At 70.3% G+C, this 226747-nt stretch carries 197 protein-coding genes, 2 tRNA genes and 1 pseudogene (1 of these 200 cut by a window edge); 110 read left to right on the plus strand and 90 right to left on the minus strand.

Annotated elements, in window-relative coordinates:
• On the plus strand, positions 1 to 845 hold an 845-nt coding region (locus ACWD3H_RS08665), incomplete at its 5' end, for a dolichyl-phosphate-mannose--protein mannosyltransferase (protein ID WP_451954540.1).
• On the opposite strand, the gene ACWD3H_RS08670 is transcribed toward ACWD3H_RS08665, so the two are convergent.
• Positions 793 to 2358, minus strand: coding sequence for a hypothetical protein (locus tag ACWD3H_RS08670; protein ID WP_355563861.1), 1566 nt, complete (start codon positions 2356 to 2358; stop codon positions 793 to 795). The genes ACWD3H_RS08665 and ACWD3H_RS08670 overlap by 53 nt on opposite strands.
• A gap of 101 nt (positions 2359 to 2459) precedes the next feature.
• On the opposite strand from ACWD3H_RS08670, the gene ACWD3H_RS08675 reads away from it, so the two are divergent.
• The 3 genes from ACWD3H_RS08675 to ACWD3H_RS08685 all read left to right on the plus strand — a co-directional run bounded on the left by ACWD3H_RS08675 (position 2460) and on the right by ACWD3H_RS08685 (position 6598).
• Positions 2460 to 3716, plus strand: a complete 1257-nt coding sequence (locus ACWD3H_RS08675) for a glycosyltransferase (protein WP_355563858.1) — start codon at positions 2460 to 2462, stop codon at positions 3714 to 3716.
• A gap of 25 nt (positions 3717 to 3741) precedes the next feature.
• A complete protein-coding gene (gene metG / locus ACWD3H_RS08680) occupies positions 3742 to 5523 on the plus strand; it encodes a methionine--tRNA ligase (RefSeq protein WP_451954541.1) in 1782 nt (593 codons plus the stop codon).
• Between the two features lie 214 nt (positions 5524 to 5737).
• Complete coding sequence (locus tag ACWD3H_RS08685) at positions 5738 to 6598, plus strand: TatD family hydrolase (protein WP_451954542.1); 861 nt, start codon at positions 5738 to 5740, stop codon at positions 6596 to 6598.
• Positions 6599 to 6675: 77 nt separating this feature from the next.
• Here ACWD3H_RS08685 and ACWD3H_RS08690 read toward each other — a convergent pair whose 3' ends face one another.
• Both ACWD3H_RS08690 and ACWD3H_RS08695 read right to left on the minus strand, forming a co-directional pair.
• The gene (locus ACWD3H_RS08690; protein WP_451954543.1) at positions 6676 to 8061 is read right to left on the minus strand and encodes an FG-GAP-like repeat-containing protein; all 1386 of its coding nucleotides are present in this window, start codon (positions 8059 to 8061) and stop codon (positions 6676 to 6678) included.
• Positions 8058 to 9791, minus strand: coding sequence for a protein kinase domain-containing protein (locus ACWD3H_RS08695; RefSeq protein ID WP_451954544.1), 1734 nt, complete (start codon positions 9789 to 9791; stop codon positions 8058 to 8060). The genes ACWD3H_RS08690 and ACWD3H_RS08695 overlap by 4 nt, the downstream gene beginning before the upstream one ends.
• Positions 9792 to 10015: 224 nt before the next feature.
• On the opposite strand from ACWD3H_RS08695, the gene rsmA reads away from it, so the two are divergent.
• From rsmA to ACWD3H_RS08710, 3 genes are all read left to right on the plus strand, one after another.
• On the plus strand, positions 10016 to 10876 hold the full coding sequence (rsmA, locus tag ACWD3H_RS08700) for a 16S rRNA (adenine(1518)-N(6)/adenine(1519)-N(6))-dimethyltransferase RsmA (protein ID WP_355563843.1): 861 nt from the start codon (positions 10016 to 10018) through the stop codon (positions 10874 to 10876).
• A gap of 90 nt (positions 10877 to 10966) precedes the next feature.
• Entirely contained in the window at positions 10967 to 11869 is a 903-nt protein-coding gene (locus ACWD3H_RS08705) for a 4-(cytidine 5'-diphospho)-2-C-methyl-D-erythritol kinase (protein WP_350926848.1), read from the plus strand.
• A 137-nt stretch (positions 11870 to 12006) separates the two neighbouring features.
• A complete protein-coding gene (locus tag ACWD3H_RS08710; RefSeq protein ID WP_451954545.1) occupies positions 12007 to 13818 on the plus strand; it encodes an ABC-F family ATP-binding cassette domain-containing protein in 1812 nt (603 codons plus the stop codon).
• A gap of 94 nt (positions 13819 to 13912) precedes the next feature.
• On the opposite strand, the gene ACWD3H_RS08715 is transcribed toward ACWD3H_RS08710, so the two are convergent.
• Positions 13913 to 14464 carry a MarR family winged helix-turn-helix transcriptional regulator gene (locus tag ACWD3H_RS08715; protein ID WP_355563837.1) on the minus strand — a complete coding sequence of 184 codons (552 nt, stop codon included), beginning with the start codon at positions 14462 to 14464 and terminating at the stop codon, positions 13913 to 13915.
• A gap of 56 nt (positions 14465 to 14520) precedes the next feature.
• Here ACWD3H_RS08715 and ACWD3H_RS08720 point away from each other — a divergent pair, with 56 nt between their 5' ends.
• Both ACWD3H_RS08720 and ACWD3H_RS08725 read left to right on the plus strand, forming a co-directional pair.
• Positions 14521 to 15285 (plus strand): trans-aconitate 2-methyltransferase, encoded by a 765-nt coding sequence (locus ACWD3H_RS08720; protein WP_355563834.1) that lies wholly within the window; start codon positions 14521 to 14523, stop codon positions 15283 to 15285.
• Between the two features lie 117 nt (positions 15286 to 15402).
• A complete protein-coding gene (locus tag ACWD3H_RS08725; RefSeq protein WP_451954546.1) occupies positions 15403 to 16881 on the plus strand; it encodes a CYTH and CHAD domain-containing protein in 1479 nt (492 codons plus the stop codon).
• Between the two features lie 52 nt (positions 16882 to 16933).
• Here ACWD3H_RS08725 and ACWD3H_RS08730 read toward each other — a convergent pair whose 3' ends face one another.
• The 4 genes from ACWD3H_RS08730 to ACWD3H_RS08745 all read right to left on the minus strand — a co-directional run bounded on the left by ACWD3H_RS08730 (position 16934) and on the right by ACWD3H_RS08745 (position 22323).
• Positions 16934 to 17812, minus strand: coding sequence for an NUDIX hydrolase (locus ACWD3H_RS08730; RefSeq protein ID WP_451954547.1), 879 nt, complete (start codon positions 17810 to 17812; stop codon positions 16934 to 16936).
• The gene (locus tag ACWD3H_RS08735) at positions 17805 to 19868 is read right to left on the minus strand and encodes an RNA degradosome polyphosphate kinase (RefSeq protein ID WP_451954548.1); all 2064 of its coding nucleotides are present in this window, start codon (positions 19866 to 19868) and stop codon (positions 17805 to 17807) included. Before ACWD3H_RS08735 ends, ACWD3H_RS08730 begins: the two co-directional genes overlap by 8 nt.
• Positions 19869 to 19930: 62 nt before the next feature.
• Positions 19931 to 20998: a TetR family transcriptional regulator gene (locus ACWD3H_RS08740; RefSeq protein WP_451954549.1), complete on the minus strand. Its 1068-nt coding sequence runs from the start codon at positions 20996 to 20998 to the stop codon at positions 19931 to 19933.
• 383 nt (positions 20999 to 21381) lie between these two features.
• Positions 21382 to 22323 carry an acyl-CoA desaturase gene (locus tag ACWD3H_RS08745; protein ID WP_350926832.1) on the minus strand — a complete coding sequence of 314 codons (942 nt, stop codon included), beginning with the start codon at positions 22321 to 22323 and terminating at the stop codon, positions 21382 to 21384.
• A gap of 312 nt (positions 22324 to 22635) precedes the next feature.
• Here ACWD3H_RS08745 and ACWD3H_RS08750 point away from each other — a divergent pair.
• The 5 genes from ACWD3H_RS08750 to pth all read left to right on the plus strand — a co-directional run bounded on the left by ACWD3H_RS08750 (position 22636) and on the right by pth (position 27289).
• A tRNA-Gln gene (locus tag ACWD3H_RS08750) sits at positions 22636 to 22707 on the plus strand.
• Positions 22708 to 22873: 166 nt separating this feature from the next.
• On the plus strand, positions 22874 to 24325 hold the full coding sequence (gene glmU, locus ACWD3H_RS08755) for a bifunctional UDP-N-acetylglucosamine diphosphorylase/glucosamine-1-phosphate N-acetyltransferase GlmU (RefSeq protein ID WP_355563818.1): 1452 nt from the start codon (positions 22874 to 22876) through the stop codon (positions 24323 to 24325).
• Positions 24326 to 24398: 73 nt separating this feature from the next.
• Positions 24399 to 25376 (plus strand): ribose-phosphate diphosphokinase, encoded by a 978-nt coding sequence (locus tag ACWD3H_RS08760; RefSeq protein WP_355563815.1) that lies wholly within the window; start codon positions 24399 to 24401, stop codon positions 25374 to 25376.
• A gap of 628 nt (positions 25377 to 26004) precedes the next feature.
• The gene (locus tag ACWD3H_RS08765; protein WP_355567563.1) at positions 26005 to 26619 is read left to right on the plus strand and encodes a 50S ribosomal protein L25/general stress protein Ctc; all 615 of its coding nucleotides are present in this window, start codon (positions 26005 to 26007) and stop codon (positions 26617 to 26619) included.
• Between the two features lie 64 nt (positions 26620 to 26683).
• Positions 26684 to 27289 carry an aminoacyl-tRNA hydrolase gene (gene pth, locus ACWD3H_RS08770; protein ID WP_350926825.1) on the plus strand — a complete coding sequence of 202 codons (606 nt, stop codon included), beginning with the start codon at positions 26684 to 26686 and terminating at the stop codon, positions 27287 to 27289.
• A gap of 301 nt (positions 27290 to 27590) precedes the next feature.
• Here pth and ACWD3H_RS08775 read toward each other — a convergent pair whose 3' ends face one another.
• Positions 27591 to 28124 (minus strand): 3'-5' exoribonuclease domain-containing protein, encoded by a 534-nt coding sequence (locus tag ACWD3H_RS08775; RefSeq protein WP_355567566.1) that lies wholly within the window; start codon positions 28122 to 28124, stop codon positions 27591 to 27593.
• Between the two features lie 216 nt (positions 28125 to 28340).
• Between ACWD3H_RS08775 and ACWD3H_RS08780 the strand changes: the two genes are divergently transcribed.
• The 8 genes from ACWD3H_RS08780 to ACWD3H_RS08815 all read left to right on the plus strand — a co-directional run bounded on the left by ACWD3H_RS08780 (position 28341) and on the right by ACWD3H_RS08815 (position 37983).
• Positions 28341 to 29726, plus strand: a complete 1386-nt coding sequence (locus tag ACWD3H_RS08780; RefSeq protein WP_451935529.1) for a sugar transferase — start codon at positions 28341 to 28343, stop codon at positions 29724 to 29726.
• Positions 29726 to 30493, plus strand: a complete 768-nt coding sequence (locus ACWD3H_RS08785) for a 3'(2'),5'-bisphosphate nucleotidase CysQ (protein ID WP_355567569.1) — start codon at positions 29726 to 29728, stop codon at positions 30491 to 30493. The genes ACWD3H_RS08780 and ACWD3H_RS08785 overlap by 1 nt, the downstream gene beginning before the upstream one ends.
• Positions 30494 to 30512: 19 nt before the next feature.
• Positions 30513 to 31427: a sulfate adenylyltransferase subunit CysD gene (gene cysD, locus ACWD3H_RS08790; protein WP_355567572.1), complete on the plus strand. Its 915-nt coding sequence runs from the start codon at positions 30513 to 30515 to the stop codon at positions 31425 to 31427.
• A gap of 79 nt (positions 31428 to 31506) precedes the next feature.
• On the plus strand, positions 31507 to 32769 hold the full coding sequence (gene cysN, locus ACWD3H_RS08795) for a sulfate adenylyltransferase subunit CysN (RefSeq protein WP_355567575.1): 1263 nt from the start codon (positions 31507 to 31509) through the stop codon (positions 32767 to 32769).
• Positions 32770 to 33152: 383 nt separating this feature from the next.
• A complete protein-coding gene (locus ACWD3H_RS08800) occupies positions 33153 to 34541 on the plus strand; it encodes a hypothetical protein (RefSeq protein ID WP_451954550.1) in 1389 nt (462 codons plus the stop codon).
• A gap of 288 nt (positions 34542 to 34829) precedes the next feature.
• On the plus strand, positions 34830 to 35762 hold the full coding sequence (locus tag ACWD3H_RS08805; RefSeq protein ID WP_355567581.1) for a sulfotransferase: 933 nt from the start codon (positions 34830 to 34832) through the stop codon (positions 35760 to 35762).
• Positions 35759 to 36700 carry a glycosyltransferase family 2 protein gene (locus ACWD3H_RS08810; protein ID WP_343962563.1) on the plus strand — a complete coding sequence of 314 codons (942 nt, stop codon included), beginning with the start codon at positions 35759 to 35761 and terminating at the stop codon, positions 36698 to 36700. Before ACWD3H_RS08805 ends, ACWD3H_RS08810 begins: the two co-directional genes overlap by 4 nt.
• Positions 36700 to 37983, plus strand: a complete 1284-nt coding sequence (locus ACWD3H_RS08815) for a WecB/TagA/CpsF family glycosyltransferase (RefSeq protein ID WP_451954551.1) — start codon at positions 36700 to 36702, stop codon at positions 37981 to 37983. The genes ACWD3H_RS08810 and ACWD3H_RS08815 overlap by 1 nt, the downstream gene beginning before the upstream one ends.
• Positions 37984 to 37997: 14 nt before the next feature.
• Here ACWD3H_RS08815 and ACWD3H_RS08820 read toward each other — a convergent pair whose 3' ends face one another.
• The 7 genes from ACWD3H_RS08820 to ACWD3H_RS08850 form a co-directional block, all read right to left on the minus strand.
• Positions 37998 to 38909, minus strand: a complete 912-nt coding sequence (locus ACWD3H_RS08820) for a sulfotransferase (protein ID WP_451954552.1) — start codon at positions 38907 to 38909, stop codon at positions 37998 to 38000.
• Positions 38909 to 40207: a lipopolysaccharide biosynthesis protein gene (locus tag ACWD3H_RS08825; protein ID WP_451954553.1), complete on the minus strand. Its 1299-nt coding sequence runs from the start codon at positions 40205 to 40207 to the stop codon at positions 38909 to 38911. Before ACWD3H_RS08825 ends, ACWD3H_RS08820 begins: the two co-directional genes overlap by 1 nt.
• A complete protein-coding gene (locus tag ACWD3H_RS08830) occupies positions 40195 to 41052 on the minus strand; it encodes a sulfotransferase family protein (protein WP_451954554.1) in 858 nt (285 codons plus the stop codon). Before ACWD3H_RS08830 ends, ACWD3H_RS08825 begins: the two co-directional genes overlap by 13 nt.
• Before the next feature lie 87 nt (positions 41053 to 41139).
• Entirely contained in the window at positions 41140 to 42447 is a 1308-nt protein-coding gene (iscB, locus tag ACWD3H_RS08835) for an RNA-guided endonuclease IscB (RefSeq protein WP_451954555.1), read from the minus strand.
• A 427-nt stretch (positions 42448 to 42874) separates the two neighbouring features.
• Positions 42875 to 43888 carry a hypothetical protein gene (locus ACWD3H_RS08840; RefSeq protein ID WP_451954556.1) on the minus strand — a complete coding sequence of 338 codons (1014 nt, stop codon included), beginning with the start codon at positions 43886 to 43888 and terminating at the stop codon, positions 42875 to 42877.
• Entirely contained in the window at positions 43885 to 45177 is a 1293-nt protein-coding gene (locus ACWD3H_RS08845) for a hypothetical protein (protein WP_451954557.1), read from the minus strand. Before ACWD3H_RS08845 ends, ACWD3H_RS08840 begins: the two co-directional genes overlap by 4 nt.
• On the minus strand, positions 45174 to 46394 hold the full coding sequence (locus ACWD3H_RS08850; protein ID WP_451954558.1) for a YveK family protein: 1221 nt from the start codon (positions 46392 to 46394) through the stop codon (positions 45174 to 45176). Before ACWD3H_RS08850 ends, ACWD3H_RS08845 begins: the two co-directional genes overlap by 4 nt.
• A 311-nt stretch (positions 46395 to 46705) precedes the next feature.
• Here ACWD3H_RS08850 and ACWD3H_RS08855 point away from each other — a divergent pair, with 311 nt between their 5' ends.
• Positions 46706 to 47878 (plus strand): glycoside hydrolase family 26 protein, encoded by a 1173-nt coding sequence (locus ACWD3H_RS08855; RefSeq protein ID WP_355565915.1) that lies wholly within the window; start codon positions 46706 to 46708, stop codon positions 47876 to 47878.
• Positions 47879 to 47914: 36 nt separating this feature from the next.
• Here ACWD3H_RS08855 and cysC read toward each other — a convergent pair whose 3' ends face one another.
• Positions 47915 to 49144, minus strand: coding sequence for an adenylyl-sulfate kinase (gene cysC / locus ACWD3H_RS08860; protein WP_350926795.1), 1230 nt, complete (start codon positions 49142 to 49144; stop codon positions 47915 to 47917).
• Positions 49145 to 49244: 100 nt separating this feature from the next.
• Positions 49245 to 49973, minus strand: a complete 729-nt coding sequence (locus tag ACWD3H_RS08865; RefSeq protein ID WP_355565912.1) for a class I SAM-dependent methyltransferase — start codon at positions 49971 to 49973, stop codon at positions 49245 to 49247.
• 538 nt (positions 49974 to 50511) lie between these two features.
• Between ACWD3H_RS08865 and mfd the strand changes: the two genes are divergently transcribed.
• From mfd to ACWD3H_RS08940, 15 genes are all read left to right on the plus strand, one after another.
• Positions 50512 to 54069 (plus strand): transcription-repair coupling factor, encoded by a 3558-nt coding sequence (mfd, locus tag ACWD3H_RS08870; RefSeq protein WP_451954559.1) that lies wholly within the window; start codon positions 50512 to 50514, stop codon positions 54067 to 54069.
• Positions 54070 to 54095: 26 nt separating this feature from the next.
• On the plus strand, positions 54096 to 54743 hold the full coding sequence (locus ACWD3H_RS08875; RefSeq protein WP_451954560.1) for a SurA N-terminal domain-containing protein: 648 nt from the start codon (positions 54096 to 54098) through the stop codon (positions 54741 to 54743).
• Positions 54744 to 54752: 9 nt separating this feature from the next.
• Complete coding sequence (locus ACWD3H_RS08880; protein ID WP_451954561.1) at positions 54753 to 55712, plus strand: MazG family protein; 960 nt, start codon at positions 54753 to 54755, stop codon at positions 55710 to 55712.
• A gap of 319 nt (positions 55713 to 56031) precedes the next feature.
• Positions 56032 to 57309, plus strand: a complete 1278-nt coding sequence (gene eno / locus ACWD3H_RS08885; protein WP_350960656.1) for a phosphopyruvate hydratase — start codon at positions 56032 to 56034, stop codon at positions 57307 to 57309.
• A 179-nt stretch (positions 57310 to 57488) separates the two neighbouring features.
• The gene (locus ACWD3H_RS08890) at positions 57489 to 57899 is read left to right on the plus strand and encodes an FtsB family cell division protein (protein ID WP_350926780.1); all 411 of its coding nucleotides are present in this window, start codon (positions 57489 to 57491) and stop codon (positions 57897 to 57899) included.
• Positions 57900 to 57939: 40 nt separating this feature from the next.
• Positions 57940 to 58458 carry a DUF501 domain-containing protein gene (locus ACWD3H_RS08895; RefSeq protein WP_451954562.1) on the plus strand — a complete coding sequence of 173 codons (519 nt, stop codon included), beginning with the start codon at positions 57940 to 57942 and terminating at the stop codon, positions 58456 to 58458.
• On the plus strand, positions 58455 to 59414 hold the full coding sequence (locus ACWD3H_RS08900; protein ID WP_451954563.1) for a Ppx/GppA phosphatase family protein: 960 nt from the start codon (positions 58455 to 58457) through the stop codon (positions 59412 to 59414). Before ACWD3H_RS08895 ends, ACWD3H_RS08900 begins: the two co-directional genes overlap by 4 nt.
• 232 nt (positions 59415 to 59646) lie before the next feature.
• Positions 59647 to 60717, plus strand: a complete 1071-nt coding sequence (locus ACWD3H_RS08905) for a hypothetical protein (RefSeq protein ID WP_451954564.1) — start codon at positions 59647 to 59649, stop codon at positions 60715 to 60717.
• A 193-nt stretch (positions 60718 to 60910) separates the two neighbouring features.
• On the plus strand, positions 60911 to 61711 hold the full coding sequence (locus ACWD3H_RS08910) for a uracil-DNA glycosylase (protein ID WP_451954565.1): 801 nt from the start codon (positions 60911 to 60913) through the stop codon (positions 61709 to 61711).
• 171 nt (positions 61712 to 61882) lie between these two features.
• On the plus strand, positions 61883 to 63199 hold the full coding sequence (locus tag ACWD3H_RS08915; RefSeq protein ID WP_350926770.1) for an NAD(P)/FAD-dependent oxidoreductase: 1317 nt from the start codon (positions 61883 to 61885) through the stop codon (positions 63197 to 63199).
• Between the two features lie 173 nt (positions 63200 to 63372).
• Positions 63373 to 63445: transfer RNA gene (locus ACWD3H_RS08920), tRNA-Leu, on the plus strand.
• A 107-nt stretch (positions 63446 to 63552) separates the two neighbouring features.
• Positions 63553 to 63936 carry a winged helix-turn-helix transcriptional regulator gene (locus ACWD3H_RS08925; RefSeq protein ID WP_350926768.1) on the plus strand — a complete coding sequence of 128 codons (384 nt, stop codon included), beginning with the start codon at positions 63553 to 63555 and terminating at the stop codon, positions 63934 to 63936.
• A 147-nt stretch (positions 63937 to 64083) separates the two neighbouring features.
• Positions 64084 to 64869: a Bax inhibitor-1/YccA family protein gene (locus tag ACWD3H_RS08930; protein ID WP_355559990.1), complete on the plus strand. Its 786-nt coding sequence runs from the start codon at positions 64084 to 64086 to the stop codon at positions 64867 to 64869.
• A 185-nt stretch (positions 64870 to 65054) separates the two neighbouring features.
• Positions 65055 to 65282 (plus strand): DUF4287 domain-containing protein, encoded by a 228-nt coding sequence (locus tag ACWD3H_RS08935; RefSeq protein ID WP_350926868.1) that lies wholly within the window; start codon positions 65055 to 65057, stop codon positions 65280 to 65282.
• 70 nt (positions 65283 to 65352) lie between these two features.
• Positions 65353 to 65763, plus strand: a complete 411-nt coding sequence (locus ACWD3H_RS08940) for a PPOX class F420-dependent oxidoreductase (protein ID WP_350926764.1) — start codon at positions 65353 to 65355, stop codon at positions 65761 to 65763.
• 33 nt (positions 65764 to 65796) lie between these two features.
• On the opposite strand, the gene ACWD3H_RS08945 is transcribed toward ACWD3H_RS08940, so the two are convergent.
• The 3 genes from ACWD3H_RS08945 to ACWD3H_RS08955 all read right to left on the minus strand — a co-directional run bounded on the left by ACWD3H_RS08945 (position 65797) and on the right by ACWD3H_RS08955 (position 69599).
• On the minus strand, positions 65797 to 67017 hold the full coding sequence (locus ACWD3H_RS08945) for an acetyl-CoA C-acetyltransferase (RefSeq protein ID WP_355559986.1): 1221 nt from the start codon (positions 67015 to 67017) through the stop codon (positions 65797 to 65799).
• Between the two features lie 204 nt (positions 67018 to 67221).
• Positions 67222 to 68565, minus strand: a complete 1344-nt coding sequence (locus tag ACWD3H_RS08950) for an outer membrane protein assembly factor BamB family protein (protein WP_451954566.1) — start codon at positions 68563 to 68565, stop codon at positions 67222 to 67224.
• Between the two features lie 59 nt (positions 68566 to 68624).
• Positions 68625 to 69599, minus strand: a complete 975-nt coding sequence (locus tag ACWD3H_RS08955) for an SGNH/GDSL hydrolase family protein (protein WP_355559980.1) — start codon at positions 69597 to 69599, stop codon at positions 68625 to 68627.
• Positions 69600 to 69730: 131 nt separating this feature from the next.
• Between ACWD3H_RS08955 and ACWD3H_RS08960 the strand changes: the two genes are divergently transcribed.
• Positions 69731 to 71101, plus strand: coding sequence for a cystathionine beta-synthase (locus ACWD3H_RS08960; RefSeq protein WP_355559978.1), 1371 nt, complete (start codon positions 69731 to 69733; stop codon positions 71099 to 71101).
• Between the two features lie 72 nt (positions 71102 to 71173).
• On the opposite strand, the gene ACWD3H_RS08965 is transcribed toward ACWD3H_RS08960, so the two are convergent.
• Positions 71174 to 72397, minus strand: coding sequence for a sensor histidine kinase (locus ACWD3H_RS08965; RefSeq protein WP_451954567.1), 1224 nt, complete (start codon positions 72395 to 72397; stop codon positions 71174 to 71176).
• 139 nt (positions 72398 to 72536) lie between these two features.
• Between ACWD3H_RS08965 and ACWD3H_RS08970 the strand changes: the two genes are divergently transcribed.
• Both ACWD3H_RS08970 and ACWD3H_RS08975 read left to right on the plus strand, forming a co-directional pair.
• Complete coding sequence (locus tag ACWD3H_RS08970) at positions 72537 to 72668, plus strand: hypothetical protein (protein WP_355613781.1); 132 nt, start codon at positions 72537 to 72539, stop codon at positions 72666 to 72668.
• A gap of 170 nt (positions 72669 to 72838) precedes the next feature.
• Entirely contained in the window at positions 72839 to 73978 is a 1140-nt protein-coding gene (locus ACWD3H_RS08975; RefSeq protein WP_355613779.1) for a cystathionine gamma-synthase, read from the plus strand.
• A 14-nt stretch (positions 73979 to 73992) separates the two neighbouring features.
• Here ACWD3H_RS08975 and ACWD3H_RS08980 read toward each other — a convergent pair whose 3' ends face one another.
• Positions 73993 to 74418, minus strand: coding sequence for a hypothetical protein (locus tag ACWD3H_RS08980; RefSeq protein ID WP_355559966.1), 426 nt, complete (start codon positions 74416 to 74418; stop codon positions 73993 to 73995).
• Positions 74419 to 74948: 530 nt separating this feature from the next.
• Here ACWD3H_RS08980 and ACWD3H_RS08985 point away from each other — a divergent pair.
• Positions 74949 to 75422 (plus strand): DUF6292 family protein, encoded by a 474-nt coding sequence (locus ACWD3H_RS08985; RefSeq protein ID WP_451954568.1) that lies wholly within the window; start codon positions 74949 to 74951, stop codon positions 75420 to 75422.
• On the opposite strand, the gene ACWD3H_RS08990 is transcribed toward ACWD3H_RS08985, so the two are convergent.
• Positions 75388 to 77334: a vWA domain-containing protein gene (locus ACWD3H_RS08990; RefSeq protein WP_451954569.1), complete on the minus strand. Its 1947-nt coding sequence runs from the start codon at positions 77332 to 77334 to the stop codon at positions 75388 to 75390. The two genes, ACWD3H_RS08985 and ACWD3H_RS08990, sit on opposite strands and share 35 nt — an antisense overlap.
• A 10-nt stretch (positions 77335 to 77344) precedes the next feature.
• Complete coding sequence (locus ACWD3H_RS08995) at positions 77345 to 78742, minus strand: sigma 54-interacting transcriptional regulator (RefSeq protein WP_451954570.1); 1398 nt, start codon at positions 78740 to 78742, stop codon at positions 77345 to 77347.
• 281 nt (positions 78743 to 79023) lie between these two features.
• Here ACWD3H_RS08995 and ACWD3H_RS09000 point away from each other — a divergent pair, with 281 nt between their 5' ends.
• Positions 79024 to 80205: an FIST signal transduction protein gene (locus ACWD3H_RS09000; RefSeq protein WP_355559956.1), complete on the plus strand. Its 1182-nt coding sequence runs from the start codon at positions 79024 to 79026 to the stop codon at positions 80203 to 80205.
• Between the two features lie 79 nt (positions 80206 to 80284).
• On the opposite strand, the gene ACWD3H_RS09005 is transcribed toward ACWD3H_RS09000, so the two are convergent.
• A complete protein-coding gene (locus ACWD3H_RS09005) occupies positions 80285 to 80899 on the minus strand; it encodes a hypothetical protein (RefSeq protein ID WP_451954571.1) in 615 nt (204 codons plus the stop codon).
• 224 nt (positions 80900 to 81123) lie between these two features.
• Between ACWD3H_RS09005 and ilvA the strand changes: the two genes are divergently transcribed.
• Positions 81124 to 82332 carry a threonine ammonia-lyase gene (gene ilvA, locus ACWD3H_RS09010; RefSeq protein WP_451954572.1) on the plus strand — a complete coding sequence of 403 codons (1209 nt, stop codon included), beginning with the start codon at positions 81124 to 81126 and terminating at the stop codon, positions 82330 to 82332.
• A gap of 122 nt (positions 82333 to 82454) precedes the next feature.
• Here the strand turns inward: ilvA and ACWD3H_RS09015 are convergent, their stop codons facing one another.
• The 3 genes from ACWD3H_RS09015 to hppD all read right to left on the minus strand — a co-directional run bounded on the left by ACWD3H_RS09015 (position 82455) and on the right by hppD (position 85848).
• The gene (locus tag ACWD3H_RS09015; protein WP_451954573.1) at positions 82455 to 83957 is read right to left on the minus strand and encodes a M1 family metallopeptidase; all 1503 of its coding nucleotides are present in this window, start codon (positions 83955 to 83957) and stop codon (positions 82455 to 82457) included.
• A gap of 73 nt (positions 83958 to 84030) precedes the next feature.
• A complete protein-coding gene (locus tag ACWD3H_RS09020) occupies positions 84031 to 84453 on the minus strand; it encodes an RDD family protein (RefSeq protein WP_350926732.1) in 423 nt (140 codons plus the stop codon).
• 285 nt (positions 84454 to 84738) lie between these two features.
• A complete protein-coding gene (hppD, locus tag ACWD3H_RS09025; RefSeq protein WP_355559941.1) occupies positions 84739 to 85848 on the minus strand; it encodes a 4-hydroxyphenylpyruvate dioxygenase in 1110 nt (369 codons plus the stop codon).
• Positions 85849 to 85950: 102 nt separating this feature from the next.
• Here hppD and ACWD3H_RS09030 point away from each other — a divergent pair, with 102 nt between their 5' ends.
• Positions 85951 to 86430, plus strand: coding sequence for an Lrp/AsnC family transcriptional regulator (locus ACWD3H_RS09030; protein WP_030910940.1), 480 nt, complete (start codon positions 85951 to 85953; stop codon positions 86428 to 86430).
• A gap of 103 nt (positions 86431 to 86533) precedes the next feature.
• The gene (locus ACWD3H_RS09035; RefSeq protein ID WP_355559938.1) at positions 86534 to 88672 is read left to right on the plus strand and encodes a transglycosylase domain-containing protein; all 2139 of its coding nucleotides are present in this window, start codon (positions 86534 to 86536) and stop codon (positions 88670 to 88672) included.
• Between the two features lie 2 nt (positions 88673 to 88674).
• Here ACWD3H_RS09035 and ACWD3H_RS09040 read toward each other — a convergent pair whose 3' ends face one another.
• Positions 88675 to 90675 carry a thioredoxin domain-containing protein gene (locus ACWD3H_RS09040; protein ID WP_451954574.1) on the minus strand — a complete coding sequence of 667 codons (2001 nt, stop codon included), beginning with the start codon at positions 90673 to 90675 and terminating at the stop codon, positions 88675 to 88677.
• 391 nt (positions 90676 to 91066) lie between these two features.
• Here ACWD3H_RS09040 and ACWD3H_RS09045 point away from each other — a divergent pair, with 391 nt between their 5' ends.
• A complete protein-coding gene (locus tag ACWD3H_RS09045; RefSeq protein WP_350926724.1) occupies positions 91067 to 92227 on the plus strand; it encodes a hypothetical protein in 1161 nt (386 codons plus the stop codon).
• A gap of 98 nt (positions 92228 to 92325) precedes the next feature.
• On the opposite strand, the pseudogene ACWD3H_RS09050 reads toward ACWD3H_RS09045, so the two are convergent.
• The 3 genes and pseudogenes from ACWD3H_RS09050 to mca form a co-directional block, all read right to left on the minus strand.
• Positions 92326 to 92649 (minus strand): annotated as a pseudogene (locus tag ACWD3H_RS09050) (GNAT family N-acetyltransferase); the annotation flags it as partial.
• Between the two features lie 136 nt (positions 92650 to 92785).
• Positions 92786 to 92986, minus strand: coding sequence for a hypothetical protein (locus tag ACWD3H_RS09055; RefSeq protein WP_350926720.1), 201 nt, complete (start codon positions 92984 to 92986; stop codon positions 92786 to 92788).
• 34 nt (positions 92987 to 93020) lie between these two features.
• Positions 93021 to 93905, minus strand: a complete 885-nt coding sequence (gene mca / locus ACWD3H_RS09060) for a mycothiol conjugate amidase Mca (protein ID WP_350926718.1) — start codon at positions 93903 to 93905, stop codon at positions 93021 to 93023.
• Between the two features lie 228 nt (positions 93906 to 94133).
• Between mca and ACWD3H_RS09065 the strand changes: the two genes are divergently transcribed.
• The 3 genes from ACWD3H_RS09065 to ACWD3H_RS09075 all read left to right on the plus strand — a co-directional run bounded on the left by ACWD3H_RS09065 (position 94134) and on the right by ACWD3H_RS09075 (position 96612).
• Positions 94134 to 94562 (plus strand): DUF4307 domain-containing protein, encoded by a 429-nt coding sequence (locus ACWD3H_RS09065; RefSeq protein ID WP_355562580.1) that lies wholly within the window; start codon positions 94134 to 94136, stop codon positions 94560 to 94562.
• A 106-nt stretch (positions 94563 to 94668) separates the two neighbouring features.
• The gene (greA, locus tag ACWD3H_RS09070; protein WP_350950305.1) at positions 94669 to 95169 is read left to right on the plus strand and encodes a transcription elongation factor GreA; all 501 of its coding nucleotides are present in this window, start codon (positions 94669 to 94671) and stop codon (positions 95167 to 95169) included.
• 198 nt (positions 95170 to 95367) lie between these two features.
• Entirely contained in the window at positions 95368 to 96612 is a 1245-nt protein-coding gene (locus tag ACWD3H_RS09075; RefSeq protein WP_451954575.1) for a C40 family peptidase, read from the plus strand.
• Positions 96613 to 96635: 23 nt separating this feature from the next.
• Here the strand turns inward: ACWD3H_RS09075 and ACWD3H_RS09080 are convergent, their stop codons facing one another.
• Positions 96636 to 97244, minus strand: a complete 609-nt coding sequence (locus ACWD3H_RS09080; protein ID WP_451954576.1) for an acyl-CoA-like ligand-binding transcription factor — start codon at positions 97242 to 97244, stop codon at positions 96636 to 96638.
• A gap of 84 nt (positions 97245 to 97328) precedes the next feature.
• Here ACWD3H_RS09080 and ACWD3H_RS09085 point away from each other — a divergent pair, with 84 nt between their 5' ends.
• From ACWD3H_RS09085 to ACWD3H_RS09130, 10 genes are all read left to right on the plus strand, one after another.
• On the plus strand, positions 97329 to 97838 hold the full coding sequence (locus ACWD3H_RS09085) for a hypothetical protein (RefSeq protein WP_451954577.1): 510 nt from the start codon (positions 97329 to 97331) through the stop codon (positions 97836 to 97838).
• Between the two features lie 291 nt (positions 97839 to 98129).
• Positions 98130 to 99929 (plus strand): phosphoenolpyruvate carboxykinase (GTP), encoded by a 1800-nt coding sequence (locus tag ACWD3H_RS09090; protein ID WP_451954578.1) that lies wholly within the window; start codon positions 98130 to 98132, stop codon positions 99927 to 99929.
• Positions 99930 to 100036: 107 nt separating this feature from the next.
• Positions 100037 to 100984, plus strand: coding sequence for a TIGR04222 domain-containing membrane protein (locus ACWD3H_RS09095; protein ID WP_451954579.1), 948 nt, complete (start codon positions 100037 to 100039; stop codon positions 100982 to 100984).
• The gene (locus ACWD3H_RS09100) at positions 100977 to 101840 is read left to right on the plus strand and encodes a DUF692 domain-containing protein (protein ID WP_451954580.1); all 864 of its coding nucleotides are present in this window, start codon (positions 100977 to 100979) and stop codon (positions 101838 to 101840) included. The genes ACWD3H_RS09095 and ACWD3H_RS09100 overlap by 8 nt, the downstream gene beginning before the upstream one ends.
• On the plus strand, positions 101833 to 102207 hold the full coding sequence (locus tag ACWD3H_RS09105; protein WP_355562560.1) for a hypothetical protein: 375 nt from the start codon (positions 101833 to 101835) through the stop codon (positions 102205 to 102207). The genes ACWD3H_RS09100 and ACWD3H_RS09105 overlap by 8 nt, the downstream gene beginning before the upstream one ends.
• A gap of 81 nt (positions 102208 to 102288) precedes the next feature.
• Complete coding sequence (locus ACWD3H_RS09110; protein ID WP_355562557.1) at positions 102289 to 102489, plus strand: hypothetical protein; 201 nt, start codon at positions 102289 to 102291, stop codon at positions 102487 to 102489.
• Between the two features lie 37 nt (positions 102490 to 102526).
• On the plus strand, positions 102527 to 103483 hold the full coding sequence (locus ACWD3H_RS09115; RefSeq protein ID WP_451954581.1) for a DUF7064 domain-containing protein: 957 nt from the start codon (positions 102527 to 102529) through the stop codon (positions 103481 to 103483).
• A gap of 112 nt (positions 103484 to 103595) precedes the next feature.
• On the plus strand, positions 103596 to 104048 hold the full coding sequence (locus ACWD3H_RS09120; protein ID WP_355562552.1) for a hypothetical protein: 453 nt from the start codon (positions 103596 to 103598) through the stop codon (positions 104046 to 104048).
• A 79-nt stretch (positions 104049 to 104127) separates the two neighbouring features.
• The gene (locus tag ACWD3H_RS09125; RefSeq protein ID WP_343977706.1) at positions 104128 to 104895 is read left to right on the plus strand and encodes an isoprenyl transferase; all 768 of its coding nucleotides are present in this window, start codon (positions 104128 to 104130) and stop codon (positions 104893 to 104895) included.
• 242 nt (positions 104896 to 105137) lie between these two features.
• Complete coding sequence (locus tag ACWD3H_RS09130; protein ID WP_343977703.1) at positions 105138 to 106460, plus strand: PhoH family protein; 1323 nt, start codon at positions 105138 to 105140, stop codon at positions 106458 to 106460.
• 139 nt (positions 106461 to 106599) lie between these two features.
• Here the strand turns inward: ACWD3H_RS09130 and ACWD3H_RS09135 are convergent, their stop codons facing one another.
• Genes ACWD3H_RS09135 through ACWD3H_RS09145 form a run of 3 tightly spaced genes read right to left on the minus strand, consistent with a single transcriptional unit; the run spans position 106600 to position 109222 of the window.
• On the minus strand, positions 106600 to 107148 hold the full coding sequence (locus tag ACWD3H_RS09135; RefSeq protein ID WP_350926692.1) for a hypothetical protein: 549 nt from the start codon (positions 107146 to 107148) through the stop codon (positions 106600 to 106602).
• Positions 107145 to 108551 carry a sensor histidine kinase gene (locus ACWD3H_RS09140; protein WP_355562544.1) on the minus strand — a complete coding sequence of 469 codons (1407 nt, stop codon included), beginning with the start codon at positions 108549 to 108551 and terminating at the stop codon, positions 107145 to 107147. Before ACWD3H_RS09140 ends, ACWD3H_RS09135 begins: the two co-directional genes overlap by 4 nt.
• The gene (locus ACWD3H_RS09145) at positions 108548 to 109222 is read right to left on the minus strand and encodes a response regulator transcription factor (RefSeq protein WP_030910870.1); all 675 of its coding nucleotides are present in this window, start codon (positions 109220 to 109222) and stop codon (positions 108548 to 108550) included. Before ACWD3H_RS09145 ends, ACWD3H_RS09140 begins: the two co-directional genes overlap by 4 nt.
• A gap of 301 nt (positions 109223 to 109523) precedes the next feature.
• Here ACWD3H_RS09145 and ACWD3H_RS09150 point away from each other — a divergent pair, with 301 nt between their 5' ends.
• Positions 109524 to 110252, plus strand: a complete 729-nt coding sequence (locus ACWD3H_RS09150) for an aggregation-promoting factor C-terminal-like domain-containing protein (RefSeq protein WP_355562540.1) — start codon at positions 109524 to 109526, stop codon at positions 110250 to 110252.
• 60 nt (positions 110253 to 110312) lie between these two features.
• Positions 110313 to 112289 (plus strand): glycosyltransferase family 2 protein, encoded by a 1977-nt coding sequence (locus ACWD3H_RS09155; RefSeq protein ID WP_355562537.1) that lies wholly within the window; start codon positions 110313 to 110315, stop codon positions 112287 to 112289.
• Between the two features lie 42 nt (positions 112290 to 112331).
• Here ACWD3H_RS09155 and ACWD3H_RS09160 read toward each other — a convergent pair whose 3' ends face one another.
• From ACWD3H_RS09160 to ACWD3H_RS09205, 10 genes are all read right to left on the minus strand, one after another.
• On the minus strand, positions 112332 to 113657 hold the full coding sequence (locus tag ACWD3H_RS09160; protein WP_355562534.1) for a tannase/feruloyl esterase family alpha/beta hydrolase: 1326 nt from the start codon (positions 113655 to 113657) through the stop codon (positions 112332 to 112334).
• A gap of 468 nt (positions 113658 to 114125) precedes the next feature.
• Positions 114126 to 115145, minus strand: a complete 1020-nt coding sequence (locus ACWD3H_RS09165) for an alpha/beta fold hydrolase (protein ID WP_451954582.1) — start codon at positions 115143 to 115145, stop codon at positions 114126 to 114128.
• Between the two features lie 20 nt (positions 115146 to 115165).
• A complete protein-coding gene (locus tag ACWD3H_RS09170; RefSeq protein ID WP_355562528.1) occupies positions 115166 to 116485 on the minus strand; it encodes an MFS transporter in 1320 nt (439 codons plus the stop codon).
• Positions 116486 to 116692: 207 nt separating this feature from the next.
• Positions 116693 to 118762 carry a helix-turn-helix domain-containing protein gene (locus ACWD3H_RS09175; RefSeq protein ID WP_451954583.1) on the minus strand — a complete coding sequence of 690 codons (2070 nt, stop codon included), beginning with the start codon at positions 118760 to 118762 and terminating at the stop codon, positions 116693 to 116695.
• Between the two features lie 337 nt (positions 118763 to 119099).
• Positions 119100 to 119843, minus strand: coding sequence for a 3-hydroxybutyrate dehydrogenase (locus tag ACWD3H_RS09180; protein WP_451954680.1), 744 nt, complete (start codon positions 119841 to 119843; stop codon positions 119100 to 119102).
• A gap of 173 nt (positions 119844 to 120016) precedes the next feature.
• Entirely contained in the window at positions 120017 to 120403 is a 387-nt protein-coding gene (locus ACWD3H_RS09185) for a tautomerase family protein (protein ID WP_355562522.1), read from the minus strand.
• Between the two features lie 188 nt (positions 120404 to 120591).
• Positions 120592 to 121983 (minus strand): class II fumarate hydratase, encoded by a 1392-nt coding sequence (locus tag ACWD3H_RS09190; RefSeq protein WP_355562519.1) that lies wholly within the window; start codon positions 121981 to 121983, stop codon positions 120592 to 120594.
• Between the two features lie 65 nt (positions 121984 to 122048).
• Positions 122049 to 123668 carry a protein kinase domain-containing protein gene (locus ACWD3H_RS09195; protein ID WP_451954584.1) on the minus strand — a complete coding sequence of 540 codons (1620 nt, stop codon included), beginning with the start codon at positions 123666 to 123668 and terminating at the stop codon, positions 122049 to 122051.
• 35 nt (positions 123669 to 123703) lie between these two features.
• Positions 123704 to 124882: a serine/threonine-protein kinase gene (locus ACWD3H_RS09200; protein WP_451954585.1), complete on the minus strand. Its 1179-nt coding sequence runs from the start codon at positions 124880 to 124882 to the stop codon at positions 123704 to 123706.
• A 351-nt stretch (positions 124883 to 125233) separates the two neighbouring features.
• Complete coding sequence (locus ACWD3H_RS09205) at positions 125234 to 126886, minus strand: fumarate hydratase (RefSeq protein WP_451954586.1); 1653 nt, start codon at positions 126884 to 126886, stop codon at positions 125234 to 125236.
• Between the two features lie 251 nt (positions 126887 to 127137).
• Between ACWD3H_RS09205 and ACWD3H_RS09210 the strand changes: the two genes are divergently transcribed.
• On the plus strand, positions 127138 to 127485 hold the full coding sequence (locus tag ACWD3H_RS09210) for a hypothetical protein (protein ID WP_355550688.1): 348 nt from the start codon (positions 127138 to 127140) through the stop codon (positions 127483 to 127485).
• Here the strand turns inward: ACWD3H_RS09210 and ACWD3H_RS09215 are convergent.
• Entirely contained in the window at positions 127412 to 128341 is a 930-nt protein-coding gene (locus ACWD3H_RS09215; protein ID WP_451954587.1) for a DMT family transporter, read from the minus strand. The genes ACWD3H_RS09210 and ACWD3H_RS09215 overlap by 74 nt on opposite strands.
• Before the next feature lie 67 nt (positions 128342 to 128408).
• Between ACWD3H_RS09215 and pdxR (ACWD3H_RS09220) the strand changes: the two genes are divergently transcribed.
• Complete coding sequence (gene pdxR / locus ACWD3H_RS09220; protein WP_451954588.1) at positions 128409 to 129950, plus strand: MocR-like pyridoxine biosynthesis transcription factor PdxR; 1542 nt, start codon at positions 128409 to 128411, stop codon at positions 129948 to 129950.
• Here the strand turns inward: pdxR (ACWD3H_RS09220) and ACWD3H_RS09225 are convergent.
• The 4 genes from ACWD3H_RS09225 to ACWD3H_RS09240 all read right to left on the minus strand — a co-directional run bounded on the left by ACWD3H_RS09225 (position 129903) and on the right by ACWD3H_RS09240 (position 132983).
• Complete coding sequence (locus ACWD3H_RS09225) at positions 129903 to 131069, minus strand: MFS transporter (protein WP_451954589.1); 1167 nt, start codon at positions 131067 to 131069, stop codon at positions 129903 to 129905. The genes pdxR (ACWD3H_RS09220) and ACWD3H_RS09225 overlap by 48 nt on opposite strands.
• Positions 131070 to 131218: 149 nt before the next feature.
• On the minus strand, positions 131219 to 131653 hold the full coding sequence (locus ACWD3H_RS09230) for a WXG100 family type VII secretion target (protein ID WP_355550696.1): 435 nt from the start codon (positions 131651 to 131653) through the stop codon (positions 131219 to 131221).
• 21 nt (positions 131654 to 131674) lie between these two features.
• A complete protein-coding gene (locus ACWD3H_RS09235) occupies positions 131675 to 132580 on the minus strand; it encodes a WXG100-like domain-containing protein (RefSeq protein ID WP_451954590.1) in 906 nt (301 codons plus the stop codon).
• A 55-nt stretch (positions 132581 to 132635) separates the two neighbouring features.
• Positions 132636 to 132983, minus strand: coding sequence for a YbaB/EbfC family nucleoid-associated protein (locus ACWD3H_RS09240; RefSeq protein WP_451954591.1), 348 nt, complete (start codon positions 132981 to 132983; stop codon positions 132636 to 132638).
• 260 nt (positions 132984 to 133243) lie between these two features.
• Between ACWD3H_RS09240 and ACWD3H_RS09245 the strand changes: the two genes are divergently transcribed.
• On the plus strand, positions 133244 to 133849 hold the full coding sequence (locus ACWD3H_RS09245; RefSeq protein WP_355550701.1) for a DUF1707 SHOCT-like domain-containing protein: 606 nt from the start codon (positions 133244 to 133246) through the stop codon (positions 133847 to 133849).
• 9 nt (positions 133850 to 133858) lie between these two features.
• Here ACWD3H_RS09245 and glpX read toward each other — a convergent pair whose 3' ends face one another.
• Entirely contained in the window at positions 133859 to 134893 is a 1035-nt protein-coding gene (gene glpX, locus ACWD3H_RS09250) for a class II fructose-bisphosphatase (protein ID WP_355550703.1), read from the minus strand.
• Between the two features lie 82 nt (positions 134894 to 134975).
• On the opposite strand from glpX, the gene ACWD3H_RS09255 reads away from it, so the two are divergent.
• Together ACWD3H_RS09255 and ACWD3H_RS09260 are read left to right on the plus strand one after the other, a co-directional pair.
• On the plus strand, positions 134976 to 135581 hold the full coding sequence (locus ACWD3H_RS09255) for a TetR/AcrR family transcriptional regulator (RefSeq protein WP_399529880.1): 606 nt from the start codon (positions 134976 to 134978) through the stop codon (positions 135579 to 135581).
• Between the two features lie 38 nt (positions 135582 to 135619).
• A complete protein-coding gene (locus tag ACWD3H_RS09260) occupies positions 135620 to 136153 on the plus strand; it encodes a DUF4245 domain-containing protein (RefSeq protein ID WP_355550707.1) in 534 nt (177 codons plus the stop codon).
• A gap of 78 nt (positions 136154 to 136231) precedes the next feature.
• On the opposite strand, the gene ACWD3H_RS09265 is transcribed toward ACWD3H_RS09260, so the two are convergent.
• The 3 genes from ACWD3H_RS09265 to ACWD3H_RS09275 form a co-directional block, all read right to left on the minus strand.
• Positions 136232 to 136561: a hypothetical protein gene (locus ACWD3H_RS09265; RefSeq protein ID WP_451954592.1), complete on the minus strand. Its 330-nt coding sequence runs from the start codon at positions 136559 to 136561 to the stop codon at positions 136232 to 136234.
• Positions 136562 to 137007: 446 nt separating this feature from the next.
• Positions 137008 to 137853, minus strand: a complete 846-nt coding sequence (locus ACWD3H_RS09270) for an SGNH/GDSL hydrolase family protein (RefSeq protein ID WP_451954593.1) — start codon at positions 137851 to 137853, stop codon at positions 137008 to 137010.
• A complete protein-coding gene (locus ACWD3H_RS09275; protein WP_355550713.1) occupies positions 137850 to 138422 on the minus strand; it encodes a TIGR03086 family metal-binding protein in 573 nt (190 codons plus the stop codon). The genes ACWD3H_RS09270 and ACWD3H_RS09275 overlap by 4 nt, the downstream gene beginning before the upstream one ends.
• 82 nt (positions 138423 to 138504) lie before the next feature.
• On the opposite strand from ACWD3H_RS09275, the gene pdxR (ACWD3H_RS09280) reads away from it, so the two are divergent.
• On the plus strand, positions 138505 to 139923 hold the full coding sequence (gene pdxR, locus ACWD3H_RS09280) for a MocR-like pyridoxine biosynthesis transcription factor PdxR (protein WP_451954594.1): 1419 nt from the start codon (positions 138505 to 138507) through the stop codon (positions 139921 to 139923).
• A 127-nt stretch (positions 139924 to 140050) separates the two neighbouring features.
• On the opposite strand, the gene ACWD3H_RS09285 is transcribed toward pdxR (ACWD3H_RS09280), so the two are convergent.
• On the minus strand, positions 140051 to 140281 hold the full coding sequence (locus ACWD3H_RS09285; RefSeq protein ID WP_355550717.1) for an exodeoxyribonuclease VII small subunit: 231 nt from the start codon (positions 140279 to 140281) through the stop codon (positions 140051 to 140053).
• A 138-nt stretch (positions 140282 to 140419) separates the two neighbouring features.
• Here ACWD3H_RS09285 and ACWD3H_RS09290 point away from each other — a divergent pair, with 138 nt between their 5' ends.
• The gene (locus ACWD3H_RS09290; protein WP_451954595.1) at positions 140420 to 140890 is read left to right on the plus strand and encodes a GNAT family N-acetyltransferase; all 471 of its coding nucleotides are present in this window, start codon (positions 140420 to 140422) and stop codon (positions 140888 to 140890) included.
• Here ACWD3H_RS09290 and xseA read toward each other — a convergent pair.
• Together xseA and ACWD3H_RS09300 are read right to left on the minus strand one after the other, a co-directional pair.
• Positions 140868 to 142076, minus strand: coding sequence for an exodeoxyribonuclease VII large subunit (xseA, locus tag ACWD3H_RS09295; protein ID WP_355550721.1), 1209 nt, complete (start codon positions 142074 to 142076; stop codon positions 140868 to 140870). The two genes, ACWD3H_RS09290 and xseA, sit on opposite strands and share 23 nt — an antisense overlap.
• A gap of 27 nt (positions 142077 to 142103) precedes the next feature.
• The gene (locus ACWD3H_RS09300; protein WP_451954596.1) at positions 142104 to 143315 is read right to left on the minus strand and encodes a hypothetical protein; all 1212 of its coding nucleotides are present in this window, start codon (positions 143313 to 143315) and stop codon (positions 142104 to 142106) included.
• A gap of 112 nt (positions 143316 to 143427) precedes the next feature.
• On the opposite strand from ACWD3H_RS09300, the gene ACWD3H_RS09305 reads away from it, so the two are divergent.
• Positions 143428 to 144396, plus strand: a complete 969-nt coding sequence (locus tag ACWD3H_RS09305; RefSeq protein ID WP_355550725.1) for a 4-hydroxy-3-methylbut-2-enyl diphosphate reductase — start codon at positions 143428 to 143430, stop codon at positions 144394 to 144396.
• Between the two features lie 102 nt (positions 144397 to 144498).
• Here the strand turns inward: ACWD3H_RS09305 and ACWD3H_RS09310 are convergent, their stop codons facing one another.
• Together ACWD3H_RS09310 and ACWD3H_RS09315 are read right to left on the minus strand one after the other, a co-directional pair.
• Positions 144499 to 145023 (minus strand): DUF6542 domain-containing protein, encoded by a 525-nt coding sequence (locus tag ACWD3H_RS09310; RefSeq protein ID WP_355550727.1) that lies wholly within the window; start codon positions 145021 to 145023, stop codon positions 144499 to 144501.
• Between the two features lie 128 nt (positions 145024 to 145151).
• Positions 145152 to 146456 carry a DNA recombination protein RmuC gene (locus ACWD3H_RS09315; protein ID WP_451954681.1) on the minus strand — a complete coding sequence of 435 codons (1305 nt, stop codon included), beginning with the start codon at positions 146454 to 146456 and terminating at the stop codon, positions 145152 to 145154.
• Positions 146457 to 146702: 246 nt separating this feature from the next.
• Between ACWD3H_RS09315 and ychF the strand changes: the two genes are divergently transcribed.
• The 12 genes from ychF to ACWD3H_RS09375 all read left to right on the plus strand — a co-directional run bounded on the left by ychF (position 146703) and on the right by ACWD3H_RS09375 (position 164411).
• Positions 146703 to 147791, plus strand: coding sequence for a redox-regulated ATPase YchF (gene ychF / locus ACWD3H_RS09320; RefSeq protein WP_355550729.1), 1089 nt, complete (start codon positions 146703 to 146705; stop codon positions 147789 to 147791).
• 480 nt (positions 147792 to 148271) lie between these two features.
• The gene (locus ACWD3H_RS09325) at positions 148272 to 148961 is read left to right on the plus strand and encodes a hypothetical protein (protein ID WP_355550731.1); all 690 of its coding nucleotides are present in this window, start codon (positions 148272 to 148274) and stop codon (positions 148959 to 148961) included.
• 451 nt (positions 148962 to 149412) lie between these two features.
• Complete coding sequence (locus ACWD3H_RS09330; RefSeq protein WP_355550733.1) at positions 149413 to 150444, plus strand: conjugal transfer protein; 1032 nt, start codon at positions 149413 to 149415, stop codon at positions 150442 to 150444.
• Positions 150445 to 150595: 151 nt separating this feature from the next.
• Positions 150596 to 150871 carry a hypothetical protein gene (locus tag ACWD3H_RS09335; RefSeq protein ID WP_037970213.1) on the plus strand — a complete coding sequence of 92 codons (276 nt, stop codon included), beginning with the start codon at positions 150596 to 150598 and terminating at the stop codon, positions 150869 to 150871.
• A 47-nt stretch (positions 150872 to 150918) separates the two neighbouring features.
• Positions 150919 to 153318: a TcpE family conjugal transfer membrane protein gene (locus ACWD3H_RS09340; RefSeq protein WP_451954597.1), complete on the plus strand. Its 2400-nt coding sequence runs from the start codon at positions 150919 to 150921 to the stop codon at positions 153316 to 153318.
• A gap of 106 nt (positions 153319 to 153424) precedes the next feature.
• Positions 153425 to 155917, plus strand: a complete 2493-nt coding sequence (locus tag ACWD3H_RS09345) for an ATP-binding protein (RefSeq protein WP_355550738.1) — start codon at positions 153425 to 153427, stop codon at positions 155915 to 155917.
• Positions 155914 to 158241: a type IV secretion system protein gene (locus ACWD3H_RS09350; RefSeq protein WP_451954598.1), complete on the plus strand. Its 2328-nt coding sequence runs from the start codon at positions 155914 to 155916 to the stop codon at positions 158239 to 158241. The genes ACWD3H_RS09345 and ACWD3H_RS09350 overlap by 4 nt, the downstream gene beginning before the upstream one ends.
• 2 nt (positions 158242 to 158243) lie before the next feature.
• Positions 158244 to 158912, plus strand: coding sequence for a hypothetical protein (locus tag ACWD3H_RS09355; protein WP_451954599.1), 669 nt, complete (start codon positions 158244 to 158246; stop codon positions 158910 to 158912).
• A 13-nt stretch (positions 158913 to 158925) separates the two neighbouring features.
• Complete coding sequence (locus tag ACWD3H_RS09360; protein ID WP_355550744.1) at positions 158926 to 160023, plus strand: C40 family peptidase; 1098 nt, start codon at positions 158926 to 158928, stop codon at positions 160021 to 160023.
• Between the two features lie 177 nt (positions 160024 to 160200).
• Positions 160201 to 160599: a (deoxy)nucleoside triphosphate pyrophosphohydrolase gene (locus ACWD3H_RS09365; protein WP_350921668.1), complete on the plus strand. Its 399-nt coding sequence runs from the start codon at positions 160201 to 160203 to the stop codon at positions 160597 to 160599.
• 107 nt (positions 160600 to 160706) lie between these two features.
• Positions 160707 to 162794 carry a hypothetical protein gene (locus ACWD3H_RS09370; RefSeq protein WP_451954600.1) on the plus strand — a complete coding sequence of 696 codons (2088 nt, stop codon included), beginning with the start codon at positions 160707 to 160709 and terminating at the stop codon, positions 162792 to 162794.
• Between the two features lie 117 nt (positions 162795 to 162911).
• Positions 162912 to 164411: a hypothetical protein gene (locus tag ACWD3H_RS09375; protein WP_451954601.1), complete on the plus strand. Its 1500-nt coding sequence runs from the start codon at positions 162912 to 162914 to the stop codon at positions 164409 to 164411.
• Positions 164412 to 164960: 549 nt separating this feature from the next.
• Here the strand turns inward: ACWD3H_RS09375 and ACWD3H_RS09380 are convergent.
• The 7 genes from ACWD3H_RS09380 to ACWD3H_RS09410 form a co-directional block, all read right to left on the minus strand.
• Positions 164961 to 165722 carry a succinate dehydrogenase/fumarate reductase iron-sulfur subunit gene (locus tag ACWD3H_RS09380; RefSeq protein WP_350921675.1) on the minus strand — a complete coding sequence of 254 codons (762 nt, stop codon included), beginning with the start codon at positions 165720 to 165722 and terminating at the stop codon, positions 164961 to 164963.
• A 2-nt stretch (positions 165723 to 165724) separates the two neighbouring features.
• A complete protein-coding gene (locus ACWD3H_RS09385; RefSeq protein WP_451954602.1) occupies positions 165725 to 167617 on the minus strand; it encodes a fumarate reductase/succinate dehydrogenase flavoprotein subunit in 1893 nt (630 codons plus the stop codon).
• A gap of 9 nt (positions 167618 to 167626) precedes the next feature.
• Positions 167627 to 168412 (minus strand): hypothetical protein, encoded by a 786-nt coding sequence (locus ACWD3H_RS09390; RefSeq protein ID WP_355550756.1) that lies wholly within the window; start codon positions 168410 to 168412, stop codon positions 167627 to 167629.
• A 360-nt stretch (positions 168413 to 168772) separates the two neighbouring features.
• Positions 168773 to 169222 carry a response regulator gene (locus ACWD3H_RS09395; RefSeq protein ID WP_350921681.1) on the minus strand — a complete coding sequence of 150 codons (450 nt, stop codon included), beginning with the start codon at positions 169220 to 169222 and terminating at the stop codon, positions 168773 to 168775.
• Positions 169222 to 170826, minus strand: coding sequence for a sensor histidine kinase (locus ACWD3H_RS09400; RefSeq protein ID WP_451954603.1), 1605 nt, complete (start codon positions 170824 to 170826; stop codon positions 169222 to 169224). The genes ACWD3H_RS09395 and ACWD3H_RS09400 overlap by 1 nt, the downstream gene beginning before the upstream one ends.
• Positions 170823 to 171977: a PP2C family protein-serine/threonine phosphatase gene (locus ACWD3H_RS09405; protein WP_355550760.1), complete on the minus strand. Its 1155-nt coding sequence runs from the start codon at positions 171975 to 171977 to the stop codon at positions 170823 to 170825. The genes ACWD3H_RS09400 and ACWD3H_RS09405 overlap by 4 nt, the downstream gene beginning before the upstream one ends.
• A gap of 148 nt (positions 171978 to 172125) precedes the next feature.
• Entirely contained in the window at positions 172126 to 173058 is a 933-nt protein-coding gene (locus tag ACWD3H_RS09410; RefSeq protein WP_451954604.1) for a LysR family transcriptional regulator, read from the minus strand.
• Between the two features lie 198 nt (positions 173059 to 173256).
• On the opposite strand from ACWD3H_RS09410, the gene ACWD3H_RS09415 reads away from it, so the two are divergent.
• The 3 genes from ACWD3H_RS09415 to ACWD3H_RS09425 all read left to right on the plus strand — a co-directional run bounded on the left by ACWD3H_RS09415 (position 173257) and on the right by ACWD3H_RS09425 (position 176825).
• Positions 173257 to 174018, plus strand: a complete 762-nt coding sequence (locus ACWD3H_RS09415) for a succinate dehydrogenase cytochrome b subunit (protein WP_355550764.1) — start codon at positions 173257 to 173259, stop codon at positions 174016 to 174018.
• Positions 174019 to 174074: 56 nt separating this feature from the next.
• A complete protein-coding gene (locus ACWD3H_RS09420; RefSeq protein ID WP_451954605.1) occupies positions 174075 to 176003 on the plus strand; it encodes a fumarate reductase/succinate dehydrogenase flavoprotein subunit in 1929 nt (642 codons plus the stop codon).
• 84 nt (positions 176004 to 176087) lie between these two features.
• Entirely contained in the window at positions 176088 to 176825 is a 738-nt protein-coding gene (locus ACWD3H_RS09425; RefSeq protein ID WP_355550835.1) for a succinate dehydrogenase/fumarate reductase iron-sulfur subunit, read from the plus strand.
• A 252-nt stretch (positions 176826 to 177077) separates the two neighbouring features.
• Here the strand turns inward: ACWD3H_RS09425 and ACWD3H_RS09430 are convergent, their stop codons facing one another.
• The gene (locus ACWD3H_RS09430) at positions 177078 to 177629 is read right to left on the minus strand and encodes a Clp protease N-terminal domain-containing protein (RefSeq protein ID WP_355550769.1); all 552 of its coding nucleotides are present in this window, start codon (positions 177627 to 177629) and stop codon (positions 177078 to 177080) included.
• Positions 177630 to 177631: 2 nt separating this feature from the next.
• Positions 177632 to 177865, minus strand: coding sequence for an RNA polymerase subunit sigma-70 (locus ACWD3H_RS09435; RefSeq protein ID WP_350921694.1), 234 nt, complete (start codon positions 177863 to 177865; stop codon positions 177632 to 177634).
• 115 nt (positions 177866 to 177980) lie between these two features.
• On the opposite strand from ACWD3H_RS09435, the gene ACWD3H_RS09440 reads away from it, so the two are divergent.
• Positions 177981 to 179672 carry an ABC transporter ATP-binding protein gene (locus tag ACWD3H_RS09440; protein ID WP_451954606.1) on the plus strand — a complete coding sequence of 564 codons (1692 nt, stop codon included), beginning with the start codon at positions 177981 to 177983 and terminating at the stop codon, positions 179670 to 179672.
• Positions 179669 to 181414: an ABC transporter ATP-binding protein gene (locus tag ACWD3H_RS09445; RefSeq protein ID WP_451954607.1), complete on the plus strand. Its 1746-nt coding sequence runs from the start codon at positions 179669 to 179671 to the stop codon at positions 181412 to 181414. Before ACWD3H_RS09440 ends, ACWD3H_RS09445 begins: the two co-directional genes overlap by 4 nt.
• A 36-nt stretch (positions 181415 to 181450) precedes the next feature.
• Here ACWD3H_RS09445 and ACWD3H_RS09450 read toward each other — a convergent pair whose 3' ends face one another.
• From ACWD3H_RS09450 to ACWD3H_RS09460, 3 genes are all read right to left on the minus strand, one after another.
• On the minus strand, positions 181451 to 182272 hold the full coding sequence (locus tag ACWD3H_RS09450) for a L,D-transpeptidase family protein (RefSeq protein WP_451954608.1): 822 nt from the start codon (positions 182270 to 182272) through the stop codon (positions 181451 to 181453).
• A gap of 122 nt (positions 182273 to 182394) precedes the next feature.
• Positions 182395 to 183498 (minus strand): FAD-dependent oxidoreductase, encoded by a 1104-nt coding sequence (locus tag ACWD3H_RS09455; protein ID WP_451954609.1) that lies wholly within the window; start codon positions 183496 to 183498, stop codon positions 182395 to 182397.
• 536 nt (positions 183499 to 184034) lie between these two features.
• Positions 184035 to 186095, minus strand: coding sequence for a prolyl oligopeptidase family serine peptidase (locus ACWD3H_RS09460; RefSeq protein WP_451954610.1), 2061 nt, complete (start codon positions 186093 to 186095; stop codon positions 184035 to 184037).
• A 98-nt stretch (positions 186096 to 186193) separates the two neighbouring features.
• On the opposite strand from ACWD3H_RS09460, the gene mshB reads away from it, so the two are divergent.
• The 4 genes from mshB to ACWD3H_RS09480 all read left to right on the plus strand — a co-directional run bounded on the left by mshB (position 186194) and on the right by ACWD3H_RS09480 (position 189378).
• Positions 186194 to 187099 carry an N-acetyl-1-D-myo-inositol-2-amino-2-deoxy-alpha-D-glucopyranoside deacetylase gene (gene mshB, locus ACWD3H_RS09465; protein ID WP_451954611.1) on the plus strand — a complete coding sequence of 302 codons (906 nt, stop codon included), beginning with the start codon at positions 186194 to 186196 and terminating at the stop codon, positions 187097 to 187099.
• Between the two features lie 14 nt (positions 187100 to 187113).
• The gene (locus tag ACWD3H_RS09470; RefSeq protein WP_451954612.1) at positions 187114 to 187605 is read left to right on the plus strand and encodes a DUF6113 family protein; all 492 of its coding nucleotides are present in this window, start codon (positions 187114 to 187116) and stop codon (positions 187603 to 187605) included.
• An 82-nt stretch (positions 187606 to 187687) separates the two neighbouring features.
• Positions 187688 to 188113, plus strand: a complete 426-nt coding sequence (locus ACWD3H_RS09475; protein ID WP_451954613.1) for a hypothetical protein — start codon at positions 187688 to 187690, stop codon at positions 188111 to 188113.
• A gap of 68 nt (positions 188114 to 188181) precedes the next feature.
• Entirely contained in the window at positions 188182 to 189378 is a 1197-nt protein-coding gene (locus ACWD3H_RS09480) for an MBL fold metallo-hydrolase (RefSeq protein ID WP_355550788.1), read from the plus strand.
• A gap of 57 nt (positions 189379 to 189435) precedes the next feature.
• Here the strand turns inward: ACWD3H_RS09480 and ACWD3H_RS09485 are convergent, their stop codons facing one another.
• Positions 189436 to 191970 (minus strand): penicillin acylase family protein, encoded by a 2535-nt coding sequence (locus ACWD3H_RS09485; protein WP_451954682.1) that lies wholly within the window; start codon positions 191968 to 191970, stop codon positions 189436 to 189438.
• A gap of 108 nt (positions 191971 to 192078) precedes the next feature.
• Between ACWD3H_RS09485 and rraA the strand changes: the two genes are divergently transcribed.
• Positions 192079 to 192558, plus strand: coding sequence for a ribonuclease E activity regulator RraA (rraA, locus tag ACWD3H_RS09490; protein ID WP_451954614.1), 480 nt, complete (start codon positions 192079 to 192081; stop codon positions 192556 to 192558).
• Between the two features lie 102 nt (positions 192559 to 192660).
• Here rraA and ACWD3H_RS09495 read toward each other — a convergent pair whose 3' ends face one another.
• The 8 genes from ACWD3H_RS09495 to ACWD3H_RS09530 form a co-directional block, all read right to left on the minus strand.
• Entirely contained in the window at positions 192661 to 193572 is a 912-nt protein-coding gene (locus ACWD3H_RS09495; RefSeq protein WP_451954615.1) for an aldose 1-epimerase family protein, read from the minus strand.
• Between the two features lie 134 nt (positions 193573 to 193706).
• Complete coding sequence (gene cysS, locus ACWD3H_RS09500) at positions 193707 to 195086, minus strand: cysteine--tRNA ligase (protein WP_451954616.1); 1380 nt, start codon at positions 195084 to 195086, stop codon at positions 193707 to 193709.
• A gap of 103 nt (positions 195087 to 195189) precedes the next feature.
• The gene (locus tag ACWD3H_RS09505; RefSeq protein ID WP_451954617.1) at positions 195190 to 197037 is read right to left on the minus strand and encodes a sigma factor-like helix-turn-helix DNA-binding protein; all 1848 of its coding nucleotides are present in this window, start codon (positions 197035 to 197037) and stop codon (positions 195190 to 195192) included.
• Positions 197038 to 197086: 49 nt separating this feature from the next.
• On the minus strand, positions 197087 to 199144 hold the full coding sequence (locus ACWD3H_RS09510) for a UvrD-helicase domain-containing protein (protein WP_451954618.1): 2058 nt from the start codon (positions 199142 to 199144) through the stop codon (positions 197087 to 197089).
• 3 nt (positions 199145 to 199147) lie between these two features.
• Positions 199148 to 201442 carry a hypothetical protein gene (locus ACWD3H_RS09515; RefSeq protein WP_451954619.1) on the minus strand — a complete coding sequence of 765 codons (2295 nt, stop codon included), beginning with the start codon at positions 201440 to 201442 and terminating at the stop codon, positions 199148 to 199150.
• 111 nt (positions 201443 to 201553) lie between these two features.
• Entirely contained in the window at positions 201554 to 202309 is a 756-nt protein-coding gene (locus ACWD3H_RS09520) for a class I SAM-dependent methyltransferase (protein ID WP_350921759.1), read from the minus strand.
• Between the two features lie 126 nt (positions 202310 to 202435).
• Complete coding sequence (locus tag ACWD3H_RS09525) at positions 202436 to 203497, minus strand: ABC transporter substrate-binding protein (protein WP_451954620.1); 1062 nt, start codon at positions 203495 to 203497, stop codon at positions 202436 to 202438.
• Positions 203498 to 203609: 112 nt separating this feature from the next.
• Positions 203610 to 203795, minus strand: a complete 186-nt coding sequence (locus tag ACWD3H_RS09530) for a putative acetyltransferase (protein WP_451954621.1) — start codon at positions 203793 to 203795, stop codon at positions 203610 to 203612.
• Positions 203796 to 203955: 160 nt separating this feature from the next.
• On the opposite strand from ACWD3H_RS09530, the gene fdxA reads away from it, so the two are divergent.
• From fdxA to ACWD3H_RS09545, 3 genes are all read left to right on the plus strand, one after another.
• A complete protein-coding gene (gene fdxA / locus ACWD3H_RS09535; protein WP_030910647.1) occupies positions 203956 to 204282 on the plus strand; it encodes a ferredoxin in 327 nt (108 codons plus the stop codon).
• A 296-nt stretch (positions 204283 to 204578) separates the two neighbouring features.
• Entirely contained in the window at positions 204579 to 205658 is a 1080-nt protein-coding gene (dapC, locus tag ACWD3H_RS09540; RefSeq protein ID WP_355550806.1) for a succinyldiaminopimelate transaminase, read from the plus strand.
• A gap of 11 nt (positions 205659 to 205669) precedes the next feature.
• Complete coding sequence (locus ACWD3H_RS09545) at positions 205670 to 206338, plus strand: DUF4178 domain-containing protein (RefSeq protein WP_451954622.1); 669 nt, start codon at positions 205670 to 205672, stop codon at positions 206336 to 206338.
• Between the two features lie 45 nt (positions 206339 to 206383).
• Here ACWD3H_RS09545 and ACWD3H_RS09550 read toward each other — a convergent pair whose 3' ends face one another.
• Positions 206384 to 207205: a hypothetical protein gene (locus ACWD3H_RS09550; protein ID WP_355550810.1), complete on the minus strand. Its 822-nt coding sequence runs from the start codon at positions 207203 to 207205 to the stop codon at positions 206384 to 206386.
• A gap of 69 nt (positions 207206 to 207274) precedes the next feature.
• Here ACWD3H_RS09550 and ACWD3H_RS09555 point away from each other — a divergent pair, with 69 nt between their 5' ends.
• From ACWD3H_RS09555 to ACWD3H_RS09570, 4 genes are all read left to right on the plus strand, one after another.
• Positions 207275 to 208135, plus strand: coding sequence for a 2,3,4,5-tetrahydropyridine-2,6-dicarboxylate N-succinyltransferase (locus ACWD3H_RS09555; RefSeq protein WP_355550812.1), 861 nt, complete (start codon positions 207275 to 207277; stop codon positions 208133 to 208135).
• Between the two features lie 123 nt (positions 208136 to 208258).
• Positions 208259 to 209320, plus strand: coding sequence for a succinyl-diaminopimelate desuccinylase (dapE, locus tag ACWD3H_RS09560; protein ID WP_451954623.1), 1062 nt, complete (start codon positions 208259 to 208261; stop codon positions 209318 to 209320).
• 259 nt (positions 209321 to 209579) lie between these two features.
• The gene (locus tag ACWD3H_RS09565) at positions 209580 to 210350 is read left to right on the plus strand and encodes an LOG family protein (protein WP_355550816.1); all 771 of its coding nucleotides are present in this window, start codon (positions 209580 to 209582) and stop codon (positions 210348 to 210350) included.
• A 32-nt stretch (positions 210351 to 210382) separates the two neighbouring features.
• Positions 210383 to 210970, plus strand: a complete 588-nt coding sequence (locus tag ACWD3H_RS09570; protein WP_350955916.1) for an LOG family protein — start codon at positions 210383 to 210385, stop codon at positions 210968 to 210970.
• Here ACWD3H_RS09570 and ACWD3H_RS09575 read toward each other — a convergent pair.
• The gene (locus ACWD3H_RS09575; protein ID WP_451954624.1) at positions 210947 to 211378 is read right to left on the minus strand and encodes a hypothetical protein; all 432 of its coding nucleotides are present in this window, start codon (positions 211376 to 211378) and stop codon (positions 210947 to 210949) included. The two genes, ACWD3H_RS09570 and ACWD3H_RS09575, sit on opposite strands and share 24 nt — an antisense overlap.
• 41 nt (positions 211379 to 211419) lie before the next feature.
• On the opposite strand from ACWD3H_RS09575, the gene ACWD3H_RS09580 reads away from it, so the two are divergent.
• Both ACWD3H_RS09580 and ACWD3H_RS09585 read left to right on the plus strand, forming a co-directional pair.
• Complete coding sequence (locus ACWD3H_RS09580; RefSeq protein WP_355550822.1) at positions 211420 to 212175, plus strand: hypothetical protein; 756 nt, start codon at positions 211420 to 211422, stop codon at positions 212173 to 212175.
• Positions 212172 to 212750, plus strand: a complete 579-nt coding sequence (locus ACWD3H_RS09585; protein WP_451954625.1) for a DNA-3-methyladenine glycosylase I — start codon at positions 212172 to 212174, stop codon at positions 212748 to 212750. Before ACWD3H_RS09580 ends, ACWD3H_RS09585 begins: the two co-directional genes overlap by 4 nt.
• Before the next feature lie 115 nt (positions 212751 to 212865).
• Here ACWD3H_RS09585 and ACWD3H_RS09590 read toward each other — a convergent pair whose 3' ends face one another.
• Both ACWD3H_RS09590 and ACWD3H_RS09595 read right to left on the minus strand, forming a co-directional pair.
• Positions 212866 to 213648, minus strand: a complete 783-nt coding sequence (locus ACWD3H_RS09590) for an enoyl-CoA hydratase-related protein (RefSeq protein WP_355550826.1) — start codon at positions 213646 to 213648, stop codon at positions 212866 to 212868.
• Positions 213649 to 213681: 33 nt separating this feature from the next.
• The gene (locus ACWD3H_RS09595; protein WP_451954626.1) at positions 213682 to 214464 is read right to left on the minus strand and encodes a PaaX family transcriptional regulator; all 783 of its coding nucleotides are present in this window, start codon (positions 214462 to 214464) and stop codon (positions 213682 to 213684) included.
• 189 nt (positions 214465 to 214653) lie between these two features.
• On the opposite strand from ACWD3H_RS09595, the gene ACWD3H_RS09600 reads away from it, so the two are divergent.
• Both ACWD3H_RS09600 and ACWD3H_RS09605 read left to right on the plus strand, forming a co-directional pair.
• Positions 214654 to 214821 (plus strand): DUF3117 domain-containing protein, encoded by a 168-nt coding sequence (locus ACWD3H_RS09600; protein ID WP_084195322.1) that lies wholly within the window; start codon positions 214654 to 214656, stop codon positions 214819 to 214821.
• 193 nt (positions 214822 to 215014) lie between these two features.
• On the plus strand, positions 215015 to 216469 hold the full coding sequence (locus tag ACWD3H_RS09605; protein WP_451954627.1) for a leucyl aminopeptidase family protein: 1455 nt from the start codon (positions 215015 to 215017) through the stop codon (positions 216467 to 216469).
• Positions 216470 to 216535: 66 nt separating this feature from the next.
• Here ACWD3H_RS09605 and ACWD3H_RS09610 read toward each other — a convergent pair whose 3' ends face one another.
• Positions 216536 to 217186: an O-methyltransferase gene (locus ACWD3H_RS09610; protein WP_350921793.1), complete on the minus strand. Its 651-nt coding sequence runs from the start codon at positions 217184 to 217186 to the stop codon at positions 216536 to 216538.
• 171 nt (positions 217187 to 217357) lie between these two features.
• Between ACWD3H_RS09610 and sigE the strand changes: the two genes are divergently transcribed.
• From sigE to ACWD3H_RS09635, 5 genes are all read left to right on the plus strand, one after another.
• The gene (gene sigE, locus ACWD3H_RS09615; RefSeq protein WP_350921795.1) at positions 217358 to 217990 is read left to right on the plus strand and encodes an RNA polymerase sigma factor SigE; all 633 of its coding nucleotides are present in this window, start codon (positions 217358 to 217360) and stop codon (positions 217988 to 217990) included.
• A gap of 52 nt (positions 217991 to 218042) precedes the next feature.
• Positions 218043 to 218573, plus strand: coding sequence for an anti-sigma factor family protein (locus tag ACWD3H_RS09620; RefSeq protein ID WP_355624599.1), 531 nt, complete (start codon positions 218043 to 218045; stop codon positions 218571 to 218573).
• A gap of 35 nt (positions 218574 to 218608) precedes the next feature.
• Positions 218609 to 219610, plus strand: coding sequence for a sigma-E factor regulatory protein RseB domain-containing protein (locus ACWD3H_RS09625; RefSeq protein ID WP_451954683.1), 1002 nt, complete (start codon positions 218609 to 218611; stop codon positions 219608 to 219610).
• 95 nt (positions 219611 to 219705) lie between these two features.
• Positions 219706 to 221328 carry a S1C family serine protease gene (locus ACWD3H_RS09630; protein WP_451954628.1) on the plus strand — a complete coding sequence of 541 codons (1623 nt, stop codon included), beginning with the start codon at positions 219706 to 219708 and terminating at the stop codon, positions 221326 to 221328.
• Between the two features lie 105 nt (positions 221329 to 221433).
• Positions 221434 to 221790 (plus strand): sec-independent translocase, encoded by a 357-nt coding sequence (locus ACWD3H_RS09635; RefSeq protein ID WP_355624596.1) that lies wholly within the window; start codon positions 221434 to 221436, stop codon positions 221788 to 221790.
• A 72-nt stretch (positions 221791 to 221862) separates the two neighbouring features.
• Here ACWD3H_RS09635 and ACWD3H_RS09640 read toward each other — a convergent pair whose 3' ends face one another.
• Positions 221863 to 223005 (minus strand): Mrp/NBP35 family ATP-binding protein, encoded by a 1143-nt coding sequence (locus ACWD3H_RS09640; RefSeq protein ID WP_355624594.1) that lies wholly within the window; start codon positions 223003 to 223005, stop codon positions 221863 to 221865.
• Between the two features lie 270 nt (positions 223006 to 223275).
• On the opposite strand from ACWD3H_RS09640, the gene ACWD3H_RS09645 reads away from it, so the two are divergent.
• Positions 223276 to 223755, plus strand: a complete 480-nt coding sequence (locus ACWD3H_RS09645; RefSeq protein ID WP_350921807.1) for a MarR family winged helix-turn-helix transcriptional regulator — start codon at positions 223276 to 223278, stop codon at positions 223753 to 223755.
• A 211-nt stretch (positions 223756 to 223966) separates the two neighbouring features.
• Positions 223967 to 225886: a Xaa-Pro dipeptidyl-peptidase gene (locus ACWD3H_RS09650; RefSeq protein ID WP_451954629.1), complete on the plus strand. Its 1920-nt coding sequence runs from the start codon at positions 223967 to 223969 to the stop codon at positions 225884 to 225886.
• Positions 225887 to 225941: 55 nt separating this feature from the next.
• Here ACWD3H_RS09650 and ACWD3H_RS09655 read toward each other — a convergent pair whose 3' ends face one another.
• The gene (locus ACWD3H_RS09655; RefSeq protein WP_350921812.1) at positions 225942 to 226421 is read right to left on the minus strand and encodes a DUF1003 domain-containing protein; all 480 of its coding nucleotides are present in this window, start codon (positions 226419 to 226421) and stop codon (positions 225942 to 225944) included.
• On the minus strand, positions 226414 to 226747 hold the final stretch of the coding sequence (locus tag ACWD3H_RS09660) for a magnesium transporter MgtE N-terminal domain-containing protein (RefSeq protein ID WP_355565689.1). 896 nt of this gene lie beyond the right edge of the window; only the last 334 of its 1230 coding nucleotides appear in the window; its start codon lies beyond the right edge, outside the window; its stop codon occupies positions 226414 to 226416. Before ACWD3H_RS09660 ends, ACWD3H_RS09655 begins: the two co-directional genes overlap by 8 nt.

The raw sequence follows: 226747 nt of genomic DNA on the forward strand, positions 1-226747 counted from the left end.
AGTGGTCGGGGATCTTCTTCCTCGTCGCCTTCGCGATCATGTCCCTGGTCTGGGACGCCGGCGCCCGCAGGGCCATCGGCCTGCGCAGACCGTACCTGGGAGTGGTCAACCGGGACCTGACCGGCGTCCTGCTGGCGATGGGCCTGCTGCCCGCCCTCACCTACATCGCCTCCTGGGCCGGCTGGTTCGCCTCGTCGCTCGGCTGGGGCCGCAACTGGGCGCAGGCGACCTCGCAGGGCCCCGGGTTCTTCGTCTTCGACTCCCTCCGCTCCTGGCTGAGCTACCACTTCCAGGTGCTGAGCTTTCACACCGGGCTGAGCGAGGGGCACACCTACCAGTCCACACCCTGGACCTGGCCCATCCTCTCGCGCCCGGTGGCGTTCCACTACGAGACCCCCGGCACCGGGTGCGGCGCCGACAACTGCGCCGAGGCGGTGCTCGGCGTCGGCACCTCGGTCATCTGGTACGGCGGCCTGGCCGCCCTCATCGCCATGATCGCCTGGTACGTCGCCACCCGCGACTGGCGCGCCGGGGCCCTGCTCCTCGGCTACGCCGCGGGCTGGCTCCCCTGGTTCTACTACGCCCTCGCCGACAACCGGACCATGTACCTGTTCTACGCGATCACCATGGTCCCCTTCATGATCCTCGCGCTGACCATGGTCGCCGGGCTGATCATCGGGCGGGCCGACGCCGCGCCCAACCGCAGGGCGCTCGGGGCCGCGGTCGTGGGGGCCTTCACCCTGCTCGCGCTGGTCAACTTCTGGTGGCTCTACCCGGTGCTGGCCGCCGAGGTCATCCCGCACTCCCAGTGGTGGTCGCGGATGCTGTTCCGGAGCTGGGCGTGACGGGCGCGGCAGGTGTGCCGGACGCGGCGGGCCGGGAGAACCCGTGGCGCAGCGAGATCGCGGCCGCCAGGCAGGCCAGCGGCACCGCGGGCAGCAGGTAGCGGTAGTCGAACTCGGCGGTCGCGGCCGGGGCCAGGATGAGACCGAAGGCGGCCAGCCACGGCAGCAGCACGGGGCCGCCCAGCCTGCGCCAGCGCACCGCCACCCCGGCCAGGCCGATCAGCAGCAGCACGCCGATCACGAGGCCGGGCAGCCGGACGATCCGCTGGTAGCCCTGCATGAAGCCCGCCCACGGGTCGTGGACGTCGGTACCGATCACGCGCAGCTTGCCCTGGATCTGCGCGGTCCGCAGGCCCGGATCGTACTTCTGCGCGTCGGTGTCGGTGCTTCCCCGATAGGAGCTCCAGGCTGGGAGGATCTTGTTCTCCGGCAGGAACTCGTACTGCCGGTAGGTGTTGAAATCCGGGAAGCGCGGCCGGTCCCAGTGGAAGGCGCGGAAGAAGTCGCCGGCCACCAGGCTCAGATAGTCGAGCGGCTGGGACAGGATGGCCCGCTGGGCGAACGCGCCCGCCGTCTTGTTGGTCTCCGGGGTGAACGTGCTGCCCACCCCGAAGGCGTGGAAGCGCTGGCCGTTCTGTGCCCACCAGAGGTACTTCTGCCCGGAGAAGCCGCGCTGGCCCGGCGGCGCGCTGATGCACAGCAGCGCCAGCTCCAGCTCCTCGCGGGGGTCGATCCGCATCTTCTTGCAGTCGGCGAAGAGCGCCGTCCGCATGTAGAGGATCGCGCCGTCACTGTTGGTCATCGCGAAGTTGCCGTACGCGGAGGCGAACCAGGCCATGTAGCCGACCACGGGGAGCGCGCACGCGGTGATCATCGCCGCGATCGTCTTCCAGGCCGTGCGCTTGACCAGCAGGTAGACCACGACCAGCGCGAGGATCGGCAGGCCGATCGACCGGGTGAGCGCGGTGAGGGCCAGCAGCAGCCCGATCGCCGCGCCGACCCGCCAGGACATCCGCCGGTGCCAGAGCACCAGCGTGATCACGGCCACGACCAGCAGCATGAACATCGCGTCGGACATGACCAGGTGTTCGAGCTGGATCTGGTACGCGTCGAACAGCACCGGCACCGCGGCCAGCGTCGCCCCCCAGCCGGGCAGGCCGAACCTGCCGCGCAGCAGGGTGTAGATCAGCACCGCGATGCCCAGGCCCATCAGGTGCTGCACGAAGACCACCAGGCCGAAGCTGTGCAGCGGCCGCAGCGCCAGGAGCAGGAAGGAGTAGCCGTTCGGGCGCAGCGCACTGGGCCGGTCGGGGTTCACCGCCCCGGAGACGTACTCGTAGGAGTCGTTGAACCACAGGGCCGGGCCATAGCCGAGCATGGTGACCACACGCAGCAGGAACGCCAGCACGAGGGCGGCCACGAAGAGGCGATGCCGGTACAGGAAGGCTCGCAGGCGAGGGATCCGATCAGGCAAAGGCACGTCCAGGCGAGGGCGGTCGGCGACGGTCACCATGCCTTACAGGATGCCAGCCGTTTCAGGGAGTTGACCCGGGCGAGGGGCTTCAGAGGGCATCATGGTGAGATTGGCCTGTGCCGTAAGTGAAGGGTTGAGACGTGGAACTGACCGTGGTCATGCCTTGTTTGAACGAGGCGGAGACCGTGGAGACCTGCGTACGCAAGGCACTCGCCTGCATGCGGGAACACGGGATCGACGGGGAAGTGCTGATCGCCGACAACGGCAGCACCGACGGCTCACAGCAGCTCGCGCGCGAGGCCGGGGCCCGGGTCGTGCACGTTGACGCCAAGGGGTACGGCAACGCCCTGATGGGTGGCATCCGCGCCGCGCGCGGCCGCTACGTCATCATGGGCGACGCGGACGACTCCTACGACTTCACGGCGCTGCTGCCGTTCGTCGAGCAGCTCCGTGACGGCGCCGACCTGGTGATGGGCAACCGGTTCAAGGGCGGCATCGCGCCGGGCGCCATGCCCCCGCTCCACCGCTACCTGGGCAACCCGGTGCTCTCCTTCATCGGGCGCCTCTTCTTCCCCAGCGCGATCGGCGACTTCCACTGCGGCCTGCGCGGTTTCCGGCGCGAGTCCATCCTCAGGCTCGGCCTGCAGACCGGTGGCATGGAGTTCGCCAGCGAGATGGTGGTCCGCTCGACCCTGTCGGGCCTGGACGTACGCGAGGTGCCCACCACGCTCTCGCCCGACGGCCGCTCCCGCCCGCCGCACCTGCGCTCCTGGCGCGACGGCTGGCGCCACCTGCGCTTCCTGATGCTCTACAGCCCGCGCTGGCTGTTCTTCATCCCCGGCCTGGTGCTGATGACCCTCGGCCTGGTCGCGGGCGCCGCCCTGACCTTCGGCCCGGTCTACATCGGAAAGCTCGCGTTCGACGTCGACACCCTGGTCGGCGCCTCCGCCATGGTGGTGATCGGCTTCCAGGCGGTGCTGTTCGCGCTGTTCACCAAGGTGTACGCGGCCGAGGAGGGCTTCCTGCCGGAAGATCGGCGAGTGCGCAAGCTCATCGACATCGTCTCCCTGGAGAAGGGGCTGATCGTCGGCGGGCTGCTGGCCCTGGGCGGTCTGGGCGGCCTGGTCGCCTCCCTGGTCCACTGGCAGACCCGCAGCTTCGGCCCGCTGATCCCCTCGGAGTCGCTGCGCCTCGTCGTGCCCTCGGCCACCGCGCTGATCGTGAGCTTCCAGACGATTTTCGCCGCGCTGTTCATCAGCATCCTCGGCATCCGCCGTACCAAGGAGACGCCCATCGACGTGGCCGCCTCCGCGGCGGAGGAGGCCGCCGAGGCCGTCAAGCGCGCCGCCGAGGCGGCAGAGGCTTCCACTACCGGCAGGGAGAGCACCAAGGCCTGAGCCCGCGTCCCTTAGGCTGGGCACCATGTCCCAGCACATCCTGACCGCGGTCGCCTGGCCCTACGCCAACGGCCCCCGCCACATCGGGCACGTCTCCGGATTCGGCGTGCCATCCGACGTCTTCAGCCGCTATCAGCGGATGGCGGGCAACATGGTGCTCATGGTGAGCGGGACCGACGAGCACGGCACCCCGATCCAGGTGCAGGCCGACAAGGAGGGCCTGAGCGCCCGCGAGCTCGCCGACCGCTACAACAGGGTGATCGTCGAGGATCTCCAGGCGCTCGGCCTGTCCTACGACCTGTTCACCCGGACCACGACCGTGAACCACTACGCGGTGGCGCAGGAGATCTTCAAGGGACTCCACGCCAACGGCTACATTTTCCCGCAGACCACGATGGGCGCCATCTCGCCCTCCACCGGGCGCACCCTGCCCGACCGCTACATCGAGGGCACCTGCCCCATCTGCGGTTACGAAGGCGCCCGTGGCGACCAGTGCGACAACTGCGGCAACCAGCTCGACCCGGTCCAGCTGATCAACCCGGTGAGCAAGGTCAACGGCGAGACGCCGGTCTTCGTGGAGACCGAGCACTTCATGCTCGACCTGCCCGCGTTCGCCGAGGTTCTGGCGTCGTGGCTGCGCTCCAAGGAGGGCGACTGGCGGCCCAACGTGCTGAAGTTCGCCCTGAACATGCTCGGCGACATGCACCCCCGCGCGATCAGCCGCGACCTCGACTGGGGGGTGCCGATCCCGCTGGAGGGCTGGAGCGACCAGGCCAACAAGCGGCTCTACGTCTGGTTCGACGCGGTCGTGGGCTACCTCAGCGCCTCCATCGAGTGGGCGCGCCGCTCCGGCGACCCGGAGGCCTGGCGCCGCTGGTGGCAGGACCCTGAGGCCCTCGGCTACTACTTCATGGGCAAGGACAACATCGTCTTCCACGCGGAGATCTGGCCGGCGATGCTGCTCGGCTACAACGGTCAGGGGGCCCGCGACGGCAAGCCGGGCTCGCTCGGCGCGCTGAACCTGCCCGCCGAGGTCGTCTCCAGCGAGTTCCTGACCATGGAGGGACGCAAGTTCTCCTCCTCCCGCCAGGTCGTCATCTACGTGCGTGACTTCCTGGAGCGCTACGACGCCGACGCGCTGCGCTACTACATCGCGGTGGCGGGCCCGGAGAACCAGGACACCGACTTCACCTGGTCGGAGTTCCTCAACCGCAACAACGGCGAGCTGGTGGCGGCCTGGGGCAACCTGGTGAACCGCTCGATCTCGATGGCCGCCAAGAACTTCGGAATCATCCCCGAGGCGGCCGACCTCACCGAGGTCGACCGCGCCATGCTGGAGCGGAGCCGCTCGGCCTTCCCGAAGGTCGCGGCCGAGTTCGAGCAGTGCCGGTTCAAGAACGCGACGAACGAGGCGTTCGAGGTCATCCGCGAGGCCAACAGGTACCTGGCCGAGCAGGAGCCCTGGAAGATCAAGGACAACCCCGAGCGGGTGAAGACCATCCTGCACGTCGCCCTGCAGGTGGTGGACGACGCCAAGACCCTGCTGACCCCGGTGCTGCCCAACTCCTCCAACAAGATCTACGCGATGCTCGGCGGCACCGGTGTCTGGGCGGGCATGCCGGAGATCCAGGAGGTCACCGACGAGGACGGCCGGAGCTACCCGATCATCACCGGCTCCTACGACGGCGCCGCGCGCTGGGAGTCCGTCCCGATCCGGGTGGGCACCCCGCTCTCCCCGCCGACCCCGCTCTTCGTCAAGCTCGACCCGAAGATCGTCGCCGAGGAACTGGCCCGGCTGGGCGAGTAGCGGCGAAGGCCCCCGGGCCTGGGAGCGGGCCGGTCTCACCCGGCCGGCGCCTGCCCGGCGGGTGTTCGGAGCCGCGGGCCGGCCCCTGCCCGGTACCGCCGGTGGGCGGGCCGGTGCGCCCGGGGCCACGGCCCGGCCCCGGGCCTGGGAGTGAGCCGGTCCACGCGGGGGCGCCGGGCGCGGGCCGGGTCGGCTCCTCGGTAGGTTGGACGGCGTGAGCACGCAGAAGCTTCCCGCCGCCCCCGAGCCCCTGCCGGCAGAGGTGTTCGACAGCCACTGTCACCTGGACATCATGGTGGGCAACCGCCAGGCGTCCTCGGGAGATCCGGTCGCGCAGGCCGCGCAGGCGGCCCAGGCGAGCGTCGAGGGCATCCTCGACGAGGCCCGCGCCGTCGGCGTGACGCGGCTCGTCACGATCGGCTACGACCTGCCGTCCTCGCGCTGGAACGCCGAGACGGCCGCGCTCCATCCCGACGTCTACGCCGGGGTGGCCATCCATCCCAACGAGGCGCACGCCGCGACGCCGGAGACCCTCGCCGAGATCGAGCGGCTGGCCCGCCTGCCGCATGTCAGGGCGGTGGGGGAGACCGGGCTCGACTACTACCGCGACTGGGCGTCGAAGGACGACCAGCACGCCGGTTTCCGGGCGCACATCGAGATCGCCAAGCGGACCGGCAAGGCCCTGGTGATCCATGACCGCGAGGCCCACGACGACGTGCTGCGCGTGCTGGCCGAGCAGGGCGCCCCGGAGGTGGTGGTCTTCCACAGCTTCTCCGGTGACGCCGAGATGGCGAAGCAGTGCGTCGATGCCGGATATTTCATGTCATTTTCTGGGCCGGTCACCTACAAGAACGCCGGATACCTCCGCGAGGCCGCGAGGGTCGCGCCGAGGGAGCTGATCCTCGTCGAGACCGACGCGCCCTACCTCCCGCCCACGCCGCACCGGGGCAAGCCCAACGCGCCCTACCTCATCCCGCTCACGCTGCGCTGCCTCGCGGAGGTCAAGGAGATCGACCTCACCGACCTCGCCGCCGCCGTCAGCGCCAACGGAGAGACCGTCTTCGGCTCCTGGTGACGGCTGGGACGGCCGCCCCAGCCAGATCCACGACCGCGGGCGCGGGTCACGTACCGACGAGCTTCGCGTGACGTCGCTCAGCCCACCGCGGCGCCGAAGTCGGCGGAGGCGCCGCCGTCCAGGGCGGGGATCTTTCCGGTGCCCGGCGAGAGCGGGACGCCCTGGGCGTCGTTGCGGCCCAGCAGGATGACCGTTCCCACGCCCGCCTGGTCGGGGGCGCCGACGACCAGCCGGTTACCGCTGAACCCAACGGACCAGCCGAAGTGGTCGCCGGCCTGACTCTGGGTGATCAGCCAGCTCCCCGCCGGGTCGCTCACCGGCACCAGTCGCACGCCACCGCGCCGGTCGGGGCCGTCGAAGGGCACGCCCACGGCGAGCCTGATCCCTCCGGAGGCGGTGAACGCCAGCGAGAACCCGTATCCCTCGCCCGCCGCTCCCTCGGAGCCCTGGTCGAAGGTGGCGGCAGGGGCGATCTCCAGGGTGCTTGAGGCCTGGAACAACTGGACGAGGCCGGAGTCCTGCACGCCCCCGCCGTCACCGAGCGGGGCGCTCACCGCGAGATAGCCGACGTCGCCCTCCTCGGTGTAGGCCATCGCGTAACCGAACAGGTCGCCCGCGCCGGCGTCGACGATCTCGCGGAGGTCCCACTTCTTGCTCCGGTACTCGCTCCGGGACCCGCGTACGTCGAAGATCACTGTGAGCGCCCCCGCGTCCAGCTTGCCCCCGCCGGCCTGGGGCCCCGTTCCGTCGTCGTTCTCGTACGGCGATCCGACCGCGAGATCCGGCTCGCCGGGGATGCCGCCCAGTTTGCCGATCGCCAGCGACCAGCCGAACATGTCGCCGACCTCGCCGTTGCCCGTGACGCCCTTGGACTCCTGGGAGATCCGCCGGCCCTCGCCGGACGTCTCGGTGTCGAACAGGTAGACCGCACCGGAGTCGGCGACACCGTCGGCGTTCTCGTGCGGGGCGCCGACCGCCACCAGCGTCCCGCCGGAGGCCAGGGACCAGCCGAAGTGAGCGTCGGCCTCGGGGGAGGGAGAGACCAGGCGGATCGTCCTGGGGTCGGGGCCGCCGTGCACCACGTAGACCGCGCCCGCGTCCCGGTAGCCCGCCACGTCCGCGTACGGGGCGCCGATGAGCAGGTCGGCGCAGCCGTCGCCGTCGATCCTGGCCAGCCGCACCGACCAGCCGAAGCCGTCACCCGCCTCGGTCTCGGCGACGGTCACGGCCTTCCCACCCTCCCCCCGGCCGAACAGCACGTGCACGGCACCCGCGCCGGCCAGCCCGCCGGGGTCGGCGAACGGGTCGCCGACCGCGATGTCGTCCACCCCGTCGCCGTCGAAGTCGCTCGCGCCCGTTCCGGTGCAGTCGGCGGCCGGGGTGGAAGCGGCATCGGACCAGGCGGACCCGGTGGACGACCACGCGATCGCGGCCGCGGCCACGAGAGAGAGCAGCAGCCTCATGACACCCTCACCTCTATCTCCCCGCCGCCCTCGATCACCGTTCCGGTCAGCTTCGCGGGTTTGCGGGACGGGGGCAGGTCGTAGACCAGGACGCCGTCCACCTTCGCCCCGGGGGGCAGGGTGGCCGGCGGTTCCGTCGAGGAGCTCTCGGCGGTGTGCGCCGTGCCGACGTCGTCGAGCAGGGTGAGCGGGGTGCGGCTGAGCCGGGCCGCCTCCCCGCCGGTGTTGACCAGCGTCCACGGGATCGTGCAGAGCATGCCGCGTACCGGGGTGGCGCCCTCGTAGACGGTGAGTCCGCACGTCGGGGTGCGCGGGATGATCAGCTGCGGGTCCTTGAGGAAGGAGCCTGTCGTGACCCTGCGGCCCACGTCGGTGGCGCGGGTGGCGCCGGTGCCGCCGGTGCCGCCGGTACTGCCCGCCCGCGTCTCCCCCCGGTCACCCAGGTCCGGGCCGCGCAGGTTCAGCAGCACGACGACCGTGACGGCCAGTGCCGCGAGCACGGCCAGCCCGGCGAACAGCCAGCGCCGCCGGGGTGCCGTCCTCCCGGCGCCAGGCGTGTCCGGTTCGGCGGAAAGCCGGAAGCCGGGTGCCGTCCGGGCCGGGACGGGGCCGGTGAACGGTTGTGACGGCGATGTCGTGGGCTCGGGCCGCGAGGGCGAGAGGGAGTCCGCAGGTGCCGGTGCCGTGGAAGGGCCGGGCGGTGCGGGCGTGGCGGGTGCGGTGGCCGGGTCTGCGGGCTCCTGGATCGGCGGGGCGGGAGACCGCGTCCCCAGGTTCAGCGCGCTGAGCGTCTGGGTGGAGTCGGGCTCCACGTTGGCGGGTGGCTGCCAGGACTCGTGGAGCAGGTCACCGGCTATCAACGTGGGCGGGTCGGCCCGGGTGGGAGCCGGTGAGGACGGAGCGGCGATCCCGCCGCCGACCAGGGCGATCAGCAGGTCCTGGGCGGTGGGCCGCTGGTGGGGGTCCATCGCGGTCGCGCGGCGGGCCAGGTCGTTCAGCGGGGCAGGGAGCGCGCCCAGGTCGGGCGGGCTGTTGAGCAGCCGGGTGGCCATCGTTATCAGGTCGCCCCGCCCGTAGGGGTGGCGGCCGTTGCCCGCGTACGCGACCAGGCAGCCCCAGGTGAAGATGTCCGCGGCCGGCGTGATGGCCAGGCCACGGACCTGCTCAGGGGCCCACCAGCCGGGGCTGCCGAGTACCTCGCCCGAGCGGGTGAAGCTGTGCGTGGAGTCAAGGGCCCTGGCGATGCCGAAGTCGATCACCCGGGGCCCGGACATGGACAGGATCACGTTGGCGGGTTTGAGGTCGCGGTGCACCAGGCCGGCGACATGGATCGCGGCCAGCGCCGCCGCCACCCCCAGGGCCACGCCGTGCAGCGTTCCGGGCTCCAGCGCGCCGTGCTCGGAGATCTGGCGGGACAGCGGCGTGCCCGCGATGTACTCGGTGACCATGTACGGCCGGTTGTCGTCGCCGGTGCCGTTGTCCAGCACCTGCGCCGTGCAGAACGAGGCCACCCGCCGGGCGTTCTCGACCTCCGCGTGGAATCTCGCGGCGAAGCCGTCCTCGACCGCGACCTCCGCCTTCACCACCTTGAGCGCGACCGGTCGTCCCGCCGGCGCCAGTGCCAGGTAGACGGTCCCCATCCCGCCCTCGCCAAGGCGTCCGAGCAGGCGGTAGGCCCCGATGCGCTCGGGGTCGGTGGATCGCAGTCCTTCGACACCGAGCTGGTTCACGTCCTCTTCACCGGGAAGGTCCCTTCCTCGCAGTCGGTCCCCCGTATGGCAACGTTATCCACAACGGAACCTCTCGTGCTCCATCACGCGTCCTCGCATGGGCTTCGGTGCGGGAAACTTGTCGGATGACATGGGAGAGCGGCCTTGGGTGATCGAGGCAGACAAATCGGAGACCACAACGGTCCGGCGGGCGTGGAGTCCGGGCCACTGCGTGAGGGACCAGCATGAGCCTTCTTGGTCCAGCGGAAATACGTATTTTGGCGAACAAGCTCAATATTCGTCCTACGAAGAAGCTCGGCCAGAACTTCGTGATCGACGCGGGCACGGTCCGCAAGATCGTGAGGGTGGCCGAGCTTGAGCCCGACGACGTGGTCATCGAGGTGGGTCCAGGGCTGGGGTCGCTCACGCTCGCGCTGCTTCCCGAGGTCCGCGGCGTGATCGCGGTGGAGATCGATCCCGTTCTCGCCGCCCAGCTGCCGCTGACGGTCGACCGGCACGCCCCGGAGCTCGCCGACCGGCTCACCGTGGTGCTCGCCGACGCCATGCGTGTCCTGCCCGAGGATCTGCCCGCGGAGCGGCCGAGCGCGCTGGTCGCCAACCTTCCCTACAACGTGTCGGTCCCGGTGCTGCTCCACCTGCTGGAGACGCAGCCGTCGCTGCGCAAGGTCCTGATCATGGTCCAGGCCGAGGTCGCCGACCGGCTGGCCGCCGCCCCCGGTTCCAAGGTCTACGGCATCCCCTCGGTCAAGGCCGCCTGGTACGCCGACGTCCGCCGGGCCGGTCCCGTCGGCCGCACCGTCTTCTGGCCGGTTCCCAACGTCGACTCCGGCCTGGTCGCGATGGTCAGGCGGGAGCCGCCCACGACGGTGGCCACCCGCGAGGAGGTCTTCGCGGTGGTGGACGCCGCCTTCGCCCAGCGTCGCAAGACCCTGCGTGCCGCCCTCGCCTCCTGGGCCGGTACGGCCCCCGCCGCGGAGCGGGCGCTGCGGGCAGCCGGGATCGACCCCGCCACCCGCGGCGAGCAGCTCAGGGTCGAGGATTTCGCGAGGATCGCGGAGAACCGTACGCCTAAAAGCGGTACATAGTGTGATTTGCCGGTTCGTTTGCGTGCGGGGGGGAGGGATCCCGTTACGATCTGACGTCGTGACCAGTGAGCGAGCCCCCATGGGGGACGCATGAACTCCGTGACCGTCCGCGTACCAGCGAAGGTCAACCTGCAACTTGCCGTCGGCCCGCTACGGGATGACGGCTATCACGACCTCGTCAACGTCTTCCACGCCGTCTCGATCTTCGATGAGGTCACGGCCACCGCGGAGACCGGGATGAGCGTCCGAGTGGAGGGCGAGTCCGCGGACCAGGTGCCCGAGGACGGCGACAACCTCGCGATCCGGGCGGCCCTCGCGCTGGCCGGGCACGCGGGCCGCCCGTACGGGGTGAACCTGCTCATCCGCAAGTCGATCCCGGTGGCGGGCGGCATGGCGGGCGGCAGCGCCGACGCCGCCGCGGCCCTGGTCGCCTGCAACGAGCTCTGGGGTCTCGGCCTGCCGCGTGAGGACCTGATGGAGATCGCAGCCGACCTCGGCAGCGACGTCCCCTTCGCCCTGCTCGGCGGTACTGCGGTCGGCACCGGCAGGGGAGAGCGGCTGACCTCGCTGGACGTCGCGGGCACCTTCCACTGGGTGTTCGCGCTGGCCGACGGCGGCCTGTCCACGGCCGCGGTCTACGCCGAGTGCGACCGCCTCCGCCAGGCGAGCGGCGAGCTGGTGGCCTGGCCCCAGGCCGCCGAGGCGCTGCTGGCCGCGCTCCGCGAGGGTGACGCGGAGGCCCTTGGTGTCCAGCTCGGCAACGACCTGCAGCCCGCCGCCGTGGCGCTGCGCGGCTCGCTGGCCCGCACCCTGGACGCGGGGCGGGAGCAGGGCGCCCTCGGCTCGCTGGTCTCCGGTTCCGGGCCCACCTGCGCCTTCCTCGCCCGGTCGGCGGCCCACGCGGGCGAGCTGGCAGCCTGCCTGAAGGACGCCGGCGTGGCGCGCGACGTCATCACCGCCCACGGCCCCGTGCCCGGCCCGGTCGTCGTCTAGGCTCCCTGCGGGCACGACCGGCCGGTCTCGCCGGTCGAGGCGGCCATCCGATGGAGGCGCCCGCAGGCGCCGTCAGGGACGGGACGGTTCTCGCGGCGGGGGCCGCGTGGGCCGGGAGCGGATACGCTTGTCTGGCGATGAATCTGGTCAATCTTGAGTCGGTCTCCCACTCCTACGGTCCCAAGCCCCTGCTCAACGACGTCTCACTCGGCATCGAGGCGGGCGACCGCATCGGCGTGGTCGGCCGCAACGGCGGTGGCAAGACCACCCTCATCTCGGTGATAGCCGGTGACCTCAAACCCAATGCCGGGCGGGTCACCCATAACCGGGGGCTCCAGGTAGGGGTGCTGTCGCAGGGCGACGACCTCGACCCGGCGCGGCCGGTGCGCGACATCGTCCTCGGTGACAGGTCCGAGCACGAGTGGGCGGGTGACGCGGGCATCCGTGAGATCCTCGCCAACCTGCTCGGCGACATCGACCTGACCGCGCTCGCCGGGAGCCTGTCGGGAGGTGAACGGCGCCGTACCGCCCTCGCCAAGCTGCTCATCGACGAGCACGACCTGATCATCCTGGACGAGCCCACCAACCACCTCGACATCGAGGCCATCGACTGGCTCGCCAGGCACCTGGCCGGCCGCAGGACGGCACTGCTGGTCGTCACCCACGACCGGTGGTTCCTCGACGCGGTCTCCACCAGGACGTGGGAGGTCACAGACGGCTCGGTCGAGCGCTACGAGGGCGGGTACGCCGCGTACGTGCTGGCCAAGGCCGAGCGCGCCCGGGTGGCCGCCGCCTCCGAGGCCCGCCGCCAGAACCTGATGCGCAAGGAGATCGCCTGGCTCCGCCGGGGTCCGCCCGCCCGCACCTCCAAGCCCAAGTTCCGCATCGACGCAGCCCAGGCGTTGATCGCCGACGAGCCTCCGGCCAGGGAGAGCGTCGAACTGGTCAAGTTCGCCGCGGCCCGGCTGGGACGCACGGTCTACGACCTTGAGGACGTCACGCTGCACGCCGGGGGACCCGGCCAGGGACCGCTGGTCCTCGACCACTCGACCTGGCAGTTCGGTCCCGGCGACCGGATCGGCCTGATCGGAGTGAACGGCTCCGGCAAGTCCTCGCTGCTCCGCCTGCTCGCCGGTACCGTGCACCCCGACTCGGGCAGGCTGGTACGCGGCAAGACGGTCCGTCTGGCGCACCTGTCGCAGGAGCTGGGCGAGCTCGACCCTGAGCGCCGGGTGCTGGAGACCGTCGAGGAGGTCCGCAAGTTCGTGCAGGTCGGCAAGAAGGAGTGGACCGCCTCCCAGCTGCTGGAGCGCCTCGGTTTCAAGGGGGACGCGCAGTGGAAGGTCGTCGGTGACCTGTCCGGTGGCGAGCGGCGCCGCCTGCAGCTGCTCCGCCTCCTGATGGACGACCCCAACGTGCTGCTGCTCGACGAGCCGACCAACGACCTCGACATCGAGACGCTCAACGAGCTGGAGGACCTGCTCGACGGCTGGCCGGGCACGCTGATCCTGGTCAGTCACGACCGTTACTTCCTGGAGCGGGTCACCGACAGGACCGTCGCCCTGCTCGGTGATCACAGGCTGTCGATGCTCCCCGGCGGAGTGGACGAGTACCTGTCCCGGCGGGCCTCAGGCGCGGCCCTGTCCGCGCGCGCGGCGTCCGGCGCGGTCTCCGGTGCGGCCTCCGCCACCTCGGCCGCGGTCGCGAAGGAGACGGCGCCCGGTCTGTCGGCGCGTGAGGAGCGCGATCTCCGCAAGGAGCTCTCCCGGCTGGAACGCCAGCTCGACAAGCTGAGCGGCCGCGAGGCGAAACTGCACGAGTCCATGGCCAACGCCGCCGCCGACTACGAGCGGCTGGCCTCGCTCGACGCGCAGCTGAAGGAGATCCTCGCGGAGAAGGACTCGATCGAGGGTGAGTGGCTGGAGCTGGCCGACCGCCTGGGCGAGTGAGCCTCTCGGGGCCGTGCGTTGAGGCCCGAGAGGGTGGCTGGGAACACCCTTCGGGGCGCGCCGGGTTTATCCCGCCGCCCTCGGGCATGGGAGGTCAGTGCGCTCCGGTGTCGGTTGCGTCAAAAGGGACGAGTAGCGTGCGCAGCAGGTCCGAAAGGGCCTGCTGTTCGCGTTCCTGCAGGCTCGCGAGGAGCTCGCGCTCGCGGCGCAGCAGGTCGGCGAAGGCGTTGTCCACCCGGGTTCGCCCGGCGTCGGTCAGGGAGACCAGGACGCCGCGCCGGTCCTCGGGGTCGGGGCGCCGCCTGACCAGCCCGGCCGCGGCCAGCCGGTCGATCCGGTTGGTCATCGTCCCCGATGTCACCAGCGTCGCGCGGAGCAGGGCTCCCGGGCTCATCTGGTACGGCTCCCCGGCCCGGCGCAGGGCGGTGAGCACGTCGAACTCCCAGGTCTCCAGGTCGTGCTCGGCGAAGGCGGCCCGGCGGGCGCGGTCGAGATGGCGGGCCAGCCGGGAGACCCGGCTGAGCACCTGTAGCGGCTCCACGTCGAGGTCCGGGCGTTCCTGATTCCAGGCGGCGACCAGCAGGTCGACCTCGTCCTTCGCTCCGGCCGAACGGCTGGAGTCGTGGTCCGCGTGGTGCAGGGTCATGCCGGGAGTCTATCTGTCTTGACATCGAGATATCTCGCCGGATATCAATTGTCTTGATGTCGAGATATACCTGGGACCCCGTGATCTACGGTCGCTACGCCGACGAGCGCGCGCGCCCCTTCTTCGACCTGGTTTCCAGGATAGCCGTAGAGAACCCCGGCTACGTGGTCGACGCGGGCTGCGGCACCGGCGAGCTCACCGCCGAGCTCGCCAGGCGCTGGCCGGACGCCCGGGTCCACGGCTTCGACTCCTCACCCGCCATGATCGAGAAGGCGCCGGCGGGCGGTTCGCTCTCCTTCTCCGTCGACGACGTCACGCGCTGGCGCCCTGAGCGGCCGGTCGACGTGATCGTGTCCAATGCCGTCCTGCAGTGGGTGCCCGACCACCGCGAGCTGCTGCCGCGCTGGGTGGAGGCCCTCGCCCCCGGCGGCCGGCTCGCCTTCCAGGTTCCCGGCAACTTCGACGCTCCCAGCCACGCCCTGGTCCGCGAGCTCTGCCGGACGAGGTGGCGCGACCGGCTGGGCGACCTGGCCCGCCCCTCCCCGGTCGACGACCCGGCCGGCTATCACGACCTGCTCGCTCGACTGGGCTGCCGGGTGGACGCGTGGGAGACCACCTACCTGCACGTGCTCCCCGGCGACGACGCCGTGCTCTCCTGGATCACCGGCACCGCCCTGCGCCCCATGCTCGACCGCCTGGACCCCGCCGAGGCCGCCGGCTTCCTCGCCGACTGCGCCGCCCTGCTCCGCGAGGCCTACCCCCGCGGGCCGTACGGTACGGTCTTCCCCTTCCGCAGGATCTTCGTGGTCGCCGGGAAGTGACCGGGTGGCGCGCCGCCGCCCGCCCGGCGGGTGCCGGTGGGCCGGCGATCTCAGGAGCGGGTTTCTGGCCCGACAACCGGGCATGAATGGATATATGGGCAAATTAGGGGATGACCTGTGGCAATAGAGATCGAGGATAAGTTCGACGTGCCGGAGGATTACCAGCTGCCGGACCTCACCGGACTTCCGGGCGTCGGGGAGGTCGTGGGCCCGAAGACCCATCGGCTGGTCGCCCTCTACTTCGACACGCCCGATCTGAGGCTCGCCGCGCGGGGGATCACCCTGAGAAGACGCAGGGGCGGCACCGATCCCGGCTGGCACCTCAAGCTGCCCAAGGCCAAGGGCGTACGGCAGGAGATCACCCACCCGCTGACCCGGAGCGTCAAGATCGTTCCTGCCGAGCTGGCGGATCTGGTGCTCGCCTACACCCGGGGTGCCCCGCTGGCGCCCGTCGCCGAGTTGGACACCCGCCGTGCCGTCACCACGCTGGTCAACGGCGCCGGGGTGAGGCTGGTCGAGATCGCCGACGACCGGGTCAAGGGCACCGTGCTCGGCGACGAGCCCCACGTCGAACGCTGGCACGAGGTCGAGGCGGAGATCCTCCATGGTGACGAGAGGCTGCTGAAGAAGGTCGGAAAGCGGCTGCGCAAGGCCGGCGCCAGTCCCGCCGAATCGGCGAGCAAGCTCGCGCGCCTGCTCGGTGGCGCCGGAGCGGCCCACGAGCAGCCGCGTGCCAGGACGGCCCCGGGTTCCGCGGGTGAGGTCGCCGTCGGTTATCTCACCGCTCAGGTCGGCGCGTTGCTCACGCAGGACCCCCGGGTCCGCAGGGCCGAGGAGGACGCCGTGCACCAGATGCGCGTCGCCGCCCGGCGGCTCCGCAGCGCGATGAAGTCGTTCAGGACGGTCGTGGGGGGCACCGGGAGCGTCCAGGACGAGCTCAAGTGGCTCGGCGCGGTCCTCGGCGAGGCACGCGACCTGGAGGTCATCCGCGAGCGGTTCGCGAGCAGGCTCGACAGCCTGGACAGCGTGCTGATCGTGGGTCCGGTCAGGGTCCGCCTCAGCTCCGACCTGCTGGACGACGAGCACGAGGCCCTCGACCGGATCAGGGACGCTCTCGGCTCCGAGCGCTACTTCGCCCTGCTCGACGCCCTCGACGACCTGATCGCCACCCCCGTGCTCACCAAGGCCGCCGGCAGACCCGCGGAGACCCTGAAGACCGTCGCGGCCAAGAGCTGGCACCGGGTCGCCAGGGCCTACGACACCGCGCTGTCCATCGAGAACCCCGCCGAGCGCGAGCTCGCCATGCACGAAGTGCGCAAGGCGGCCAAGCGGGCCCGTTACACCGCGGAGGTGCCCGGTATGAAGAAGCTGGCCAAGCGGGCGGAGACGGTACAGGAGGCGCTGGGCACCCACATGGACGGCGTCGTCGCGCAGGAACGGCTGGCAGCCGAGGCCGCGAACGCCCGTCTGGCGGGGGAGGACACCTACACCTACGGCGTGCTGACCGGCGTGGAGTGGGCCGGCGCCGAGCGCGCCGGCGAGGAGTTCCCCCGGATCTGGGCCGACACCGCGGCCGCCGTCGCGAAGCTTCTCTGAGGTCCTCCCGGCCTCTCGGCCGCCACGCGCCCGGGGCCGGCTGGAGATCGCGTCAGACGGTGTAGCGGTCCACGGCCACGACACGGCCGCCGTTGTGGTGCAGCACCGTGAACGCGCCCTTGGCCAGCCGCGCGTCGCCGGACCGGCCGCCGACTTCGGAGATCAGCTCGGGCAGGGTCTTGCCGTGGCCGCAGAGCGCCGTGGGCCGGTTCGAGGCCAGTGCCTTCTCGGCCAGGAGCAGGGAGGCCTGGAAGTCGTAGTGGGTCTCCGACAGGACGGGTTCGAGCCGGACCGGCAGGCCGGCCCGTCCGGCGTACGGTTCCAGGGTCTGCACGCACCGCCTGCTGGGGGAGCTGACCAGTTCCGCGGGGCGGAAGGCGCCCAGCACGCTCGCGAGCACCTCGGCCTGCCTCAGGCCGTTCTCGTCGAGCGGCCGGTCGTCGTCGTCGCCCTTCCAGTCCTGCCGGCTCCCCGCCAGGGCGTGCCGTACCAGCACGAGCGGGGTGGTCGTCGGCGATGCCGCGCCGAGCGCGCGGAGCAGCCCGGCATCCCAGTCGTAGGTCAGGCGCCGTGCGGCCTCCCGCACAGGCAGCCAGACCACATCGTCGACCTCGCGCCTGTCGGTACGGCTCTCCTCGGAGACCATCCTGGCCAGCCAGTAGTCGACGCGCTTGGGCAGCCCGCCCTTCGTGTAGTGGCTCGGCGGCAGCGACCGGCCGAGCTCCACGGTGATCCCCGTCTCCTCGGCCACCTCGCGCAGCGCGCCGGCGATGGCGTGCTCGCCGTTCTTCAGCTTCCCCTTGGGGAACGACCAGTCGTCGTACCTGGGCCGATGGACGAGGGCGACCTCCGGCGCGTCCGGTGAACCGCGCCAGACGACCGCCCCGGCCGCGCGGATCATGCCGTCCGGGTGGACGGCGTGCTCAGTCATCGATGGCCCTCCACCTACGGGTGCCGATCAGATAGGTCTGCAGGTCATTGCCGGGATGCCGGACCCAGGTCCCGTCCGGGTTGAGCCACCAGGTCGCGGTGTCGTCGGACATGGCCCGGTCCAGCAGGCCGCTGAGGTAGTTCCGCTGCTGCTGGCTGGCGACCTTGACCAGCACCTCCACCCGGCGCTCGATGTTGCGGCGCATCATGTCACCGCTGCCGATCCAGACCTCCGGACGCCGGCCGTGGCCGAACTCGTAGATCCGCGAGTGTTCGAGGAAACGGCCCAGCACGCTCCTGACCCGGATGTTCTCCGACAGCCCCGGTATGCCGGGGCGGAGCGTGCAGACCCCTCGCACCCACAGATCCACCGGTACGCCGGCCCGCGACGCCCGGTAGAGGGCGTCGATGATGGGCTCGTCGACCAGGGAGTTCGTCTTCATCCTGATGCCGGCGGGGCGGCCCGCCTCCTGATGGGAGATCTCCCGCTCGATCCTGGCCAGCAGGCCGCCGCGCAGGGAGTGCGGGGCGACCAGCAGCCGCCGGTAGGCCGAGTGGTTGGAGTAGCCGGTCAGGTGGATGAACAGGTCCGTGACATCCTCGCCGACCAGCCGGTCGGCGGTGAGCAGGCCCAGATCCTCGTACAGCCTGGCGGTCTTGGGGTTGTAGTTGCCCGTGCCGATGTGGCAGTAGCTGCGCAGCTCGCCCGAGACCTCCTGCCGCACCACCAGGGCGAGCTTGCAGTGGGTCTTCAGCCCCACGACGCCGTAGACCACGTGGCATCCGGCGCGCTCCAGCTTGCGCGCCCAGGTGATGTTGGCGTGCTCGTCGAACCTGGCCTTGATCTCCACGACCACGACCACCTGCTTGCCCGCCTCGGCGGCGTCGATCAGCGCGTCCACGATCGGTGAGTCGCCGCTGGTGCGGTAGAGGGTCTGCTTGATGGCCAGCACGTTCGGGTCGGCGGCGGCCTGCTCGATGAACCGTTGCACGCTCGTGGAGAACGAGTCGTACGGGTGGTGCAGCAGCACGTCCCGCTCGCGCAGCACCGCGAAGATGTCGTCCTCGACGTGCACCACCTCGGCGGGCACGAACGGGCGGAAGGTCAGCTCGCCCCGGTCGAGGTCGGCGATCGCGTGCAGCCCGGTCAGGTCCAGCGGCCCCGGCAGCCGGCAGATCTCGTGCTCGGCCACTCCCAGCTCGTCCACCAGCAGGTCCAGCACCTCGGGGGTGATGGTGTCCTCGACCTCCAGCCGGACCGGAGGGCCGAAGCGGCGCTTGAGAAGCTCGCGTTCCAAGGCCTGCATGAGGTTCTCGGTGACGTCCTCGTCGACGTCCAGGTCCTCGTTACGGGTCACCCGGAAGGCATGGTGTTCGACGATCTCCATACCTTTGAAAAGCTGCCCCAGGTGAGCGGCGATGACATCTTCCAGCGGGACGAAACGGTTCATGGACGCCGTGACGAAGCGGGGAAGCCGGCTGGGCACCTTGACCCGGGCGAAGACCGTGTTGCCGGTCGAGGGGTTGCGGACGGTGACGGCCAGGTTCAGCGAGAGTCCCGAGATGTACGGAAAGGGGTGGGCGGGGTCGACGGCCAGCGGCGTCAGCACCGGCCTGATCCGCTCCCTGAAGAGCTTGCGCATCTCGGTGCGCTCGTCGCGGCCGAGGTCGTCCCAGCGCACGATCTCGATGCCCTCGGCGCTCAGTTGCGGGCGGATCCGCTCGTAGAAGCAGGCCGACTGCCGCAGCGCTAGGTCGTTGGCGATCGCCGCGATCCTGGGCAGTTCCTCGCGGGGTTTCAAACCGCTCTTCGTGCGGAGCAGGAGGCCGGTGGCCATCCGCCGTTTCAGCCCGGCCACCCGTACCCGGAAGAACTCGTCCAGGTTGCTGGCGAAGATGGCAAGGAACCGCACTCTCTCCAGCAGCGGCAGGGACGGATCCTCCGCCATCTCCAGAACCCGTTGGTTGAACTGGAGCCAGCTCTCCTCCCGGTTGAGGAAGCGCTCCTGCGGGAGAGGAAGTCCGTCGGGGGTGGAACGGGCGAGTTCAGCGGACATATGACCAGAATGCCCGCTTTTGTTGAACAGAACGTTAATTTCGTCTCAACGGGCGCCGTTGTTTACTCACTTGGCTCAAGCTTTCCCGTCTCTTCACCAACGAGTTTCGCTCGCTTGACGGCCTCGCGTTCGGCGGCCCTGGCCTCGCGGAGCATCGCCTTCTCCAGTTCCTTCATCTCCCGCTCGCGGGCCCGCTCCTGCTCCCTCAGCAGTCGCTGCTGCTCCTTCTGCTCCCGCTCGCGCGCCTTCTCCAGCTCCCGCTGCTCGCGGAGCCGGGCCTTCTCCTGCTCCCTGGCCAGCTTCTCGGCCTCGCGCTGTTCGCGCTCGCGCAGCCTCTCCTGTTCCTTCTGCGCCCGCTCCCGGGCCTTCTCCTGCTCCCGGAGCTCCTTTTCGGTCGGGGGCGAGGGCGGCTGAGGCACGGGCGGCCGTGATCCCGCCGAGCGCGATCCCGGTGGATGGGGGCCGGCGTCGGCCGGGCGTTGCGGCGCCTGGGCCGGCCGCTGCCCCAGGCCGCGAGAGGAGGCGGTGAGCCGAGGGCTCGGGTCCAGCCCGGTCAGGCCGTTCCAGGCCAGGTTGACCAGGTGCGCGGCGACCTCCTCGCGCGACGGCCTGCGCACGTCCAGCCACCACTGGCCGGTCAGCGCGACCATGCCGACCAGCATCTGGGCGTACATGGGGGCCAGCTTGGGGTCATAGCCCCGTTCGACGAACTCGTCGACCATGACGTCCTCGACCTGGCTGGCGATGTCGTTGATCAGGCTGGCGAACGTGCCGGTCCCCGAGGCGGCGTGCGAGTCGCGAACGAGGATGCGGAAACCCTCGCTGTTCTCCTCCACGTAGGCCAGCAGGGCCAGGGCCGCCCGCTCCAGCTTGATCAGCGAGTGCGAGGCGGACAGGGCCTCGGTCACCATGATCAACAGCTTCTGCATCTCCCGGTCGATGACGACCGCGTACACGCCCTCCTTACCGCCGAAGTGCTCGTAGACCACCGGCTTGGAGACGTTGGCGGTCGCCGCGATCTCCTCGACCGATGTGCCGTCGAACCCTTTCTCCGCGAACAGGGTCCTGCTGATCTGGATCAGCTGTTCCCGGCGTTCCTTACCTGACATCCGCCGTCGGGGTTCGCTCACGGTTCTAATAATGCTGCTCCGGGGTGTTGAATGCGACGTGCTATTGGCGACGCTGACGCGTCGCGGTTCGGCCGCTCTTACCCGGCTCCTTCCCTCGTCGACCGGGGCCGCTCGTTCCTCACGACCCCGCTCTCCTCAGTCCAGTCCCCGGCGCGGCCTCACGGGAGCCCGTAGGTAAACGACCTCACGAGGCCCGTAGGTGAGCGGCCTCACGGCCCCGCTCTCCTCAGTCCAGTCGCCGGCGCGGCCTCACGGGTGGTCCCTCAAGGAAGACGTCTCAGGCACGTCCTCAGGGGAGTCCCTTGGGCTGTGGCCGGGCGCGGCCTCATGGGGAGTGTTCCCGGGGGAGAGAACATCTCCCCGTAGCAGGAGAGGTGGGGGTGTCAGGCGGCGATGCGTTTGGCGGCTAGGCGTTCGGGGGTGGGCCAGCGGACGTCGTAGGCCCAGCCGGCCTTCTCGAACCAGCGGATGACGCCGGCGCTGAGGTCGATCTGCCCCTTCAGCACGCCGTGCCGGGCGCAGGTGGGGTCGGAGTGGTGCAGGTTGTGCCAGGACTCGCCGAAGGAGGGGATGGCCAGCCACCACACGTTGCGGGACTTGTCGCGTGATTCGAAGACCTCCTCGCCGAAGACGTGGCAGATGGAGTTGATCGACCAGGTCACATGGTGCAGCAGGCCGACCCTGACCAGGGTGCCCCAGAAGAAACCGGTGGCCATGCCCCACCACGACCAGGTCAGCAGGCCGCCCAGCAGGGCGGGCATGACTATCGTGGTGATCGCCAGGACCGGGAAGAACTTGTGCAGCTTGATGATGTCCGGGTCCTTGACCAGGTCGGGGGCGTACTTCTCGCGGTTGGCCCGATCGGCCTCGAACAGCCAGCCCATGTGCGCCCAGAGCAGGCCCTTGGACACGGCCACGAAGCCGGTGCCGAAGCGCCACGGCGAGTGCGGGTCGCCCTCCTTGTCGGAGAACTTGTGGTGCTTGCGATGGGTGGCCACCCAGTCGAGCACCGACATCTCCATCGAGAGGCTGCCCGCGATGCCCAGCGCGATCTTCAGTGGGCGCTTGGCCTTGAACGAGCCGTGCGTGAAGTGGCGATGCAGGCCGACGGTGACACCCAGTCCGGTGACCACGTAGAAGACCGCCGCGATCACGATGTCGGACCAGCCGAGTCCCCAGCCCCAGGCGAACGGGATGGCCGCGGCCAGGGCGATCAGCGGGGCGCCGACGACCACCCCGAAGGTGATGATCTCGGGCAGTGTTTTCGGCTCTGGGTCTACGTCGGGTTTGGGGCCCGGAGCTGGGCGTTCTTCGATGACGGTCATGCGCTACCTCGCGGTGGTTCGGAAAAGGCAAGGATTCACGTGCGGCTACGCCACCGTAACCTACGCCATCGTAAGTTAGGAATCCCTAAGCACCAAGTGTGTGGAAGCTGACCCTCTGGGGCTGGCGCCGTAGCGGCTTCGTAATCTGTTCTACCCGTGTCTGACCTGCCAAACGACGGGTTCTCCAGGCTCATTGCCGGGGCCGCTCGACTTCGTGAGCACGACGGCTTCCAAACGGCGCGCGTTCGGCACCGCGGGCTCTGTATCGTAGGGGGGCCAGGCATACGGGGGTCGTCCCTGCTGTCTGGCCGATCCGGCATTGGGTAATTGGCAGCCCGCAAGGTTTTGGTCCTTGTTGTCCAGGTTCGAGTCCTGGTGCCGGAGCCGTCTCTTATGTCTGCTTTATTGGCTCGGCTAGTCGGCTGGGTGGGTTCCCGAACGGGAAGGTATCCTCACGTTGTCGAGCAGGTGACGGTGCCATGCCCTGGGGGTGGATGTCCGTCATCGTGCTCCGTCATGTCTCAGCCGCGACGCCGAGGGAGCCTCGTCCGTGAGTGTGCCGCGCCCGGCCGCCGTGATTGTCCTTGCCGCAGGCGAGGGCACCCGGATGAAGTCGAGAACGCCAAAGATCCTTCATGAACTGTGCGGCCGTACCCTGGTCGACCATATGCTCGCCGCCGCAAGAGGGCTCGAACCCGAGCGGCTCATCGTTGTCATCGGCCACGAACGGGAGCGGGTCCAGGCGCATCTGGCCGGCACCGGCCCCGACGCGCAGGTCGTCGTCCAGACCGAGCAGAAGGGCACCGGTCACGCCGTCCGTACCGTCCTGGAGACGGTGGGCACCATCGGCGGCACCGTCCTGGTGACCTATGGCGACACGCCGCTGCTGCGCTCCGAGACCCTCGCGGCCCTGCTCGAACGGCACGGCGAGGACGGCAACGCCGTCACCGTGCTGACGGCCGAGGTTCCCGACCCGTACGGCTACGGCCGGATCATCCGCGACGCCTCGGGGGCGGTCCTGGAGATCGTCGAGGAGAAGGACGCCGACCCCGCGCAGCGGGCGATCAAAGAGATGAACTCCGGCGTCTACGCCTTCGACGGGTCCCTGCTGGCCGACGCGGTCAAGCGAGTGTCCGCCTCCAACGCCCAGGGCGAGGAGTACCTCACGGACGTCCTCGCGATCCTGCGCCAGGACGGCCACCGGGTCGGCGCCCACGTCGCGGCCGACTACGTGGAGGTGGAGGGCGTCAACGACCGCGTACAGCTCGCCTTCGCCCGCCGGGTTCTCAACGCGCGCCTGCTGGAGACGCACATGCGGGCCGGGGTGACCGTGGTCGACCCGGCCAGCACCTGGATCGATGTGGACGTCACCCTCGAACAGGACGTGGTGATCCACCCCGGTACCCAGCTGCACGGCCGTACGGCGGTCGCCGAGGGCGCCGAGGTCGGTCCCGCCAGCACGCTGACCGACACCGTCGTCGGCGAGGGGGCGCTGGTGCGCAACGCCGTCTGCACCGAGGCCGTGATCGGCCCCGAGGCCCTGGTCGGGCCGTACGCCTATTTGCGCCCAGGCACCGTGCTGGCGCGCAAGGCCAAGGCCGGAACGTACGTCGAGATGAAGAACGCCCAGGTCGGGGAGGGTGCGAAGGTTCCGCACCTGAGCTATGTGGGTGACGCGACGATCGGCGCCGGCGCCAACATCGGCGCCTCGGCGATCTTCGTCAACTATGACGGGGTCAACAAGCATCACACGACGGTGGGCGAGCACGCCTTCGTCGGATGCGACACCATGCTCGTCGCGCCGGTCAACATCGGCGACGGCGCATATACGGCCGCGGGTTCGGTCATCGACGGAGATGTCCCGGCAGGGAGCATCGGGGTGGCCCGCGGACGGCAACGCAATATCGAAGGGTGGGTCGTGCGCAGGCGCGCGGGCACCAGATCGGCTCAGGCGGCGCTGAAGGCCGCCGAGCCGGAGAAACAGCAGGGGAGCCAGACGTGAGTGAGCGGAGCGAGCGGCCCGGTGGGCGCGGCGTCGCACGGACATCGATGTGCTCTCCGGCGAGGGGGACGGCATGAGCGGCATCAAGAAGACCGGCGAGAAGAACCTGATGTTCTTCTCCGGGCGGGCGCATCCGGAGTTGGCGGACGAGGTGGCGAGTCACCTCGGAGTCGACGCGGCACCGACCACGCTGCGCGACTTCGCCAACGGGGAGATCTACGCCCGCTACCAGGAGTCGGTCCGTGGCTGTGACGCGTTCGTCATGCAGAGCCACACCGGGCCGATCAACCAGTGGATCATGGAGCAGTTGATCATGGTGGACGCGCTCAAGCGTGCCTCCGCCAAGCGGATCACCGTGATCATGCCGTTCTACGGCTACGCCCGCCAGGACAAGAAGGGCCGGGGCCGCGAGCCCATCACCGCCCGCCTGATGGCCGACATGTTCAAGACGGCCGGCGCCGACCGGCTGATGTCGATCGACTTGCACACCTCCCAGATCCAGGGCTTCTTCGACGGCCCGGTGGACCACCTGTTCGCCATGCCCGTCCTGGTCAACTACCTCAAGGACAAGCTCGACCTGGACACGACCACGATCGTCTCACCCGACACCGGGCGGGTGCGGCTCTCGGAGCGCTGGGCCGACACGCTGGGCACCCCGCTGGCCTTCATCCACAAGCGCCGCGACCTCGACGTGGCCAACCAGGTGAAGGTGAGCGAGGTCGTCGGCCGGGTGAAGGGCCGGACCTGTGTGCTGATCGACGACATGATCGACACCGCGGGCACGATCTGCAAGGCGGCCGACGCCCTCTACGAGCAGGGCGCCACCAACGTGGTCGTGGCGGCCACCCACGCGGTCTTCTCCGACCCCGCGGTCGACCGGCTGAAGAACTCCAGGGTCTCCGAGGTCATCGTCACCAACACGTTGCCGCTCCCCGAGGACAAGAGGTTCGACAAGCTCACGGTCCTGTCGATCGCCCCGCTGATCGCCCGGGCCATCACCGAGGTCTTCAGCGACGGCTCGGTGACCAGCCTCTTCGAAGGCGACAGCTAAAGCTCAACCCCCTCCCCGCTGAACACCCCCACCTCTTTCCCTTCTTCTTCCCCCCGGGCTCACATTTCTCGGGGGGAGGGGCTTCCACGCGCCCCGCTCTTGCCCCGCCCTCAAGAAGGGCAATGGGACGTGCCCCTCACCCCCTTTGAGGGACTACCCGTGAGGCCGCGCCGGGGACTGGACTGAGGAGAGCGGGGTTGTGAGGCCGCGCCGGCGACTGGACCGAGGAGAGCGGGGTTGTGAGGCCGCGCCGGGGACTGGACCGAGGAGAGCGGGGTCGTGAGGGACGAGCGGCCCCGGTCGACGAGGGAAGGAGCCGGGTTTGAGCGGCCGAACCGCGACGCGCCGGCGTCGCCGGCAACTCGTGAGGGACGAGCGGCCCCGGTCGACGAGGGAAGGAGCCGGGTTTGAGCGGCCGAACCGCGACGCGCCGGCGTCGCCGGCAACTCGTGAGGAACGAGCGACCCCGGTCGACGAGGGAAGGAGCCGGGTCCCAGCGGCCGAACCGCGACGCGTTAGCGTCGCAATAAGCACGGTAGGCTTGTCAGGTTGCGTTCGTAACGCCTTCCGCTAGGGCGGGTGAGGGGGAACGCATCTTCCGATTCTCGAGATCCCTAGGAGATCAGTCATGTCCGAAGTGGTAATCACCACCGAGCTCCGCGACAAGTTCGGCAAGGGCGCCGCCCGCAAGATCCGTCGCGAGGACAAGGTGCCCGTCGTCCTCTACGGACACGGCTCCGAGCCGAGGCACCTGTCCCTGCCGGGTCACGAGCTGCTGCTCGCCCTGCGTACGCCGAACGTGCTGATCCGCCTTGAGGGTGCGGTCGACGAGCTCGCGCTGCCCAAGGGCGTCCAGCGCGACCCGATCAAGGGCTTCCTTGAGCACGTCGACCTCCTTCTCGTCAGGCGCGGCGAGAAGGTCACCGTCGACATTCCCGTCATCGTGACCGGTGAGGTCGCCGACGGCATCCTCGACCAGCAGCTCGTCTCCGTCTCGGTCGAGACCGAGGCCACCCACATCCCCGAGGGTGTCGAGGTCGACGTCGAGGGCCTGGAGGTCGGCACCCAGATCACCACCGCCGACCTGAAGCTGCCCAAGGGCACGACCCTCGCCGCCGACCCCGAGGCGCTGGTCCTGATCATCTCCGCGGCCCCGACCGCCGAGCCGGCGGCCGAGGGCGAGGCCGCCGAGGCCGCTCCGGCCGAGGGCGCGGCCGCCGAGGGTGCCGAGAGCGCCGAGTAGTTTTCTCTGCTAGATCTGTCAGGGCGGCCCGGTTCCGGGCCGCCCTGACGCGCGTATGAAGGGGATGCCGATCGTGGACCGCTGGTTGGTCGTGGGCCTGGGAAACCCCGGGCCGGAGTACGTAGGAAACCGGCACAACGCGGGGTTCATGGTCCTGGACGAGTTGGCCGCGCGCGCCGGTGGGCGGTTCAAGGCGCACAGGTCGCGCTCGGAGGTGCTGGAGGGCCGCCTGGCGGGTGTCCCCGCGGTGCTGGCCAAGCCGCTGTCCTTCATGAACCTGTCCGGCGGACCGGTCAAGGCCCTGGCCGACTTCTACAAGGTCGATCCGGCCCGGGTGATCGTGGTCCACGACGAGCTGGACATCCCGTACGGCGCGCTGAGGGCCAAGCTGGGCGGCGGCGACAACGGTCACAACGGGCTGAAGTCGATCACCAAGTCGCTGGCGACCAAGGACTACCTGCGGGTGCGGTTCGGCATCGGCCGCCCGCCGGGCCGGATGGACGCCGCGAGCTATGTCCTGCGTGACTTCGCCACCGCCGAGCGCAAGGATCTCGGGTTCCTGGTCGACCGTGCGGCCGACGTGGTGGAGTCGCTGATCAGGGTCGGCCTGGAGCCGACCCAGAACGCCTTCCACGCGGGCGACCTGAACATCTCGGGACCTCCGCGTTAATTGCGACGCTAACGCGTCGCGGTTCGGCCGCTCTTACCCGGCTCCTTCCCTCGTCGACCGGGGCCGCTCGTTCCTCGCGACCCCGCTCTCCTCAGTCCAGTCGCCGGCGCGGCCTCACGGGGAGTCTCTCGGGGACGGAGCACGGGCTCGTCCTCATGATGCTTCCTGGGGCGACTGGCCGGCGCGGCCTCACGGGGAGTCCCTCAGGGATGGAGCACGGGCGCGTCCTCACGGGCGCGTTCTTGCGGGGAGTCCCTCAGGGAAGGCTTCTTGGAGGCGTCTTCGGGGCGTGGCCGCGGTTTCACGGGGCTTCTCGGTCCGGCGACGGGTGTGGGTTCAGGGCCATCAGGTTCTGGAGGAGTTCGGCCTGCTCGATGGCGTCGTCCAGGGCGTTGTGCGTGTGCGGTCGCTGGGAGAGCAGGTGCCTGGGCATCTGCCGCTTGGTCGCCCAGCCGATCGGCACTCCCGCCTTGGCCGCGTACAGCGTCTTCATGTCGATGCAGCGCGAGTGCCCGAACGGTGAGGCGCCGGCGAATCGCATGAAGTACCAATAAATCCACATCCAGTCGTAGGAGAGTGGGTAGGCCGCCAGTACCGGTGCGCTGTTCCCGCACGCGTCGCGGATCCACGCGGTGGCCTCCCGCATCGCCTCGGCCGGGTCGCGGCCCTCGCGGATCAGCGTCTCCCGGTCAAGCCCGCTCACGGCGAGCGCCTCGGGCACATGGTCGTCGCTGATCGGCCGCAGCTCCGCGTAGAACGTACGGGTCTGTGGATCGACCGGTTCAAAGACCTTTCCGGTCATCCGCCCGGCCACCGCCATACCTAGGCTGACCATCGAATACGGTCCCGGAATGGGGCCATCGGCCTCGACATCCACAGATATGTACGTTTCGGTCTTCAACCTTCGGGCCTCTCTTGTCGCCGCTACCATTACGTAACTGTCTGTCCGTGAACGGTTACGCAGGGGGAGCGCGTGCGCGACGTGACCGCAGTCCAGGCCGTATCCGGAGCCGGGTCCGGAGCCGGAGTCGTGCCGGCCTCGCGCCGTCACATGCCGGACTGGGTGCGGGGGCACCGCGCGATGGCCCTCGCCGCCGACACCATCTGCGCCGCCCTGGCCGGAGCCCTCGCGCTGCTCGTTCGATTCGGCGAGGTTACCGCCTACGTTTTCCCGTACGTCATGCTGAGCGCCGCGCTGCCCGCCGTCTGGGTCTGCGTGATCGCGCTGAACCGCGCCTACGAGCCTCGGCTCATCGGCCTGGGCTCGGAGGAGTTCCAGCGGATCCTCCAGTGCGGCTTCATGCTCACCGCCGCCCTCGCCGTCGGTGCCTACCTCACCAAGACCGATGTGGCCCGCGGCTACGTGGTGCTGGCGCTCCCGCTGACGACACTGCTCACCCTGCTGGCGCGGTACGGGCTGCGCCGCTCCCTGCACCGCAGGCGGGCCCGGGGCAGGTGCATGCGGCGGGTGGTGGCGGTGGGTCACCGGGTGGCGATCACCGAGTTGGTCCGCAGGTTCCGCCGGGAGCGCTACCACGGCATGGAGGTCGTCGGGGCCTGCGCCCCGCGCGACGGGATGGGCGACGTGGAGGGCGTGCCGCTTCTCGGCGATTTCTCCGACGTCGCGCTCGCGGTCGGGCAGGTCCACGCCGACACCGTGGCCGTGCTCGCCTGCCCGGAGATGGACGGGGTGGCGCTGCGGCGACTGGCCTGGCGGCTGGAGAAGACCGACACGGACCTGGTCGTGGCCCCCGCGCTGATGGAGGTGGCCGGGCCGCGGATCACCATCCGTCCGGCGGCGGGGCTGCCACTGCTGCACGTGGATCACCCCGAGATCTCCGGCCTGCGCCAGGTGGTCAAGAACCTGTTCGACCGCATCGGCGCCGGGGTGCTGCTGGCGGTGCTGCTCCCGCTGCTGGTGGGAGTGGCGGCGGCCGTGCGGGCCTCCGGGCCCGGGCCGGCGTTCTTCCGGCAGACGAGGGTGGGCCGCGACGGCGCCGAGTTCACGATCTACAAGTTCCGGACGATGCGCGCCGACGCCGAGCGCCGGAAGATCACCCTGTCCAGTGACGGACAGGGCCCGCTCTTCAAGATCAAGAACGATCCGAGGGTGACCCCGCTGGGTGCCTGGCTGCGCCGCCATTCGCTGGACGAGTTGCCCCAGCTGATCAACGTGCTGCTGGGACACATGTCCCTGGTGGGCCCCCGGCCGCCACTACCGGAGGAGGTGGCCGGGTACGGTGACGATGTCCGCCGCCGGTTGCTGGTCAAGCCGGGCATGACCGGTCTGTGGCAGGTGAGCGGTCGCTCTGACCTGTCCTGGGAGGAATCGGTACGGTTGGACCTGCGTTACGTGGAGAGCTGGTCCCTCATGTTGGACCTGCAGATCCTGTGGAAGACCTGGTCGGCTGTCGCGCGAGGAGCTGGAGCATACTGATGACCGTTCGCGACGATCACACACTCGCCGCGGAGTTGGCGACGACGGCCGGCGAGAAGCTGGCGGCCCTGCGCGCGGAGCGGGGTTTCGACAACCCCTCCGAGCTGCGCAAGGAGGGTGACATCGCCTCCCACCTGTTCCTGATGGAGGCCCTGGCACGGCTGCGCCCGGACGACAGCGTGCTGTCCGAGGAGGCGACCAGCGAGGAGCGCCTCGACCCGCGCAGGCTCCGTGCCGAGCGGGTCTGGATCGTCGACCCGCTGGACGGCACCCGAGAGTTCGCCGAGGAGGGCCGCGAGGACTGGGCGGTCCACGTGGCACTCTGGGAGCGTGGCACGCTGACGGCCGGAGCCGTCGCGCTACCGGCCCAGGGCCGTACGCTCTCCACCGTCGAACCTCCGGTGCGGCCCGCCCCCGAGGCGGACGCCAGGCCGCGGATCGCGGTCAGCAGGACCCGCCCGCCGGAGTTCGTCCAGAAACTGGCCGCTCTCGTCGGCGCGGACCTGGTACCGATCGGGTCGGCGGGCGCCAAGATCTCCGCGGTGCTCACCGGAGCGGTCGAGGCCTACGTGCACGCCGGGGGCCAGTACGAGTGGGACTCCGCCGCGCCCGTCGCGGTGGCCCTCGCCGCGGGGGCCCACGCCAGCCGCATCGACGGCTCGCAGCTGGCCTACAACCAGCCTGACCCCTCACTGCCGGATATCCTTGTATCCCTACCGGGACTGGCGCCGACGTTGCTCGCTGGAATCCGGGATCTGCACCGCTAATCCCCGCTAGGAGAGTTTGATGCTTCAGCGCGACTACACCACGTCGCAGCTCGACGTCCTCGAGGCAGAGGCCATCCACATCATGCGTGAGGTCGCGGCCGAGTTCGAGCGTCCCTGTCTGCTCTTCTCCGGTGGTAAGGACTCCATCGTCATGCTCCGCATCGCGGAGAAGGCGTTCTGGCCCGCGCCGATTCCCTTCCCACTGATGCACGTCGACACCGGCCACAACTTCACGGAGGTCATCGAGTTCCGTGACCGCCGCGCCGCACAGCTGGGCGCGCGCCTGGTCGTCGCCAGCGTCCAGGACTCCATCGACGCCGGGCGCGTCGTCGAGGAGACCGGCCGCAGGGCCTCGCGCAACCGGCTGCAGACCACGACGCTGCTGGACGCGATCGAGGAGAACGAGTACGACGCCGTGTTCGGCGGCGCCCGCCGTGACGAGGAGAAGGCCCGCGCCAAGGAGCGGGTGTTCTCCTTCCGTGACGACTTCGGCCAGTGGGACCCCAAGAACCAGCGTCCCGAGCTGTGGAACCTCTACAACGCCAGGATCCGCAAGGGCGAGCACATCCGGGTGTTCCCGCTGTCCAACTGGACCGAGCTCGACATCTGGGACTACATCCGGCGCGAGGGCATCGAGATTCCCTCGATCTACTACGCGCACACCCGCAAGGTGTTCGAGCGCGACGGCATGCTGCTGGCCGACAGCGAGTTCATCACCCGCGACGAGGACGAGCCGCTCCAGGAGATGACGGTCCGCTACCGCACGGTCGGCGACGTGACCTGCACCGGCGCGGTCCAGTCGGGTGCCGCGACGGTCGAGGCGATCATCGAGGAGATCGCGGTGAGCCGGATCACCGAGCGCGGCGCCACCCGCGCCGACGACCGCGCCTCCGAGGCGTCCATGGAGGATCGCAAGCGGGAGGGCTACTTCTAGTGCTCACCCACCCTCCCGTCTCCCTTCTTCCCGCGCGGTCCCGCGCCGCACGCCGTACGACCTCTGGAGAGCACCTCTGATGGACATCCTTCGCTTTGCCACGGCGGGAAGCGTCGACGACGGAAAGTCGACGCTCATCGGGCGGCTGCTCTTCGACTCCAAGGCGATCTTCGAGGACCAGCTGGAGGCCGTCGAGCGCACCTCCCGGGACCGCGGCACCGAGTACACCGACCTGTCGCTCCTCACCGACGGCCTGCGGGCCGAGCGGGAGCAGGGCATCACCATCGACGTGGCGTACCGCTACTTCGCCACTCCCAAGCGCAAGTTCATCATCGCCGACACCCCCGGGCACATCCAGTACACCCGCAACATGGTCACCGGTGCCTCCACCGCCGACCTGGCGATCGTCCTGATCGACGCGCGTAAGGGCGTGCTGGAGCAGTCGCGGCGGCACGCCTTCCTCACCACGCTGCTGCGGGTGCCGCACCTGGTCCTGGCCGTCAACAAGATGGACCTGGTCGACTACTCGCAGGAGCGGTTCGAGGAGATCCGCGAGGAGTTCACCGCCTTCGCCTCCAAGCTGAACGCGCCGGACCTGACGTTCATCCCGATCTCCGCGCTGCACGGTGACAATGTGGTGTCACGCTCGGAGAACACTCCCTGGTACAACGGGTCCTCGCTCCTGCACCATCTGGAGCACGTGCACATCGCCTCCGACCGCAACCTGGTCGACGTGCGCTTCCCCGTGCAGTACGTCATCCGCCCGCAGCGGGCCACCGACCCGGCCTTCCACGACTACCGGGGCTACGCCGGCCAGATCGCCGGAGGCGTGCTGAAGCCGGGGGACGAGGTCATGCACCTGCCCTCGGGTCTGGCCACGCGCATCTCGTCGATCGACACCTTCGACGGGCCGGTCGACGAGGCGTTCGCGCCGATGTCGGTGACCCTCCGGCTGGAGGACGACATCGACATCTCGCGCGGCGACATGATCTGCCGCCCGAACAACCAGCCGCACGTCTCCCAGGAACTGGAGGCGATGATCTGCTGGATGGCGGATTCCAGCAAGCTGGCCCCGCGCGCCAAGCTGACCATCAAGCACACCACCCGTACAGCCCGTGCCCTGGTCAAGGACCTGCACTATCGGCTGGACGTCAACACCCTGCACCGGGACGAGGCCGCCTCCTCGCTCGGCCTCAACGAGATCGGACGCGTCTCGCTCCGCGTCACCCAGCCCCTGTTCGTGGACGACTACGCCCGCAACCGGCTCACCGGTGGCTTCATCCTCGTGGACGAGGCCACCAACAACACGGTCGGCGCCGGAATGATCGTCGACGCCAGATAGGCCCTTTCCGGCACCCGCCGCCCGCGCCCGTCACCGAGGCTTTCCTTCCCCGTACGTGGGGGGAGAGAGACCCGGTACGGGCCGTGGGTGGTTCGGCACTTTCGGGCCGTCCTCTTCCCAGTCAGTTGCAAGCCGTTTCCCATTGCCGTCCAGCACGGTGATGTGGGCGTGCGACGGCGGGGTGCCGCTGCCCTGGGAAGGGCAGCGATGGCGGCGAGCGGAGCGAGCACTGCGAAGTCTCTGTCACGCGCGCCGGAGCCGATGGCACGCGTCCGGGAGACACCGGGCGCGGCGTCACCGTGCGGTCGCGGTCCGCTCAGGGCGTCGGTCCCTGTCGTTCACGGCATTCCGATCGTGAAACGAAGGTGTCTATGAAGCGTGTCATGACTCTGCTCGCCCTCGGCTTACTCGCCGCGCTGTTACCGGGGCCCGCCCAGGCGGCCGACGGGGACGGCCAGGTGGTAGTCCAGGGTGTTCAGGTCGACAACCCCACCTACGCCGGGCTGTGCCGAGGAACTGGGAACGATGTCAAGGTAACCGTGCAGTTGACCTACACCGGCCCGGGCAATGCTTACCTGGGCTATAAGGTGAGCGGGCTCAACGACAATTACCAGGTCTTCACCCACGTGCAGGACCAGAACGGGCCCGGTGCGAAGGAGATCCTTATCCCGGTGCGTGAATCGGGGACCAGGCAGATCAAAGTCGTCGGCCTGGTGCAGACCGACAACGGCCATGTCGAGACCGGCGAAGTGGTACAGACCACGATCAACCGGACCTGCCATGACGTGCAGGTGACCGCCACCGCCGCGCCCGAGTACCACGGGCTGTGCGGATCGAAGGTCACCACCCCGGTCAAGGCAACGATCACCTCCCCGATCGCGCAGACGATCAGCTACCAGTGGCTGAACCCGGTGTCGCGCCGTCCGTTGCCGGGCAGCGAGACCCCTCAGCCCCTCGTGTTCGCCGGCCCCGGATCGCATGAGGTCACCGGTGCCCTGCCTCGCGGCTCGGCCTCGAAGGAGGGCCCCTACGTTCTGAAGATCGTAGAACCCGCGCCGTACGAGGGCCCGAGCCTGCTCAGCAAGACGAACTGCGCGCCCGAGACCGCGGAGATCGCCTCCCTGAGCCAGTTGCACTACGTTGGCCCGTGTGGCCCGGACGTCTCGACCCCGCTGCGTGCCAGGATCACCTCCGGTCTGGGGCAGACGGTGTTCATATGGACCGACGCCGCCGGGAACCCCATGGACCCTCGGCCGGGGCAGAACCTGCAAGAGGTGGAGATCTCTCAACACGGTGGCTCGGCATATGCCGACGGGCCATCGCTGCCGAGGCACGGGCCGGGCAGCGGGACGGTAGCGATCCTTTTCCCCTTCACAACCCGTCACATATCCGGTACGGCTAGCTGGTCCACCACCTGCCTGCCCCTTGCGACGCCAAAGCTGACCCAGGTGGAGTTCACCAGCGAGGAGGAGTCCTGCGACCTGCACCTGCCTGCCACCTTCACGCTGAAGGGCTCGATCACCGCGCTCGGGGCGGGCACCGTCCGCTACGCCTACGCGCGCAAGAGCGCCCAGACGAACAACGCCTGGGTCCGCGACCCGTGGACCTCGCTGACGATCAACTCCGCGGGCACGGTCGATGTGCCGAAGCAGTGGACGGTGCCCATCTCCCGGCAGGGGGAGACGGGCCAATGGCGCCTTGAGATCGACGAACCGTACAGAGGGGTGTCGAGCCAGGCCGGCTACTGGTTCCTCTGCTCCGACTGGCCCTGACCGGTGATGAGCGCCCCCGCCCCGAACCAGTCCGGGGCGGGGGCGCTCATCGAGATCATTCGGCTCGGTCACGGCATCAGGCCACCCCGGAAAAATGCGAAACAAGAACTCGGTCAAGCCGTTCCCGGCACCGTCGGCCGTGGCCGCTTTGCGTGCGGAGGTCATCCGCTGGGTAGATCCTTTGTCCGTTCTCTGACCTCTCCGTTACGCTCCGCGCTAGCCTCGGCACGTTCCGTATCCGTCGGGTAAGGATTCGTGCCTGTGTCTGATAGTCCGTCACCTGCTCGGGTGGTTTTCCTGGGTGGCCTCGGCCGCAGCGGGACCACGCTGCTGGAGCGCCTGCTCGGGGAGGTCCCCGGCATCGTGCCGCTCGGCGAGGTCGTCCACCTCTGGGCCAGGAGCGTGCTCGCGGACGAGGCCTGCGGATGCGGCGAGCCCTTCGGGGTGTGTCCCTTCTGGGACAAGGTCGGGATGCGCGCGTTCGGAGGCTGGTCCGCGGACCTGGCCCACCGGATGATCGCGCTCAGGGCCCGCGTCGACCGTACCCGGCGCATCCCGACCCTGGCCAGGCTGCTGGCCGAGGAGCGGGCGGGCAACGGCAGGTGGCCGACGCCCGGCACCGCCGAGCTGGACGAGTATGTCGCCGTCCACCGCGATCTGTACGACGCGGCGGGGGAGGTCGCCGACTGCCCGGTCGTGATCGACTCAAGCAAGCACGCCTCGCTGGCCTTCTGCCTGGCGGCGGCCGGGGTCGACGTCCACGTCGTTCACGTGGTCCGCGACCCCCGCGCGGTCGCACACTCCTGGCGCAGGCGGGTCGAGCGTCCAGAGGACGGGCGTCCGATGACCCACTGGTCACCCTCCCGCACCTCGCTGCACTGGCTGAGTGAGAACCTCGGCCTCGGACTCCTCGCCCGCAGGGGCGTCCCGGTCACCCGGGTCCGCTATGAGGACCTGCTCGGCGCCCCCGCCGACACGCTCAGGCGCCTGGTCGCCAGGATCGGCCTCTCCTGCCGCCTCGACTTCCTCTCGGGCAGCTGGGCGGAGCTCTCGACGGCGCACACCGCCTCGGGCAACCCCATCCGCTTCACGGTCGGCCGCACCGAGCTGACCAGGGACGACAGCTGGCGTGCCGCCGCGGGGTCCCGGCAGCTGCGCCTGGTCACCGCGCTGACCTGGCCGCTCATGATCAAGTACGGCTATCACAGGAGGTTCTGGTGAACACATCGGTGGGTGTCGTCATCCCCACCCGGGGACACCGGCCCGACCAGCTGCGCGCGGCCACCCTCGCGGTGCTCGGCCAGGACCACTCCGGCCCCGTCGAGGTGGTGGTGGTCGTGGACGGCGGAGATCCGGCCTGGGTCGCCGATCAGGTGGCAGACCTCCTGGCCAGCAGGGCACTGGCACCCGGCCGGCGTGGGGCACCCTCGCGCGGGGTACGGGTGATGGCCAACCGGCTCACCCCGGGCCTGCCCGGCGCCCGTAACACCGGCATCGCGGCCCTCGGCACCGATCTTGTCGCCTTCTGCGACGACGACGACCAGTGGCTGCCCGGCAAGGTCGCCGCCCAGGTCGCCGCGCTGGAGGCGGAGCCGGACGCCCGCTTCTCCAGTTGCGCCATCGAGGTCGAGTACGGCTCGCGCCGCATTCCCCGCCTGGCGGGGACCAGCCGCGTCACCTACCGCCACCTGGTGCGCTCGCGCATGGTGATGGTGCACTCCTCGACGTTCGTGTTCCGGCGCGGCGGGCTCTGGGTGGACGAGAGCGCCCCCAAGGGCCAGAACGAGGACTGGGACCTGGCGCTGCGCGCCGCCGCCCAGCACCCCATCGTGCACGTCGACCGGCCTCTGGTCCGGGTGCGCTGGGGGGGCTCCTCGTACGTGGCCCGCTGGGCCGACCGGATCGCCGGGCTGCAGTGGATGCTCGCCCGGCACCCTGATCTGGCCGTGGATCCGCGCGGCGCGGCGCGGGTCTACGGTCAGCTCGCCTTCCACCACGCGGCCCTAGGCCAGCGGCGGGAGGCGGGCCGCTGGGCCTGGCGGGCGTTCACCGCCCGCCACGGCGAGCCCCGGGCACCCATCGCGCTCGCGGTGGCGGCCGGCCTGGTCCCCGCGCGGACCCTGCTCAGCGTCCTGCACCACCGAGGGCACGGCATCTGATGGCGCCCATCACCGAGCGTCCGCGCGTGACGGTCCGCTACGGCCCGCAGGTCGCCCCGCCCTCGGCCGGTCAGGCCGTCGAACGCCTGCCGGTGCTCGCGCGCCATGGCTCGCAGGCCGCCCCGCCCCTGCCGGGGCGGGGCGGCGAACGCCCGTCAATGATCGCTCGCCACGATCTGCTCGTCGCTCCGTCGGAGGTGGGGCGGGCCGTCGATCGTCCGCGCGCGACCGCCCGCTACGACCTGCCGGTGGTCCCGACCGTGATGGGGCAGGTCACCGGGCATCCTTCGGCGCCATCTCGCTACGACCCGCAGATCGCCCCGTCCGTGACGGGCAAGGCCGTTCACGCCGTGATGTCGATCCCGCCCGTCACCGACCACCGGTCCGCGCCCACCGGGTACGGTCCGGTGCCCGGCCTGCCCGCCGTCGCCGGGCGGGCCGGGACGCCGGCCGCCAGGCGGGGGGCGGCGCAGGTCGCCCCCCGCCGGCGGCCCCGGCCGGACAAGGCCACCCGCAGACGCCTGCGCAGGCGCGTGCGGGTGGCGGGCGTCGCGATCGACCCGATGACCGAGGGCGAGGTGGTCGACCACGTGGTCGCCGCGCTGAAACGCGGTGAGGGCGGCCACCTCGTCACCCCGAACATCGACATCAGCCGGATCGTCGCCCGCGACGAGCGGGCCCGCGGGTTCGTCGAAGGCGCCGACCTCGCGGTGGCGGACGGCATGCCGTTGGTGTGGGCGGCGAGACTGCTCGGCACCCCCCTGCCCGGCCGGGTCGCCGGTGCCGACCTGATCTGGTCCCTGTCGGAGGCCGCCGCCTTCTACCGCCATCCCGTGTACCTGCTGGGCGGCCCCGCGGGCGCGGCCGTGCAGGCGGCCTGTGAGCTGGTGGGCCGTCACCCGAAACTGATGATCGCCGGAGTCGACGCCCCGCCGTACGGGTTCGAGGACGATCCGGAGAGCTATGCCCGGGTACGCGACGCCGTGATCGCCGCGGCACCCCGGCTGGTCTTCGTCGGGCTCGGCTTCCCCAAGCAGGAACGGCTCATCGCCTCGCTCCGCCGGGACCTGCCGGGCACCTGGTTCGTCGGCTGTGGCTCGGCGATCGCCTTCGCCGCGGGCACCGTCCGGCGGGCTCCGGCGTGGATGCGCAGAGGTGGCCTGGAGTGGCTCTTCCGGCTGACCCGGGAGCCTGGCAGGCTGGCCCGCCGCTATCTGGTCGACGATCTGCCGTACGCCCTCGGGCTTCTCGTGGTCTCCCTGCTGCGCGGGCTCTTCTCCTGAGGGACCGTCGTCCGTCAGGAGGCCAGCTCCCTGACCCGGAGGGTCTCCTGCGGGCTCAGCCTGGCGTCGGCCTCGGCGAGGGCGCGGCGCGAGTCCATCGGCCGGTAGGCCGTGCGGGACAGGCCGCTCCAGGCGAAGCCGCCGCTGCTCGCGCCGGACGCGGCGGTGCACGCGCGGCGGACGCGCTCCTCGGCGCGGGCCGACCACGTCAGGCCCGCCCACCCGTACAGGCGGCGAAACTCCGTCAGTGGGTCGCGGGCCAGGTCCTCGTAGCGGGCCAGGGTTATCTGAGGATGCCGCTCGGCCAGGTCGGCGGCGGTGATCCCGGCCGCCCGCCACAGGGCCACCGCCTTGGCGATGCGGTCCTGGGAGCCGACCAGCGGGCGCAGCGCCTCCAGGTGGGGCTGGTCGCGCATCAGCAGTGGCTGTTCGAGTAGCTCGTGGAAGTAGACGGTCCAGCCGAGCCGCTGCCAGCTACCGACGAAAGCCACCGGGTCGCGGAGCAGGATGACCACCCGGCACCCGAGCCGGTCGGCGAACCATCCGGCGGAGAACAGCGCGAACGGGTCGTCAAGCAGCGCCCGGCGGCCGCCCAGCCGCCCCAGCGTGAACGCGGTGCCGTACCGGACCATCCGCGCCAGGTCGTACGGCGAGCGGTTGCGGCGCAGTTCGGCCCGGAACCCGTAGCGCAGCGCGACGGTGCGGGTGAAGGCGGGCAGCCAGAGCCGCTCGTTGCCGGTGCAGATGTACTGGAAGCGGTGGCCGACCACGGAGTCGAGGACGCCCGGGGAGCCGCCAGGCGGGTGCTCGGGGTTGAGCGGTTCGTTGACGTAGACCAGCTCCCCGCTCGCCGCGAGCATCCTGCCCGTCCAGCTCGTCCCGGTCCTGGGCAGTCCGGTGACCAGTACGGGGGGCGCGGTGCTCATCAGGATGCCCGCCACGGGCTCAGGGCGGCCAGGCTGTGCGCGCCGAAGGGCCGCAGGCCGTACCGGCGGTGGATGTGCCAGAGCGGCAGCAGGTTCTTGACCACCGTGCCCCCCGCCCAGCCGAGGGCGGCGCCGAGCGAGCCCAGGGAGGGGATCAGCAGCAGGTCGAGCAGCACGGTCGTGGCGACGGCGGCGGCCAGGTTGGCCAGGCTGGCGCCGGTGTGCCCGGCGGCGGTCAGCACCACGTCGGCCATCCCGCACGCGGTGGCGAGCGCCATCGTCGCGGCCAGCACGATCGCCACCGGTGCACCGGAGGCGTAGCCGTCCCCGAAGACGGCTCCGAGCAGCCACGGAGCGAGCGCCGCGTACCCGAGCCAGACCGGCCAGGTCAGCAGGGCCAGCCAGACGGTGGCCGACTGGTACAGCTCCCGGGCACGTGGCAGGTCGCCTTCGGCCAGGGCCCGCACCAGCCTCGGTTGGGTGGCCTGCGCCAGGCCCTGGCCGGCCAGCTGCCCCACGATCTTGAAACGGGTGGCGGCGGTGTAGACGGCGGCCTCGGCCGGCCCGGCCAGCAGCGCCACGATCACGATGTCCAGCCGCTGGAACACCGCCTGGATCCCGGCCGCCAGCGATCGGGGCCAGGTGTGGCGCCACAGGTCGTGCGCGGTGCCCGGCAGGTAGGGCGTCCGAGGCAGCCGCCGGTGCAACCAGGCCGAGGCCAGCAGCAGCACCGGCAGATACGGCAGTGCCCAGGCCGCGGCGAGCAGCGGCACCGAATCACGGCCCGCGAGTACCACGGTCCCGACCAGGGCGAGCTGGGCCAGCGGCTGGAGCACGCCGTCCAGCAGCACGGTCGGCCGCATCGAGCCGAACCCCCGGGTCGCGCTCACCACGACGCCCGAGCACGTCACCGCGGGCAGGGCCATCGCCAGCACCCGCAGCGCGGGGTCGGAGGTGCTGAGGATGACCGCACAGGCGGCCGCCAGCGAGAGTGACGCGACCGGGACGAGCGCCGAGCGGACGTAGCCGGAGGTGCAGCGGTAGTCGAAAGGACGGGACCTGGCGATGAAGTAGACGAGCCCGTTCCCCGCGTCCAGCCGCAGGACCGTGGCGACCGCCAGGCACAGGGCGGTCACCGAGAAGAAGGCACCCGCCGTTTCCTGGCCCACCCCCCTGGTGACCAGTACGACGATCAGGAACTGGGCGGCGGCCCCGGCACCCGCGCCCAGCAGCCCCGCCACCCCGCTCCGCGCGGCGCCGGTCAGACCCGCCAGACGGGTGGGGCTCAGCGGCGCCACGACGGCTCCCCGCCCAGCCACGAGGTCAGCAGGGTGTCCTGCTCCTCGAAGCGGCCGGCCAGCTCACGGCGGAGCCTGCGGGGCATCGGAGCGGGTCTGGTCCGGGCGTTGTGCCGTTCGAACACCGGATCGCCGAGGTGCGGCAGTCCGAGGAAGGCCAGCACGCGGTCGTAGACGAGCTCCGGTTCGGCGAAGAGCCGGCCGCTGTCGATGACGAGCAGGCGATCCCTGCCGACCAGCGGCTCCAGCCGGGCGAGCTGCTCGGCGTAGCGGCCCCTGGCCAGGTAGGCGTGGTGGCGGTGGGCCAGGTTCGTCGAGTGCGGCGAGTCGCGCAGGGCCTGCGCCGCTCCGGCCAGCCGGTCCTCCTCCAGCTCCACGGCCCTGGCGAAGGACGGCTCCGTCTCGAACCCCCTGGCCAGTTCGTGGGCGTGCGCGGAGAAGGCCCGCTCGACGGGGTCGCGGACCAGCACGATCAGCCTGGTACCCGGCAGGTCGCGGGCGATACGGGGGCCGGCCAGGGGATGGAACAGGTAGTAGGGCGACGACTCGAAGGCCTGGGGCCGGCAACCGTATCTGCGTGCCGGCACGGAGGCCGACATCCGCAGCGGAAAGTGCGCCCGGTACCAGGACAGGCCCCGGTCGTACGCCATGTCGAAGTAGTGCACGCCCTTGCGCAGCACCGGTTTGAGGACGAGCGGGTGCTGGGACAGGGTGCGGTACAGGGAGGTGGTACCGCAGCGCTGCGCCCCGACGATGAGGAAGGAGGGCAGCACCCGGCTCCCCGAGGTGAGGCGTCCCATGCCCCGGGTGGCCGCGTGGAGCGAGCGCTTCAGCGCGGGTTTCACCGCAACCCCCCAAGGATGCTCCGGCCTTCAGGCCGGAGAGGAATCGGCAGCGGGATGGCCGCCAAGGCCCGGGCGTGCCCTGATCGGTCAGTCATGTCGATCGGCTTCTTTCTGGGTCGTGTAGCCGTAGCCGTCCGCGCGTTGAAGATGGCGGACGTGCCGGTGGTTGATCCCGGTGACGCGGCCGTGCCGGGTGGTGATGTCGAACGAGCCGGAGGAGCGGACCAGGACTCGCCCGGCGTGAATCCCGGCTTTTTTGCCTGCCGGGACGTTCGCGCGGACCAGGTCGCCGGTTTGGAAGCCGTGGTGCAGTTTGCTCCGTGGCCGGACAAGGCGAGGGAACCCGTACCGGTCAGGAATGGTGCGGGCATAGGTGCCGCGCCCGGTCGCCGTGACCACCAGGACCGTGGACGGCCAGGCGGTCACGGTGCCGAGGTGGCCGACGTGCAACGCGTCCAACGTGTGCGATTTGGCGGCGCCGGTACGGGAGCGGTTCCATTTGGTGCGCCCGCCGGAGGCGGTGTGAACGGGCAGGCCGGTCGATTCCAGGGCCCGCCACAGCGCCCACCGGGTGGCGTTGACGGCGGCGGCGTCCCGCAGTGGAGCCTTCGCCTGCCGGAGGATCTTCGCCAGGAGGGCGGGCCTGCCTTTGAGGAATTCCTCGATCGGGGTGGCGTTCTTCGCCTGGTTGCAGCCGATGCAGGCCAGGGTGAGGTTGCTGATCCGGTCCGAGCCGCCCCGGGAACGCGGGTGGATGTGGTCGAGGTTGAGTGGTACGCCGCTCGCGTCGCAGTAGGCGCAGGTGCGCCCCCACTTGGCCAGCAGGTATTCGCGGGCCTCGTACCCGGCGAGGGTGCCCTGCTGGTACTCCGTTCCTTCGAGCGGTCGCCCGGCCGACAGGGCGTGGGTGTCGAAGGAGACCTTCTCCACGTGGACGGCGGTGACGGGCGCCCACCGGGTCAGCCGCGCCAACCACGACAGGGTGGTGTCGACGCGGTGTCGCAGCGACGGCGCGAGCCACCCTTTCGGCTTGGTGCGGTTGAGGAACCGGGGCGCGCGGTAGCGCAGGTTCGCGCTACGGCGTCGCCGTCGATAGCGCGAGCGGGCGGTGAGCTTGTCGCGGATCGCCGCGCCTCGGTGGTCGAGCCGGATCGCATACCGTCCGGCCCGGCTCCCCTCATGGCCGGTGAACACGGCCAGGCCGGTGTGCTTGCTGCCGGGGTCGATGCCCACGTGCACGCCTTCGACGGTCGAGGTCGCCGCGTCGCGGTCCTTGAGACGGATGACGAACGGTGTGTGACGGTGAACCACCGCCCGCCCGGCTGCCAGCAGGCGGCGGGCACGGGCAGGGTGGCAGGGGTCGAGCGGGTGGCCGTGGGCGTCCAGGACGAACACGACGGGGTGAACCTCACGGTTGGCTCCCTCGGACGCCGAAGCGTCCTCGGGGTGACGCCGAGCAGATCGGGTGCCGGTCTGCTCGATCTCCCCTCGCCCAGGTCGAACGCCAGGTACCGCCTGGCGGCGGTGTCCGTGAGCCGTTTCGTGCCCACCCTCGGGCGTGTCTGCTCCCACGGATTCCAGAGCGGCGGGCTGAGGAAGCACCCGCCGGTGGGTCTGCGATCTTATGTTCAACGTAGCCATCAAAACGCACCTCCTTGAGCTGACGGCCAGGGCTGGTCAACGCGGGGCTTCAAAACGCATCACTGCGCCTCAAGCCCCCTCCTTCAGGAGGGGGTCGTTGACGGGAGGGTCCCCTGGGGGCTGGCGGGGGCGATCCGGGCGCACCCCGTGGCCATATGGAGCGAACGGCCCAGCGCGGGTTTTACAGCAGGGTCTCCTGGGAGTCGACGACGGGGTTGAGCCAGAGTTCCGGTGGTCCGAGGGGCGCGTGGCCGTCGGCCGTGTGCCGGTCGGCGAGCGCGATCAGGTAGCGGATGGCGGTCAGCCGGGATTCGGAAGCCGACAGCCCGAACGGGGCCAGGACCCGCAGGGCCCGCGCCACACAGGCTCTGGCGGCGGTGGCCGGATCGTCGCGGCGCAGGGCCCGCTGGAAGAAGTGGTGGACGGCGTCGAAGCCAAGCGGTACTCCGGTGCCGAACCGCTCCCAGTCCCAGACCAGCAGCCGCCCGTCGGGGCCCCGCGAGATGTTCCAGGGCGTCAGGTCACCGTGCCAGGCGAACCCCCGCCCGGAGATCGGCCCGGAGATCGGCCCTGTCCCGGCAGCCTGCGTGGAGACTCCGAAGGCACGATCTGCCGGGTCCGGGAGGTTTCCGGGGGGCACGCGGTCCGAGACCGGTTCCGCGGGGATGCGGGCGATCTCGGCGATCGCGTCGGTGAGGACGCCGCGGGGGATCCGTCCCCGCCGTACCGGGAGCGGGGTCAGCGCCAGCACGGACAGGCCGCGCCAGGATCCGTGGTGCAGCACGGCGGGCGGGACGACCGTCTTCAGCGGCACGCCGGCCAGCAGGTCGAGCGTCCGCGCCTCGTGTGCGACGAGCTCCCTGGTCAGGTCGGTGTCGCCGACCTTCACGAAGGCGATCGGCCCGTCGGGGCCGCGTGCCTCCAGGATCGGCTTGCGGTTGGCGCGCAGGGCGGGGCGCACGCGCAGCGTGACGCGGACGGGGGCGTCGAACACCTCGCTCAGGTGGTTCTCGATGCCGTCCTGCCCAGACGGCACGATGAGCTTTCCGCCGGGGTGCCACCAGGCGCGGGGGACCAGCCTGCGGGGGAGCAGCCGGTGGGGGAGCAGGCTGTAGGGTCTCGGGGCGCCGGGACCGGGGAACAGCAGGTCGATGGTCTCGTCGAGGTAGCGCAGACGGGCGCGCGCGTCGTTCATGCGGCGGTGCTCTCCATCGAGTTCCTCCAGAGCAGCGCGAAGGAGATCAGATACAGGCTGAGCGGTGTGAACAGCCCGTCGTAGACGAACATGTAGAGCAGGGTGAGGATCATCACGAGAACCCCCGCCATGCCGATCGGGCTCCGGTCGCGCCAGTGGCGGCGGACGGCCCCGGCGAAGAACGCCACGTAGAGCACGGCCCCGGTGAAGCCCTGCGTGATCATCAGGTACCAGAGCTGGCCGTCGCTCCCCAGCGGCGGGTGGCCGCAGGTGGGACACCAGCCGCTCCTGCCGGTGGTGATCGTCCGGTGGTTGCCCATGGCGTTTCTGGTGTTGCCGTAGCCGATGAGTGGTGAGGTGCCCGCGGCGGCGACGGTCGCCGACACGGTGAAGGCGCGGATGTCGTTGCTGTGCGGGCTGTCCAGCCGCTGGGCCACCATCGCCTGTAGCGGGCTGAGGGCGAACACCAGCGCCCCCGCGGCCAGAGCCGAGCAGGCCGCGATGCGAGCCCGCGTGCCCAGGCGCACCAGGACGTACGCGGCGGCGACGCCGAGCCCGATCCACAGGCCGCGGTTGAGCGAGTAGACGACGGGGATCGCGGCCAGCGCGGTCAGCGGAATCATGGCCAGGCGCCTGCGCGGGCCGCCGTACACCCACCAGCCGATCACGAACCAGACGAGCAGCACCGAGATGTTGCCGCCCCAGGCGTTGGCCCACTCGAAAGGCGCCTCCGGGCGGGGGGAGGCGTGGCCGAGGACCTTCTGCACTTGGGCGGCGGTGGGATGGATCAGGTTGTGGACGAAGGGGTTGCCGCTGATCCAGCCGGGGAGGATCAGCTCGACCGGTGAGGTGAACTCGGCGCGCGGGGCGAACACGCCCAGCAGGCCGCCCGCCACGGTCGTGACGAACAGCGCGCCGAGCATGCGCACCAGGGTGAGCTGGGGCAGTTCCTCCTCCGTCAGGTTGCCGAGGTAGAGCACCATGATCGTCAGCGACAGGTAGAGGCAGAGGCGCATCAGGTAGCCGACGAGCCGCCCGGCGCCGAACTCGCCGTAGGTGCCCGGTGGCATCTCGCCGAGCATCAGCGCGCTGATCAGGTAGCCCGCCAGGAGCAGCAGCCAGAGCCCGAACCCGCGCGGCGCCCTGATCGGCCGCCTCCGCAGCAGGATCAGGGCCATCGCCGGGGCCACCACGATCACCGACAGGCCGCCGAAACCGAGCGCCCACCAGAGTGGATATCCCACCAGGAGCGCGGCGATCGGCCAGGCGGCCGGACGCAGCCTCCTCACAGCCGATGTCCCCTCCGCCCGGCCGTGGCCTGTCGTCCGGATGGAACGTTCCCGTACGTCCCGGGCACGACCCCGGCGTCCGGGGAGTCCGGTGCGGCCCGGTCACCGCCCGCCAGGCCCGCGAGGGGCCGTTCGGCTCTCCTGGGGCGCGCCGCGCCGGGCTGTGCCGCGGACGAGATGTGCGGGATCCGCGCGGGGCCGGACGGGAGATCGGGTGGGGCGGCGTCACCGCCGCCGACGAAGGCGCCGATCACGCGGACTCCGCGGTCGTTCAGGGTCCGTACGGCATCCCGCACCTCGCGCGAGGAGGTGCCCGGCACGGCGACCACGAGCACCGCGCCCGCCAGGCCGCGGATCTCCTCGCCGCCGAGGGCGTCCAGACCGGTCAGGCGCCTGACGTCGGCGGTGGTCCGCAGGGCGGTGTCGAGGCGGTCACGGAGCCAGGCGACCCCGACCCCGCAGAGCAGTCCCGCCATGAGGCCGCTGCCCAGGTAGAGGGGCGGGCGGGGAGCACTGGGGGCGGTGGGTGCCACCGCCTTGCTGATCACCGATCCGGGAGTGACGGCGATGGTCTTGAGGGCGTCGTACCTGGCGGTGAGGGTTTGGGCCTGGCGGCCGAGGATGTCCTGCCGCCGGAGGGCGAGGGCTCGCTCCGTGGTGCCCCTGCTCAGCAGGGGAAGCGTGGTGGCGACCTTGGCGAGGCCCGCGTTGACCTGCCTCAGCTTGACCAGCACGGCCTTGAGCTGGGCCGTGAGCATCTGGGTGGACGACTCCCGGCGCTGGGCCAGGTAGGCGAGGGCGTAGGCGCTCGCGCCCGAGGCGGCCGCCTTCGGGTCGGCGGCGGTGCAGGAGATCTCCAGGACCGAGGTGTTGGGCGGCACGGAGACCACGGCGGGACAGCCGGGAGCGCCGGACAGCTCGCGGGCCTTCGCCGCGACCACCGCGGACCGGGCGACCTGGGCCTCGGTGTCGAGGTTGAGCGGTTCGCGTTGGCGGTTGGTGACCTGGTTGGTCTGTTCCGGCGAACCGGTGGCGGTCACCAGGACCTGAGCGGAGGCGGTGTAGGAGGGCGGGGTGAGCCGTAGCAGGGCGGCGCCGCCACCGGCTCCGGTGAGGAGCAGGGAACAGATGATCAGCCATCGGCGGCGGAGGAGCGACGCGTAGTCCGCCAGGTCTCCGCCTGCGCGGCGGCCGGGGGCGTCCGGTGACGGGCTCATGTTTCGCGGGTGCCTCTCCGGCGAACAGACGCTGGGAACCCTAGGAACTATAGGTCGGCCGCCCATTCCCCCGAACCAATACACAAGATTTTCTTCGCGTCGATCCTGCTAATCACGGTGAGATAACGGCTATTTATCCGACATTTCCCGCCGGTCGCTCCGAGGCTCCGGCATGGGCCGGTAAAGTCGGGGACGAGGCACGTCCAGGCGGTGGGAAGGTGTTTCCCGGTGATGGTCGAAGAATGCGTGCGCGCGACGGCTGTGAGGAACCGGTGCATCGGACAAATGCCACTATGGACATAATTCCGCGTATGGTAAGAATTGCCGGTTCGGTTGTCGTCCTGGCACTGGGACTGGGCACTCTCGGACTGGGCATAGCGGGGCTGAGCGGGCGCGGCCAGACCTCCAGCGCCTCGAAGACCTCCGATGCCGCCGGTGCCCGGCAGGCGCCGGACACGCCGGGCACCTCGCCGGGAGCGGAGAGTCCCGGTGCGTCCCGGGAGCCTCGGACGCCCGCGCGGGTACCGGGCCCGACGGGCGAGCGTCCACGGGCCGCCTGCGAGGTCACCGGAAGGCTCGTCCCCTCCTGCGGCGCCTGGTGGGGCGTCGCGCCGGAGATCTTCACCGGGAGGCGTCCCGAGCGGGCGCTGGCCGGAGCCGAGCGGCGGATGGGCCGCCCGGCCGACATCATGCACGTCTACCACCGGGGGGACGAGCTCTTCCCGACCCCCGCGGAGCGCGCCATCGCCCGCGATCCCGACGGCCGCAGGCTCCTGCTGATCAACTGGAAGCCCTCCCTGGACCACACCTGGGAGCAGATCGCGCACGGGGCGCTGGACGAGCGGATCGACCGGCTGGCCGCCCACATCGTGAGGACCTTCCCGGAGAAGTTCTTCCTCACGGTCCACCACGAGCCGGAGAACGACGTCCGGGAGGCCCGCGGCGCGGGAATGTCCGCGGCCGACTACGCGGCGATGTTCCGGCACGTGGTGCGGCGCCTGCGGCACGGGGGCGTGACCAACGCCGTCACCGTGATGACCTACATGGGGGCGCCCAACTGGGCGTCGGAGCCCTGGTTCGAGAGGCTCTACCCCGGTGACGACGTGGTCGACTGGGTGGGGATGGACCCCTACGTCGACCACCGGGTCCACAGCTTCGACGGGCTGGTCAACAAGACCCGGCCCGACTTCCCCCGGTGGCCGGGGTTCTACCGCTGGATGAGTGAGCGCTTCCCGGGAAAGCCCATCATGCTCGCCGAGTGGGGCGTCTTCGAGCGCCACGACCGGCCCGGGTTCAAGGAGTGGTTCTTCGCCTCGGTACGCGAGGAGATCCGCGACTACCCGCGGATCAAAGCCCTGGTCTACTTCGACTCGCCGCGCGCCCCCCGGGGCGACACCCGCTTCGACACCACCCCCGGCGGCCGGCGGAGCTTCGCCGAACTCGCCCGCGACCCGCACCTCGACGCCGCCGTCCCCGCGGACTGATCCCGACGTCGGCGCGGGCCACGGGGCCGGGATCCGTCAGCGGATCCAGCCGCCCTGGATCAGCGGGTCGAGCACCTGGTGCACGGCCCGGTCCACGCTGATGCCCGTGGTGTCGATCTCCAGATCGGCGTCGTCCGGCTCCTCGTACGGATCGGAGATGCCGGTGAACTCGGGAATGAGCCCCGCGCGGGCCTTGGCGTAGAGCCCCTTGCGGTCGCGGCGTTCGCACTCCGCCAGCGGGGTGGAGACGTGGACCAGCAGGAAGTCGGCGCCGACGGCCTCGACCATCGCGCGCACCTCCTCGCGGGTGGCGGCGTAGGGCGCTATGGGCGCGCAGATCGCCAGGCCGCCGTGCCTGGCGACCTCGGCGGCGACGAAGCCGATGCGGCGGATGTTGAGGTCGCGGTCCTCCTTGGAGAAGGTCAGCCCCGCCGACAGCAGGTGGCGCACCACGTCGCCGTCGAGGTAGGTCACCGTGCGGCTGCCACGCTCAAGCAGCGCGTCGCGCAGCCCCCGGGCGACGGTCGACTTGCCGGAGCCCGACAGGCCGGTGAAGAAGATCACCAGCCCCCGCCGATGCGGGGGCCCGGGGATCGTCACGGGGTCCGGACCCGCCAGGTGCTCGGTCGCGCCGTAGGCCTCGGCCACGCGCTCGCGCAGTTCCAGATCGATGGCGGGCTCCCTGGGCGCCAGCGGCACCACCGCCACGAGCGTGCCCTCCGGCAGCCTGTCGCGGGCCTTGAGCGCGGCACGGACCACTGCGGGCCCACCCTCGCCGTACGCCAGCGGGAGAAGCAGGATCGACGCCTTCAGCTCCTGCGCGGTCGCCACGATCTCGTCGAGGTCGCCCAGCGGCCCGCGCATGGTGACGGCCAGGACCGCCTCCTGCTCGCCCACCTCCTCGCGGACCCGCGCCGGGGTGTGGCGGAGCCGGGCGAACGGCCCGTGCTCGGGGGCGTCCAGGGCCGCCACGGGGCCGGCGACGAAGCCGTCCTCGCGCCCGGTGACGGTCAGCACGGCCAGTGCCGCGCCCTCGGGGTCGCGCAGGGTGATCCGGTCGCCGGGGGCGGCGGGGTGGTCGTCGGGCAGCGTGAGGGTGACCGGCGCGGGCCACGGGGTGCCGTCGGTGAGCGTGCCGTGCTCGTCCACGGAGTGCGCGTCGGCCGAGCTCAGAAAGCCCGTCAGCGGGCTGAGGGCGCCGGAGAGCAGCAGTTCGAGGTCGGCCAGCTCGCGGGCGTCGGGGGTCCACTCGAAAGGCGCCGTCATCTGCTCCCGCTCCACAATCCCGATCGTCGGACTTTCCGGTCCCGCCTGCTCAGGATGGGCGCCCCGTCCGGCGACCCCGGCTCCACCGCTCCGGCGGATCTCAGATCAGCCGGGCGAAATGGCTCTGGGGCTTGCGGATCACCATGGTTATCTCGTCGTGAGACGCGGGCCGGCGTCCCCTGGAGAGGACCTCCACCACCGAGCAGGCGGCGCGGGCAAGCTTACCGAGAGGTCCGTTGAGCGCGGGCCCGCTGCCGGCGGAGATGTCCTCGGTCACCATCAGCCCGCGCACCAGGCAGAAGGAGTGCATCCCCTCGCGCGAGGCGATCTGCTCGTAGACGGCGGGCAGCGGGCCCACCGTTCCCGAGGGGACGAACCTGCGCCACAGCATCCGCCGCAGTCTCGACGGCGCCAGCCGGTCGCAGGCCCCGTACGCCGAGGCCCGGTCGCGCATTCTGACCAGCAGCAGCCCGCCGGGGCGCAGACCGGTGAGCAACCGGTCGAGCACCAGCTCGGCGTGTTCGATCCGCTCAAGCAGGAACGGCACGTAGACGACGTCGAACGCCCGCGGCGGCACCGGCACGGAGCGCAGGTCGCCCAGCGCCCACGAGTCCAGGTCCTTGCGGGCGGACGTGCTCGTACGCAACGCGGGCAGGTCCTCGTCGATCCCGATGACCCTGGCCTCCGCCTGCCCCAGATCGAGCGGTTCCGGCCATCCGCACCCGGCGATCAAGACGTCGAGACGCCGACCGAGCTGGCTGGTCCACTGCTCCCTGACCCGCTGACTCAACAGGTCGTCTCGATCGACGACCGACCTCACCTCTGACATATAACCGAGAGTAGTCAACCCAGCACGATTCATCGCGCATTTACCGCTCCTTGCGAGGTCGTGCGCTGTTACATGGCGACGCTGCGCGTCGCGGTTCGGCCGCTCTTGTCCGGCTCCTTCCCTCGTCGACCGGGGCCGCTCGTTCCTCACGACCCCGCTCTCCTCAGTCCAGTCGCCGGCGCGGCCTCACGGGAGCCCGTAGGTAAACGACCTCACGAGGCCCGTAGGTGAGCGGCCTCACGGCCCCGCTCTCCTCAGTCCAGTCGCCGGCGCGGCCTCACGGGTCATTTGCGACGCTGACGCGTCGCGGTGAGGCCGCTCTTGTCCGGCTCCTTCCCTCGTCGAGGCAGGTCGCTCGTTCCTCACGGCCTCGCTCTCCTCAGTCCAGTCCCCGGCGCGGCCTCACGGGCTGTGGGCGGTACCGCGTGCCCGAAGGCCGGAGCACCGGCCCGCAATTCGGTAGCCTTGACCAGGTACCCCCCGTGTCCGTACGGCTCGGGGCTGTCGTGTTGCCGTCGTGGGGCTGTGGGCGAATCTGATGAGTCTTTCCGGACTTCTGGACCTTGTCGCCGGGGAGCCTGAGCTGGCTTCCCTTCTTCGGGATGTGCGCGGGGGCGACTCGTCCGACGTGTCGCTGGTCGCGCCGCCTGCGCTCCGTCCCTTCGCGGTGGCCGCGCTGGCCAGGGAGGGCGCGGAGAAGGCGGCCAGGACCGTCCTCGCGGTGACCGCGACCGGCCGCGAGGCCGAGGATCTCGCCTCGGCCCTCACCAGCCTCCTGGACGAGAGCACCGTCGCGGTCTTCCCCGCCTGGGAGACGCTCCCGCACGAGCGCCTGTCGCCGCGCAGCGACACCGTGGGCCAGCGTCTGGCGGTGCTGCGCAGGCTGGCCCACCCGGTCGAGGGCGACCTCTCGGCCGGCCCGCTGCACGTGGTGGTCGCGCCGATCAGGGCGCTGCTCCAGCCGATCGTGCGCGGTCTGGGCGACCTGCGACCGGTGCGGCTGCGCGCCGGGGACGACGCCGACCTCGACAGCGTCGTCCACAGCCTGGTGGAGAACGGCTATCACCGGGTCGACATGGTGGAGAAGCGCGGGGAGGTCGCCGTCAGGGGCGGGCTGCTCGACGTCTTCCCGCCGACCCAGGAGCACCCGCTCCGACTGGAGTTCTGGGGCGACACCGTCGAGGAGATCCGCTGGTTCAAGGTCGCCGACCAGCGCTCGCTGGAGGTGGCCGAGGACGGGCTGTTCGCCGCCCCCTGCCGGGAGTTGCTGCTGACCGCCGAGGTCAGGGAGAGGGCGAGGGAACTCGCCGAGACGCACCCCTCGCTGGCCGAGATCCTGGAGCAGCTGGCCGAGGGCGTGCCGATGGAGGGCATGGAGGCGTTCGCGCCGGTGCTCGCCGGGGAGATGGACCTGCTCGTCGACCACCTGGGGGAACGAGCGGCGATCTTCGTGTGCGACCCGGAGCGCATTCGCGGGCGCGCGGACGAGCTGGTGCGGACCAGTCAGGAGTTCCTGGAGGCGTCCTGGATCAACGCGGCGTCCGGCGGCGAGGCGCCGATCGACCTGGGCGGGGCGGCGTTCCGCACCCTGGAGGAGATCCGCGACCACGCGCGGCGGCTCGGCCAGCCCTGGTGGTCGCTCGCGCCGTTCGGTGTCGAAGGCGAGAGTGACGGTGCTCAGGGCGGTGGGCCGGACGGCGGGCTGGTGCTGAGGGCGCGCGAGGCGGAGGCCTACCGGGGCGACACCCAGCGGGCGCTGTCGGACATCAAGGGCTGGCTCGACTCCGAGCGGGTGGTCGTCCTGCTGAGCGAGGGCCACGGCCCCGCCGAGCGCATGGTCGAGCTGCTCAAGGGTGTCGACCTGCCCGCGCGCCTGGAGCCGGGCCTTGAGCGGATCCCCGACTCCAAGGTCGTCCACGTCACCACCGGCCTGATCGAGCACGGGTTCGTCACCCCGTCACTGGCCGTGCTGACCCACCTCGACCTGGTCGGCCAGAAGGCGTCGACCAAGGACATGCGGCGGTTGCCGTCCCGGCGCCGCAACATGGTCGATCCGCTCCAGCTCAAGGTCGGCGACAACGTCGTGCACGAGCAGCACGGCGTGGGCCGCTACGTCGAGATGGTGCAGCGCACCGTACAGGGCGCCACCCGTGAGTACCTGGTGATCGAGTACGCCAAGGGCGACCGGCTCTACGTGCCGACCGACCAGCTCGACGAGGTCACCCGCTACGTCGGCGGCGAGTCGCCCACGCTCAACCGGATGGGCGGCGCCGACTGGGCCAAGGCCAAGACCAAGGCCAAGAAGGCGGTCAAGGAGATCGCCGGAGAGCTGATCCGCCTGTACTCCGCCCGGATGGCCTCGCCGGGACACGCCTTCGCGCCCGACAGCCCGTGGCAGCGCGAGATGGAGGACGCCTTCCCCTACGCCGAGACCGGTGACCAGCTTGAGGCCATCGACGAGGTCAAGCGCGACATGGAGCGCCCGATCCCGATGGACCGGCTGATCTGCGGCGACGTGGGCTACGGCAAGACCGAGATCGCGGTGCGGGCGGCGTTCAAGGCGGTGCAGGACGGCAAGCAGGTGGCGGTCCTGGTGCCGACCACGCTGCTGGTGCAGCAGCACATGTCGACCTTCGCCGAGCGGTTCTCCGGATTCCCGCTCAACGTCAGGCCGATGTCGCGGTTCCAGAGCGACGGTGAGGTCTCCGCGACCCTGGAGGGTCTGCGCGAGGGCTCGGTCGACGTGGTGATCGGCACGCACCGGCTGTTCTCGTCCGAGGTCAGGTTCAAGCAGCTCGGCCTGATCATCATCGACGAGGAGCAGCGGTTCGGCGTCGAGCACAAGGAGGCCATGAAGCACATGCGCACCCAGGTCGACGTGCTGGCCATGTCCGCGACCCCGATCCCCCGCACGCTGGAGATGGGGCTCACCGGCATCAGGGAGATGTCCACGATCCTCACCCCGCCCGAGGAGCGGCACCCGATCCTCACCTTCGTCGGCCCGTACGACGAGAAGCAGATCGGTGCCGCGGTCCGGCGCGAGCTGATGCGCGACGGCCAGGTCTTCTTCGTCCACAACCGGGTGGCCAGCATCAACAAGGTCGCGGCCATGCTGCGCGAGCTCGTGCCCGAGGCCAGGGTCGCCGTCGCGCACGGCCAGATGCAGGAGCACCAGCTGGAAAAGATCATGGTTGGCTTCTGGGAGCGCGACTTCGACGTGCTCGTCTGCACCACGATCGTCGAGTCGGGCCTGGACGTGCCCAACGCCAACACCCTGATCGTCGACCGGGCCGACAACTACGGCCTCTCCCAGCTCCACCAGCTGCGCGGCCGGGTCGGCCGGGGCCGCGAGCGCGGCTACGCCTACTTCCTGTACCCGCCGGAGAAGCCGCTCACCGAGACCGCCCACGAGCGCCTGGCCACCATCTCCCAGCACACCGAGATGGGCGCGGGCATGTACGTGGCGATGAAGGACCTGGAGATCCGCGGCGCGGGCAACATCCTGGGCGCCGAGCAGTCGGGTTTCATCGCGGGCGTCGGCTTCGACCTGTACGTGCGGATGATGGCCGAGGCGGTGCAGGAGCAGAAGGCCAAGCTGGCCGGCACCTACCAGGAGGACGAGCGGCTCGACGTCAAGGTCGAGTTGCCGATCAACGCCCACATCCCGCACGACTACGTCACCTCCGAGCGACTGCGGCTGGAGGCGTACAAGCGGATCGCCGCGATCGGTTCCGACTCCGACATCGGCGCGGTGCGCGACGAGCTCGTCGACCGGTACGGACGGCCGCCCCAGCAGGTGGAGAACCTGCTCGAGGTCGCCCGCTTCCGGATTCGCGCCCGCCGTGCCGGGCTCACCGATGTCACCCTGCAGGGCCAGAACATCAAGTTCGCGCCGGTGGAGCTGAAGGACTCCCAGCAGGTCAGGCTCCAGAGGCTGTACCCGAAGGCACTGCTGAAGCAGGCGGCCGGTACGTTGCTGGTGCCCGTACCCAAGACCAGGCCCCTCGGGGGCCAGCCGCTGCGCGATCTGGACCTGCTCAAGTGGTGCGGGGATCTCGTCGAGGCGATGTTCCTCGAAACCGCGCGGGTAGAGTAAGCACGTTTGTCGTGAAGGGAACGCATGTGAAGTCGACCCGAGTGCGCGTCATCCTGGCGGTCGCCGCCGCCGGTGTCGCGCTGACCGCCTGCTCTCCGAACCAGATCGGCGCCGCCGCCGTCGTGGGTGGAGAGCGCATCAGCTCCAGCGAGCTGAACAAGAACGTCCGCGAGTACGAGGAGGCGCTGTCCAAGGCGGGCGTCTCCGCCTCGCAACTGCAGTTCCAGGACAGCGTCCCGCAGCTCGTGCTCTTCCAGCTGGCCAATGCCAAGCAGTACGCGAAGGTCGCGGAGAGCAAGGGCATCACGGTCACCGACGGCGAGATCGACCAGGTGATCGCGGGCCAGGGCGGCCAGGAGAAGTTCGAGCAGCAGATGCTCCAGCAGGCGGTGGCCCCCTCGCACGCACGCGAGTTCATGAGGTCGCAGGTGCTGATCAGCAAGCTCATCGCCAAGTACGGCGGCGGCACCGACGAGGCGGCCGTCCAGCGCGGCGAGCAGCAGGCGATCAAGGACCTGCGAGCCATGCCGATCACCTGGAACCCGCGCTACGGTCAGCTCAACCAGCAGCGGAGCCAGGAGCAGCCGAGTGTCTTCGTCGACGCCGGCCGGTTCGGTGCCGCCGGGGGCCCCGCCGCCCCTGCCGCCGAGCAGCCCGAGGCCCCGCAGCAGTAGCCTCCGGACATGTCGCTGATCATCGTCACCACCTCGCCCCGGGTCGCCCCGGGGCTGCTCAGCCATCGCGCCTGGCAGGTTCTCGGACAGGGCCCGGTCCGCACCGGGGCCGCGGACCATCCGCACCTGCCATACCTGGCGGAGGCCGGGGTCGACGTCGAGGTGGTCGCCTGCGACCCCGCCGCGCTGGTCCGCGAGGCGGTGGCGGCGACGGTCGTGTGGCTGGAGGCCGACGAGGCGCTGATGCGCTCCATCGGCCACGCCGCCGTGGCGCTTGAGGACCCGCCGGTGATCGAGGTCGTCCCTGGCTCGTACGACCTGCCGGGCGCGCGGCTGCTCGACCTGGTCTCGGTGATGGACCGGCTGCGGGTCGAATGCCCGTGGGACGCCCGGCAGACCCACGAGTCCCTGGCCCCGTACCTCATCGAGGAGGCCTACGAGGTGCTGGAGACCATCGAGGAGGGCGACCACGCGGCACTGCGCGAGGAGCTGGGCGACCTGCTCCTCCAGGTGGCCTTTCACGCGCGGGTCGCCCGCGAGCGGCCGGACGGGTTCGACGTCGACGACGTGGCCGACGGGATCGTCGCCAAGCTCGTCCGCCGCCACCCGCACGTCTTCGCCGACACCCGGGTGGAGGGCGCGGGCGAGGTCAGTGCCAACTGGGAGACCATCAAGGCGGCCGAGCGCGCGGCCAAGAGCGGTGGCGATCCGGGCTCGGCGGTCGACGGCGTCCCGATGGGCCAGCCCGCGCTCTCCCTCGCCGCGCAGCTCCTGCGCCGCGCCGAGCGCGCCGGAGCCCCGGCGGACCTCCCCGAGGGGGTGCCCGCCGACGGCCTGGGAGCGAAACTCTTCGAGCTGGTACGGCAGGGGCACGCGGCCGGTCTCGACCCCGAGGCCGAGTTGCGCGCCGTCGCCCGCGCCTACCGCGACCAGGTGCGTACTGTTGGCGACGCTAACGCGTCGCGGTGAGGCCGCTCTTATCCGGCTCCTTCCCTCGTCGAGGGAGGTCGCTCGTTCCTCGCGACCTCCCTCTCCTCAGTCCAGTCGCCGGCGCGGCCTCACGGGTAGTCCCCTAAGGGAGAAGCGCGGGGCGCGTCCTCAGGGGCTCCTTGGGATGGTCTCCTCGGTCCAGTTACCGGCGGGATCTGAGGCGTCGGCGGTGGAGCGCCTTCGGGTCCTCATACGGAAATTGCGCGAACATTGTTCGGAGGCGTCCCGGCCGCCGTATCGGCAAGTAGATCTCGGTACGCTTCTGAGGCAAACTGTCCTGCGACTTTAGGAGCGCTTCGTGGCTTCCATCGAGGGCGTTACCGCCCGAGAGATCCTTGACTCCCGGGGTAACCCGACGGTCGAGGTCGACATCCTCCTGGACGACGGCAGCCAGGGGCGCGCCGCGGTTCCCAGCGGCGCGTCCACCGGCCAGTTCGAGGCCGTCGAGCTCCGTGACGGCGACGAGCGCTACGGCGGCAAGGGCGTGGAGAAGGCGGTTCTCGGCGTGACCGACGAGATCGCCGACGAGATCCTCGGGTTCGACGCCACCGAGCAGCGCAGCGTCGACCAGATCATGATCGACCTGGACGCCACGCCCAACAAGGCGCGTCTGGGCGCCAACGCGATCCTGGGCGTCTCGCTCGCTGTGGCCAAGGCCGCCGCGGACAGCGCCGAGCTGCCGCTCTTCCGCTACCTGGGCGGGCCGAACGCGCACCTGCTGCCCGTGCCGATGATGAACATCCTGAACGGCGGCGCGCACGCCGACACCAACGTCGACATCCAGGAATTCATGATCGCTCCGATCGGGGCGGAGACGTTCCGTGAGGCCGTGCGGATGGGCACCGAGGTCTACCACGCCCTCAAGGCGGTGCTGAAGGAGAAGGGCTACGCCACCGGCCTCGGCGACGAGGGTGGTTTCGCTCCGAACCTGCCCTCCAACCGTGACGCGCTCGACCTGATCCTGGTCGCCATCGAGAAGGCCGGGTACGTGCCCGGCGAGGACGTCGCGCTGGCCCTCGACGTGGCCGCCTCCGAGTTCCACTCGGGCGGCGTCTACACCATCGACGGCAAGGGCCTGTCCGCCACCGAGCTGATCGCCTTCTACGAGGACCTGGTCGCGAACTACCCGCTGGTCTCCATCGAGGACCCGCTGGACGAGAGCGACTGGGAGGGCTGGAACGCCATCACCCGCGCCCTCGGCGACAAGGTCCAGCTGGTCGGCGACGACCTGTTCGTGACCAACCCCGAGCGCCTGGCCCGCGGCATCGCCGAGGGCACCGCCAACGCGCTGCTGGTCAAGGTCAACCAGATCGGCACCCTGACCGAGACCCTCGACGCGGTGGACCTGGCCCACCGCAGCGGTTACCGCTGCATGATGAGCCACCGCTCCGGCGAGACCGAGGACACCACGATCGCCGACCTCGCCGTGGCCACCAACTGCGGCCAGATCAAGACCGGCGCCCCGGCCCGCTCCGACCGGGTGGCCAAGTACAACCAGTTGCTCCGCATCGAGGAGCTTCTGGACGACGCGGCCCGTTACGCGGGTCGGGCGGCCTTCCCGCGTTTCCGGCGGTAGTTTCTTCTGGCGGCTCGCACCCGTTCCGAGCACGGGCCGCACCTGGGGAACGCCGGTCGCGGTCCGGCGTTCCCCAGGTGCGGAGATCGGCGACCGCCGGTGTCGGAGCCGCTGTGCGGGGCACGGTGGGCGGGGAACGGTGGACGAGGCCGCGAGAACGTGGGGACGAGGAGGGGCGCATGGCGACACGGCCGCAGTTGACGGGACGGGCCGCGGTCCTCGCGATCGTGGTGTGCGCGATCGCCATGAGCCTCGCCTACCCCATCAGGGAGTACGTCGCCCAGCGCCGCCAGATCGCCCAGCTGGAGCAGGAGAAGGCCAGGGAGATCGCCGCGATCAAAGCCCTGGACGACCGCCACAAGCAGCTCCTGGACCCCGGTTTCATCAAGCGGCAGGGCAGGGAGCGGCTCTTCTACTGCGACCCCGGGCAGAAGTGCTACGTCGTCATGGGCGAGTCGCCCGCGCCGGGCAGGAACACGGCCGGTGAGCGGAGGGCGGTCGCCAAACCACCGTGGTACGAGACGCTGTGGGACTCGGTCAAGGCCGCCGACAGTGGCACCGGGCAGAAGGCGGCCAGGGCCGCCGGGTGACGCCGATACCCTGGTTGTCATCTTCTTGGGGGTGTCACGAATGGTTGATGACCGCGACGTGGCGGCGGTGGAGCGACAGCTCGGCCGGGCGCCGCGAGGACTGCGAGGGGTGGCGCACCGCTGCCCGTGCGGGCTGCCCGACGTCGTCGAGACCGCACCGAGACTGCCCGACGGATCGCCCTTCCCGACCCTGTTCTACCTCACGTGCCCCAGGGCCGCCTCGGCCATCGGCACGCTGGAGACCTCGGGGATGATGCGGGAGATGCAGGCCAGGCTCGCCGACGATGCGGAGCTGGCCAAGGCGTACCGGGCCGCCCACGAGGACTACGTGGCGCGCCGTGACAAGGCGGCCGCCGCGGACGGCCTGGAGCCGCTGCCTCGCGACATGCAGAGCACCGGGGGCATGCCCACCCGGGTCAAATGCCTGCACGCCCTGGTCGGGCACGAGCTCGCGGTGCCGGGGAGCAACCCCTTCGGCCGTGAGGCCCTTGACGCGCTCGGCGAGTGGTGGGCCGCCGGGCCGTGTGTGGACGTCGAGGACGTAGAGGAGAGCAAGTGATCCGCGTCGCCGCGATCGACTGCGGTACCAACTCCGTCCGCCTGCTCATCGCCGAGGTCGGCAGGGACAGGCTGATCGACGTCGAGCGCCGAATGGAGATCGTCCGGCTGGGGCAGGGGGTCGACGAGACCGGCAGGCTGGCGACGGACGCCCTGGAGCGTACGTTCACCGCCATGCGCGGCTATGCCGAGCTCATCGACCGGCACGCGGCCACCTCGGTCCGCGTGGTCGCCACCAGTGCGACGAGGGACGCCGCAAACCGGCAGGACTTCGTGGACGGCGTACGCGAGATCTTCGGCGTCGAGCCCGAGGTGATCACGGGCGTCGAGGAGGCGGAGCTGTCGTTCGTCGGGGCCACCCGCGAGCTGGTGCGGTTCTCGCCCGAGACGGGACTGCCCGCACCCGAGGGCACTCGCCCCCCGTACCTCGTGGTCGACATCGGCGGCGGCTCGACCGAGTTCGTGCTCGGCTCGACGCATGTGGAGGCCGCGTTCTCCGTCGACATCGGGTGTGTCCGGCTGACCGAGCGCCACCTGCGCGGCGCGGGTGACCCGCCGTCGGCGAAGGCGGTCGAGGCGGTGACCGCCGACATCGACGAGGCGCTCGACCGGGTCGCGGCCGAGGTGCCGGTGGAACGGGCGTTGACGCTGGTCGGGCTTGCCGGTTCCGTCACCACGGTCGCCGGAATAGCGCTCGGGCTATCTGAATATGATTCGCAGAAAATTCACCATTCGCGAATTACCGCAGGTCAGGTGCATGACATCGCCGGCAGATTGCTTGGAATGACCGTTGAGGAGCGGGCGACGATTCCCGTCATGCACCCCGGCAGGGTCGACGTGATCGGGGCGGGCGCGCTCATCCTCGACCGGATAGTGACCCGTTACGGTTTCGGCGATGTGGTCGCCAGCGAGCGCGACATCCTCGACGGCATCGCGTGGTCCGTAGCCACCTCATAACAAGACCTAGACAATTCACCCGTTTAGGGAGTATTGAGGAAAGCTTCCCGTTTATGGTTAGGTAAAGAAGCTTTAGTGGGACTTTGCCGTGGGCCCGGCACAGCTTGTTGTCGGGGCGGCAACCGTCTCCAGGGCAAATCTTGCTTCCCAACGAACGGAGCATCCCCTCATGAAGTCCGGACTAGCACGAAAGCTAGCCGCAGCAGGAGCCAGCGCGGCCATGCTGGCAACCATGGCAGTAGGCATGCTGGCCACGCCCGCAGCGGCGGCCAGTGGATCGGGTCAGACGGTCGCGGCCGTCGCCAAGCCGAAGCCGAAGCCCGCGGTGTGGGCGGGCACTCCCAAGGCGTCTCCCTCGAAGTACGAGGGTGAGTGCCCGGTCAAGGTGACCTTCTCCTCGAAGATCAAGGTGAAGGCCGTCAAGGCCAAGACCACCGTCGCCTACCGGTGGTTGCGCGGAGACGGGTCCAAGGGCAAGGTCCAGACCTTCACCTTCCGCGGCAAGGGCGTCAAGAGCTTCACCGTCAAGGAGAAGGCGACCTTCAAGGGCGACGTCAAGGGCTGGCAGGCCATCCAGCTCCTGGCTCCGCGTGCCGCCACCTCCGCGAAGGGCCGTTTCTCGGTCTCCTGTGGCGCCGGTGAGGACGACCACGAGGTCGTCAGGCCCGGTGTCGGTGCGCAGGTGTGGGTCGACGAGGGTAACTGCGAGGCTACCCTGATCGGCCGGATCAACACCTCCGGCTCCCGCTGGGTGCGTTACCAGTGGGTCGTCAACGGCCGCGTCGTCGACCGTGACGCCGTTCGCGTCAACGGTTCGAGCAAGGTCTTCCACGTGATCAAGCCCCGTGACGACTTCAGGGGCTGGGCCGCGCTGGAGATCATCGACCCGGTCGAGACCTCGTCCAACCGCGCCTACTTCAAGATCTGGTGCAAGGACACGTCGCCGCAGGTCTCCACCTACGTCAGCGCCCCGACCGACTACGCCGGCACCTGCCCGGTGGCTCGCACGTTCACCGGCACGATCAGCGTCTCGCACGTCCGTGGCGCCGTGAAGTACCGCTGGATCCGCGACGGTGTCGCGGGCGACTGGCAGAGCGTCTACTTCAGCGGTCACGGCGCGCAGAGCCAGAGTGTGACCGACACCTGGACCGCTTCGGCGTCCGGTCACGCCAAGCGTGCGATCGAGATCTACGGTGGCCCGACCAGTGGCACCGCGGTGGGCAAGGTCTTCTGCAAGCCCACCTCCACTCCCACTCCGACCCCGACCCCCACTCCGACCCCCACCGCGACTCTTCCCGCCTGATGGCCTGACAGTCGCGACAGCGCGCCCGGCGGCTGACGCCGGGACGTGTCCGGAGTGAAACAGGCGGCGTCCGCACCCAGCGGGCGCCGCCTGTCGCCTTTCCACTCCGATCGCCTCGCCTCCCCGGCGGGCCTGCGGGAGGCGAGGGGCCCGGCGGGCTCCGCGGTCTCCCGCATCGGGCACCATCGGATTCATGACCTGTGTTCCTCCCGGATCCGGCTGGCCCGGCGATCCCGCCCAGCCCGACACCCCCGTCGCCCACGACCCCGCCGAGGTGCGCGAGCTCGCGGAGAAGAGCGGCAGCCTCGCTGAGCTCACGGCCGCGCAGTCGGTCTGCAGGGCCTGTCCGCGCCTGGTGGAGTGGCGCGAGGAGGTGGCGACGGTCAAGAGGCGGGCGTTCGCCGAGGAGACCTACTGGGGCCGGCCCATCGCCGGATGGGGCGCGGAGCGGCCCGAGATCCTGATCGTCGGACTGGCTCCGGCGGCGCACGGCGGCAACAGGACCGGGAGGATCTTCACCGGCGACCGCAGTGGTGACTGGCTGTTCGCCTCGCTGTACCGGACGGGGCTGGCCGTACAGGAGACCAGCCTGCACGCGGGCGACGGGCAGCGGCTCGTCGGCGCGCGGATGGTGGCGGCGGTCCGGTGTGCTCCGCCCGCGAACAGGCCCGAGCCGGCCGAGCGGGCCACCTGCTTCCCCTGGCTGGCCCGTGAGGTCGCCCTGGTCTCGGCGGAGGTACGGGTGGTCGTCGCGCTGGGAGGCTTCGCCTGGCAGGCGATCTGGCCCGCGCTGAAGGACGCCGGATACGCCCTGCCCCGGCCGAGGCCGCCCTTCGGGCACGGCGCCGAAGTGGAGATCACCTCCCCCGGGGGAGGTCCCGCGTACCTTCTCGGCTGCTATCACCCCAGCCAGCAGAACACCTTCACCGGCCGGGTGACCGCGCCGATGCTCGACGAGCTCTTCACCAGGGCGAACGCGCTCCGCAACTTGTGAACTCAATCACAATCAGAAGATCGACAGGAATTTTCGCAAGAAGAGAGGATGTTTCTAACCGTCGGCGGAAATTTCGGATAAGTTGCCGGGCTTGCGGCTGGCGCGACCGGGGTCACGCACGTATGCTTGTGAAAGGTTTCACAAGCCTCGAGACTTAAGGAAGGCGTCGAAGTGGACCGCAACTCCAAGCACATCGTGGTGGTCGGTGGAGGCTATGTCGGCCTTTACACCGTGCTGCGCCTGCAGCACACGCTCCGCAAGGAACTGCGCGAAGGAAGCGTGCGAATCACTGTCCTCACCCCCGAGTCCCACATGACCTACCAGCCCTTCCTGCCCGAGGCGGCCGCCGGAAACCTCTCGCCCCGGCACGTGGTCGTCCCGCTCAGGCGCGTGCTCTCGAAGGCGACGATCCTCAACGGCAAGGTGACCAAGGTCAACCACGCCGCCAAGAGCCTCACCTTCGCGCCCAACGTCGGCACGGCGCACGAGATCGACTACGACATCGTGGTCATGGCCGCGGGCTCGATCTCCCGTACGCTCCCCATTCCGGGCCTGGCCGACGCCGCGATCGGTTTCAAGACCGTCGGCGAGGCGATCGCGCTGCGCAACCGGGTGCTTGAGCTCCTCGACCGGGCCGAGAGCGACGGCGACGAGGCCCTGCGCAAGCGGGCGCTGACGTTCGTCGTGGTCGGCGGCGGCTTCGCGGGTGTCGAGGCGCTCGCGGAGCTGGAGGACATGGCGGTCGACGCCACCCGCTACTACCGCAACATCTCCCGAGAGGACATGCGCTGGGTCCTCGTGGAGGCCACCGACCGCATCCTGCCCGAGGTCGGCCCCGAGATGGGCAAGTGGACCGCCGAGCAGCTGCGCGAGCGCGGCATCGAGGTCAAGATGAACACCCGCCTCGACTCCTGCGAGGGCGGCCTGGTCAAGCTCTCCGACGGCGACGAGTTCGAGTCCGCCACCATCGTGTGGACCGCCGGGGTGAAGCCCAGCCCGGTCGTCAACGCCGGAGACCTGCCCCTCGACGAGCGTGGCCGGATCAAGACGAGCACCCGGCTGACCGTGGTCGGCGTCGAGGACGCCTACGCGGCCGGAGACGTGGCGGGCGTGCCCGACGTGACCAACCCGGGCCAGTACTGCGCGCCCAACGCCCAGCACGCCGTACGGCAGGCCAAGGTCCTCGCCGACAACATCACCCGCAGGCTCCACGGGAAGGAGCAGATCGACTACCGGCACAGGTATGTCGGCTCCGTCGCGGGGCTGGGCCTGCACAAGGGGGTCGCCAACGTCTACGGGATCAAGCTCCGCGGGCTTGCCGCGTGGTTCATGCACCGCACCTACCATCTGTCGCGGGTGCCCACGATCAACCGCAAGGTCCGGGTGACGGCCGACTGGACCCTGGCGCTCTTCTTCAAGCGCGAGACCGTCTCTCTCGGAGAGATCGAGGAGCCACGTACGGAGTTCCGCGCCGCGGCGACGACCTGAGCCTCTCCGGGGGTGGACACTCGCGTCCACCCCCGGATTCGTCGTTGCCGACGGTGTGCTATTCCTTGACCGGGTTCCCGAATCCAGGGCGGGTCCGTAGATTTGGAGCAGTGAGTCATGCGACGGTTGGCTTGAGCAGTTACGCATGAGTGGTCCGTTACGTATGATTAGGCGCCCCCGTAGCCCAATGGCAGAGGCAAACCCCTTAAAAGGGTTCGAGTGAGGGTTCGAGTCCCTCCGGGGGTACCGCATTGCCCATTCGACAATCGGCCCGTGACCAGTGCAAATGTGGTCACGGGCCGATTTTTCTTACTGCTTGGGATTCGATGGGACCTTGGTATAAAATAGTAACCATGGGAAACGAGGCGAACCTGGAGCCGATGCTTCGGGCCAATGGGATCGCCCGGCAAGTGATCGATCACATCGGGGACAAGTGGTCCCTGCTGGTGATCGCGGCCCTGGGGCACGAGGCCCAGCGGTTCTCCCGGCTCAAGGCGCGGATCGAGGGGATCAATCAGCGCATGCTGACCCGGACGTTGCGGGCACTGGAGCGCGACGGCATCGTCGAGCGCAACGTCTATCCGACCTCGCCGCCCAAGGTGGAATACGTGCTCACCCGGATCGGCCGCGACCTCTCGGTCACCGTGACCGGTCTCTGCGAGTGGGCGCGCCGCAACCTCGACGAGGTCGAGGCGTCGCAGCGCCTTTTCGACGAGAGATCGGCGAAGGAGATGTGAGGTCCGGGAACCAGACGCGCCGACCGTTCGTTGGCAACATCGGCGGTAGCCGTACGGTCACTTGAACAACATGGATATCAGCACGATACGGCCGTGTGACAACCGATCTAATACGCTGATCGCGTAGGTCGCAGCGTGGAGGCAGCGATGGAGAGCAAGAACCCCGTATTCAGTCGGCAGGCCAAGGGGAATCAGCAGGGATGGGGCATGCCGACCCCCACCCCTGACCAGCTTCAGGGAATGTACAACACGCCGTCGTACGCGCCGCCCGCACAGCGGACGATGACGATCGACGACGTGGTCGTGCGTGGCTTCATCACGCTCGGCACGCTCGTTGTCTCGGCGGCGGTCGCCTGGGCGCTCAACCTCGGTATGGTCGCGGCGATCGTCGGCGTCATCGTCGGCCTGGTGCTGGCCCTGATCATCTCGTTCAAGCAGAGCACCAACCCCGCGCTGATCCTCGGCTACTCGGTGGCGTACGGCGTCGCCATCGGCGTGATCAGCCACGTTTACAACAACCTGTACAGCGGCATCGTCTTCCAGGCGGTGCTCGGCACGGCCCTGGCGTTCGGTGCCATGCTGACGGTCTACGCGTTGCGCATCATCCGGGTGACGCCGAAGTTCACCAAGTTCGTGGTGGCCGCGGGTCTGGGCCTGATGGGTCTCATGCTCGTCAACCTGCTCGCCGGCTTCTTCATCGAGGACGGCATCGGCATCCGCTCCGGTGGTCCGCTGGCCTACGTGTTCAGCATCGCCGCGATCCTCATCGGCTGCTTCTTCCTGCTGCTGGACTTCGACGAGGTCGAGCGCGGGGTGCGGGCCGGTGCCCCGGAGAAGTACTCGTGGCTGATGGCCTTCGGCCTGACCGTCACCCTGGTCTGGATCTACCTGGAGATCCTGCGCCTGCTGAGCTACTTCTCGAGTAGCGACTGACCGTGACGCCAGGAGGCCCCGCCGGATTCGATCCGGCGGGGCCTCCTTTTTTCTGAGCGGATGTGTGAGTGAACGGAAGGCAACGGGGGATAGACGAACCGCGACGAGAGAGAGCATCTCGGGGCTTGCCATCTGCGCTTTCGTGATGCACTGTCGAGCAAAGGAGCCTATCCGTGGAGGTGCCCATGTCGTTGAACCACTCAATGGAGACGCAGAGCAAGCTGATCGCAAGGGTCCCGGATATCACGGGACGTGCACTCCCCGAGTGGTTCCGAGCAATCGACAACGGTCCGTCGTTCCTTCGCTGTGATGAGCGCGCCACCTGGCTCGCGGACGAGCACGGGCTGTCCCACGGCTATGCCGCCGCCATAGTGCACGAGCACGAGCGGCACCGCCGTACCCGCCACCTGTAAGTCGACTATCTTCGCCAAGCCCGCGCCACCTTGGTGGTGCGGGCTCTGTCATGTGCGCCATGATGAGCTCATGGATCATGAAAAGGCGCGCGGATTCATCCGCGCCAACCATCGCGCGGTCATGCTGACCTCGCACGCGGACGGACGCCCGCAACTCTCCCCGGTCACCGTGGGGCTCGACGCGGAGGGGAACCCGATCGTCAGCACCCGGGAGACCGCGGCCAAGGTCCGCAACCTGCGTAGGGACCCGCGACTCTCGCTCTGCGTGACCACCGACGCCTTCTTCGGCGAATGGATCCAGATCGACGGCACCGCGGAGATCATCTCGCTGCCCGAGGCGATGGAGACCCTGGTCTCCTACTACCGCGACATCTCCGGTGAGCACCCCGACTGGGACGACTACCGGGCCGCCATGGAGCGGGACCGGCGGGTGATCGTGAAGATCACGATCACCCGTGCCGGCCCCGACGTCCACGGCTGACCGGGGCCTCGGGGATCGGCCCCGGCCCCGGCCTCAGCTGAGGCGTTCCAGGACCATGGCCATGCCCTGACCGCCGCCGACGCACATGGTCTCCAGCCCGATCGACCTGTCGTGGAAGGCGAGGCTGTTGATCAGGGTGGAGGTGATGCGGGCCCCGGTCATCCCGAAGGGATGGCCCACCGCGATGGCGCCGCCGTTGACGTTGAGCCTGTCGATGTCGATGCCGAGATCCTGGTAGGACGGGATGACCTGGGCGGCGAACGCCTCGTTGATCTCGACGAGGTCCACGTCGCCGATGGACATGCCCGCCCTGGCCAGGGCCTGCTTCGAGGCCTCGACAGGGCCCAGGCCCATGATCTCGGGGGACAGGCCGGTCACGCCGGTGGAGACGATCCGGGCGAGCGGGGTGATGCCGAGCTCGGCCGCCCTGGTGTCGCTCATCACGATCACCGCGGCGGCGCCGTCGTTCAGCGCGCAGCAGTTGCCCGCGGTGACCGTGCCGTCGGGCCGGAAGACCGGTTTGAGGGTCGAGACGGCCTCGTAGGTGGTGCCGGCGCGGGGGCCGTCGTCCTTGCTCACCACGGTTCCGTCGGGCAGGGTCACCGGGGTGATGTCCTTCTCCCAGAAGCCGTTGGCGATGGCCTTCTCCGCCAGGTTCTGGGACCGGACGCCGAACTCGTCCTGCTCCTGCCGGGAGACGCCCTTCAGCCCGGCCAGGTTCTCCGCGGTCTGGCCCATCGCCACGTAGATGTCGGGCAGTAGGCCGTCCTCGCGCGGGTCGTGCCAGACCTCGCCGCCGCCCTCGGCGGCCCTGGCCGAACGGGCGCGGGCGTCGTCGAACAGCGCGTTCTGCGTGTCGGGCAGCGAGTCCGAGTTGCCCTTGGCGAAGCGGGAGACGCACTCCACGCCCGCCGAGACGAACACGTCGCCCTCGCCCGCCTTGATCGCGTGCAGCGCCATCCGGGTGGTCTGCAGGGAGGACGAGCAGTAGCGGGTCACGGTGGTGCCGGGCACGCTGTCCAGGCCGAGCAGGGTGGCGACCACGCGGCCGATGTTGAAGCCCTGCTCGCCGCCCGGCAGGCCGCAGCCCAGCATGAGGTCGTCGATCGTGGTCGGGTCGAGTTGGGGGACCTTGGCGAGCGCGGCCTGGATGATCTGTGCTGTCAGGTCATCGGGGCGGATCTCCTTGAGGGACCCCTTGAAGGCGCGTCCGATGGGCGAGCGCGCGGTCGCGACGATGACTGCCTCGGGCATGTGGCTCTCCTGGGTTCGTATCTGCTCCTCCAGCGGAGCGTACCGTGCGGTATGCCAGAAGCCACGCCCAGGGCGGCATTGAAACAGAACTTTGTACTGGATGCACAGTGCCCCGTCCGGGGACGGGGCACTGTCGCGAGTCGACCGCCCTCACGGGCTGCGGATGTCGCGCCCGGTGCCGGTCTCACACATCGGCCGCGGATGTCAGCCGTACATGCCGGGCGAGGTGCCGTCGCCGTCCTTGATCCCGTGGAGGCCGCCCTTCTCGTCGCGCCACATCCGCCAGCCGTTCTGGCTGCCGGTGAACCAGGCGGGCGGGACGCCCGGGCCGGACACCCGCTTGCCGTCGGCCAGCCTGAACTCGCACAGCGAGGCCACCGAGTAGAACCCGGAGTTCTGGCCCTTGAGCGCGAGCGGTTTGGGATCGGTCGCGCAGAAGGACCAGCCGTGCTCGTCCTTGACATCGGCGTTGCGGCCGGTGGAAAGGTCGAACGTGTTGCCCGGCTTGTCGTGTCGCAGGAAACCGACCTTCTCCATCCGGGGCGGGAAGGCCAGCCACCAGCCGGACTCGGGAACCTGCTCGGCGGAGATCTGGCCGAGCACCCGGCCGCTGTCGGCCTCCAGCCGGGCGAACCCGCCGTACTGGCCCTGCTGGTCGACCGGGCGGACCACCGGTGCGAAGCCGGGGTTGCCGCTGGGATAGACGCGGACCACCGACGGGCGCATCCAGTTGACGGTGCCGTCGGCGAGCTTGACGGAGAACAGGCCGAAGGCCGAGACCTTGCTCGTCTTCGGGTTGGTGTAGGGGGCGACGTACCCGACGAGGTTTCCCGTCGTCGCGCCGAAGGACCAGCCGCCCGACAGGTCGACCCCGGAGCCGAGGGCCTGCTCGACGGGGACCCGCCAGATGACCTTGCCGGTCTTCAGGTCGTGCGACTCCAGGACGGGATGGCGGGCGAGGCGGAGGAAGACCACGCGGGAGGTGTCGGACCACTCGACCTCGGCGATGCCGGGGAGCTTCCACGCGATCCTGCCGGTGACCGGATCGAGCACGACGACGCGGGCGCTCGCGAGCGCGGTGTGCTCGGACACGCACACGAAGGCTCCGCACCGCTGGGGGCCGAAGGTGGAGTGCACCGGGCGGCTCCATCTGCGTGCCCCGGTTCTGGCGTCGAGGCCGACGAGCGTGGCCTTCCAGCGCCCCCGCCTGGCGGGGTCGACCGTCACCGCGACGGTCTGCCCGGTGGCGGTCTCGACGATCGCGGGAGCGGGCACCCCCATCCCCGGCAGGCGGCCCGCCATGGTCGAGGGGTGGGACCACAGCTTCCTGCCGGTGGCGAGGTCGACGGCCACCGCCTCAAGCGTGCCGTCCGGCTTCATGGAGGTCGTCATGGCGACGCCATCGGCGACGGTGGTACGGCTGACCGCGTTCACCTCGGTGTTGTGCCAGGTGGGATGGTCAGGGGTGGCCGCTTCACTGCCGGAGCAGCCGCCCAGGGTCAGAGCTCCGGCGAGCACCAGGGCCGGTTTCGCGAGGGGCCGGATCACGGGTATTCCACTCCAATGCGGGCGAGGCGTTACGGCTTCGCAGCGGAGGGTGACCGTGTTCAGGCGCTGTCGGGCCGCTTTCCGGGCCTCCGGCCGAGCAAGGTCACCCATCGTCCCTGGGGTCCGGTCGCTCGACCGGCGACACGGGTCGCGGAGACCTCGGCGCCGGGCTCCTCCGCGGCCTTGGCCGCCGCGAGGTAGATCGACTCAGCGCGCTGGACGCGAGGTTCGGGCCACAGCTCCAACGCACTGCATACGGAAGGTAGCACTGCGTAAGCTATCTGGAGATAGCCTTGGCTAGATGGGTGATAACGATCAAGGCCGAACATCTCCGACGGGTTCATGTCGAACTCCGGCCCCAACAGGTCCGCGAAGGCCACGGTCCGCCCGCCCGCCTCGACCACGGCGACGGTCTGCGCGGCGGCCAGCTGGCGGCTCCATCGCCTGGTCACCCAGCGCAGCGGCTGCGCGATCGGCCTGACCGTGCCGAGGTCGGGACAGGTGCCCACGACCACCTCCGCCCCCGCCTCCCGCAGCCGCCGGACCGCTTTCTGCAGGTGTCGTACGGCCTGGGCCGGTATGGTCTGCGAGGTGACGTCGTTGGCGCCGATGAAAATGACCGCGATCTCAGGCCGGGCCTTGAGCACCTCGTCGACCTGGTCGCCCAGCTCCGCGGAGGTCGCCCCCGACCTGCCCGCCACGGTCAGCCGCACCGGCCGCTCGGCGATCACGGCCAGCCCGTTGGCGATCAGCACGGCGGGTGTCTCCGCGGGGTCCGTGGTGCCCAGGCCGACGGAGGTGGAGTCACCGAGCATGGCCATCCGGATCGGCTCGCCGCCGAAGGCCCCGTACACGCCGTCGGAAGGCGGTCCGTCCATGCCGTGCGGGCGGCCGACCGTGCGGCGGGCCACCATAGCCTCGGCCAGCAGCAGCCCGTAGGTCACCGCGCCGAGCAGGGTGACGCCTCCCCCTCCCAGTGCGGCCGCCGCGGCGATGCGACGGGCGGCTCGCGCCGTCCCGGGTGTCCAGATCACGTGACGTTGCTCCCTCCGTACGGGGCGGTAGCGTTGCCTTGGAACATGGTCGAGGTCCCGCCACCCCCATGGGACCACGGCGATCAACACAACAAGCTGACAGAGCTTTGGTATTTCGAGGTGATATCCCGGTGCGCGTACATGACTCGCTCGTCGAACTGATGGGCAACACCCCTCTCGTCCGGCTGCAGAAGGTGACGGAGGGTATTTCCGCCCAGGTGCTGGCGAAGGTGGAGTATTTCAACCCAGGTGGTTCGGTGAAGGACCGCATCGCGGTGCGGATGATCGACGCCGCCGAGAAGTCGGGCGAGTTGCGGCCGGGGGGCACGATCGTGGAGCCCACCTCGGGCAACACCGGAATCGGCCTGGCCATCGTGGCGCAGCAGCGGGGGTACAAGTGCCTGTTCGTGGTGCCGGACAAGGTGGCCCAGGACAAGATCGCGGTGCTGCGCGCCTACGGTGCCGAGGTCGTGGTCTGCCCGACGGCGGTCTCTCCCGAGCACCCCGACTCCTACTACTCCGTCTCCGACCGGCTGGCCAAGGAGACGCCGAACGCCTGGAAGCCGGACCAGTACTCCAACCCGAACAACCCGGAGAGCCACTACCACTCCACGGGCCCGGAGATCTGGGAGCAGACCGAGGGCCGGATCACCCACTTCGTGGCGGGCGTCGGCACCGGTGGCACGATCAGCGGCACCGGCCGCTATCTCAAGGAGGTCTCCGGCGGCCGGGTTAAGATCATCGGCGCCGACCCGGAGGGCTCGGTCTACTCCGGCGGCACCGGGCGGCCGTACCTGGTGGAGGGCGTCGGCGAGGACATCTGGCCGGCCACCTACGACACCACGATCTGCGACGAGATCATCGCGGTCTCCGACAAGGACTCCTTCGGCATGACCCGCCGCCTGGCCCGCGAGGAGGCGTTGCTGGTGGGCGGCTCCTGCGGCATGGCGACGGTGGCGGCGCTGCGGGTGGCCTCGCAGGCCGGCCCTGACGACGTGGTCGTGGTGCTGCTGCCCGACGGTGGCCGCGGCTACCTTTCGAAGATCTTCAACGACGAGTGGATGGCCGACTACGGCTTCCTGACCACCTACAGCGACGAGGGCCTGGTCAAGGACGTGCTGACCCGCAAGAACTCCGGTATGCCGGAGTTCGTGCACACCCACCCGTACGAGTCGGTCGACACGGCCATCTCGATCATGCGCGAGTACGGCGTGTCGCAGCTTCCGGTGATGAAGGAGGAGCCGCCGGTCATGGCCGCCGAGGTGGTCGGCTCGATCCTGGAGCGAGACCTGCTGGACGCCCTGTACCGCGGCCGGGTGCGGCCGACCGACCCGCTGGCGGCCCACATGTCGCAGCCGCTGCCGACGCTCGGCGCGGGGGAGCCGATCTCCATCGCCGTCGAGGCGCTGGAGAAGGCCGACGCCGCGGTCGTCCTCGACAACGGCAAGCCCGTCGGGCTGCTCACCCGCCAGGACCTGCTGGCCTTCCTCGCCAACCACTGAGCTCGCCAATCACTGAGACCACCCGAACTCCGGCCGGGAGACCCCGGTCGGGGTTCGGGGCGTCCCTGCGGGTCAGAGGGGGAACTCGGCCGTCACCTCCCAGGCACCGGAATGGGTGGGCCCGGCCATGAGCCTGCCGCCGAGCGCCTCGACGCGCTCGGCCATGCCCACCAGGCCGAAGCCGCCGCCGAGGTGGGAGATCCTGACATCGGACGCCGAGCCGTAGTTGCGCACCCGCAGCCGCACGGTGTCCCCGGCCGTGTTTTCCCGGTTCCCCGGCTCCCAGCCGTTCCCCGCGCGCCTGCTCTCGGCCCAGGCGCGCAGGTCGGAGCCGTCGGTCAGCCTCAGGTCCGCCTCGACCCAGCCGGTGCCGGGAGCATGCCGGCGGACGTTGGTCAGCGACTCCTGGAGGACCCGGTGAAGGGTGGTCATCACCTCCGGGGCCACGGTGCCGTCGGTGATGCCCTGACCGATGTCGAAGGCGACCTGGGGGCCGGTGGCGGAGAAACGCTCGACCATCGTGCGCATGTCCATGAGCGTGCTGCCCGGTGAGCGGGTGGCCTCGTCCTGCGCGCGGAGCACGCTGACCAGGCGGCGCATCGAGGTCAGCGCGTCGGCCCCGGCGCCGGCGATCGCCTCCAGGGAGGGGATCACGGCCTCCGGCTTCCGTTCGGCGACGACCTTGGCGGCCTGCGCCTGCACCACGATCCCGGTGATGTGGTGGGCGACCAGGTCGTGCAGCTCCCTGGCCAGCTCCAGGCGCTCGGCCCGCCGTACCGATTCCACGGCCTCCCTGCGGCGCTCCTGCTGGAAGCGGAGGTAGGCGCCGATACCGGCGGCGAACGACCAGCCCACGAAGAGCAGGAAGCCGGTGACCACACTGGCGGTCGTCTCGTTCAGGCGTACACAGGAGGCCTCCAGCACGACCATCGCCGCCAGCGAGAACAGCGCGGCCCGCCGCACCGGCTCGATCGCGCGCAGCCCGCCGACGGTGAGGACCAGCAGCGTTCCGATCTCGGCCAGGCCGGGTCCGCCGTTACCCCCGGCGACGCCGACGGCCAGGCTGCACAGGAACGACACCGTCAGCAGGGCGACGAACCCGCCGACCCGCAGGCGGCGGCGCCACAGCACCGCCGCGACGCCCAGCACACCGCACACCAGAACCGGCCACATCGCCTCCCCACCCGCGCTCGTCATGATCAGAACGTCGAGCAGCAGGAGCAGCAGGAGCCAGCCGATCAACGCGATCTCGCTGAGCCTTTTGACCCAGTAGACGAGCCGGTTCGTTTCCCCCACGGTCCCAGAGCCTAAACCTGAAGGGGGAGATGACGTATCGGCCGTTCGGCTGAGCCGTCCCGGTTCGAACCGGCCCTTCAGCGGAGGCAGTGCCGGGGCGGCCGCACCGATGCTTGAGACGTCGAAGGGGGAGAGGGAAATGACTGTCGTCGGAATTCTGCTGCCGGTCGTCGGCCTGCTGGTCGGCGTCGCCCTGACGCTCGCCGACCCGGTCCTGCTCTCGCGGATCACCGGGGAGCGCGCCGAGGGAGTCACGAAGGGCGGTGCGTAACGGTTGTCCGTGCTCCTCAGTGGGGAGTGCGCCGAGGGAGTCGCGGAGGGTGGTGCGTAACGGTTGTTCGTGCTCCTTAGTAGGGGAGTGCGCCGAGGGAGTCGCGGAGGGTGGTGCGGAGCGGTTGTCCGTGCTCTGTGGGCGCCAATGTTGCGAGTAGCGTTGACCCCATGAACCAAGGATTCGAGACGCTGGCCATCCACGCAGGTCAGGAACCCGACCCCTACACCGGGGCGGTGGTTCCGCCGATCTACGCGGTGTCCACCTACAAGCAGGACGGCGTGGGCGGTCTGCGCGCCGGATATGAGTACAGCCGGTCGGCCAACCCGACCAGGACGGCGCTGGAAGAGGCCATGGCCGCGGTCGAGGGCGGCAGCCGCGGTCTGGCCTTCGCCTCGGGCCTGGCGGCCGAGGACACGGTGCTCCGCACGATCTGCAAGCCGGGCGACCATGTCATCATCCCGAACGACGCCTACGGGGGCACCTACCGTCTGTTCGCCAAGGTGCACGAGCGCTGGGGGCTGCACTACGACCCGGTGCCGCTGGGCGACCTGGCGGCGGTGGCGGCCGCGGTGACCCAGAAGACCAGGATCATCTGGGTGGAGACGCCCACCAACCCGCTGCTCGGCATCGCGGACATCGCGGCCCTGGCCCAGCTCGCGCGCGACTGCGGCGCGTTGCTGGTGGTGGACAACACCTTCGCCTCCCCGTACCTGCAGCAGCCGCTGGCGCTGGGCGCGGACGTCGTCGTGCACTCCACCACCAAGTACGTGGGCGGCCACTCCGACGTGGTCGGCGGCGCGCTCGTCGCACGCGACGCCGGGCTGGGCGAGGAGCTCGCGTACCACCAGAACGCGATGGGCGCGGTGGCCGGGCCGTTCGACGCCTGGCTGACGCTGCGCGGTCTCAAGACGCTCGGGGTGCGGATGGACCGCCACTGCGCGAACGCCGAGCGGGTGGTGGATCTGCTACTCGCCCATCCGCGGGTCACCTCGGTGCTCTATCCGGGCCTGGCCGATCACCCCGGTCACGAGGTGGCGGCCAAGCAGATGAGGCGCTTCGGCGGCATGGTCTCCTTCCGGATGGCCGGAGGGGAGGCCGAGGCGGTCGAGGTGTGCGACCGGACCAGGCTGTTCACCCTGGGCGAGTCGCTCGGCGGTGTGGAGTCGCTGATCGAGCACCCCGGCCGGATGACCCACGCCTCCGTGGCGGGCTCGCCGCTGGAGGTCCCCGGTGACCTGGTCCGCCTGTCGGTCGGCATCGAGTCGATCGACGATCTCCTCGCCGACCTCACCCAGGCGCTGGGGTAGGAGCGCGGGCGTGCTCAGGCCGGGTTGAACCAGACCATCAGTGCCAGGATGACGATCCAGATCAGCACGATCACGCCGGAGAACGCGGCGATCCGGCCGACCTGAACCTTGGCGTCGTCCTCCGGGCTCTCGCTGGAGAGGACCCGGATGGCGGCGCCCTGGTCGCGGGCCACCATGAACAGCAGTCCCAAGGTGACGATGAAGAGCGTCATGGAGACCGACAGGTACGGCCTGCCGAGGAACTCGCGGCCCAGCAACAGGCCGAACAGGAAGATCCCCAGGGAGGCGAGGCCGTAGATACGGGTGGTCTTGTGCAGGTAGCGCAGGACGTCGACGTTCTTGGCACGGATGAATCTGGGAGTGGACATCATGGCGGCGGTCACCGGGCCCAGGGCGAAGATCGAAAAGCCGATGTGCAGCCAGAGCAGCAGGTCTGTCATGCGCCAGACATTAGTCTTCGTCGATCTCTTCCGGGTACGGCTCGCTTGGCCGTCACCGACCTGCAGTGATCTTTTGAAGGAGGTTCCGGTGCGGCGGGCGGGCGGGTTCCGGCCCCTTGGTCGTCCCGCGGGTGCCGTGAAGACCGGGTCGGCCGGACATCCGGGGGGATGTCACTCGCCGTCGATGGTGTCGTGCCTGTCCCGGCCGTGCGGGACCATGCACAACTCGAAGCAGACGCAGACAATGAGCATCAGTGCCACGAGAATTCCCGCGAGCATCGGACTCATTCCTCCCCCTTGAATTGGTGAACTTTCTTTACTGGGTAGACGGCGGCAGTCCCGAAGACGTTGTTACGGAAGGGTCACGGTTTGAGGAGTGGTCGATCTTCGAATCCTGCTCTGAGCACACCCGGGGATGAGTAGGATCGACAGAGCCCGTTCCCGTGTGATGAGACCGGCGGCGAAGTCGTGGTCGTGCCGGGCGGGCCTTCCACCGAACAGAGATAAGACGGCACGAAGGAGTGCCAGCCGTGGCTGTCAAACACGTTGAGCCGTACACCGAGGAGTGGCGGGACCAGCCGGCCCACTATGCCGGCCTCGTCGTCGAAGCCCTGGGTGACCAGGTCGAGAGCTGGTGGCAGGGGCCCTGTGACCCGCGCACCGTCACCGTCCGCCTGACCGGAGGCGACGCGCTGGTCTGGGACGAGGAGAGCGGCTGGCGCCGTGGCCGCTACGCGAGCGGTGACCCGGGCACCCCCACGGTCCTCGCCGACGATCGCTATCTCGGCGGCGGCCTCCTGCTCTCTCCCCGGCGGATCCCCTCCGCGATCGCCGACGCCCGCGCGGGTGTCGGCAACAGCACGGCGTGGCGTCCCTGCTACCGCTCCTACCGCCACTACCACGACGGCTTCGACCTGGCGCTCGACGGCTACGCCGACTTCTGGGCCCCTCAGGTAGGCCGGGGACCCGTCAGCGCGTGCGGCGGGCCCGCAGGAAGTCGCTGACGACGTACTCTCCCAGGCGGTCGGCGCCGGGAGAGAAGACCCGGCCGCCGTTGCGTCGCCCGACCTCGTTCACGAAATCCTTCAGACGCTCGTCATCGGCGAGCATGAAGACGTTGAGCGTCGCCCTGCGCCGGGTCATCTTGTCGACCTCGGCGAGCGTCAGCTCCAGCGTCTCCTGGGTGGGCGGCCACTCGAAGGCCGCCGAGCCGTTGCGCCGCAGGTGGGCGGTGGGCTCACCATCGGTGACCACGAGCACGACCGGCTCGAAGTCGGGGTGGCGGTCCAGGTGGCGCCCGGCGATCAGCAGGGCGTGGTGCAGGTTCGTCCCCTGGACCATGTCCCACTCCAGGCCCGCCAGCTCGTCGGGCTGCAGCACGCGGGCGTAGTTGGAGAAGCCGATGATCTGCACCGAGTCCTGCGGGAACTTCGAGGCCACCAGCGCCTGCAGCGCCATCGCCGTCTGCTTGGCGGCTGCCCAGGTGCCGCGGAGCGCCATCGAATAGGACAGGTCGACCAGCAGGCAGACCGCCGCCGCCGTACGCCGCTCGGTCTCGGCCACCTCGAAGTCGTCGACGGACAGGGTCACCGCGCCGGTGCTCCCTCCGCGCCGGACGCCGTTGATCACCGTGCGGACCACGTCGATCGGCTGCTCGTCGCCGAACCGCCAGGGCCGTGAGGAGCCGGTGAGCTCACCGGCCGAGCCGGCGTCCACCTGGTCGTGATCGCCGCGGCGTCCGCTCTCCAGGGAGGCGAAGACGCGGCGCAGCGCGGTCTCCCCCAGGCGCCTGACGGCCTTCGGGGTGAGTTCCAGCTTGCCGCGCCGGCGCAGCAGGTAGCCCTGCTGCTCCAGCTCGCGCTCGACCTGCCTGAGCGCCTGCAGGTCGTCGACGGCCGCCCGGCCGAGGGCACGCCGGATCGCGGCCTCGTCGATGTCGTCCATCCGGGCGCCGGGGTAGTCCTGGCGGAGCGCGGCCTCCAACTGGGTCAGGTCGGCGAGCTCGTCCAGCGCGCTCACCGCGTCGGACATCCCCATCGGCTCGTCGCCGCTCAGCCGCTCCGGGGTGTTCCAGGCGAGGTCGGGGCGGCGGGCGTACAGGGACTGGCCCAGGCGGCGCATCTGCTCGTCCAGCCCGGCCTGGGCGAGCGTCTGCTCGATCAGCCGGCCCAGTTCCTCGCGCTGGGCCGGGGTCAGGGAGGCCAGCAGGCGCTGGGTGGCCGCGGCCCGCCGGGCGAGGGTGTCGACCAGCTCCTCCAGGTTCCGCGGCGACTCCGGAAACATGTCCCCATATTTCGACATGAACTGCTCGAAATCAGCCTGAGTGTGCTCGCCACGGGCATCCCGGTCGAGCATGTCGTTCAGGTCGGACATCATCTCCCTGACCCGCTCCATGGCGGCGGGGTCGGGATTGGCCAGGGCCTGCCGCATGCCGCGGAACTGGCTGTCGAGCACCTCCCCGCGCAGCAGGTCGCGCAGTTCCTCGAAGGTCTGCCTGGCGGCGGCCGAGCGCCACTGGTAGTCCCCCAGTTCCCGGATGGCGCTCGCCGTGTCGTCGGGGAGAGCGGCCAGCTCCGCCTCACGCAGCCTGGCCTCGTCCGAGGGGTCGGGGAACAGCTCGGCCCGCTCCTGGCCGATCGCCTTGTCCAGCAGTGCCCTGGCCCGCTCCAGCGTGCCGTCCAGGCGCCCGCGCTCGCGCAGCTCCCGGCGCCGGCGCCGCACCTCGCGGAGCAGATCGTCAAGCCCGCGCCGATTCTGCGCGCCCGGCAGGCCCTCCTTGAGCAGGTCCCGCAGGGCGTGGGCGGGGTTGGAACCGGACAGGATCGCGTCGCCCATCCGGTCCAGCGCCGAACGGACGTCGTACGGAGGGGCGAGCGGGTCGGGCCCGTCCCGGTATTCGCCATAGCGATAGCTCATGCCAGACACCTCAGGTGCGGTAGGTCGTCGTGCCGTCCACCTCGTCCTTGGAGAGCCGACGCAGGAGGTACAGGCCCTCCAGGGCGAACTCCAGTGCGGCGGCGGCGTGGCCGGGCGACTCGTCGCCGATGCCGAGCTGGGACATGATCTTCGCCAGGCCCTGCACCGGGCCGATCCTGCGCAGCAGCTCGGCCGCCGGGACCGTCACCCCCGACTCGACCTGGACGCCCTCTGCGAACCTGTCCAGCAGCGGGGCCAGGTCCGTGCCGCCGAGCGTGCCGCGGAACGTCTCGGCCACCGCCCTGCGAAGCAGGTGCGAGAGCACCTCGGTCTCCCGGCCCTCCTCGCTGACCTCGAACTCCACCTTGCCACGGAGCGTGTGCACGATCCCCGGCAGGTCGGCGACCCTGGCCACCGCGTGGTCCTCGCCGGTCAGCGCCGCACGCCGGACGGCTGAGGCGGCCACGGTCTCGGCCGCGGCGATGGAGAAGCGTGCCGAGACGCCCGAGCGCGCGTCCACGGCGGTGGACTCGCGGACCAGCCGGGTGAAGCGGGAGATCACCTCGATCAGGTGGTCGGGCAGGTCGGCGCCCACCTGGTCGAGAGCGGCCTCCTGACGGATCAGCACCAGCTCGGTCTCGATCGAGAGCGGGTAGTGGGTGCGGATCTCGGCGCCGAAACGGTCCTTCAGCGGGGTGATGATCCGGCCGCGATTGGTGTAGTCCTCGGGGTTGGCGCTGGCGATCAGCAGGATGTCCAGGGGCAGGCGCAGGTTGTAGCCCCTGACCTGGATGTCGCGCTCCTCCAGCACGTTGAGCAGCGAGACCTGGATGCGCTCGGCCAGGTCGGGCAGCTCGTTGACGGAGAACACGCCCCGGTTGCTCCTGGGGACCAGGCCGTAGTGGACGGTCTCCGGGTCACCGAGCGTGCGCCCCTCAGCGATCTTGATCGGATCGATGTCGCCGATCAGGTCGCCGACGGAGGTGTCCGGGGTGGCGAGTTTCTCGCCGTACCGCTCGTCCCGGTGTTTCCAGGAGATCGGCAGTTCCTCACCCGCCTCGTCGGCCAGGCGGCGGCAGCGGACGCACGAGGGCTGGTAGGGATGGTCGTTGATCTCACAGCCCTCGACGACGGGGGTCCACTCGTCGAGGAGCCCGGTCACGGTGCGGATCAACCGGGTCTTGCCCTGGCCACGCTCACCGAGCAGGACCAGATCATGCCCGGCGAGCAGCGCCCGCTCCAGGTATGGCAGGACGGTGTCGTCGAAGCCCACGATGCCGGGGAACCGCGACTCTCCTGCCCGCAGGCGGGCCAGGAGGTTCTCACGGATCTCGGCCTTTACCGTACGGTGAATATGGCCGCTCGTGCGCAGCTCGCGCAGAGTACGTGGCTCTGGGATTTGAGGCACGGGATCGAGCCTACGTCCACAACACCCGATCCGGCACTCTCATCCCTCTTTCGGATCTTGACTATTGTGTGGGGCTTGACACGAGTGCTTGTGTCGGCAGTGGGGAGAATCGCTCCAAGACAAGACACCGGATGACTTCAGGATCAAGCGTCAGGACGGCCTCGGAGGGGGACGTCAGAGGGTTCCGGCATTCACGAACTTCACGGCGAGCTTCGGGCGAGACCACGGTCACTCCCGGGCGAGCCGTCAGACAAGAGGGAGAGGCGAGACGAGTGGCGCTGATGACGAGCCGTTTCGCCGATGGCCTCGCGGTGGGGTCCGATCTGGTCGCCGCAGCCGAGACCGCGGTGCGCCAAGCTCTGTCCGGTCTGTCCGGACCCGCTGACCTGCTCTGCTTTTTCATCTGCGGGGACGATCCCGACGACGTCTCCCGCGCCGGACTGCGTGCGATGAGCATGGCACCGGGCGCCGCCGTCCTCGGCTGCAGCGCCACCGGGGTCATCGGTGACGGGCAGGGGGTGGAGGTCACCCCGGCGGTCAGCGCCTGGGCCGCCACCCTCGGCGGGGCCAGGCTGACGACCTTCGCGCTCGACACGCTGCGGACCGACGATCGCTTCGTCGTGGTCGGCCTGCCCGACCGCGGCCCCGACGATCACGCCGCCATCCTGCTCGCCGACCCCTACACCTTCCCCACCGACGGTTTCGTCGAGCGCTCAGAGGAGGTCATGGGAGATCTTCCGCTGATCGGCGGTCTGGCCAACGCGATCCAGGGCCGCGGCGCGGTGCGGCTGTTCGCCGACGGGAGGATCTACACGGAGGGGGCCGTCGGGGTGCTGCTCAGCGGTGACCTCAACGTCAGCACCGTGGTCAGCCAGGGCTGCCGCCCGATCGGCCCGACGATGGCCGTCACCTCCGTCGAGGACAACCTGCTGCTCGAACTCGCGGGGCAGCCCGCCCTGGCGCGGCTGGAGGAGATCGTCAGCGCCCTGGACGAGGACGACCGCGACCTGGTCGCCTCGGGGCTGCAGATCGGCATCGCCATGGACGAGTACGCGGAGCGGCACGAGCGTGGCGACTTCCTGATCAGGGGTGTGCTCGGCATCGACCCCGAACGTGAGGCGGTGGCCATCGGTGACGTCGTCGAGATCGGGCGTACCGTCCGGTTCCAGGTCCGCGACGCCGCCACCGCCGACGAGGACCTGTACGAGCTGCTTGACGCCCACCGAGAGGAGTTCGGCCGGGTGGACGGTGCCCTGCTGTTCTCCTGCAACGGCCGGGGCTCGGCCATGTTCGGCAGCGCCGACCACGACGCCGTCGCCGTCCGCGACACCCTGGGCCCCATCGGGGTGGCCGGGTTCTTCGCCGCGGGAGAGGTGGGCCCGGTGGGCGGCCACAACCACGTCCACGGCTTCACCGCCTCGGTCCTGGTCTTCTCCGCCCGCCCATCCGCCGGCCACCCTTAAGACCAGCAGATCTTGAGCTGCTCGTCGCCGAAGCCGGGTGGGCCGAGAAACGATCGATCCCGCCATTCGGACCGGACGGTCATCGCGAGGCGAGGGCTCTGTTCGTGGTGTGGGCCGCTCGGTGTTCGGCGTCCACGATCTTCTCCAGGATCTCGGGGTCCATGACGATGGCGGACGAGGGGATCTCGGCACGGCTGCGCGGGGAGATCGGCAGGCCGACGGCGGCGAACCGGTCCGCCAGGCGCTCGAACGCCGCACCGTCGACGCCGGAATCGTTGATCAGCGCCTCAAGGAGGGTGCTGCCCCTCGGTGCGAAGAAGGTGCCCTCGCTGTCGATCGCGACGATCGGCGGTCGCTCCGCCCGCTCATCCGGGTGCAGCCAGTATCCGTACACGCCATCGCCGTACGAGGGCGAGTTGAACGTCTCCACGACGGGGAACAGGTGGCTCAGCACCTCCGGCCAGGAGCCGCCGATATCCCGGTTGGCGTCGTCGTCGAACACCGGGTGGGTGCTCCCCGGCCCCAGCACGGTGATCTCCATCTCGCACAGCGGGTCGGCCTCCCGGCCCGCGTCGAGGGGCCGGGCGGCCTGGATGGCGACCATCCGCAGCAGCTCGCCGGGGATCGGGCGGTCGCCGAGCCACCGCCTCGCCCATTCGACGTACTCCTCCTTCGTGAACCGCCCGTCCGTCATCTCAGGACACCCTGCCCCCCCGGTGTGAGCCACCGCGTACATCTTGCGCTCCGTGTTGTCCAGGAACCGATTCCGATCCCATCTCCGTGAGTCTGCCCGCACCGTCTTGTGAAGTTCTTGTAAGCGACTGGGGGCGATCGCAGGTGGTGGCCGGAGTCCCGTCCGGCGCGCGCTCCCGCCCGGTCCGGTGCGAAAGCGCGAGCGCGCGCCGTACGATGGCCCGCATGTCGGAGTCCCGGGTGACCTATGAGGATGTGGTCGCCGCGCGCGAGTCGCTGGCCGACGTCGCCCTGCGCACCCCGCTGCTCCACTCACACGTGCTGTCGGGCATCGTCGGCGGGCCCGTCCACCTCAAGTGCGAGCACCTGCAGCGCTCGGGTTCCTTCAAGATCCGGGGGGCGTACGTCAGGATCGCCGGGCTGACCGGGAGTGAGCGGCGGCGAGGGGTGGTCGCGGCCAGTGCGGGCAACCACGCGCAGGGCGTGGCGCTCGCCTCCGGACTGGTCGGGACCTCCTCGACGGTCTACATGCCGCAGGGAGCGCCACTGCCCAAGGTGGCCGCCACCCGCTCGTACGGCGCCGAGGTGATCTTCGCGGGAGACACCGTGGACGTCGCGCTGGAACGGGCGAGGGAGCATGCCGAGCGGACCGGAGCGGTGTTCATCCATCCCTTCGACCACCCCGCCGTCATCGCCGGGCAGGGCACGATCGGGCTGGAGATCGTGGAGCAGCTCCCCGAGGTCGGCACGATCGTGATGTCGCTGGGCGGCGGCGGGCTGGCCGCCGGGGTCGCGCTGGCGGTCAAGTCGCTGAGGCCGGGCGTGCGGATCGTCGGGGTCCAGGCCGAGCGGGCCGCCGCCTACCCGGCGTCGCTGGCCGCCGGGCATCCGGTCGAGGTCCGGCCCGCCTCGACGATGGCCGACGGCATCGCCGTGGGCCGCCCGGGCGAGCTGCCCTTCGAGCTGATCCACTATCTGGTCGACAACGTCGTCACCGTCACCGAGAGTCAGATCTCCCAGGCGCTGGTGCTCTGTCTCGAACGGGCCAAGCAGGTCGTCGAGCCGGCGGGTGTGGCCGGGGTGGCCGCGATCCTGGCCCACCCGCGGATCTTCGAGCCGCCCGTGGTGGCGGTGCTCTCCGGGGGCAACATCGACCCGCTGCTGCTGGCCAAGGTGCTCCGGCACGGCCTGGCCGCGGCGGGGCGCTATCTCACCGTGCGGGTGCCGCTCTCCGACAGGCCGGGTGCGCTGGCGACGCTGCTGGCCAGGCTGGCGGAACTCGGCGCCAACGTGCTCGACATCGTGCACGAGCGGCTGGGCATGCACCCCGGCGAGGTCGAGGTGCAGCTTCAGCTGGAGACCAGGGGGCCGGTGCACTCCGAGGAGGTGCTGGGCTCCCTGCGGACGGACGGATACAAGATCAGCTTTACCTGAGTCACCAGGACCCGGCCCGCGAGGTTCGCAGCCGGGTCAGGGCGGGCGCGGGGATGTCTCGTCCGGCTTCCCAGGGGAGGCCGACGGCGGGCCGGACCCGACCCGCGAGGTCCGCCGCCGCGTCACCAGGTGGACGGCTTCTCCGCGGTGAACAACCAGGCGTCGAAGAGGGCTTCGAGGTTCTTGCCGGAGATCTTCTCGGCCATCGCGATGAATTCCGGGGTCGTGACGCTCCCGTACTTGTGCGTGGCGACCCACTGCTTCAGGAGCTTGAAGAACGCCGGATCGCCGATCCGCTGCCTGAGCGCGTGCAGCGTCATACCGCCCCGGGTGTAGACGGAGTTGTTGAACAGGTCCTCCGGCCTGGCCCGGCCGGGGGCGTAGCTCCAGATGGGGGCGTCGGCGGCGGCGGCGTAGTTCCTGCGGAAGAGCTGTTCGGTGGTGGACCGGCCCTCGTGCTCCGACCAGAGCCACTCGGCGTAGGTCGCGAAGCCCTCGTTGAGCCACAGGTCCTTCCACCGCTTGATGCTGAGGCTGTCGCCGAACCACTGGTGGGCCAGCTCGTGGGCGATGATGTCGTCGTCGGGGGCGAACCCGCCGTACATGGGCTTGGTCTGGTTCTCCAGCGCGTAGCCCGCGGGGAAGTCGTCGACCACGCCCCCGGTCGAGGAGAAGGGGTAGGGGCCGAAGAGCGTGCTCCAGTAGTCGGTGACCTTGCCCGACACGTCGTACAACCTCCGCAGCGAGCCACGGAAGATCGGGTCGACGGCCGCCAGATTCTTCAGGCCTCCAGGGGTCTTGCCCTGAAGCACCTCGAACCTGCCCAGCGTCATGGTGGCCAGGTAGCTGGCCATCGGGTGGCTTTCCCGCCACCGGAAGGTCGTCCTGCCCCCGACGGTCCTCGGCTCGCCGACGAGCTCGCCGTTGGCCAGCGCCGTCAGCCCCGCGGGCACGGTGAGCTCGAAATCGTAGCGCGCCTTGTCGGCGGGGTGGTCGTTGCTGGGGAACCAGGTCTTGGCCCCGTTGGGCTGACCCGTGACGAACGCGCCGTCCTGGGTCGGAATGAAGCCGTACGTGCCCAGGTTGGAGGAGTTCCGGACAGGTTTGGGCTCTCCGGCGTACGCGACCTCGACGGCGAACGTCGCGTCGTCCGGGATGGACTCGGCGGGGGTGACGGTGAGCTCGCTTCCGGCCCGGTCGAATCTCGCGGGCCTGCCGTCCACGGTGATCCGGCTGACCGTGAAGCCCGAGAGATCGAGGTTGAAGCTCGCCAGGTGCTGGGTGGCCCGGGCCTCGATCCTGGCCGTCCCGGCCAGGTGCTTGGAAGACGGGGTGTAGCCCAGCTTGAGCAGGTAGTGGTCGACGTCGTAGCCGCCGTTGCCGTCGGTGGGGAAGTCGGGGTCGCCGATCCCGGGGGCGCCGGGCCTGGCCTTGTTGTCGGCGGCGGAGCTGGACATGGGGGAGGCGGAGGGGCCAGACACCGTCGAGTTCGCCGTCGAGTTCACCGCGGAGCTTCCCGCAGGGACGCTCTCCCCGCTCGACGCGGCACAGGCGACCGTGCCGATGGTCCCGAGCGTGCTGAGCAGAGCGGCGGTCGCCGTGGTGGCCAGCCGTTTGGACGCCATACCCGTAACACCCCTTCCCCGGCCCGCTGAGCCGAGCTCGTGCATGGCACACTACGCGACTGACCTGCGTCGATCAGGCGTCTATGACAAGCGTTCTGGCTGCGATGTCGTGCACGGCCTGCTTGCGTGACTGAAAAAGGATGAAAGCCAGGTCTATCCACCCCAGGCAGCAGGTGATGTACATCACCCACCGGACCAGCTCGCGAATCGCGGTCTGCCCGACGTCGGTCCTCCGCCCGCCGAGGTCGGTCACGCGCAGGTGGAAGAGGCGCTTGCCGAGCGTCTGCCCGTTCCAGAAGGCGGTCAGCAGCCAGTAGTACAGAAAGCCGATCACCGCCACCAGGAGGGTCTCCGCGCGGGGCGTTATCGTGACGAAGCCCTCGGAGCCCGTGACGGTGCTGACGGTCCGGTAGCTGAACGGCGAGGAGATGAGGCTGATGATGACGAGGTCGAGGATGCCCGCGAACAGGCGGCGCCATCGTCCGCCCAGCCGCATGTCCCCGGCCTGGGGGGACCCGCCGAAGGGCCCCCCGCCGTAACCGGGACCGGGACCGGGACCGTAGCCGGGACCGGGGGTGTAGCCGGGGCCGGGTTCCGGGCCGGGGCCGTGGTGAGGACCGGGGCCGGGGCCTGGGTGGCCCGGCCCCGGCGGAGCGGGATCGGACCATGGGTCCGATCCCTGGTCATCCGGTGGTGGCGGTATTGATCCCATTCATGGGTAATTGCCGGAAGAGCGCCATCACAAAGCCAAAGGCGGTTGTGGGTTACCTCTGAGCCGCGATCACAGGTTTCCCCTGAGGTCCTGCTCACGCTCGATCGCCTCGAAGAGCGCCTTGAAGTTGCCCTTGCCGAAGCCGAGCGAGCCGTGCCGCTCGATCAGCTCGAAGAACACGGTCGGACGGTCCTGCACCGGCTTGGTGAAGATCTGCAGCAGGTAGCCGTCCTCGTCCCGGTCGACCAGGATCCCGCGCTTCTTCAGCTCCTCGATCGGCGCGCGGACCTCGCCGATGCGGGCGCGCAGTTCCGGGTCGTCGTAGTAGGAGGCGGGAGTGTCCAGGAAGCTGACCCCGGCCTCGCGCATGCGGTCGACGGTGCCGAGGATGTCGTTGGTGGCCAGCGCGATGTGCTGCACGCCGGGGCCGCCGTAGAACTCCAGGTACTCGTCGATCTGCGACTTCTTCTTGGAGATCGCCGGCTCGTTGAGCGGGAACTTCACCTTGCGGGTGCCGTCCGCGACCACCTTGGACATCAACGCCGAGTATTCGGTGGCGATGTCGTCGCCGATGAACTCCGCCATGTTGGTGAAGCCCATGACCCGCTTGTAGAACTCCACCCACTCGTCCATCTTGCCGAGTTCCACGTTGCCGACGCAGTGGTCGACGGCCTGGAACAGGCGGCCGTTCTTCACGTCGGGGGCCGCGACCAGGGGTTCCGCCGGGAGGTAGCCGGGCAGGTAGACACCGCTGTAGTTGGACCTGTCGACGAGGGTGTGCCGGGTCTCGCCGTAGGTGGCGATCGCCGCGACCACCACCTTGCCGTGCTCGTCCTCCAGCACCCTCGGCTCCGACAGCCCACGTGCGCCCTGGGCGAGCGCATGGGCGTAGGCCGTGTCCACGTCGGGGACCTCGATGGCGAGGTCGATCACGCCGTCACCGTGCTCGGCCACATGGCGGGCGACCTCGGTGCCGGGGCGCACCGCCCCGCGGAACTCGAATCTGGCGGCGCCCGAGGTGAGGACGTACGCCACCTCGTCGCGGCTGCCGTTCTCCGGGCCCCGATAGGCCACGAGCCGCATGCCGAACGCGCTGGAGTAGTAGTGGGCGGCCTGCTTGGCGTTGCCCACCGCGAAAACCACGGAGTCCATACCGTTCACCGGAAAGATATCGCTCATGCGAGTACTTTCTGATTTGCTGGTCTGTTTGTGCAACACTCACTTGAAATAGTGCACAATATGCACAATCAGTTGCCGATCATCGCGGAGCACCTGTACATCATGACGATCGATCAGCTCGACGCCCGCCTCATCGCCCTGCTCGCGGCGGAGCCCAGACTCGGGGTGCTGGAGTGCTCGCGGCGGCTCGGAGTGGCCAGGGGGACCGTGCAGGCACGCCTCGACCGGCTGGTCGCCCGGGGGGTGGTCACCGGGTTCGGCCCGGACATCGCCCCCGCGGCGCTCGGCTACGACGTGACCGCGTTCGTGACCCTGCAGATCCGCCAGGTCAGCGGGCACGATCCGGTCGCCGTGCAACTCGCGGCCATCCCCGAGGTGCTGGAGGTGCACACGATCACCGGTGGTGACGACATGCACTGCCGCGTGGTGGCGCGCAGCAATGCCGATCTGCAGCGGGTAATTGACCTGATCGTTGACGTCCGGGGCGTGGTCAGGACCTCGTCGGTGATCGCCTTGGACACCCCTGTGCCATACCGTGTTCTGCCTTTGGTGGCCGATGTCCCACGCAAGGGGAGGAGCTAGCCGTACCATGCCAAGCAGGGGCCAGACACCGTTATCCATCGTTTACCCTTAACGGTCCGCGCAACCGTGGGGGTCTGCGACGGATCCGATCGGGGGGTCACGCGTGCTAAAGGGCGGGACGGGCAGTCCCAGGAGGAAGCTCCTGCGGATCACACTCATCGTCTTCGGCGTCGGTGTCATCTCGGTGATCGGACTGCTCGGGGTGGTGTGGGCGATGACCCCCATCCCGGACAGCACGCAGCCCAGAGCCACCGCGCAGGGCTCGGTGATCTTCTACCGCGACGGCAAGACCGTGCTGGCCAAGCAGGGTGTCAACCGCAAGAGCGTGACCCTGGACAAGGTTCCGCAGAGCCTGCGGAACGCGGTCATCGCCGCGGAGAACCGCTCGTTCTACAACGACCAGGGCATCTCCCTCAAGGGCACCTTCCGGGCCATGTGGTCCACGGTCACCGGGCAGCAGCTTCAGGGTGGCTCCACGATCACCCAGCAGATGGTCCGCAACTACTACAGCGGTCTCAGTCAGGAACGTTCCATAATCCGCAAGCTCAAGGAGATCATGATCTCCCTGAAGGTGGACCAGTCGAAGTCGAAGGACTGGGTGCTGGAGCAGTACCTCAACACGATCTACTTCGGCCGGGGCGCCGACGGGGTCCAGGCGGCGGCCGACGCCTACTTCCGCAAGGACGTGGGCAAGCTGACCCTCGCCGAGGGCGCCTACCTCGCCGCGGTGATCCAGCAGCCCTCCAGGTTCGCCGACCCGCAGGGCGCGGACCTCTACGCGGCCAGGGACCGCTGGAGGTCGGTGATCGACGGGATGGTGGCCATCGGGGCCGTCACCTCCACCGAGGCCGCCGAGGTGACCTTCCCCACCCTCAGAAAGCCCAAGGCGATCTTCGCGCCCAAGGGGCAGGAGGGCTACATGCTCGACCAGGTGGCGGCCGAGCTCAAAAGCAGGGGCTACACCGACGAGGTCATCAACCAGGGCGGGCTGAAGATCGTATCGACCTTCGACAAGAACCTGATGGCCGCCGCCGAGCGCGCCGTCACCTCGGTCCTGCCGGAGAACACCCCCAAGAAGGTCCGCACCGGGCTGGCCGCCGTCGATCCCGCGACCGGTGAGGTCCTCGCCTTCTACGGCGGCCGCGACTACGCCGCCAACAAGTTCGACAACTCGTTCTCGGCCAAGGTGCAGGCCGGATCGACCTTCAAGGCGTACACGCTGGCCGCGGCCCTGAACAACGGCTTCGGCCTGGACACCAGGGTCGACGGCAACTCGCCGCTGCGGATCGCCTCCGCCGACATCCCCAACTCGGGCGGCTACTCCTACGGCCAGGTCAACCTCGTCAAGGCGACCCAGAGCTCGGTGAACACCGCCTTCGTCGACCTCGCCCAGAAGGTCGGCCTGAACAAGGTGGTCAAGGTCGCCGAGGCCGCCGGAATCCCCGGCAAACAGCTCGACCCGCATCGGGCCGCGGCCACCCTCCCGCTCGGCGTGGCCTCGGTGAGCGCGGTGCAGAACGCCTCGGGCTTCGCCACCTTCGCCGCGGAGGGCGTCCACCGCGAGGCCCATGTGATCCGCTCGGTCACCGACGCCGACGGAAGGGTGGTGAAGAGCTCCACCAAGGGGAAGCGCGCCTTCAGCGAGCAGGCGGCCATCGACGCCACCTACGCGCTGACCCAGGTCGTCGAGGCGGGCACCGGCTCGGGCGCCCGCCTGTACGACCGCCCCGTGGCGGGCAAGACCGGCACCACGGACGAGTCGGCGGCCGTGTGGTTCGCCGGGTTCACCCCGCAGCTGGCGACGGCGGTCAACATGTTCCGCGACGACAACAAGCCGGTGACCGTGAACGGCAGCGCCCAGTACGGCGGATCCTATCCCGCCCAGATCTGGCGCGCCTTCATGACCGAGGCGATGGACGGCAAGCCGGTCAAGGAGTTCAAGGAGCCGTCCAGCTACGGCTACTCCAACCCGTACGACGACTACGGCTCCGGCGGCCGGTACGACGACCAGGGCGGTGACCAGGGCTTTGCCACCCCCAACCCCGACGAGCCCGGCACTTTCGGCCCCAGCCAGAGCACGAGTCCCGGACCGGAGACCCCCGGCCCCGGCCAGACCTCTGCGCCGGGCGACGAGGGGCAGGGCGGCCCCGGTAACGGCCCGGGGGGCCAGGACGGAGGCGGCGACGGGCTCGGTCTCGACGGCCTGGGCCGCCGTGTCGTCGCCCCCACGGGGGGCGAGTGACCCTACGCCCCGCCCGCCAGCTCGGCTCGCAGGGCCGTGGGGGTGATGACGGGCATCCGGCAGGTGAAGCCACGGCATACGTAGGCCGCGGGCGCGCCTCCCACCAGGCCCCGGCCGGCCAGGAGCGGGATCTCGCCGGAATCGGGCTCCCCGAGCGCCAGGACCAGGCCGGGCAGGGATGACATCAGAGCGGCCCGGTGCAGGGCCGCCGTCGCCGGATCGCCGGCCGGCCCCACGACCGCGACCTCGATCGGGCCGGCCACCGCCGCCTGTGCCACCGCCAGGCCCCACCCGGCGAACCGGGCGTGCCTGTCGGCCAGGACGGTGACCGTGCCCAGGGCCGCCTCGGCCGCCGCCCTGTGCCGGGACGAGCCGGTCAGCGCCGCGTACGACAGCAGCGCCCCCGCGGCGGCGAACTGGCCGGAGGGGGTGGCGTTGTCCGTCGGGTCCTGCGGGCGCTGGAAGAGCCGCTCGGCGTCGTCGGCGGTGTCGTAGAACCCGCCGGAGCCATCGGAGAACCGCTCCAGAACGGTCTCCAGCAGCGACTCGGCCCGCCGGAACCAGCGGACCTCCCCGGTCACCCCGGAAAGGGTCAGCAGGCCCTCAGCGAGGTCGGCGTAGTCTTCCAGGACCCCCGCGTTGGTGCCGGCGCGGCCGTCGCGGGACGTGCGCAGCAGCCGGTCGCCGTCCAGGTGGAGGTCGTCGATCAGGGTGGCCGCCTCGCGTGCCGCCTCGACGAGGTCCGGCCGGTCGAACAGGGCGCCGGTCTCGGCGAGGGCGGCGATGGCCAGGCCGTTCCAGGCGGCCACCACCTTGTCGTCGCGCCCGGGCCGCACCCGGCGGGCCCGCGCGGCCAGCAGCGCGGAGCGCACCCGGGCGAACCGCTCGGGATCGCTGGGGTCGTAGGGGAGCTGGAGCACCGAGGTGCCGTGCTCGAACGTCCCCGTCACCTCGAACAGGTCGATCGCCCAGGCGCCGTCCTCCCCGCCGAGGACCTCGCGGAGCTCCCGGGGGGTCCAGGCGTAGAACTTGCCCTCCACGCCCTCGCTGTCGGCGTCCAGGGCGGAGGCGAAGCCCCCCTCGGGGGTGCGCATCTCGGCCAGCAGCCAGTCGGCGGTCTCCAGCGCCACCCGCCTGCCCAGGGCGGAGCCGCCTGAGCGCCACCAGTGCGTGTAGACCCGCAGGAGCAGGGCGTTGTCGTAGAGCATCTTCTCGAAGTGCGGCACCACCCAGTCCGCGTCCACGCTGTAGCGGGCGAACCCGCCGCCGAGCTGGTCGTAGATGCCACCCCTGGCCATGGCCTCCAGCGTCCGGTCGGCCATGGACGTCGCCGCGTTCGCGGTCGCCCGCGCATCCTCGCCGGTGGGGGTCGCGCCGTAGCGCAGCAGGAACTCCAGGGCCATCGACGGCGGGAACTTGGGCGCTCCGCCGAAGCCGCCACGGGCCGAGTCGAAGGACTCGGCCAGGCTCTGCACGGCCCGGGTGAGCGTGCTCGGCGTGGGCAGCGGCCCCGACGGCATCGCCGACCGCTCGTTCAGCGCCTCCACGATCTTCGAGCTCTGTTCGAGCACCGTCTCCCGGTCGCCGTTCCAGGCGTTCGACACCCCGGCCAGCAGCCGCTGGAACTGCTGCCTGGGAAAGTAGGTGCCGGTGTAGAAGGGGTGGCCCTCCGGGGTGGCGAAGACGGTCATCGGCCACCCGCCCTGGCCTGTCATGGCCTGGGTGGCCGTCATGTAGACCGCGTCGACGTCCGGACGCTCCTCGCGATCGACCTTCACATTGACGAAGTGCTCGTTCATCAGCGCGGCCGTGCCGGGATCCTCGAACGACTCGTGAGCCATCACGTGACACCAGTGACACGCCGAGTAGCCGACGCTGATCAGCAGGGGTACGTTCCGTCGCCGTGCCTCCGCGAAGGCCTCGTCCCCCCAGGCGAACCAGTCGACGGGATTGTCCGCGTGCTGCAGCAGGTAGGGGCTCGTCGCGTCCTTCAAGCGGTTCATGAAGACCCTTCCGGTGTACGCGGTGCGTACTTCTCCTCGCGAGGTGCGCGGATATCGCGCGTCACGGTTCTTCTCACCCTAGACCGAGAGAGGGACACCGACACTTGGCCGGACCCCGGTTGACGGCCACGGGCAGGGCGCCCGTCCCCGGCGCCGGAAGGTTCCGCCATGAGAGCACCGCGAACGCCCTGCCCGCGCGCCGATCGCTCCGGCGGTCCGGCAGGCTTGAGGAGATCCCCCGTCGCACGGTCGTGCGCCAGGGGGTGGCCCGGGTCAGCCCCTTCCGTCGGGGTGTGTGGTCGTCTGCCCGGACGCCTCCCGCGACGGGGCTCGCGAGCCGCAGGCCGGGGGAAGGTGTGTTCATCGCGCTTCGGGCGTAGGCTCACTGGGCGTGGATCTCGACTTCGTCTGTGTGCACGCCGGAAGGGCGGCTTCCGAGCTGACCCGGCGTGATGTTGCCCGCGCGCTGCTCGCCGTGCCGTCCGGAGTGGCGCTGGTGGCGCTGCCCGATCTGAGGCGGGCGCTGCTGGCGGCGGGCAACCCGCTGTCGGTGCCGTTCTGGGACTCCGCGAAGGCGACCCTCAGCGCGATCGAGTCCGGTGGCGCGACCGTGGGGGACGTGCAGCGCTGGATGGAGTCCACGGGCACCGAGCCGCTCCTGCTCACCCGCAGCTTCTTCGTCTGGCCCGAGGAGGACGAGCGGGGACCGGTCGGCGAGGAGATGTTCAACCGGCTGGTCGCCTACCTGGAGGAGCGGGTCGCCGCGGGGGAGATCGACCCGGACGCGCTCGCGCGGGGTGACGAGCAGGCCAGGGAGGTCTACGCGGACTTCCAGGAGCGCTGGCTCACCGGCCCGCTGCCCGACGGGCGAGTCCCGGGAACCGCGGTCTCCGACGAGCAGGACGAGGAGCTGTTCGCCGCCTGGGACGAGGAGGAGGCGTTCGCCCTGGGCGAGCTGCGGCGCATCCTGGCCGAGCTGCCCGAGCCCGAGCGGCCTGTCAGGGAGCTGCGGGCCGCGGCCACCCGGTTGCGCGAGGTGCTGGCCGGCCCCGGCTATCCGGGAAACGTGCTGCGGGCCTGCGCCGGGTACGAGGGGGAGCCGCTGCCGGCCGACGACGAGGAGCTCTGGCTGACCGTCACGGCGGGTATCGCGGGGCCGATCTCCGACCTGCCGGAGGAGGAGGACCGGCTGGAGGTCTTCACCGACCTGGACGGGGAACTCAGCCACGAGGACTCGGTGCTGGCCGCCCTGTGCGCGATCCACCACGCCGACTGGCTGGCCGTGGTCGCGGCCCTGGCCAGGCGCGGTCCCGGGGTGCTGGCCTCGCCCGAGCGGATCGCCCGGCTCATCGCCGAGTCGGAGGACATCGACGTCGACATGGACGAGCCGGAGGACCTGGAAGCGGCCGAGACGCTCTTCAGCTCGGTCACCCCGCTCTGGGCGTGTCTCGGGATCGTCGACAGGACCGAGGTGCTCACCCCGCTGGGCCGCTGGGGCCTGCCCAGGGCGCTGGAGCGAGCCTGGTCCTCGACGGACGCCCTCGGGGACTGAGGGCGAGGGCCGCGGTCCGGTCCTCGACGGACCGACGGCCGGGACGCGCGGAGCGGCCGGGTCCGGAGAACCGGGTGCCTGCCGTACGGCCGCCGAGGTCAGGCGTCCTCGTCCAGGAGGTCGAGGTAGCTCTCCGGCACCAGATCCCGGTATTCGGGGTGGCGCCGGATGTAGCGGGCGATGAACGGGCAGAGCGGCACGACCATCCGGTCGGAGGCGCGGCTCGCGTCGAGAGCCGCGGCGGCCAGCCGCCCGCCCAGGCCCCTGCCCTCGAACTCGGGGAGGATCTCGGTGTGCGTGAAAATGATCTTCCCGGACCGGAGCCGGTACGCGGCGAACCCGGCGACCCCGCCGTCCAGCAGGATCTCGAAGCGGGCGGCCTCGTGATTGTCGGAGACCTTGATGTCGTCGGCCATGCTCGTCCTCGGGGTGTCGGCCCTGCCGGGCGGGTTTTCGCGCGTGTCATGCCGTCACCGGCCGGGGATCGGGCGATGTGGATGATCGCCCCCGGTCGCCCCTCGATCGCCTCCGGCAGGCCGGGGCGTACGCGGGGTCGGACTAGGGGGCGGTCGGTGTCGTGCTGCCGGCGGTGCTCTGCTGCTTCCTCAGCTCGGCCTCGGAGGGGACCTCGATCCTGGAGATCTGCCTCCTCATCGACTTGACGAGCAGGTAGAGGGCGACCCCCATCGCCGCCACGACGAGGAAGCCCACGAGGCCAGGATTGACGACGGACTCATCGAGGACGTTAGGTGTAATCACACGTCAAGTCTGCCACCGCCGCCTCCCGGTCGTGTCAGTGGCAGGCGTGCGAGACCGTGTCCGCGTGGATTCCGGTGAACAGGTCGTCCTCGGGAAGCTCGACGTCCACGAGCGCGCGGGCCAGGTGGTAGTCCTCGGTCGGCCAGATCTCACGCTGCAGGTCGCGCGGGCAGACGAACCAGAAGCCGTCCGGATCGACCTGGGTGGCGTGCGCGAGCAGCGCCTCGTCGCGGATCTCGAAGTAGTCGCCGCAGGGGACCCGGGTGGTCACCGGCCACTTCTGCGGGCGGTCCTCCCAGCGGGAGATCCAGTCGGCGTAGGGGGAGCCCATGCCGCGGGAGTTCATCGCCTCGTGCAGCGCCTCGAACCGGTCCTTGGTGAAACCCATGTGGTAGTAGAGCTTCAGGGGCTGCCAGGGCTCACCGGTGCCCGGGTAACGGTCGGGGTCGCCCGCCGCCTCGAACGCCTCCACCGAGACCCGGTTGGTCATGATGTGGTCGGGGTGCGGATAGCCGCCGTCGTCGTCGTAGGTGAGGATGACGTGCGGCCTGAACTCGCGGACGGCCGCCACCAGCGAGGCCGAGGCGACCTGGAGGGGCTGCAGGGCGAAGCAGCCCTCGGGTAGTGGTTCGCTCTCGTCCTCGGGCAGGCCGGAGTCGACGAACCCCATGAAGCGCTGCCGCACGCCGAGGATCTCGCGGGCGCGCTCCATCTCCAGGCGCCGCACCTCGCCGATGTTCTCCAGGATCTCCGGACGCTCCATCTTGGGGTTCAGGATCGACCCGCGTTCGCCCCCGGTGAGCGTACAGACCAGCACGTCCACGCCCTCGGCCACGTAGCGCGCCATGGTGGCGGCGCCTTTGCTCGACTCGTCGTCGGGATGCGCGTGGACGGCCATCAGCCTGAGTGGTGCACTCACGGGCTCGGTGTCTCCTCTGTGTCGGTCGCGCTTCGGATCGTCGTCGGTCGCCTCGCGGACGGCCTAACCTGGCCGTATCCCCCGCTCCGCTCGACGCGGTGCCCCGCGCGCCCTCGGCTTACGTCACTCTGTAAAGAGGTTAGTTTCTCTTGGGCGGTCGCGAGGGCGAGGCCCCCGCAGGGGACAATTGTCTCGGATAACACCGAGGTAGTGCAGGGAGATTCCGTCATGGCCACCAGCGAAGCCGAGAAGGGCCGTCAGAACGGCCCGATCCTCGGCACCCCGGACGATTTTCCCGACCGTCCGGAGCGCAGGGGACGCTTCGTCGTGCACGTCGTGATCGCGATCCTCTGCGCCGTGTGCGCGGGGGGCTGGGGCTACGTGATGTGGGCGTCCAAGGGCAACACGGAAGTCATCGACCAGCTCATCGCGTTCGATGCCGGCCGCGGCGATTCTGCGCAGATCATGTTCGAGGTCTTCAAACCAACCGAGCGCGCGGCGCTCTGCCGCCTGCGGGCCACCGACGTCAGCCACGTCGAGGTCGGCAGCAAGGAGGTCAATATCCCGGCTGGTGAGGGGTATGTTCGGCTTACCGAACGGCTAGAGACCAGTGCTCAGGCCACTTCCGTTCATGTCCAGTACTGCTATCTCGTATAGTGAGACATTTGAGGAGGCGGACGAAGGCCTAACTTGTTAGCCTGTCGAGATTCGACCGTCCGCAACCCCCAAGCACGAAGCCCCCTAGAGGAAGCAAGGAGAACCCGTGGCCGACTCCCACAACGAGAGCGTCACCTGGCTCACTCAGGAGGCGTACGACCGCCTGAAGGCTGAGTTCGAGCATCTCTCGGGGCCCGGGCGCGTCGACATCGCCAAGAAGATCGAGGCGGCCCGCGAAGAGGGCGACCTGAAGGAGAACGGTGGCTACCACGCCGCCAAGGACGAGCAGGGCAAGATGGAGGCCCGCATCTTCCACCTCCGTCAGATCCTGGACAGCGCCAAGGTCGGTGAGGCACCCCGCACCGAAGGCGTGGTCGGCCCGGGAATGACCGTCACCGTCCGCTTCGAGGGCGACGACGAGGAGGTCGCCTTCCTGCTGGCCTCCCGCGAGGAGAGCGGTGCCCCGATCGACGTCTACTCGCCCAAGTCGCCTCTCGGCTCGGCGATCAACGGCAAGAAGATCGGTGAGAAGGCGACCTACACCATGCCGAACGGCCGTTCCAACACCGTCGAGATCCTTGAGGCCGTGCCGTACATCGGCAACTGACCTCCCCATACTCCGATGATCTGTTGATCCGCCGGGACGGGTGTCCCGGCGGATTGCCATGTCTTGGAGGATTTGGCGGAGGGTTTGTAGTCTTGCGGCCGTATTGCAGATAAGACGCTTTTTGGTGGGTTTGCGTGCATCGCCGGGCGGTGTACGGCACCCTCATAGGGCTGGCCCGGTGGGAGAAGGGGATATGTCGTGTTCGATCGGCGGCCACGTGTCTCCGACCTGATCCGGGAGGCCCGCCAGGACCTCGCCTACCGTCCCCGTCTCCGCTACAGCCGCCACACCGCCCGTCTGATGAGGCAGGCGGTCCCGATCCTCGCCGTTCTGCTCGTCGGCGTGCTGGCCACCGGTCTGATGATCTACACGCAGATGCCGGAGGCCGATCCGGAGACGGTCACCATGCGCAGGTCCGTCGCCACCGTGCCGACCCAGGTGGCGAAGCCCGTCCAGCCCGCGCAGGCGCCCGCTCCGGTGGCGCCGCTGACCTCGATGCGGAAACCGCATCTCTTCGTCGTGGCGCCCAGGCCGCTCAGCTCGGCGGTGGTGGCCAAGGTCGCCCAGCTCTCCGGGGTGCGGGCGGTGGAGCGCGCCGACGCCGCGGAGGTGATCCTGGACGGCAAGCGGGTTCAGACGCTCGGGGTGAACCCCTCGACGTTCCGCGCCTACACCCCCAAGCCGACGGCGCGCTCCGACAGGCTCTGGCGGAACGTCTCGGCCGGGGAGGTCGCCGTCTCCTTCGTCCTGGGCAACGACGGGGGCATGCCGCTGGGCAAGACGTTCACCACCGCCGGGCAGAACCTGCGGGTCGGCGCCTACGCCACGATGGGCATGGGCGCCATCGACGCGGTGGTCTCCCGGCCGACCGCCCGCGCACTGGGCATCCCGGAGAACAACGCGCTCGTGGTGAGCGCCCCGAAGGCCGACTCCGCGAAGCTGCGCCGCGCGCTCCTGCGCGTACTGCCCAAGGGAGGGCAGGTCGCCGTGATCAACCCGGTGCTGACGGTCCCCCGGAGCACGAACTGGCCGGTCGGTTCCTTCATGACCACTCCCCAGGTCAGGACCGCGCTCACCGCCGCGATCAGCAAGCTCGGCCGCCCGTACGTGTGGGGCGCGGAAGGTCCGGACAGCTTCGACTGCTCGGGCCTGGTCCAGTGGGCGTACGCCCAGGCGGGGATCAAGGTGCCCCGGGTGACGCACCAGCAGTTCGTCTCGGGCCCGCAGGTCCCGCTCGCCCAGGCCCAGCCGGGGGACCTGCTGTTCTGGCGGCACGACCCCACCAACCCCGGCTACGTCTCGCACGTGGCGATCTACTGGGGGGACGGCAAGATGCTGCACGCTCCCAGGACCGGCGACGTGGTCAAGCTCGTCCCCGTCACCACCCGCAACTTCGCCGGGGCCGTGCGGGTCAGCCCGGCGGTCGCCGCCCGCGTCCGCTAGGCCCCGTCCCTTGGATCTTTCGCCTACTGCGTGCCGGTGAGCGGGAGGCCGGCGGCGAGCCGGACGAGGGCGGTGTCGAGGAGGTCGGGCAGGTTCTCCGAGGGGTTCGCGGCCCAGCGGGCGATGGAGGGGAGCATGGCTCCGATCACCGCGGCGGCGAAGGTCTCGACGGCGAGGTCGTGGGGATCGCGGCCGGTACGGGAGGCGATCTCCGTACATATCGCCGCGTGCGTGCCGGCGGCGGACTGGAGCCGCCTGGCCCGCAGCGCGGGCACGGAGAGGATGAGCCGGGTCATGGCGGCGGCCCGCGAGAAGTCCTCGGCCCGGAAGCCCTCGAACACGGCCCGTACGGCCTGCCGGAACGCGTCGACGGGTGTCGCCTCCGGGCTGCTCTCGCGGAGCGCGGAGACGATCAGCGAGTCGTACCCGTCCTGGACGACCACGTCCTCCTTGGTGGGGAAGTAGCGGAAGAAGGTGCTCGGCGACACCTCCGCCGCCTCGGCGACCTGCTCGACGGTCGTGGCCTCGTATCCCCGCTCGGCGAACAGACGCAGCGCGTGCTCCTGAATCGCACGGCGGGTCTTCGCCTTCTTGCGCTCGCGCAGCCCTCCGGCGCGTTGGGGTGATCTCATTCGCCGATTCTCGCGTCTGCGCGGGCCGCCATGGACAGCGGCCGTGAACGTTGTAATCTAAATTACATGGAAAAAGATAAAACAATGGAGAAGCTGCGCGGCTGGTTCTCGGGACGGCTGCCCCGGGAATGGTTCGAAGGCGAGCCTGAGATCGTGCTGGACCGCGAGGAGATCGCGGTGGTCGGCAGGCTCCGGGCTCCCGTGCTCGGCGACGACGTCTCGGAGGTGGAGCGTTCCGCCGCGCTGGAGGGCGGCATCCTGCGCTTCCGCGAGGAGACCAGGGAGCGGCGCGTGGAGATCGCGCTGGAGGCCGAGCAGCGATTCCGCAGGAAGGTCTCCTGGGGGGTCGCGGTCGGCGGCGAGACGGTGATGTTCACCACACTGTCGGTGCCCGTCATGACCAGGCTCAGGCAGTCGGAGCGCCGGGTGCTCGACACCCTGGTGGCCGCGGGGGTGGCCCGCAGCCGCAGTGACGCGCTCGCCTGGTGCGTACGTCTGGTGGGCGACCACACCGACACCTGGCTGGCGGATCTGAGGGACGCGCTACGGCACGTCGACCGTGTCCGGGCCGCCGGGCCCGACGTGAATTCCTGAGGCTGGGCAGCGGGGATGGCCGATAAATTGGTCTGAACCTGTCCGCTGATTGGTTTAGACCTTTCTCATTGGCCTATACCACTGCGGGAAAGGCTTTTTTTAGGGCCGTTTTTTCTGGGTAGGGGTTTCAGAGCCCTGTGGCTCCTGCCAGGCCATACGCCTTCGGGGGCGCCGGGCCGGAAGCGCCTTGACATCTGATCGCGCGAATTCACTGGTCTACGCCAATTGGATTAAGCGCGGTTCCGTCGTTAATGATGTTTTGGCCCCGTGAAGCGTAAAGGAGCCCGAGCAGTGTCCCTTACCGTAGACGTGAACACCACCAGCCCGACCAGTCATGCGGAACTGGCCGAATGGGTCAGGGAGATCGCCGAGCTGACACAGCCGGACCGGATCGAATGGTGCGACGGCTCCGAGGCCGAATGGACGCGCCTGACGAACCTGCTGGTCGAGCGAGGGACCTTCACACGCCTGGCCAAGCGGCAGAACAGCTTCCACGCCGCCTCCGACCCCAGCGACGTCGCCCGGGTCGAGGACCGGACCTACATCTGCTCCGAGCGCGAGGAGGATGCCGGGCCGACCAACAACTGGATCGCCCCCGCCGAGATGCGCCGCACCTTCGGCGAGATCTTCAAGGGCAGCATGCGCGGCCGGACGATGTACGTCGTGCCGTTCTGCATGGGGCCGCTGGGTGGTGAGATCTCCCAGCTCGGTGTGGAGATCACCGACTCGCCGTACGTGGTCGTGTCGATGCGCGTCATGACCCGGATGGGCGAGGACGCGCTGCGCCTCATCGAGGAGCGCGGCGGCTACGTCAAGGCGGTCCACTCGGTCGGCGCCCCGCTCGAACCCGGTCAGGACGACGTGCCGTGGCCGTGCAACGCCTCCAAGTACATCAGCCACTTCCCCGAGACCCGCGAGATCTGGTCCTACGGCTCGGGGTACGGCGGCAACGCCCTGCTCGGCAAGAAGTGCTACGCACTGCGGATCGCCAGCACGATGGCCCGGGACGAGGGCTGGCTGGCCGAGCACATGCTCATCCTCAAGCTCACCCCGCCTTCAGGGGAGACGCGCTACGTCGCGGCGGCCTTCCCGAGCGCGTGCGGCAAGACGAACCTCGCCATGCTCCAGCCGACCATCCCGGGCTGGAAGGTCGAGACGATCGGCGACGACATCGCCTGGATGCGCTTCGGTGACGACGGAAAGCTGCGGGCCATCAACCCCGAGGCGGGCTTCTTCGGCGTCGCTCCCGGCACCGGCGAGTCCACCAACGCCAACGCGATCGAGACGCTCTGGGGCAACAGCATCTTCACGAACGTCGCCCTCACCGACGACGGCGACGTGTGGTGGGAGGGACTCACCGACCAGCCCCCGGCGCACCTGACCGACTGGAAGGGCCGCGACTGGACGCCGGAGTCCGGCGAGCCGGCCGCGCACCCCAACGCCCGCTTCACGGTCCCGGCCGCGCAGTGCCCGACGATCGCCCGTGAGTGGCAGGATCCCGCGGGCGTGCCGATCTCGGCGATCCTGTTCGGCGGGCGCCGCGCCAGCGCGGTCCCGCTGGTGACGGAGGCGCTGAGCTGGCAGCACGGTGTCTTCATCGGGGCCAACATCGCCTCGGAGAAGACCGCCGCCGCCGAGGGCAAGGTCGGCGAGCTGCGCCGCGACCCGTTCGCGATGCTGCCCTTCTGCGGCTACAACATGGGCGACTACTTCGCCCACTGGCTCAAGATCGGCCAGCGTGAGAACGCCGAGCTGCCGCGCGTCTACTACGTGAACTGGTTCCGCAAGAACGACGAGGGCAAGTTCATCTGGCCCGGTTTCGGGGAGAACTCCCGCGTGCTCAAGTGGATCGTCGACCGCCTCAACGGCCAGGCGGAGGCGGTGCGCACCCCCATCGGCCTGCTCCCCGCCGGGCTCGACACCGACGGCCTCGCGGTCTCCGAGGAGGACATGCGGACGCTGCTCAGCGTCGACGAGGAGATCTGGCGGCAGGAGGCGGCGCTCATGCCCGCCTTCTTCCAGACCTTCGGCGATCACCTGCCCCGTGAGCTCTGGGAAGAGTACGAGGCACTCGTCGCCCGTCTGGGCTGACACCGGCAAAGGGGTCGAAGACGGGGGAAACTTCTGACAGGCTTTGCGCGTCCAACCGGATACACGGGACGTCACGCCTGCGATCCCTTTCCCCCGAGGAGGCGGACATGGGGTTCCCGCTGTTCGTCATCGCCTTCGCCGCGGCCCTGGCCATCGTCTCCACGGCCTTCACGCTTGGCCGTGAGCATCGCCGGGTCCGCTCGGCGGTGACCCGCCACCACGGCGGGCCACCGACCCCCTATGAGCTCGCCTACCTCTCCGGAGGCCCGCGCCGAGTGGTCAACACCGCGCTCGGCATGCTGGCCAAAGCCGGGGTGATCCGGGTCTCGCGGGGCGGTCAGGTCAGCCTGGTCGCCGGGGCCTCGCCCTCTTCCGACCCGATCGAGCACGCCGTCACGGCGGCGCTCGCCCAGCGTGGAGGCGTCGCCCCGGTGGGCGAGCTCCGCCACGCGGTGGCCGGTGGACAGGCCGTCGACGGCCTGCACTACCGGCTGCTGGGGCTGGGCCTGCTGGTGCCCGAGAACGCGCTCGACCACGCGCGGGGACTGCTGAACCGGCTCCTGGTCACCTCGATCGTCGCGCTGGTCCTCACGGTGGGCATCCTGGTCACGGGCGCCAGGGGGAGACTCGGCACCGCGGCGCTGCTGGTGGGACTGATCGCGGCGCTCTTCGGGTTCTCCGTCTACGCGTGGCACAAGCGGTTACTGCGCGACGTCCTGAGCCGCGCGGGCCACGACGTGCTCGCCTCCGCCCGCAGGATCTACGTCCGGGGCGCCCGCCCCGTCACGCCCGGCCTGGCCTTCGCCGTCGGCATCCCCGTCGCCCTGTACGGGCTGGGGGAGCTCGACGAGCCGGGCCTTGTGGAGGAGCTCCAGCGCCAGAGCGTGAGTGGTTCCGGGAGCGGCTGCGCGGTCGGCGCCTGCGGTGGCGGTGGCGGCGGTGACTTCGGATCCGGGAGCTGGGGCGACTCCGGTGGCGGGTCGAGTGACGGTGGCGGTTGTGGTGGTGGGTCCGGTTGCGGTGGTGGGTGTGGCGGGGGCGGTTGCGGTGGGTGAGCGTCCCCCGGTCGCCGCGGTGAGGACGGTCACCGACGGGGTGCTCCCGGCGGTGGTCGAGCCGGGTGTGGGCATCGGCTGGCGGCCGGAGATCGACCTGACCGTGGAACGGCTGCCCGGGGTCGACTTCGTCGAGGTCGTCGCCGAGAACATCGACCCGGCCCGGCTCCCCGAGTCGCTGCGGGTGCTCCGCGCCCGGGGGGTGCCGGTGATCCCGCACGGCGTCGGGCTGGGTATCGGCGGTGCCGAGCATCCCGACCCCCGGCGGCTGGCGCGGCTGGCGGACTGCGCGCGCGCCCTGGAGGCGCCGCTGGTCAGCGAGCACCTGGCCTTCGTCAGGGCGGGCGGCATGGAGGCCGGCCACCTACTGCCGGTGCCGCGTACCAGGGCCGCGCTGGCCGTTGTCGCGGAGAACGTGCGGCGGGCGCAGGAGGCGCTTCCCGTCCCGTTGGCCCTGGAGAACGTCGCAGCCCTGTTCGGCTGGCCGGAGGACGAGATGACCGAGGCCGCCTTCCTCGGAGAGCTGGTGGAGATGACCGGCGTCGGGCTCCTGGTCGACGTGGCGAACCTCTATACGAACCAGATCAACCTGGGTCTGTCGGCCACCGCCGCGCTGGACGGCCTGCCGCTGTCCGAACTCGCCTACGTCCATGTCGCCGGGGGCCACTCCCGCGGGGGGCTGTGGCACGACACCCACACCGCCCACGTCCCCGAGGAGGTGCTGGACATCCTCTCGGAGCTGTGCGCCAGGGTCGATCCGCCGGGGGTGCTGCTCGAATGGGACGACGACTACCCCAGCGACGGCGCGCTGGAGCGGGAGCTGGGCCGGATCCGCAGCGCGATGTCCGGTGTCTGAGGACGCGGCCAGGGAGGCACTGGCCGGGGCACAGGCGGCGCTGATGGCCGCCCTGGTGGCGGGGGAGGAGGCGCCGCCGGGGTTCGACAGGGAGCGACTGCTGATCCAGGAGTCGAGCCTGATCTCCAAGCGGCGCAGAACGGTGGCCCGTCTCCGGCCCGACCTGGCCGCGCTGCTCGGCGACGGCTTCGCCGCGGAGTTCGACGCGTACGCGCGAGGCCGCCCCAGGCCGCCGGGCGGCTCGCACGCCGACGCCCGCGACTTCGCCGATCGGCTGCGCGCGGCGGGGCGGCTGCCGGAGGAGTCCATCGCCGTCGAGCCGGCCCCCGGGCCCCGCCGATGGTCGCCCTTCGCCAGGCGCCGTTAGAAACTTGTGGCCTTCCCTGTTCGTCCATGTTCGTCCCCTGGGTAGTGGACCTCGGGAAGGGACGTCATCCCGGAGGTCGGCATGCACATCACCAAGATCATTATCACCGTGCTCGTCGTGCTCCTTCTGGTCGCCGGGCTGATCGCGCTACGCCTGGCCGTGCACTCCTCGCGCGCGCGCCGTTCAGCCGGTGCCAGGGGCCGGAAGGCCGGAACGACAGCTGCCGAGGGCGCCGAGAGCACCGAGGACTCTGTGCGGCGGAGGCGCCGTCGGTTAGGTTGAGCCGGTACCTGATCGAGTGCCTGTGCCGGGAGTGACCGTGGGGAATTTCGCCGATCACGCGACCTGGCCGCTGCGCCCCGAGGACGAGGGGACGCATCCGGCCGGTGCCGAGCCGCTGTGGAGCGAATCGGTCTACCTCGACTTCACGGCCGAGGACGGCTCGCTCGCCGGTTACGTCCGGCTGGGCCTGTATCCCAACTGGAACCGCGCCTGGTACTGGGCGTGCCTGGTCGGCGCCGGCAGGCCCACGGTGCTGCTGGTCGATCACCATGTCCCGCTCCCCGGTCCCGACCTCGCGGTGCGGGGCAAGGACTTCCAGGCCACCCACGACGTGACGCTCCCCATGCGGTCCCTGCGGGTGAGCCTCGAGGCCGGGGCGGCCGCCGTCCTTTCCGACCCCGCCCTGGCGTACCGGGACCTGGACGGCGCCGCCACGACCCCGCTGGCGTTCGACCTGGAGTGGCGGAGTGCCGGTGAGGCCTACCCCTACGGCTTCGTCCCGCGCTACGAGGTCCCCTGCGAGGTCGCGGGGACCATCCGGGTCGGTGGTGAGGAGATCGCCTTCTCCGGCCATGGTGAGCGCGATCACAGCTGGGGAGAGCGTGACTGGTGGCAGCTGTCGTGGCTGTGGAGTTCGGGCCGGCTCGACGACGGCACGTTCTTCCACGGCATGCGGGCGAACGTCGGTTTCGAGATGCCCTGGCCCTGCTTCACGGCTCCGCCGGGCGGGGCGCTGGAGCACCGTGAGGGCTTCACCGCGGCGAGCGAGTTCGGGGAGGACGGATTCCCGTCCGGGGCGCGGCTGGAGGTGCCGGGGATGCCGATGACCGTCGTCCCGCTCGCCTTCGCCCCGGTCGCCATGACGTCGCCGGACGGGGAGATCGCCCGCTTCCCGCGTGCCCTGTGCCGGTTCGAGGCCGAGGACGGGCGCCTGGGGTACGGATGGACCGAATGGCACCAGCCACCCGGCTGGCGGGGACATGGATGGCGTTGATCACGTTTTGATGGTCTGAGCCGGGGATACCCTCTCTGAGGTGGGGGGAGTGCGTTGTCTTGATGGTTCTTATCTGACCGTTACGCCGGTGGCGTGCCGGGACAGTGTCGGTATGCCGTACGAGATAACACTCGAACTCCATCGCGACGGCGCGCTGTACGGGACGGTGGGCGAGCGCTGCGGCTGGATTCTCACCCGCCTGGCGCGCGGGGTCGCCGAGGCCCGCGCCGGCCACGAGGCGCGGTGGCCCGATCCCGACGACCGCTTCCCCGGCGACGCGGAACTGTTCGCCTTTCGTTACCGGGCCAGGAACGGTGTCGTCGGCGGGGGCGAACTCCGCTGCCAACTGCGCACCATTCCGATCTGGGTTCCCGGACGGCGAGGACCGGCCGGGGCATGGCGGCTCACCAGGAGAGCGTTCCTGGAGGCGTGGGGCGGCGGCGGAGTGGGTATGCGCGCCGTGCTCACCTCGGCTGAGCTGGGGGTTTTCGTGGAAGAAATCATCACAGAGGCCGAAGAATGCCTAGGACCATACAAGCCGGGCAAGTCGGCCAGATCCCTGTAGAGGGGGCGGAGGGGTCCGCGGGACGGCGATAATTGCCTGTCAGCGCCCATTCATGGCGGGTGCTGAGGGAGGGGCTCCAATGGGCGTGCGCGATCTCGTCTATCGACTCTACGAGCGCCGGCTCGAAGCGAAGCTGTCCCGTCAGCGGGAGATGTTTCCCCGGCACGTCGGCGTGATCGTTGACGGTAACCGCCGCTGGGCACGCTCGATGGGCATCGACGACGTGAGCCGCGGGCATCGCAAGGGCGCGGACAAGATCTCGGAGCTGCTCGGCTGGTGCCGCGAGGCCGGTGTCGAGGTCGTCACCGTGTGGCTGCTCTCCAGCGAGAACATCAACCGTTCCAAGGACGAGCTGGACCCCCTGATGAAGATCATCGAGGACGTGGTCCAGGAACTCGTGGCCGACGGCTGGCACATCAAGCCCATGGGGGCGCTAGATCTTTTGCCGGATCACACGGCTCGTGTGCTTAAAGATGCAAAAGAAGCGACATCACATCGTCCCGGTTTGATTGTGAACGTTGCCGTTGGGTATGGAGGAAGGCGTGAGATCGCTGATGCGGTGCGCTCCCTTCTCCAGGAGCACGCGAGCAAGGGCGCGAGCATCGAGGACCTTGTCGAGGTCCTCGATGTGGAGCACATCGCGAAGCATCTCTACACGCGCGGCCAGCCCGACCCGGATCTGGTCATCCGTACTTCGGGAGAGCAGCGGCTCTCCGGCTTCCTGCTCTGGCAGAGCGCCCACTCCGAGTTCTACTTCTGCGAGGCCTACTGGCCTGACTTCCGCAGGGTCGACTTCTTGCGGGCCCTCCGCTCGTACGCCGCGCGACACCGTAGGTACGGTTCCTGAAACACCACATGAACGACCCCTTTCGGTCAGTCTTAAGCAGTTGGAAGTAGGGCATTCAGGACGTACCGTAAGAAGTAGGAGAGCACGACTCACCTACGCCGGAGAGGGCCCGCCTTTGCGTCACGATTCGCTGAGGAGGGCCGGTCACCGGTCCCTGCTCGGCATTCTCGTGAGCGGGTCCGAGGCCGGTCCGCATCCCAGCTCATGGCAGGGCGCCGTCCTTGGCGCCCGGGGGAGAACGCGTGGCAAACCCTTCGTCCTCACCCACGTCGCCGGCAGTCAAGCGGCGCACGTACGTCCTGGACACCTCGGTGCTCCTGGCGGATCCAACGGCGATGAGCCGTTTCGCCGAGCATGAGGTGGTCATCCCGATCGTCGTCATCACCGAGTTGGAGGGCAAACGCCATCATCCAGAGCTCGGATACTTCGCGCGCAAGGCGCTGAGGTACCTCGACGACCTGAGGGTGACGCACGGACGGCTGGACGAGCCCATGCCGATCGGCGAGGGCACCATCCGGGTCGAGCTCAACCACAGTGACCCGTCCATCCTGCCCGTCGGGTTCCGGCTCGGCGACAACGACACCCGCATCCTGACCGTGGCCCGTACCCTCGCCGCCGAGGGACACGACGTGGTGCTGGTCTCCAAGGACCTGCCGATGCGGGTGAAGGCCGCCTCCATCGGTCTCGCCGCGGACGAGTACCGCGCCGAACTCGTGGTCGAGTCCGGCTGGACAGGCATGGCGGAGCTCCAGGTGACCTCCGAGGACGTCGAGGTGCTCTTCGAGCACGGCACCGCCGACCTGGAGGAGGCTCGCGACCTGCCCACCCACACCGGCCTGCGGCTGCTGTCGAGCAGGGGGTCGGCGCTGGGCAGGGTGCTGCCCGACAAGTCGGTGCGGCTGGTGCGCGGCGACCGAGAGGTGTTCGGCCTGCACGGCCGCTCCGCCGAGCAGCGGATCGCGCTCGACCTGCTGATGGACCCCGAGGTCGGCATCGTCTCGATGGGCGGCCGGGCGGGCACCGGAAAGTCCGCGCTCGCCCTCTGCGCGGGCCTGGAGGCGGTGCTGGAGCGCCGCCAGCACCGCAAGGTCATCGTCTTCCGCCCGCTGTACGCCGTGGGCGGCCAGGAGCTGGGCTACCTGCCGGGTTCCGAGAACGAGAAGATGAGCCCGTGGGCCCAGGCCGTCTACGACACCCTGGGCGCGGTCACCACGCCCGAGGTGATCGAGGAGGTGATGGACCGGGGCATGCTGGAGGTGCTTCCGCTCACCCACATCCGCGGCCGTTCCCTGCACGACGCCTTCGTCATCGTGGACGAGGCACAGTCGCTGGAGCGCGGGGTGCTGCTCACCGTGCTGAGCCGGATCGGCGCCAACTCCCGGGTCGTCCTCACCCATGACATCGCCCAGCGCGACAACCTGCGGGTGGGCCGGCACGACGGCGTCGTGGCGGTGGTGGAGAAGCTCAAGGGGCACCCGCTGTTCGCGCACGTCACGCTGACCCGCTCGGAGCGCTCGCCGATCGCGGCGCTGGTCACCGAGATGCTGGAGGACATCACGATGTGACGGGTGTCCTGGACCTCCAGGCATGATCGCGCGAAGCGCGGTCGCGGGTGTCGTGAGGCACCCGCGACCGCGCTTCGCGCGTCATTCGCGGGTCGGAGGGCGCCGGCCGTGGCCCACGACGCCGGGCGTCAAGGAGCGCTCACGGCGGCAGCCGCACGCCGGGGGCCGCGAGCTTGCGGAACTCGAAGCAGGTGTGCTCGCCCATCGACTCCGGGACTCCGGGGAAGAGCCGGGTGATCTCGACGCTCCAGATGCTCTCCTGCTTGTTCTGCCGGATGGTGCAGGTGATCTGGGCGAGGCCCTCCTTGGAGATCCTGCCCTCGCCCGTGATGATCACATTCAGCCGGTAGCCCAGGCTGTCGTCCGGATCGTTGCGCTGGTCGGTGTTGTCGGAGTATCGGGTGGTTTTGGTGTCGTAGTGGCTGAAGTTGTTGAGCGCGCTGGTCAGCCCCCGTTTCGGCGGCTGCTTGCCCGCCCGGAAGAGGGTGTCGATGATGTTCTTGGCCGAGTCGGAGACCACCGGGATCCTGGCCGGTTCCAGCCGTCCGTCACGGAGCAGATAGACGGTCACCCAGGTCGGGCTGTAGCTGATCACCGGCGGGCGGCCGTAGTCCTGGACCTCGGTGGGAGAGATGCCGCATCCGCACAGGACCGCGAGGGCGGCGAGCAGGCAGGTGAGGCGTCTCATGCCGGGGGCAGCCAGACCGTGAAGAGGGTTCCCGGCCGCTGCGCGCGGACCGAGATCGTGCCGCCGTGCAACTGGGCGTTGGCCCGCGCGATGGACAGGCCGAGCCCGCTGCCGTCGCCCCGGGCGCCCGCCTTGTAGAAGCGGTTGAACACAAACGGCAGATCCTTGGCGGGGATGCCCTTGCCGTGGTCGCGCACCTTCACCTCCAGGCCGTTCGGAGTACTGCGGGCGGTCACCATCACGGGAGGCTCCCCGTGGCGTAGGGCGTTACCCACCAGGTTGGCCACGATGACGTCGAATCGCCGGGGATCGACGGAGAAGACCAGTCCCTGGGGCACGTTCACCCGTACCTGGTCCGACCAGCCGCGCATCTCCAGGCAGTCCCAGATCACGTCGATGATGTTCACAGTGTCCACGTTCAGCGTCGCGGTACCCGAGTCGAACCGGCTCGCCTCGATGAGCTGCTCCACCAGGGTCCGCAGCCGCGCGATCTCCCGCAACACCAGCTGCACGGCGGCCGCGGGCTCGGGTGGCAGCCGCTCGGCCTCCTCGGAGAGCATGTCGGTGACCGCGGTCATCGCGGTCAGCGGGGTCCTGAGCTCGTGGGAGACGTCGGCGACGAAGCGGCGGGACATCGCCTCCAGCGAGCGGAGCTCGGAGACGCTCCGCTCCAGGGCGGCGGCGGTGTCGTTGAACGTGGCGGTGAGTTCGGCGAGCTCGTCCTGGCCGTGCACGGGCAGGCGGGTGTCCAGGTGGCCGGCGCCGAGTGCGCGGGCCGCGGAGCCGAGCCGCCTGACCGGCAGCAGGAGCTGCCGGGCCGACAGCAGTCCCAGGGCCAGCGCGATGATCAGCATGGCGACGCTGGCGACGGCCAGCGGCTGCCGCAGGCCGCTGAGAAGGCGCTCCTCCTCGATGAGGGGGGCGAACACGAAGACGGTCATCCCGGTGGGCTGGGCGGTGTGGATGGGCTCGATCCGCCAGACCGGGGTGCCGATGAGCAGCCACATGCCGCCGTTGATGGTCTGCCGCTTGGCGACCATCCGCTGGGTGGCCCTGGCGGCGAGGTCGCCGGGGACGTCCCTGATGCCGAATTCGCCGTCGGGGTAGAGGAAGTCCTCGTAGCGGACCACCACCCTGCCGCCCTGCGGGCGCAGGCTCTTCTGCAGCGCGCTGATCTCGTCGTCGGTCGGCGGGCTGTCTCCGGGCCAGAGCGCGCCGATGGGCACCCTGATGCCCTCCAGGATGTCGCGCACGTCGCTCACGGCCACCTGCTCGGCGCGTCCGATCATGCGGCTCTTGACGAACTCGTAGCCGATCCCGGCGACCAGCGAGGAGGCGGTGACGGCGATCAGGGTGAAGGTGATCACCAGACGGCCGCGCAGGCCGGTGTGGGTACGTTTCACGGTGGGCTGAACCGGTAGCCGAATCCCCGTACCGTGTGGATGAACTCGGGCTCGGCGGGAACCGCCTCTATCTTGGCGCGGACCCGCTGGACACAGGCGTCGACCAGCCGGGAGTCCGCGACGTGCGTGTGGTCCCAGACGGCCCGCAGCAGGTATCTGCGGTTGAGCACCTGGCCGGGATGGCGGACGAGTTCGAGCAGGAGCCGCAGTTCGGTGGGGGTGAGGTGGACCTCGCGGCCGCTCAGCGACACCTTCAGCGCGCCCCTGTCGATGACCAGGTCGCCGAAGGTGATGCGGTCGGAGGCGACCGACTCCATCCGGCGCAGGACGGCGCGGATGCGGGCGTCCAGCACTCGCGGCTCGACCGGCTTGACCACGTAGTCGTCGGCCCCGGCCTCCAGCCCCACGACCACGTCGAGGTCGTCGCCCCTGGCGGTGAGCAGGATCACCGGAAGCTGGTCCAGCCTGCGGATGCGGCGGCACACCTCGACGCCGTCGATGCCGGGCAGCATGACGTCCAGGATGGCGATCTCGGGGCGGCGGGACCTGATGTGCTCAAGCGCCTCCTCACCGCTGGCGTATGCGGTGACGGAGTGGCCCTGCCGGGTGAGCGCCAGCTCCAGCCCGGTCCTGACCGAGGGGTCGTCTTCGACGAGGAGGATGCCTGCCACCGGGTAATCATTCTCCCAAGGCTTGGATGGATCTGCCAGGTCACGAACCCCGACATAAGGCAAACAGTACCTGAATAAGGGAGTCAAACCATGATTCAGGCACTCCCGTGATCACATAGAGAGGCGAAGTGGCGCCGTAGGGTAAAATGTGAGCAAAATCACTTCCATCTTTTCCTTGCCGGGAAAGCGCCCGTGGCCTGGTGATTAGCTTAGGAGAAGCCCGGCGGATCTCGTATGGCGCCGACCAAGTCTGCCGATCCGGTTGCGGACCACCCCCCTCCGCACGGCAAGCTCATAGGTCGTGAGTCCAGGATCACAGCAACTGAAGGACCGCTCGGCGGCGCCCCGTGCCCGCCGTGCGAACCGCAGAACGGCCAGGACGAAGGCGCCGGGCCGTCTGACCCCCAAACGCGTCCTGATCCTGGGCACCGCGGTCGTGGTCGTGGTGGGTGGCGGAGCCTTCACCGCCTACACCGCGGTCCAGAACGCCTCGGCGCCGCCCACGCAGCCGCTCACCCTGGAAGAGATGGCGCAGGTGCTCGGCTCCGACCCGTTCGGCTCCGACCTGGAGTCCGACATGCTGAAGGCCCAGGCGGCCCAGGCGCTCAAGGCCGACAAGATCGCCGCCGAGCGGGACAACCGCAAGGTGCTCAACCCGGTCAAGATCGTTGACGAGGCGCCGGGCGGTGGCGGGTTCAACCCGCAGCGGCTCCCCCCGGGCACCGCCAACCCGACCGGCAACAGGGCGCTGGGCAAGCAGATGCTGGAGTCCAGGGGCTGGGCCGACCAGTGGGGCTGCCTGGAGAAGCTCTGGATGAAGGAGAGCGGCTGGAACGAGCGCGCCATGAACACCTCCAGTGGCGCCTACGGCATCCCCCAGTCCCTCCCCGGCCACAAGATGGCCAGCTCGGGAAGCGACTGGCAGACCAACCCGGCCACCCAGATCGAGTGGGGGCTCACCTACATCAAGGGCCGCTACGGCACGCCCTGTGGGGCCTGGGCCCATTCCCAGGCCAAAGGCTGGTACTGAGAGACCAGGACTCGGCAAGTCTGACCGTCTCCCGGCCCCGGGCATCGCACCCTTGGCCGCATGGATGTGAAGGTCAGCGTGGTAGTGCCGGTGCACAACCCCGGTGATGGCGCCGACGCCTGTATCCGGTCGGTGCTGGAACAGTCGATGGCCTCCGAGGACTACGAGGTGATCTTCGCCGACGACGGCTCCGACGACGGGATCCAGCAGCGTCTCGACGCGGTGGCCGCGGTGCGGTCGAACGTCAAGGTGCTCCACCTGGAGCGGACCGGTTCGCCGATGCGCGGCCGCAACGTCGCACTCATGGTGGCCAGAGGCGAGTACGTCTACATGCTCGGCCAGACCGACCGTCTGGAACGGATGGCTCTGGAGCTGATGTACCGGCGTGCCGTGGAGACCGAGGCCGACATCCTCATCGGGCGGCTGGTCGACGACCAGAAGCCGCCCTCCCCGGTCTTCGACGTCAACCGTGAGCGTGCCGACGTGGTCAAGGACCGGCTGCTCACGCTGCTCACCCCGCACAAGCTCTTCCGCAGGGCCTTTCTCGACGACGAGGCGCTGAACTTCTCCGACCCCGGCGGGCGCCTGGCCGAGCAGGCCTTCGTCGTCCGCGCCTACCTGCGGGCCAAGATCATCGTGGTCATGGCCGACCAGGTCTGCTGTCACGTCGCCGAGCGGACCGAGCCGCAGGAGGACCCGTACGTCTGGGCCGCCGAGTTGCGCGAGCTGCTCGACATCATCGACGACGAGGTCCCCGAGGGCCGCAGGCGCGATCGGATGTACGCCCAGTGGTTCCGCACCGCGGTGCTGCGACGGCTCGGCGGAGGTGCGTTCGCCACCTCCTCCCTGGGCCGGGCGGCCACCTTCACGACCCTGCGCGAGCTGGTGGTCCAGCGTTTCCCCCCGCGCCTCGACCTGCTGCTGCCGGTGCAGTTGCGGGCCCGCGCCGCGCTGCTGCGGGCGGGCAGGCTCGACCAGCTCGTCATGCTGGCCGGAGCCACCCAGGGCATCCACCTCCAGGCCGACCTGATGGACGTCGTCTGGGACGACGGCGTGCTCACCATGGGGCTGACCGTGGAGATCATGCAGTCCGACGGCACCCCGATGCGCTTCATCCCCTACGGGCAGGACGGCCTGCTCTGGGAGCCTCCGGTGCCCCTGGACGGGCTCCGCCTCCCACCCGAGATGGCCGACGTCAGCCAGGCCGCTGCCAGGGCGCGGTTCGAGGTCTACATCAGGCACGAGGAGACCGGGGTCGTCTACTTCCTGCCGGTGGAGTGCTCGATGATCCGCTGCCGTCACCGTAACGGGGTCAGGCTCCAGGTCACCGGCACGGCACGGCTGGACGTCGACTCGGCGGCCGTGGACGGCCCGCTGCCGCCGGGGCTCTGGGAGATCCACGTGCGCATGTACGGGGGGGCTCAGCAGGCCCGTACCCGGGTGACCGGGTCCCCGCTGAACTGCACCGGGGTGGTCGCCGACTACTCCAAGCGGCTGGTCGTCCCCTGGTGGTCGGACCGGGGGGAGCTGGGGATCTGCGTGGAGCCCCGCTCGTTCTCCGAGTCGATCGTCCTGGTCTCGCCGGGTACGACGGTGATCAGGCAGCGCAAGCACGTCTTCGTGGTCGTGCCCGTGCCGTACGTGCCGCCGAGCGGGGGGCCGCCCGTGGAGCTGGTGCTCCGCCAGACCACCGGCAGGGAACGTGAGGTCGCCGCGCCCGCCCTGGTCGAGCCGGGCGTCCCCGGGCAGCTCGCCGGGCGGCTGATCGCCAAGATCCCGACCCGGCTGGCATACCGGGAGGGGTTCCTCGCGCCGGGCGTCTGGGCGCCCTTCCTACGGGTGGACGGTAAGGAGACCGGGCTCCGCTTCAAGATGGAGATGAACCGCGGCGGGCGAGTGGAGATCCTCAAGTCCGCCGCGGCCCGGCCTCCCGAGCCCTGGTACCCGCTGCTGAAACGCCTCGCGCTGCGGATACCGGGGGTCAGGAACGCGGTCCGGGTCACCAAGACCATGCAGCGCCGCTACATGCTCAGCTGACATTCGCCGGGCAGAGACCGGTCACCCGTACCGACGGCCACATCAGGCGCCCAGTCGGCACTCGTTGGGCAGGTCACCGCCGGAGGGCCTCGGCAGGGTCGCGCTCGGCGGCGGGTTCTGCCCGCGCTCCACCCAGCCCTCCATGGCCTCGAACGCGCTGCGGAAGCACGGCAGCAGCGGGCGAAGCCTGTCGGGGTAGGCGGCGTAGAGGCTGTCCACATGGGTTCCGTCGGTGACCCGGTAGTACCGGAACGGCCGGTGCCCGCCGACCATCTCCGCGTAGACGTCACCGGAGCGGGAGATCGGCAGCAGCGTGTCCAGCGTGCCGTGGATCGTGATCAGCGGCTTGCCGATCCGGCCGGTGAGCCCGATCTTCCGCACCGCCGCGTACGGCTTGCGCGCGTCGTAGTCGTAGTCGGCGTCGCAGGCGGGGGTGCCCGAGGCGCAGAACGGGGTGCCCGCCTCGGTGTCGCCGTCGAAGGTGGGGTCGAGCTCCTCGCGGTAGACGCGCTGGGTCAGGTCCCAGTAGTACTGGTAGTGGAAGGGCCACAGGAACTCCGACCCGCGTGCGAACCCGGCGTCGTACATCGCCTGGGTGTCACCCGCCGGGTAGGCCCGCAGCGCCGGGGGCAGGTAGTTGAGCAGGTTGTCGCCCTTGACCCGCCAGAGCGTGCCCTCCCAGTCGATCCCGCCGTCATAGAGCCAGGCCCGGTTCTCCAACTGCCAGCGGACCAGGTATCCGCCGTTGGAGATGCCCGCCGCGTAGGTCCGCTTCGGGAGCCTGCCGTAGCGCTGCGCGACGACGGCCTTGGCCGCGACCGCGACCTGCGTGACCCGGTCGTTCCACTCCGCGACCGCGTCGCCGGGCCTGCGGCCGTCCTGGTAGAAGGTGACGCCGACGTTGCCCTTGTCCGTCACGGCGTAGGCGTAGCCCCTGGCCAGCGCCCAGTCGGAGATGGTGAAGTCGTTCGCGTACTGCTCCCTGTTGCCGGGGGTGCCCGCGACCACCAGCCCGCCGTTCCAGTCGTCGGGCAGCCGGAGCACGAACTGCGAGTCGTGGTTCCAGCCGTGCGTGGTGTTGGAGGTCGAGGTGTCGGGAAAGTAGCCGTCGACCTGGATGCCGGGCACGCCCGTGGGGTTGACCGCCCCCGCCGGGTGCAGGCCCGCCCAGTCGGCCGGGTCGGTGTGCCCGGAGATGATCGTGCCGGCCGTCGTGAGGTCGTTCAGGCACGCCTTCACCTGGTGCTCGGCCCCCGGCACCACCACCCGGTCCAGCCGGGCGCAGTGCGCGGGAGAGGTCCCCGCGCTCGCCGCGGGACTGCCCGCCAGGAGGGCGGTGAAGATGACGGCGGCGAGCCCTCCGGCCATGACCGGACCCCGCCGACGGCCGGACTGGGAAGCACCACGAGGAACGGGCGGGGTAACCCATTCCGAGAGGCACCGTAGGGGACGAGTCAAGCGATCTATCATGAGGGACTCCCGTGAGGACGCGCCGGCGACTGGACTGAGGAGAGAGGGGTCGTGAGGAACGAGCGGCCCCTCTTGACGAGGGAAGGAGCCGGGTTTGAGCGGCCTCACCGCGACGCGCTAGCGTCGCCGTTGACCCGTGAGGACGCGCCGGCGACTGGACTGAGGAGAGAGGGCCGTGAGGCCGCGCCGGGGACTGGACTGAGGAGAGCGGGGTTGCGAGGAACGAGCGGCCCCTCTTGACGAGGGAAGGAGCCGGGTAAGAGCGGCCTCACCGCGACGCGTTAGCGTCGCCGGCAACTCGTGAGGAACGAGCGGCCCCTCTTGACGAGGGAAGGAGCCGGGTTCGAGCGGCCGAACCGCGACGCGCTAGCGTCGCAAATGGCGGGTGAGGGCGGTGCGGAACTCCTCCGGGCGCTCGATGTGCGGGCTGTGACCGCTGTCCAGGACTACCTCGGTGTACGGGCCGTACCGTTCCAGGACGGCGCGGGTCTGGGTGATCATCGGCTGCGCCGGGGTGCCGGGGGAGCCGGGGACGACCCCCAGGGCGCCCAGGTGGGCCAGGTCGAACAGCGAGGTGTCGGAGACGATCACGTCGGCCTCGCCCCTGACCCACAGGATCGGCGGCTTCGGGTCGATCGTGTGCAGGTCGTCGATCCGGAAGTGCGTCGGTGAGAAGGAGTTGAGCACGCCCCGCGTGCCGGGACGCACCCCCGGCCACTCCTCCGACGCCACCACGTCGCCCGGGTAGTGGTCATCGCCGACCCTCGTGGAGAGCATCGACGCGACCAGGGCGTCCTCGTCCTTGATCACTGTGCCGGGCTTCACGTACGTGGTCCGCATCACGTTCCTCGGTGACGTCGGGGAGTCGTCGGAGGCGTCCCCCGCCGCGAGCAGCTTCACGAAGTCCGGGTTCGCCGACCCGCCGCCGGCGCCCGTGCCGTCGGGGTGGTTCAGCGCCCCGTCGGGGCCGTGTGTGCCGCCGAAGCCGTACGGGGAGACCGGATTGACCAGCGTCACGCTCCGCACGACGGCCGGCCGGTCCCGCAGCGCCTGCAGCACCACCCCGCCGCCCATGCTCCAGCCGACCAGGTGCACGCCGTCCAGCCCGAGGGCGTCGATGAGGGCGAGCACGTCGTCGGAGTAGTCCCGCAGGCCGCGGGTGGCGTCGACCGGGGCCGGCTCGGTGTCGCCGAAGCCCCGCAGGTCGACGGCGAGCGGCCGGTGACCCGCCTCCGCCAGGGCGAGCAACGTGTCCCGCCAGAAGGCGGAGCTCGACACGTTCCCGTGCACGAACAGCACCGGCTCGCCACCTGCCGTCCCATCGGCGGCGGACAGCACGTTCTGGGTGATGCGGGCGGTGGGTACCCGCCGGCTCTCGATGCGCATCAGATGTCTCTCCATCATGCTCAGCGGGTGGTCGGGGCCTCGTCGCGGGTACCGAGGGTGACGAGGTCACGTCCCCGGGTCTCACGTGAGACGTACACGGTGATCAGGGTGACTACGGCGGCTCCGACCACGTACAGCATGACCGGCAGCGACGACTCGTAGGCGCTCAGCAGGGCCACCGCGATCAGCGGGGCCAGGCCGCCCGCGATGATCGAGGCGAGCTGCGAGCCGATCGACACGCCCGAGTAGCGCATCCTGGTGGCGAACAACTCGGAGAAGAACGCCGCCTGCGGGCCGTACATCGCACCGTGCAGGATCAGCCCGACGGTCACCGCCAGGGTGACCGCGGCGAAGTTCTTCGTGTCGATCAGCGGGAAGAACGCGAAGGCCCACAGGCCCACCCCGGCGGCGCCGATCAGGTAGACGGGGCGGCGGCCGAGCCGGTCGGAGAGCGCCCCCCACAGCGGGATCGAGACGAAGTGGACGGCCGACCCGATCAGCACCGCGTTGAGCACGACGGGCTTCGTCAGCCCCGCCGACGTCGTCGCGTAGACCAGCACGAACGCGGTGAGGATGTAGTAGGAGACGTTCTCCGCGAAGCGGGCGCCGATCGCGGTGATCACGTCCCGCCAGTGGTGCCTGAACACCTCGACGATCGGCATGGACGGGGCGGGCTCGGCGTTGGCGACGGCCTGCTGGAAGACCGGCGACTCGCTGATGGACAGCCGGATCCACATGCCGACCAGTACCAGCGCGCCGGAGAGCAGGAAGGGCACCCGCCATCCCCAGCTCAGGAAGGCCTCGTCCGTCTGGATCGCGGCCAGCGCCGCCAGCACGGCGGTGGCCAGCAGGTTGCCGCCGGGGGCGCCCGCCTGCGGCCAGGAGGCCCAGAAGCCGCGGCGCTCCGCGTCGCCGTGCTCGGAGACGATGAGCACCGCGCCTCCCCACTCACCGCCGAGGGCGAAGCCCTGGACGAGCCGGAGCAGGGTCAGCAGCAGCGGTGCCACCATGCCGATCGCGGCGTGGGTCGGCAGGCAGCCGATCAGGAAGGTCGCCCCGCCCATCAGCAGCAGGCTGAGCACCAGCAGCTTCTTGCGGCCGACCCGGTCGCCGTAGTGCCCGAAGACCAGTGCGCCCAGCGGGCGGGCCACGAAGCCCACCGCGTAGGTCAGGAACGCCAGCAGGGTACCGGTCAGCGGCTCCGACTCGGGGAAGAAGAGCTTCGGGAAGACCAGGGCGGCGGCGGAACCGTAAAGGAAGAAGTCATACCACTCGATCGTGGTGCCGATGAGGCTGGCGCCGACGATCTTTCCGATGGGGGTTCGGGTTTTCTCTGCCATCTCACTCACCAGGGGGAGTCGCTGTTGGGGGGATTTCGGCTACCGTACGTAGTGACCGGCGTCACTCCTATGGGGGTGACAGCCATAGCCGACAAGCGTCCTATGTGGGTGTTCGGGGCCGTGCGATACGCCCGCGGCGGCCGGGCTCGGCGGCAGGGGCTCGGCGCCGCCGGGGGATCGGAGCGGAGGACCGCGTGGGCCGCCGGGTCAGCCGCTGAGGCGGTGCAGGCGGAGAGCGAGTTGGATCTCCAGGGCCCGGTCGGGCGCCTGCCAGTCGTCACCGAGGAGCTGGCCGATCCGATCCAGGCGCTGGGTGACCGTGTTGACATGGATGTGCAGGGTCTCGCTCGTACGCGACAGCGAGCCGCCCACGCCGAAGTACGCGGTGAGCGTCCGCACCAGCGCGGTGCCCTTGCGGGCGTCGTAGTCGATCACCGGGCCGAGCGTCGAGGTGAGGAACGCCCCGATGTCGCGTCCCTCGCCGACCAGCAGTCCGACGAAGCCGAGCTCTCTGGCGTCGGCACCGTCTCCGGCCCGCCCCAGGGCCACCAGGGCGTCGGCGCAGCGCTGGGCCTCCCGGTGCCCCGCGGCCACCTCCGCGGCGCCGCGTACGGGTCCTCCGGCGCCCGCCGTGGCCGGGTGGCCCAGCGAGGCGCTCAGTTCGGTCGCCACCCGCTTCGCCAGCGGGCCGGGCCGGTCCCCCGGCAGCAGCAGGACCACCTCGTCACCGCGCTGGGCGGCCAGGCCGTGGTGCAGGGCCGCCTGGGAGGACGCCCAGAAGGCGGCCCGCTCCCGCCCGCCGCCGTGGCGGACCACGACCACCACGTGGTCGGCGTCCAGGTTCACGCCCACCCGCCGGGCCCGGTCGGCCAGGCCGTCGAGTTCGGGCCGCGAGATCAGGTCGTCGAGCAGCTCGCCCCTGACCCGGCCCTCCGCCTCGGCCACCGTGCGCCGGAACAGCAGCAGCAACGCGGTGACCAGCGCGGCCCGCTCCAGGATGCGATGATCGGCGTCCGACATCTGGCCGCCGTTGCGCAACACCAGCGTGCACAGCGGTTCCGCACCCACGTCCACCGAGGCGACCAGCAGGTTCCCCCGCCACACGGTGCGCCCGAGTGCCCTCGACGACCGCGCGGCGTCCGCGATCACGTCCGCCGCCTTCCGCGGCGGCTGCCCGGAGCCCTCCCTCCGCCCGGCACCGGACCTCCGGGCCGGCTTCCGCGCCGACCTCTGGGTGGATCTCGGTGCCGATCTCTGCTCGGATTCCGCCCGGTCGAGCGTCTCCTCGTCCAGCGTGCCCTCCAGCACGCTCGCGTCCCCGGCGATCGGGCGTCCGGCGTCGTCGAGCACCGTCAGCGAGCCGCCGAGCACCTCCGTCACCACCGCCGCCACGTCTTCGACCCCGCCGCCGCGCAGCACCAGACCGGTCATCCGGTCGTGTGCGAGAGCCGCGCGTTCCACCGCCTGGCTGTGCGCGTTCACCTGCCGGCTGGCCTCGCTGAGCTCCTCCAGCGCGTTCCTGGTCTCCTGCAGCAGCCGGGCGTTGTCGATCGCCACCGCCGCGTGCGCGGCCAGCGAGCCGAGCAGCACGACCTCGTCCTGGGTGAAGGGCCGTACGCTCCGATTGGCCGCGAACAGCACCCCGATCACCCGAGTGCCCAGCTTGAGCGGCACGCCGAGGATGGCGACCAGCCCCTCCTCCAGCACCGCGTCGTCGATGTCGGTCTTGTGCCGGAAGCGCGCGTCGGCGAAGTAGTCGGCGGTCGAGTACGGGGTGGCGGTCTGGGCCACCAGCCCGCCGAGACCCGCGCCCATGGGCAGCCGTAGCGCCCGGAACTTCGCCGAGACCGAGCCGTCGGTCACCCGCATCCAGGTGTCGCCCCGCTCGGGGTCGTGCAGTGTCATGTAGGCGGCATCGGTGCCGAGCAGCTGCCTGGCCCGGTGCACGATGGCCTCCAGGACGGCGTCCAGATCCCGCAGTCCCGCGAGGTCGCCGGCCGTGTCGAACAGCGCGGACAGCTCCGCCTCACGCTTCGCTCTGCGCCGCAGCAACGCCCGTACCTTCAACGCGGTGAGCTTGGCCTCTTCCAGCTCGGCCAGCGCCTCCGCGCCGATCCCGGCGCTCCTCGCCGCGAGAACGGGTCCCTCGAACTCGACCGCCGACGCCTCCCTGGCCAGCAGCTCAAGAAAGACTGTGTTAATTGCGACGCGTGTTGTTGGCGACGCTGCGCGTCGCGGTGAGGCCGCTCTTATCCGGCTCCTTCCCTCGTCGTTCATCCGCTTCGCTCTGTGTTGTCGGCGACGCTGGCGCGTCGCGGTGAGGCCGCTGGGATCCGGCTCCTTCCCTCGTCGTTCATCCGCTTCGCTCCTTCACTCCTCAGTCCAGTCCCCGGCGCGGCCTCACGGCACTCCTCAGTCCAGTCCCCGGCGCGGCTTCACGGTGCTCCTCAGTCCAGTCCCCGGCGCGGCTTCACGGTGCTCCTCAGTCCAGTCGCCGGCGCGGCCTCACGGGTAGTTCCTTGGGATGGGGCGTTTGGCCTGTCCCTTATGTCGCGTCCTTTTTACCGGAGACTTCTTTGTTCCTCGGTTCACTCCCGGTGCGGTCCCGCAGGGGTCAGCGGGCGGTCCAGCCGCCGTCGAGGGGGAGGGAGGTGCCGGTTATGGAGGAGGCGTGCGGGCCGCAGAGGTAGGCGACGAGTTCGGCCACCTCCGCGGGTTCGATGAGCCGTTTGATGGCGGCGGGGGCGAGCATGATCTGCTCGACCACCTCGTCCCTGCCGATGCCGTGGGTCCCGGCCTGGGCGCCGATCTGGTTCTCCACCAGGGGGGTGCGGACGTAGGCGGGGCTGACGCAGTTGGAGGTGACGCCGTGCGAGGCGCCCTCCAGGGCGATCACCTTGGACAGCCCTTCGAGGGCGTGCTTGGCGGTGACGTACGCGGACTTGTAGGGCGAGGCGCGGAGCCCGTGGACCGAGGAGATGTTGACGATCCGGCCCCAGCCGCGCTCGTACATTCCCGGCAGCGCCTCCCTGACCAGCAGGAAGGGCGCCTCCACCATCACTTTGAGTATTTTGGAGAACACCTCGGGGGGAAACTTCTCGATCGGGGCGACGTGCTGGAATCCCGCGTTGTTCACCAGGATGTCCGTGCCGGGCGGGATCGCCCGGGTGAAGTCCGGTGCCGACAGGTCCGCGACGACGGGTGTCCCCGAGATCTCCGCGGCGACCTTGGCCGCGGCCTCGGCGTCGATGTCGACCACCAGCACGTGTGCTCCGGCCGCGGCCAGCCGGTGCGCGCAGGCGCGCCCGATCCCGCTGCCCGCCCCGGTCACCACGGCGCGCCGACCCGCTAGGTCCATCATGCTGCCGAATCTAGGCAATGACCTGAATCCCAGCCCATGTCGCCCACCCCCACACTCCATTCCCGGTATATGTGGCCTGACTCCGCCCTCCCGCCCGGTTCGGGGAGATGTCGATGCGTGCCGGAGTACGAGCCTCCCGGGCCGGCCACCGCCGAGGGGAAGGCGGTGTCTCAGATGGTGACCGGATACATGAGCGTCAGCTCGTCGCCGGGGAGGCCGCGGATGCCCCAGTTGACCTTGGGCGACTCCAGGATCACGATCTCCAGGTCCTCGGCGGGGAGATCGAGTGCCTCCCCGGTCCTGGTGAACAGGGCGCGGATCAGCGCGCGCTTGGCCTCGTCCGACCGGCCGCCGAAGCAGACGATCTCCACGATGAGGTACCGCTCGCTCCGCTGCGGGCAGACCAGGTCCTCGGCGTCCAGCAGCAGGAACCGGTGGAACCGCTTGTCCTCGGGGAGCTGCCAGACGTCCACCAGGCAGCCGTGGACGGTGTCGGAGATCTCCTGACGCCGGCCGGACCACACGTCCCGGCGGCCGTAGAACTTGATCTGGGTCATGTCTCGCAGTTTCGCAGGTGACCGGTGCACGGCGCAGGTCGGGGCGCGGCTCCGGGCACCGCCCTGCGGATCTCGCCGTGGCGTGGGCCGGTCAGGCGGTGCCTCGCGAGGCGGGGAAGGGAGCCGCGGCACGACGCGGCGGGGCGCGTCCGGGCGACCGTGGTGAGCGGAGGCGCGGTAGGCGGGAGCTAGGACGGAGGCCGGGTCATGGACAGCACGTCGAGCAGGTCGTCGAGCCGTTCCTCGGTGAGGGTGCCGTTGGTGACGTGGCCGCGCTCGATGACGACCTCGCGGATGGTCTTGCGCTCGGCCAGGGCCTGCTTCGCTATCTTGGCGGCCTCCTCGTACCCGACGTAGGGGTTGAGCGGGGTGACGATCGACGGCGAGGACTCCGCGTACTCGCGCAGGCGGTCGGTGTTGGCGGTTATGCCGTGCACGCACCGGTCGGCCAGTAGCCGGGAGGCGTTGGCGATCAGCCGGATGGATTCCAGGATGTTGCGCGCGATGACCGGGAGCATCACGTTGAGCTCGAACGTGCCCGAGGCGCCGGAGAAGGCGATGGCCGCGTCGTTCCCGATGACCTGGGCGACGACCATGGTCACCGCCTCGGGGACGACCGGGTTGACCTTGCCCGGCATGATCGACGAGCCGGGCTGGAGGTCGGGCAGGTTGATCTCGCCCAGCCCCGCCCGGGGGCCGGAACCCATCCAGCGGAGATCGTTGGCGATCTTGTTGAGCGAGACCGCGACCGTGCGGAGCTGGCCGGAGAGCTCCACGATGGCGTCCCGGGCCCCCTGGGCCTCGAAGTGGTCGGGAGCCTCGGAGAACGGCAGCCCGGTGGCCTCGCGCAGCTTCTCGATGACCTTGGCCGCGAAGCCGGGAGGGGTGTTGACGCCGGTGCCGACCGCCGTACCGCCCAGGGGCAGCTGGGCGAGGTGCGGGAGCGCGCCGCGCACCCGCCCGATGGCGTTGTCGATCTGCGTGGCGTACCCGCCGAACTCCTGGCCCAGCGTGACCGGGGTGGCGTCCATCAGGTGCGTGCGCCCCGCCTTCACCACGCCGTCGAACTCCAGTGACTTGTCCCGCAGCGCGGTGGCCAGGTGCCGTAGGGAGGGGAGCAGGTGGTACGACACCTCGGTCATGGCGGCGACGTGAATGGAGGTGGGGAACACGTCGTTGGACGACTGTGAGGCGTTCACGTGGTCGTTGGGGTGGACGGGGCGGCCCAGCCGCTCCTCGGCGAGGGTGGCGATCACCTCGTTGGCGTTCATGTTGGAGGAGGTGCCGGAGCCGGTCTGGAAGACGTCGACGGGGAACTCGCCGTCCCACTCGTTCTCCGCGACGTCGGTGGCGGCCTCGGCGATCGCCTGCGCCATCTCCTTGTCGAGCACCCCCAGTTCGGCGTTGACCTCGGCGGAGAGGGCCTTGATCAGGCCGAGTGCGGAGATGTGCGGAACCTCCAGCCCGCGCCCGGAGACGGGGAAGTTCTCCACCGCCCGCTGGGTCTGCGCCCGCCACTTCGCGCCCGCAGGCACCCGCACCTCGCCCATCGAGTCATGCTCGATCCGATACTCGCTCATACGTCCAGTCTGCGTCCCAGGGAGGGAATCAAACCGGCGGGTGCGGGTCCTTACCGGGGGAGTCCTCAGGAGAAGGCGGCCACCACCAGGATCATGATCACTACCAGTGCGATCGCGGCCACGCCCATGAGGACGAGGATGCCGATCGGGGGCTTTTTCGAGGGGGCCTGCCGCTCCCCGGGGGCACCGGGGGCGCCGGGGGCGTGCCGGCCGTTCTGACCCGCGATCGCGAACAGGTCGGTGCCCAGGCCGGGAGAGCGGCCGAAGGCGCCGTCGGAGGACTCGGGCCCCGGCGGGCGCCAGGGCTGCGAGGACATCGGGGCTCCCGGGCCGGCGGGGTCGCCGGGGAGCGGGCCGTGCGGCGGGGCGGCGGGAGCTTCCGGGCGTCCGGCGACGGGCGCCCCGAACTCCGGATCGATCGAGGGGAAGCCGTGCGGCGGGGTGGCGGAGAGGTCAGGCTTTCCGCTGTCGGGGAATCCGTGCTCGTTCTCCTGCCGCCCGAAGGCGCCCGGGCCGCGACCGGCGGTCGCGGGTCCCCGGGCGACCGGAGTCCCGAGACCGGGAGGGCCCTGTCGCCCCGGGACCGGCCCGCCCGGCTCCGCGAGGGGCGGGCTGTCCGGGTAGGGCGAGGCCGTCGTGCGGCCGGGGGCCGCGGCGGGGGGAGGGGAGGCGGGAGGTTCCGCGACGGGCGCCGTTCCGCCGGGGATGCGCAGGCCGCCCTTGGGGCGGATGACCACCATGGTGCGGTCGGCGTCGAAGTCGTCGGTGTCGTCCTCCTCCGCGTCCGGTGCGGCGGGTGTCTCCGAGGCGGGAGGGGGCGGTGCGGGGGCGGGAGCGGCGGGGATGGAGTCCGCGAGGTGCGAGGGGGTGTCCGCCACGGCCCGGAGCATCGCGCCCGCCTGGGCGGCCGTCAGCCGCGCCGTGTGGTCCTTCTCCAGCAGCTGTTCGAGCACCGGGCGCAGTGGCCCCGCCTGGGTCGGCGGGTCGACCTGCTCGCTCATCAGCGCGGCCAGGGTCTCCGCCACCGAGGCCCGCTCGTAGGCCGGGCGGCCCTCGACCGCGAAGTACAGCGTGGCGCCGAGGGACCACAGGTCCGACTCGGGTCCGTTGTGCTCGCCGCGGGCCCGCTCGGGCGCGGTGTATCCGGGAGAGCCGATCACCATGCCGGTCTTGGTGAGGCTCGTGTCGCCCTCGGCCTTGGCGATGCCGAAGTCGGTGAGAACCACCCGGCCGTTCTCGGTGATCAGCACGTTGCCGGGCTTGACGTCGCGGTGCAGCACTCCCTGGGCGTGGGCCGCGCGGAGCGCCCCCAGCAGGTCGGCCCCGATCTCGGCGACCAGGCGGGGCGGGAGTGGCCCCTCCTCCTCGATCACCTGCTCCAGGGAGCGTGCCTGCACGAGTTCCATGATGATCCAGGGGCTGCCGTCCTCGACGATGGCGTCGTGGACCGTGGCCACCGAGGGGTGACTGATGCGGGCGGCCGTGCGACCCTCGCGGATCATCCGTTCCCGAAGTTCGGCGCGTTGCGCCTCGCTGAGGCCGGGCTCCTGACGGATCTCCTTGATCGCGACTTCACGGCCGAGGGAACGGTCACGGGCTTTCCACACTGTGCCCATCGTGCCCCGGCCGAGCGGCGCGATCAGCTCGTAACGGTCCGCGAGCACGCGCATCTGCTGTTCCGGCATGAGAAGAAGATAGCCATTCCACCTTGAGAAGCGCTTTACCCGCGCTTACGGAGTTCCCTCGGCCAGAGAAGACGCGGGAGCATCAACCTTATAAGGGGTGTCATAAAACGGACAAACGGGCGATAGCTCGGCGAAACCTCCGCCGGCTTTCTGTGCACGCCCTCGCCGGGGCGCCGGTGTACCCGAGGCTGGGGCACCGGTGCCGACATCGGTCCGGACGGCGGCGGGGCCGACAGGGGAGACGAGGGCCGCGGCGCCGACGTCGGCGTCGGCACCGAGCCGAACCGGTGCAGCCCGCGGTGCTGGGAGCGACGGCTGAACGGCGGAACCGGGGTCCCGCCGGACCCGCCCACGGGCGGCCTGCCGTCGGGGCGCCTGGCGGGCCTGATGTCGGGCCTGACATCAGGCCGTGCGGACCTGACGTCGGGCCGGGCCGGAGGCATGGTGAAGGAATCCTCGACCAGCCCGCCGGCCGCCACCCGGGCGAGCATCAGCGAGGCCCGTCCGGTGTCGAGCCGGGAGTTCGGGTCGATCGTGAGGAGGCCCCGCAGCACCGGCGTCAGCGGGCCTGCCCGCTCCATGGGGATCGGCTCGCCACTGGTCAGCGCGGCGAGCGCGGCCGCGGCCGTACGGCGGCCGTGCAGGCCGCGGCCCTCGACGGCGGTGTAGAGGGTCGCGCCGAGTGACCACAGGTCGCCGGACGGGCTGGCCTTGGCGCCCAGCACGCGCTCGGGGGCGATGTATCCGGCCGAGCCCAGCACGATGCCCGCCTGGGTGATCGACACATCGCCTTCCAGTGCGGCCAGGCCGAAGTCGGTGAGCACCGCCCGGTCGTCGGTCACCAGGACGTTGCTGGGCTTCACGTCGCGGTGGAGGATCCCCTTGGCGTGCACGGCGCGCAGCGCCCCCAGGACCTGACGGCCGATCTCCGCCACCTGGCGTGGCGGCAGCGGGCCGTGGTCCTGCAGGAGCTGCTCCAGCGATCTGGCACGGAGCAGCTCCATCACGATCCAGGGGCGCTCGTCCTCGGTGACGACGTCGAAGACCGTGATGACCGAGGGGTGGGCGACCATCGCGGTCGCCCGTCCCTCACGTTCGGTCCTGGCGCACAGCTCGGCGCGGAGGTCCTCGTCGAGGATCAGGGGGAGGCGGACCTCCTTGACGGCCACCTCGCGGTTGAGCAACTCGTCATGTGCGCGCCAGACAGTGCCCATGCCACCGCGCCCAACCGGTTCTGACAGCCGGTAGCGCGCTGCAAGAAGGTATCCGGGCGGCGCACGCATGTGGTGCAGCTTACCGATTTGCGTAATGAGACCAGTAGAGACCGGGCCGAATCTTCTTGCCAACTTCGGTCAGATTTTCGCGCTCGTAACTGTTGAGAAACGCTGCGTGATATCTGGCAAATTGCCAAGGGGCCACAGCTTCTCCCGATAATCGGGACGTATGTTGCGATACTGCAGGTAATAGCCATATTTCCGGCATCGAAGGCCGTCGGTGGGCGCCCGAGGTCGAGTTCGTCGACCTCGGGCGCCGGTACGACGGAGTCCGAGGAAGGCCGGTGGCGGTCAGCGACGGCCGATGCTCAGGACGGGCCCGGTCGTGTCCGTGAAGAAGTCCTCGCCCTTGTCGTCGACCACGATGAAGGCGGGGAAGTCCTCGACCTCGATCTTCCAGACGGCCTCCATGCCCAGCTCGGGATATTCCAGGACCTCCACCTTCTTGATGCAGTCCTGGGCGAGGCGGGCGGCGGGGCCGCCGATGGAGCCGAGGTAGAAGCCGCCGTGGGTTTTGCAGGCGTCGGTGACCTGCTTGGAGCGGTTGCCCTTGGCAAGCATGATCTTGGAGCCGCCGGCGGCCTGGAAGCGTTCGACGTAGGAGTCCATCCGGCCCGCGGTGGTCGGGCCGAAGGAGCCGGAGGCGTAGCCCTCGGGGGTCTTGGCGGGGCCGGCGTAGTAGACCGCGTGGTCCTTGAGGTACTGCGGCATCTCGCCGCCCGCGTCCAGGAGCTCGCCGATCTTGGCGTGCGCGATGTCGCGGGCCACCACGAGCGGTCCGGTCAGCGACAGACGGGTCTTGACCGGGTACCTGGTCAGCTCGGTGAGGATCTCCTGCATCGGGCGGTTGAGGTCGATCTTCACCACGTCGTCCGACAGATGCTCGTCCGTGGTCTCGGGCAGGAACCTGGCCGGGTCGGTCTCCAGCCGCTCCAGGAAGACCCCCTCGGGGGTGATCTTCGCCAGGGCCTGGCGGTCGGCGCTGCAGGAGACCGCGATGGCGACGGGGCAGGAGGCGCCGTGCCGGGGGAGGCGGATGACGCGGACGTCGTGGCAGAAGTACTTGCCGCCGAACTGCGCGCCGATGCCGAGCTTCTGGGTGAGCTCGAAGACCTTGGCCTCCAGGTCGGTGTCCCGGAAGCCGTGACCTGCGGGGGAGCCTTCGGTGGGGATGGAGTCCAGGTAGCGGGCGCTGGCGTACTTGGCGGTCTTCAGGGCGAACTCGGCGGACGTGCCGCCGACGACGATCGCCAGGTGGTACGGCGGGCAGGCGGCGGTGCCGAGGGAGCGGATCTTCTCCTCCAGGAACTGGAGCATCCGCTTCTCGTTGAGCACGGCCTTCGTCTCCTGGTACAGGAACGACTTGTTGGCGCTGCCGCCGCCCTTGGCCATGAACAGCAGCTTGTACTCGTCGGGGTGGCCGAGCGGGTCCTCGGCGTAGAGCTCGATCTGCGCGGGGAGGTTGGAGCCGGTGTTCTTCTCCTCCCACATGGTGATGGGGGCCATCTGGGAGTAGCGCAGGTTCAGCCGGGTGTAGGCGTCGTAGACGCCGCGGGAGATGTGCTCGGCGTCGGCGCCGTCGGTGAGCACGTGGCGGCCGCGCTTGCCCATCACGATCGCGGTGCCGGTGTCCTGGCACATCGGAAGCACGCCGCCCGCCGAGATCGAGGCGTTCTTCAGCAGGTCGAGGGCGACGAAGCGGTCGTTCCCGCTCGACTCGGGGTCCTCGATGATCTTGCGGAGCTGGGCCAGGTGGGACGACCGCAGATAGTGGGAGATGTCGTGGACGGCGGTCTCGGTGAGCAGTCGCAGTGCCTCGGGTTCGACCTCCAGGAACCTGCGCCCCGCGGCCTCGACGACCCGCACCCCCTCGGTGGTGATCAGGCGGTACTCCGTCTCGTCCGGTCCCATGGGAAGCAGGTCGGTGTAGTCGAACTCGGGCATCGTCGTAGGTCCTCCGTGCGGGCGCCGTTTTCCTAGAGGGTACGGCCCTCGCGATCGTGCCCGACCTTCGCGGTCGGGCGGGAGGCGACTCTCCCCTGCTCCATCCGAGCGCCAGGGGTCAGATCGTATGAAAACTACATATTTGGGACAAGCATTAATGGCATATGCGTCTTTTGTCCACACATGTCCGAAGAAACGAGAGAAGCTGGAAAGGGGCCGGGCCGAGCGTCCGGTGGAGGTTGGGAGGCATCATGGACATCGGAAACACCATCATGACCGGTGACATCATCCTGCTGATCCTCGTGGCCGTCTTCGTGGTGGCCGGTCTCGCCATATCACTGATAGCCATCACGCTGACGAGCATCAAGGAGGGCAACGGGCGGACTCCCCAGTGGCCGGTGAGCTGGCCGGACTCTCAGCGGACCGTCCCCAGGCAGCGGATCAGCGCCGAGTCCGGACAGGCGATCCTGCCCCCGCACCAGGGGGCGGTGCCCCTGCAACGGGCCGACAAGCTCACCGAGCGGATCAGCCTGCCCCCGCAGGACGACGCGTCCTCGCAGGCGGTGAACCTGCCCCGGCAGCGGGTGCACCCGCTCTGAGGCCGATGACGATGCCGGTGACCACGAGCGCCGCGCCGAGCAGGTCGGGCACCGAGGGCGCACCGAGGCCGAGGATCGCGCCGGTGACGATGGCGCCGACCGGGATCAGCCCGGCGAACAGTCCCGCGGTCCCCGGGCCGAGCCGGGGCAGGGCGTCGTACCAGAGGAGGAACGCCACGGTGGTCACGATCAGCGACTGGTAGCCGAGGCCCGCGATCTCGGGTGCGGTCGGCACCCGGATCATCGCGGTGCCGTCCGCGAGCAGGCCCGCGATGACCAGCAGTGGCACGGCCAGCGCCGCCGAATAGGCCGAGACGCGCACGGCGCCCAGCTTCGGCAGCAGCGGGATGGCCAGCATGGAGAAGCAGATCTCGCAGCCCAGCGCGCCCAGCGACCAGAGCAGTCCGGCCAGGTCACCGCTGCCCAGCCCGGTGGCCACCGTCGCTCCGGTGACGACGACCGCCGCCGCCAGCAGGAGCCGGGGTGAGGGGCGCCCGCCGAGCAGGGCCAGTGCCAGCGGCACGGTGCCGAGGACGGTGCCGACCAGGGCCGGGCCGCCGTGCCGGGTGGCCTCGATCACGCACACATTGAAGATCACCAGCCCCGTCAGGGAGAGTGCCGCCAGCAGTGCCGTCTCACGAGGCGTGAGCCGCACGAACCGCAGCCCCGCCATCCAGGTGACCGCGAGAAGGACCGCGGCCGCCAGCAGGTAGCGCATGGCCTGGCCGCCGTAGACCGGATAGTCCCCGATCACCCCGGAGACCCCCGCGAGGGTTCCCACCAGGAACATCGCTCCCGCGGCCTCGCTCAGGCCGCGTAACTCCGGCCGGGAGGCGGTGCTGACATCCACGTTCATGTGCGGAATGCTAGGAAGCCAATGGCTCCCCTGTCGGGTCCAATGAAGCATCGAAACAGAGGACCAATTGGCCGATCTGCATCTCGTCGTCGACCGTGCGGCGGGCGGCGTCGCCGCCCAGATCGCCCGCGAGCTCCGCGAGGCGGTGCGGCGTGGACGCCTGGCGGCCGGGGTCCGGCTGCCCGCCAGCCGTGAGCTGGCCAGGGACCTCGGGCTCTCCCGGGGGGTGGTGGTCGAGGCGTACGAGCAACTCGTCGCCGAGGGCTTCCTGATCTCCAGGACCGGGGTGGGCACCACGGTGGCCCCGGCCGCCGGCCGCCCAGCGGCCCTTCCCGGTGGTCTTTCCGGTGGCCTTTCCCAGCCGCCGGACAGCGCGCCCTCGCTCGCCGATCCCGGGCCGACGAGTCCTGCGGAGGGCCGCGAGCCGTATCACGGGCGCCGCTCCACCGCGCCCGACCTGGGGGCGTTCCCCAGGGAGCGGTGGCTGGCCTCGATGAGGCGTACGCTCGCCACGCTGCCCGTCGAGGCCCTGGACTACGGCGACCCCGGCGGTGTCCCCGCGCTCCGCGAGGAACTGGCCGCCTACCTCGGGAGGGTCCGGGCGGCCGATGTGGTCCCGGACAACCTGGTGATCGTGGGCGGGGTGGCTCAGGGGCTGAGCCTCACGGTCCAGGCGCTCGCGGGGAGGCTTCCCCGGGTCCGGGCGCGGCACGACCTCGACTGGTTCGTCCAGCGGGTCGAGTACCCGGTGCCCTCCCCGGGCCGGATCCTGCTGGCGGTCGAGGATCCGGCCGGGGTGCGCCAGCTCCCGCTGCTCCGCGCGGCGGGAGCCGACCTGGTCGCCGTCCCCGTGGACGACGAGGGCATCGATGTCGGGGCACTGGCCGAGACCGGGGCGCGGGCGGTGCTGCTCACTCCCGCGCACCAGTACCCGACGGGGGTCGTGCTCTCGCCCCGCCGCCGCGCCGAGCTGATCGAGTGGGCCGTCGCGACCGGCGCGATGATCCTGGAGGACGACTACGACGCGGAGTTCCGCTTCGACCGCGACCCGGTGGGCTGCCTGCAGGGGCTGGCCGCCGACCGGGTGGTCCTGGTCGGGAGCGTCAGCAAGTCGCTGGCCCCCGGGCTTCGCCTGGGCTGGGCGGTCGCTCCGCCCCGGATCGCCGAGTCGCTGCGGCTGGCCCGTGGTGAGCTGGACATGGGGTCGCCCGTCCTGGAGCAGTACGTCCTGGCCGACTTCGTGGCCACCGGCGACTACGACCGGCACCTGAGGAGGATGCGCCGGCAGTACCGCGCCCGCCGCGACGCCCTGGTGCTGGCCCTCGGCGAGCACCTTCCCGAGTTCACCGTGCGGGGCGTCTCCGCCGGGCTCAACCTGCTCGCCGAGCTGCCGTACGGCTGGGACGAGGCATCGGTGGTGGACAGGGCCGAGGAGTGCGGGCTGGCGGTCGAGCCGGTGGGACCGATGCGGTACGCCCCCGGTCCGCCCGCGCTGTTGATGGGCTTCGCCCGCCTGCCCGGACACCGCGCGGACCAGGCGGTCCGCGCCCTCGCCAGTGCCCTAGGGGCGCGCGGCGAGTTCCGGTTCCGGCTGGAAACCCCTGGCTAGGAACACGATCAGGGCCACCAGGACCACGGCGGGTAGAAACGCCACGCGGACGTTCACCGTGTCGTTGAGGGTGCCGACCACGGCGGCGCCGACGAGGAAGCCGACGTAGTTGAACATGTTGACCCGCGCGATCGCGGTCTCCGCCCCGGCGCCGAGGCGCCCGGCGGCCGAGAACGACTGCGGGGCGATGACGGACAGGCCGATGCCGATCAGGCCGAACGACACGACGGCCACCACGACGCCGGGTGCGACGACGACGCCCAGCGTGCCCACGGCCGCGATCACCGCGCCCGCGCGGACGACCGGCGCGGGTCCGTACCTGCGTACCGCGAGGTCACCGGGGACCCGCGCCAGGAGCATGGTCGCCTGGTAGACGAGGTAGGCGAACGGAACCAGCCAGCCGCTCGCCGCCAGCGCCTTCTCCATGTAGATCGTGCCGTAGTTGGAGACCGCCGCGTCCCCGACGTACAGGAACGCCATCGCCAGGCAGAGCGGGATGATCGGCCGCCACGGCACCCCGGCCGCCACCTGAGCGGCCTGCTCACCGGCCTTTTCGGCGTCCCGCCCGTAGAGGCGGGGGAGCATGACCACGGAGATCACCGCGCCGATCAGCACCGGGACGGAGAAGGACCAGCCCAGCTCGACGCCGAGCGCGCTGAAGGCGGAGTTGAATCCGGCGCCCAGCATCGAGCCGACACTCCACACGGCGTGGAAGCCGGTCAGCACGCTCATGCCGTACCGGCGCTCCACCGCGACCGCCTGCATGTTCATCGCCGCGTCCACCGCGCCGACGAACAGGCCGAACGCGGCGCTGAGCGCGTACAGCCCGGCGAGCTGCCCGTTCCAGCCGGACAGCGCCACGATGACGCAGACGCCGACCTGGGAGACGCGCAGGATCGGGGCACTGCCGTACCGGCTCGCCAGCGGGCCCGCGATCGCGCTGCCGGCACCGGCGATCACCGGCACGAGCAGCAGGACCAGGGTGAGGTCGCCGTCGCTGAGCCCGAACTTGTGCTGGAGGTCGATCACATGGGTGAGCAGGGTGGCGAAGCAGAGGCCCTGGACGAAGAAGGCCGCCCAGGTCGCCACGCGCGCCTGTCTGTCACGCGGGAGGGGCACGACGACCTCCGGAGAACATGAGGGGGGTTCAAGTTCTCGTCAGGTTAGGTGTGCCGCCCCCGGCGGTCAATGCCCCGCGGCGCTCGGGCTCCGCAGTCCCGCGCCGTCGTCCCGACACCCACCGTGGATGTCGCGTTCGTCTCGCGTCATCACCGGTCGTCGGCGTCGTTCGGCTCCCCCCATACCGGGCGGCTCACATCGGGAGCGGGGAGGGCGGAAAGGATCGCGGTGACGCCGGCCCAGTCGGCGGTCTTGACCGTGTCGTTCATGAGGCGGATGAGTGCGGGGATGTCCTCGTGGGCTTGCAGCAGCGCGTCCGTCCCCCTCATGACCTGGCTGGAGACGGCCTCGTACCCCGTGCCGCCGCCCTGTCCCTTGAAGAACTTCCTCCCCTCGGGGCCGCCGCCCCAGAAGTCTCCGATGTCGTTCAGCTCCGCGGCCGCCTGCCTGACGATGTCGGCGAGCTCCTCTTTCTCGGTGTCGAAGGCGTTCGCGACGGACCTGAGGTGGTCTGAGGAGATCTTCAGGGGCGGGCGGGAGCCGCCGATGGGCGCCGTGGGTTCCCGCGGGTCCGGTACGGACATCCGGTGTCACTTTCCGCGAGGTCAGCCCGCTGGTTTGTGAGCCATCGTGAAATAGAGCAGGGTCCTGCCCAAGGTCTCCTTCAAGGTGGGGACGAGCTCCATGCCGCTCTGCCCGTTCAGGAGGTCGTAGGTGGGGCCGTAGCCGATCGAGCCTCCGGCCATCCTGGACAGGAACGCCTGCACATCGGCGTTTTTGCTGATCGCCTGAACGCCCGGCCTGGCCGCGTCGAACACGCCGTAGAAGACGACCGAGGCGGCGAATTCCTTCAACGCCTGTTTCGCGTTGTCGCCGAGCGAACCCGGGTCCTCGCCCCGCAGGGCGCGGACACCGGCCACCACGGCGACGTCCCCCACCGCGAAGAACGTACTGCCGATCGTGTACTCCGTGAGTTTGGTCAGCACGATCTTCGCGATGGCGTGTTCGAGCAGCTTGGCGAGGAGTTTCGCCTGTGCCCGCCGGATGAGGAACTGTGTTAACTGATAGGCCGCTCCGGCCTGCCAGGGAAAGGTGGTGAGGAAGACGAAGCCGGCGAGATTGGCCAGGGCCGCCGTGTAGTACGCGTGCTGCGCCGTCTCGATGAGTTCGGCGTACTCGTCGCACGCCTCGCTGTTCTGCCTGCAGGCGAGGGCGAGCCGGCCGGGGAAGCTCGCCGTCTGGGGGTGTGTGTAGAGGCCGGAGACGACGGCCTGTTTGAACGCCTCCACGCCCTCGCCTCCGTTCCGCTTCCACATCGCCTCGGCGAACGGGTAGGTGTTGTCCGGGCTCTTCTCGAACCGGTCGGCGAGCCGTGCCCACACATCGCGGGCCTGGCGAGCGCCGGCCGGGTCACCGTCCGGATATTCGACCGCGAGCATCGTGAAGACGAAGCCCGCGACGCCCAGCACTCCGGTGCCGTATATCGAGGCGCGTCCGGGATTGATGTTCAACGAAGGACAACCGGGGGGCTCGCGGCCGTCACGTGGGGAGAGGGCCGTACCACGCTCATCGCCTGTCCTGAGGCGGCAGGACGGTTTCGAGCGGGGTGCCGGTGACGAATGGGTCCACCAGTCGTCTCATCTGGTTCCCGGCGTCGCGGGCCGCCTCGCCGGCCGCCTGGAGGACGGCCTCCGCCAGCTCGCCGGAGCTCAGTCGCATGGCACGGGGGTCGATCGTGAGGCTGGCGAGTGCGCCCGTCAGCGATGTCTCGGCGGTGACGCGTCCTTGCGCCGCCTCGCCTCGGCCGCGGACCTCGGAGACGCCTTTTTGAAGCTCCTCAAGCCCGGTGACCTCGTCGTGGAACCGCTCCAGCAGTCTGTCGAGCTCTTCGTCGCCGTTCCGGGGTGATCTCATAGCGCTCCTGAACGTCGGGCAGTCGAGTGCCTGGAGTGACCAAACGGGTGACGTGGCGAGGCGGCCCGCCGGGGGCTCCGGCTCTGGCCCGCCCAATGTAGATCACGAAAACGATATTTAGCAATTTAACCGGTAGGTAAAGCGGGTTTTCTGGCCGAGGTCCGCGACGAGGCATGGCTCCACCGGTTCGCCGAAGATGCTCCGGGGGCCGCGCAGGCCGGGGGCGCTCAGGGCGGCCCCGCAGGGATTAGGGTCGGGGGGTGGAGAGTCCCCGCCCGCCCGCGAACCGCCGTCACAACCGTGAACCTGCTCCCGCCGACCTGAGAGCCGGAGATGCCGATCGAGAGAGGGTGGCCGCCGTACTGGGCGACGCGCTCGCCGACGGACGTCTCGGCCACGACGAGTACGACGAGCGCGCCGAGGCGCTCTACCGTGCCCGCACGCTGGGAGAGCTCTCCGCACTCACCGCCGACCTGCTCCCGCCCGAGGCACAGCCGCTCCGCACCGACGTCGGCCCGGTGACGGCCCTGTTCGGCTCCCAGGAGCGCAGCGGCCGCTGGGTCGTGCCGACCAGCTTCTCCGCCACCGCGATCTGCGCCAACGTCAAGCTCGACCTGTGCGAGGCGCTGCTCCAGTCCAGCCGGGTGACCCTGCAGGTCACCGTGGTGGGCGGCACCCTCACCCTGATCGTCCCCGAGGGCGTGCGGATCGAGATGCCCGCCTCGTCCTTCATGGGGGGCAAGAAGAACCAGGTCCCCCCGGCCTCGCCCGACGGCCCGGTCATCGAGATCACCGGCGTCGTCACGCTCGGGAACATCGTGGCCAAGTCCCCCAAGCGCCCTCGCCGCCCCTGGTTCCGTCGCTGACCACCGCCCTCAGCTGGCGCTGTCGAAGTTGATCGCGCTGTACGCCCGCAGCTTCCAGAGCTGGTGCTCGCTCTCGATCTTCCGGATCGTCCCGGAACGGCCGCGCATGACCAGGGAGTTGGTGACGGCTCGCCCCGCGCGGTAGCGGACGCCCTGCATCAGCTCACCGTCGGTGATCCCGGTGGCGGCGAAGAACACGTCGTCGGACCTGACCAGGTCGTCGGTGCTCAGCGTGGCGTCGAGGTCGAGGCCCGCGTCCAGCGCCCGGCGGCGCTCGGCGTCGTCCTGCGGCCAGAGCCTGCCCTGGATGACGCCGCCCAGGCACTTGAGCGCGCACGCGGCGATGATGCCCTCCGGCGTGCCGCCGATGCCGAGCATCAGGTCGACACCGGTGCCCACCCGGGCCGCCATGATCGCACCGGCCACGTCGCCGTCGGTGATGAGCCTGATCCGGGCGCCGGTCTCCCGGATCTCCCGGATGATCTTTTCGTGGCGGGGCCGGTCGAGGATGACCACGGTCACGTCCGAGGGCTCGCCGCCCTTGGCGCGGGCCACCGCGGCGATGTTGTCGGCCACCGGCGCGTTGATGTCCACGGACGAGGCGGCCTCGGGGCCGGTGACCAGCTTGTCCATGTAGAAGACGGCGGACGGGTCGTACATCGAGCCGCGCTCGCTGACCGCGATCACCGAGATCCCGTTGGGCATGCCGAGCGCGGTGAGCCGGGTGCCGTCGATCGGGTCGACGGCCACGTCGCACGCCGCGCCGCTGCCGTCACCCACCTGCTCGCCGTTGTAGAGCATCGGCGCGTTGTCCTTCTCACCCTCGCCGATCACCACCACGCCGCGCATCGACACCGTGTTGATCAACTGGCGCATCGCGTTCACCGCGGCGCCGTCGGCGCCGTTCTTGTCACCCCGCCCGACCCAGCGGGCCGCGGCCATCGCGGCCGCCTCCGTGACGCGGACCAACTCCAGGGCGAGGTTGCGATCAGGGGCGTGCTCGCCCGTGGCGAGGGCGGCAGGAACGGACGTCTGATCGGACATGGTGGGAAACCCCTCTCGTGGTTAATGCAACGATCGTAGTTGGCGCCCCTCTGACCGGTCGGCGGAGGATAATGTGCCCACCATGAGCAGCGACGCAGAACGGCTGGTGAAAGGCGTGGGCGCGCGGACCTCCGAGCGGGGTGCCGCCACGCGCGCCGCGTTGCTGTCCGCCGCCAGGGAGATTTTCGTCACAAGCGGATTCGCCGAGGCCGGGGTCACCGACGTGGTCGCCCGTGCGGGAGCGAGTGTCGGAAGTCTTTACCATCATTTTTCCGGCAAGGCCGACCTCTACCTCACGCTCTTCGACGAGTTCCAGGCCCGGCAGACCCAGCGGACCAAGCAGGCGGTCGGTGAGGCCAGGGCGGCCGGCGAGAGCGATCCGATGCGGCTGTTCATCGCCGGGGCCCGCGCCTACCTGGAGGGTTGCCTGGCCGAGCGGGAGATCTCCGCGCTGTTCCTGCGTGGTGACGGGCCGCCGGGGTTCGAGGTCATCGTGCGCGACCGGCTCCGGCAATGGGCCAAGCGCAACGCCGCCCTGTTCGAGGGGGACGAGGGAGCGCTGGTCGTGGTCCTCACCGGGGCGCTCGCCGCCGCGGTCTCCGAGGTCGCCCTGTCCGACGACGAGGACGCCTCACGGGCGCTCGTCGAGGACGTGCTGGCCATCATCGCCCAGATCCGCCGCCCCTGAGGGCGGACCACCTCCCTGAACAGATAGTGTCGACAGTCGTGCGAAGGTTCACTCAGGGCTTCTACGGCTATGTGGTCGCGATGGCGGTCTGCCTGGCCGCCGTCGGTCTGTTCCTGCTGGTCACACCGCAGAGCAGGACCGAGCACATCCCCAGGGTCGACTACTCGATCGCGCTGGCCGACCTGCGCCGTACGGCGCCCTTCCAGATGTGGGCCCCCGAGCCCGTCGCCGCCGGATGGGTCCCGAACAGCTCCCGGAGCACCCGGGAGAACGGCGCCACCACCTGGAAGCTCGGCTTCGCCACCGCCAAGCGCTTCCACGCGATGCTCGCCCAGAGCGACGAGAAGCCCGCGGCCGAGTTCGCCAACAGGCTCTCCAACACCTCCACGGTCACCGGGACCGTCCAGATCGACGGCGTGACCTGGGAGCAGCGGGTCCGCGAGGACAAGAACCAGCGCTCCCTCGTACGGTTCCTGCCCGACGTCACGATCGTCGTCACCGGCACCGCCCCCTGGGACGAACTGTCCGCCCTGGCGGGCTCCCTCAAGCAGCAGCCGAGGAACGACTCCTAGCCGAGTGGTTCCGAAGTGATCAGCGGGCGGCCCAGGCGCCGGGGATCGCCGCCGTGACCGGCCACGTGCCGTCTGCGTTCATACCGTGCTCGATGACTCGGCTGCGCGGCGCCTTGTCGAGTTCTTGATGTTTCCCTCCTCGGTCGAGACGGACCTGCTCGGGATGACGCCGAGGCTTGGTGCCTCGACGTTCTCGATCGTCTCAGTGCGCCCAGTCGCTCCAGGAGAGGTCGGCCGCTCGGTCGCCAGCTGAGCGAGAGCGAGCAGCAGGAGTTCGCTGCTGGACCAGTCGGCGCGGTCGCCGCGGCCCAGTTCCACGACGTGCCGCATGACCTCATCGGGGGCAAAGCCCAGCGCGGCGGCGATGTGTTTGGCAGCTTGCAGAAGTTCATGGTCTCGGGCCGCCATGAGGTGGTCCTACCCTTCGGTGCAGATCTGGCCGGCTTCGAGCTGGGCGGTTCGACATCGGTCAGGGAACATCAAGGGTGTCCGATGCCAGGTCAGCGACGACTGCGATGTGCTCTGAGGGCCATGCTCCGCCGACGGGAGCATCGCCGACGCATTGCACGGAGCAGACACGACCAAGTCCATCAAACGCCCGTGCCTCCTTCCCGTCCAGACTCTCCCGATGGGAAGCGACACCGACGACAAGCCCGGCGAACGCTCTGCCGGCAATCCACAACTCTCGTGAACGACCGGTTTCGGAGGTTCGCCACCGCGGCGCCGGCCGCTTCCACCGAGCGGGCCGGCGCGGACGGCTACGGCCCACCGCGGGCCCAGGCCGCGCTCGCGATGGCCGTGCCGGCACTCACCACCTTCCTGCATGAACCTGATGGCCAGAGGTCGAGACCGTCCTACTCGCCGGGGAGCCCTTCGCCGAGGCGGCCGGCCGGGCCGAGGCCCGCTGGGGTCCGCCGGCCCGGACCGGTTACAAGGTCGCCCTGCTCACCGGCACGATCCCGCACGTGTTCGAATCCGCCCGTCAGGACGGGGCGTTTGGGAAGGATCCCGTCGCCCGAGGAGCGGCCCGTCAGGCGGCGGCGCAGCCAGGGGGTGAGGTGTGTCGCCGCCCAGCGGAGATCGGCGAGCAACGCCGTTCTGCTCCAGGGCAGGTCGGCAGGGGGAGGGGCGGCGGCGCGGCCGAGAGTGGCCAGGACATGGTCGGCGACCCGGCGGTGGCCCAGCGGGTTGAGGTGCAGGCGATCCTCGCTCCACAGCTCGTGACCGTCGAACGCCCGGTCGCCGAACAGGTCGACCAGGTAGGTCCCGCGCCGCTCGGCCACCTCCGTGACCAGGTCGTTCATCGCGATGATGCGGGGCCGCAGCACCCGGGGCAGTGGGAGTCGCACGCTCATGTCGGGAAACCGGAAGAGCACCACGTCCGCGCCCGACGCGCGCAGACGGCCGACCACCCGGTCGAAGCGGTCGTGCATCGCGGCCGCGTCGAAGCCGCGCCGCAGCGCGTCGTTGCCGCCCGCGGCGACGCTGATGAGCGATGGGCTCATCGCGACCGCCGCCTCTACCTGCTCTGCGGCGACATCGTCGAACCTGCGCCCCCGGACGGCCAGGTTCGCGTAGCCGAAACCCGGCGAGCTGAGATCCGCGGCCACGAGATCCGCCCACCCGCGGAACGTGCCGTCGGGAAGCGGGTCGCCGACCCCCTCGGTGAAACTGTCGCCGAGCGCGACGAAGCTCGTCACGGGGTCCACTGCGGGTCACGTCCAAGGTGGGCGGCCAGCCGCTGATAGACCGATGCGCTGTCAGGGACCTCGACCAGGTGGCCGAACGCCTGCCCCGGTCCACGGCTCAGCGGCATTTGGAGCACCATCTCCAGCGCGGCCTCCGCCAGATCCGGGGCCAGGTCGCCGGGCCGGCCGAGAGCGCGGGCTGCGTCCCAGCCGTGCACGACGCCATCGATGAAGTGCATGGAGACGGCGAACGCGCCGGGGAAGACACCGAACTCGCGCACCTCCACCTGCCGTTCGAGCATGCCCTCAGCGGCGAACGCCTCTGTCACCAGGTCGACGGACCGCTGGAAGTCCTCGTGGGGATCCGCACCGAGCACGCCGCTGTCCCACACCGAACGGTCGGGGGGAGTGCCGCTCGCGGCGGCGGCGAAGCCGAGATTTTCGCAGACCTGGTGGCGGATCAGCCCGTGCAGGGTCCAGTCGGCGCACGGTGTGGGCCGCCTGAGATCCTCAGGAGTGACAGCGGCGACGACCTTCCCCAACGCGTCGCTCGCCCGCCGGTCGAGTTCGAGAATGTCCATGCGGCTCACCCTAGGAGCGGGAGCGGCCCTACCTCAGTGCCAAAAACGGCCAAACTGATTGGGCCACTCTAGACTTGCCCTCGTGCACGTGAGCTTGGAAGGGCGCACCGACCTGGCCGGCCAGATCTACCAGCAGATCCGCACCGCCGTGCTCGACGGGCGGCTACGGCACGGTGAGCCGTTGCCCGCCACCCGCGAACTGGCCCGGGAGCTCGTAGTCTCGCGGAACACCGTGAGCGCCGCCTACGACCGGTTGGCCGCCGAGGGCTTCGTCGAAGGCCGGATCGGCGCCGGCACTTTCGTCTGCGCCGACGCCCTGCCGCCTCCGAGTCCCCGGATGGGCCACAGCCGGCTTCGGCCGCGCGCCGTCTGGCAGGGGATCTCCATGCCGCGCGGCCTGGATTGGCGGCCCCGCTACGACTTCCGTCCCGGCCTGCCCGACGTTCGGATGTTCCCCTACGAGGCGTGGCGCCGGCTGGTCTCCCGGGAGCTGCGGAGCTCGGCCATGGGCAGTGGCATGTACGGCGACCCGCTCGGCCACGCCGGGCTGCGCGCGGCCATCGCCAGGCACGTGGGCGTCTCCCGCGCCGTGCTCGCCGATCCCGGCGCCATCGTCGTCACCTCGGGTGCGCAGCAGGCGCTCGACCTGATCGGCCGGGTGCTGCTCGAACCCGGTGACCGGGTGGTTGTCGAGGATCCCGGCTACCCGCCGCCGAGGCGGCTGTTCGAGTCGATGGGCCTGCGGGTCACGCCGGTCCCCGTCGATGGTGAGGGCCTGGTGGTGGACGCGCTGCCCGCCGACGCCCGCGCGGTCTACGTCACGCCCTCCCACCAGTTCCCGTTGGGCATGCCGATGTCGCTGGCTCGCCGGATGGCGCTGCTCGCCTGGGCAGAGGAGCGCGGGGCCGCCGTGATCGAGGACGACTACGACAGCGAGTTCAAGTACGGCGGGCGGCCCATCGAGCCGCTGCAGAATCTGGACAGGTCCGGCCGGGTGCTCTACGTCGGCTCGTTCTCCAAGGTCATGCTGCCGACACTGCGGCTCGGCTTTCTCGTCGCGCCGCCCGCGCTGCTGCCGGCCCTCAGCGCGGCCAAGTACGTCACCGACTGGCACACCTCGCTCCCCGGCCAGGCGGCACTGGCCGGCTTCATCGACGAGGGACTGCTGGCCCGGCACGTCCGCAGGATGCGAACCGAGTACGAGGCCCGTCATCGGCGTGTCGTCCAGCGCCTGGCCGGTCCGCTCGACCTGGTGACCTCCGCCGCCGGGCTGCACACCAGCGGCTTCCTGCCGACCGGCCACCGCGGCATCGCCCACCGCGCCCGCGACGCCGGGATCGGCCTGATGCCCCTGTCCGACTTCGCGGTACGCCCGACCCGTCCGGGCCTGGTCATCGGCTACGGTGCCATCCCGCTGGACCAGATCGACGACGGGCTCACCCGGCTCCTCTCGATCATGGACACCGAGGAGTCACGAGTTCGCGCCGGTACCTGCAGATAGGCATACGGTCGGCGTCGAACGGCCGCGCCGGGGTCATCGGTCGGCTGGGCGCCGTTGAAGAAGACCGTGGGGGCCTGGATGCCGTCGGAACCACTCGGCCGGCGTCAGCCGGTCGCCGAGGGCGGGCCTAGAAGGGCGTCTCTCCGGCCGGGTCGGAGTGCCGCCGCTGGGCCATGGCGGCCGCGAGCTTCACCCGGGCACCCTGGAGCCACTCCTCGCAGACCGCGGCCAGCATCTCGCCGCGCTCCCAGAGCTCGATCGACTGTTCCAGGGTGAGTCCGCCCGCCTCAAGGCTGCGGACCACCTCGGTCAGCTCCTCGCGCGCCTGCTCGTACGACGGTCTCTTCTCATCGGCCACGCACCCCACCTTAGATCGTGACGCCCACCCGGTGACGCCGTGCCGTACCGGGAGTCGCGGCGCCTCCCCGCGACGGCGTGATCGACAAGGCACCTCCCCGGTCGCTTCGCAGGGGAGTACGGCTGAAAGAATGCCCAGGTGAACGTTCGTGACGCGACCACCAGGGACATCCCCGAGCTGGTGCGCCTCCGTGAGATCCTGGCCGACCGGATGGCAAGGGACGGCAACCTTCCCATCGAGGAGGAGTGGCAGCAGGCCTACGCAGAGAGCCTCGAAGAGCGGCTGGGCAGCCTCGACACCGCCGTCTACGTGGTGGACTCCCCGGAACAGGGGCTGGCGGCCTGCGGGATCGGCCTCATCTTCGACCGCTTTCCCGGCCCCAGCCTTCCCGATGGCCGCTACGGCTACATCCAGGGCATGACCACCGACCCGCGCCACCGGCGCAGGGGGCATGGCCGGGCCATCATGGGGGCCCTCCTGGAGTGGTACCGCGACAGCGGGATCCGCAGGGTCGACCTGCACGCCACCTCGGACGCCGAGTCGCTCTACCGGCGGCTGGGGTTCGTCGACGACGGCTACCCCTCGCTCACCTGGCGGGATCACTCCTGACCCGCACCCGGTCGTCGGGGAAGCGCACGGTCAGCTCGTCGCCGGGGGAGACCTCGCTCGCGAGCCGTACGACATCGCCCGAGGGGCGTTGCACGATCGCGTAGCCGCGCTCCAGCGTGGCGGCCGGAGAGAGCGAGACCAGGCGGGCGCGCAGGTGCTCCAGCGAATCGGCGGCGCGGTCCAGGGAACCGGTGAGGGAACGTCGTGCCCGGTCCCTGAGCTGCTCGGCCTGCTCGGCCCTGCGCTCGATCTCACGCACCGGGTCCGCGAGGGAGGGGCGGGAGCGGGCCGCGGACAGCCAAGCCGTCTCGCGGTCCAGCCAGCCGCCCACCACCCTGCGGCCCCGGTCCCTGAGCTGGCGGATCAGCGTCATCTGCTCGCCGACGTCCGGCACCACCTTCTTCGCCGCGTCCGTGGGCGTGGACGCGCGCACGTCGGCGACCAGGTCGAGCAGCGGGTTGTCCTGCTCGTGGCCGATCGCGCTGACCACGGGCGTGCGGCAGGCCGCGACCGCCCGGACGAGCGCCTCGTCGGAGAAGGGCAGCAGGTCCTCCATCGACCCGCCGCCCCGCGCGACCACGATGACGTCGACCTCGGCGTCGGCGTCGAACTTGCGCAGCGCCTCGATGACCTCACCGACCGCGTACGGCCCCTGCACGGCCACCGGCTCGACCTTGAACCGCACCGCCGGCCAGCGGCGCCGCGAGTTCTCCAGCACGTCGCGCTCGGCGGCCGAGTCCCGGCCGCAGATCAGGCCGACCGTGCCCGGCAGGAACGGCAGCCGCCGTTTCCTGTCGACGCCGAAGAGCCCCTCGGAGGCGAGCAACCGGCGCAACCGCTCCAGCCGCGCCAGCAGCTCGCCCACCCCGACCGGCCGCATCTCCAGCGCGGTGAACGCGAACGAGCCCTTGTTGACCCAGAAATCGGGCTTCAGGTGGGCCACGATCCTCGCGCCGTCGACCGGCCGGGGGACGGTCGCCTCGTAGACACCACGCGGGCAGGTGATCCGGGCCGACACGTTGGCCACCGGGTCACGCAACGTCAGGAACACCGTGCCGCCTCGGGCGGTCAGCTCGGTGATCTGTCCCTCGACCCAGACGGTGCCGAGCTTGCCGATCCAGCCGCCGACCATCTGCAACACCGTGCGAACCGGGAGGGGCTGCTCAGGGGTGGTGTTCGAGCTCATGGCCGGGAGCCTACGCGCCGGAGGCGACTATTCCGCGGCCGCCAGCTTGGCCAGGCGGTTCTCGTACATCCGTACGACGGCCTCGCGGCCTGCGGTGGCGCGCTCGTAGGCGAGCAGCTCCCGGATCTGCTCGGACGTCCTGCCGCGCATCCGCGCCCGCAGCGACGCGACGGTCAGCTCCGCGTAGCCGGGCAGCGGCTCGGCCGTCTCGGGTGCCGCGACCCTGGTCTCGGTCACCTCGACCGCTGCGGCGTCGGTGCTCTCGGGCTTCGCGGTCTCGACCCGCTCGACCTCGACCTGCACCGCCGCGGGCGTCTCGACGGGGGCGCCGCTCTCCGCCACCGGGGTCGCCGGGGCGGCTGCCTTGGCGGTCTTGCGTGCCCTGGTCGTCCTGGCCTTCGGGGCGGCCTTGGGGGCGGCGGCCTCGGACTCCACGGACTCGGCGGCCTTGGCCTTGGCCCGGGTGGCCCTGGGCTTCTTCGCGGCGGGGGCCTCGGCGACCAGGGTTTCCGCGACCTTCGTTTCGGTGGCGGGGGTCTCCGCGACCTCGGGCTCGGCGGCGGCGGCGGGGGTTTCGGCGGCCTCCGGCTCGACGGTGGCCGGGGTTTCCACGGTCTTCGCCGCGGTGGCGGGGGTCTCCGCGACTTCCGGTTCGACGGCGGCGGGGGTCTCCGCGACTTCCGGCTCGACAACGGCCGGGGTCTTGGCGGCCTCTGCCTCGGTGGTGGCCTGTGCCTCCGTGGTGGAGGGCTCCGCGATGGGGGCCTCGGCGGGCTTGGGCTCGGCGGCCTTGGGCTCCGGGGCGGTGACCGGCGCCTCGGTGGCGGCCGGGGTCTCGACGGCCTCGGTCTTGGCCTCGGTGGCGGAGGGCTCCGCCGCCTTGGGCTTGGCGGGGCTGAAGATGACCGGCTCGCGGGTGGTCCTGGCGCCGTTGCTCTCGGCGGCGGTCGCCTTGTCCGCGGTCTTCTCCGGGCGCGGTGCGAAGATGACGGGCGCGCGGCGGGCGGGCTTCTCCACCTGCTCCGCGGCCTTCTCAGCGGTCTCCGCCGGCTGGCCGCCGAGCGTCTCGGGGGACCCGTCGGGCTCTTCTCCCTGGCCGGAGGTACCCTTGATCTTGGACCGTACGCGGTCGCCGAGGAGCAGCGCCTGGCCCACCCCGCTCAGCGCGGTCTGCAGCATGTGCAGCGGCAGGTCTTTTGCCTTCTGTGTGACATTGCGGATCATGTCGGGGACTGACATATCGTCTCCCTGGGAGGTCTGTATCGAGAAAGGCTAGTGTGGCAAGACTGTGCCGCATGAGCTTGTGGGACGTATGGGCTGTCTCGCGGGCGTCTCCACGTAGCATAAGAGCATGACTTCCAAGACCTCCGCGACCCGACGCGTACTGGTGGCGAAGCCCCGCGGTTACTGCGCGGGGGTCGATCGCGCCGTGCAGGCCGTGGAGAAGGCGCTGGAGCAGTACGGTGCCCCGATCTACGTCCGTAAGCAGATCGTCCACAACACCCACGTGGTCAAGACGCTGGAGGCGCGCGGAGCGATCTTCGTCGAGGAGACCGAGCAGGTGCCCGAGGGGGCCATCGTGGTCTTCTCCGCCCACGGCGTCTCACCGGCGGTCCACCAGGAGGCCGCCCGGCGCAGCCTCAAGACGATCGACGCCACCTGCCCGCTGGTGACCAAGGTGCACAACGAGGCCAGGCGCTTCGCCTCCCAGGACTACGACATCCTCCTCATCGGCCACGAGGGTCACGAGGAGGTCGAGGGCACCGCGGGCGAGGCACCCGACCACATCCAGCTCGTCGACGGTCTGGAGTCGGTCGGCGCCGTGCGGGTCAAGGACCCCGAGCGGCTGGTCTGGCTGTCGCAGACCACGCTCTCCGTGGACGAGACGGTCGAGACGGTCTCCCGGCTCAAGGAGCGCTTCCCGAACCTGATCGACCCGCCGAGCGACGACATCTGCTACGCCACCCAGAACCGTCAGGTCGCCGTCAAGGAGATCGCCGCACAGGCGGAGCTGGTCATCGTGGTCGGCTCGGAGAACTCCTCCAACTCCAAGCGGCTGGTCGAGGTCGCCCTCGACCACGGGGCCGACGCCTCCTACCTCGTCGACGACGCCTCGCTCATCGAGGACGCCTGGCTCGACGGTGTCACCACGGTCGGCGTGACGAGCGGCGCCTCGGTGCCGGAGGAGCTCGTCACCGAAGTCCTGGCCCGCCTCGCCGGGCATGGCTTCGAGGACGTCGAAGAGGTCGAGTCCGTCCAGGAGAGCGTGCGCTTCGCGCTCCCGCACGAGCTGCGCAAGGACCTGCGCGCCACGGTTTGACCGCACCGCTGTTCGCGGAGTTCGGCCGCCGCTACGGGCATGATGCCGCCCCCGGCCCGTTGCGGCCGGCCATGGCCGGTCGTGAGATCTCCTGCCCGGCGGTTACGAGCCCTCGCGCGGTGTGCCGTACACCTTGGGCTCGAAGTACCCCTCGGGCTCGGGGGCGAAGGCGGAGTCGCCGCTCCTCGGCGCGGGAACGGAGGCCTTGCCGACCCTGAGCTCGTCGCGCAGCTCACGGACGCAGCGGGTCAGACCGCGGCGCCAGGCGATGACCAGCACCAGGAGCGAGCCGCCGAACAGCCACGGGGCACCCTGCGAGAGCGCGGTGTACATGCCCAGACCGAAGGCCTGGATGGGCGTGGACGCGAACAGGGAACGGACCGCCTCGATGAGCACGGTGGTCACGAAGAAGACCAGGGGCGGAGAGACCACCAGCGACAGCAGGTCCCTGCGGTTCACCAGCACCGCCGCGGCCACGCAGCCGGCCACGAACGCCGCCCCGGTCAGCGCCGCCACCCCGAACAGCGCCTGCAGCACGCTGCCCACCAGCGTGGACGCCAGCACGAGGGCCAGCGCGCCCCGGACGGTCAGCCGGATGCCGCCGGCGGCCCGGCCAAGTTCACTCATACGATCACCCCGCCGGCCGGCTGTACGCCGCCTCGCTCGTCCACCACTCGCCCCCTATGACCTCGGCCCCCACGTCGTCAACTCCGTCGCCTCCAGTGTCCGGCCGTCGGCGCCGTGGGAGAACAGTTTCAGGGCAGGTCGTTGGCCAACCTACCGTTCAGGCGGGATACGAGAGGCGAGCTTGGCTCCTCTTCCGCGAGCAGTTCCGGCGAGGTCAGCGCGCGTGGCAGGTCCTCGATCGCCTGCGGCCTGTCCAGATCGGTCTCGACCAGTCCCAGATCGTTTAGTTTGCGTGCGCTCACCAGCACCCGGGTCTCCAGCGAGCCGACAGTCCTGTTGTACGACTCCACGGCCCGGTTCAGTGAGCGGCCCAGAGCGTCGACGTTACGCCCCATGCTGCTCAGCCGCTCGTACAGCTCCTTGCCGACCTCGAAGATCGCCCGCGCGTTCTCGCTGAGCGCGGCCTGCTGCCAGGCGTACTGCGCGGTGCGGAGCATGGTGATCAGCGTGGTGGGGGTGGCGATGTGGACCCGCCGCCGCATGGCGTACTCCAGCAGGGCGGGGTCGCGCTCCAGCGCCGGGGCGAGGAACGCCTCGCCGGGGATGAACAGCACCATGAACTCCGGTGCCGGGCTGAACGCCTGCCAGTAGGTCTTGGAGGCCAGCCGGTCCACGTGCTCGCGCACGTGACGGGAGTGGGAGTCGAGCCGGGCCGACTGGTGGTCGGGGTCGGCCGACTCGGCGGCCTCCAGGTAGGCGGCGAGGGAGACCTTGGAGTCGACCACGATGTTCTTGCCGCCGGCCAGCCGTACCACCATGTCGGGCCGTAGCACGCCGTCCGGCGTGGTGACGCTCACCTGCTCGTCGAAGTCGCAGAACCGCTGCATCCCGGCGATCTCGGCGACCCTGCGGAGCTGGAGCTCTCCCCACCGGCCCCGGGCCTCGGGGCGTTGCAGGGCCCGCACCAGGGAACTCGTCTGGGCGCGGAGCTGCTCGTTGCTCTCGCGGACGACGTCGATGTGCTTGGCCAGCTCCGCGTGGGCGGCCCGCTGGCCCGTCTGCGTGTCGCGCAGCTGCGTCTCGACGCGGGCCAGGGTGTCCTTCAACGGCTCGATCAGGTGCTCGACCGCCTGCTTGCGCTGCTCCAGCTCACCGGCCGCCTCGGCCCGGTTGGCGGCCAGCCTCGTCTCGGCCAGCTCCAGGAACCGCAGGTTGTTGACGTCGAGCGCCCGGCTCGACAGGGCCTGGAACCGCTCGGAGAGCTGCTCCTCGATGTAGACGACCTTCTCCTCGGCGATCTTCGCGCGGGCCTCGGCGTCGGCCAGACGCGCGATGACGTCGGCGGCTCCCGAGGAGGCGCGCGCCCGGCCCAGCAGGAAGCCGATCGCGAGCCCCGCGGCGAGGCCCACCGCGAGCTGGAAGGAGAGCGCCATGACGTCCACCCCGGCATGATTCCAGGCCCGGTCACTCCTGGCGCGCCGACACGCCTTCCGAAGGCGCCCGAGGCCGGACGGGGAGCTGCGGAATCGTGTCCGAACCTGGCCGAACCGGGGAGAGTCACCTGGACGGCTCCGATCGGTGTCGAACCACCGGCGGCGGGCGCCTGAACGGGATGTCCACCACCCTGTGACCTGCCCGTGGCAGGTAGCAGTGGGTCATTCCGCGTAAACTCGGCTCACGTGAGCCTGAGCATCGGCATCGTCGGATTGCCCAACGTCGGCAAGTCAACGCTTTTCAACGCGCTGACGAAGACCGCCAACGCCCTGGCGGCGAACTACCCGTTCGCCACCATCGAGCCCAACGTGGGCATCGTCGGCGTTCCCGACCCACGTCTTGAGAAGCTGGCCGAGATCTTCGGGTCCGCGAAGATCCTGCCGGCGAAGGTGGAGTTCGTGGACATCGCCGGGCTGGTCCGCGGCGCCTCGGAGGGACAGGGGCGGGGTAACCAGTTCCTCGCCAACATCCGCGACACCGATGCGATCTGCCAGGTCATCCGGGTCTTCAACGACCCCGACGTGACCCACGTGGACGGCGACGTCGCCCCCGGGCGCGACATCGAGACGATCAACACCGAGCTGATCCTCGCCGACCTGCAGACCCTGGAGAAGGCGATTCCCCGCCTCCAGAAGGAGTCTCGGACCAACAAGGACCGCAAGTCCGCGCTGGACGCGGCGGAGGCGGCCTTCAAGCTCCTCGACGGCGGCACCACCCTGTACGCCGGAGCCTCCGGTGCCGGGATCGACCCGAAGGACCTGCGCGAGCTGCACCTGCTGACCGCCAAGCCCTTCCTGTACGTCTTCAACCTCGACGCGGACGAGCTGGTGGACGAGGAGCTCAGGGCCCGGCTCTCGGCGCTCGTCGCACCGGCCGAGGCCGTCTTCCTCGACGCGAAGATCGAGTCCGAGCTCGTCGAGCTCGACGACTCCGAGGCGCTGGAGCTCCTGCAGTCCGTCGGCCAGGAGGAGTCGGGCCTGGCCCAGCTGGCCAGGGTGGGTTTCGAGACCCTGGGCCTGCAGACCTACCTGACCGCCGGCCCCAAGGAGACCAGGGCCTGGACGATCTCCAAGGGCGCCACCGCCCCCGAGGCGGCCGGGGTCATCCACACCGACTTCCAGCGCGGCTTCATCAAGGCCGAGATCGTCTCCTTCGACGAGCTGGTGGAGACCGGCTCCATCGCCGCCGCCCGCCAGGCCGGCAAGGCCCGCATCGAGGGCAAGGACTACGTCATGCGCGACGGCGACGTGGTGGAGTTCCGCTTCAACGTCTGACCGATCCGCGTTCCCCGGGCCAAGGAGACCTCCCGTCTCCTTGGCCCGGGGTGTTTTCACCCCGCCTCTGTCGTCACCTCGCCGGCGCGGGTGCCGTGATTGCGGGGGAACAGGTCCGTCCCTCCCGCGTCGCGCACCGGCCTCGTCGCGGTCGAACGGCCGGGTGCGCGACACATGACTCCCCGGCGACCACGGAGGGCTTCGGCGCCCAGAGTGATGCGTTCGCCGCCGGACTCGACGAGATGCTCTCCGGTTTCCGGGCTCGGGACGAGTCAGGTGGCGCTCTTCGGCGGGCAGGCGATCCGTACGCCGGCCACCGCTCTTCCTCTCGGGCCGCCCGGCCGATCATCTAAGAGCTCCACTCCAAAAAGAGAGCACTGCTCTTGACATCGCTGCTCATATAAAAGAGCATTGCTCTCGAATTAGGGCACCGTTCTGATCGGGTCGAGTGCCTCTCCCACCTGTGATTCGGAGAACCTCGTGAACACCGGCAGTTTCTCTCCTCTGACCGGCCGGGCACGGCTGAGCGCCCTGTCCTTCGCGATGGCCGGCGCGCTCTTCCTGCTGTATCCGGTGGTTCGGCCGTACGCCGACGAGACGACGCTGCGCGGTGCGGAGGCGATGGCGTCCGGCGCCTGGATCGCGGCGCACCTGTTCGCGGTGGGCGGTTTCATCCTCCTCACCCTGGGCCTGCTGGGCCTGCGCACCGTGCTGAGGGACCGGCTCGCCTCGGGCGCGGTCGTGGTGACCTGGATAGGGGTGGGGCTCACCCTGCCGTACTACGGAGCCGAGGTCTTCGGGCTGAACGCCCTCGCGCAGCGAGCCCTGCAGGAGCAGGATCCCGGGCTACTGGAACTGGCCGAGGTGATCCGTCTTGGGGTGGTCTCGGGCGCCATGTTCATCGCCGGGCTCCTGCTGCTGGCAGCCGGTTCGATCCTGGCCGCCGCCGCCGTCTGGCGGTCCGGCACCCTGCCCCGGTGGAGCGGGGTCCCGCTCGCTCTCGGTTTCGCCCTCTTCATCCCGCAGTTCTTCGGCACCCCGGCACTCAGGATCGCGCACGGCGCGCTGATCGCGGCGGGGGCTCTCTGGCCGGCGGTGTCCCTGTGGCGTACGGCCTCGGTGACCACCTCGGAAGAGCACGAGATCGCGCGGGCCGGGTCCCTTCGCTGATCGAAGCCGGTCCGCGGAACCGATGGCGCGCGTACGGGCCGGCCTCATCGGACCAGGCATCGCCGTCTCTGTCGGGTAGGCAGGGCGTCGAAGGCGGGCGAGGGGCCGCGAGGGTGGGCTATTCCGGGGGGTGTGACACTGGGTGACGCATTTCGTATTAAATGCGCAGGTCGCGACAGTCCGGGGACCGTCTAGTTAGCAATGCGTGGCGTTTGAGTAATCGACCCATGCGCTGGCCAGGGGTAATGCGCTTTTCATTGGGCATCGGCGGCATCGCCGGTCTCGCCGGGGTTCCAGACCGGGTTTGCTCAGTCATCACGATGCCTGCAGCATAGGCGTGGCTTTCCTGGAAGAATCGGCGGGGCGGCTAGAGTAAGTGCGTCACCATGGCCAACGGGATCGGCGGCGATACGACACCGTGCGGCCGAGGATTGACGCGAGCGGAGGCGTGATGGCTCGAAGGTCGACGGTCCAGCGTGATCCCCGGATCGCTGGCGACCCTGAGCTGTCGGCATACCCGGACTTCCCCGACGACCCCGATCTCGGACGCGCCCCGGCGCGCGGGCGGGGTACGTCGCGTGGCCGCTGGTCCGGTGGAGGCGGTCGCTGGCTGGTGTGGACCGGCCGCGCCGTGCTCTGGGCGCTGATAGTCGTCATCGTGGTGAACGGGGTCCGCGCGCCCTTCGAGCGCTTCACCCAGCAGAACGCCCCCTCGGGCGCGGCACCCGCCTCCGACAACGGGTTCCCCGCCGCCCAGGGGTCCGCCTTCGCGACCCAGTTCGCCGAGGTCTACCTGAACTTCGACGGGGCCCGTCTTGAGGAGAGAAGGTCGCGGCTCGCCCCCTACCTGCCCGAAGGCACGGAGCCGCAGTTCGGCTGGGACGGTTTCGGCCGGATGAGCGCCGGCGCGGTGGAGCCGTACGGGATCGAGGTCGTGGACGCGGACAACGCGGTCGTCACCGTCCTCTACCAGTCGGACAACCGCCGCCAGCTCCTGTCGGTGCCCGTCTACCACGACCGGTCCACGAAGAGGTTCGTCGTCGCGGGGCGTCCGGGCATCCTGCCGGCGCCGAAGGCGGCCAACCTGCCGCCCAAGGCCGCACCCGAGCGTGACCGCGCCGCGGAGCAGGAACTGCGCACCCCGCTGGAAGACTTCTTCAAGGCCTACGCGGCGAGCGACACCGCCTCGCTGCAGCGTTACGCCGACGCCGGGATCACCCTGGAGGGATTCGGCGGCGCGTTCACCTTCCTGCAGCTCAAAGAGCTCGCCGTGCCCCTTGGAGGGGGAGCCGCCCGCGAGGTGACCGCGACGGTCCTGTGGGGGGTGCCGTCAAAGGCGAGGCAGTCCACCGACCCGGAACCCGCGGATCCCGGCCAGATGGAAGGCAAGCTCGAGCAGGCCTATCTGCTCACCGTGGTCAAGCAAGGCGACAAATGGTTCGTCAAGGACATTCGCGGTGCGTATCGATCTGTGGCGAGGTAACGCATGATCGAATGGTGCCGGTCCACGGTGAGCAGACCCCCCCTGATCGATGAGCCGCCGGTTCGGGTTCGCGCGCGAGTGCGTCGCGGACCCGTCGCCGCCCGGAGGCCGCGATCGTGAGTACGGAGGACAAGAAGTGATTCTCAAGACCATGCTGCTGAGCGCCATGGAGTTCGCTCAGCCCACAGCCCCTCCGGCAGGCGTCAACACAGAAGGCCTCGCTGACTTCCTCCGCAGTTTCTTCGCACCGCTCTTCCTCGTCATCGTCTCGGTGGTGGCCCTCTTCTTCCTCTTCACCCGTGAGATCACCAGATTCGTTCAGTTCATCATCCTGGCGATCGCCATCGGAGTGATCTTCTACGTGCCGAACATCATCGAGGTGACTGCCAAGGCGATCGCGGGCGCACTGGGCATCTCGGGGGGTTGAGACCGCCTCCAAACGGTCAAACAAGGAGAGGCGGAGAGGAGGATCACGTGGATCTGCCCACGTACACCAATATCTGGAGGATTGAGAAGCGGCTCTACAAGCTGTACGACCTACGGCTGCCGACGCCGCTCCCGATCGTCTGGATCGGTGGGTTCGTGGGAGTGCTGGCCCCGTGGTCGCTCCTGCTCTACCTGCTCGGCCTGCCCTTCGCGGCCCCCTGGCACGTGCTCTACCTGGTGCCGCCCGGTGTCGTCACCTGGCTCTCCACCCGGCCGGTGATCGAGAGCAAGCGGCTCACCGAGCTGCTCCAGTCGCAGATGCGTTACATGGGCGAGCCGCGTACCTGGTGCCGGATGGCTCCCATCTCCGAGCCCGCCGAGGTCGCGCTGAACGGCCGGGTCTGGCGGGCCGCGCCGCAGCCCGCCTCGGTCCGGGTCAAGGCGTCGCGCAAGGCCCGCCACGCCCAGTCCAAGCGCGCCGCCGCACGCTCGCGCGAGGTGCGTCCAGCCGTGGCCGCCGCGGCGGCGGCCGCCGCCACCGCCCCGGTCGCCCGCGAGCGCGTCACCTGGGGCGAGGCCCGCGCACTCCGTCAGGGCACCGCCCCGGCCCTCGCCCAGAGCGAGGCCGCCCGGCCGACCCCGGTCGCCGTCCCCGTCCTGTCCGCGGTGCCCCGCGCCTCGCTGCCCGTCGTGCCCCCGGAGCCGGCTCCCGCCGAGACCGTCACCTCCCTGCCGGATACGCCGGTCCCGGGCCCGTCCTCGCGGCCGACCGCCGACGGCTCCGCCGGCCGGCCCAAGACCCAGCAGGACCGTCCTGCCGTACGGGAGGACGCCGAGGACACTCCGGCGACGCCCGACACGCCGGACACCCCCGAGGCTCCGGCCGCTCCGATCAGCACCGAGGCGCTGCGGCGGCTGCGCAGGCTCGCCGCCTCCGCCGAGGCCCAGCGCGCCGCCGCCCCGCCCGCGCAGCCCGCCTCTCCCGAGCCCGAGGCGTCTCCGGAGATCTCCGTGCCCGCCTCGCGCTCTCCCGTCCGGGAGCGTCCCGAGGCCCCGGCCGTGCCGCCGCCCTCGCCCTCGGCTCCGGAGCCGGCCCGGGGGGAGACACCCGCCAAGGGCCGTACGGTGCCCGCCGAGAGGCCGGCCGTCGTGCCCGACCCCGTGGAGAAGCCCTCCGCCCCGACCGTTCCGTCCTTCGTGCCCAGGTTCGTCGGACCGGCGCCGGCAGGACGCCGTGACGCTGAGGCGGCCGAACTCTCGCCGGACGACAGGAGCGCCCGGCGCCAGCACCGCAGGGGGCGGCCCACGCCGATCGGCCGGGCGGCCGACACCGCGAAGGCATGGCCGCCCGAGCGGCCCGCCGGGACGCAGGCGGGTCCCGGCATCCCGGGGGACACCGGCGTCCAGACAGGTGCCGGCATGTCGATCCGCGCGGTCCCCTCGGGAGCGGCGAAGGCCGATCCGGTGGCCCCCGTGGTGCCGGTGCCCACCTCCTCGGCCGGCGAGGCGGGGGCCAGGGTCCGCCGGGTGGAGTCGGTGGTCGGCCGGGACTCCTCGGGCGGCTGGCGGCGGCTGGCCCAGGTGGTGATCGGGCCCGGGGGCGGCCGTACGGACGGCTCGGAGATCGACGAGGCGCGGGCCAGGGCGGTGTTCAGCGGCAGCCGCCGGGTGGTGGTGCTGGGATGCACCGGCGGTGCCGGGCAGACCACGACCGCGCTCATGCTCGGCCACACCCTCGCCCGCTACCGGGAGGACCGGATTCTCGCGGTCGACGCCAGCACCGGCTCGCACGCCCTGTCCAGCCGGATCCAGGGCGAGTCGCCCGAGACCCTGAGCTCCCTGCTCGCCGGCCTCGACAACGTCCAGGGATACCTGGGCATGCGTGCCTACACCAGCCGTTGTGCCTCGGGGCTGGAGGTTCTCGCCGGGGACACCGACGCCGGTGCCGAGCAGCGCCTGTCCGACCGCACGCTCTTCTCCGACCGGCGGCTCGGCCAGACGATGGACACGCTCGACCGGTACTACAAGATGATCGTCATGGACCCGGCGGCGGCCCTGGCCGCGCGGGTGCTCCCCTACGCGGACCAGCTCGTCCTCGTCGTCCCGGCCAGTGAGGACGGGCCCGACGCGGTGGCCATGACCTACGAGTGGCTCGACGGGCACGGCTGCGCCGACCTTCGTCGCCGGGCGGTCATGGTCGTCAACGGGGTGAGCCGCCGCAGCATGGAGGACGTGGAGCAGGCGGAGGCGGTCGCGCGGGGCAGGTGCCGGGCGATCGTCAGGGTCCCCTGGGAGGACGCGCTGGCTCCCGGCAGGGCCGATCGGGTGGAACCGTCCCACCTGAGGGCGCCGGGCCGCCGGGCGTACCTGGCCCTGGCGGGTGTCGTGGTGGCGGGCTTCGGAACGGTGCAGGCGGGTCGACCCAGCGAGGAGGAACTAGCTCAGTGATCCCCCGGGCGCGAGAAGACGTGGTGAACGGGCGTGACGAGGTGCGGGTGAGCGGGCGGGCCGGAGGCCGTGCAGGCAGGGCCGTACGACCGGTGGGTGAGGGCCTGTGAGTCGTGCGTCCCGAGCGCGCAGCCGCCTCGCCGTCCGGTACTTCGACGACCGGATCCTGCTGACCGACTCGTCGGTCTGGGCCTATTTCAGGCTTCCCACCGTGAGCTACGAGTTCATCACTCCCGAGGAGCGGGAGGCGCTGGCCACCAACATCACGATCGCGCTGGCCGCCATCCGGATGCCGGACGCCGAGGTGCACCTGCGGGTGGCGCACCGCACCTACCCGGCCGCCGAATGGGCGATGGCGCTGAACGCCACCTCCGACGAGGGCCCCGGCTGGCGTGACTACCTGGAGGACATGTACCGGCACGTCTGGGCCAAGGACTTCTGGACCAAGGAGGTCTACCTCGGCGTGCGGCTCGGCACGCGCGGCAGGCAACTGGGCACCGGGGTCCTCTCCCAGCTCTTCGGCTTCTACCAGCGCAGCGAGAAGGCCCTGGGCATCGAGGACGACCACGTCCCCAAGGCGGAGATCGCCAAGTGGTCCGAGCAGGCGGAGCGGCTGGGCAGGGCGCTGTCGGCCAGCGCCCTGTACGCCAGGCACGCCAGCTCCGTCGAGCTCGCCTGGCTGTTCCAGCACGCCACGACCGGCTCCCTCGGCGACCCTCCGGCCTCGGCCAGCCCCAAACGGCGGTGGGGGCAGGGGGAGATCGAGTCCCTGGTCGAGGGGCAGATCCACAACGGCAGGGCGCTGCTCCGGATCGAGCAGCCGCACGGTGACTCCTACGTGGCGCACATGTCCTTCGCCCGTTTCCCCGACCTGATGCCCTTCCCCGACGGCGAGCCCTGGATGCACTTCGCCGACCAGTTGCCCTTCCCGGTGGAGATCAGTTCGAGGATGCGGCTGATCCCGCCGGTCAAGGCGAGCAAGGACGTGGCGCGCCAGCTCGCCCACGCCCGTGACATGGACATCCACATCCGCGAGGCCGGGGCGGAGGCGCCGCTGGCCCTGGCCGAGCAGATCGACGCGGCCCGGATGCTGGAGCACGGCATCACCAAGGAGCGCCTGCCGTTCGTGTACGGCTGGCACCGGCTGATCGTGTCGGCCCCGACCGAGGAGATCTGCGTGCAGCGGGTCGAGGCGGTCGTGGAGCACTACCGCGACATGGGCATCGACATCGTCAACTCCACCGGCGACCAGTTCTCGCTGTTCTGCGAGACGCTGCCGGGCGAGCGGGTCAGGGTCAACGCCTACGCGCAGCGGCAGCCGCTGCGCACCATCGCCGGCGGCATGGCCACCGCCACCGTCGACCTGGGCGACCGGACGGACGAGGGCGGCTCGGGCTGGATGGGGCCGTACGTAGGGGAGACCCTGGGCCGGGCGCGCAGCATCGTGCACTTCGACCCGCTGGTGGCGGCGACGCGCAACCGGCCCACGGCCATCGCCATCACCGGCGAACCCGGCGGTGGCAAGACCACGCTGGCGCTGTTGATGATCTACCAGATGGCGCTGCGCGGGGTGACGGTCGCGGTCATCGACCCCAAGGGCGACGCCGACTCGCTGGTCCAGCTGCTGCGGAAGCGGGGCAGGAAGGCGCGGATCATCCCGCTCGGCTCCGCGGCACCGGGCCTGCTCGACCCGTTCTCCTTCGGCGACGACCTCGCGGCCAAGAAGACGATGGCCACCGAGACCCTGCGCCTGCTGCTGCCGCGGATGTCGGAGGAGCGTGAGTCGGCGATGATCCAGGCGGTCGCCGCGGTCTCCAACGCCGAGGACCCGTCGCTGGGCAAGGTGGTCGACTTCCTGGAGCAGACGGACGACGCCGCCTCCAAGAACCTGGGCGCGGTGCTCCGCTCCATGTCCGACATGCATCTGGCCAGGCTCTGCTTCGATCCCTCGGGCGGCGACCAGATCGACACCGAGGGCTGGACCACCGTCTTCACCCTGGGCGGTCTGACGCTGCCCGACGCCTCCACCGGCCGCGACGACTACTCCTACGAGCAGCGGCTGTCGGTGGCGCTGCTCTACCTCGTCGCGCAGTTCGCGCGGGGTCTGATGAACGGCCTGGACCGGCGGACCCCCAAGGCGATCTTCCTGGACGAGGCATGGGCGATCACCTCCACTCCCGAGGGCGCCAAGCTGGTGCCCGAGGTCAGCAGGATGGGCCGCTCCCGCAACACGGCGCTGGTGCTGGTCTCGCAGAACGCCGGTGACCTGCTGAGCGAGCAGGTGACGAACTGCCTCTCCTCGGTGTTCGCGTTCCGCTCCACCGAACGGGTCGAGGTGGAGCACGTGATGGCGCTGCTCGGCGTCGAGGCGTCCGAGGAGCACAAGGCGGTGCTGCGCTCGCTCGGTAACGGTGAGTGCGTCTTCCGGGATCTGGACGGCCGAGCAGGCCGTATCGGGGTGGACCTGATCTCGGATGAGCTGCTGCGCTGGCTGGATACGAACCCTACCCACGACAAACCCGACGAGAAAGTGCATGATCTTCCTGGGGGCGACAGAGTCGGTGGGCCGGGGGCTGCGGCGCTGGAGGTGCGGTCATGAAGGGCTCTCGCAAGAGGGGTTCCCGCAGGGGAAGGCTGGGCAGGCGGATCGCCATCGGGCTGGTGGCACTGGCCGCGTTCCTCGCGTTGCCAATGGTGTTCCCCGACGACGCGTCCACGGCCGTCGCAGCCGCTCCCTGCGACATGTCGCCCGACCTGTCCCCCGACATCGTCGCGGGAGGTGTGGACGGCCTGATCAAGCCGCCGGTCCCCGACTCCGCGCAGCCGGGTGCCCAGGCGGAGGTCCCCGCGGTTCAGGGCAACTACGCGACCTACGGCATGAGCGGCCAGTTCTGGCACACCCACCAGCTCGGCTGTGACGACATCGCGGCGGTGATGGGCAACGCGATGGCCAACACGGTCTTCCTGTGGGCCAAGGCGCTGGACCGGCTGACCATCACGACCTACCAGGCGGCCGCCACCGAGGGGCCGCTGGAGTCGATCAAGAACGTCGTCGACGACATCGTGGTCCGCCTGGCCGACGCCATGTACTGGCCGTACCTGCGGCCGCTGGTGATCCTCGGTGCCATCTGGCTGGCCTGGTACGGGCTGATCCGCAAGCGTGCCACCACCACCGCCGAGGGCGTCATCTGGATGGTCCTCGCGGTCACCGTGGCCGTCTGGTTCTTCAGCCGCCCCGGAGACCTCACGGGGCTGGGCAAGATCGTCACCGACAAGACCGGCGAGGTGGTCAACTCCGCCTTCTCCGGACTGCCCGGCGCGGGCGGCACCTCCTGCCTGCCGGCCAAGGGCGAGGCCAATCCGCAGGTCCAGGGCGGCGGATACGGTCAGAGCGGCGTGCCAGGAGTCGAGCAGAACTCCGACGCGCTCTGGTCCACCCTGGTCTGCAAGCCGTGGCTGATGGGCCAGTTCGGCACGGCCGACGCCGACGCCCCCGTCATCAAGGCGTTCGGCGCCAAACTGCTGGAGATCCAGACGATCGACGCGGCCGAGATGAAGGCGCAGCAGGCGCCCGAAGCGGGCTTTCACCAGGCACGATACGAGACAGAGGTCGCCGACAAGCTGCAGAACACGCCGATCTTCCCCCTTTTCCAGGGCAAGGACTGGACGAACCGGCTGGGGGTCGCGATCGGCGCCTTCATGGCCGCGGTGGTCGCGGGGCTGCTGATCTTCCTGGTGGCGGTCTCGCTGCTGGTGCTCAAGGTCGGGTTCCTGCTGCTGCTGATCCTCGCGCCGGTCTTCCTGCTGATCGGCGTCCATCCGGGATCCGGGCGGATCATCGCCATGCGCTGGGTGGAGATGCTGATCGGCACATTGCTCAGACAGGCGGTGCTGGCCCTCGTCCTGGGCGTGCTCGTGTACGGCTACGCGCTGATCATCTCCACCGCGATGCCGTGGGGCATGCAGGTCATGTTCATGGCGATCCTGACGATCGCCGTGTTCTTCTACCGGCGGCCCTTCCAGCACCTGTTCGCCTCCATGGACGGGCACACGCTCACCACCAGGATGCTCGGCGACGCGGCCACCGCGCCGACCCTGCAGCGGGCCGCGTCCGCGCTGCCGCCGGTCGCGGCGGCCAGGGTGGGCCGCTGGGGCATGCGCAAGGCGGAGCCGATGCTCCAGGCGGCCGCGATGGCCGGCGGAGCCTCCGTCGGCGCGGCGGCCGCCGCCACGGTCGCCCAGGGCAGGGGACGCGGCGAGGACGGCGCCACGCCGGCCACCCCGTCGGGCACCCGGGTCCCGGTCGGCGCGCAACCGGCGCCGCTCGACACCGACTCCCAGGCGGCAGGGCGGCGCAAGGGCACCGGCCGCCCGGTCACCGCGGCCCGCCCGGGCGCGGCACCACCGCTCAACCTCTCCGGTGCCGGTACGGGCGGCGGCGCGCCCCCCACCCGGTCCGGAGGTTCCTCGGGACCTGGTGGGGGGCGCGGCTCCGGCGGCTGGTTCGGCGGCTCGTCGGGAGGCTGGGCGCCGCAAGGCGGCTCCTCGGGCAACGGGGGGTCCTCGGCGGGCAGGTCGTCCGGCCCCTCGGCGGTCAGGCCCGCCGCGCCATCCTCGGGTGGCGGCGGCCGGTCGGGCGGCAGCATCTTCGGCGGCTCCTCGCGAGGCGGCTCCGGCTCGGGGTCGCGTAACGGCGGCTCCTCCCGCGGCTCCTCGGGGTCGAAGGGCTCGGGCGGTTCGAGGTCGGGCGAGAGCATCTTCGGCGGCTCGCGGAGTTCCTCCGGCGGTTCGCGGAACCGGGACGCCGGGGGCAGGTCGTCCGAGGCGCCACCGCTCTGGATCACCAGGCGAGCGGAGCGCGGTGGTGATGCCGGTGAGCCGCCACCGTTCTGGCTCCGCCCGTCCAGCCCGGACAGGGACTGACGTTGACCGAGGGAGGCAACCGGCGGGGAGCCGTCTTCGCGGTGCTGGTCGCGGTGCTCGCGGCGGTCGGCGTCTACCTGACCATGTGGCCGGAGGGCGGCGGCGGGGTGGAGAACCCGACAGAGCCCGCGGGTGCCACCCGTACCGTGGCATCGGGACAGGAGCCGGTCGCGGAGCCGACGCGCCCGGAGGCGACGGCCAGCAACGCGCCCTTCGACGTCTACTCCTACCTGCCGATGACCAAGCAGGAGCTGGCGGCCGCCGCCGACTACGCGCAGCGCTTCACCGCCGAGTACGGCACGTTCAGCTACGACGAGGACCCGGCGGTCTACGGCGACCGCCTCAAGGGTTACACCACGGCTGAGTTCTCCGGGGTGCTGCTGCGCACGGTCACCTCGCCGGGCACCGTCGAGGCGAACAAGGCCGACGAGGTCGTCTCGGTCGGCGCGGCACGGGTGAAGGAGATTCGGCAGATCAACAGCGCCTCGGTGGTGTTCGTGGTCGTCGGCACCCAGAACGTCACGGCCAAGAGCGGGGTGAACGAGAGGACCGCGGAGTACGCCGTCACGCTCATCCAGGTCGGTGCCGAATGGCGTGTCCACGACCTCCAGCCGGCGGATTCCGGCCAGGAGGGAGACGAACAGCCTTCCGAGACCGGCGCGGCCGGATGAACGGCGGAACCTCATGAGGGAGAACAGACACCTCCGCCTCGCGCTGATCCTCGGAGTCGCCGGACTCTGCATGATCACGCTGATCATGGCGCCGATGATGATGATCAGCGGTTTTCCCTCGTTCCCCTCCATCACCGGGCAGGCGCAACCCGACTGCGGGAAGAACGTCCAGACGGTGGGCGACGAGTCGGAGACCGCGACGTCCGACATCCCCGAGGAGTATCTGAAGCTCTATCGCGAGCACGGGCAGAAGGTCGGCGTGCAGTGGAACGTGCTCGCCGGGGTCGGCAAGCGCGAGACCGACCACGGCCGCTCCACGCTCCCCGGCGTGCGCAGCGGCGTCAACTACGCGGGCGCCGCCGGGCCGATGCAGTTTCTCATCAGCACCTGGGGCGGCAAGGCCAAGATCAAGATCCCGTCCACGTTCAACGGCTACGCCTCCGACGGCGACGGAGACGGCTGGGCCGACGTGTACAACCCGGCTGACGCCATCCTAGGCGCGGCGAAGATGCTGAAGCGGAACGGCGCGCCGGAGAACGTACGGCGTTCGCTGTTCGTCTACAACCGTGCCTGGTGGTACGTCGACCAGGTCATGGAGATCGCCAAGAAGTACGCCAAGGACGGTGAGGTCACCACCCCGCCCGAGACGGACGACAGCTGCGACGAACCCATGCTGGAGGCGGCGCCGACAGGCACGGTGGCCGCGATCCTGCAGTACGCGCTGGCCCAGCGCGGCAAGCCCTACATCTGGGGCGGCACCGGGCCCGCCGGCTACGACTGCTCGGGGATCATCTACATGGCCTACCGGAGCGTGGGCCTGACCATCCCGCGGACCACGTTCGGCCAGTGGCCGTTCGGCGTGAAGGTCTCCGCGGGGCAGGAGCAGGCGGGTGATCTCGTCTTCTTCAACGCGGGTCCCGGCACCGGTCCCGACCGTCCCGGGCATGTGGGCCTGGTGGTGTCGCCGGGCAAGATGGTCGAGGCGAGATGCCGGCTCTGCGGGCCGATCAAGGTCACCACCTACCGGGAACGCACCGGGATCGTGGGGTTCACCCGGCCGCTGCAACACCCCCAGATCCTGGAGCAACTCAAGTTGAGGGAGCAGGGCTGACAGAATCGGGGCGTCACGTTTGGAAAAGGGGACGGCCTGGCCTACCCGGCAGGTGAATCGCTTCCTGTTACGGTTCCTGTGTTCCAAGCGGTCAGGGCTTGACCATCGCCCAACTCGGCCGGGGAAAGCGAGCAGCCGCTTTTCCCGGGGAGCGGAGGAGTCACGGAAAAGGTCGTTGTGGGCGCCGCCATCGTCGACGGCCAGGGCAGGCTGCTCGCCGCCCAGCGCGCCGACCCTCCCGAGCTGGCCGGCGGCTGGGAGCTGCCGGGAGGCAAGGTCGACCCCGGCGAGGACGAGCACACGGCGCTGGTCAGGGAGTGCCAGGAGGAGCTCGGCGTACTGATCGAGGTGGGCGAGCGGGTCGGCGGCGACTGGGCGCTCGCCGGCGGCTACGTCCTGCGGGTCTGGTTCGCGGTGATCGCCGAGGGCAGGCCGGAGACCAGGGAGCACCTGGATCTGCGCTGGCTGGAGGTGGACGAGCTCTACGACGTGGCGTGGCTGCCCGCGGACCTTCCAATCGTGCGGGCGGTACAAGGTCGTCTCAACGATGGGCAAGGTCGGTTCAATAAGGATTGATCGACTCCGCACCGTGACATAACTGCTACTGGACGTGGCGATGTCGCGGGTCCGTACCCGGGGAACGGAGATATGCGGTGACCGTATGGTGGCGTGGTACTCGGATCGTGTCGGCGGTCGGAGCGGGGGTGCTCATCCTCGGCGGCGCCTCGGGGGTGTACGCCGCCCAGCTGGCCGAGCCGGCCGAGTCGCCCCTCGACCTGGCCGCCGCCCCCGGTACGTGGTCGCGGTGGAGCCGCACCGGCGAGGTGATCCGCTTCCGCATCCGCCTGCGAGGGCCGGGCACCGGCGCGCGGCTGGCGGTCGTGACGACCCCCGCCGATGCCCTCAGAAGCATCGAGTGCCCGGTGGCGACCAGGCCCGCGACACCGCTCCCCAAAGGGACGGCGGTCTGCTCGGTCGGTGACCTGCCCGCCGACGGCGGGCTCGTCGACGTGCTGCTCGCCGCGCCGCAGCGTCCCCGGGACATCACGCTGACCGCGATGGCCCGGATGCGCGGACCCGGTGGCGAGACGGTGCAGCAGGGTCAGGGCACGCTCAAGGGCTCGGATGTGGTGACCCGGCAGGTGCGGGGCACCATCGGGGGCGCTGTCGGGGGCGCTGTCGGGGGGCCGGACGCGGTGACGCGGCAGATCCGGGGCGCCGCGGGGAGCCCGGAGCCGGCCAACGCCCAGAGGGAGGTCAGGCAGACTCTGCCCGTCTCCGGTGCTCCGGAGGTCTCCGGCCCTTCCAGGATTTATCTGGGAGATGCCACCTCGGCCTGGCCCGCGGATCCGCACGCGGGCGTGGAGACGCTCGGTGGCGTCGACCTGGTCCTCAACGCTCCCCAGGCAGTCGGGGAGCGGGGCTGGGTTCCGAAGATCGCCCCCGACGCGTCGGAGGCGGAGAAGGTCGAGCAGCGCACGCTGGCGTTCCTTTTTGATGTTCTGGAAAGGCCGCCGGGCCCCGAGGTACCGCGATCGGTCGTGGCGGGTACGGGCGGCAGTTCCACTACGGGCATGGGCGGGAGCACGGCCGTGCCCTCGACCTCGGTGGCTCCCGCAGCCCCCGCTGCTCCCTCGGCCCCGGCTGCTCCCTCGGCCCCGGTGGCTCCTGAGGGCTCGGTTCAGCCGGGAACGCGGCTTCCCGCCGACGCCGCCATTCCGGGCGCCGCACCGGAGACGAGTGGCGGTGTGGCCGGCCATGGCCCGGCCGTCGCCGTACCGAAGCCGGTGAAAACACCTGAGGAACATCTCCTTCAGCGGCAGAACGGCAGGAACCATCCGGTCATGGGGTCTCACGCGGGACGCGGGGCGGCCGGGCGGAAGATGTCCGGGAAGCAGCGGGCGGCCTGCCGGTCCGGCGCGCGCCGCGAGGGGGCGGGCCGGCCGATGCCCGGGCCCGTGGGACCCGGCTATCCGGCAGGCGGCCAGATGGTGATCGGCAAGCCCGGAGCGCGCCGCCCGGTGGTGGCGCCGATGGGGCCCGGTTACCCGGGGGCTGTCCAGTGGCCGGCCGGACAACTCGTCCAGCCCGGTCAGGGCATGCCTGGCCGGCCGGCTAAGCCGGGACAGGGCATGCTCGTCCAGCCCGGCCAGGGTATGCCCGGTCAGCTCGGTCAGGGCATGCTCGTCCAGCCCGGTCAGCTCGGCGCGCAGCCGCAGGGGATGGGGCAGCCGATGCTTCCGGGCCATCCGGGGGCAGGCGGGCAGGGAAAGGCAGGCCGGCCCGGTGCGCCGCAACGGGAAGCGGGCGGGCCGGTCGGTCCCGGCTACCCGGGGACCGGCTTCCCGGGGACCGGCTTCCCGGGAGCGGGACAGCAGGTGCCCATGGCGCAGTCGCCGGGCGGCCAGGCACCGATGGTGCCGCAGCAGGTACCGCCGCTGCCCATGGGGCAGGTGCCGGGCATACCGTCGCAGGTGCCGCCGGCCTCCGCGGGGATGGCGGGGCCCGGTCTCGGAACCGGGCCCCAGCTCCAGTTGCCGCCGGCGGGATCCTTCCCCGCCGCCGCACAGGTCCCCGTACCGCAGGGTGCGCCCCTCCCGCAGGATCTCGACGGTCCGAACACCCAGGTCCAGGCGGTCGCCGAGTCAAGCCCGCTGCTGACCGGAGTACGGGGCCTACCAGCGGTGGGAGCAGCGGTGGGAGCACTCCTCGGCCTCCTCTGGCTGCAGCGGAGGATCCAGCGCCGCCGTCGTTCGCGACACGTTTTGTAAAAGGCGATTTACTGTTACTTTTGCCCAACTAGTATTTCTTTGACGTGTTCATGGTTGATTGCGCGGAGGGCACCGGTGACGCGAGCACGGCTCAGGGCAGCTGTCTCCGCCGTTGTGATGTCTTTGGGGATCAGCGGCGCCTTCCTGGTCGCCGTGGCACCGCTCACCGGTTCCTCCGTGGCCGGCGCGACGGTCAGGACGATGGTCGCCGACCCGTCGTCCATCCCCGGATGTGACGTCGATCCGGCGGGGCCCTGTGAGGAACCCACGCCGATCGTCACGGTCACTGTCACCGAGGATCCCGGGGGCGGCACGGAGGAGACCCCGGTCCCGCAGAAGACCGTGACCACCACGGTGACCGTCCCGCCGACGACGAAGCCTCCGAAGACCACGGCCCCGCCGCCCCCGCAGGAGCCGGTCGCTCCACCGGCTCAGGAGACCACGGCCCCGATCGCTCCGCCGGAGACCGAGACCAGCCCTTCGGCGTCCGAGGAGGCGGAGGTCCAGTTCCCGGCCAGCACCCCGTCGGACACGCTTCCCTCCGCCACGCCCACCCCCCAGGAGAGCGCCACGTTCGACGAGAACGCCGGCTCCTCCGTGGCCGAGATCCGCAACGCGAACGCCGAGTTCGACGGGGCCACGCTGAGCCGCCAGCTCGGCATCCCGGCGTTGATCCTGGTGCTGCTGGTGCTGTTCGCCGTGCTGATCTTCGAGGGCAGGCTGCGCCGCCTGGCCCACGCCGCGGCCATCCGCCGGGCCGGTCCCCGGGGAATGGGTCCCCGCGTCGATTCGATGGACCCGATGGCCTATCACGGCGGTCCCGGCTACGCCGCCGGACCCGGTTTCGTTCCCGGCCCCTACCAGGGCGGCACGGCCTACGCGCCGATCATCAGCCTCGTCCCGATGCAGATGTACTCTCCGGTCTACCCGGAGGGTTACGCCCCCGGGCAGTACCCCTACGGCTACGAGCAGACGACGGCGTACATGCCCGCGCCCGGCTACGAGCAGCAGGCCACCGGCCACGGTGACCCGTACGGCCGGCAGACCGTCCAGGGGCAGGTGCCCTACGGCCCGGTGGGCCAGGACGGCTCGGCGGCCGCGTTCCACGGCACCCAGCCCTTCGGCCAGGAACCGCAGGATGATCGGAACCTGCCGGGCCGCCCCCAGGGCGATTTCCAGCCCTTCGGACCCGAGTCGCAGGGCGCTCCGGGTCAGGGTGGGCCGGACGAGCGTACCCAGCCCGGCCGGCCGGAGAACCTCGGCCCCGAGCCTCGCGAGGGGCGTTTCCCGCAGGGGCAGCCCGAGTTCCCCGGGGCGCCGTTCCCGCAGGAGCCTTCCCGAGGCGGCCCTGGCGGCCACGGGGGTCCCGTCGGCGGGGCTCACGGCAGTGGGGCTCACGGCAGTGGCGGCCCGCCGGTTCACGGTGGTCCCGGTGGCCCCGGCGGTGATCCGGCGACGCCGATCGGCCCCGGTGGTCCGGGAACCTACGGTGGCCCCGGTAATCGGCCGGACGCCGGCGAGCAGCCCCCCATGGGGCCGGCCCCGACGGCGGTCTACCCGCTCCCCGGTCAGGACGCCGGCAAGAAGAAGCGCGGTCTCTTCCGCCGCTCCACCTGACCCGTACCGGCCCGGCGGGTGGTGGAGGCGTTCCCAGCCTCTGGAACCGTCCTCGCCTTCGAGCACGCTGTTGCGCGCGGACTTGATGTGTGGATACGCGGAAGCGGCGGCCACCGCTATCACGTGTCTCATCCCTGCCGCAGTAGGTCGCCAATGGCCGCGATCCCGTGTCTGATCGCGTCCTCGTTGACGTCTCCGAAGCCGAACACGAGCCCTCGCCGTTCGGCGATCGGTATCGACCGAGCCCCTGCAGCCCGACGGAGCGCTGGGCCGCCGCGTCGGCGATCTCCGCTTCGTCGGCTCCCTCGGGAAGCCGGGCGACGGCGTGGAAGCCGGCGGCGAGTCCCGTCAGCTCGTGGTCGGGGGCGTGCTCGCCGATCGCTTCGACCAGTTCGCTGCGACCGCCGGTTCAGGCTGCCGAGTGCCGGGTTCAGCCGAGATACGACCAGAAGCCTCCAGCGGTGGAAGTGAACCACGGGCTTGAAACGCTGGGGAAACACGGCGGCGCCGCCCGGGGAGAGTCCCGTGGGCGGCGCCGCCGTGCAGGGGTCAGCTCTTCGAGCCGGAACGCTTGAAGATCTTGTTGCCCAGCCAGACCAGCGGATCGTACTTCCGGTCGACGACGCGCTCCTTCATGGGAATCAGCGCGTTGTCAGTGATCTTGATGTGCTCGGGGCAGACCTCGGTGCAGCACTTGGTGATGTTGCAGTAGCCCAGGCCGTGCTCCTCCTGAGCGGAGTCCTTGCGGTCGGCCACGTCGTACGGGTGCATGTCCAGCTCGGCGATCCGCATCAGGAAGCGCGGACCGGCGAAGTCGGGCTTGTTCTCCTCGTGGTCACGGATGACGTGACAGACGTTGTTGCACATGAAGCACTCGATGCACTTGCGGAACTCCTGGGACCGCTCGACGTCGATCTGCTGCATGCGGTACTCGCCCGGCTTCACATCGGCCGGAGGAGTGAAGGACGGGATCTCCCTGGCCTTCTGGTAGTTGTACGAGACGTCCGTGACCAGGTCCTTGATCACCGGGAACGTCCGCATGGGCGTCACGGTGATCGTCTCCTCCTCGCTGAAGGTGGACATCCGGGTCATGCACCCGAGCTTCGGCCTGCCGTTGATCTCCATGGAGCACGAGCCGCACTTGCCGGCCTTGCAGTTCCAGCGGACGGCGAGGTCGGGGGCCTGGGTCGCCTGGAGCCTGTGGATGATGTCGAGAACGACCTCGCCCTCGTTCACCTCGACGGTGAAGTCCTCAAGCTTGCCCTCGCCGCCCTCGCCCCGCCAGACGCGGAACTTCGCCTTGTAACTCATGGTTACTCCTTGGCCAGCGCGTCAAAGGCGGCCAGCTCTTCCTCGGTGATGTACTTCTTCAGCTCGTCGCGGTCGAACAGCGTGATGAGGTCGTCCCGCATCACGGTCTGGACCTGCTCCTCGACCGTGATGCCTGAGCTGTCCGGGGTGAGGGCACAGCGCAGGATCTTGGTCCGCCACTCGGCGGACATGACCGGGAAGTCGTCACGGGTGTGGCCGCCGCGGCTCTCCTCGCGCAGCAGCGCCGCCTTCGCCACGCACTCCGAGACCAGGAGCATGTTGCGCAGGTCGAGGGCGAGGTGCCAGCCCGGGTTGTAGATCCGGCTGCCGGCCGCGCCGACGTTCTGGGCCCGCTCCTTGAGCTTCTCCACCGCCTCCAGCGCCTCGGAGACCTCCTCGGACTTGCGGATGATGCCGACCAGCTCGTTCATCGTCCGCTGCAGCTCGTGGTGGACCTCGTACGGGTTCTCGCCCGAGCGCTCCAGCGGGGCCAGCGCCTCCGCGCTCGCCTTGGCCACGGCCTCCTCGGAGATCTTCGGCCGGGCGGCCAGGCCGTCCACGTACGAGGCCGCTCCCATGCCCGCGCGGCGGCCGAACACCAGCAGGTCCGACAGCGAGTTGCCGCCCAGCCGGTTGGAGCCGTGCATGCCGCCGGAGACCTCACCGGCCGCGAACAGGCCGGGTACGGCCGCCGCGCCGGTGTCGGCGTCGACCTCGACGCCGCCCATGATGTAGTGGCAGGTCGGGCCGACCTGCATGGCCTCCTTGGTGATGTCGACGTCGGCCAGTTCCTTGAACTGGTGGTGCATCGACGGCAGCCGCTTGATGATCTCGGCGGCCGGGAGGCGGGTGGAGACGTCGAGGTAGACGCCGCCCTGGGGCGATCCGCGTCCCGCCTTCACCTCGGAGTTGATGGCCCGCGCGACCTCGTCGCGGGGGAGCAGCTCCGGAGGGCGGCGGTTGTTGGCCTGGTCGGTGTACCAGCGGTCGCCCTCCTCCTCGGAGGTGGCGTACTTGTCCTTGAACACCTCGGGGATGTAGTCGAACATGAAGCGCTTGCCCTCGGAGTTCCTCAGCACCCCGCCGTCGCCGCGGACGGACTCGGTGACGAGGATGCCCCGGACCGAGGGCGGCCAGACCATCCCGGTGGGATGGAACTGGATGAACTCCATGTTGATCAGGTTCGCCCCGGCCAGCAGGGCCAGCGCGTGGCCGTCGCCGGTGTACTCCCACGAGTTGGACGTGACCACGTACGACTTGCCGATGCCGCCGGTGGCCAGCACGATCGCGGGGGCGTCGAACAGGATGAGCTTGCCGTTCTCCCGCCAGTAGCCGAAGGCGCCACAGATGGCGTCGCCGTCCTTGAGCAGGCGGGTCACCGTGCATTCCTGGAAGACCTTGATGTACGCCTCGGCGTCACCGTGGAGCTTCTCGTCCTCCTGCTGGAGCGCGACCACCCGCTGCTGCAGGGTGCGGATCAGCTCCAGGCCCGTGCGGTCGCCGACGTGGGCCAGCCGCGGGTACTCGTGCCCGCCGAAGTTGCGCTGGCTGATCTTGCCGTCCTTGGTGCGGTCGAACAGCGCGCCCCACGCCTCCAGCTCCCAGACCCGGTCGGGCGCCTCCTTGGCGTGCAGTTCGGCCATCCTCCAGTTGTTGAGGAACTTGCCGCCCCGCATGGTGTCGCGGAAGTGCACCATCCAGTTGTCGTCGCTGTTGACGTTGCCCATGGCCGCGGCGGCGCCGCCCTCGGCCATGACCGTGTGCGCCTTGCCGAACAGGGACTTGCAGACGATCGCCGTACGCTTGCCCTGCTGGCGGGCCTCGATGGCCGCCCGCAGCCCCGCTCCGCCGGCGCCGATGACGACGACGTCGTATTCGTGACGCTCGATTTCCACTGGTGATCCTTATGCGAACGGGAAGGGAATGATGTTCTTGGCGACCAGTCGGACGTAGATGTCGGCGCCCATCACGCTGAACATGGAGATCAGTGCGAGCTCCTGGTGCTTGGCGTTGAGCTTGGAGACGATGCCCCAGGCCCGGTAGCGGACCGGGTGCTTGGAGAAGTGGTTCAGGCGCCCGGCCGTGATGTGCCGGCAGGAGTGGCACGACAGCGTGTACAGGTTGATGAGGATCGCGTTGACGATCAGGATCCACGTGCCCAGGCCGGTCGGCTTGGCGATCAGCGCCTTCACCGCGTCGTACGCCAGGATGAGGCCGATGACGATCGCCGCGTAGAAGAAGTAACGGTGAATGTTCTGAAGAATCAGAGGGAAGCGCGACTCACCAGTGTACTTCTTGTGCGGCTCGGCCACCCCGCACGCCGGGGGCGAGAGCCAGAACCCCCGGTAGTAGGCCTTGCGGTAGTAGTAGCAGGTGAAGCGGAACCCCGCGGGGAGGCCGAGGATCAGCAGTCCCGGGGGCAGGGCGTACCAGTCGCCGAACGGGGCGAGGCCGAACAGTCGCGCCTCCTCCGGGCAGCTCGTCGCGAGACAGGGCGACGCGAACGGCGCGTGATATGGGGACACGAAGTAGTTCGCGTCGAAGATCGCCCACGTGGCGTAGACGAGGAATGCCGTGAAGATGATGAATGTGACCAGTGGATAGCGCCACCACGGGTCGGTTCGCAGGGTGCGCTCCTTGATCTGCGCACGTTGCCTTCTGGCCGGGCTCTCGGCCGTTGTCTGGGTCATCGAGACCTCTCCACCTCCCGCGAACCCCGCTCGCCTTGGGGTCCGGGTCGTTTCAGTTGTGCCGCGCGCGGGGCCATGGTCGCGCCGGCTCACACGTGCGCGCGCATGTTGGTGGGGGATACGTTACGACGGAGCCCGGGGGTTAGGTGAGCGAGGTCACTGGTAATTTCACTAGCCAGGTGTGATTCCTGTCACGTTGGCGCGCGGAGGTGTCCTGCCTGCGACGTCTCAAGAGGTGGACGATCACAGAGAGGTCTCGGGGGCGTGAAAACGGGCACGGGAATCCCGCCCGCGGGGATCTCGCCCGGATGGACGACACCCGGCGGACCGGGAGATCCCGCCGCCGGGCGTGGCGTGCCGTCAGTAGTGCTGGCCGGAGTTGGGCAGCTTGACGACGGTCACGAAGAAGTCGTCGATCCGCCGGACCACGCTGATGAACTGGTCGAAGTCGACGGGCTTGGAAACGTAGGCGTTGGCGTGCAGGTTGTAGCTGCGCAGGATGTCCTCCTCGGACTCCGACGTGGTCAGCACCACCACCGGGATCCCGCGGAGCTTCTCGTCGGCCTTTATGTCCTGGAGCACCTCCCGGCCGTCCTTGCGGGGCAGGTTGAGGTCGAGCAGGATCAGGTCGGGCCGGGGCACGTCGGCGTACTCGCCCTCCTTGCGGAGGAAGGACATGGCCTGCTCGCCGTCGTTGACCACGTGCAGCTTGTTGCGGACCTTGTTGAGCTCGAACGCCTCCCGGGTCAGCAGGACGTCGCCCGGGTCGTCCTCGACCAGCAGGACGTCGATCCAGCGCAGATCATTCATCAGATACCTCCTGAGGGAAGGGTCCAGCGGAAGGTCGTACCGGTTCTGCTGGTGTTCTCGGGTCCGCCGTCCTCGGTGTCCAGCCAGATGCGACCGCCGTGGTACTCGACGATTTTCTTGCAGAGAGCCAACCCGATGCCGGTACCCGCGTAGACGTCCCGCCCGTGCAGGCGCTGGAAGATCAGGAAGATGCGGTCAGTGTATTTACTGTCGATGCCGATGCCGTTGTCGGTGCAGGAGAACTCCCACATGTCCCCGTCGCGCCGCACCCCGATGTGGATCTCCGGCGGATCCTGCGAGTGGAACTTGATCGCGTTGCCGATGAGGTTCTGGAAGAGCTGGGTGAGCTGCACCCGGTTGCCGTGCACCTGGGGCAGCTCGTCGTAGGTCACCGTCGCCCCACCGTCCTCGATCGGCGCGGCGAGGTTGTTCAGCGCGGCCTTGAGCGGCACCGTGGCGTCGATGCCGGTGCGCTCGCCGCCCATCCTGCCGACCCGGGAGAAGTCGAGCAGGTCGTTGATCAGCATCTGCATGCGCTTGGCGCCGTCGACCGCGAAGGCGATGTACTGCTTGGCGCGATCGTCGAGCTGGTCGCCGTAGCGCTGCTCCAGCATCTGGGTGAAGCTGGCCACCTTGCGCAGCGGCTCCTGCAGGTCGTGACTGGCCACGTAGGCGAACTGCTCCAGCTCGCTGTTGGAGCGCCTCAGCTCCGTCGCCTGGTCCTCCAGCTTGCGCTGCGTCTCCGAGGCCCGGTGCCACTCGGCGAGGATGCGGCGGCGCATCGCGTCGACGTGGCCGGACAGCTCGGCCAGTTCGGCGGGGTGCTCGACCCCGAGCTTGTGGTCGAAGTCCCCCTGGGCGACCGCGCGCACCTGCCCGTTCAGCTCCGCCAGCGGGCGGAGCACCGCGTGGCGCACGATGAGGGCCGAGACGATCGCGGCCGCGACCAGTGCCCCGGCCACCCCGATGAGCGCGATGTAAAGGGCCTGCCAGCCGCGGTCGAGCTGAGCGCTGCCGATCCCGTGCAGCCGGCTCAGGTGGCTCTGCAGATCCGAGAGGGACTGCCGGATCTCGGTGAACCGGGTGGCGTTGACCGTGGCGTTCTGCCGGGCGGCGTCGGTCTTCAGCGTCGGCACCGAGGCGATGACCTGCTCCGCGTAGTCGCGCCGCCAGGCGTCTCCGCCGGCCTTCAGCCGGGCCACCTCGGCGCTGACCGCCGGCCGCTCCGGCATCCGGGGGACCAGCGCGGTGAGCGCCGCCATCGCTCTGTCCTCCTCGGCGAGCGCCTTCCGGTAGTCGTTCAGGGAGGTGTCCTCGTTGGTCCTGCCGTACGCCCGCACCGAGCTCTCCTGAGAGGTCAGCGCGTTGGAGATCTCCAGGGTGCGCAGCGTCGCCGGATCGATGACGTCGACCAGGGTCTCCCTGGCCTGGCGCGCGTCCTCGATCGACCTGATCGTGACGACGGCCGAGATCATGAAGATCAGTGCGATGCCCACCCCGGCGAACATGAACCAGCGCCCCAGTGGGAGCCTCCCGAACCCCTTCGCGGGGGTGGGCGCGGGCAGAGGCTTGGGACTGGTGCCGCGATCCGAGCGCTCGGTCATCGTTTTCCGTTCCGTGAGATGAGCACGGTCGCCAGGTCGTCGCTGAGCGCGTCGCGGTTCAGTTCGATGACGCGTTCGATGAGGCGGTCGAGTTCGATCCCGCCCTGCTCCTGAACGAGCCTGAGCAGGCCCTCGGTGCCGAGCAGGTCGGGTCCGCCGCCCACGGTGGCCTCGATCAGCCCGTCGGTGTAGAGCAGCAGCGACCAGTCGTCGCCGAGCGCGACGTCGATCTCCGACCAGTGCACGTCCTGGAAGATGCCCAGTGGCGGTCCCGAGGGGGTGCCCGGCACCACGCCGATCGCGCCGTCGCGGATCAGCAGCGGTGGCGGGTGGCCGACCACGTGCATCCGCGCGTGGCTGAGCGCGGGGTCGATGGTGGCGATGCACAGGGTGGTGAAGATCTCCGCCGACTTGCGTTCCAGGCGGAGCACCGACTCCAGCGTGCCGAGCAGTTCGTTGCCGGTGTGCCCGGCCAGGACCAGGGTCCGCCAGGCGATCCTGAGCGCGACCCCCAGCGCGGCCTCGTCGGGACCGTGCCCGCACACGTCGCCGACCACCACGTGGACGGCGCCGTCGGGGCTCTGCACGGTGTCCCAGAAGTCACCGGCGAGCAGGGCGCGCCTGCGTCCTGGCAGGTAGCGGGAGTGGTGTTCCAGAACCTCCGTGGTCAGCAGCGGGACCGGGAGGAGCCCGCGTTCGAGGCGGGAGTTCTCCTTGGTGAGCAGTTCGGCCTCGACCAGCCTGCGCTGGGCCAGGTCGGCGCGCTTGCGCTCCATCGCGTAGCGGATCGCCCGCGCCAGCAGGCGACCCTCCACGTCCTGCTTGACCAGGAAGTCCTGGGCGCCCGCGGCGACCGCCTCCACGCCGACGTGGGCGTCGTTCAGGCCGGTCAGCACGAGCACGGCGGCATGCGGCGCCATCGAGAGCACCTGCTCCAGTGCCTCCAGGCCGGTCGCGTCGGGCAGGGAGAGGTCGACGAGCACGCACTGCACGTCGGAGGTCAGCCGGACCCTGCTCTCGGCCAGGCTCCGCACCCAGATGATCTTCGGTGGGTTGTCCGCCTCGCCGAGCAACTCCTCCACGAGAAAGGCGTCGCCCGCGTCATCTTCGATAAGAAGAAGCGTGAGCGTTTCGTTGGCGGGGGCGGTCACTGACGCCTCTTCGTGAGCTCGGGAGAACCTGTCGACGCTACGTAGAATAGTGCGACACTTCAGCTACTGGGATGCCGGTGCGAGGTGATTCACCGCCCGCCGGGAGGCGCGGAGCGGGCGCGGGATGCCGGCGGTGTCCACACCGGAGTCAACCCTGGATGATCAGGTCCAGTCCCTGAGGGAGGCTGCCCTCGTGGGCGGCCTCGGCGAGGAAGAGGAGCAGGGTCGCGCGGAAGGCCTGGGCCGCGCGGGTGGGCTCGACGTCCTTGCGGTGCGCGATGGCGATGGTGCGGCGCAGCCCGGGAGGAGCCAGGGGTGTCCCGAAAAGTCCCGGACGGCCGTCCAGGACCATCGAGGGCACCAGCGCGACCCCCAGCCCGGCCTCCACGAAGCGCAGCACGGCGTCCATCTCGCCGCCCTCCACCGCGAACCTGGGCTCGAACCCGGCCTGCCGGCAGGCGTTGAGCGTGGCCTCCCGCAGGTCGTATCCGCGCCTGAACATCACCATCGGCCGGCGGCGCAACTCTTCGATGCGCACGTACGATTTGCGGACGCGAGTGGTCGAGGGAGAGGCGACGACGAGGTTCTCCCGCAGCACCTCCTCGGTGACGAGGGCGGGGTCGTCGCTGTGCAGCGGCATGATGATCAGCGCCAGGTCGAGCTGGCCCCGGGCGAGGGTGCGGACCAGGTCGCGGGAGCCGCCCTCCTCCACGAACAGCTCGATGCCGGGGTAGGTGTGGTGGAACCTGGCCAGTGCGTCGGCGAGCAGCCCCGCGCAGAGCGAGGGCGTGGCGCCCAGCCGGACCCGGCCGCGGCGCAGCCCGGCCAGCTCGCCGACCTCGCTCCTGGCGGTCTCGGCGTCGGCCAGCATGCGGCGGGCCAGCGGTAGCAACGCCTCGCCCGCGGGGGTCAGCGTGACGTTTCCCCGGGCACGACTGAACAGCGGCGCGCCGAGCTCGGCCTCCAGGGCCTTGATCTGCTTGCTCAGCGAGGGCTGGGCTACGCGCATCCGCTCGGCGGCCTGGGTGAAGTGCCGAGCCTCGGCGACCGCCACGAAATAGGCGAGTTGCTGGAGCTGCACGTTTCCCTAGCGTACGGACCCTCCGACCGCGGATTCGGGGCGGGTGGTGGTGGGAGAGACAATGTGAGATTGCTCGCACCACGCGGCGAGACGCGACACCGGAAGCAGCGGGGACGCAGAGGTAATAGCCGCAGGCTATGGAAACCACATCCGCGATGACTTGGACTTGGATAAATCCCCTTACCTAGCGTCACAGGGGTGACTGCCACGATTGAGCGCGGATCCGCCACCGCGTCTGTGAAACCCCCCGCGGACACCGCGAAGACCGCGAAGCCCAGGCGAAAAGGCGGCTTCCTGGGCTCCTCCAACGGCAAGAAGGCCGTGATGGCCATCACGGGCGCCGTGATGGTGCTCTTCCTGATCGGCCACATGGCCGGAAACCTCAAGAGCTTCGCCGGTGCCGAGTCGTTCAACTCCTACGCGGCCTTCCTGCGGACCATGGGCGAGCCGATCTTCCCGCACCGGGTCCTGCTGACCGTCGTCGAGGTCGTGATGGTCGTCGCGGTCGCCCTGCACATGTGGTCGGCGATCTCCCTGGCCCGGCGGGCGAGCAAGGCCCGCCCGGTCAAGTACGCGGCCAGGCGCAAGTCCAGGGCGAACGGCTACGCGGTCCACACCATGCGCTACGGCGGCGTCATCATCGTGCTGTTCGTGATCTACCACCTGCTGGACCTGACGTTCGGCGCGGTCAACCCGGCCGGTGGCGGCGCCACCCCCTACGACCGCCTGGTCGAGGGCTTCGCGCCGTCGCGCTGGTGGGTCACCCTGTTCTACGTGCTCGCCCTCGTCATGGTCGGCCTGCACCTGCGCCACGGCCTGTGGAGCGCCTTCCAGACGCTCGGCCTGGCGAGCAGCCGCAGCTACCGCCCGCTGAAGGCCGTCGCCGCGGGCCTGTCGGCGCTGCTGGTCATCGGCTTCCTCGCGGTCCCGGTGGCGGTCGCGATCGGAGTGATCAAGTGAGCAAGAGCTCGAACCCGGCGGGTCTTCCGCACGGAGAACAAGGGGTGAGGACCGCGATGAGCACGGGGTACACCGAAGGTGAGCCGATCCGTGACACCAAGGCCCCCGACGGCCCGATCGAGGACCGCTGGGAGAAGCGCAAGTTCTCCGCGAAGCTGGTCAACCCGGCCAACAAGCGCAAGCTCCACGTCATCGTCGTGGGCACCGGGCTGGCGGGCGGCTCGGCCGCCGCGACCCTCGGCGAGCTCGGCTACAACGTCACCTCGTTCTGCTACCAGGACACGCCCCGCCGCGCGCACTCCATCGCGGCCCAGGGCGGTATCAACGCGGCCAAGAACTACCGCGGCGACGGCGACTCGATCTACCGGCTCTTCTACGACACGGTCAAGGGCGGTGACTTCCGCGCCCGCGAGTCCAACGTCTACCGGCTCGCCCAGGTCAGTGTGAACATCATCGACCAGGCCGTGGCCCAGGGCGTGCCGTTCGCCCGCGAGTACGGCGGTCTGCTCGACACCCGCTCCTTCGGTGGCGCGCAGGTCTCCCGTACCTTCTACGCCCGAGGCCAGACGGGTCAGCAGCTCCTGCTCGGCGCGTACCAGGCGCTGGAGCGCCAGATCGCGGCCGGCACCGTCAAGATGCACACCCGTCACGAGATGCTCGACCTGATCGTCTCCGACGGCCGGGCACGCGGCGTCATCGTCCGTGACATGGTCACCGGCGAGATCGAGCGGCACGTCGCCGACGCGGTGGTGCTGGCCAGCGGCGGGTACGGCAACGTGTTCTTCCTGTCGACGAACGCCAAGGGCTGCAACACCACGGCGATCTGGCGGGCACACCGGCGCGGCGCGATGTTCGCCAACCCCTGCTACACCCAGATCCACCCGACCTGCATCCCGGTCAGCGGCGACCACCAGTCGAAGCTGACCCTGATGTCGGAGTCGCTGCGCAACGACGGCCGCGTGTGGGTGCCGCTGAAGGCGGGCGACGCCCGTCCGGCCTCGGCGATCCCCGAGGAGGAGCGCGACTACTACCTGGAGCGGATCTACCCGGCGTTCGGCAACCTGGTCCCGCGTGACATCGCCTCCCGCGCGGCCAAGAACGTCTGCGACGAGGGCCGCGGTGTCGGCCCCGGCGGCCTGGGTGTCTACCTCGACTTCGCCGACGCGATCCGCCGTCTGGGCCGCGATGCGGTGGAGAAGAAGTACGGCAACCTCTTCGAGATGTACGAGCGCATCACCGGCGAGGACCCGTACGCCCAGCCGATGCGCATCTACCCCGCCGTCCACTACACGATGGGCGGCCTGTGGGTGGACTACGACCTGCAGTCCACGATCCCGGGCCTGTTCGTGATCGGCGAGGCCAACTTCTCCGACCACGGCGCCAACCGTCTCGGCGCGTCCGCGCTGATGCAGGGCCTGTCCGACGGCTACTTCGTGCTGCCGACCACGATCGGCGACTACCTCGCGAACGGCCCCTACAGTGAGGTCGACGAGGACGATGTGGCCGAGGCCGAGGCCGAGGTGCGCCAGAAGATCGACAAGCTGCTGACGAACAACGGCGACCGCACCGCGGACTCCTACCACCGTGAACTCGGCAAGATCATGTGGGAGTACTGCGGCATGGAGCGCACCGAGGAGTCGCTCCGCAAGGCGCTGGAGCGGATCCCCGAGCTGCGCGAGGAGTTCTGGCGGAACGTGAAGGTGTCCGGCGAGGCCGACGAGCTGAACCAGGCGCTGGAACGGGCCGGACGGGTCGGGGACTTCTTCGACCTGGCCGAGCTGATGTGCATCGACGCGCTGCACCGCACCGAGTCGTGCGGCGGCCACTTCCGCGCCGAGTCGCAGGACGCCGACGGCGAGGCCCTGCGCGACGACGAGAACTTCTCCTATGTCGCGGCCTGGGAGTACGGCGAGCAGGGCCCGATCCTGCACAAGGAAGACCTCGACTACGAGTACGTCAAGATGAGCCAGCGGAGCTACAAGTGAGCGCACCCGACGCAGTGAGCGGAGCGGCCGGCGAGGAACGAGCGATCCGCGCGGCGAATGAGGAGAGGTAAGCGAACCATGAGTATGAACCTCACTCTCAAGGTCTGGCGTCAGAAGGGCCCCAAGGACGGGGGCCGGATGGTCAACTACCGGGTCGAGGACGTGTCACCGGACATGTCCTTCCTGGAGATGCTCGACGTCCTCAACGAGCGGCTCATCCTGGAGGGCGACGACCCGATCGCCTTCGACCACGACTGCCGCGAGGGCATCTGCGGCATGTGCGGCATGGTCATCAACGGCGTCGCGCACGGTGAGCAGGTGGCCACCACCACCTGTCAGCTGCACATGCGTCACTTCGAGGACAACGCGGTCATCACCATCGAGCCGTGGCGCGCCGCGCCCTTCCCGGTGGTGAAGGACCTGGTCGTGGACCGCTCGGCGTTCGACCGGATCATCCAGGCGGGTGGCTTCATCTCCGTCCCGGCCGGTTCGGCCCCCGACGCGCACAGCGTCCCGGTGAAGAAGGTCGACGCCGACGCGGCGTTCGACGCGGCCACCTGCATCGGCTGCGGCGCCTGTGTCGCCGCCTGCCCGAACGGCTCGGCCTCGCTCTTCACCGCGGCCAAGATCACCCACCTGAGCCTGCTGCCGCAGGGCCAGCCCGAGCGCGACTCCCGTGCCGTCGCGATGGTCGAGCAGATGGACGCCGAGGGCTTCGGTGGCTGCACCAACACCGGTGAGTGCACGGCGGTCTGCCCCAAGGGCATCCCGCTTGACACCATCGCCCAGATGAACCACGACTACCTGCGGGCCGCCAAGTAGATCAGGTGGTCGCCGGGCATCCGGTCCCGTCCCCCGGGGCCGGATGCCCCGATCGATCATCCGGGCCTTCCCGGGTTCACCGAGCCGTACATCCGAAGTGATGTACGGCTCGCGCCGTCCCGGCGTGATCCATCCGGCCGATGAGGGGCTGATGACCGTTCGGCCGAGAGCGCGTTCTGTCGCCTCCGGACGCGCTCAGGGTGGTGGTGCGGCAGATTCGACCGCCGGAGGACTCCGGCCGGTTCCTTCAGATCAGTGCCGGTCCGGCCGGCCGAGGTGGCGGGCGATCTCGTGGCGGACCTCGTCGGCGGTGAGGCCCGCCTGGGTGATGACCCGCATCCCGGGCCCCGCGCCCGCGCGGACCAGGCCGAGCAGGATGTGCTCGGTGCCGATGCGTTTGTCCTTCAGCCGCAGGGCCTCCCGCAGTGACAGCTCCAGGGCCTTCTTGGCGCCGGGGGTGAAGGGAACGTGGCCCCGGGGTGCCTTGCGGTCGCGGGGGCGATCCAGGGCGCCGGGCCCGAAGGCGGCCTCGACCTTCTCCCGGATCGCGTCGAGGTCGATGCCGATGGTCTCCAGGGCCTCCGCGTCGAGCTCGCCGGCGCGGGGAGTGCGGCCGACCGCCTCGTCGGCCCGCTCGTGGGTGAGGCCTAGGCCGGTCAGCACCTGGGCGCCGACGCTGTCGCCCTGGCGTAGCAGGCCGAGCAGCAGGTGCTCGGTGCCGATGTGGCCGTGCCGCAGGCGCCGCGCCTCCTCCTGGGCGAGGACCGTCACCTGCCGGGCATTGTCGGTGAACCTCTCGAACATGGTCAGTCCCTCCGTCTCAGCAGCCCTCGGCCGCCCGCGTACTTCTTGTGCACCGCCTGCCGGCTCACTTCCAGACAGTGCGCGATCTCCTGCCAGGACCAGCCCTGGTCCCTGGCGTTCTCCACCTGGAGGGCCTCCAGCCGGTCGACCAGCGTCCGCAGTGCCCGTACGGCCCGCAGGCCGACGGCCGGATCGCGGCTACCGGCGTCGGATGCCAGTTGCGCCGTATCACTCATGTCTGTCAATTTAGGTTGACGAGGTCCATCTGTCAACCCTGATTGACGGCGACACGCCGGGGAGGCCGAAAATCGTTTGCCGGGCCAGGTCGGAGTTTGTGACCCTTGTTGTGAGATGCGCTCCTTACCAGCCGCCGACCCCGGCCTTCCCGATGCCCGCAGCCCGATCCGTTACCTGTTGTGGGTGGCCCGCATGCAGCGAGGCCCACTGCTCCTCGGCATCGGCTACGCCATCCTGTGGTGGCTGGCGATGGCGCTCGTCCCCGCCGCGATGGGCAACGGCATCGACGCGATCACGGCCAAGGACCTATCGGCCCTGGTCACCTGGGGCGCCGTGGTGCTCGCCCTGGGAATCACCCAGGCCGTCACGGGCATCCTGCGGCACCGGATGGCCGTCTACAACTGGCTGAGTGCCGCCTACCGGACCGTCCAGGTCACCGTCAGGCAGTCGACCCGGCTGGGCGCGACCCTGCCCAAACGCATGTCCACCGGCGAGGTGGTCAGCGTCGGCAACTCCGACATCGCCCACATCGGCAACGCGATGGACATCCTGCTCCGCGGCTGCGGCGCCGTCGTCGCCATCGCCGTCGTGACCGTCATCCTGATCGACGCCTCGCCGCAACTGGGACTGATGGTGCTGGTCGGCCTGCCCCTCGTGGCGGTCGCCGTCGCACCCCTGCTCAAGCCGCTGCACCGCCGCCAGAACGACCACCGCGACCTGCAGGGCGATCTCGCCACCCGCGCCGCCGACATCGTCACGGGCCTGCGGGTGCTCCGCGGCATCGGCGGTGAGCGGGTCTTCGCCGACCGCTACGGCGCCGAGTCGCAGCGAGTGCGTCACGCCGGCGTGCGGGTGGCCTCCGTCGAGTCGATGCTGGAGGGCGCGCAGGTCCTGCTGCCTGGACTGCTGATCGCCGGGGTGACCTGGCTCGGCGCGACCTTCGCGATGCGCGGCGAGATCACCGCCGGCCAGCTCGTCGCCTTCTACGGCTACGCGGTCTTCCTGATCGCCCCGGTGCGCACCCTCACCGAGGCGGCCGACAAGCTGACCAAGGGGCACGTCGCCGCCCGCAGGGTGGTGCGCATCCTGGCGCTGAAGCCCGAGGTGGAGGGCGGCACCGGCCGCTCGGAGGGTGGCCTGCTGCGCGACGTGACCTCCGGGGTCGCGGTGCGCCCCGGCATGCTCACCGCCGTCGCGGCGGCCGTCCCCGAGGAGGCCGTGACCATCGCCGACCGGCTCGGCCGCTACAGCGACGGCGACGTCGACTTCGGCGACGTGGCGCTCGACGCCCTGCCGATCTCCGAGGTCCGCCGCCGCGTCCTCGTCGCCGACAACGAGGCCCAGCTGTTCGCCGGGGTGCTCAGGGACGAACTGGACGTCACCGGCCGCGCCTCCGACGAGGAGATCACCCGGGCGTTGCAGGCCGCGTGCGCCGTCGACATCGTCGAGGCGCTGCCCGGCGGTCTGGAGGGGCGCGTCGCCGAGGCCGGCCGGGAGTTCTCCGGCGGTCAGCAGCAGCGGCTCAGGCTCGCCAGGGCGCTGACCCTCGACCCGGAGGTGCTCATCCTCATCGAGCCCACCAGCGCGGTCGACGCGCACAGCGAGGCCCGCATCGCCGACCGGCTGGCCAAGGCCCGCGCGGGCAAGACCACGCTGGTCTGCACGACCAGCCCGCTGGTGCTCGACCGCACCGACCACGTCATCTACGTCGAGGGAGGCGTCGTGCGCGCCGAGGGCACGCATCGGGAGCTGCTGGCCACCCACCCGGGCTACACCGCCGTCGTGACCCGGGGTGAGGAGTCATGAGCAGGCAGATCCTGCCCGTCGCCGACACCGCGCAGGTTCGGGCGTACGCCCGCAGGCTCACCCTGAAATATCCCGGAGGGCTCACCGTGGCGCTGGGCCTGCACGGCCTGGCCGCCGTCGCCGGCCTGGCGGTGCCGTGGCTGCTCGGCGGCCTCGTCCAGGGCGTCCAGGACGGCACCGGGACCGACGTCACCATGGTGTCGCTGGCCATCGGCGGCTTCCTGGTCGCCCAGGCGGTGCTGGTCAGGTTCGCCGTCTACGCCTCGGCCAGGCTCGGTGAGAAGGTCCTCGCCGAGCTGCGCGAGGAGTTCGTCGGGCGGGTGCTCGGCCTGCCGCTGTCCGTCGTCGAGCGGGCCGGATCCGGCGACCTGATCTCGCGGACCTCGCGTGACGTCGACTCGCTGTCGCGCACCGTACGGCACGCCGTGCCCGAGACGATGATCGCGCTGGTCACCTGCCTGATCACCGTCGGCGCGCTGGTACTGGTCGGGCCGCTGCTCGCGCTGCCCTCGCTGCTGGCCGTCCCCATCCTGTGGATCTCCACCCGCTGGTATCTCAACCGGGCCAGGGACGGTTACCTGCGCGAGAGCGCCGCGTACGCCGACATGACCGACGGGCTGGCCGAGACGGTCGGCGGCGCCCGCGCGGTGGAGGCCCTGGGCCTGCAGGAGCGGCGGCACCGTCGCACCGACACCGACATCGCCCGCTCGTGGGCGGCCGAGCGCTACACGCTGGGGCTGCGCACCGTCTGGTTCCCCTCGGTCGAGCTCGGCTACGTGATCCCGATCGTGGCGACGCTGGTCATCGGCGGTCTGTTCTACGTCCAGGGCTGGGTCTCGCTGGCCCAGGTCACCGCGGCCACGCTCTACGTCCAGCAGCTCATCGACCCGCTCGACCGGCTGCTGATGTGGATCGACGAGCTCCAGGTCGGCGGCGCCTCCATGGCCCGGCTGCTCGGCGTCGCCGAGGTGCCCGACGACCGCGAGGCCACCTCCGCCGCTCCCGAGGGCAGTGCGCTGGCGGCCGACGACGTCCGCTACGCCTACCGCGAGGGCCACGACGTGCTGCACGGCATCGACCTGCTGGTCGAGCCGGGCGAGCGGCTGGCCATGGTCGGCCCGTCGGGGGCGGGCAAGTCCACGCTGGGCCGCCTGCTCGCCGGCATCCACGGCCCCCGCACCGGCTCGGTCACCGTGGGCGGCGTCCCCCTGGTCGAGCTACCCCTGAACGACCTGCGCGGCCAGGTCGCCCTGGTGACCCAGGAGCACCACATCTTCCGGGGCACGGTGCGCGACAACGTGCTGATCGCCAGGCCCGACGCCGACGACGCGCGGGTTCGCGAGGTGCTGGAGGCCGTGGACGCCTGGGACTGGGTCGAGGCCCTGCCCGAGGGGCTCGACACGGCGGTCGGCTCCGGCGGCGAGCACGTTCCCCCCGCCCAGGCCCAGCAGCTGGCCCTGGCCCGGCTGGTGCTGGCCGACCCGCACACCCTGGTCCTCGACGAGGCCACCTCGCTGATCGACCCCCGCGCGGCCCGCCGCCTGGAACGCTCGCTGGCCGCCGTCCTGGACGGCCGTACGGTGATCGCCATCGCCCACCGCCTTTACACGGCCCACGACGCCGACCGCGTCGCGGTGGTGGAGGACGGCCGCATCAGCGAACTCGGCTCCCACGAGGAACTGGTCGCCGCGGGAGGCTCTTACGCGGCCCTGTGGCGCAGCTGGCACGGCACCTCCAAGTGACGAGTGCCGAAGGCCGCCCCGGCCGCGCCGAGGGAGTCAGTCTCGGAGGGCCTTCGGCCGGGCCGCGTCCTGTTTCGGAGGCTCGGGAGGGGCCGGGCGGCGGACGTGGACCGGCGTTCCTGTCGGGATCATGTCGAACAGGGGCTTGGCGTTGTGCAGCGGGACCCGGATGCAGCCATGGGACGCGGGGTGCAGCGGGACCCTCTCCGAGCCGTGGAAGCCGATGCCCCCGTTGAAGTAGATGGTGTAGAACTGGTCGCCCAGCGGCCCGTGGGTCCATCCGGTGGTCCGCCACCAGGAGCGGAAGTCTCCGACGGGCGTGACGGCGACCCCGCAGTGGCCGTTCTTGCAGTAGTGCTTGTCGTTACCGGTCGAGATATGGGTGACCAGGGCCGGCTCGCCGTCCCGCCAGGCGGTGAGCAGCTGGCGACGCAGGTCGATCTCCACCCTGGTGGGCTCTCCCCAGGGCACCAGCGGTCTGAGACGCGCGGGGTGGGCGAGGGCCTTCCAGGTCGGCGGGTCGATCTCGTCGACGGCGGGCAGTCCGTTGGCCTTCTGGAAGGCCCATACGGCCGCGCGCAGCGCGGGGTTGTACTCCTGACTGGAAGATCCTGTGTTGAACCCCAGCCGGTCGAGACGTTTTTTGATCTCCTGGACCTGGGTTCCCCGGTCACCGGGGCGGAGGACGGGGAAACGCGACAGTGGGGTGTGCTCGGAACGGGGCGGGTGGTCATCGGCGACGGCGGGTTCGGAGCGTCTCGGTGACGCGACGCCGGTGTTCGCGATGCCGAACGGCAGGCACGAGGTGAGCGCGAGGGCCGTGTTCGCGATCAGAAGGCACTTGACGATTCTCTGCATTTCAGTGAGCCTTTTTGGTCTGTCGTCGCGACCGGGCAGGGTGATATGCGGTGACGGAGGCACCGGGCCACCTCACCGTATTCAGGCCGTCTCGCGTCGACTTCGGGAAGAAAAGAGAATGCTCAGCAGGAGTAGGAGTACGTACGGTCCTCCACGGCCGCGCGCACCAGGCCGACGGCCTCCTGGGCGCAGCCCCAGGAAAAGCTGAATCCGGCCCCGCCGTGTGCGAAGTTGTAGATGATCCGCCCTTCCTCGTCCCATTCGAGGCAGACGTTTTCCTTCCGAAACGGCCGCAGTCCGGCCCGTACCGGCTCATCGGGATCCAGCTCGAAACTTCGCAGCGCGGGCATGAAGGCCAGGCAGCGCTCGTACATGTCCCGCACCGGAGGGTGGTTCTCCAGGTTGATTCCGGTGTCCCACTCGTCCTTCTCCGCCAGCCCGCCGAGAACAAGGATCTGCGGACTGCGCGGCACGATGAAGACGATGTCCTGCTCGCTGTTGTTCGCCTCGTCGTGGGAGACGCAGTGGGCCTCGTCGATCCCGTCGTTGCGGACCCGCACCAGCGCACCGCGGAGTGGATACATGCTGACACCGCGGAGCTCGGCGGTGCCGAGCCCCGCGCAGCAGACGATCACCTCGGCGTCGAACCGGTCGAGGAGCTCGGCCTTCCTCTCGGTCAGCGTCCCCTCGATCCGATGCCGTCTGACCCGCACCCCGTGCGTTTTGACCTGCCGCATCAGCCACAGCATGTACCGGTCTGTGTCGATCATGGGCGCCAGGTGGGAGTAGGCGTCGACCACGCCGTAGCCGGGGCTGATGCCGTTCCGCTCGGCGAGCGATCGGTCGCGGACGAAGCCGCGCACCTTCCCCGCGAGCTCCCGCATCTTGTGGAGATCGTGGGGATTCTCCTCGACGGGGTGCTTGAAATAGAAGTTGGACCTCCGCATGGCCACCCCGGGAACTCCGGACCGGGCCAGCTCCTCGAATATCCGGTACGAGGTGACGCACCAGCTCTTGGAGCGGGCGAGCGAGACCTGGTCGTGGTGGTAACCGCAGACCGCGGGCGGCCACTCCCACAGCGCGCCCGCGACGACCGAGACGATGTCGGGTGCGAACCTGTCCGCGATGACGGTGACCCGGAATCCCTCCCTGGCCAGACACAGCGCGGTCGTCAATCCGCTCACACCGGCTCCGACGACAAGTACCTTCTCTGAATTCGCGCGCACCTGGGAACGCCTTCTTTCTGGATCCGTCCAGCTCGATCAATTTTCGGCGTGGCCGACCGAGGAAGGCCGTCACGACGATCGCTGAAACTTCTCCAGGGTAAATCGAGGCACCGGTGAACCCCGGAATGGCGGCGAATCCGGGATGGGGGACGGATGGCCACCGGCGAATGGGAAAAAAGTACCGAACGGGGAAAAGCCATACGCGCCCCAAATCCCATGATGACGAGCGTTTGGCGGCGTGCCGGATTTTCATCGCCAATCCATGGATCGGCTCGGGAGAATACCGGCGCATTCTTGGCCGTTCCCCGGCGGGCGCGGTGGGCCGATCGGGGGCACGGCGGGCTGGATTGCCTACGTTGCCCCGGGGACTCGCCTATATATCCTCGGTGGGACTGTTGGGGGGTCGAGTCGTACTTGTTCCAGAACGTGGCGACCGGGGGAATTCAGCCGCGCGTCCGATGGGGGACGCCGTGCTGGTGAGCGGTTCTGTGCCGCACCGGCACGGCGTCACACCCTCTGACGGGAATGGCCCCGGCTCAGACCAGGGCCTTCTTGAGGAAGTCGACCTGGAGCAGGAGCAGGTTCTCCGCCACGACCTCCTGCGGGGTCATGTGGGTGACCCCGGACAGCGGCAGCACGTTGTGCGGGCGACCGGCGGCCAGCAGAGCCGAGGAGAGGCGGAGGGTGTGGGCGGCGACCACGTTGTCGTCGGCCAGGCCGTGGATCAGCAGGAGGGGACGGTCCAGCTTCTCGGCGTCGGCGAACAGGGACGAGGAGTCGTAGTGCCCCTCGTCGGGCCGGCCGAGGTAGCGCTCGGTGTAGCAGGTGTCGTACAGGCGCCAGTCGGTCACCGGGGCTCCCGCGACGGCCGCGTGGAACACGTCGGGGCGGCGGAGCACGGCCAGGGCGGCCAGGTAGCCGCCGAAGGACCAGCCACGGATGCCGACCCGCGTCAGGTCCAGGTCGTCGGGGAACCGCGCGGCGGCGCCGTGCAGGGCGTCGATCTGGTCCTCCAGGATCGGGGTGGCCAGGTCGTGCAGGATGGCCCGCTCGAACTCGGGGCCCCGCCCCGGGGTGCCGCGGCCGTCGGCCACGACCACCGCGAAACCCTGGTCGGCGAACCACTGGCTGGTCAGGTGCGCCCCGGCCGCGGCCAGGACGCGCTGGGCGTGCGGTCCGCCGTACGGGTCCATGAGGACCGGCAGTCTCGCAGAGCCCGGCACATGACCGGAGGGCAGGAGCACCGCGGTGGCCAGGTCGCGCTCGCCCGCCCTGATCAGGGAGACCCGCAGGTCCAGGCCGGGGCGCTCGGCGTACGAGGTGATGTGGCCGCGGGGCGTGCCGTTGTGCAGGACCCGGGTGACGGAGCCCTCGCTTTCGAGGGTCTGACCGGTGATCACGAGGGTGCCGCCCGCGGTGTGGCCGCTGTAGACGCCGCCCTCGGTCGGGCTGACGAGCGTGATCTGACCCCTCCGGTACGCCCATACCGCGATCTCGGTGGGTTCCCCGCTCGCCCGGAAGAGCACGGTCTCGCCGTCGATGTCGAGGATCTCGCGGACCTGGAGGGTGGGCGGCGTGACGGGGTCGTCGCCGACGATCAGGCGGTGGCCGCCCTCGGAGGTGGCGGCCCAGACGAGGCTGCCGTCGGCCAGGTGGCCGGGCACGCCGGTGACGACGTCGACCCAGGCGGGGTCGGTGTCCTCGCGCACCGGGGTGGAGGTGCCGGTGGCCGGGTCGACGGCGAGCAGCCGCATGGTGCGCTGGTCGCGCGTCATGGTGACGATCGACAGGCCGTGGGCGTCCCAGGCGGCGTTGACCAGGTACTCGTCGTCGAAGGGCACGGGGACGCGGGCCCCGGTGAGGGTCAGCACGAAGAGCTCGACCCCGGCGTTGGCGGTTCCCGCGGAGGGATAGCGCTGCTCGGCGGCGGGCCGGGCCGGGTTGGCCGGGTCGGAGATGTGCCACCGCTGGACCGGCGACTCGTCGGCCCGCTCGACCAGGATCGCGTCCCCCGACGGGGACCACCAGTAGCCCCGCATGCGGTCCATCTCCTCGGAGGCGATGAACTCGGCCAGGCCGTAGGTCACCTCCGGGGTCTCGGGGCGGGCCAGCGCATGGTCGACCTCGTCCGCCAGGTCCTGGATGTGGAAGGCGCCGCCGGTCACGTAGCCGATGTGTTCTCCGGTGGGGGACATCCGAGGGTCGATCACCGGTCCGGGGGTCTTCAGGTTCCTTATGTACCCGGTCTTCAGGTCGACGACGTAGAGGCCACCGGAGAGCGCGAACGCGGCGGTGGTCACCGTGGCGTCGGTGCTGTATCCGACGATGCCGCCGGCCTGCTCCCTGCTCCGCTCGCGGCGCGCCCGCTCCTCGGGGGGCAGGTTCTCGTCGTCCGCGGCCAGCGCGCGCGGGTCGACGACGAGCCGTTCCGCGCCGCTGAGGACGTCGTACTCCCACAGGCAGGTCACCGGGTCGGAGCCGCCTCTGGTCCGTAGGAAGACGACGCGATCACCGCCCGGAGCGATCGTGAAACCGCGGGGCACTCCGAGGGTGAATCGGCGGGTTCTGGCGTGCAGGCGAGGAAAGCTCTCACTCATACGAGCCATCTTGCCAGTTCCGCATCGGCTGTCCTGTTTTCCAGAAGTGGTGAATTCGGAGGTTCTGGGCGATCCCTGGCATCGATACCCTCGAACCTATGACTGACCGGCGCCTGATGCTCGTGCACGCCCATCCGGACGACGAGACGATCGGCAGCGGGGCCACCATGGCCAGGTACGCGGCCCAGGGCGCGCACGTCACGCTGGTGACCTGCACCCTGGGGGAGGAGGGCGAGGTCATCCCGCCTGAGCTGGCCCACCTGACCGCCGATCGCGACGACACCCTGGGAGAGCACCGCGTCTCCGAGCTCGCCGCGGCCTGCGCCGCGCTCGGCGTCACCGACCACCGGTTCCTGGGCGGCCGGGGCCGCTGGCGCGACTCCGGCATGATGGGCGTCGTCTCCAACCACGCCGCGAACGCCTTCTGGCAGGCCGATCTGGACGAGGCGGCGGGCGAGCTCGTCAGGATCATCCGCGAGGTGCGGCCCCAGGTGCTCGTCACCTACGACGAGAACGGCTTCTATGGCCATCCCGACCACATCCAGGCCCACCGGGTCACCTGGCGGGCCTTCGAGCTGGCGGCGGACCCGGCGTTCGGCGAGGGCGGCCCGTGGCGCGTTTCGAAGTTCTACCACACCGCCATGCCCAGGTCGGTGATGATCAGGGGCGAGGAGGCGATGCGCGAGAACGGCGTCCCCTTCCTGGTCGAGCCGGTCGCCGACCTGCCGTTCGGCTGCGCGGACGATGACGTCACCACCGAGATCGACGCCCGTGCCCATCTCGAACGGAAGATCGACGCGATGCGGGCGCACGCCACCCAGATCAGCGTGAGCCCGCCCTGGTTCGCCCTGTCCAACGACGTCGGCCAGGAGTTGCTCGGGATCGAGCACTTCATTCTCCGCTCCGGCGCGCGGGGTCCCGCGGGGCCGGGAGCGCCGATCGAGGTGGGAGGTCTCGGCGAGCCTTATGGCCGCGAGGACGACCTCTTCGCCGGGATCGGTTAGCCTCGATGTTTGTGATGGAGCAGGTTCCCGCGACACGCGAACCCTCGGAGACGGTTGTCACCGTGGCGGTCAACGCGGTGCTCGTCATGTTCGGGCTGCTGATGGGCGTCCTCGGCGGGTTCGAGCACTCCTGGTACATCAGGCCCGTCCCGGTCTCCGCCCTCGTCTGCGTCGCCCTGCTGTTCGCGATCACCTACGGAGCGGGCCGGATGACCCGCGGCAAGGCGGCGGCCCTGTCGTTCGCGATGGGCTGGGCGCTGATCACCATGATCTGGATCACCGGACGGCCGGAGGGCGACCTGGTCATCGCCAATGACCTGTCCGGCTACGTCTACCTCTACGGGGGCCTCGTGGCGGTCGCGATGGGGGTCCTGCTCGCGCCACCGGCCGCGGAGGGCGGCTCGTGGCTGCTCACCCAGCACGGGTACGGTCCTCGCCCGCAGCCCTCACCCGCCCCGCCGGGCCCGCAGCCCCCGCCGGGCCCGCAGGTCCCGCCCGGCACCTGAGGCTCGCCCGGCCGGGTTCTGCCCGGACCCCGCGCGGTGAGGACCGCTACCGCGAGCCGTCCGGATGACGCACAATCCCGGTATGCGGCGGTTACATCGGGTACGGCGGACTGTTAACCACATCAACCTGTCCACGCCCCTGGGGCTGCTACTGGCGCGCCTCGGGCGGGCCAGGGTGGCCGCCGGGCCCGACGGGCTGATCCTGGCGTACGGCTACCGCTTCCGGTTCCCGATCGCCTCGGCGTTCACCGTGGGCAACGTGGTGCTGACCAAGCACGAGGAGGGCTTCCTCGCCGGAGCCCTGCTCAGGCACGAGGACCGGCACGCCTCCCAGTACATGTTCTGCGTGGGCCTGCCGATGCTCCCGCTCTACGTCGTGGCGGTGGCGGTCTCCATGCTGATCTGCGGCGACCACGCCTCGTGGAACCTCTTCGAGCGGCTGGCGAACCTGGAGGACGGCAACTACGCCCGCAGATCCCCGTGGTGGTTTCGTACTAAATCCTGTTAAAAGGGAATGGATCTCTCTGTGGGGGGATCAACAGGGGGTGAGCTGACGATGACAGAAGGGGACCGCCCATGTCGCAGACGTCCCACCCCGAAGCCGCCGCCACAGAACTCACGAGCCCTGTCGAAGAGCCGCCCCGCCGTTCCGGGTGGTCGGCCCGGTTCGCCACGCGGCCGGCGCGCGCGCTGAGACAGCTGGGCCGGGCTCCCAAACGAATGGCCGTGGCCGAGGCGGCGGCCGGTTCCGCCACGCTCCCGGAAGCCCCCACCCGACCGGAGCCGCCCGTACGACCGGCGCCGCGACCGGCGCGTCCGCCGGGCCGCCCGGCACCCGCGCCCCGGCGGTCGTGGCCGGGTGGCTTCAGGGATCGGCTGACCTCGCCGGTCCCGACCTTCCAGGAGCTGCTGGCGATCATGTGGCACGGCAGGCTCCGCCCAGGGGTCGGGGACGCGGACCGCATCCCGGTCCACCGGGACGGGCTTCCCCGCCCGACGGGGACCGACGCGGTCCTCACCTGGGTGGGCCACGCGACGTACGTGGTGCAGATCGGCGGGCTGACCATCCTCACCGACCCGGTCTGGGCCAGGAAGATCCCCGGCACCCGGCCCCGCCTGACCCCGCCCGGCGTCGCGTGGGCGGACCTGCCCCGGATCGACGCCGTGGTGATCAGCCACAACCACTACGACCACCTGGACGCGCCGACCGTGCGGCGGCTGCCGCGGAGCACGCCGGTCCTCGTCCCGGCCGGGCTCAGGTCCTGGTTCACCAGACGCGGGTTCCGCCACGTCATCGAGCTCGACTGGTGGGAGAGCACCTGGGTGGGCGGTGTCCGCTTCGACTTCGTACCCGCCCACCACTGGAGCCGCCGCACGGTCTGGGACACCTGCAGGACCCTCTGGGGCGGCTGGGTGATCGCCTCCGACGACCAGACGATCTACTTCGCCGGGGACACCGGTTACGGCGAGCGCTTCGCCCAGATCGGGGCGCGCTATCCGGGCGGCATCGACCTGGCCCTGATGCCGGTGGGCGCGTTCGAGCCCCGCTGGTTCATGAAGGCCGTGCACGTCGACCCCGCGCAGGCCGTACGGGCCTGCCAGGACGTCGGGGCGCGCCGGATGGCGACCATGCACTGGGGCACGTTCGTACTGTCAGGAGAGTCGCTCCTCGCGCCGGTGGAGGAGGCCAGGGCGGCCTGGGCGGAGGCGGGGCGGGACCGCGCCGACCTGTGGGACCTCGCCGTCGGCGAGTCCCGCGTGCTGACCACCTGACGGCCTGCGACTCGGCGTCCCGGTGGGCGGGCGCCTCCTGGCGCCCGCCTCGGATCATCAGGGGCTGAGCGTCAGGACGTTGGTGGCCGCCTTCTTGACGGACTCCTCGCGGGCGAGCATGGGGACGGTCTTCCCGCTCGCCCAGAGCGGCGCCTGGTCCCAGTAGTTGTCGTGGAACGCGTGGCCGGAGGCGCCGGTCAGGTTGATCCACTGGGATTCGTCCAGGTTCCCCAGGTCGACCACCATTCGCATGGACGGCAGCCAGCCCACCGTGTAGTCGGACTGGACGTCCCAGCCGGCGGCGTTGACCGCGTCGTCGCTGCCGGCCACCGGGAACGGGCCCCGGTTGAACAGCCACTCGATCGGGCCGATCCCCGAGGTTCCGAAGGTCTGGTGGACGAGCTTCAGCGAGTGCAGGTCTCCCCAGCGCCAGTCCTTGACGTCCGGGCCGAGCCGGGCGTTCAGCTCGTCGTAGGCCAGGGCCATCGCCCGTCGCAGCATGTCGTCCCGGGTCTCGGTACGCGGGGTGCCGCTGTCGTCCCAGAACGCGTCGTCCGGCTTGTCGAGCATGACCCGGACGACCTCGAACCAGCGGTCGCCGCCGCCGGGCCAGGCTCCCTCGGGCAGGTCGTCGTTGAAGGTCTCGATGAGCAGGTGCCGCCAGACGGCGTTGAAGTACATCGCGGGGGCCGAGTCCTCACCCTGCGAGCGGTCCCACTTCCGCAGCAGCTCGCGAGCGTCCTCGGCGGGCCCGGCGATCTTGACGTCCGTCAGCCTGGGCACCAGGAGGTCGGCGAAGCCGTTGTCGGTGTCCTGTTGCAGCGCGCTCATCGCCGCCACGTCCACCTTGCCGTCCTTCACCGCGTCGCGGAGGCGGTCCAGGATGCGCTGGGAGCGGTATCCGTACGCCCAGTCCTTGGTGAGGTTGTACGGGTAGCGGGTGGGGTCGATGACCGCGTTGTTGGCGGTCACGATGTAGCCCTCCGGCGGGTTGTAGACGCTGGGCAACTCGTTGAAGGGGATCGTCGACTGCCAGGCGTACTCGCCGGTCCAGCCCGGCACCGGCCAGGTGCCGTCGCCGTGGCTCCGCACCGGGATCCGCCCGGGGGCCTGGTACCCGATGTTGCCCGCGGTGTCGGCGTAGATCAGGTTCTGTGCGGGCACCTCGAACTTGCTCGCCGCCGCCCGGAACTGCTGCCAGTCCTGCGCGGTGTTCAGCTCGAAGATCGCGTCAGCGGTCCTGCCCGGCTCCAGGGCCGTCCACTTGAGCGCGACCGCGTCGGCCTTCTCCTCGAAGACCGCGTCCATGCCGGGCAGCGTGTCCTTCGTGCTCTGCAGGACGTCGGAGATGATCGGCCCGTGCATGGTGTCGCGCACCTTGAGCTGTACGTCGGCGCCTCCGGCCACCTTGATCGTCTCAGTCCTGGTGGTCAGCGGCTTCCAGTCGCCCATGAACAGGTACGAATCATCCTTGATCCGTTCCAGGTAGAGGTCGGCGACGTCCGGGCCGAGGTTGGTGAAGCCCCAGGAGATCCTGTCGTTGTGGCCGATGATCACGCCGGGCACGCCGGAGAAGCTGAACCCGGTGAGGTCGAACGGGCACTCGGGACCCTTGGCGCGGCAGTGCAGTCCGGTCTGGTACCAGACCGAGGGCATGCCCGCGGACAGGTGGGGGTCGTTGGAGAGCAGGGGTTTGCCCGACTTGGTGTGCTTGCCGCCGACCACCCACGAGTTCGAGCCGATGCCGCTGCCGCCCGCCGGGTCGCCCATCAGGCTCGGCACCGCGCGGATGGCCGCCGCCGCCCGGACCAGCGCCCCGGTGGCCGGTGTCCCCGGCGGCTCCGTGACGCTCTTCTTCGGCTCCTCGTCCTGGTCGAACCCGCGTTCGCCGACCGAGCCCCGGGTGACGATCGGCTGGTGGGTGTCGTACGGGTAGGAGGGCCAGAGCTGCTCCACCCGCCCGCGGGGCAGCTTGCTCGCCGCGAGGGCCCGGCCGATCTCGTCGGTCAGGTTGGAGCGCAGGTCCCAGGCCATGGCCTTGAGCCAGGCCAGCGAGTCGACCGGGGTCCACGGCTCGGGGCTGTAGCCGGGGCTGGTCGCCCGCAGCAGCACGTACTCCAGGCTCCGGGCGGCGAAGCCGTTGTTCTGCTCCATCCAGGCGTTCACCCCGCCGGCGTAGGCGTCCAGGTAGCGCCTGGTCTGCTCGCCGAGCAGGGGCAGCTCCTTCTCCGCCACCTTTCGCCAGCCCATGGTCCGGATGACCTTGTCCTCGGTCAGCGTCGCCGAGCCGAACATCTCCGACAGCCGGCCGGCGGTCACGTGGCGGCGGAAGTCCATCTCGAAGAAGCGGTCCTGCGCGTGCACGTAGCCCTGGGCGAGGAACAGGTCGTCGGGGGAGTCCGCATAGATATGCGGGATACCCGTTTTGTCGCGATATACGGTGACTTTCCCGGTGAGGCCACGTACCTTGAGCTCGCCTTCGAGTTGGGGGAAGGACGCCCGTACACTCCACACGCCGGCCCCGGCGAACAGCAGACCGAGCACCACGAGGACGGAAAGTACGCGTGCCAGCCACTTGAACGGACGGGGCATCCAGGCGTACGGGCGAAACCTCACAAAAACCTCCTAGGCGACATGCTCCAGCAAGTGTGGCACCACCCCAGAGGTCCCGGCATTGTGGTCATTAGCGAAGATGCGGGTATGACACTTTCCACGGCCGATCTGGTCGACGCCCACGGCGCCGCGGTCGCGAGCTGCCTGGCCCAGTTCCGCTCCTACGGCCTGCGCGCCCGATTCGCGGGCCCGATCGCGACGGTCCGCTGTCTGGAGGACAACGCCCTCGTCAAGCGGGTCCTGGCCACCCCCGGTGCGGGCCGCGTGCTGGTGGTGGACGGTGCGGGCTCACTGCGCACCGCGCTGATGGGCGACCTCATCGCGGCCTCGGCCGTCTCCTCCGGCTGGTCAGGCGTGGTCATCAACGGCGCCGTCCGCGACACCGCCGCCCTCGCCGGCCTGGACCTGGGTATCAAGGCCCTCGGATCGAACCCGGCCAAGAGCGCCAAGGAGGGCACCGGCGAGCTCGACGTCCCCGTCACCTTCGGCGAGGTCGTCTTCACCCCCGGCGCCTGGCTCTACAGCGACGAGGACGGCATCCTCGTCAGCCCCGTCGAGCTCTCCTGACGTGCCGTTCCCGGTCGCCGAGGAGTCCCGGCCCGGAGTGCCGCCCCACGGCCGGGACCGGGAGCGACCGGGGGAGGAGGCGGCCCCGGTCCTGGCGGCAGGTCAGATCGGGCCGATTCCCCAGTGGTGGACGGCGCGGTCTCCGGGAACGAGCCGGATGACGTCCTCACCGCTGCGGAAGGCGTTCGGCGGGCAGCTCATCGGCTCCACCGCCAGCCCCTGGCGGCGGTGCTCCTCGGGGAGGGTGTCACCGGTGTAGAGCTGGAGCCACTCGATCCCCTCACCCGCCCACAGCTGGACCCCGCGGGTCCCGTCCGCGTCGCTCAGCCGCACCCGTACCAGCCCGTCGGCGCCGCGCGCCAGGTCGGTGAACGCGGTGTCGAGCACTGTCCGGCCGATCGGGCGGGCGGTCCTGAAGTCGTACTCGGTCTTCTTGACGTCCTGGCGGTCAGTGGGGATCTTCCGGTCGTCCACCGCGAGCCACTGGCTCGCGGGAAGTTCCAGAAGCGCGTCGTCGAGGGTGCCGAGCGTCAGGTAGGGATGGGCCCCGAAGCCGTACGGCGCGTCGGTGGTGCCGATGTTCTCCGCGGCCACCTCGACCTCCAGGCCGGACGCGCCCAGCGCGTACCGGATGGACAGATCCAGGATGTGCGGATAGCCGAGCTGGGGGAAGAGCCGCAGCCCCAGCCGGATCGAGGTGTCGTCGTGGGAGAGGACACGCCAGGGGAACGACCGGGAGAAGCCGTGGATCGCGTTGCCGGTCTGCGGCTCGCTCAGCGCGAGCCGCCGCTCCTCGCCGTCGAACGTGTAGCGGCCGTCCTCGATCCTGTTCGGCCAGGGGAGCAGCGGCAGCCCCGCGCCGCCGATCGGGGACAGGTCCTCGGGGAAGTCGACGACGAGCGGCCGGCCGTCCAGGGTGAGGCTCCGCAGGCCGGCCCCGACCTCGGTGATGACCGCCTGGAAACCGTCGGCCGCGATGGTGTACTGAGTCCCGGTGGGCGCGATGTTTGTCACCCGGTAATTCAACACCTATGAGACAGCTCTGTGGCGGGTCGTGTCAGGGGCTGTTCCCGGCGCGGGCCGCTCCGTGGCCGTGTCAGAGACCGGGTTTCTGACACGGACCGCGCCGAGGGCCGGTCAGGGGGATGTCAGGACCAGGTCTGGCCCTCCGGGGTGTCGACGACCTTCACGCCGAGGGCGGCCAACTCGTCGCGGAGGCGGTCGGAGGTGGCCCAGTCCTGGGCGTCGCGGGCTCGGGCGCGTTGCTCGACAAGCTCCGCGGCACCCCCGGGCAGGCTCCTCGACCTGCCGATGTCGAGGGAGAGGTCCAGGGCGAGGATCTGGTCGAGGTGCAGGAACGCCTCGAAGCGGGAACCGGGGGCGACCGAGCCGTCGCGCTCCAGCTCGCGCAGGAGCCGGAGCGCCAGCGGGGTGTCGAGGTCGTCGTCGAAGGCCGCCTCGATCCGGGAGACCCGATCGGCGGGCATCGGGCCGCTCGGCGACTCCGACCACTCGGCCACCTGGCTCCGCCAGCGCCGCAGGGTCCTGTCGGCGGCCCGCAGGGTGTCCCAGGTGAGGTTCATCTGCTGGCGGTGGCGGTGCTCAAGCAGCGCCAGCCGCACGGCCAGCGGGTCCAGACCCGCGTCCGCCACGTCCTTGAGCAGCACCACGTTGCCGGTGGACTTCGACATCTTGCGCCCGTCGAAGAGCAGGTGCTCGCCGTGGACCCAGTGCCGCACCACCTCGTGTCCGGCGGTGGCGTCGGACTGGGCGCGCTCGTCCTCGTGGTGCGGGAAACGCAGGTCGATCCCGCCGGTGTGCACGTCGATGCGCTCGCCGAGGAGGTGCAGCGACATGGCCGAGCACTCGATGTGCCAGCCGGGGAAGCCCCGGCCCCACGGCGTCTCCCAGGTCAGCTCCCGGTCCGAGGGCTTCCACAGCGCCCAGTCGGCGTGGAAGCGCTTGCGCGGATCGACGCCCTCGACCCGGTGGCCCGGCCTCAGCCGGTCGAGCCGGTTGCCGGAGAGCTCACCGTACGTCGGGAAGGAGGCCGCGTCGAAGAAGACCGACCCGTCGGGCACCGCGTACGCGTGCCCCTTCTCGATCAGCTTGGCGATCATCTCGATCATCAGGTCGATCGTCTCGCTGGCCCGGGGCGAGTGCTCGGGCGGCCGGATGTTCAGCGCGGCCGTGTCGGCGAGGAAGGCGTTCTCGTAGAACCGTGAGATCTCCAGGGCGCTGCGCCCCTCGGCCCTCGCCTGGGCGAGCACCTTGTCCTCGCCGGAGGGGTCGATCTCGGCGTCGTCGACCAGGTGACCGACGTCCGTGATGTTGCGGCAGACCACCACCCGGACCCGCTGCCGCTCGCTGACCCGCCTGATCAGGTCGGACAGCAGGTATGACCGGAGATTGCCCACGTGGGCCGACCTGTAGACGGTCGGTCCGCAGGTGTACATCCGCAGCGAGCGGCTCCCCTCGGGAACGATCCGCTCGACCTGGCGATTCCGCGTGTCATACAGGCGCAACATACGCCGAGCCTACGCAATCAACCCCGATCCCACATCGGACGGGCTCCACACACACGCGATGGGAGCCGACTCGGCCGAGCCTACGCGAGCGGAGCGAGCGCCATCAGACACTGCCTTCCAGGAAGGCGAGGATCTCGCGGTCTCCCCGGTCGCGCAGGCGGGCGATCACCTCCTCGCGGGTGCAGCCGTCCGAGAGGCCGATGCGGGCGCCGATCAGCCGGATGCCCTCGGCCTCCGAGGCCACCGGCGCCGTGTAGCCGATCAGGTGCAGCGCCCGGTTCAGGGCGGGCAGCGCCGGTGAGGCGGCGGGCAGGTAGCGGGTCAGCAACTCGCCGCCGTCGGAGACGGTCAGGAAGACGTGGTCACCCTCGGAGGCGTTGGTGGCGATCAGGACGGGGCGGATGGAGCCCATGGTCGGCTGGTTGTGCCAGCTGATCACCACGTCGCCCGAGGGGGTGGAGGCGGTCAGCTGGCCGCCGGGGGCCATGCCGAGGTGCGCGGCGAAGCCGGTCGGCAGCGGGGAGCCGGAGCCGCGCAGGTGCTCGGCGTTGACGTCCACCCGGTGCCACCAGCGCCCGTCGCGGCTGCGGAAGCAGCGCCGGGTCTCCGAGACGTCGCGGCGCGGCTGGTAGTCGGCCTGCTCGGCTCCGGCCACCCGGATCCACCCGCGCTGCGTGCGCTCGAAGCCGGGGCCGCCGGCGTACGCGCGGACCGAACTCTCGCTCACGTCGTAGCGCCCGGTGAGGTTGGTGACGATCGTGTTGACGGACGCCTCGCCGTTGGCGCGTTCGATCTCCCTGACGATCATTTCCCGGATGCCCAGATACTGCTCGCCACCCCAGCGCGACAGCCCGTACTTGTTCCGGTCGACCCGCAGGAACCGGTCGTCGGCGGTGAGCTGGTTGCGGATGCCGACGAGGCTGTAGTCCTCGCCGATGCGTTCCTGGATCTCCTCGGGCGTCAGCGGGTTGCCCGCCACCGCGAGCACGGCCTCGGCCTTGTCGTTGACGCTGCGCGGCCAGGGCACCACGTGGTTCTCCAGCACCCGCAGCTGGGGCACCGCGATGAGCCAGCGCTCGGCCACGTCCTCGCGGATGCCGAGCTGGCTGACCAGCGTGACGGCCTCGTCCAGCGGGCGCGGCCCGTCCGTGAACAGCTGCCTGGTCTTCTCCCTGAGCTCGTCCGCACCGCCCGCGACCAGCCAGCCGTCCACCTGCTCGTAGCCGCTCAGCAGCGTCCTCACGAACCGCCAGGAGGGGATGCCCAGCGTGGCCAGGTCGGTGCGGTGCCAGGGCACCGCCGCGGCCAGGTCGTCGGCGGGCACGGCGGAGCCCAGCCGGCCCCGCAGCCAGGACACGTGGCCGGTCAGCGGGGCCGCGTCATCCTTGGCGAGCCAGGCCTCGACATGGTCGCGCAGGTCACGCTCGATCTGCCGGATGCGCTCCCTGGTGACGGAGAAGCGCTGGGCCAGGTCGTCGAGGGTGGCCCGCTGGGAGGCGTAGAGCCGGTCCCTGGCGATGGCCCGCTGCCGCTCGTCCAGCGTGGCGAAGACCTCGTCGATCAGCTCGGGCAGTGGCCGGTCGGGCCTTGCCGGGCGGGTCCGGGCGACGCTCTCCTCGGTGACCGGTTCGAGCAGCCGCTCCAGCACCCCGGTGAACAGCTTGTGCACCGTCTCGCGGCCGAGCCCTTCGGGCGTGCGTACGCTCGAGGCGGGGTCGGCGAACCTGAGCAGCGGGAGGACGTCACCGAGCATCAGGTGACCCCAGCACGCCAGGGCGAGGTCGGTCAGGCGTCCGGCGACCTCGGGCGTCCCGATGGTGGAGCAGGCCCTGTCGAGCGGAAGCGCCTGCCACCACGCCTCTGGGAGGCGTGGATCGGTTGCGATCGGCGCTACCTGGCCGGGAGAGGTCCAGCGCAAAGGTGGCGCGATGTCGCTCAGGCTGAGGTTCATTGAGGTCCAACCGGCAAAGGGGATTACATCCGCAGTTCAGACTATGTGGTCAGTTGGGAAGGAAGGGACTTGCCCGTCCGGAATGGGATACGTAAAGGAGTTCTCGTGCCCGGGTGCAGGCGACATAGAGCAGGCCGCGCTCCCGCTGGAGATCGTGGGCCCTGGCCGCCGGATCCTCGCCGATGGGGGTCAGTGAGTCGGGGTCGGGCACGATTCCCTCGCCCACGCCGATCACCGCGACCCGCCGGAACTCGAGTCCCTTCATGCCGTGCAGCGTCGTCACTCGCACCCCCAGCTCGCGCAGAGCGGTCCGCGCGTCACGCACGAGGCCGGCGGTCCTGGCGGCCACCGCTATCTCCTCGGGCATCACGCCCTCATCCACCCACTCTCCCACCTGTGCCACCAGCCCCGTCAGCTCATCCTGCGGTGAATCGTAGGCTCGGACCATCGGCCTGAGCCCGTGCCGGGTGCTCCGGAAGCCGTAGAGCTCCTGCACACCGTCGACGAGCCCGTCGGCGGGACCGCCTCCGCGTAACCGGACTCCCCAGGACAGGATCTCCTGTGGGAGCCGGTACGACACCTGCAGACGCTGCTGGATCGCGTCGATCCCGACGGCGCTGAGCGTCACCCTCGTGTCGAAGATGCGCTGGTGCGGGTCGCCCACGATGAACAGGTCGTCGCGGGCGTGCGGCACCGCCGCCCGCAGCAGCCGCCACTGCGCGGGGTGCAGGTCCTGCGCCTCGTCCACCACGATGTGCCGGTACGGCTCCCGCATGGGCTCCGTCTCCTCCAGCAGGTCTCCCGTGGTCTGGCCGAGCAGCACCGACGCCTCGGAGGCCAGCTGCAGCAGGGTCCGCTTGCCGCGCTCTCGCAGCCGTCCGGTGACGTGCCCGATCGCGTCCCAGACGGCGCCGCGCTCCTCGGCCGACAACTCGACGCCGCGGCCCGAGCGGGGGGTGTCCAGGTACTCCTCCAGGGTCCGGAGGTTCTGCGCCAGCACCACCTGCTCCCACTCGCGCAGCAGGAACGCCGGGCTGTGGCCGGCCGCCGTCTCCTCCCAGAGCGCCGTCAGCTCGGCGGCGCCGACCAGCGAGGGCGGACGGCCCTCGGCCTCCGCGACGATGCGGTGGGCCAGCCGGTCCACGTTGCCGACCTCGATCCGCTTGCGGATCGTCTCGTCCTCGACCAGCAGGTCGAGCCTGGTCGCGAGTTCGGCGCTCAGCCCCTGGGAGAAGGTGACGAGCAGGATCTGGCCGCTCGCGCGCCTGGCCAGGTGGGCCGCCCGGTGCAGGGCGACGAGCGTCTTTCCGGTGCCCGCGCCACCGGTGATCAGCGTCGGCTGCTGGTAGGACTCCCAGTACGCCAGCCGGTGCTGCGGCGGCCGCAGGAACACGCACCAGCCGGGCGCGTCGAGCACGCGGTTCAGCTCGCGCGGGTGGTCTGTGAAGACGGCCCGGTCCGGGCTGCGCAGGAGCGCGGCGCCGAAGTCCTCGGGGTTGATCGGCTCGGGTCCCGCGGCGACGGCGCGGCAGTTCTCCAGCTCCCGCCAGGCCCCGGCCATCGACTCGCCCCTGGCGAGCGCCGCCAGCGGCTCGTACTGCGTGGGGGGCAGCAGCGGTTCGAGCGCCTCCAGGGTGAGCTGGTCGGTGATCTGCCTGACCAGCGGCAGGAACCGGCCGTCCACCCCCAGTTCGGCCAGGTCGCTGTCGCAGATCTCGGAGAACAGCCGCGTCGTGGACGCCTCGGCCGCCCTGCGCACCGCGGGCCGTACCTGGTCCAGCGCCTCGGCGTCCCACATCTCGACCACGCCCAGCGCGGTGTTGACGCCGAACCGGTAGCGCTGGGCGTACGCCCACGCCTCCGCGTCCGGCAGCACGGTCAGCAGCCAGTAGACGTCCCGCTGCTTGACCACGACGCCCCGGTACCGGTCGGCCAGCCTCAGGGTGGCGACCCGGGGGTCCCTGGCCCCCCTGACCCGCTCGGGGTGCGGAGCACCCGCCACGTTCTGCAGGAACCTGCGCGCCGAGACCACGACGTCCCGGCGCACCGGCTGGGCCAGGGCGCCGAGTTCGACGGGGAAGTCCGGGGAGATGGCGAGGCGGGGCATGAGCTAGGCCAACAGTGACAGGAGATCGCGGTCCCCGCGTTCTCGTAGCCGGGTGAGAAGGTCGGGTATGCCCACGGGGCCCGTCATGCCGACCCGGGTGGCGATGACCCGCCCGGCCTGTTCCGGGGTGCCGCCCGAGGCGGTGTAGCCGACGAGTCTCAGCGCCTGGGCTGTCGCCTCCCCCTCGCCCCCGGCGGACGGTAGGTGCCTGGCCCGCAGGACTCCCTCGTCGGAGAGGGTGAGGAACAGGTGGCTGCCCTCCTTGGCCCCCACGTCCTCCAGGAGCGTTCTGAGCGACTCGAGCACGGGCCTGTCGTGCCAGCTGAGGACCAGATCGCCGACCGCGCTGCTGACCGTGCGGCCCTCACCGGGTGACATCCCGAGGTAGGCGGCGAACCCGCTGGGCAGCGAGCACTCGGCGCCTCGCAGGTGGTCGGAGGTGACGTCGATCCGGAGCCACCAGCGGCCGTCGGGCTGGCGGAAGCAGCGCCTGGTCAGCGAGACGTCCTTCAGCGGGCGGAAGGGGGCCTTCGCCGGTTCCCCGTTCTCCCGCGGCGCGCCGGGCGGCTTCTCCGCGATCAGGGCCGGGGCGCCGTTCGGGCGCTGGGGAGGCCGTTCGCCCGCGCCGAGGATGCGGAGCTGCGGAACGTTCTCCAGCCACTCCTTGGACACCTCGGGGTGGATGCCCAGCGAGGAGACCATGTCGAGGGCCTTGTTGATGGTCAGCGGCGGCTGGGCGTCGCTGAGCATGTCGCGGGTGCGATGGCGGAGCTCGGCGATGTCGCCCTCCACCAGCCACTCGTCGACCAGGTGGTAACCGGGGAGCGTGGCCAGCACGAACTGCCAGGCCGGGATGTCGAGAGAGTGCAGCTCCAGGGTGTGCCAGTCGGCGGCGTTGATCAGCCGCTCCTTGGGCGCCGCCCTGCCGAGCACCCTTCTCATCTCCTCCAGGTGTTCCCGGTACGGGGCGGCCTCGTCGGAGGCGATCCACTCCCCGAGCTCCCGGCGCAGGTCGACCTCGATGCCGAAGATGACCTCCGGCCGCACCGCGAAGAGCTTGGCCAGCGCCTCCGCGCTCGCCGGGGTGTCGCTGAACAGCCTGTTCTGCGCCACCGCCCAGCGCTTGTCCTCCACGTTGGCGAAGACACCGTCCACCAGCGCGTGCAGGTTCTCCACAGGCTGCCCGGCCCGACGGCTCCGCGCGGCCTCCTCCGGCTCGGGGGCGCCCGCCGCCTCCGGGGCGGCGGCGGGTACGGAGTCGTCGATGGGGTCGTCGATGGGGTCGTCGATGGGGTCGTCGCCGGTTTCGGCGACCGCCTCAACCGGAGCGGCGGCAGCCGCCTCGGCCTCGGGCACGCTCTCGGCGGGGGACTCCCGGACTTCTTCGAACGCGGCGCCGGGCGCGGCGGCCTGAGCCTCCGCGTCGGTCACGGGCGGATCGTTCCTCGCCGGGGCCGGCTGGAAGAGCGATTCAGGGACGGCGGCGGGCTCAGCCTCAGCCTCAGCCGCACGACGTGCCTCGGGCACCGGCAGGGCTTCCGGCACGGCGTCCCCGGCGCTCTCCACGCTCTCGGCCGTGCTCTCGGCCGTGCTCTCGGCCGTGCTCTCGGCCGTGCTCTCGGCCGTGCTCTCGGCCGTGCTCTCGGCCGTGCTCTCGGCCGTGCTCTCGGCAGTGGGCCCTGACGTGGGCCCTGAAGTGGGTTCGGCAGCGGGTTCTGCGGGGGACTCCGCCACGACACCCGGCCCGGTCTCCGGCCCGGTCTCCGGCGCGGGGACGGCTTCAGACTCATTCGGTATGGCATCGGACTCGCCCGGGGCCGACTCGCTCCGCGCGGTGGGCGCCTGGACCGAAGCCACCGGAACCAAAACCGCCTGGACCGAAGCCGCCGGGAGCGGGGTCGCCAGGCGTGCGAAGACCGCCGTGAAGAGGGCGTGCAGTAGCGGGACCGGCTGGATGAACGGCTGGTCGCGCAGGTCGTGGCCGGTCAGCGCGAGGAGACCCGGCCAGGATCCCGCGCGGTCGAGGGCTATGGCCGTACAGGGCTCGTCGGCCTCGTCCGGGTCCAGGACGTGCAGTGCGGGCAGCACGTCGCCCACGGTAGCGGCAGGCCAGTGGTTCAGGGCGAGCGCGGTGAGGATCTCGGCCAGCCGCTCAGGAGGCAGTACGGCGAGCACGCGGGCCATCGGCAGGCTCCGCCACCAGGCGTCCGGCAGGTCAGGCTGGTCGCGCAGAAGTGGGATCGTGGCCGCGTCGCTCCAGCGTAGCGGCGGCACGAGGTCACTCAGACAGAAGTTCATCCGTTCCCTTCACCAGCCCCTTAAGCCGCCCGAGACACTCCATGTGGCCGGGGAACGAGACTCATGGAACAGACCATAGTCTGGCAAATCGCCACGGCGCATTGGGTCGGTTCAGCGGCGTACAGCCGCGAACCGCAGTCGCACGTAGTCGGCCATCCAGCCGGTCTCCCGCCGCAGGGCGGGGGCGGCCAGCTCGTTCACCCGGTGGAGCAGCGAGTCGACCATCTCCATCGGCACTTCCTGGAGCAGCGAACCGGCGAACATCCGCACCCAGTCGGCCGCCCCGTTGGGGCACTCGTCGAGCGGGGTCGGCCGATCGAAGTATTCCAGCAGGCGGACCGTGAAGCCGCCCTTCTCCAGCCTTGTGGCGTATTCGGCGGGGGTGGGGAAGTACCACGGCAGGCCGGGCTCACGGAGCCCGTACTCCCGCCAGGCGGTGGACAGCGCCGCCGTCAGCGCGGCGCAGTTGCCCGCGCCGCCCATCTCGGCCACGAACCGTCCGCCGGGTGCGAGGGCCTCGCGGACACTGGTGATCACCGCGTCCGGCTCCTGGCCCATCCAGTGCAGGGCCGCGTTGGAGAAGACCGCGTCGTAGGGCTGGGCCACCGTGAAGTCGCGGCCGTCGCCGACTATGAAGTCCAGCCCCGGGTACTGCGCCAGGGCTTTTTCGATCATCGCCTGCGATCCGTCGATCCCCAGGACGTGCGCGCCCCGGGAGGTGATCTCGGCGGTCAGCGTCCCCGTGCCGCAGCCGAGATCCACGATGCGCTCGCCCGGCTGCGGGTCGAGTAGTTCGACCAGGGGGGCGCCATGTGCTGAAACGTACCCGAAGCTGCTGTCGTAGGCGCGAGCGTTCCACCTCGTCAAGCTAGGCGCGTCGTATCGCAAGACGATCAGCTCACATTCTGAGACGCCAGGGTCTCTTATCGGTACTCTCCAGACACTTTAGAGCCTCTGGGAAGTCACGACATATCAGTCTCATCAGCCCCACCCTCATCTCACCTTTCTGGCCCACTCGCGCTGGAGGTAGGCCCTGGCCCTGTCGATCTCCGAGACGGTGAGGATCACGGGCCTCCCGCTGGTGGCGGGGAGCTTGGCCGCGAGTTCGTCGTCCAGGGTGCCGCGCATCTGGAGGGCCTCCATCCTGATCGGGCGGGCATAGCCCTTCAGGAAGAGGTTCTGGCCCTTGTCGGAGAACAGGAACTCCTGCCAGAGCCGGGCGGCGGCAGGGTGCGGGGCCTGCTTGTTGATGGCCTGGACGTAGTACGAGCCGAGCACGGCGTCGCCGGGAATCGCGACCTTCCAGTCCTTGCCGGCGGCCGCCCGCTCGGCGTTGTGGTAGTCCCAGTCGACGACGACCGAGGCCGCCTTGGGGGTCGCCGCGAGGTTGCCCGCGCCCTTGAGGCGGTGGAAGAACTCAACGCCCCGCTCCGCCCTCGCCTCGCCGCCCCTGAGCGAGACGGCCATCACCCCGTTGAAGGCCGCCGAGACCTCCCGGGGGTCGCCGGGCAGCGAGACGCTGTGACCGGGCTTCAGCAGGTCGGAGAAGGAGGCGGGGGTCGCGACCTTGCTCGGGTCGTAGCCGATGGACATGTAGCCGCCGTACCCGGCGTACCAGGTGCCCCGGTGATCCTTGAGATGGTCGGGGATGTCCTGCCAGCCCTGGACCCGGTACGGGGCGAAGAGGTCGGACTTGGACACGGCGACGTCCATGCTCAGGTCGAACACGTCGGGTTTGAGCGCGGGGATGGCCGCGATCTCCCTGGCGCTGTTCGCGCCGGGTTCCAGCTGGTCGACCTTGATTCCGTACTCCTCGGCGAAGGTGTCGATGATCTCGCCGTAGTTCACCCAGTCGCGCGGTAGCGCGATCACCGTGAGGGTCCCCTCCTTCTTGGCCGCCTCGACGAGGCGTTCCATCGTCGAGAAGCCCTCCTTCATGGAGGCGGCCCGGGTGTTGACCGGCGGGAGTTGAATGTTCTGAGGAGCCGGGGCGCCACATCCGGCGATCGTGGCCGTGAGGATCACGGCGGCTGCGGCGCTGGTACGTACGGTCACGGAGAAAATACTCTCCGCTGTCATTCGTCCGGTCGAGCAGGCGCGGCCCTTCCTACCGGACGGCTTATACGTGTCTTGGCGAGTGGCTTACCCGAACGTGCCGGTGGGCGCCTCACACGCGCGGGGGTCGCGGCTCCTGGACCACCTTCGCCGCGGCGAGCGTCTCCTCGCCGATCTCGACCAGCGTGCCGTCCCGTTTGCGTACGCCGAGCACGCCGTCCCGCCAGAACTCCAACTCGCCCACCGCGTCCCGGAATCCCTCGGGAACCCGTCTCCGCGTGGTGACTCTTTTGCCCACGTCAGAGGGGGTTATGGTGATATTTAGGCGAGCACCGAAACCAAGGGCCATCGACTTTTGCCCCCTCCCGTTTCAGACACGTGGCAGGCCCGGCAATACTAGGGCTAAGCAACCCGCGGTCGAAGTCGTGCCTAGGTGCGTAAAGAAGAAGGAGCCCGAGGTGACCTACGTCATCGCGCAGCCTTGCGTGGACGTCCTGGACAAGGCATGCATCGAGGAGTGCCCTGTCGATTGCATCTACGAGGGGGGACGGATGCTCTACATCCACCCCGACGAATGCGTCGACTGTGGCGCGTGCGAACCCGTCTGTCCGGTGGAGGCCATCTTCTACGAGGACGACCTTCCCGAGCAGTGGAAGGAATTCTACAAGGCGAACGTGGACTTCTTCGAGGACCTGGGATCGCCCGGCGGCGCCTCCAAGGTCGGCAAGATCGAGAAGGACCACCCGGTCGTCGAGGCTCTGCCCCCGCAGGCCGAGAGCCACTAGGTCCTGTCGGGCAGATCTTGCCGCGGCGAGGATCGGTCGGCTGCCGCCTCGTGGAGCGAAGGAGGTCGCCGCGGCGTGCCGCGGCGACCGGCGACAACGCGGCGGGGTGCCGCCTGACCGGCCGCGGTGGGCGAAAGATCCAAAGGACGGTGCCCGGGGTCCGATGCCGGAGGGGTGAGAAATCGCTCCTCCGGTGCGTGTCACCGGCAGATCCGACAGAGCGAAAGACGACGGCTGAATCAAGTGAGCGCCACTCCTAACCGGTCAGAGAACCCGAACGTGCCCGCGAGGCTCCGATGATCGGCCTGCCGGACTTTCCGTGGGACCGGCTCACGCCGCTGAAGGAACTGGCGGCGTCGCATCCCGACGGGATCGTCGACCTTTCGGTGGGCACCCCCGTCGATCCGGTGCCCGCCATCGTGCGCCAGGCGCTCGCGGACGCCTCGGACAGCCCCGGATACCCGCAGACCCACGGTTCCGAGCGCCTCCGCTCGGCCGCGGCCGGATGGCTGCGGCGTAGGCACGGAGTGATCCTCGACCAGGCGAACGTGCTGCCGCTGATCGGTTCCAAGGAGTTGGTGGCCTGGCTGCCGACACTGCTCGGTGTCGGGGCGGGGCAACGAGTGATCTTCCCCGAGCTGGCCTACCCCACCTACGACGTGGGGGCCCGCCTCGCGGGCGCCGAGCCGTACGCCGCCGACGGGCTGCTCGCGCTCGGGCCGGAGCGGGTGCCGCTGGTCTGGGTCAACTCCCCGTCCAACCCGACGGGTAAGGTCCTGCCCGCCGAGCACCTGCGCAAGGTCGTCTCGTGGGCGCGCGAGCACGGCGCGGTCGTGGCCTCCGACGAGTGCTACATCGAGCTGGGCTGGGAGGAGCAGCCGGTCTCGATCCTGCACCCGGACGTCTGCGGCGGCTCGCACGAGGGCCTGCTGGCGGTGCACTCGCTGTCCAAGCGCTCCAACCTGGCCGGCTACCGCGCCGGGTTCGTCGCCGGCGACCCCGCGCTGATCAAGCGGCTGCTGGAGATACGCAAGCACGCCGGCATGATGATGCCCGCGCCGGTCCAGGCGGCGATGGCCGTCGCGCTGGACGACGACGAGCACGCCGAGGAGCAGCGGGCCCGCTACGCCGCCCGCCGCGCGGCGCTCCGTCCCGCCCTGGAGGCGGCCGGTTGGAAGATCGAGCACTCCACGGCGGGTCTGTACCTGTGGGCGTCCAACGGGACGGGTTGCTGGGAGCAGGTCCGCGCGCTGGCCGACAGGGGGATCCTGGTCGCCCCCGGCGACTTCTACGGGACCGCGGGTGAGGGGCATGTCAGGGTCGCCGTGACGGCCGGTGACGAACGCATCAGTGCGGCGGTGCGCCGCCTCCAGTAGGATCGCGCGGCATGACCCCCGAGGTCGCCGTGATACTCGGTTTGAGTGTGGTCACCCTTGTCCTGTTGCTCGGCGCGTTCTTCGCGACGACGCGTCAGGACAGGGGGGCCGACGATCCCGAGCCTCCCGGCGAGACCCCCCCCTCCTCGGTTGGGGCCGCGCAGCCGCCCCAACCGGCCATGGGCCATGTCGGTATCGACTATCCCGACCCCCGTACGATCAAGGTCGGCGACACGATCGAATGCCAGGGGGTGCGCAGCCGCGTTCTCGGCGCCCTGTACCTGTCGTGGCAGGGCACCCAGTGGACCGAGTACCTTCTCGACGACGGCACCCGCCGCTACCAGTGGCTTTCGATCCAGATGCACGACGGCCTGGCGACCGGCGAACCGCCGCACCTGGAGGTGCTGCTGTGGACGCAGGTGCCCACCGAGGGCATGATCCCCGCCAAGACCACCCTGAGCGTTGAGGGGGTCGACTTCCTCCCCATCGACCGTGGCACCGCGGCCTTCCGCGGCGAGGGCGTCACCTCGATGCCCGAGCGGGGCCTGCTCGACTTCGCCGACTACCGGGCGGCCGACGGCCGCCTGCTCAGCTTCGAACGCCTGCAGGGCCAGCGCTGGAGAGCCTCACACGCCCAGCCCCTGGCCCCCGGCACGATCAGGATCGAGAAGAAGGGCTGAGCCCCGCGGGCGTGAGCAGGGGAGTGATCCGGAGGCGGCACCGGATCACTGGGAGATCTCGACCTTCCCCGCGGGCACCTTGGGGTCGGCCTTCCAGCCGTCGTGGCCGTTCGCGGAGACCCACGACTGGCCGTCGTAGCGGATCCTGGTCAGCCCGAACTCCTTGGCGTGGGCGATCGACCAGCCGGCCACCAGCCAGCCGCGCCTGCGCGACGGGGCCTCGAACGCGGCCCCGAGCGCCCTGGTGAGCTCGCTCTTCGCCGCACCCGTGTCGGGGCGCGGGCTCTTGCCCGAGGGAACGGGGAACCAGCAGTGCACGGCCTTGGGGACGCGTCCGGTGAACGCCGCGGCGAGGATCTTCCCGTCCTCCTCGTGCTGGGCGTACGCCGACCCGTCGGCCGAGCGCTGCACCGCCTGGGCCGCCTCGTGCAGCGGCAGCTTCCGGTATCCCTTCACCTTCACCAGCGCGGCGAAGAACTTCTCCGAGGCGTAGACGGGATCGATGAGCTGGCTGGGTTTTCCCCAACCCTGGGAGGGCCGCTGCTGGAACACGCCGACCGAGTCGCGGTCGCCGCCCCTCAGGTTCTCCAGCTTCGACTCCTGGATGGCGGTGGCGTAGGCGATCACGGCGGCCCGCTCGGGCAGCTTCCTGCGGGCCGCCACGGCCGCGATGGCCGCCGCCACCTGGGCCTGCGCGATGTCCAGGTCCAGCGAGCCCTCCGGAGTCGTGATCCTGCACCCCTCGCCGAGGTCGACGAACGGTTTCGCCCGCTTGAGCAGGGTGAACAGACCCGCGGTGATGGCCACCACGAGCACGACCACGATCGCGATGATCGCGATAACCCCTTTTGAGAAGCGCCCTCGCACGGTCAAGAACCTACCGGTCCCCGCGATTGCTCAGCCTGTGATAACGCTGTGAACACTAGGCTCCGGGCCATGACCCAGAGCGATGCCAGCCCGCTGCCCGCGGCCGTCGACGAGCTGTGGCGACGCCGGGCCGAGCTGAGCCCCGCCGACGCCGAGGCCCGCGCCGTCGTGGTGAGCGCGGTGGACATGCTCGACGGCGGAAAGGCCCGGGTGGCGGAGGTTTCCCCCACCGGCGAGGTGGTCGTGGACGAGCGCGCCCGGCGGGCCGTCATGCTCGCCTTCCGGGTGCTCGGCATGGCCAGGTCCCAGGTGGGTGATTTCCATCACCATGACCGTCTTCCGCTGAAGACCTCCGTCGACGGGGTACGCGTCGTGCCGGGGGCGATCGCCCGCTGGGGCGCCTACCTGGCGCGAGGCGTGGTGCTGATGCCCTCGTTCGTCGACATCGGCGCCCACCTGGACGAGGGCAGCACCGTGGACACCTGGGTCTCGATCGGTTCGTGCGCCCAGATCGGCAAGAACGTCCACCTGGCCGGCGGGGTCGGTGTCGGAGCGGCGGGCGGCCAGGACGGCGAGGAGGGCTCCGGCGCCGCGGGGGAACCGTCGAGGGCCGCACCCGCGGTCGTCGAGGACGGCGCGCTGATCGGCCGCCGTGCGGTGATCGCCGAGGGGGCCCGGGTGGGCCGGGGCGCCGTGGTCGGCGCCGGGACGATCCTGTCGGGCTCGACCCCTGTCGTCGACGTGCGGACGGGAGAGGAACTCGGCCGTGGCCGCGTCCCGGACTGGTGCGTGGTGGCAGGGGGGACCCGGCGGCGCGAGTTTCCCGGCGGTACCTTCGGGCTGCGCTGCGTGCTGGTGCTTGAGCGCCTGGAGGAGGGCCGCAGGCCGGGCGGGGCCGAACTCGACCGGATGCTGCACGGACACGGATAGGCGCTCCGCCCGGCAGGGGTCGCCCGGCCCCCGTGCCGAACTCGACCGGATGCCGCGCGGACACGGCTGGGGGCGGCGGGGGCGGGCTCGTCCGGATCCCGCGCGGGCACTAGGGTCGCGGGCATGAGTACGCGTCTGGATCTCACACAGGATGTCGGGGAGCTCACCGCCCGGATCGTGGACGTCGAGTCGGTCAGCGGCGACGAGAAGGCACTGGCCGACGCCGTGGAGGAGGCCCTCCGGCTCCTCCCGCACCTGACGGTCGAGCGCGACGGCGAGTCGATCGTGGCCCGTACCCATCTGGGCCGCGGTGAGCGGGTGGTGATCGCCGGACACCTGGACACCGTCCCCGTCGCGGGCAACCTGCCCAGCCGGGTCGAGGGCGACCTGCTCTACGGCTGCGGCACCTCGGACATGAAGGCCGGCGTCGCGGTCGCCCTGAAGCTGGCGGCGACCCTCCCGGAGCCCAGCAGGGACGTGACCTACGTCTTCTACGACTGCGAGGAGATCGAGGCCGAGCGCAACGGCCTGCTCAGGCTCAGCCGCAGGCACCCCGACTGGCTCGCCGGGGACTTCGCGGTGCTCATGGAACCCACCGACGGCACGATCGAGGGCGGCTGCCAGGGCACGCTCAGGGCCCAGATCGTCACCCGGGGCAAGCGGGCGCACAGCGCCAGGTCCTGGTTCGGGGTCAACGCGATCCACGCCGCCCAGCCGGTGCTCGCGATCCTGAACGCCTACCAGGCGAGGCTGCCCGTCGTCGACGGGCTGGAGTACCACGAGGGCCTGAACGCGGTGGGCATCGGCGGTGGCGTCGCGGGCAACGTGATCCCGGACGAGTGCGTGGTGACGGTGAACTACCGCTTCGCCCCCGACCTGTCGCTGGAGGAGGCGCGGACCCACGTGAGCGAGGTGTTCGAGGGGTACGAGGTCCGCTTCACCGACGGCGCGGCCGCCGCGCGGCCCGGCCTGACCCATCCGGTGGCGGCGGCCTTCGTCGACGCGGTGGGCGGCACACCGAGGGCCAAGCTCGGCTGGACCGACGTCTCGCTCTTCGCCGGTCTCGGCGTGCCCGCCGTCAACTACGGGCCCGGAGACCCGAATATGGCGCACCAGCAGGGGGAGTTCGTCTCACTGAAGAAGATCGCCGACTGCGAGCACGGAATGCTCGGCTGGCTGTCGTGAAAGGCCGGAGTCATCCGGTCAGGTGTGCCGCTCACGGCGGATCCGCTCCGCCCTGACGTGGGCGGTTACCCCGCGAGGGGCCGGAGCGGTGCCGGGCGCAAATGAAAGTGGCTTTCCTCGCCGGCCATTTGGCGGGGAAAGCCACTTTCAGTCCCGAGCAGCACCCTCGTGCAGTTAGACGCGCCCTCGTCAAAATTCGGTTCCATGTTTTCATAGAGATTTTTCAAGATTTTTCTGGGACGGCACTACGGTGTCCCGCATGAAGAAAACACGTCCTGAACGCCGCCAGGGAGCCGCGGTGGTCCGCGGTGACCTCGTCTCCGACTCCACCTACGACCAGCGGCTTCTTGACCGGAGAGGGCCGGCCGACTGGCTGCACATGGACCCCTGGCGGGTGATGCGGATCCAGGCCGAGTTCGTGGAGGGCTTCGGCCAGCTCGCCGAGCTGCCCCAGGCGGTGACCGTGTTCGGATCCGCGCGTACCCCCGCGGGCACCCCCGAGTACGAGATGGGGATCAAGCTGGGCAAGAGCCTCTCCGAGGCGGGCTACGCCGTGATCACCGGTGGTGGCCCCGGCTGCATGGAGGCCGCCAACAAGGGGGCGGCGGAGTCCGGCGGTGTCTCGGTCGGCCTGGGCATCGAGCTGCCCTTCGAGCAGAGCATGAACGAGTACGTCGACCTCGGCATCGAGTTCCGCTACTTCTTCGTGCGCAAGACCATGTTCGTGAAGTACTCCTGCGGCTTCATCACGCTGCCCGGAGGGTTCGGCACCCTGGACGAGCTGTTCGAGGCACTCACCCTGGTCCAGACGGGGAAGGTCACCTCCTTCCCCGTGGTGCTGATGGGCACCGAGTTCTGGGGCGACCTGATCGGCTGGATCAGGAACACCCTCGTGCGGACCGGCAAGATCTCCGCCCGGGACGCGGATCTCATCCACGTCACCGACGACGTGGAGGAGGCGGTCCGGATCATCGTGGAGGCCGACCGCACCAGGGGCGGGCGGGCCAGGGACGAGCGGAGAAGCCCATGACCCTGGCCGGCGATGCCGAATAAGGTCGGGGCGTGTTCATATGTGTATTCCTCGCGTCTAGTCAGAGAATCGACAAGAAGTACCAGGAGCTGGCCGAGGAGGTCGGTGCGGAACTCGCCAGGCGCGGGCACGACCTGGTGAGTGGAGGGGCCAAGGTCTCCTGCATGGGCGCGATCGCCCGAGCGGCCCGCGCGGGCGGCGCCCGTACCGTGGGCGTGATCCCCCAGTCACTGGTGGACATCGAGCTCGCGGACGAGCACGCCGACGAGCTGGTGATCACTGGCGACATGCGCGAGCGCAAGGGGGTCATGGACGCCCGTTCCGACGCCTTCCTGGTGCTGCCGGGCGGCATCGGAACGCTGGAGGAGCTGTTCGAGATCTGGACGTCCCGCACGCTGGGCCTGCACGACAAGCCCCTGGTGGTCCTCGACCCGTGGGGCATCTACCGGCCGCTGCGGGACCTGGTCGAGGGCATGCAGGAGGCGGGCTTCACCCGGCCGAACGTCTTCGACGCCATCTCCTGGACCGCCACGGTCGACGAGGCGTTCCGGTTGCTGGAGAAGTCGACCAGGCATCTGGAACCGAGCGCCGAGGAACTAGGCGAGGCCACGGCGGGTTAGCGCGGGTGGACGCCGCCCGGCGAGGGAGTCGGTCATCTCGACCGCGAGTCGCACCTGTTCCCGGCGATCCGTACGGAACACGCGGGCACCCGCCCAGGCACAGATCGAGGCCGCGGTGAGCTCCGCGGCCTCGGCGTCCCGCTCGTCTCCGGCGGTGGCGGCGGCCAGCCTGGCAGGGGTGACGACCACGGTGCGCCCGGCGCGGACGAGCTCCTCGACCTCCCCGATCGAGTGGGCCTCGACCCAGCCGGGTTCGCCCGGATCGCCGGGGCCGAGCACGAGGGGGGCCGTCGGCGGGACCGGTGGGACCGCCCCGGTCCGCCCGCTCGGAGAGGCCGGAGCCCGGCCGTCGCCCACCTCGGCGGAGGCGGGCGGGAGGCTGCTCTCTTCAGGGAACGGAGGAGTCACGACCTGATCCTAGGTCAGCGGAGTTGTGGCACGATTCGTATGTGCTGGTCGTATTAGCCCTCGCTGCCGTAGCCGTCATCGCCAGTGTCACGGTGGTCGCCATGGGGCGGGGGGGTGAGCTGAGCGAGTTCGCTCCCGACGTGCCTCCGCTGGACCTGCCCAAGGGCGGCCAGCTCGGTGCCGTCGACTTCATGGCGCTCCAGCTCCCGGTGAGCCTCGTCGGCTATCACACCCAGAGCGTGGACGAGGCGCTGAACCGGGTCGCCGGAGCCCTGAGCGAGCGCGACACCAGGATCGCCGTGCTGGAGCAGCGGGTGGCCGAGCTGCTCGCCGGCAGGCTCCAGGCCCGCCACGAGCTCAAGGGCGGCCTGCCCGCCACCCTGCGCGAGCTTGAGGCGCCGTACGAGCTCTCCGGCCACGGCAGGCCCGCGGCGGGCAAGGAGCGGTCCGGCGGGTCGTCCGCCGTTTCACTCACCGAGCGCGAGGCGCCGCACCGGCTCCCCGACGCGGCCGAGCCCGTGCCGGACCCCGTGCCGGACGGAGGGGATTCCGGCGGGTCACCGGCCGTTCCACGGGTCGAACACGGGCCGGAGGGGGCCGATGGGCTCCCCGAGGCGGATGAGATTTCCGTGGCGGAGAAGCCGCCCGGCGCGTCGCGGGTCTCCTCGCCGTCCGAGCCGTCCCAGGTGCCGGACTCCCCGTCCCCTTCCGGGGCCTCGCCGGAGCCGTCCTCCGGTACCGTCGGCGTCCACCTCGGTGAGCGGCCGGGGAAGGACAACAAGGAGGAGTCCCGTTGACCGAGACCTCGCGACCCGTCGTGCCCGCGGCACCCGTGGAGCTCGTGCGCTGTGGGTGGGTGAGCGCGGCCCCCGACTACATCGCCTACCACGACGAGGAGTGGGGCCGCCCGGTCACCGGCGACGACCGGGTGTTCGAGCGGATCACGCTGGAGGCGTTCCAGTCCGGCCTGTCCTGGATCACCATCCTGCGCAAGCGGGAGAACTTCCGCGCCGCCTTCGAGGGGTTCTCCATTCCGGCCGTGGCCGCCTTCGGCGAGCAGGACGTCGAACGCCTGCTCGGCGACACAGGCATCGTCAGGAACCGGGCCAAGATCGAGGCGACGATCGCCAACGCGAGGGCCGCGCTCGGCATCGGCCTGTCCGACCTCGTCTGGAGTCACGCGGACCCCGGCTCGCCGGTTCCGAAGACCCCGGCGGACCTGCCCGCCCAGACCCCCGGTTCCAAGGCGCTGGCCAGGGAGCTCAAGTCACACGGCTTCCGTTTCGTCGGCCCGACCACCGCCTACGCGCTGATGCAGGCCATCGGCCTCGTCAACGACCACCTGGCCGACTGCTGGACGCGCCGGGCCTGACGGCCTCCCCCTCGCGGGTGAGGGGGAGCTCCGCGCGGCCGGGCCCCGCTGACGCCGGAAGTCCCCGCACGTACGCGGCGGTTTCGCGGAATCCCCCGAGACCGGCCAAGGGACGTCAGCGGCCCTGGAAGACCGGGCGCTCCTTGGCGAGGAAGGCGCGGGTCGCGTTCAGGTGGTCGTCGGTCTTGGCGCAGGCGTCCTGGAGGTCGGCTTCCAGCTCCAGGGCCTCGGCCAGCGAACCGGTCGAGGCGAACCGCAGGGCGCGCTTGGTGGCCGCGTAGGCGCTCGTGGGCCCCTGTGCCAGCCGTACGGCCAGTGCGCGGGCCGCGATGTCCAGCTCGTCGGCGGGGACGACCTGGGAGACGATCCCGAGTTCGAGCGCGCGGGCCGAGCCGATGGGCTCGCCGAGCAGTAGCAGCTCCGCCGCGCGGCCCGCGCCGACCAGGCGCTGCAGGGTCCAGGAGGCGCCCGAGTCCGGGGCCAGGGCGATGCCGGAGAAGGCCATCGCGAACCTGGCCTTCTCCGAGGCGATTCGCAGGTCGCAGGCGAAGGCCAGCGCGGCGCCCGCGCCCGCGGCGACGCCGTTCACCGCCGCGACGACCGGCTTGTCCATCTCGGTGATCGTGCGGACGATCGGGTTGTACTGGGTACGTACCGTGTCGTCCAGGCCCCGCCCGGCCTCCAGGTTCGCGGCGTGCTCGCTCAGGTCCTGGCCGGCACAGAACGCCCGCCCCGTCCCGGTCAGCAGCACCGCCCGCACGGCGCGCTCCCGCGACGCCGCGGTCACCGCCTCAAGCAGGGCGGTCTTCGCCCGGGAGGTCAGCGAGTTCATCGCCTCCGGCCGGTTGATGACGATGGTGGCGACGGCGTCATCGACGGAGTAGAGAACGTCGTTCAACAAGGGCTCCTTCAGGCTTCCCGGCTCCGCGTGCTACGGCTCGCCGAGGTGGCGGTCGACGAAGGCGGCGGCGGCTGGGAGCAGCCGTCCGGCCTCGTGTTCGAAGTAGATTCTGGCCTGCTCCCCCGGCCAGCCTCGCGGCAGGAGCTCGGTTGGGAGCCCGGGGTCGCGGAACAGGAAGTTGCGCCAGCCGTGCAGCAGCCTGCTGCGGACGGCGAACACCCGGGCGTCGCTCGCGCTGCCGGGCAGCTCGCCGACCAGGTCCATCGCCTGGGCCAGCCATCTCTGGTAGGCGGCACCGATGCCGTCCAGGTCCCATGTCCTGGCGGCCAGTGCCGCGGGGTCGCCGTCGAGCACCGCGTCGAACCGCTCGGCGCCGACGCCCTCGCCGCTGAGGATCGTCTCCAGCTCGGGGGAGGGACGGGGGCCGATCCAGGTGGTCTCGGACAGGGGCGCGTACCCGATGAAGGACAGCTCGGCCCGGAGGCGCTCCCTTCTGGACCGCTCGCGCACGGGCTCCAGCACCAGGACGTGCCACCGGCCGTTCCAGGTGATCGTCCCAACTCGGTAAATTCTCAACGCGGCTTCGTCGAGACGGTGCACGCACTTGGGGGTGACCTCGTAGCCGGGGCCTCCGGGCAGCCGGGCGGGCGCCAGCCAGCCTTGCCGTACCATCCGCGAGATGGCGGTGCGCACGGCCGGAGCGGCGATGTCCAGCGGGGCGAGCAGGCGGACGAGGGCGGCCACGGACGCGCGGCCGCCTCGGGATCTGAGGTGGTCCCCGTACAGATCGAAGAGCGCGGCGCGGGCGTTCACGAGGACAAGTTTGGCCGTCCGGGGGGTCTCGGACAACGGTCTTGATCGCCGGATGAGCCGACGCTGAGACTGATCGTTCCCATTCTCCGTGCGGAGGCGGGATAATAGGACATCACAGAAGACGTGAATGCGTCGGCCACCCTCGGGTCAGTCGGAGATCCGGAGCCCGAAGCAGGAAGGGATACACGCATGGCGGCTATGAAGCCGAGGACCGGTGATGGTCCGCTGGAGGTCGTCAAGGAAGGCAGGGGGATCGTCATGCGGGTTCCTCTGGAGGGTGGCGGCCGTCTCGTCGTTGAGCTCTCCGCGGACGAGGCAAGCGCCCTTGGTGAGGAACTGAAGAAAATCGTCGGTTAATACCGATCTAAGACAGAGTGGCGGAGCCGGGCCCTATTTGAGCTTGCTCGGGGAGCATGACACCTGCGATGGCCCGCGCGACCGACGATGAACACGGCCCTGGCCGTCGGACCGCCTTGCGGCGGCTCGCGCCAGGGCCGCGGTGTTCTCCCCGGCGTTTCTCTCCTGCCGGGCCTGACGACTGGAGTCACCCATGCCCATCTCCCCCTACCTGCTCCTGCCCCGCGTGCCCTATGCCCAGGGGCTGTCCGCCGGGGAGGACGCCGAGACCGGGTCCTTCGGCGACGCCGAGTTGCTCGCCGTTCCCTTCGCCGAGGATCTCGCACCCGAGATCGAGCTGCCGGTGCCCGTGGCGGCGTTGCTCGCCCACTACCAGGCCAAGGGCGAGGCGGGTGAGATCGTCGAGGTTCCCGTCGCGAACGGCGACGCCGTGGGCCGGGTGCTCCTCTACGGAGTCGGAGACGGCTCGGCGACGGCCCTGCGCAAGGCCGGCGCGGCGGTGGCGCGGCGCGGTAAGGGCAAGGACGCCATCAGGATCGTGCTGCCCGGCGGGCCGGTGGCCGCCTTCGTGGAGGGCGCGCTGCTGGCCACGTACACCTTCAGGGTCGGCGAGGCGAAGTCCCCCGTGACGACGCTCGAGTTCGTCGGAGACGGGGTCGAGGCGGAGGTCGCCGGCGCGGAGGTGATCGCCGGGGCCGTCGCGCTCGCCAGGGACCTGACCAACACCCCCTCCTCGGTGAAGTCACCGGCCTGGCTCGCCGAGCGCGCCGCCGAGCAGGGCGTCGCCGCGCGGGTGTGGGACGAGCGGGAGCTGCGCTCCGGCGGGTTCGGCGGCATCCTCGCCGTCGGGAAGGGGTCGGTGAACCCGCCCCGGCTGATCCAGCTCTCCTACCGGCCCGAGGGCGCGACGCGCCACGTGGTCCTGGTCGGCAAGGGCATCACGTACGACACCGGCGGCCTGTCGCTCAAGCCGACCGCCGGCATGGTGTTCATGAAGACCGACATGGCCGGCGGAGCGGTGGTCATCGCGGTCCTGGGCGCGCTGGCCTCGCTCGGCGTGCCGATCCGGGTCACCGGCCTGATCGCCGCCGCCGAGAACTCCTTCTCCGGTACGGCCCAGCGCCCCTCGGACGTGATCACGCAGTACGGCGGCCGGACCGTGGAGGTGCTCAACACCGACGCCGAGGGCCGCCTGGTGCTGGCCGACGCGCTGGCCTACGCCGACGCGGAGCTGGACCCGGACGTCATGGTGGACATCGCCACGCTGACCGGGGCGATCAGCGTGGCCCTGAGCAAGAGTCTCGGCGCGGTCTTCGCCTCCGAGGACGCGCTGGCAGGCGCGCTGGTCGAGGCGGGGGAGGTCAGTGGGGAGCGGCTCTGGCGGATGCCGCTGATCGAGGACTACCTTCCCGCGCTCGACTCGTCGGTGGCCGACCTGACCAACATCGAGGCCGGATCGACCTACGGCGCGGGTTCCGTCACCGCGGCGCTGTTCCTGCGCGAGTTCACCGGCGGGCGGCCCTGGGCACACCTTGACATCGCCGGCGTCGGCCGTAGCGGCGCGGACGAGGGCCTGTTCAGCAAGGGAGCCACCGGATACGGCGTGCGCCTGCTGCTCGAATGGCTGGCGGGGCTCCAGGAGCGGTGATCGCGCGGCGGGCGGGACGGTGACACCGACGGTGTCACCGTCCCGCCCCCGGTCGGGTGGCCGCCGTCAGTCGGAGAGCTTGACGGCCGCCAGGATGCCGTCTCCGAGAGGCATCATCAGCGGGCGGAGCCGCTCGTCGGAGCGGACGAGCTTGCCGAGCTCCCTGATGGAGACCGTGTCGGGGTCCCGCTGCACGGGGTCGGCCACCCGGTTGCCCCAGAGGGCGTTGTCGAAGACGACGATGCCGCCGACCCGGAGCAGCCGGACGGACTCGGCCAGGTAGTCGGCGTACTCGTGCATGGCGCCGTCGCAGAAGACCAGGTCGTAGCCGCCGTCGGACAGCCGGGGGAGCACGTCGAGGGCGCGGCCGGTGATCAGACGGGTCCGGCCCCCGGAGAATCCGGCCTGGGCGAAGCTCTGCCTGGCCAGTCGCTGGTGCTCCGGTTCCACGTCCACGCTGGTGAGCGTGCCGTCCTGGCGCATGCCGCGGAGCAGCCACAGGCCTGACACCCCGCAGCCGGTGCCGATCTCCACGACGGCACGGGCGTTGATGGCGGTGGCGAGGAAGCAGAGAGCGGCGCCGCCGCCGGGCAGGATCGGGGGCGCTCCCACCTCGGCGCCGCGCATGCGCGCGGCCAGCAGGATGTCGTCCTCCCTGTGGAACTCATCGGCATAGGCCAGAGTGGCCTCCAACGGACTTGTCGGCGTCTCTGCCATCGGCCTCTCCTCCCGCTTTCTCCGTACACAGTCATATAGGCGCTGGGTCGCAGCCTAAGGGAGGCAGGCCCGATCGGGAACTCATGTCGTCCCCGGTGCGTTGCACGGTTTAAGCGGCCTTTGCCGGTCCTGAAGGTAGTCAGTGCGCACGAAGGGACGAAACCAGGCACTATGGCGATAGCGGTGGTCCCGGAGAGAGGAGTGCTGGTGGACGAGCCTGACCACCAGGCAGAAGCTCCCGTGTCTGATTGGACGCCTCCTACCTGGGAGGAGGTGGTCCGGGCGCACTCGGCGCGAGTGTATCGGCTGGCCTATCGGCTGACCGGCAACGTGCACGATGCGGAAGATCTCACACAGGAGGTCTTCGTCCGGGTCTTCAGGTCGTTGTCGAACTACACGCCAGGCACTTTCGAGGGCTGGCTGCACCGCATCACCACCAACCTGTTCCTCGACATGGCGCGGCGCAAGCAGCGCATCAGGTTCGAGGGGCTCGCCGACGACGCCGCCGAGCGGCTGCGCGGGCGCGAGCCTTCTCCCGCACAGGTGTACGACGACACCCATCTGGAGCCCGACATCCAGGCGGCACTCGACGCCCTCGCGCCCGAGTTCCGCGCGGCCGTCGTTCTGTGTGACATCGAGGGGCTGTCCTACGAGGAGATCGCGGCGACGCTGGGTGTGAAGCTCGGCACGGTTCGGAGCCGGATCCACCGTGGGCGGGCGCAGTTGCGTGAGGCGCTCGAGCATCGCGCGCCGCGGAACGATCCATTCCCCCCGAGCGTTACTCACGGGGAGGAATTCGCATGAGAAATCACAGTCATGACGAATGTCACGACGAGCCACTTGGCAAGGAGTGCGCATGAGTCATCTAGGAGAGCGTGTTTCCGCACTGGTAGACGGTGAGCTGAATCACCACGAGCGTGACCGGGCCCTGTCGCATCTGGCCTTCTGCGCCGACTGCCGGGCCGAGGTCGACGCCGTGCGAGCGCTGAAGAGCCGGTTGCGGTCCCTCGACGGGCCCGCGATGCCGGCCGACCTGACGATGTCCCTGCTGCGGATGGCGGAGCCCGGCGGCCCGTTGCCCCCGCGTGAGCGCCCCTTTCCGGCCTCGCGCACCTTCGGCGGAGCACCCATTCCGAGCATGTACAGCGTCGCTCCCCCCGACAACCGCCCCAGGGGCCGGGCCCAAGGACCTCGCCGCACCCGGAGAGCGGGTTACGTCGCGGTGGGTGTCGCCTCGGCGGCCGTGGCGATCGGCACACTGTTCGTGGTAGGCGGAGCCGACCCCAACCCGCGTGTCGTACCGCCGGTCGACATGTTCGCCAACCAGCACAGGAACACGGCACCCTACGGCGGATCGGCGACGCCCACCTTCTCGCCCACTCCGTGATCCGGCTGCCCGCCACGATCATCCTGGTGGCTGTCATGTTGCTGGGGCTGGTGACGGGCGGTACGGCACACGCGGTCAGGACCTCGCACGCCATACCGCCGGACGAGGCGGAGAACGAGGACACCGGCCTGCACCTGCTCCGTGAGGCGGCGGTCGCGGGCCGGGCCCGCGGATACTCAGGCACCCAGTACGTCACGGTCTGGGGCGCCTCCGGCTCCACCTCGGCGGTGCTGGAGGTGCACAACGTCCCCGGGAAGGGGATGACGGTGCGTACCGAGCCCTCAGGCTCGGTGCAGAGCGCCGATCCGGGCACCCCCGCCGGGGGCATGTCCAGCCCGTCGGAAGCGATGCTCGAGGTGCTGGCCCGGAACTACCGGGTCGTGGCCGCCGGGGAGGGGCACGCCTGCGGGCGCCCCGCCCGCCTCGTGAACGTCCTGCGCGCGGACGGCACGGTCGCCGCCCGCTACTGGATCGACAAGGCCGCCGGGCCGGTGCTGCGCCGCGAAGTCATGGACGTGAGGGGCCGGGTCGTCAACGTCGGAGCCTTCGTCGATCTGACCCTCGCCCCGGTGACCAAGGGGGTGGTGCCCACGGTGCCGCCGCTGGCCGCCGGGGGCCTCGATCTCGTGGAGATGCCCCGTCTGCTGGCCGCGGGCTGGCGTATCCCCCGTGCCCTGCCGGGCCGCCTGGAGTTGTTCGCCGCGCGAAGCGCCCCCGCTGGATACTTGTATTTGGGGTATTCGGATGGGTTGTCAGTTGTGTCGGTTTTTGTGCAACCCGGAGTGCTTGATGAGGATCATCTCCAGGGTTGGCATGCGGAGCGGCGCAGCGGGCATACGATCTGGATTCGAGGCCCGGTTGGGCAGGAGATGATCTGGGCGAGTGGGGGGCATGTCTATACAGTCTTCGCGGACGCGCCGGCCGACATGGTCGACGCGGCTGTCGCGGCCCTACCGCACGAGCATGTTCCGGATCTCTGGACGAGGCTCGGCCGAGGTGCGAGTCGCCTGCTCTCGTGGGTCAATCCCTTCGGATGACGTGTGTTTTACACATCTCGTATGCCGCTCGGGGGAAGATTGCCGGGTTGACCCGGTGAGTGGGCATCTGCGAGGCAAGGAGTAGTGAGTATTCGATGACCGACGAGGCCCGTACCGGCCACGGGGCGCACGATGCTGCGGGGCGTACGCCGTCGGACTTCACCGACGGTGGTCACGGCGCTCCGGAGTCCCGCCACGCCGACTCCTCCGGCCCCGAGTTCTCGCGCCCCGAGTTCCTGCCCGCCGGAGAGGGCGCGCCGTCCCAGGCCGAGCAGCCGGGAGACGACGGCTGGAGCCAGTTGGGCGCCCCGCCAGGCCGCGGCCGGTGGGGTGGGCCGCAGGGGCAACCCGAGTTGCTCCGTCACGACGACGGGGAGGCGTCGGCGGGCGAGGGCGTCCAGGGACAAGGCCACGCGCCGGAGAGCTGGGGCGACCCCTCCGGCCGGCTCAGGTACGACACGGCGGTCTTCGCCGCCCACCCGGCTCCGCCCCCGCCGCCCACCCAGGCGTTCGGCATGGGCCCCGGCTGGGCGCCGCCTCCCGGCAGCCCGGGGCTGCCAGGGAGCTTCGGCGGCCCGGCGCCCGCGGCGATTCAGCGCGGGCCGCGTACGGCCACGCTGGTCGTCCTCGCCGTGGTGATCGCGTTGCTCGCCTCGCTGCTCGGCAGCGTCGGCACCTATCTCCTCACCAAGCCGACCGGCTCGGGGCGCGACCCCTCCTACAGCCTGGGGAACGCGCCGACCGGTTCCAACGCCCGTCCCCCGGATTCGGTGGCGGGTGTGGCCTCGAAGGTGCTGCCCAGCGTGGTCTCGCTGGCGGTCGAGGGCGGGGCGAGTTCCAACACCGGTTCCGGCTTCCTGATCAAGGGCGGCTACGTGGTGACCAACAACCACGTGGTCGCCGGAGCCGATCCCAGCGGCCGGATCCAGATCCAGTTCAACAACCGCAAGTCCACCTCCGCCGTCGTCGTCGGCCGCGACCCCGAGTCGGACCTGGCAGTGGTCAAGCCGGCGGAGACCTTCGGCGCCCCGGAGATCACCCTCGGCAACTCCGACAACGTGGTCGTGGGCGACCCGGTCATCGCCATCGGCTCCCCGCTGGGCCTGACCGGCACCGTCACCTCCGGCATCGTCAGCTCGCTCAATCGTCCCGTTCAGGCGGGTGAGGAGAACAACTCCGAGACCACCTGGCTCAGCGCGGTCCAGACCGACGCGGCCATCAACCCGGGCAACTCCGGGGGGCCGCTGGTCAACGGCAACGGCGAGGTGATCGGCGTCAACTCGGCGATCGCCACTCTCGGCAGGTCGGTCGGCGGCCAGAGCGGCAGCATCGGCCTCGGTTTCGCCATCCCGGTGAACCACGCCCGCCGCGTCGCCCAGGAGCTGATCACCACGGGTAAGGCCAAGAAGTCGCGGATCGGTGTCGCCATCGACCCGACCTACCAGGGTGTCGGGGTGCGTATCGCGACCGAGGCCAGGCAGGGTTCCCAGCCGATCGAGCCGAACGGCCCCGCCGCCCAGGCGGGCCTCAAGCCGGGCGACGTCATCCTGGAGGTCGACGGCGTCGTGCTGCAGGACGGCAACGAGCTGATCGCGCTGGTCCGCAACAGGGCTCCCGGCGAGAAACTCTCGGTCAAGTACCAGCGCGGCGGCCAGGAGAACACCGCGACCGTGACCGTCGGCACCGCGCCGGACCAGCCCTCACCCGAGCCTTCCTGAGCCGCCTGGCAGGGGCGCGTGCTTACCCTTGGCGGTACTAGTCTGGAACCTCTCCGGTGCGTAGCCGGAGAGGTGCCCATGGCATTCTTTCGGTAGGAGATCACCGTGTTCGGACTCGGCTGGCCTGAGATCGTGGCGCTGGTGGTCATCGCCCTCCTCGTCTTCGGCCCGGAGAAACTGCCCCAGGCCGCTGCTCAGGCGGGCAAGACGTTGCGCAACCTGCGCCGGATGGCCAACAACGCGAGAGACGACCTGCGGACCGGGCTGGGGCCGGAGTTCGCCGACTTCGACCCGGCCGACCTGAACCCGAAGAACTTCGTCCGCAAGCACCTCACCGCCGACCTTGAGGACGACTGGAAGTCCACCCCGGCCACCGCCACCGCCGAACCCGCCCCCGCCTACCCGGCGGGCGGCGAGCTGGGCTACGGCGAGATCCCTCCGTACGACTCCGAGGCGACCTGAGTCCCTCCCGGACGGCCGACGGCGGCGCCCCCTGCAGGAGGCGCCGCCGTCGTCGTGTCGGAGCGGGTGCCGTCAGCCGCGCCGGGTGGGCGAGATGCCGAGCTGGAGGCCCTTGAGGCTGGTCGACTTCTTGCTGAGGGAACCGGCGATGCGGATCAGCTCGGCCGCGGCCGCGGCGTCCGGGTCGGTCAGCACGAGCGGCTTGCCCTCGTCGCCGCCCTCGCGCAGGCGCATGTCGATCGGCACCTGGCCGAGGAGCGGCACACGGGCGCCGAGGGTGCGGGTGAGCGCGTCGGCCACGGTCTGGCCACCGCCCTCGCCGAAGACCGAGACCCGCTCGTCGCAGTGCGGGCAGGGCAGCCATGACATGTTCTCGATGACGCCGGCGATCTGCTGGTGGGTCTGGACGGCGATCGATCCCGCCCGCTCGGCGACCTCGGCGGCGGCCTGCTGCGGGGTGGTCACCACCAGGAGCTCCGCCGAGGGCATCCGCTGCGCCACGGAGATCGCGATGTCACCGGTGCCCGGGGGCAGGTCCATCAGCAGCACGTCCAGGTCGCCCCAGTAGACGTCGGCGAGGAACTGGTGCAGGGCCCGGTCGAGCATGGGCCCGCGCCACACGACGGGGGTGTTGCCCTCCGGCTTGAACATGCCGACCGAGATGACCTTGATGTCATGCGCCACCGGCGGCATGATCATGTCCTCGACCTTGGTGGGACGTTCGGAGGTGCCGAGCATGCGAGGGATGCTGTGGCCGTAGATGTCGGCGTCGACGACGCCGACCTTGAGACCGCTCGCGGCCATCGCGGCGGCCAGGTTGACGGTGACCGACGACTTGCCGACACCGCCCTTGCCGGAGGCGACGGCGAAGACACGGGTCAGCGAGCCGGGCTGGGCGAAGGGGATCTCCTTCTCGGGACCCTTGTTGCCGCGTAGCTTGGTCTGCAGCGCCTTGCGCTGCTCGGGGCTCATGACGTCCATCTCGACGGAGACGCCGGCCACTCCGTCGATCCTGGAGACCGCGGCGGTGACGTCTCGGGTGATGGTGTCCTTCATGGGACAGCCGGACACCGTGAGGAAGATCGCGACACGTACCGCCCCCTCGGGGGAGATGTCGACGCTCTTGACCATTTCGAGCTCGGTGATCGGCCGACGGATCTCAGGGTCGTTGACGGTCGCGAGGGCGGCCATCACCAGTTCCGGGGTAGGTGCCATCGAAGTGTCGGCAACGCGGCGTCACACTGGGGCGACGGAGGATGCCGTCCCTCCTTGTCTGTTATCGATGAGGCGCCTCAAGGGCAGGAACTGCCCATCGTGGCGCTCGTATGGCTTGGCGAGAGGCCCGATCCCGTCAGGGAACGGTCGGCGTCGGAAGTCCAATGGTATGAACCCCGGAACGTCGGCAGGAATTCCGGCCCCGGCTCTGGTCGCCGGATTCGGACAATTCGCTGTGTAGATGCGCGTGCAACGTTCTAAGGTTACTGTGTGACCCTCACGGCGGGCGAGTCCATGGAGAGCTTCAGCTCGGAGGAGCTGACGCTCTGGCGCATGCTCCAACGAGCCCAGGTCCGCATCGCCCGGGTGCTGGAGGCCGACCTGCTGATCGAGCACGATCTGCCCCTGGCCTCCTACGAAGTCCTCCTGCAACTCTTCGAGGCGCCCGAGCGGCGGCTGAGGATGAACGACCTGGCGGACCGGGTGCTGCTCTCGCGCAGCGGCCTGACCCGGCTCGTCGACCGCCTCCAGCGTGACGGCCTGGTCGAGCGCGAGGCGTGCACCAGTGACGCGCGCGGCCTGTTCGCGGTGCTCACCGACGCGGGCGCGGCGCGGCTGGCCGAGGCCGGTCCCACCTACCTGCGCGGCGTCCGCGCCCAGTTCCTGGACATGCTCGACGCCGACGAACTGCGTCAGTGCGCGGTCATGCTGAACAAGCTCCTGCCCGCCTCCGGCACCGAACCCTGCTGAGGCCCCGCGGCGGGTAGCCGCCGCGGCCGTACCCCTGCTCCCGCTTGCCCGGGCTCGCGCCGGGCCGTCCTGACCGGTGGCCGGACAGGGCTGTCGAGCGTCATGTCACATACCAGCCCCAGGGTGATGTCGAACACATAAAGGATCTTGCGGACTATACGGACAAAGATTGATATTGCGGATGTTTCCCTAGTTGTTCTGGAGGCTCCGCTTGCCGAAGTTACGGGCAGCCCTTATCGTCCTCGCGGTTCTCGCGGCGGGCGTCACCCCAGCCCACGCGGCCACCCAGCCATCCCTCACCGTCGAGCGGGGACGGTCCCAACCGGTCTTCTCCTACGCCGACGCCGTCCGCGAGCACGTCTACGTCGAGTCGGGTGTCGACAGCGACTCCGATGGGAGGCCGGACCGGGTCCGTGTCGACATCATCAGGCCGAAGGAATCGGGTCCCGGGCTCAAGGTGCCGGTGATCATCGATGAGAGTCCGTACTACGACAACTCCGGCCGGGGTAACGAGGCCGAGCGGAAGGTCTATGACGCCGCCGGGAACGTAGTGAAATTCCCGCTGTTCTACGACAACTACTTCGTACCGCGCGGTTACGCCGTCCTCAATGTCGACATGATCGGCACCACCAGGTCCGACGGCTGTCCCGACGTCGGCGGGCAGGCCGACGTGCTGGGCGGTAAGGCCGTGATCGACTGGCTGAACGGCCGCGCCACCGCCTACCACCCCGACGGCACGCCCGCGGTCGCGGACTGGACCACCGGCAAGGCCGCGATGATCGGCAAGTCGTACGACGGCACGCTGGCCAACGCCGTGGCGGCGACCGGCGTGCAGGGGCTGGAGACCATCGTCCCGATCTCGGCGATCAGCTCCTGGTACAAATACCAGCGCTCCAACGGGGTGATCTACAACTACGACTACATGTCGTGGCTGGGGAACTACGTCGACACCGACCCCGAGGCCAAGTGCGCCGCGGTGCGGGCGCGGCTGGACGCCGAGGACGGCGACGACACCGGCGACTACAACGGCTTCTGGGCCGAGCGCGACTACATCGCGGGCTCGATGGCCGATGTCTCCAAGGTGCGCGCCAGCGTCTTCGCCGTGCACACGGTCAACGACCTCAACGTCAGGCCCGACAACTTCTCCAAGTGGTGGCAGGCGCTGGCCGGCAGGAACGTGCCCCGCAAGATCTGGGTCGGGCAGTACCAGCACGTCGACCCCTTCGACTTCGAGGGCCGTCGTGACCTCTGGGTCGACACGCTGCACCGCTGGTTCGACTACTGGCTGCTCGGCGTGCAGAACGGCATCATGCGAGAGCCCCGCGCCGACGTGCAGACCAGCCTCGACCGCTGGATCACCCAGCGCGACTGGCCCGCCCCGCTCTCCCTGAAGGTCCCCTTCCGCCCCGCGGCCGACGGCTCGTTCGGCCTCGTACCGGCCAGGAAGGGGCAGACCGCTACGTTCACCGACATCCGCCAGTCCGAGGACGCGATGGTGGCCGACGTCGGCACCGTCAAGCCGGGGCGGGTGGCCTTCACCACCGGCGAGCTGCCGCTGGACCTGCGGCTGTCCGGCACGCCCGTGGTGGACCTGCGCGTCGCGCTCGACAGGCCCACCTCGAACCTGACCGCGCTCCTCGTCGACTTCGGCGAGGACACCCGGGTCGACTGGCGGCGGGGCCAGGGCATCACCACGGTCGCCGAGGAGAGTTGCCACGGCGAGAGCACGGCCTCCGACGACGCCTGTTACCGGCAGGTCGTCACCAACCGGGCCACCCGGCCACTGGAGATCGTCGCCCGTGGCTGGATCGACGTGCAGAACCGCGACTCGCTCAGCGAGCCCTCGCCACTGCCCCCGGGCACGTACGGCAGGGTCAGCTGGGAGACGCTGCCGCAGGAGTACGTCTTCAAGAAGGGACACAGGCTGGCCCTCGTGATCGCCGGCACCGACTCGACCTACAGCGCCGAGCGGGCCACCGGCGCGAACGTCACCGTCGACCTGGCGGGGAGCAAGGTCGTGATCCCGCTGGCGATCAGCACCCTCGGCAGCGCCGACGTGCCGAAGGACACGGCCAGGTGGCAGGGCCCGGCGCGACTGGACCTGCCGGTGCCGGAGAACCAGTTCTTCTAGACCGCTGAGGTTCGCGCGGGTCGCGCGCCGGGACACCCGGCGCGCGACCCGTCTTTCACGCCTCCGTGGACGTTCGCGGCTCCTGGAGATCCTCCTGGAGGCGCTGCAGTTCCGAGCGGATGTAGTCGCGGGTGGCCACCTCGCCGACCGCCATGCGCAGGGCGGCGACCTCCCGGGTGAGGTACTCCAGATCGGCCTGGTTCCGTTCCGCGGCCCTGCGGTCGTGCTCGTTCTGGACCCGGTCACGGTCGGCCTGCCGGTTCTGGGCGAGCAGGATCAGCGGCGCCGCGTACGAGGCCTGCAGGGACAGGATCAGCGTCAGGAAGATGAACGGGTAGGGGTCGAACCGCAGCGGCGGGGGGCCGAAGGCATTCCACAGGCCCCAGACGGTGACGAAGACCGTCATGTAGACCAGGAACCTCGCGGTGCCGAGGAAGCGGGCGATCTGTTCGGAGAGCCGCCCGAACGCCTCGGGGTCGTAGTGCGGACGGAGCCGCAGGCCGGGCTGTCTGGGCTGGTCGAGGCGGTCAGCCATGCCTGTCCTCCTGCTCGCGCCAGTCCTCGGGCAGCAGGTGGTCGAGCACGTCGTCCACCGTGACGGCCCCGACCAGGCGCCCGGCCTCGTTCACCACGGGAGCCGCCACCAGGTTGTAGGTGGCCAGGTAGAAGGTCACCTGGTTCAGGGTGAACTCCGGCCTGATCGGGTCGAGGGAGGTGTCCAGAATGCTGCCGAGCAGTGTGGACGGCGGCTCGCGCAGCAGCCGCTGGAAGTGGGCCAGGCCGAGGAAGCGGCCGGTGGGCGTCTCGATGGGCGGCCTGGCCACGTAGACCTGCGCGGCCACCGCGGGAGTGAGCTCGCGC

The organism is Streptosporangium sp. NPDC002607 (assembly GCF_053592655.1).

What these genes read in the sequence shown, in the direction of transcription:
- ACWD3H_RS08670 (WP_355563861.1), bottom strand. Translation starts at nt 2,358, where the DNA reads ATGGTGACCGTCGCCGACCGCCCTCGCCTGGACGTGCCTTTGCCTGAT.
- metG (WP_451954541.1), top strand. Translation starts at nt 3,742, where the DNA reads ATGTCCCAGCACATCCTGACCGCGGTCGCCTGGCCCTACGCCAACGGC.
- ACWD3H_RS08690 (WP_451954543.1), bottom strand. Translation starts at nt 8,061, where the DNA reads ATGAGGCTGCTGCTCTCTCTCGTGGCCGCGGCCGCGATCGCGTGGTCG.
- rsmA (WP_355563843.1), top strand. Translation starts at nt 10,016, where the DNA reads ATGAGCCTTCTTGGTCCAGCGGAAATACGTATTTTGGCGAACAAGCTC.
- ACWD3H_RS08705 (WP_350926848.1), top strand. Translation starts at nt 10,967, where the DNA reads ATGAACTCCGTGACCGTCCGCGTACCAGCGAAGGTCAACCTGCAACTT.
- ACWD3H_RS08710 (WP_451954545.1), top strand. Translation starts at nt 12,007, where the DNA reads ATGAATCTGGTCAATCTTGAGTCGGTCTCCCACTCCTACGGTCCCAAG.
- ACWD3H_RS08715 (WP_355563837.1), bottom strand. Translation starts at nt 14,464, where the DNA reads ATGACCCTGCACCACGCGGACCACGACTCCAGCCGTTCGGCCGGAGCG.
- ACWD3H_RS08720 (WP_355563834.1), top strand. Translation starts at nt 14,521, where the DNA reads ATGTCGAGATATACCTGGGACCCCGTGATCTACGGTCGCTACGCCGAC.
- ACWD3H_RS08730 (WP_451954547.1), bottom strand. Translation starts at nt 17,812, where the DNA reads ATGACTGAGCACGCCGTCCACCCGGACGGCATGATCCGCGCGGCCGGG.
- ACWD3H_RS08735 (WP_451954548.1), bottom strand. Translation starts at nt 19,868, where the DNA reads ATGTCCGCTGAACTCGCCCGTTCCACCCCCGACGGACTTCCTCTCCCG.
- ACWD3H_RS08745 (WP_350926832.1), bottom strand. Translation starts at nt 22,323, where the DNA reads ATGACCGTCATCGAAGAACGCCCAGCTCCGGGCCCCAAACCCGACGTA.
- ACWD3H_RS08760 (WP_355563815.1), top strand. Translation starts at nt 24,399, where the DNA reads ATGAGCGGCATCAAGAAGACCGGCGAGAAGAACCTGATGTTCTTCTCC.
- ACWD3H_RS08765 (WP_355567563.1), top strand. Translation starts at nt 26,005, where the DNA reads ATGTCCGAAGTGGTAATCACCACCGAGCTCCGCGACAAGTTCGGCAAG.
- pth (WP_350926825.1), top strand. Translation starts at nt 26,684, where the DNA reads ATGCCGATCGTGGACCGCTGGTTGGTCGTGGGCCTGGGAAACCCCGGG.
- ACWD3H_RS08775 (WP_355567566.1), bottom strand. Translation starts at nt 28,124, where the DNA reads ATGGTCAGCCTAGGTATGGCGGTGGCCGGGCGGATGACCGGAAAGGTC.
- ACWD3H_RS08780 (WP_451935529.1), top strand. Translation starts at nt 28,341, where the DNA reads ATGCCGGACTGGGTGCGGGGGCACCGCGCGATGGCCCTCGCCGCCGAC.
- ACWD3H_RS08785 (WP_355567569.1), top strand. Translation starts at nt 29,726, where the DNA reads ATGACCGTTCGCGACGATCACACACTCGCCGCGGAGTTGGCGACGACG.
- cysD (WP_355567572.1), top strand. Translation starts at nt 30,513, where the DNA reads ATGCTTCAGCGCGACTACACCACGTCGCAGCTCGACGTCCTCGAGGCA.
- cysN (WP_355567575.1), top strand. Translation starts at nt 31,507, where the DNA reads ATGGACATCCTTCGCTTTGCCACGGCGGGAAGCGTCGACGACGGAAAG.
- ACWD3H_RS08800 (WP_451954550.1), top strand. Translation starts at nt 33,153, where the DNA reads ATGACTCTGCTCGCCCTCGGCTTACTCGCCGCGCTGTTACCGGGGCCC.
- ACWD3H_RS08815 (WP_451954551.1), top strand. Translation starts at nt 36,700, where the DNA reads ATGGCGCCCATCACCGAGCGTCCGCGCGTGACGGTCCGCTACGGCCCG.
- ACWD3H_RS08820 (WP_451954552.1), bottom strand. Translation starts at nt 38,909, where the DNA reads ATGAGCACCGCGCCCCCCGTACTGGTCACCGGACTGCCCAGGACCGGG.
- ACWD3H_RS08840 (WP_451954556.1), bottom strand. Translation starts at nt 43,888, where the DNA reads ATGAACGACGCGCGCGCCCGTCTGCGCTACCTCGACGAGACCATCGAC.
- ACWD3H_RS08850 (WP_451954558.1), bottom strand. Translation starts at nt 46,394, where the DNA reads ATGAGCCCGTCACCGGACGCCCCCGGCCGCCGCGCAGGCGGAGACCTG.
- ACWD3H_RS08855 (WP_355565915.1), top strand. Translation starts at nt 46,706, where the DNA reads ATGGTAAGAATTGCCGGTTCGGTTGTCGTCCTGGCACTGGGACTGGGC.
- cysC (WP_350926795.1), bottom strand. Translation starts at nt 49,144, where the DNA reads ATGACGGCGCCTTTCGAGTGGACCCCCGACGCCCGCGAGCTGGCCGAC.
- ACWD3H_RS08865 (WP_355565912.1), bottom strand. Translation starts at nt 49,973, where the DNA reads ATGTCAGAGGTGAGGTCGGTCGTCGATCGAGACGACCTGTTGAGTCAG.
- mfd (WP_451954559.1), top strand. Translation starts at nt 50,512, where the DNA reads ATGAGTCTTTCCGGACTTCTGGACCTTGTCGCCGGGGAGCCTGAGCTG.
- ACWD3H_RS08880 (WP_451954561.1), top strand. Translation starts at nt 54,753, where the DNA reads ATGTCGCTGATCATCGTCACCACCTCGCCCCGGGTCGCCCCGGGGCTG.
- ACWD3H_RS08890 (WP_350926780.1), top strand. Translation starts at nt 57,489, where the DNA reads ATGGCGACACGGCCGCAGTTGACGGGACGGGCCGCGGTCCTCGCGATC.
- ACWD3H_RS08895 (WP_451954562.1), top strand. Translation starts at nt 57,940, where the DNA reads ATGGTTGATGACCGCGACGTGGCGGCGGTGGAGCGACAGCTCGGCCGG.
- ACWD3H_RS08905 (WP_451954564.1), top strand. Translation starts at nt 59,647, where the DNA reads ATGGCAGTAGGCATGCTGGCCACGCCCGCAGCGGCGGCCAGTGGATCG.
- ACWD3H_RS08910 (WP_451954565.1), top strand. Translation starts at nt 60,911, where the DNA reads ATGACCTGTGTTCCTCCCGGATCCGGCTGGCCCGGCGATCCCGCCCAG.
- ACWD3H_RS08925 (WP_350926768.1), top strand. Translation starts at nt 63,553, where the DNA reads ATGGGAAACGAGGCGAACCTGGAGCCGATGCTTCGGGCCAATGGGATC.
- ACWD3H_RS08930 (WP_355559990.1), top strand. Translation starts at nt 64,084, where the DNA reads ATGGAGAGCAAGAACCCCGTATTCAGTCGGCAGGCCAAGGGGAATCAG.
- ACWD3H_RS08935 (WP_350926868.1), top strand. Translation starts at nt 65,055, where the DNA reads ATGTCGTTGAACCACTCAATGGAGACGCAGAGCAAGCTGATCGCAAGG.
- ACWD3H_RS08940 (WP_350926764.1), top strand. Translation starts at nt 65,353, where the DNA reads ATGGATCATGAAAAGGCGCGCGGATTCATCCGCGCCAACCATCGCGCG.
- ACWD3H_RS08945 (WP_355559986.1), bottom strand. Translation starts at nt 67,017, where the DNA reads ATGCCCGAGGCAGTCATCGTCGCGACCGCGCGCTCGCCCATCGGACGC.
- ACWD3H_RS08970 (WP_355613781.1), top strand. Translation starts at nt 72,537, where the DNA reads ATGACTGTCGTCGGAATTCTGCTGCCGGTCGTCGGCCTGCTGGTCGGC.
- ACWD3H_RS08975 (WP_355613779.1), top strand. Translation starts at nt 72,839, where the DNA reads ATGAACCAAGGATTCGAGACGCTGGCCATCCACGCAGGTCAGGAACCC.
- ACWD3H_RS08980 (WP_355559966.1), bottom strand. Translation starts at nt 74,418, where the DNA reads ATGACAGACCTGCTGCTCTGGCTGCACATCGGCTTTTCGATCTTCGCC.
- ACWD3H_RS08990 (WP_451954569.1), bottom strand. Translation starts at nt 77,334, where the DNA reads ATGAGCTATCGCTATGGCGAATACCGGGACGGGCCCGACCCGCTCGCC.
- ACWD3H_RS09000 (WP_355559956.1), top strand. Translation starts at nt 79,024, where the DNA reads ATGACGAGCCGTTTCGCCGATGGCCTCGCGGTGGGGTCCGATCTGGTC.
- ACWD3H_RS09005 (WP_451954571.1), bottom strand. Translation starts at nt 80,899, where the DNA reads ATGACGGACGGGCGGTTCACGAAGGAGGAGTACGTCGAATGGGCGAGG.
- ilvA (WP_451954572.1), top strand. Translation starts at nt 81,124, where the DNA reads ATGTCGGAGTCCCGGGTGACCTATGAGGATGTGGTCGCCGCGCGCGAG.
- ACWD3H_RS09015 (WP_451954573.1), bottom strand. Translation starts at nt 83,957, where the DNA reads ATGGCGTCCAAACGGCTGGCCACCACGGCGACCGCCGCTCTGCTCAGC.
- ACWD3H_RS09020 (WP_350926732.1), bottom strand. Translation starts at nt 84,453, where the DNA reads ATGCGGCTGGGCGGACGATGGCGCCGCCTGTTCGCGGGCATCCTCGAC.
- hppD (WP_355559941.1), bottom strand. Translation starts at nt 85,848, where the DNA reads ATGAGCGATATCTTTCCGGTGAACGGTATGGACTCCGTGGTTTTCGCG.
- ACWD3H_RS09030 (WP_030910940.1), top strand. Translation starts at nt 85,951, where the DNA reads ATGACGATCGATCAGCTCGACGCCCGCCTCATCGCCCTGCTCGCGGCG.
- ACWD3H_RS09040 (WP_451954574.1), bottom strand. Translation starts at nt 90,675, where the DNA reads ATGAACCGCTTGAAGGACGCGACGAGCCCCTACCTGCTGCAGCACGCG.
- ACWD3H_RS09065 (WP_355562580.1), top strand. Translation starts at nt 94,134, where the DNA reads ATGGCCACCAGCGAAGCCGAGAAGGGCCGTCAGAACGGCCCGATCCTC.
- ACWD3H_RS09080 (WP_451954576.1), bottom strand. Translation starts at nt 97,244, where the DNA reads ATGAGATCACCCCAACGCGCCGGAGGGCTGCGCGAGCGCAAGAAGGCG.
- ACWD3H_RS09085 (WP_451954577.1), top strand. Translation starts at nt 97,329, where the DNA reads ATGGAGAAGCTGCGCGGCTGGTTCTCGGGACGGCTGCCCCGGGAATGG.
- ACWD3H_RS09095 (WP_451954579.1), top strand. Translation starts at nt 100,037, where the DNA reads ATGGGGTTCCCGCTGTTCGTCATCGCCTTCGCCGCGGCCCTGGCCATC.
- ACWD3H_RS09110 (WP_355562557.1), top strand. Translation starts at nt 102,289, where the DNA reads ATGCACATCACCAAGATCATTATCACCGTGCTCGTCGTGCTCCTTCTG.
- ACWD3H_RS09120 (WP_355562552.1), top strand. Translation starts at nt 103,596, where the DNA reads ATGCCGTACGAGATAACACTCGAACTCCATCGCGACGGCGCGCTGTAC.
- ACWD3H_RS09125 (WP_343977706.1), top strand. Translation starts at nt 104,128, where the DNA reads ATGGGCGTGCGCGATCTCGTCTATCGACTCTACGAGCGCCGGCTCGAA.
- ACWD3H_RS09135 (WP_350926692.1), bottom strand. Translation starts at nt 107,148, where the DNA reads ATGAGACGCCTCACCTGCCTGCTCGCCGCCCTCGCGGTCCTGTGCGGA.
- ACWD3H_RS09155 (WP_355562537.1), top strand. Translation starts at nt 110,313, where the DNA reads ATGGATGTGAAGGTCAGCGTGGTAGTGCCGGTGCACAACCCCGGTGAT.
- ACWD3H_RS09160 (WP_355562534.1), bottom strand. Translation starts at nt 113,657, where the DNA reads ATGGCCGGAGGGCTCGCCGCCGTCATCTTCACCGCCCTCCTGGCGGGC.
- ACWD3H_RS09165 (WP_451954582.1), bottom strand. Translation starts at nt 115,145, where the DNA reads ATGCGCATCGAGAGCCGGCGGGTACCCACCGCCCGCATCACCCAGAAC.
- ACWD3H_RS09170 (WP_355562528.1), bottom strand. Translation starts at nt 116,485, where the DNA reads ATGGCAGAGAAAACCCGAACCCCCATCGGAAAGATCGTCGGCGCCAGC.
- ACWD3H_RS09175 (WP_451954583.1), bottom strand. Translation starts at nt 118,762, where the DNA reads ATGAACGACGAGGGAAGGAGCCGGATAAGAGCGGCCTCACCGCGACGC.
- ACWD3H_RS09180 (WP_451954680.1), bottom strand. Translation starts at nt 119,843, where the DNA reads ATGGACCTAGCGGGTCGGCGCGCCGTGGTGACCGGGGCGGGCAGCGGG.
- ACWD3H_RS09185 (WP_355562522.1), bottom strand. Translation starts at nt 120,403, where the DNA reads ATGACCCAGATCAAGTTCTACGGCCGCCGGGACGTGTGGTCCGGCCGG.
- ACWD3H_RS09190 (WP_355562519.1), bottom strand. Translation starts at nt 121,983, where the DNA reads ATGAGCGAGTATCGGATCGAGCATGACTCGATGGGCGAGGTGCGGGTG.
- ACWD3H_RS09195 (WP_451954584.1), bottom strand. Translation starts at nt 123,668, where the DNA reads ATGCCGGAACAGCAGATGCGCGTGCTCGCGGACCGTTACGAGCTGATC.
- ACWD3H_RS09200 (WP_451954585.1), bottom strand. Translation starts at nt 124,882, where the DNA reads ATGGGCACTGTCTGGCGCGCACATGACGAGTTGCTCAACCGCGAGGTG.
- ACWD3H_RS09205 (WP_451954586.1), bottom strand. Translation starts at nt 126,886, where the DNA reads ATGCCCGAGTTCGACTACACCGACCTGCTTCCCATGGGACCGGACGAG.
- ACWD3H_RS09210 (WP_355550688.1), top strand. Translation starts at nt 127,138, where the DNA reads ATGGACATCGGAAACACCATCATGACCGGTGACATCATCCTGCTGATC.
- ACWD3H_RS09215 (WP_451954587.1), bottom strand. Translation starts at nt 128,341, where the DNA reads ATGAACGTGGATGTCAGCACCGCCTCCCGGCCGGAGTTACGCGGCCTG.
- ACWD3H_RS09230 (WP_355550696.1), bottom strand. Translation starts at nt 131,653, where the DNA reads ATGTCCGTACCGGACCCGCGGGAACCCACGGCGCCCATCGGCGGCTCC.
- ACWD3H_RS09240 (WP_451954591.1), bottom strand. Translation starts at nt 132,983, where the DNA reads ATGAGATCACCCCGGAACGGCGACGAAGAGCTCGACAGACTGCTGGAG.
- glpX (WP_355550703.1), bottom strand. Translation starts at nt 134,893, where the DNA reads ATGTCCGATCAGACGTCCGTTCCTGCCGCCCTCGCCACGGGCGAGCAC.
- ACWD3H_RS09255 (WP_399529880.1), top strand. Translation starts at nt 134,976, where the DNA reads ATGAGCAGCGACGCAGAACGGCTGGTGAAAGGCGTGGGCGCGCGGACC.
- ACWD3H_RS09265 (WP_451954592.1), bottom strand. Translation starts at nt 136,561, where the DNA reads ATGGCGGCCCGAGACCATGAACTTCTGCAAGCTGCCAAACACATCGCC.
- ACWD3H_RS09275 (WP_355550713.1), bottom strand. Translation starts at nt 138,422, where the DNA reads ATGGACATTCTCGAACTCGACCGGCGGGCGAGCGACGCGTTGGGGAAG.
- xseA (WP_355550721.1), bottom strand. Translation starts at nt 142,076, where the DNA reads ATGAGCTCGAACACCACCCCTGAGCAGCCCCTCCCGGTTCGCACGGTG.
- ACWD3H_RS09300 (WP_451954596.1), bottom strand. Translation starts at nt 143,315, where the DNA reads ATGTCAGTCCCCGACATGATCCGCAATGTCACACAGAAGGCAAAAGAC.
- ACWD3H_RS09305 (WP_355550725.1), top strand. Translation starts at nt 143,428, where the DNA reads ATGACTTCCAAGACCTCCGCGACCCGACGCGTACTGGTGGCGAAGCCC.
- ACWD3H_RS09310 (WP_355550727.1), bottom strand. Translation starts at nt 145,023, where the DNA reads ATGAGTGAACTTGGCCGGGCCGCCGGCGGCATCCGGCTGACCGTCCGG.
- ACWD3H_RS09315 (WP_451954681.1), bottom strand. Translation starts at nt 146,456, where the DNA reads ATGGCGCTCTCCTTCCAGCTCGCGGTGGGCCTCGCCGCGGGGCTCGCG.
- ACWD3H_RS09330 (WP_355550733.1), top strand. Translation starts at nt 149,413, where the DNA reads ATGGCTCGAAGGTCGACGGTCCAGCGTGATCCCCGGATCGCTGGCGAC.
- ACWD3H_RS09335 (WP_037970213.1), top strand. Translation starts at nt 150,596, where the DNA reads ATGCTGCTGAGCGCCATGGAGTTCGCTCAGCCCACAGCCCCTCCGGCA.
- ACWD3H_RS09350 (WP_451954598.1), top strand. Translation starts at nt 155,914, where the DNA reads ATGAAGGGCTCTCGCAAGAGGGGTTCCCGCAGGGGAAGGCTGGGCAGG.
- ACWD3H_RS09360 (WP_355550744.1), top strand. Translation starts at nt 158,926, where the DNA reads ATGAGGGAGAACAGACACCTCCGCCTCGCGCTGATCCTCGGAGTCGCC.
- ACWD3H_RS09375 (WP_451954601.1), top strand. Translation starts at nt 162,912, where the DNA reads ATGTCTTTGGGGATCAGCGGCGCCTTCCTGGTCGCCGTGGCACCGCTC.
- ACWD3H_RS09380 (WP_350921675.1), bottom strand. Translation starts at nt 165,722, where the DNA reads ATGAGTTACAAGGCGAAGTTCCGCGTCTGGCGGGGCGAGGGCGGCGAG.
- ACWD3H_RS09390 (WP_355550756.1), bottom strand. Translation starts at nt 168,412, where the DNA reads ATGACCCAGACAACGGCCGAGAGCCCGGCCAGAAGGCAACGTGCGCAG.
- ACWD3H_RS09395 (WP_350921681.1), bottom strand. Translation starts at nt 169,222, where the DNA reads ATGAATGATCTGCGCTGGATCGACGTCCTGCTGGTCGAGGACGACCCG.
- ACWD3H_RS09400 (WP_451954603.1), bottom strand. Translation starts at nt 170,826, where the DNA reads ATGACCGAGCGCTCGGATCGCGGCACCAGTCCCAAGCCTCTGCCCGCG.
- ACWD3H_RS09420 (WP_451954605.1), top strand. Translation starts at nt 174,075, where the DNA reads ATGAGCACGGGGTACACCGAAGGTGAGCCGATCCGTGACACCAAGGCC.
- ACWD3H_RS09425 (WP_355550835.1), top strand. Translation starts at nt 176,088, where the DNA reads ATGAACCTCACTCTCAAGGTCTGGCGTCAGAAGGGCCCCAAGGACGGG.
- ACWD3H_RS09430 (WP_355550769.1), bottom strand. Translation starts at nt 177,629, where the DNA reads ATGTTCGAGAGGTTCACCGACAATGCCCGGCAGGTGACGGTCCTCGCC.
- ACWD3H_RS09435 (WP_350921694.1), bottom strand. Translation starts at nt 177,865, where the DNA reads ATGAGTGATACGGCGCAACTGGCATCCGACGCCGGTAGCCGCGATCCG.
- ACWD3H_RS09440 (WP_451954606.1), top strand. Translation starts at nt 177,981, where the DNA reads ATGCGCTCCTTACCAGCCGCCGACCCCGGCCTTCCCGATGCCCGCAGC.
- ACWD3H_RS09445 (WP_451954607.1), top strand. Translation starts at nt 179,669, where the DNA reads ATGAGCAGGCAGATCCTGCCCGTCGCCGACACCGCGCAGGTTCGGGCG.
- ACWD3H_RS09450 (WP_451954608.1), bottom strand. Translation starts at nt 182,272, where the DNA reads ATGCAGAGAATCGTCAAGTGCCTTCTGATCGCGAACACGGCCCTCGCG.
- ACWD3H_RS09460 (WP_451954610.1), bottom strand. Translation starts at nt 186,095, where the DNA reads ATGAGTGAGAGCTTTCCTCGCCTGCACGCCAGAACCCGCCGATTCACC.
- mshB (WP_451954611.1), top strand. Translation starts at nt 186,194, where the DNA reads ATGACTGACCGGCGCCTGATGCTCGTGCACGCCCATCCGGACGACGAG.
- ACWD3H_RS09470 (WP_451954612.1), top strand. Translation starts at nt 187,114, where the DNA reads ATGGAGCAGGTTCCCGCGACACGCGAACCCTCGGAGACGGTTGTCACC.
- ACWD3H_RS09475 (WP_451954613.1), top strand. Translation starts at nt 187,688, where the DNA reads ATGCGGCGGTTACATCGGGTACGGCGGACTGTTAACCACATCAACCTG.
- ACWD3H_RS09480 (WP_355550788.1), top strand. Translation starts at nt 188,182, where the DNA reads ATGTCGCAGACGTCCCACCCCGAAGCCGCCGCCACAGAACTCACGAGC.
- ACWD3H_RS09485 (WP_451954682.1), bottom strand. Translation starts at nt 191,970, where the DNA reads ATGCCCCGTCCGTTCAAGTGGCTGGCACGCGTACTTTCCGTCCTCGTG.
- rraA (WP_451954614.1), top strand. Translation starts at nt 192,079, where the DNA reads ATGACACTTTCCACGGCCGATCTGGTCGACGCCCACGGCGCCGCGGTC.
- cysS (WP_451954616.1), bottom strand. Translation starts at nt 195,086, where the DNA reads ATGTTGCGCCTGTATGACACGCGGAATCGCCAGGTCGAGCGGATCGTT.
- ACWD3H_RS09505 (WP_451954617.1), bottom strand. Translation starts at nt 197,037, where the DNA reads ATGAACCTCAGCCTGAGCGACATCGCGCCACCTTTGCGCTGGACCTCT.
- ACWD3H_RS09510 (WP_451954618.1), bottom strand. Translation starts at nt 199,144, where the DNA reads ATGCCCCGCCTCGCCATCTCCCCGGACTTCCCCGTCGAACTCGGCGCC.
- ACWD3H_RS09515 (WP_451954619.1), bottom strand. Translation starts at nt 201,442, where the DNA reads ATGAACTTCTGTCTGAGTGACCTCGTGCCGCCGCTACGCTGGAGCGAC.
- dapC (WP_355550806.1), top strand. Translation starts at nt 204,579, where the DNA reads ATGATCGGCCTGCCGGACTTTCCGTGGGACCGGCTCACGCCGCTGAAG.
- ACWD3H_RS09545 (WP_451954622.1), top strand. Translation starts at nt 205,670, where the DNA reads ATGACCCCCGAGGTCGCCGTGATACTCGGTTTGAGTGTGGTCACCCTT.
- ACWD3H_RS09555 (WP_355550812.1), top strand. Translation starts at nt 207,275, where the DNA reads ATGACCCAGAGCGATGCCAGCCCGCTGCCCGCGGCCGTCGACGAGCTG.
- dapE (WP_451954623.1), top strand. Translation starts at nt 208,259, where the DNA reads ATGAGTACGCGTCTGGATCTCACACAGGATGTCGGGGAGCTCACCGCC.
- ACWD3H_RS09565 (WP_355550816.1), top strand. Translation starts at nt 209,580, where the DNA reads ATGAAGAAAACACGTCCTGAACGCCGCCAGGGAGCCGCGGTGGTCCGC.
- ACWD3H_RS09600 (WP_084195322.1), top strand. Translation starts at nt 214,654, where the DNA reads ATGGCGGCTATGAAGCCGAGGACCGGTGATGGTCCGCTGGAGGTCGTC.
- ACWD3H_RS09605 (WP_451954627.1), top strand. Translation starts at nt 215,015, where the DNA reads ATGCCCATCTCCCCCTACCTGCTCCTGCCCCGCGTGCCCTATGCCCAG.
- ACWD3H_RS09610 (WP_350921793.1), bottom strand. Translation starts at nt 217,186, where the DNA reads ATGGCAGAGACGCCGACAAGTCCGTTGGAGGCCACTCTGGCCTATGCC.
- sigE (WP_350921795.1), top strand. Translation starts at nt 217,358, where the DNA reads ATGGCGATAGCGGTGGTCCCGGAGAGAGGAGTGCTGGTGGACGAGCCT.
- ACWD3H_RS09620 (WP_355624599.1), top strand. Translation starts at nt 218,043, where the DNA reads ATGAGTCATCTAGGAGAGCGTGTTTCCGCACTGGTAGACGGTGAGCTG.
- ACWD3H_RS09625 (WP_451954683.1), top strand. Translation starts at nt 218,609, where the DNA reads ATGTTGCTGGGGCTGGTGACGGGCGGTACGGCACACGCGGTCAGGACC.
- ACWD3H_RS09630 (WP_451954628.1), top strand. Translation starts at nt 219,706, where the DNA reads ATGACCGACGAGGCCCGTACCGGCCACGGGGCGCACGATGCTGCGGGG.
- ACWD3H_RS09640 (WP_355624594.1), bottom strand. Translation starts at nt 223,005, where the DNA reads ATGGCACCTACCCCGGAACTGGTGATGGCCGCCCTCGCGACCGTCAAC.
- ACWD3H_RS09655 (WP_350921812.1), bottom strand. Translation starts at nt 226,421, where the DNA reads ATGGCTGACCGCCTCGACCAGCCCAGACAGCCCGGCCTGCGGCTCCGT.